Raw genomic sequence first — 219,596 nt, 5'->3', positions numbered from 1 at the left:
CCTTGGCGCATTCGCCGGAACCTGTGAGCACTTTTTCCAGCACGCCCCACAAACCGCCGTTGCCGGCACGTGTTTCGAGCAGATAACCCAGAGGCGCGCCGCAACTGGGTATTTGGTCCGCAGGCAGAGACTGGATCCACAAATGCCTGCCGGCGATCGCCATGCCGACGGCCGCGATCAACAACAGCAATACGGAATAAATCCAGCGCCCTTTATTGCCTTGTGGCGAATGCAATCCGCCAATGAGAAACACCACTCCGAGCGCGATGAACACGACGCGTTGCAGGATGCAGAGCGGACACGGGTCCATCATCAAAACGTACTGCGCATACAAGGCGAAGCCAAGCAGGGCTGCACAGATCAGAAAGCCCGCGAAGAAACGGGTGCGGTACGACCACTGGAAAGGATTCATGGCACATTGCTGCGTTGCGGAAGGGTGACATTACCCGTTCGTCGATGCGCTGTCAGCAGCAACCTGCGCATACCGCTTTCAGCTTGCGGGATAATTACTGCAGAAAGCAAAAACCCGGCTCGATTCCGGCCGGGTTTTGCTTTGGACGTCTAAACGTCTTGATGTCCGTACAACCGAATTACTCGGCGTCGACAGCCTCGACCTGCGGGCGACCGACCAGCTCGACATACGCCATCGGCGCGTTGTCACCGGGACGGAAGCCGCACTTGAGGATGCGCAGGTAACCGCCTGGACGTTCGCGGTAACGCGGGCCGAGTTCGACGAACAGCTTGCCTACCGCTTCCTTGTCCCGCATGCGCGAAAAGGCGAGACGGCGATTGGCGACGCCATCGACCTTGGCCAGGGTGATCAGCGGCTCGGCAACGCGGCGGAGTTCCTTCGCTTTCGGTAGCGTGGTGCGGATCAGCTCATGCTTGATCAGCGACGACGCCATGTTGCGGAACATCGCTTCACGGTGCGAACTGGTGCGGTTGAGTTTGCGTCCGGATTTTTGGTGGCGCATGACTGAATTCTCTGTGTCTGTTGTTATGAAAAACCGGCAATTAAATCCGGGTTTCCGCGGAATTCCGCTTATGAAGCCCTGTAATAACGGGCTCTTATTAGAGTGCGGTTGTAGATGGCCGCTTTCGGCACTCAGCCGGGCGCAATGCACCCGGCTGATGTTTGCTGCGTGGCGACCAAGACGATCGCCAAATAAATCAACCCAGCTGCATGCCGTGCGACAAGCCCGGCGGCGGCCAGTTCTCAAGCTTCATGCCCAGCGCCAGACCACGTCCGCCCAGCACGTCCTTGATCTCGGTCAGCGACTTCTTGCCGAGGTTCGGCGTCTTCAGCAACTCGACTTCGGTCTTCTGCACCAAGTCGCCGATGTAATAGATGCTCTCAGCCTTCAGGCAATTAGCCGAACGCACAGTGAGCTCCAGATCGTCGATCGGACGCAACAGCAACGGATCGAAACCACTCTTCTCCGCCTTGTCGGTAGCGCTCTCGCGCCGCGAGAAGTCACCGAACACGGACAGCTGGTCGTTGATGATCTCGGCGGCCTTGCGAACCGCGTCTTCCGCACCGATGGTGCCATTCGTCTCGATATCGAGAACCAACTTGTCGAGATTCGTGCGCTGCTCGACACGAGCCGCGTCCACTTCGTAAGCCACGCGCAGCACCGGCGCGAACGACGCATCCAACTGCAAACGACCGATCGGACGCGCCTCGTCATCCGGATGTTGGCGCGTGCTGGCCGGCTGATAGCCGACACCGCGACGAACCTTCAAACGCATATTGAGTGCGATGTCCTTGGTGAGGTGGCAGATCACGTGCTCGGGGTTGATGATTTCCACCGAGTGATCGACGACGATGTCGCCGGCCGTAACCACGCCCTTGCCTTTCTTCGACAGCGTGAGGGTGACTTCATCACCCGTGTGCTGACGAATCGCCACGTCCTTCAGGTTGAGCAGGACTTCAATCACGTCCTCCTGCAAACCTTCCAGCGTGGTGTATTCATGCAATACGCCGTCGATTTCAACCTCGACAATGGCACTGCCAGGAATCGAGGAGAGCAGTACGCGGCGCAGCGCGTTGCCCAGGGTGTGACCGAAGCCACGCTCGAGCGGCTCGACTACCACCTTGGCGCGGTTGGCTCCGAGCTGTTCGACGCTGAGGCCCCGAGGCCGCAGCACACTAGTTGACGAAACTGCCATGCAGAGCTCCGGTAAAATTACTTCGAGTAAAGCTCGACGATCAGGGCTTCATTGATATCGGACGGCAGATCACCGCGGTCCGGCACCGACTTGAACGTACCTTCAAATTTCTTGGCATCGACTTCGACCCAGATCGGACGCAAGTCCATGGTGTCGAACACGGTTGCCGCTTCCTGCACGCGCAGCTGAGTGCGCGCACGCTCGGTCAACGCAATCGCGTCGCCGGGGCGGACCTGGTAGGAAGGAATGTTCACCTTCTTGCCATTCACCAGGATGGCCTTGTGGGCCACCAGCTGACGTGCCTGGGCGCGAGTTACCGCGAAACCCATGCGATAGACCACGTTGTCCAGACGGCTCTCGAGCAGGCGCAGCAGGTTTTCACCCGTGTTGCCCTTCGAGGATGCAGCCTTGGTGTAGTAGTTGCTGAACTGGCGCTCGAGCACACCGTAGATGCGCTTGACCTTCTGCTTTTCACGCAGCTGCACGGCGTAATCGGACATGCGCATGCGCTTGTTCGCACCATGCTGGCCGGGCTTGTTTTCCAACTTGCACTTGGAATCCAGCGCGCGCGCCGGGCTCTTCAGGCTGAGATCTGCACCCTCACGACGGGCGAGTTTGCAGGTAGCTCCACGATAACGGGCCATGGGTATGCTCCTTAGACTCGACGCTTCTTGGGGGGACGGCAGCCGTTATGCGGAATCGGCGTGACATCGATGATGTTGAGCACTTTGTAGCCCAACGCGTTCAACGAACGCACGGCCGACTCGCGGCCCGGGCCTGGACCCTTGATGCGTACTTCCACCGTCTTCACACCGTAATCGCCTGCAGCGCGACCAGCCTTTTCGGCGGCGACCTGTGCAGCGAACGGGGTCGACTTGCGCGAGCCACGAAAACCGGCGCCGCCGGCAGTCGCCCACGACAAGGCATTACCCTGACGATCGGTGATGGTGACAATGGTGTTGTTGAAGGAGGCCTGCACGTGCGCCACGGCATCCGTGACAACACGCTTGATCTTCTTCTTGGTCTTGACCGGCTTAGCCATATTTGAAATCCAAAATCTTCTAGTGAGTGATCACTGCGGAGCGATCACTTCTTGATCGCGCGACGCGGACCCTTGCGGGTACGTGCGTTGGTACGTGTGCGCTGACCGCGCACCGGCAGACCGCGACGATGACGCAGACCGCGGTAGCAGCCCAGGTCCATCAGACGCTTGATGGCAATACCCACTTCACGGCGCAAATCGCCTTCAACGGTGTACTTGCCGATTTCGTGGCGGATCTTCTCCACCTCACCCTCGCTGAGGGACTTGATCTGGGTGGTCGGAACCACGCCAGCATCTGCGCAGACCTTTCTGGCCCGGCTGCGGCCGATACCGAAAATACTCTGCAGACCAACCCAGACGTGTTTCTGAACTGGCAAATTGACACCCGCGATGCGCGCCATGATGTACTTTCTCCGATGCTTTCGTGCGCGGTAAACGCGCAATTCTAACCTGAATTACCCGAACTGGAAAGCCCTGCGGCACCGTGGCGCCGACGCTTTCCGACTAGTGGCTACCCTCTTCCGCAAATCAACTGCGACGGAGATTGGCCTTCTTGAGCAGACTCTCGTATTGATGACTGACCAGATGCGCCTGTACCTGCGCCGTAAAGTCCATCACCACGACCACCACGATCAGCAGCGACGTGCCGCCGAAGTAGAACGGTACGTGCCAAGCCTGTTGCATGAACGATGGCACCAGACACACCAGCACCAGATACAGCGCGCCAACACCGGTAAGCCGGGTCATCACCGCATCCACGTAACTGGCCGTAGCCCGGCCCGGACGAATGCCTGGGATCAGCGCACCCGACCGCTTGAGATTGTCGGCGGTCTCGTCGGCGTTGAAGACGATCGCCGTGTAGAAGAACGCGAAGCCGATGACCAGTACCGCAAAAATAATGTCGTACAACGGATTGCCAGGGCTCAACGACTGCGTCAGATCCTGCAGCCAGCGAGACGGGTGACCCGTGCCGAACCATGAAACCGCCGTTGCCGGAAACATCAGCAGGCTTGAAGCGAAGATCGGCGGAATCACACCCGCCATGTTGATCTTCAGCGGCAAGCTGGAACTCTGGTTCATGTACGCCTTCTGCCCGCCGGAGCGTCGCGCGTAGTTCACGGTGATGCGCCGCTGGGCGCGCTCCATGAACACCACGAACGCTGTCACGGCCAGCACCAGACCGAACACCATCAACAGCCTGAGCAGCGACAATTCGCCGTTGCTTGCCATGCCCAGAGTGTGAACCACAGCCGCCGGCAACCCGGCGACGATACCGGCAAAGATCAACAGCGAAATGCCGTTGCCGATGCCACGTTCCGTCATCTGCTCACCCAGCCACATCAGGAACATCGTGCCTGCGGTCAAACCAACCACCGACGACATGATGAAACCGAAACCTGGCGTGTACACCACTGGCGCGCCACCCGCTGCAACCTGATTCTGCAGCGCCACCGCGATACCGAACGACTGGAATGCCGCCAGTCCGACGGTCGCGAAGCGCGTGTACATCGTCAACTTGCGCTTGCCGGCTTCGCCTTCCTTGCGCAGCCCCTGCAGACCCGGAAGCACCGAGCCCATCATCTGGAACACGATCGACGCCGAAATGTAGGGAACCACGCCTAGCGCAAACACCGAAAAGCGTGCCAGCGCACCACCGGAGAACATGTTGAACATGTCCATCAGGCCGTTGCCGCTGATCAGGCTGCTCATCGCTTCCGGATTGACACCCGGAACCGGAATGAACGAACCCAGACGAAACACCATCAACGCACAGATCACGAAAACGATACGTTGGCGAAGCTCCGTCAGCTTGCCGCGCTTGCCGAGCTCAGTGCCCTTGGCTGCAGCCACTGTCGATTACTCCACGCTGCCGCCGGCTGCCTCGATGGCTGCCTTGGCGCCGGCGGTAGCCAGCAGACCAGACAACTTCACCGCGCGGCCGATTTCACCTTTGAGAACCACCTTGACCTTCTTCGCGCGGCTGCTGATCAAGCCAGCCTTGTGCAGCGCGACGACGTCGATCACGTCAAGCTTGAGGTTGGCCAGCTGATACAGGAAAACTTCCTGGCTCTCGGCTTTCTTCAGCGATCGGAAACCAACCTTCGGCAAGCGGCGCTGCAGCGGCATCTGGCCGCCCTCGAAACCGTACTTGTGCGTGCCGCCGGCGCGAGCGTGCTGGCCCTTGTGTCCGCGGCCTGCGGTCTTGCCCATACCCGAACCGATACCGCGACCAACGCGCAGACGCGTCTTGTGCGAGCCATCGTTCGGCTTAAGTGTATTCAAACGCATGATACTTACTCCTCAACCCGGACCAGGTAATAGACCGTGTTGATCAGACCGCGAACCTGCGGACTGTCCTTCAGGTCGCGGACGTCATTGATCTTGCCGAGGCCCAGCGCCTTGACGCTGAGGCGATGACGAGCCTGCACGCCGCGAAGCCCCTTGACCAGGCGCACGCGTACGGTCTTGTCGGCAGTTTTTGAAGACTTAGCCATTGCCGAGCACCTCATCCAGAGTCTTGCCACGCTTGGCGGCGATCTTCTTGGGCGAGGCAACAGCCTGCAGACCCTTGATGGTCGCGCGCACCAGGTTGATCGGGTTGCGCGAACCGACGGCCTTGGCTAGCACGTTCTTGACGCCGACCACCTCCAGCACCGCACGCATGGCGCCGCCGGCGATCACGCCAGTACCTTCCGAAGCGGGCTGCATGTAGACGCGAGCCGCACCATGGTTGGCCTTGATGGCGTACCACAAGGTGCCGTTGTTCAGTTCGATGTTCACCATCTGGCGGCGCGCACGCTCCATCGCCTTGGAGATGGCCACCGGCACTTCACGCGCCTTGCCATAACCGAAGCCGACCTTGCCCTCACCATCGCCGACCACGGTCAGCGCTGTGAAACTCATCTGGCGGCCACCCTTGACGGTCTTGGCCACGCGGTTGACGGCAATCAGCTTTTCAAGCAAGCCGTCCGAATTTTCGCGATCGTTAGAAGACATGTTCTATTCCATGTGCCCGGCAATCCGGGACTTTGCTTGCGGCTGAGCCGCTTGGAGTTGTAGGTAGCGCAACGAGAACACAAGGTTCCCAAATCAAATGTTCTTAGAACTTGAGGCCCGCTTCGCGCGCCGCATCGGCCAGAGCCTTGATGCGACCGTGATAACGGAAGCCGGAGCGATCGAAAGCCACGGACTCGATGCCCGCCGCCACTGCGCGCTCAGCGACAGCCTTGCCGACAGCCGCGGCGGCTTCGAGATTCTTCGTACCCTTCAAACCTTCAGCTACCGACTTCTGCACCGTCGAGGCCGAGGCCACCACGTTCAAGCCGGAGGCGTCGAACACCTGCGCGTAGATGTGCTGCCCGGTGCGATGCACCGACAAACGCGCCACGGCAAGCTTGCGGATGTGCGAACGCGTGGACTTGGCGCGGCGCAGGCGATTTTCGTTCTTGTTCATCGTGATATCTCCAGAAAGCGGATTGGCTTTTTTTAAGGACTCGGCAAATGACCGATTCCCCGCGGACGAATCCGCATCAAGCCTTCTTGGCTTCCTTCAGCGTGATCTTCTCTCCGGCGTAACGCACACCTTTGCCCTTGTAAGGCTCTGGCGGACGAAAGCCGCGAATCTTTGCAGCCACCTGGCCTACGACCTGCTTGTCCGTACCCTTGATCAGGATCTCGGTCTGCGTCGGCGTCTCGATGCTGATGCCTTCCGGCGCATCGAACACAACCGGGTGCGAAAAGCCCAGGCTCAGGTTCAGCGCCTTGCCGGCCATCGAAGCGCGATAACCCACGCCGACCAGCTCAAGCTTGCGCTCGTAACCCGCAGAAACGCCCTGCACCATGTTTGCCAGCAGTGCGCGCGCCGTACCGCCGAACTTGTCGTCGGTGCCTTCATCGAGACCGATTGTCGCCACGCCGTTATCCACGGTTACCGTAACACCGGGCAAATGGTGCACAGAAAGCGTGCCTTTCGGACCCTTGACGGAAATGGCGTCGGCAGCGACGGTCAGCTCCACGCCTTTCGGCAGGGAAATTGGTTGTTTGGCTACTCGTGACATCGAAGGACTCCTTACGCCACTTGGCCGATGACTTCGCCGCCCAGACCCTTGGCACGGGCCTGCGCATCGGTCAGCAGACCGGCAGAAGTCGAAATGATCGAGATACCCAGACCACCGAGGACCTTCGGCAACTCGTCCTTGCCGCGATACACACGCAGGCCGGAGCGACTTACACGAGAAATGGTCTCAATGGCCGGCTGGCCTTCGAAATACTTAAGCTTGATCTCGAGCACCGGCTTGCCTTCCTCGGCGGAAGTCTTGGCGTCGAGAATGTAGCCCTCGTTCTTGAGGAGGTCGGCGATAGCCAACTTCAATTTCGACGACGGCATACGGACGGTCGGCTTGCCCATGGATTGGGCGTTGCGGACGCGCGTAAACAGATCGGCGATGGGATCAGTCATGCTCATGAAATAGTCCTTCAGAGTGCACCGATATCCGATAAAACCGGAAATCAATCAGATTGTGAGCCGACCATGAGTCGGCCTGCTTCACGCAGACCGCCGACTATATCAGCTTTACCAGGTTTTAGCGAACATCGATGCGGTAGTCGCATCATCGGCGGCGAGTCATCGCAGCCAGCGATCCATGGCGAAATCAATTCGCCAGTGAATCGTTACGTGGGGAATTACCAGCTGGCTTTGCGCAGGCCCGGCACATCGCCGCGCATGGTCGCTTCACGCAGCTTGTTGCGGCCCAGGCCAAACTTCGCATACACGGCGCGCGGACGACCCGTCAGTGCGCAGCGCGTACGCTGGCGAACCGGGCTCGCATCACGCGGCAGTTTCTGAAGCTTGGACTGCGCTTCCATTTTCTCGTCGTAGGAAGCGGTCGCGCTCAGCACGATCGCTTTCAGTCCCGCACGCTTGGAGGCGAACTTCTGGACGAGCTTGGTCCGCTTGATATCGCGGTTCACCATTGATGTCTTGGCCATGGGTATCGCGCCTATCAGTTACGGAACGGGAAGCTGAAAGCTGCGAGCAAGGCTTTCGCCTCCTCGTCGGTCTTGGCGGTCGTGGTGATGGAGATATCCATACCGCGCAGTGCGTCGACCTGATCGAAATCGATCTCAGGAAAGATGATCTGTTCCTTGATGCCGAAGTTGTAATTGCCGCGACCATCGAACGCGCGAGCCGAAACGCCGCGGAAATCACGAACGCGCGGCAGCGAGATGTTGATCAGGCGATCCATAAACTCCCACATCTGCGCGCGGCGCAAGGTGACCTTGCAGCCGATGGGCCAGCCATCGCGAATCTTGAACGAGGCGACCGAAACGCGCGCCTTCGTCGTGATCGGCTTCTGCCCGGCGATCTTCGCCATGTCGGCCACGGCGTTCTCGAGCACTTTCTTGTTGCCCGCCGCTTCGCCCACGCCCATGTTCAGCGTGATCTTGGTGATGCGGGGAACCTGCATCACGTTCTCGTAGCCGAACTGCTCGGTGAGCTTGGCGACTACCTGGTCTTTATAAAAATTTTCAAGGCGCGTCATGATCGTGTTCCTTACGCGTCCACGACCTCGCCACTCGAACGGAACACGCGGACCTTGCGCCCATCATCGAGCGTTTTGGTGCCGACGCGTTCACCCTTGTTCGTGGCGGGGTTGAACAGCTGCACATTGGAGAGATGGATCGAAGCCTCACGCTCGACGATGCCGCCGGCCTGATTGGCCTGCGGATTCGGCTTGGTGTGACGCTTGACCAGATTCACGTTGGAGACGAACACGCGATCGTCTGCAACACGCAGCACATCGCCGCGCTGACCCTTGTTTTTACCGGTGATCACGAGGACCTGATCACCCTTGCGGATACGGTTCATTTCTTGACTCCGCTCAGAGCACTTCGGGAGCAAGCGAGACGATCTTCATGAACTTCTCGCTGCGCAGCTCGCGGGTGACCGGTCCGAAAATACGGGTGCCGATCGGCTCGAGCTTGTTGTTGAGGAGGACCGCTGCGTTACCGTCGAAACGGATCAGCGAACCATCGGGACGGCGCACGCCCTTGGCGGTACGAACCACCACGGCGTTGTAAACCTCGCCCTTCTTGACCTTGCCGCGGGGAATCGCATCCTTCACGGTGACCTTGATGACGTCACCGATCGCGGCGTAACGGCGCTTGGAGCCACCGAGCACCTTGATGCACATCAGTTCTTTCGCGCCGCTGTTGTCCGCTGCGGAAAGCGTGCTCTGCATCTGGATCATGGCTGCACCCTCCCTTAGACGTTGGCGCGCGTGATGATTTCAACCACGCGGTGATGTTTGGTCTTGGACAATGGACGGCATTCCGCGATGCGAACCAGATCGCCCTCATTGGCACCGAGGTCGTCCTGCGCATGCAGCTTGGTCGAACGGCGAATGATCTTGCCGAGCAGCCAATGCTGTACCTGACGCTCCACCAATACGGTGACCGTCTTGTCCATCTTGTTGCTGGTGACGCGACCCTGAAGGGTACGCGCCTGCTTTTTGTCCACTTGGATTTCTTGATTCTTGGTAGCGCTCATGTCGGCCGTCCTTACTTCTTGCTGCCGAGCACGAACTTCGTGCGGGCGATGTCACGCCGAACGCGGCGCAGCTGGTGCGGCTGGGTGAGCTGGCCGGAACCTTTCTGCATGCGCAGGTTGAACTGCTCCTTGCGAAGGTCCAGCAGATGCTGCTTCAACTCGTCGGCCGACTGGTTGTTGATTTCTTTGGTGGCCATCACATCACCGCCCGGGTTACAAACTGGGTCTGCACGGACAACTTCGCTGCCGCCAGACGGAATGCCTCACGCGCCGTCAATTCGTCGACGCCCTCGATTTCATAAAGCATGCGGCCAGGCTGGATCGGTGCGACCCAGAACTCGACGCTGCCCTTGCCTGCGCCCATGCGGACTTCGATCGGCTTCTTGGTGATCGGCTTGTCAGGGAACACGCGGATCCAGAGCTTGCCGCCACGCTTGACGAAACGGGTGATGCAACGACGTGCGGCTTCGATCTGGCGCGCGGTAAGCGCACCGTGGGTCGTCGCCTTCAGGCCATACTCGCCAAAGCTGACGAGATTGGAACATTGAGCCAGACCGTCGTTACGGCCCTTGAACTGTTTACGGAATTTGGTTCGCTTGGGTTGCAACATGGCAACTCTCCTTACTTCGCAGTCCGCTCGCGGCGGCCGTCACCGGCCTCGCGACGCGAATCATTACGACGACCTTCGCCACCTTCGCGACGCGGCTGCGACGACGACGGCTCATCCTTCGTTTCCTGGCTGGCAACAGCAAGGTCGAAGATCTCGCCCTTGTAGACCCACACCTTGATGCCGATGATGCCGTAGGTGGTTTTCGCCTCGGCGGTGCCGTAGTCGATGTCCGCACGCAGGGTATGCAGCGGCACGCGGCCTTCGCGGCTCCACTCGGAACGAGCGATCTCGGCACCGTTCAAACGACCGGAGACGTTGATCTTGATGCCCAGCGCACCGAGGCGCATCGCGTTGCCGACCGAACGCTTCATGGCGCGGCGGAACATGATGCGACGCTCGAGCTGCTGCGCGATCGACTCGGCCACCAGCTGTGCGTCGAGCTCGGGCTTGCGCACTTCATTGACGTTGATGTGCGTCGGAACGCCCATCATATCGCTGACTTCCTTGCGCAGCTTCTCGATATCCTCACCCTTCTTGCCGATCACCACGCCCGGACGGGCGGTGTGGATCGTCACGCGTGCGGTCTTGGCCGGACGCTCGATCTGGATCTTCGAGATGCCGGCGGCGGCCAGCTTCTTCTTGAGCATGTCGCGGACCTTGATATCGGCCACGAGATACTTAGCGTAATCGCTCTTGTTGGCGAACCACTTCGAGTTCCAGTCCTTGGCAATGCCGAGGCGGATACCGGTGGGATGAACTTTATGACCCATCGTCTCTATCCTCGCTCAGTTACCAACAACCACAGTGATGTGGCTGGTGCGCTTCAGGATGCGCGAACCGCGGCCTTTGGCGCGGGCATGCATGCGTTTCATCGCCGGACCTTCATCAACGAAGATGCTGGCCACTTTCAGCTCGTCGACGTCCGCGCCAAGATTGTTCTCGGCGTTGGCGACGGCAGAAAGCAGGACCTTGCGGACAAGGACGGCAGCTTTCTTGTTGGTGTAGGTGAGCACGTCGCTGGCCCGGCCGACGGGGAGCCCGCGGACGAGATCAGCCACCAGGCGTGCCTTTTGCGCCGAGATGCGGGCGCCACGCAGGATCGCTTTGGCTTCAGTGCTCATCACTTGCCCTTCTTGTCGCCGACATGGCCCTTGAACGTACGGGTCACCGCGAACTCGCCGAGCTTGTGCCCGACCATGTTCTCGTTGATCAGTACGGGTACGTGCTGACGGCCGTTGTGTATGGCGATGGTCAAGCCGACCATTTCCGGCAGGATCATCGAGCGACGCGACCAGGTTTTGATCGGGCGCTTGTTATTGGCGGAAACCGCAGCTTCCACCTTCTTGACGAGGTGAAGGTCGACAAACGGACCTTTCTTCAGAGAGCGTGGCATGTCGGTTTCCTGTTACTTGCGACGACGCACGATGAACTGCTGCGTGCGCTTGTTGTTACGGGTCTTGTAGCCCTTGGCCGGCGTGCCCCAGGGGCTGACCGGATGACGACCACCAGAAGTCTTGCCTTCACCACCACCGTGCGGATGGTCGACCGGGTTCATCACCACACCGCGAACGGTCGGACGAATACCCAGCCAGCGCTTGGCGCCGGCCTTGCCGAGCTTCTTCAGGCTGTGCTCGCCGTTGCCGACTTCACCGATGGTGGCGCGGCACTCGACCGGCACCCGGCGCATTTCGCCCGAGCGAAGACGCAGCGTGGCATAGCCCGATTCGCGAGCGACCAACTGCACCGAGGCGCCGGCGCTGCGGGCGATCTGCGCACCCTTGCCCGGGCGCAGTTCGATGCAATGAATCGTGCTGCCCATTGGGATGCTACGCAACTGCAGGCAATTGCCAGCCTTGATCGGCGCATCGTGACCGGAGACCAGACGATCACCGACCGCCACGCCCTTCGGCGCGATGATGTAGCGACGCTCGCCGTCTGCATAGCAAAGCAAGGCGATGTGCGCGGTGCGATTCGGGTCGTATTCGATCCGTTCGACCTTGGCTGCGATGCCTTCTTTGTCACGCTTGAAATCGATGATGCGGTATTGCTGCTTGTGACCGCCACCACGATGACGCACGGTGATGCGGCCATGATGGTTGCGACCACCGGTACGGGACTGCGACTCGGTCAACGCCGCGTACGGCGCGCCCTTGTGCAGGCCTTCCGTACGAACGCTGACTGCGTCACGACGGCCCGGCGAAGTCGGCTTGTGGGTAATTAATGTCATCTCAGAGAACTCCTGGCTCAGGCCTTGGCGGACACGTCGATGGTCTGACCATCGGCGAGACGCACGTAGGCCTTGCGCTTGCCTTGACGGCTGCCGGCACGTTGGCGGAAGGCTTTGACCTTGCCCTTGGTGTTGACGAGGTTCACCTGCTCGACCTTCACGTCGAACAACTTCTCCACGGCAGCACGGACATCAGCCTTGGTTGCTGCGGGAGCAACCACGAATACATATTGGTTGTGCTCGGCCAGACGCGCCGATTTCTCGGAAATGTGCGGCGCGCGCAACGTATCGAGAATGCGTTCGTTGTTCATGCCAGCCACTCCTCGATCTTCTTCACGGCTTCAACCGTGACCACCACATGGTCGGAACCGACCAGGCTGACCGGGTTGAGCGCCATCACATCCAGCACATGAATGTACGGAATATTTCGCGCACCCAGAAACACGTTCTCGGATGCATCTTCCGACACCAGCAGCACGCGACCGCTTACTTCCAGCTCGGCCAGCTTGGCCACCATCGTGGAGGTCTTGGGATTGTCGATGCCGAAGCTCTCGATAACCTTCAGACGATCCTGACGAATCAGCTCGGAAAAGATCGAGCGAATCGCGACGCGGTAGGCCTTGCGGTTGACCTTCTGCTCGTAGCTGCGCGGCTTGGCTGCAAAGGTGCGACCACCACCGACGAAAATCGGTGCGCGATAGTCACCGTGGCGAGCGCCACCGCCCTTCTGTTTCTTGAATTTCTTGGTGGTACCGGACATCTCGCCGCGCGAAAGCTGCGACTGGGTGCCTGCACGACCTGCCGCCTGATAGGCGACCACGACCTGGTGAACCAGGGCCTTCTTGTACTCACCGCCGAACACGTCGTCCGACACGCTGAGCGGCTTGGCGCCAATGACATTGAGTTCCATGTCGTCTCTCCTCAGCTCTTCGTCGTCGGGCGGATGATGACGTCGCCACCGGTGGCACCCGGCACCGCACCCTTCACCGCGATCAGATGACGCTCGGCGTCGACCTTGACCACTTCAAGGCCTTGCTGCGTGCGATTGACCGCACCCATGTGGCCGGACATTTTCTTGCCTGGGAACACGCGGCCCGGCGTCTGGCGCTGACCGATGGAGCCCGGTGCGCGGTGCGACAGCGAGTTGCCGTGGGTGGCATCACCCATCTTAAAGTTCCAGCGCTTGATCGTGCCCTGGAAACCCTTGCCTTTCGATACGCCAGCCACGTCGACGATCTGTCCGACGGTAAAAATGTCGTCCGCCTTGATCTCGGCGCCGACGGCGTATTTGCCGAGGTCATCGGAAGACACGCGGAATTCCCACAAACCACGACCCGGCTCCACCTTAGCCTTGGCGTAGTGCCCCTTAAGCGGCTGCGTCAGCAAGTTCGCGCGCTTGATACCCGTCGAAACCTGGACGGCGCTGTAGCCATCGTTATCGTCCGTCTTCAGCTGTGTCACCCGGTTCGGCGTCGCTTCAATCAGCGTCACCGGAATCGAGCGGCCATCTTCAGTGAAGATTCGGCTCATGCCGCATTTGCGGCCAACCAATCCGATACTCATCTTCGTATCCTGTCTGTCGCTCAACCGAGCTTGATCTGAACATCGACGCCAGCGGCGAGATCAAGCTTCATGAGCGCGTCCACGGTTTTGTCGTTGGGGTCGACGATGTCGAGCACACGCTTGTGCGTACGGGTCTCGTACTGATCGCGTGCATCCTTGTCGACGTGCGGCGACGTCAGAATGGTGTAACGCTCGATTTTGGTCGGAAGCGGGATGGGGCCAAGTACCGTGGCACCCGTGCGCTTTGCCGTCTCAACAATCTCGCTGGCCGAGCGGTCGATCAGACGATGATCGTACGCTTTCAGCCGAATCCGAATCTTCTGGTTCGCCATAAACCGTGTCCTGTTGTCGAAAGAACGTCATGTGAAACGAAGTGGCTTCTCACCACCTCGCACAACCCTTTACCACTACATTGGAAACCGTCATCGAAGACGAGCCTCCAGATCCGAAAAAGCTAGGCGAGCACATTGAAGGCTCGCCTAGACTTTGAATTGCGGTTCACGCATACGTTGAAATGACGGAAAACCCCGTGATTACAGCGATTGCGAGGGCCATCCCGGCCGGCGAACTCGAAGTGCTTCCTGCACCTCATTTCGCGGTAAATCGACCCAAATCTTCTTTCGGTCGACAAGCAAGCTGCGAAGTATAACTGCAAATCTTTGCTTAGTGAAGAGGTCCGACGATAAATTCAGCGGATTCTGCACGCTGTCTTCAAGTATCCCGCATGACCACAAACAGCCATGCGGGATAAAGACTTACTTGAGGACCTTGGCCACGACGCCGGCGCCGACGGTGCGGCCGCCTTCGCGAATGGCGAAACGCAGGCCTTCGTCCATCGCGATCGGGTGAATCAGGCTCACCACCATCTTCACGTTGTCACCCGGCATCACCATCTCCACGCCCTCCGGCAGCTCGCAAGCGCCGGTCACGTCGGTGGTGCGGAAGTAGAACTGCGGACGGTAGCCCTTGAAGAACGGCGTATGACGACCACCCTCGTCCTTGGACAACACATAGACCTCCGCCTCGAAGTCGGTGTGCGGGGTGATCGTGCCCGGCTTGGCCAGCACCTGACCACGCTCCACGTCGTCACGCTTCAGGCCGCGCAGCAGCAGACCGGCGTTGTCGCCTGCCTGACCCTGATCCAGCAGCTTGCGGAACATTTCCACACCGGTCACGGTGGTCTTCTGCGTCGCACGGATGCCGACCACTTCGATTTCGTCGCCGACCTTGATGATGCCGCGCTCGATACGACCGGTCACCACGGTGCCGCGACCGGAGATGGAGAACACGTCTTCCACCGGCATCAGGAACGGACGGTCGATCACGCGCACCGGCTCGGGGATGTAGCTGTCCAGCGCATCGACCAGCTTGATGATCGACGGCACGCCGATCTCGCTCTGGTCGCCTTCCAGCGCCAGCTTGGCCGAACCGTGAATCATCGGGGTGTCATCGCCCGGGAACTCGTACTTGGTCAGCAACTCGCGCACTTCCATCTCGACCAGCTCCAGGAGCTCCGCGTCGTCCACCATGTCCGCCTTGTTCAGGTAGACCACGATGTACGGCACGCCCACCTGGCGGCTCAGCAGGATGTGCTCGCGCGTCTGCGGCATCGGGCCATCGGCCGCGCTGCACACCAGGATCGCGCCGTCCATCTGCGCTGCGCCGGTGATCATGTTCTTCACATAATCGGCGTGTCCCGGGCAATCCACGTGCGCGTAGTGACGGTTCGGCGACTCGTATTCCACGTGTGCCGTCGAGATCGTGATGCCGCGCGCCTTCTCTTCCGGCGCCGCATCGATCGCGTCGTATGCCTTGAACTCGCCACCAAAACGTTCCGCACCGACTTTCGTCAGCGCTGCCGTCAGCGTCGTCTTGCCGTGATCCACGTGACCAATCGTGCCGACGTTGACGTGCGGCTTGGTGCGTTCGAATTTACCCTTTGCCATGCGCGCTAAACCCCGATGGAGTCGATGAATTGAGAGAACTTAACCCTTGCGGGACGATAACCTTGACGGTCGAAAAGATGGTGCTCATAACAGGAATCGAACCTGTGACCTCTTCCTTACCAAGGAAGTGCTCTACCGACTGAGCTACATGAGCGAAAACTTCAGCCGTCTTCCATGACGGTAACGAAAACACCAGCCTCCATGCTGGACGATTCAAAAAGCATCGACCTGCGCATTACATGCACCGGTCGAGTTGTGTTTGGCAGATGCAGCGCAATGGAGCGGAAGGCGGGAATCGAACCCGCGTAATCAGTTTGGAAAACTGATGTTCTACCATTGAACTACTCCCGCCCTGCGCGGACACTCTGCTGGTGGAGGGAGGTGGATTCGAACCACCGAAGGCGTAAGCCAGCAGATTTACAGTCTGCCCCCGTTGGCCGCTTGGGTATCCCTCCAACAAAGAACGCGTATTGTGTGGATCGAGGCCAGGACTGTCAACACCTCGCGGCTCCGAATTGCCTTGCGGAAGTGATTTCAAACACTCCGGCGAACACGCTTTTCAACCCAATTCGGCGCCGCGCGTGTCCACCAGATGCTCCATGCCCTTGGACATTTCCAGCAACCGCTTCGCCTGTTCCTGTACCCGCCGTTCGTTGTCATCGCGCGGCTCCCAGTGCGGCACCGGTGTGGGCTTCCCGTCCGGGCTGTCGAGCGCGACGAAAACCATCACGCAGCTGGTAGCCAACCGTTGCTCACCCTTGCGCAGGTCGCGAGCCAGCACATCGACGGCCATGTGCATGCTGCTGGTGCCGGTATGGATCAGCCGCGCTCGCACGGTGACCAGATCGCCGATCAGGATGGGCGCCACGAACTGGATGCCGCTGACCGACGCGGTCACGCAATACGCGCCGCTCCAGGCAACTGCGCAGGCATAACCGGTCTGATCGATCCATTTCATCGCCATGCCGCCATGCACCTTGCCACCGAAGTTCACATCGGTGGGTTGGGCGAGAAAACGGAAAGTGACTTCGCTCTGCTGGCCTGACATCGTGACTCCAACGGGAATGCAGCCCGCGGATTATGGCAGCTGCAACTCGTCCGTCGCTCAGTGCATCGGCTGCGGCAAATCCAGCACATCGCTGGAGTAGATCGCCACGTGCGGCACGCCGTCGGCGCCGATCCAGCCGCGATACATGCCTTCGGTGTTGAATGGCATCGAGATGCTGCCATCGGCGCCAAGAACGATCGCTCCGCCATCGCCGCCCATCTGCGGAATCTCGTCGTTGATCACCGCCTTGCCGGCTTGTTCGGCGGACTCGTTCAATTCGGTCATGCGCATGCATATTTCGCGCGCTGCCGACACGCGGATGTAGAACTCGCCCCAGCCCGTGCCGGAAACCGCGCATGCCGCATCCGCATAAGTGCCGGCACCGATGATCGGCGAATCGCCCACGCGGCCGTATCGCTTGTCGGTCATGCCGCCCGTCGAGGTGCCGGCAGCAAGCCGGCCTTCGCTGTCGCGCGCGAGCGCACCGACCGTGCCGAAATGCTTGAGCGCCATCAAACGCTCGGTCAGCGGCACGCCGGCCGCATCGTCTTTCAACGCCTTCTGCAGTTCCTGCCACCGACGATCGGTACGGAAGTACGACGGATCAACCAGTTTGAAGCCCTGCTCCGTGGCGAAGGTTTCCGCGCCATCGCCCACCATCATGACGTGCGGCGAATGCTCCATCACCGCGCGCGCCAGCAGGATCGGGTTTCTCACGCGATGGACGCCCGCGACCGCACCGGCGGCCAGCGTCGAGCCATCCATGATCGATGCATCCAGTTCGTTCTTGCCATCGTGGGTGAACACGGCGCCCTTGCCGGCGTTGAATAGCGGATCGTCTTCCAGCACGGTGATCGCGCTCGCCACCGCATCCGTCGCGGTTTTTCCGGCTTCGAGTTCCGCATAGCCTTTTCGCAGCGACAGCTCGAGTGCCGCGCGCGCGCCTGCTTCCATCTGCGGCGTCATGCTCGCGCGCTCCACACCCGCGCCGCCGTGGATCAGCAGCAGCGGCGCATGTTCGCCGCGCAATGCGAGTTCGCCGTCTTGGACATCGGCAACTGCATCGAACACCGGCCGGCTGACCTTGAAATCATGCAGATCGATGCGACTTTGCGTGCCGACGCCCGTGACATGCACGTTCCGATAGTCGAGTGGCTTGCCGCGTTCGATCCGGTCCGGCTCGGCTTTCGGCTGCACCAGCCATGCAAAACCATTGTCGATGGTGAACAGTCGCCCCGTGCCGTTGCCATCGACGCACAGCGCAGCATCCTGGTCCACGCCCAGGCCGACGACATCTGCGTGCCCTGCATGACGCACGTTGGCAACGAATGCGATCAGCCGACCGAGGCGATCGCGTTTGTGGAAATGCGTATCGGTGATGACGTGCTGCATGTTCGGCAGATGCATGAAATCGCCGAGCAACGTCACGCCTTTGCCGAGCGGGTCGTGCAGCGCTTCTTTTGATGTGATGCTGCCGCCGTCCATCGCGCCGTACGCGTACGCGCCGAGGATGGCGAGCCCGGCACTGGTGCCACCGATCGGCTTGCCGTGCTGCACGTGCTGGTTAAGCAGATCGTTGAGCGGTGTGCCTTTCCAGAAATGCACGTAGTTGGACTGATCGCCACCAGCGATGAAGATGCCATCAGCATGGCGCACGATATCCAGCACCTTCGGATCGCTGGCCGCCTCGCGGCTGTGAAACACCAGCGTCTGCACCGACGTGACGCCACCGACATCGGTGAAGAGTTCCTTCTGCATGTCGTCTTCGCCGGACGCGCGCAATATCACGAAGTGCCCGTGACCGCCCTTGGCCGCGAACCATGCAAACGCCTTGTGCGGCCACTGTCCACCGCCCATCAGCATCAAAGCCGCTTCGGTGTTGCCCAGTCGCGGCGCGTGCACGTTGCCGATTTCGTAGTACTCGTAACCGTTGCGTGCCGCGGTGGCATTTGGCGATTTTGCGCTGACAACAACGCTTGCGAGCGCCATGCATGACGAAAACAGCAAGGAAAAAAACACGCGTGCGTTGCGGTGCGAACGAGTGGACGACATCATCGATCAATCTTCCGTCAGGGAGTAAACAGGCAGGAATGCACGGCAGAAACACGCCAGACATCCATGCCCGTGACGAACAGGAACCAACGATCCCCCACGCGCTGTTTCGTGTTTGAAAAAATTCGCTTCCAACGCGTCGTGGCGCTGTCGTTGTTCGTTGCATTGGGTTTATTGTCAGTGCCGTGGACGACTCGCTCGACAACTGGTTCATTCGCGAAATCCTCGCGCACGAGAGTGCGCTCACGCGTTATCTCTCGCGTACGTGGTATCGCCGCGACGAAATCCACGACCTGCGCCAGGACATCTACGTACGCGTTTACGAGGCCGCCGCGAAGGCGCGTCCCTTGATGCCGAAATCCTTCATGTTCACTATCGCGCGTCACCTGATGACCGACCGCCTGCGCCGCGCGCGCGTTGTTTCGATCGATGCCGTGGGTGATATGGACGCGCTGAACGTCTTGGTAGACGAGGTTTCACCGGAGCGCCGATTGAGCGCGCGGCAGGAACTGAAACACCTGACGGATGCATTCGACCGCCTGCCCGACCGTTGCCGGGAAGTGCTGTGGTTGCGTCGCGTGGAGGAATTGCCGCAAAAGGAAGTCGCATTGCGCATGGGTATCGGCGAGAAGACCGTGGAAAAACAGGTAGCCAAGGGCATGCGTCTGATCGCGGATTATTTCTACGGCCCGGGCCGTGTGCATCACGCGCATCGCCGTAGCGAAGCCGGCCATGGAAGCGAGGATGGTCATGACCAGCAGCAGGCAGATTGAACGACTCGCCTCCGCGTGGCTGGCCAGGCGGGATGCGGAATCATGGTCCGCACATGATCAATCATCACTCGACGCATGGCTGGATGAATCCATCGCCCATCGCGTGGCGTACCTGCGCCTGGATGCAGCGTGGCGTCAAAGTGGACGGCTGAAAGCGCTCGGCGCTGGCTTGCCCACCGGCACGGTTCCACCGCGCGGCGCGTGGGGTTTGCAGGGCACGCTCGATCCTCGTGATCTCGCTAGCGATGTTTCAGATGCCACGCTCGATCGTTTGCGTCCCGCTTTGTCGCATCGACATGCGCATCCCGCACACTCGGAAAGAAAGCCAATCCAAAGAAATAGTCGTCGCGTGTTCCATTACGCCAGCGGCGCGTGCCTTATCGCATTAGCGGGCTTGCTGGCTTTCGGCTGGCATCGATACAGTGCCGTGGAGCAGGCTTCGTATCGCACGGCGATCGGCGGACTGCAGGATGTCGCGCTGGCCGATGGTTCGGTGATCACCCTGAGTAGCGACAGCCGAGTGGCAGTCACCTTGTCGCGCAACGAACGCCATATCGATCTCCAGCAAGGCGAAGCTTTCTTCAAGGTCGCGAAAGATCCGCACAGACCTTTCGTGGTCAGTGCCGGCGATCGACGTGCCATCGCCGTCGGCACGCGCTACGACGTGCGTCGCGATGCGGACGACCTGCGCGTCATCGTGACCCAGGGCATCGTGCGGCTGGAATCGGACAACGGTCCCACCGGACGCAACCAGCCCACTACCCTGCTCCCGGCCGGCAGTGTTGCATTGGCGACCGACGCCGGCGTGGTGGTGAACTCGGGTTCCGTGCAGCAGGCGGAAGAGTTTCTCGACTGGCGCAGTGGCTTCATCTCGTTCCACGGCACGCCGCTCGCATCCGCCGTGGCGGAGTTCAACCGATACAACGCACGCAAGATCATCATCGGCGATGCATCGATCGGCGCCATGCGCGTGGGCGGCAATTTCCGCTGGTCGAACGCCGACTCGTTCGTGCGATTGCTCGAGCTCGGCTTTCCGATTCGTGCCGTGCGCGGCAACGATGCCATCGTGTTGAAGAGCCGCTAGACAATCGCTCGCTTCGGTCACCGCGCGGGTGCGATTTCCTCGATGCGTAACGGCATCGTCATGGATGGGGGATTCGCGACACACGTTCGTCACGCTAGTCAACGGCGCCATTGCGCGCGCCACCCTGGGGAGAGGGTGATCATGATCCGTTCGCTTCGCACTACGCTGCTCGCATTGGCCTGCTCGGCATCCTTCGCGGCTTACGCACAAACCAGCACCGTTCGTTCGCTGCAGATTCCCGCCGGCGACCTGGTTACCGCGCTCGACAGTCTGGCGCGGCAATCCGGCGCGCAATTCATCTATCAGGCGGACCAGCTCCGCGGACTGCGAACGCGGGGCGTCAGCGGCAACTTGTCCACCGACGATGCGCTGCAACGCTTGCTGGCAGGCAGCGGCTTTACCGTGCATCACGATGCATCCGGCGCCATGGTGATCGTGAAAGGCACTGGACCGCGCACGCCGACTGGCGCATCGCGCCCGAAACGCGCAACAACCCACGCGACCGCCGAAGCGAAACCTCAATCGGTAACCAAGCTTGAACCCGTCATCGTCACGGGTTCGCGCATTCCGCGATCGCAAGTGGAAGGGCCCGCGCCCGTCATCACGATCACTGCGCAGGACATCGCGCGGAACGGTTTCGCGACGGTGTCGGACGTGATGACGTCGCTGACGCAGAATCTCGGCGCGCTCGACAACAACCAGACCACCGACGGTTTCTCGCCGGGTGCGCAAGCGGTCGACCTGCGCGGCCTCGGCCCCAACCACACGTTGGTGCTGGTGAACGGGCGACGCATTGCCGATTATCCGCAGGCCTACGGCGGCAACAGCAACTTCACCGATATCTCCAATCTGCCGACGTCGCTGATCGACCGCGTGGAAATTCTCAGTGGCAGCGCCTCGGCGATCTACGGCTCCGACGCGATGTCGGGCGTGATCAACTTCATCCTGAAAAAGAAAGCCGACGGCACCACCTTTGACTATCGCGCGGGCGATACCCAGCACGGCGGCGGAAGTTCGCAGCGACTTCAGATAAGCAGCGGTTATTCGAACGACAAGTTCGACTCGGTGTTCGCGCTGGAACTCTACGAAGCCAAACCGATCTGGGACTTCCAGCGCAACTTCACCGACTCGCGCCTGGACAGTCCGGCTGATCCTTCCGATGTCGTGGCGGGCCAGACGTTCGTTCGCCAGGACGTCAACGGCAATTATCTCGATCCGGGCAAGGCGACCTGTGATGGTCTTTCACACCTGGATCAGGGTTCGGTTTTCTATGCTTCGCGCCCCGGCTATGCGCCAGACAACAATGGCGGCCCCGGCTATTACTGCGGAAGCTACAAGGACGTCGGTTACGGCACGCTGGAGAACGGACGCAAGTCGGCCAACTTCTTCGGATCGGGCACGTACCACATCACCGATCACATGGATCTTTTCCTCGACGTGCTGGCCAGCACGTCCCACCAGGACAGCTACAACACGCCGTTGAAATGGGAGAACTGCGAACCGTTGAATGGCGATTGCACGCCGACGCCGTTCTACAACCAGGCCACCGGCCAGGTTGAACAATGGGAACGCAATTATTTCACCGTTGAAGAAAACGGCGGCCTGGGCCCGGGTGAAATTCGCAACATCAACAACACGCTTTCGTTGACCACCGGAATCAAAGGCAGCTTCGGCAGCGACGACCAGTGGGACTACGAAGGCTCGTTCGGTCATTCGCAAAACGAACTCAAGAGCAAAGAGCCGGCGCTCGTAGCGTCCAAGGCGCAGGCTCTTTATCTTGGTCCATCGCTGGGTATCGATCCGGATAGCGGATACCAGATCTACAACGCGCCGCCGGGCCGTCTGTACGCACCGCTGACGGTGCAACAGTTTCGATCCATCACCCAGGACTCGATCGACAACGACAAGAGCCGCGCCGAGAACTGGTCTCTCACGGTCAGCAACACCGAACTTTTTCATCTGCCGGCTGGCCCGGTCGGTTTCGCCGGTGTGGCCGAATATGGCAACCAGTACTTCGGCCTGAAAGCTGATCCGCTATCGCTGGACGGCTCGTATTACGGATTGCACAACACCACGGCGGTCGGTTCTCGCAGTCACTCCGGTGCCGGCGTCGAATTCAGCGTGCCGATCTTTTCGCAGCTGCTGGTCACCGCCGCCGGCCGTTACGACAAGTACGACTACAGCGACAACTCGTCGGGCAAAGGTACGTATGCCGTGGGATTTGAATATCGACCGTTCAAGACGTTGTTGTTGCGCGGCTCGCTGGGCACGGGTTTTCGCGCGCCCGATCTTGCCTATCTGTATGCCGGCGACAGCGGTTCCAGTTCCAGTGGCACCGACTATTACCAGTGTCGCCGCGACGAGCCGGAGAGCGGCCCGGATTACGAAGACAATTGCACCAACGGTGATGTCGACTACAACGGCCGCAGCCACGGCAGCACCGCTCTGAAGGACGAAACCAGCAAGTCGCTGACTTACGGTTTCGTGTACTCCCCTACGCCAGACCTCGACTTCACCACCGACTACTACAACATCAAGGTGAACAACGAAGTCGAATACCAGAGCAGCGACGAAATTCTGCGCGAGGAAGCCGATTGCCGACTGGGCGTCGATGTCAACGGCAACCCGGTCGATGGCAATTCGTCGTTCTGCCAGCAGATCGAAAGCCAGGTCGTGCGCAATTCGCCCAGTGCGCCCTCGAACCCGAACGGCATCACCTCGGTGCTGGTGCTTCCGATCAATGCCGCGGTGGACCAGACATCCGGTGTCGATTTCGATACGCACTATCACCTTGCCACGGACTCGTTCGGCAAGTTCGATTTCCACGTGGGTGCCACCTACGTGATCATGCACAAGACGAGGCTTTCGCCCGACGTGCCGGTCGACAATGAAATGACCGACATTTACTACTACCTGATCCCGCGTACCAAGGCCAACGCCTCGGTGACATGGACCTTCCACGATTTCACCACCACGCTGTACGGCTCGCGCCTGAGCGGCATACCGAACTACGACGGAACCATGCGCCTTGCGCCGACGTTCGATTACAACGCGACAATCGGATACCACATCGCACCGAACATCGATCTATCGCTGGTCGTCGACAACCTGTTCGACAGCAAGCCGAGGCATGACTCCACCTGGACCAGTTACCCGTACTACTACATCCCCTGGAACAATCCGACCGGCCGCTCCTTTTTCCTAGAAGCGAGCATCAAGCTCGGCGGCAGCCATCCATGATCGAACCGGAGCTTTCACGAGATGCCTCGCACGGCATCTCGTCGGGAAAACATGCATGAAGTTCGTGCGTCGCGCCATCTGCTGCACGATCTTCTTTTTGACGTGCCTTGACGTTCGAGCAGCCGCGCCCGTATTCCAGTTGACCGACCTGCAGCGCATCGTGGCTCTCGCCGATCCGCAGATATCGCCGGACGGCAAAAAAATCGCCGTAATCGTTTCCACGCCAGACTGGAAGGCAGACAAGGCCAGGAAGGAAATCGATCTGGTCGATGTGGTCAGTGGCGCACGCCGTGCATTGATTGCGAATCGCGAAAATCTTTCCTCGCCGCGATGGTCTGTCGATGGCGCACGGCTGGCGTTCCTCGCGAAAGATCCGGCGACGAAACAGACGCAGGTCTTCGTGATGCCCGTCACCAGCGACAACACTTTGCGTGTGACCGACAACGAGCGAGGCGTGGACGACTACGCCTGGAGCCCGGACGGAGCAAGCATTGCGTTCGTCGCGCAGGACCCGCCGCCGCATGCGGAAGCGATCAAGGCGAACGACAAGTCATTCCATGTCACTAACGGCCACTACCTGCTGACCAGGGAAGTGGCGTCATGGCAATTGTGGGTCGCGCCCGCGTCAGGTGGAAAAGCGAGGCAACTGACTGACGGTGACTTCAGTCTTGGCACCGAGCCCGGCGGCACGACCACGCCCGCGTGGAGCCACGACGGCAAGCGCATCGCATTCACGAAATTTCCGGGTGTGTACTGGGCTTCGTCGTTCCATTCCGTCATCGCGGAAGTGGATGTCGCCAGCGGTGGCATGCGAACGCTGGTATCCGACGAAACGTCCGGCCATTTCCAATTTGCGCCACTGGGCGACGCCACTGCGTATTCCCGCCCACGCGATGGCGACCGGAACAACGGCGACGCTATTTATGTGAGCACCCGTGGGAAAACGTTCGATGCCACTGCGACGCTGGCGCGACATTTCAGCACCTACGCCTGGATGCGCGACGGCCAGACGCTGATCACTGCCGGAGCACTGGGTACGCACACGGCGTTGTGGAAGCAACCGCTTTCAGGAAAAGCGACGCTGCTCGATCTTGGCGATGTGGAAGCCAATGATGGTCTCGGCACCACGACCAGCAACGACACCACCAGCATGAGCGTTTCCAGCACCGGCGCGATCGCCTTCATCGGCACGACCGCCAATCATCCCGGCGAGTTGTACGTTCTCGATTCCATCGACGCCAAGCCGCGGCGGCTCACCGACGTGAATGCCTTCATCGATTCGATCCAGCTGGGACGCACTGCGTCGATCGAATGGAAGGGCCCGAACGGCTTTCGCGAGGACGGCGTGCTGGTTTATCCGGCTGGATACGAAGCAGACCGAAAATATCCGCTGGTGCTGGTGATTCACGGCGGCCCCACCATGTCCTCCAACGCAGGGTTTCAGCGCCTGGCGCAGTTGCTGGCAGCCGCCGGCTTCGTGGTGTTTCAGCCGAACTACCGCGGCAGCCCGAATCTGGGCGACGCCTACCAGCACGCGATCTATCGCAACACCGGCGATGGCCCGGGCCAGGACGTAATGGCCGGGCTCGCCGCGGTCGAAAAGCTGGGCATCGTGGATGAGCGCCGCATCGGCGTGACGGGTTGGTCCTATGGCGGCTATCTCACTGCGTGGCTCACCAGTCATTACGACGTCTGGAAAGCGGCGGTCGCCGGCGCGCCGGTCACTGACTGGTTGATGGACTACAGCATTTCCTATTACCAGGAAGGCGACGCCTATCTGTTGGGATCATCGCCCTGGACGAATGCCGGGTGGGACATCTGGCGCGCGCAATCACCGATCACCTATGTGCGCAACGTCAAGGCTCCCACGCTGATTCTTGCCGACGTGATGGACTCGAACGTGCCGATGGTCAACGCCGAGGAGTGGTACCACGGGCTGCGCGATAACGGTGTGCCGGTCGAGTTCTACGCCTATCCCGAAACGTCGCACTTGCCGCACGACATCGTGCAGGTCAGCGACATCTACCGCCGATGGATCGGGTGGATGGAGAAATATCTCAAGTGATCGGTTGGCCGGCGTGACAACGTTCGGCGCGCGTGCTCAGACGTTGAAACGGAAGTGCAGCACGTCGCCTTCCTTGACCAGATAGTCCTTTCCTTCCAGTCGCAAACGGCCCGCTTCCTTGGCGCCGCCCTCGCCCTTGTACTTGATGAAGTCGTCGAACGCGACGGTCTCGGCGCGGATGAAGCCGCGTTCGAAATCGGTGTGGATCACGCCCGCCGCCTGCGGCGCGGTGGAGCCGGCCTTGACCTGCCACGCGCGGACTTCTTTTTCACCCGCGGTGAAATACGTTTGCAGGCCGAGCAGCTTGTAGCCTGCGCGGATCACGCGATTCAGGCCCGGCTCGTCCAATCCCATGTCCTTCAGGAATTCGTCGCGGTCGGCGTCTTCGAGCTGCGCCATTTCCTCTTCGATGGCCGCGCACACCGGCACCACTTCCGCACCTTCGACGACGGCACGGGCGCGCACTGCGTCGAGCAATGGATTGTTCTCGAAACCGTCGTCGCTGACGTTGGCGATGTACATCAGCGGCTTCAGCGTGAGCAGGAACATGTCGCGCACCAGCGCCTTCTCTTCGGCATCGAGGCCGATCGAGCGCGCGGAGCGTCCGTCGTTGAGCGCGATCGACAATTTCTGCAGCACGGGTTTCTTTGCCAGCGCTTCCTTGTCGTTCGCCTTGGCGGCGCGCTCGGCTTTGTTCAACGCCTTTTCCACCGATTCGAGATCGGCCAGCGCCAGTTCGGTGTCGATGGTCTCGATATCCGAGATGGGATCGACCTTGCCGGCGACGTGGATCACATCACCCTCGAAGCACCGCACCACGTGGGCGATCGCATCGACCTCGCGGATGTGTGCAAGAAACTTGTTGCCGAGGCCCTCACCCTTCGATGCGCCGGCAACGAGACCGGCGATATCGACGAATTCCATCGTGGTCGGGATGATTTTTTGCGGCTTCACGATCGCGGACAACTGATTCAGACGCGGATCGGGCACCAGCACGATGCCGACGTTCGGTTCGATCGTGCAGAACGGAAAATTCGCCGCCGGGATGCCGGCTTTCGTCAGCGCGTTGAACAAGGTGGACTTGCCGACGTTAGGCAGGCCGACGATGCCGCATTTGATGCCCATGGTGTGTATCCAGTAATGAATATCGTGGAGTGAAGTGGCGACGGATCAACTCCGCTCAGCCGTTTTCCACCGTGTGCAGGCGGAGCATTGCTTTCTCGAATTGGCCTTCCACCGCCAACGGCAGCACGTCCAGCGCACGGCCTATACCGTCGAGGATCGCGTCCTCGTCTTTCGCCGAAGGCCGGCCCAGCACCCACGGCGTGACCTGATCGCGATGGCCGGGATGACCGATGCCCACGCGCAGGCGATGAAACCTGCCGTGGCCGAGATGTTCCATGGTGTCGCGCAAACCGTTCTGGCCGCCGTGTCCGCCGTCGAACTTCAGGCGCACGGTGCCAGGCGGCAGATCCAGATCGTCATGCGCGATCAGGCACTGCTCCGGCTCGATCTTGTAGTAGCGCAGCGCCGAGACAATGGCGATGCCACTTTTATTCATGAAGGTTGACGGCTTGAGCAGCCACACCGGCTCGCCGCCGATGCGCACCCTGCAGGTTTCGCCATGCAGCTTGCCGTCGAAAGCGAATCGCTCGCCGTGACCGCTGGCGAGGGCGTCCACAAACCAGAACCCGGCGTTGTGCCGGGTTCTGAGATATTCGGCGCCGGGATTACCTAGCCCGACAATGAGTCGCAAACCAGCCATGCGGGCAGACATGCGAAACCCCGCGCACCAAGGCGCGGGGTTTCGATGGCTTACTTCTTGTCGGCTGCCGGCTTGGCAGCCGGTTTGCCGCCGGACTTGGCAGCAGCAGCCTTCGCGGCTTCGGCTTCGGCTTCGGCAGCGGCGTCTTCCGCGACGTCCGCAGCGCTTTCCTTGACCACGGTTGCCGTGACCACGGCGATATCGTGAGCCTCGCCAAGCTGCAACGCGGGAATCTCGACGTTCGCCGGCAGGGTCAGCTGCGACAGATGGATGATGTCGCCTTCCTTCAGTTCAGCCAGGTCGAGTTCGATGAACTCCGGCAGGTGCTTGGGCAGGCAGATCACTTCGACTTCGGTGAGGTTGTGCGAAACGACCACGCCGGAAGTCTTCGCAGCCGGCGACTTCTCCTGGTTGAGGAAGTGCAGCGGCACGTTGATGCGCACGGCCTGGTTTTCGTCGACGCGCAGGAAATCCATGTGCATCATCAGCTGCTTGAACGGATGCTTCTGCCAGTCGCGCACCAGCACTTTCTGCACCTTGCCGTCCACGTTCAGATCGAGGATGGACGAGAAGAACCACTCGTGCTTGGCGGCGAGCAGGATGGTGTTGTGCACGATCTGGATGTTTTCCGGATCCTGACCGGCGCCGTAAACGACGGCAGGCACAAAGTTCGCGTGACGCAGGCGGCGGCTCGCACCTTTCCCCCCGTCCTTGCGGCTTTGCGCCTTGATTTCATGAGTCTTGGCCATTTCAGTAACTACCTTGGTGTGATGAACTGCCTCGCGGCAGCTTGTGTGGTTCCCCCGCGACCAGAGGAACCGGGTTTGAAATCAATCCACGTACAACGAGCTCACCGACTCGCCAAAGGCGATACGGCGAATGGTTTCCGCCAGCAGCTCGGCGACCGAAAGCTGGCGAATCTTGGCGCAGGCCTGGACTTCGGCACTCAGCGGCAAGGTGTTGGTGACTACCAGCTGGTCGAGCTGGGAGTTTTCGATATTGCTGACTGCCGCTCCCGACAGCACCGGATGCACGCAGTACGCCACGACCTTGCGCGCGCCGCGCTCCTTCAGAGCTGCAGCCGCCGCGCACAACGTGCCGGCGGTGTCGACAATGTCGTCCACCAACACGCAGACCTTGCCACTGACGTCGCCGATGATGTTCATCACCGTGGCCACGTTGGCTTTCGGCCGGCGTTTGTCGATGATCGCTAGGTCCGCGTCGTCCAGTCGCTTGGCAAGTGCGCGAGCACGCACCACGCCGCCGACGTCCGGGCTGACCACGATCAGGTCGTCCATGCTGTGGTTGCGCCAGATGTCGGCCAGCAGCACCGGTGAAGCGTAGACGTTGTCGACAGGAATATCGAAAAAGCCCTGGATCTGGTCGGCATGCAGGTCGACTGTCAGCACGCGATCGACACCTGCGGCGCCAATCATCCTGGCGGCCAGCTTGGCGGTAATCGGCACGCGCGCCGAGCGCGGGCGGCGATCCTGCCGTGCGTAACCGAAGTAAGGGATCACCGCGGTGACGCTCGCCGCGGACGCCCGCTTCAGTGCGTCGGCCAGCGCCAGCAATTCGAACAGGTTCACTGCACTCGGCGCGCCGGTGGGCTGCAGCACGAACACTTCCTGTCGGCGAACGTTTTCCTCGATCTCGATCTGCACCTCGCCATCGCTGAACGTGCCGACCAGCGCTTTGCCGAGTGGCACGCCGAGGCGATGGGCAACATCCTCCGCCAAGGCATGGTGCGCATTACCGGTAAAAAGCATCATCGGGGTGGACGTATCCACGATAGAGAACCTCGGTACGAAAGCCATCATGGATGGCTGGGGCGGCAGGATTCGAACCTGCGTATGCGGGAATCAAAATCCCGTGCCTTAACCAGCTTGGCGACGCCCCAGTATTTGTTGTGTTCGCTGATACTTTTGTTCGTACTCGCTGAAACTGTCGTGCCGCCGCAATCAATGACTGTCGCGGTGCCGCGCCAGCGCAATCTGCAAAGGTGAAACATCGACTCCCGCGGCAACCCGCGCCGTGAACGTCGCCGGACATTGCCTGGCAATCGCCATGGCCCGATCAAACGATTTCGCTTCCAGAAACACGCAGCCACCGCTGCCGGAAAGCCGCGCCTGACCGAAACCATCCAGCCAGTCCAGCGCTGCGGAAACCCGCGGATGCCGCGCACGCACCACCGGCGCGAAGGCGTTTTCCGTTGTTTCACCGGAAGCAAAGGATGAAATTGTCGCCCGGGGGGCATTTCGTGTCAATTCAGACGCTTGAAAAAGCGCGGCTGTCGGCACGCTTTCGTGGGGATCGACGACCACGTAATGGCGCCTGGGCATCGGCAATGCGGTCAGTTGTTCACCGATGCCCTCGGCCCACGCCGAACGCCCGCGCACGAACACCGGCACATCCGCGCCAAGTTCGCGGCCCAGACTGGCCAACTCGTCCTCGGACAATCCCAGCTTCCACAAACGATTGAGCGCCACCAGCACGGTGGCTGCATCCGAGCTGCCGCCGCCAAGCCCACCGCCCATCGGGATGCGCTTTTCCACTGCGATGTCGGCACCCATCGAACTCGCCGAATGGCGTTGCAAGAGCCGCGCCGCGCGAACCACCAGATCAGTGTCGGCGTCCACGCCAGGCAACTGCGAAACACGCGCGATAACGCCATCGACACGGAGCCGCAGGCGGATCTCGTCGCCCCAGTCAAGCAGGCGGAACACCGTCTGCAACTCGTGATAGCCGTCGTCGCGACGACCGACGATGCGCAGGAACAGGTTGAGCTTGGCCGGCGCCGGCCACACCGTCCATTCGCCATGCGACGGCGCCGGCAGCGGCCGACTCATGAAAACGCGCAGATGATCGGGGAAACCATTCTCCCGGTCACGGCGCAGGGCAAGTTTGAAATCAGCGTGGCTCTTGTCCACTTCCGTGAAGCCATGCTTGGCGTAGAACGGCGCGTTCCACGGCACATCGGCCAGCGTTCCCAGATCCATCCGCCGATAACCGGCTGCACTCGCCCACTCACAGACGTGTTCGAGCAATGCCGCGCCAATGCCTTGTTTGCCGTGTGCGGGCAACACATCGAATTCGGCGATGCCCACGCCATCGCCATGGCCACAATCGTCCAGCCAGATGAAGCCGACCGGCTCGCCACGCGCATTCGATGCAGTCCAGACCCGTCCACGCTCGATCGCCTGCAACAGCAACTCCGACGGAATCGGCATCGATGCGTACGACGACCACGCCGCATGTCCACGAAACAGCTGCACCGCGCCGCGTTCGATCACGCACAGCGCATCGACCTGGCTCGCATCGGCTCGTTCTATCGAAAACGACATCGTGATTCCGTGCGTGCTGCGAAGCTGCGCATCAAGACAATCTCAGAAGGCCGCAAAGCCTAACGCAAGCCGAAAGCTGGCGGCGCTACCTGAAGCTCCAGGACTCGATCGAGAGGCGAACCTTGTAAGGCGGATTCGTCGCGAAAACCTTCTTCGGCAACGGCGGCTGATGTGCCGCATCCCATTCGCGATAGTCCACCACCCAACCGTCCTGCTGCAGCAGCGACGGCAGTCGATCCGTGCCGAAGTTCAGTTCCGCCGGGCCGCTGTCCGCACGCAAACCCATCACCCACGCGCGCAGATCGCGCAGCGGAACCGCCCAGCCGACCGCCTTGCGCATCAATGCCTCGGCGTCCGGACCACGCAGCGGACCTTCGGCCAAGCCTTCGAGCAACGCGCCGTCCGGGCCGCCGCTGAGCCTGAAATTCGCGCCGCTGATCGCCGGGCCGCGCATCTCGAAGGTGTAGTACTCGCCATCCTGCGTCCACACGAGACTGCCGGTGCCGCCGTGGCCCTTGTCATCGGAGATCGACAACCGACCCTGCAACGTCCAGTGCTCCGCAGACGCGAGTTGCTGTTCGCGCGTGCGTTGCGCGTCGAGCAGGCCCGCATCGCCTTTCATGCGCACGGCAGGCGCGCAGGCGGCGAGCAGCAGCGGCAAGGCGGCGGCAAGGAATCGGAGGTTTCGCTTCATGGATTCACGCGCATCAAAGGTGAAGCCGCTTCAGGGTGTTCTGCAATGCAGTGTTGTGCGGATCGAGCTTGCGCACTTCCTCGAACACACGCTGCGCATCCTGCTTGCGACCCTGCTTCCATAACACCTCGCCCAAATGCACGCCGACATCCGCGTCCTTGCGCGCGAGCCATGAACTCTGCAGCGTCTGGACGGCTTGGTCGAGATGGCCGAGGCGATATTGCAGCCAGCCCCAGGAATCCGCGATCGCCGGGTCGTCGGGTTTGGCGGACCGCGCGCTGTTGATCAGACGCTCGGCCTCGGGAAGGTCGCGATTGGCGTCGGCGAGCGTGAAACCGAGTGCGTTGCTCGCATCGATATCGCCGGGCTTGATCTTCAGAAGCTGCTGGAAATCCTGCACCGCCTGATCGATCTGGTCGGCTTCCGCATAGGCCAGCCCGCGTCCGTACAGCAGGCCCGGATCGTTCGGCACCACCTGCAACGCATGGCTGAAAGCATCCTCGGCTTTCGCGTAATTCAAATCGCGCATGTAGAGCTCGGCATCGACCTCATAGGCCTGACGCAGTTGCGCAGGCTGTTCGAGATAGTCCGTCTGCATCTGTTCGAGCAGCTGATGCGCGTCGTCAGTCTTGCCCTGCGATTGCAGGATGATCGCGCTGTGCAGGTCGGCATCGAACGCATGGGCGTCGTCATCGCCCACCTGTCCGTACCAGGCCAGCGCTTCATCGTCGCGATGCTGCATTTCGGCGAGTTGCCCGAGCAGGTAAGCGCTGCGTTCGCGCACATCGGGCGCGGCCTGTTGCATTTGCTGGTAAATCGAAGCGAGTGCCGTGGCGTCCTTGTTGCGCGCGGCGAGTGCGGCGCGCATGGCGAAAGTGTCGGCATTCTGTGGGCCGTGATCGAGCAGGCGTGATGCCTCTGCGTACTCGCCCGCGTCGGTAAGTACGCCGGCGTAGGTCAGACGCAGCTGGATGTTCTGCGGCGCCTTCGCGATGGCTTTCTGCAACAACGCGCGCGCACCGGCGTGATCACCGTCCTTGAATTTCACCTGCGCGGCCCACGCATACGTTTCGGCCGTTCCGAACTTCTGCATGGCCGCGTCGGCGATACCGACGGCATACGCGTGCTGATTGAATTTGTCGCCAAGCTCGCTCATCGCGAGCCACGCCTGCGGATCCGCCGGCAGGCGTTTCGGTGTCGCCAGCGATTGAAGAAGTTGCGCAGCCTGCGCCTGATCGGAATCGCCCAGCAGCACGCGCCCGAAAGTCCGCCATGCATCCTTGGCGCCGCTGCTGGTGAGCAGTTCGAGCTGGCGCTTCGCTTCGGCAGAATCGCCTTGTGCTATCGCCAACCCGGCGCGCGCTTCCGCCATGGCGACCGGTTGCGCGCCCAGTAGTTGCCAGCGATCCAGCGCGCGACGGGCGGCGACATTGTCATGGACGGCAAGCGCCAGCGAGGTAGCGCGTTCGGCCACGCGTGGATCGTTGCTGGAAAGCATGGCCTTGCCATAGGCGTCCGATGCGGTCTTCAAATCGGTATGGCCCAGCGCCAGCTCGCCGGTGAGCAACTGGGCCAGCACATCGTGATCGGTGTCAGGCGTGGCGATCACCAACCGCGCCAACGGTTGCGGACTCGCGTTGACCTTCGGCGCCGGTCGCGACGGAGCCACTGCGCAGCCGCCCAGCACGACCAGCACGACTGCCGTAAAATGCCGCAGTTGCTTGAACTTGAACGCCCTGCTCCGCACACTACTCTCCGTACCGTCCACCAATGCAGCCGTGCGCGTCATCGCTCACGACAGACCCGTCAAGCTTAGCCCACGTCGCCGACCACCGCCCTTCGGGAAGCTTCACCCAAGATATGCCGCTGATCGCCCTCGGGCTCAATCACCTCACCGCGCCTGTTGCCCTGCGCGAGCAGGTGGCGTTCGATCCGGACGCCGCCGGCAGCGCTTTGCTTGAGCTGACGCGCGAGCCGGGCGTGGAAGAAGCGATGATCCTGTCCACCTGCAACCGAACCGAGTTGTACGTCGGCGTGGCGAGTGGCGCGGAGAACATTCCGCTGGCATGGTTGAGCCGTCACCACCGTCTGACTCCCGGCAAGCTGGACGAGTTCCTGTACAGGCACGATGAAAGCGACGCCGTGCGTCACATGTTTCGCGTCGCCACCGGGTTGGACTCGATGGTGCTGGGCGAACCGCAGATCCTCGGCCAGGTGAAGGACGCCTATCAGCAGGCACGCGATGCGCAGGTATTGAAGGCACCGCTCGACCGCCTGCTTCAGCACACCTTCGCCGTCGCCAAGCGCGTGCGCACGGATACGCGCATCGGTGCGTACACCGTGTCTGTCGCGTTTACCGCGGTACGACTCGCCGAGCAGGTATTCACCGACCTGCGGCAGGCCTGCGTGCTGCTGATCGGCGCGGGCGACACCATCGAACTGGCCGCGCGCCACCTCGCCGACAAGCATGCGCGGCGCATCATCGTCGCCAACCGCACGCTCGAAAGCGCGCAGGAACTCGCTGGCCGCTACGGGGGCTATGCGATCGCGCTGGCCGATCTCCCGCAACACCTGGCCGAAGCTGACATCGTGATTTCGTCCACCGCTGCGCGACTGCCGGTGCTGACGCGCGAGATGGTCGAAAAGGCGATGACAGCACGTCGTCGCAAGCCGATGTTCATGGTCGACATTGCCGTGCCGCGAGACATCGAAGCCAGCGTCGGCGACCTGCCCGACGTATATCTCTACGGCATCGATGACCTGCGCCAGGTCATCGACGACAACCGCCGCTCACGCGAGGCCGCCGCGCGCGAGGCCGGCGCGATCATCGACCTGCAGGTTGATCGGTACATGGCATGGCGCCGCGCGCTCACGCTGCGCAATCCGGCGCTGGACATGCGCCAGAACGCCGAACTCCATCGCGATGAAGTGCTCGACAAGGCACGCGCCATGCTCGCGCGCGGCAAGTCGCCGGACGAGGCCCTGGCGTTCCTCGCCAACACGCTCACCAACAAGTTGCTGCATCACCCCAGTGCGCGATTGCGCGAAGCGACACTGAGCGGCGATCTCGATCTACTGCACGCAGCCGGACGTCTATACGGCCTGGATGAAGACTCCGAAGCACCGTAGCAGCGCATCCTGCACGCGAATCACGCAGCGACAATCCGACCAGCGATCGCGCACAGGGTGCGCTCCTACACAGAAGCCACGCATTCACGCATGACCCCATCGATCCGCTGCAAGCTCGAAGCACTCGCCGAGCGTCACGAAGAAATCGGCCTGCTGCTGTCGCAACCCGACGTGCTTGCCGACAACGCGCGTTTTCGCGAGCTCTCGCAGGAATACGCGCAGCTCGAACCCGTGACGAAGTCGTTGCACGAACATCGCGAAGCCGAAAATGAGCTGGCTGACACCCGCGCCATGCTCGACGATCCCGAGATGCGCGAGATGGCGGCCGACGACATCGCGCGGCTCGAAAAGCAGCTCCTCGACCTCGACAACGAACTGCAACTGCTGTTGTTGCCGAACGATCCGCGCGACGAAGCGAATCTCTATCTTGAAGTGCGCGCGGGAACCGGCGGCGATGAAGCGGCGATTTTCGCCGGCGATCTTTTTCGCATGTATGTGCGTTACGCCGAGAGCCGCCGCTGGCATGTCGAAGTGTTGAGCGAACATGCCGGCGAACATGGCGGCTACAAGGAAGTGGTAGCGCGCATCGAAGGCAAGGGAGCGTATTCGCAACTGAAGTTCGAATCCGGCGCGCACTGCGTGAAACGTGTGCCGGCCACCGAGTCGCAAGGCCGCATACACACCTCGACCGCGACCGTGGCGATCATGCCCGAGCTCGACGAGATCGAAGCAATCGACATCAATCCCGCCGACCTGAAAGTCGATACGTTTCGCGCGTCCGGTGCAGGTGGCCAGCACGTCAACAAAACCGATTCGGCCATCCGCATCACGCACCTGCCGACCGGCACCGTGGTGGAATGTCAGGAAGAACGCAGCCAGCACAAGAATCGTGCGCGCGCGATGAGCTTGCTCAAGGCGCGCCTGCTCGATGCCGAACGCAGCAAGCAAAACGCATCGCAAGCGGAATCACGACGCCTGCAGGTCGGCACCGGCGACCGCAGCCAGCGCATCCGCACCTATCGTTACAAGGACAATCTGGTGACCGATCACCGCATCGGCCTCAACCTCTATCATCTGACCGACATCATGCAGGGTGACCTGCGCGAATTGATCGAAACGTTGACCCGCGAAAACCAGGCCGACCAGTTGCAGGCACTCGGCAACGTCTGAACCGGTTCGTCACGCACGACACGATCAGATATCACGATGTAACCATCAGCGAGGCGAGCATGGGCAAGCATTACCGCAAGGCCATGAAGGAATTGCAGATCGAACTGGTACGCATGCAATACGCATTGCGCAGCAGCGGCAAACGTCTGGTGGTGATTTTTGAAGGACGTGACGCCGCCGGCAAAGGCGGTGTGATCAAGCGCCTCACCGAGAGCCTGGACACGCGCGACTACAGCATCGCCGCACTCGGCAAGCCGACCGAAGAGGAATCCACGCAGTGGTATTTCCAGCGCTATGTCGCGCATCTTCCCGGCGCCGGCGAACTCGTACTGTTCGATCGCAGCTGGTACAACCGCGCGGTGGTCGAACCGGCAATGGGGTTCTGCAACAAGGAACAGTACGAGGCTTTCCTCGACGCCGCGCCGGCGTTCGAGAAACTGCTGACCGACGACGGCATCATTCTGCTCAAGTACTGGCTGGCGGTGGATCAGTCCGAACAGGAAACGCGATTCGCCGAACGCGCTGACGATCCGCTGAAACGCTGGAAGCTTTCGCCCGTCGATCTCGCCGCGCGACAGAAATATGCCCAGATGGGTGAACTGCGCGACACGATGATCGAGCGCACGCACAGCGCGCACGCGCCGTGGTTCGTGGTCGACTTCAACGATCAGAAAAAGGGACGCGTCAACCTGATCCGGCACCTTCTGCAGCAGATTCCGTTGAGCGACAAACCGATCCCCGAAGTGAAACTGCCCAAGCTCAAGGGCAAGCCGAAAAGCGAACACGTCACCGACAAGGCGCTTTGGGTTCCCGACACTTTTTGATTTTCAGCGAGTGTGAAATCCGTGCAATTCCTGCTCGGCGACATCATCGCGTTGCACCGCGTCGACCTTTGCAGTGGGCGGACCTTGCCGCATCCAGCATTCGAGTGCGTCGAGCGCGTCGGCGGTGCCGGTAGCCAACACTTCGACGCGGCCATCGGGCAGATTTTTCGCGTAACCGGCAAGGCCAAGCGCCAGCGCCTGATCACGAGTGCTGGCGCGATAGAACACGCCCTGCACTCTTCCATTGGCGATGAACTTCGCCGTCGGCATTACCTGCCGATCACCGCGCTCAACAATGCCGCCGTGACCGGACCGATAAACAGCTTGGCAACCTTGCCATCCGGCGCGATGACGTAAGTCGTCGGCAAGCCCTTGGGCTCGTCGAAATCCTTCAGCGGCTTGTCCAGCACGACCTGCGCGATCGGATATGCCACCGGATGCTTGGCGACGAACGCCTTGATGTCTGCCGGATCACTGTCGTCGTAAGCGAGCCCGATCGCGGCCACGTTCCTGTGTGCGGCGACGAAGCGAGAGATGTCCGGCATTTCCTTGATGCACGGCACGCACCAGGTTGCCCAATAGTTGACGATCACCCACTTGCCACGCTGCGCGGCGAGGTCGAACGTCTTTCCGTCCAGCGTCGCAACATGCAGCGTCGGCGTAGTTGGCATCGCCGCGTGCGATGGCGCGGACATCACGAGCATCAATGACAACGCAGTGGATCGAAGCAGCAAAGATGAAAAAGTCATGCGTGAATTTCCTCGGTGTCGGACGCGTCGTTCGCGTCCTGGGGATAGACCTGGTCGAGCCGGCAACGCAGCTGCATTTCGAGCGCATCGGCCGCTTCGGTGAGCAACGCCAGCAGCGGCGCCGGCAGTTCGATATCCATCGCCGCCGCCTCTTCCGCCGGGCGCAGCAGCAATCGAAAACGCGTGTTGCGATACACGCGCAGCAAGTCGGTGCTGTCAAGGCTGCGGCTCAACAGCCAGCCTCCGTTTTCCGCGCGCTGGATCAATTCGGCCTGACTCAGATCGTCGAAGTAATCGGCGATCAGATGGCTGTGCAGGTATGGCTCGCGCATGCGCACATCGGCGTGATCGAGACTCTCGCCGCCGCGCTGCGCATCGATGAAATGTTTCAGCACCACCAGCAGACCGAGAAACTCGGCGCCTTCGGGCAGCATCTTTTTTGGCGCGTGGTAATCGAATGCCGATGCCGACGCGGCGATCGACGCGGAAAAAATCACGATCACCCACGACAGATAGATCCACAAAAGCAGAATCGGAATCGCCGCGAGTGCGCCGTAAATCTGCTGGTACGTCTGCGCCCGATGCACGAACAACGTGAAGCCCCAGCGCACGATTTCGAAAAGTATCGCGCCCAGCAGCGCACCGATCGCCGCGTCACGGCGCAACACCTTGCAGTTGGGAATGGTCGAGTACATCAGCCAAAGCGTGAGAAACGTGACCACGAACGGCAGCACGCTGAGCAAGCGATGGCCGATGCTGGTGATCTGTCCCGCCGCGCCCTGCAGCAACGGCATCGCCGTCACATACGAAGTCACCGCGATACCACCGACCACCAGGATCGGACCCAGCGACAGCGCCGCCCAATACAGCAGCAGGCGCGAACCCCAACCGCGCGCCTGTTTCACGCGCCAGATGCGATTGAGTCGATCCTCGATGCTCACCATCATCGACAACGCGCTGAACAGCATCACAAGGATGCTGATGCCGGTGAGGCGCTTGGCGTTGTCCGCGAACGTGGTCAGCGTTTCCTGCACTTTCTCGCCAGCGGCCGGCACGAAGTTGTCGAACACGAAACCGATCAGCGTATTGCGCGCATCGGCAAACACCGGGAACGCGGAGAACATCGCGAACACCGCGACCGTCAGAGGCACCAGCGACACCAGCGTGGTGTACGACAGCGCGCCGGCGGTTTCGAAACACTTGTCGTCGACAAAACGACGCCAAAGGAAATACCCGAAGCTCTTCGTGCGATCGCGGTCGAATCGTCGGGCCATCGGTTCCTCGGGTTCGCCGGCGCAGCGCGGCGCCAACATCGTGGTTATCGGTCGGTACACTAGCGCATTGCCACTGAACGCCTCAAACGCATGAGCGACATCGCATGAGTCACGACATCCTGGTTCTCTATTACAGCCGCAGTGGCCACACTGCGCAGCTCGCGCGGCTGATCGCCCGCGGCATCGAAGAAGTGTCGGGCATGCGCGCGCGACTGCGCCAGGTACCGCCAGTGGCGGCGGTGACCGAGATCGCGCAACCGCCCGAGCCGGAGGACGGCGCGCCCTACGCGACCAAACAGGATCTGCTCGATTGCATTGGCTTGGCGATGGGCAGCCCGACGCGTTTCGGCAACATGGCTGCGCCGCTCAAGTTCTTTATTGATTCGACCGGCGCCGAATGGGCCAGCGGCGCACTGGTCGGCAAACCTGCGGTGCTTTTCACCTCGACCAGCACGATGCACGGGGGCCAGGAAAGCACGCTGTTGTCGATGGCGCTGCCGCTGCTCCATCACGGCATGCTGCTGCTCGGCCTGCCTTACACCGAGGCTGCGCTTACTGCGACGCAAAGTGGCGGCACGCCATACGGCGTCAGTCACGTTGCCGGCGCCAAGGGCGACAACGCGATCAGCGAACACGAACGCGAACTTGCGCGTGCACTCGGTCGTCGTCTCGCCGACACCGCGCGCCGACTGGCGCTGAATTCGTGAGGCGAACGCTGCCAAAAGAACAACGCGCAGGATTGTTCGCGTGGGCCGCGCTCACGGCGCTGCAGCTCGCGTGGTATGCATGGTTATTTCCGCCCCAGCAAATGCCGCTGTGGCTGGTGCTCGTCATCACCGTCGTACCCTTGTTGCTTCCATTGCTGGCGATCCGCGATGCGCGTCGCGCGCTGCTGTGGGTCGGCATCCTCAGCCTGTTCTATTTCTGCCACGGCATCGCCGAAGCATGGAGCTCGCCGACCGAACGCTGGCTGGCGCTGATCGAGGTCGCGCTCACGTTGCTGCTGATCGGTACATTGGGCGCAGGCGTCAGACGCAAATCACGCAGCTGATCAACTGCGCTGCAATCGGCACAAGCGCAGGTTCGATGAGACGTCAACATTGCTCTGGTCGTGTTCCAGATTGCTGCGAATGGTGCTGCAATCCGTGAGCTTCGCACCGGGCAGCCACTGCTTCAACATCGCAAGATATTCGCCGGCATCGTCGCGCAGCAGTGCATACGTCGGACCGCGATAAGCGAGAAGACGCTCGCGCGTTGCCTGTGTGATCCCATGATTCTGCGAGCGCTTGGTGAGGTTGGTCAGCCCGAGATATTGGCTGGCCTGCGCCCGGTCGATGAAGGGAATCACATATGCCTGCGGTGCACCGACAAGCACCACCATGCTGCCCGGCTCGACGGCCGGTGCATGCACGTCGAAGGCGACATCGGCATAAGGTGCGTGACCCCAATCCGGATGGGTACTGGAGCCCGCCAGAAGCAGAAAAAGGCACAACATTGTCCATGCCGGCCAGCGCCGGGCCGAGCCATCCGCCCGTTGACTGCCAGGTAGCTCTTGTACCGCCAGCAGCATGATCAATCCGGACAACACCTCGATTGACACGGTGTAACGAAGTATCGAAAACATGCCAAGCCACAGCACATAGCCAGCCGTAACGAATATCGTGAGCAATCGTACGGCGCGTCGCTCTGTTGATGGCCTGGCACGCCTGAGCCAGGCCATCGCTGCCAATCCCACGATCGCCAGCAGCGTCAATGCGATGCGTGCATCGGCGACAGGGGACTCCGTCACGAGGCCGCTGCTCGGTCGTATCCAGTAGAACGGATAGAACAACCACTGCGCCGTACTGCGCGGAAGAAACCGGACATCCGTTCCGCTGTTGGCTGGCATCAGCGGCGAATGGAACCACTGGTTGAACATCGGGAATGTCGGATTGCCCGTGAGTTCGAACAAGGTCCAGCCCCACCAGCCGTACGTCAGCAGAAAGCCCGCGCAGGTCCCGAGTGCGAACAACGCGCTCAGTCGCCATGCCGTTGCGCGCGCTCCCAGCGCAAACAATAGAGCCAACCCGAGCGCGGGTGGATAGATCATTGCCGTGGGCTTCAACCCGACCGCCATCCCGCATAGACAGCCAGCGATCACCGCGTGTCGCCATGCTCTCGATGGAAGCTCGGCAGCACATAGCGGAAGCAGTTGATGGATGCCGGCAAGCATCAACAACGCAAGCGGCATCTCGTTTGAACTCAGGCCTGCCTGCGACATGGCCATGGTGCCGGTCGCGCCGATCAACACCGCCAGCAGATCGATCACGCCGAACGAACGGCCATGCAAACCCGAAAGACGAACGGCGATTTGCAGCAGGAAAAAAATCAGGCCGCCGTACCAGAGTCCTTGCAACGCGGCGAGCACGCGCGGCAAATGCTTCAGCACACCGGTGCCTAGCAAGTAGTACGGAAGATCCAGCAGCGGATTGAAATAAGCCTGGATGCCGGCCGCGCCGAGATCGATGTTCAGTCGATCATGCAGCAACGCCCAGCAATTGTAGAGATGATAGTTTTTCAGATCCCAGTCGGCGTCCTGGCCTTTGTATAACGAGTACAGCGCGCCGATCAGCAGGCAAACCAAGAGGATCCGGAATGTGCCGAACTTTGTTGCAGCACGCTTGCGCATCACGTGTAATCAACTGACGTGTCGGGATACGAACAACTCAGATACGCCAGGTATTTCAACTCGCGCCGTCCGAGTGTCACTGTATCCAGTACGAGTCCGCAAACGAGAAACACGCCGCCGAGCAAACCCAACGCGGCGCTGAGTATGGCGGTGGGGAAGCGCGGCACGAGTCCGGTTTCCAGATAGGTTTTCAGCAACGGTATGGATAGTCCGATCGCCAGCGCCACGCAGATCGCGCAGGCAACGGAGAAAAACGCGAATGGACGTCCATTCTTCGCCAGACGCACGATGGTCATCAGAATGCGCCAGCCATCGCGCCAGGTATGGAGCTTGCTGTGCGAGCCTTCAGGACGTGCGATGTAGCGGCTGGGCATTTCCGCCACCGGCATGTGAAGTTCCAGCGCATGCACGGCCAGTTCCGTTTCGATATCGAATCCCTGCGAGTGCGCGGGAAATGATTTGACGTAACGACGCGACATCACCCGATAGCCGGACAGCATGTCGGTAAAGCTGCGCCCGAAAATCCATCCCGTGAGTGCCGTCAGCGCGCGGTTGCCGAACTGATGTCCGCGCCGATAGGTGACTTTTTCTTCGGTGACACGACTGCCGACCACAAGGTCGAGATGTTCGTCGAGCATGTGCCTGATCAGCGCCGGCGCATCAGCCGCATCGTAGGTGGCATCGCCGTCCACCATCACATAGATATCCGCGTCGATATCGGCAAACATCCGGCGCACCACATTGCCCTTTCCGCGCAGCCGTTCGGTGCGCACTTCGGCACCGGCCTTGCGAGCTTCGGCAACGGTGTCGTCGGTGGAATGGTTGTCGAAGACAATGACCCGCGCTTGCGGAAGCTGCGCCGCGAAATCGCGCACCACGGTGCCGATCGCAACGGCTTCGTTGAAACACGGAATCAGTACTGCAACGCGTGGCGTCCAGGTCATGTCTTTTTCCCTAAGTTGACGCGACAGAATCGGCAGATTCTAGCCTTGATCGACACCGACAACGATTTGATCGACGACGCGCTTCTATACTCCGGCCACCGCACTGAGGGCCCCACCATGGCTTTCCTGCAAGACGCTCCACAACTCGCGCACCCATGGCATGCCGATCGATTGCTGCGCTCATTGATCGAGCGCGCGCTGCCAACACAACGACATGAAGCGTTGATCGCCGACCTTGCAGGGCTCGGCGACTACGCGCAGATGGCCTGGCAGCGCGCGTCCCAAAGCACACGGCGCAAACCGGTATTGACGCAGTGGGATGCGTGGGGAAAACGGGTCGACCGCATCGAGTTGACCACGGCGTGGCAGGAAGGTCCGCACATCGCCACGCAATATGCGGTGCTTGCTTCGGGACATGCCGACGGCGAATTCGCGCGGCTGGAAGAATTTGCGCGCGTGTATCTGTATCACGTCGCCAGCGAGTTCTATACCTGCCCGCTGGCGATGACCGACGGCGCTGCCACCGCGCTGAAATCCTCCGGCAACCAGGCGTTGATCGATCGCGCGCTGCCGCATTTTCTCAGTCGCGACGCATCCGGTTTCTGGCTTAGCGGCCAATGGATGACGGAGAACGCCGGCGGCTCCGACGTCGGCAACAGCGAGACCATCGCCAGGCAGGACAGCAATGGGCAATGGCGGCTGCACGGACGCAAATGGTTCAGCTCCGCCGTAGTCGGTGAGGCTGCGCTCGCTCTCGCGCGCCCTGAGGGCATGGGCGATGGCACCGCGGCGCTGGCGCTTTTCTACGTCGAGACGATGGACGGCGAGCACCGCAAACCCGGGCTGATCATCGATCGGCTGAAGGACAAACTCGGCACGCATGAACTCCCAACCGCTGAAATCCATCTCGATGGCCTGCCCGCATGGCCGTTGGGTGAATTGAGTCATGGCGTGCGGCAGGTCGCGCCGATGCTCAACGTCACGCGTACGTGGAATGCGGTTTGCGCGGTGGCCAGCATGGCGCGTGCGATCAGTTTGGCGCGCGACTACGCAAATCGTCGCCACGCATTTGGACGTCCATTGATCGAACAGCCGCTGCACGCGCAGACGCTCGCGGACATGCAGGCGGAGTTCCAAGCTGCATTCGCATTGACCTTTGAAGTTGCACATCTTCTCGGCCGCGTCGAACACGGCGCGGCGGCACCACATGAAGTCGTCCTGCTGCGCCTGCTCACGCCGCTGGCAAAACTCTGGACCGGCAAGCTTGCGATCAGGATTTGCTCCGAGGCGCTGGAGTGCTTCGGCGGCGCTGGCTACATCGAGGACACCGGCCTGCCGCAACTGCTGCGCGATGCACAGGTCTACGCGATCTGGGAAGGCACCACGAATGTGTTGTCGCTGGACAGCCTGCGCGCACTGGCCGGCGACAGCTTCGGCGCATTGCGCCGATCCATCGTGCATTGGCTGAATGACGACCGTCACACGCACGCAGCCTGCACGATCACGCAAACGATCGACGCTGCCGCGCACTGGCTCGATCAGCATGCGGCCTCACGCGACAGGCTCGAAGCAGGATCCCGTGGACTAGCCTTCACGCTGGCACGTTGCGCCGCCGCGGCGTTGCTGGCGCGCCAGGGAGCATGGTCAAGCCATCAAGGCGATCCACGCCCAGCGGCAGCGTTGCGCCGTTTCATCAGCCACGGCCTTGACCGGTTGGTCACACCCGATGCCGACAGCACTGCGTTGCTGCTGGACTGACCTTGCAGGATCGCACCCTGTGCGCGATGTTTTTCGCCATGTAACGGAAGATCATCGCGCACAGGATTCTCCTACGGAACATCACACGGGCAGCCGTTGGGGTGTCGACACACGCTAAAATGCCACGACTCCCTCTCCGGCTATCGACCATGCAGCATCTGACCATCGTCACTACCGGCGGCACGATCGACAAGATCTACTTCGACGACAAGTCGGATTACAAGATCGGCGCGCCGCAGATCGGTGAGATTCTCGGCCAGCTCGGCGTGGCGTTCGCGTTCGATGTGATTCCGATCCTGCGCAAGGACAGCCTGCACATGGGCGCGGAGGATCGCACGCTGGTGCGCTCGGCCATCGAAGCACAACCGCATCGCCATGTCCTGGTGACGCATGGCACCGACACGATGGTCGAAACCGCACGCGAGCTGGCGCACATCGAAGGCAAGGTGATCGTGCTCACAGGCGCGTTGAACCCGGCGCGTTTCCAGGGCTCGGATGCGGTGTTCAACATCGGTTGCGCCGTGGCCGCGGTGCAGACGCTGCCCGACGGCGTTTACATCACCATGAACGGTCGCGTGTGGGATCCCGCCAAGGTCCGCAAGAACCGCGACGCGAATCGATTCGAAGAAGCGAACTGATTCGATTCATGCGCGTTCTCGTCATTCGCGTTCTGGCTCACTAGCTCAGACGTCTTACCGTCATTCCGGCGCAGGCCGGAATGACGAGAGGAAAACATCGGCGACTTCGGGTTACGCCGAAAAGTTTCAAAGCATTCCTGTTTCGAGTTTCGCGGCATCCGACATCATCGAGTGGCTCCACGGCGGATCGAACACCAGATCCACGTCTGCCTCGCTGATCGTGGGGATCATCTCCAGCTTGGTGCGCGCGTCATCGACGAGAATGTCGCCCATGCCGCAACCCGGCGCCGTAAGCGTGAGCTTGACGTAGACCTTGCGATTGCCGGATTCGGTGGGCTCCAGCGTCAGGTCGTAGACGAGGCCGAGCTCCACCACGTTGACCGGGATCTCCGGATCGAACACGGTGCGCAACTGATCCCACGCGAGCTTTTCAACATCGGCATCGGTGGCGTTGGCGGGAATCTCGATCGGCGGCGGTGGCTCCTTGCCCAGCGCGTCGGCGTCGATGCCGGCAATGCGGAACAGGTTGCCTTCCACGTAGACCGTGAAGCTGCCACCCAATGCCTGCGTGATATAGCCGATCTGCCCGGCCGGCAGGTTTACCACATCGCCTTGCGGCACCATCACCGCGTTGCAGTCACGCGACAGGGTGAAAGGTTCGCTGCTCAGACTGAAACCACTCATTCCAACGCCAATCCTGTTCTTGCGGGTCGCCGAACGCCGAACCCGGGTCTTGCATTATGACGCCCGCGGATGGCGAACACCCGCTTCGTAGCTCACTTCCAGATCGGGACGCGCGGAGAAATCTCAAGATGCGGCGCACTGCGACGGGGATGGCGTCGATCGGGCTCACGCTATGATGCGCGCTTTGCCCGATGGACCCGCGCATGCACTTACCCGTTTTGCGATGCCTCTTCCGATGACTCTGCGTCGCGTGTGGACGCTGGTGTTTTCGCTGTTCAGCGCGGCCATGCTCGGGCTGGCGGCTGGCGCGGTCTGGATGGTGGCAACGCTCTATCTGCGCCATCCTCTGCCGTGGCTGGTGCTGCCGATCGGCGCACTGCTGGCCTGGACCATCCGCGCCGGGGTGCTCGCACCGGGACGCGCTGCGGCGCTGCTCTCGGCGTTCGCCGCGGCGCTGGCTTCGATCTACGTCAACGTGCTGATCGCCAGCGTGGAGATCGCCGGAAGCATGAGCATGGGTCTGGTCGATGCGATACGCATCGCGGGCATCGGCATGCTGTGGCAACTGGCGCGAGTCGCGATGCGGCCGGCGGATATCGCATGGACAGTTGCGGGCATGTTGCTCGCGGCGTGGCTCGCGCAGCGTTCGCCGCGCAAGCTCCCAGTACAACGTTGACCCGGGCGAACGACGCTCAGCTGTCGAGCGTCTTCAACTCCGATACCAGTTGCCCGGCCGCTGCCTGGCCATCGCCATAGAGCATGCGTGCGTTGTCGGCATAGAACAGCGCGTTCTCGATGCCGGCGAAACCGGTGCCCTTGCCGCGCTTGACCACGATGACGTGCTTCGCATTCGACACATCCAGGATCGGCATGCCGTAGATCGGTGAAGCCGGATCGGTTTTCGCCAGCGGATTGACCACGTCGTTCGCGCCGATCACCAGCGCCACATCGACGTTGGGAAATTCGGGATTGATATCGTCCATGTCGGCGATCAAATCGTACGGCACGCCGGCCTCGGCGAGCAGCACGTTCATGTGGCCAGGCATGCGACCGGCGACCGGGTGGATCGCGAACTTCACTTTCACGCCGCGCTCGATCAGCAGCTTGGCGAATTCCCACACCTTGTGTTGCGCCTGCGCCACGGCCATGCCGTAACCCGGCACGATCACCACGCGTTCGGCGTAAGCCATCATCACCGCTGCGTCGTTGGCGTCGATCGGTTTTTGCGCGCCGTCGATCGCCTGTGCCTCGCCACCGCTCGCGCCGAAACTTCCGAACAGCACATTGCCGATCGAACGATTCATCGCCTTGGCCATCAACTGGGTCAGCAACGTGCCGGCCGCGCCGACCACCATGCCGGCGATGATCATCGCCTCGTTGCCGAGCACGAAACCTTCGAACGCCACGGCGAGGCCGGTGAATGCGTTGTACAAGGAGATGACTACCGGCATGTCGGCGCCGCCGATCGGCAGCGTCATCATCAATCCGAACAGCAGTGCCAGCGCGAAGAACAACACGATCAGCAGCAGGCTGGCGTGCCCGCTGATCAACACGATGCCGATCACCACAGCCGCCGCCAGCAGCACTAAATTGATCACGCGCTGTCCGGCGAAAACGAAACGTTTGTCGAGCCAGCCCTGCAACTTCGCGAACGCGATCAGCGAGCCGGAAAAACTCACTGCGCCGATCAGCGCGCCGAGCACGCCAAGCGCGAGTTCGACCGGCGACAACAGCGAGATGATCGGCAGCGACGACACCGCGTTGATCGCCCAGCTTTCCGGTCGCAGTGGCGAGGTATCGGGAACGCCCGCCGGATGCAGCAGCGCGAAACTGCGCACGTAACCGATCAGCTCCACCGCGCCGATGGCCGCGGCCGCTCCGCCGCCCATGCCGTTGTAGAGCGCGACCATCTGCGGCATGTCGGTCATCGCCACGCGCTTGCCGCTCCACCACGCGGCACCGACGCCGATAACCACGGCGGCAATAATCAATTCCAGATGATGCATGTCCGGCAGGAAAAAAGTCGCCAGTACCGCCAGCAACATGCCGTAGCCGGCCCAGACGATGCCGCCGCGTGCGGTGCGCGGCGAACTCATGCGTTTCAGGCCCAGAATGAACAACAGTGCGGCGACGAAATAGCAGGCCTTGATCAGCACTGGCAACCAGCTCATCACTTGCTCTCCGCGCTGGCGCCGGCCTTGCGGGCATCGGGCTTGCTGGACTTGAACATCTCCAGCATCCGCTCGGTCACCACATAGCCGCCGGCCGCGTTGCCCGCGCCGAGCAGCACGCCGATGAAGCCCACGCTGATCTCGAACGGCGTCTGTGCGTGACCTAGCGCGATCATCGCCCCAACCAGCACAATGCCATGCACGAAGTTGGATCCCGACATCAGCGGCGTATGCAGGATCACCGGTACCCGCGCGATGATTTCATATCCGGTAAACGCCGCCAGCATGAAGATATACAGCGCCAGGAAACCGTCGATCATGAGCCCACACCCTATGAGAACCGCCCGCCAGGACGTTGTCTTGCCATCATACGGGCGACAGTCAACCCGCGCGAGCCTGCTGCGTTGATCAACGGAGTCGAACCGCTGGAGCCCGAGGATGCGCCACAGCACGAGCATGCACACTCCGAGGATGCGGAGGCTGCCGACATGAGCAGCGTGGCCGGCGCGCTCGACGCGGAATTGCTGGACGTACGCGAAACGCCCGCCACGCTCGATGCGTTTCTGGCGCAGGTGGAGCGTCGCGCATTCCGCATGGCCGAGATGCAATTGCGCCAGCGAGAAGATGCAATGGACGCCGTGCAGGACGCGATGCTGCGATTGGTAAAGCACTATCGCGACAAACCCGCGGCCGAGTGGCCGCCTTTGTTCTGGGGAATCCTGCGTCGGCGCATCGTGGACCTTCAGCGCCGTCGCAAGGTGCGTTCGATCGTAGTGGGCTGGCTTGGCGGCGGGCGCGACGACGACGGCGACGAAATGCCGGCGTGGGAGCCGCCCGATCACGGCCCCGGTCCGCTCGATCGGCTGCACGACGTGCAATCGTATGCGGATATGGCCGCAGCGGTCCGTCAGTTACCGCAGCGCCAGCGCGAAGCTTTCATGTTGCGCATGCTGGAAGGGCTCGACGTGGCGGAAACCGCGCAAGCCATGGGCTGCTCCGAAGGCAGCGTGAAAACACACCTGTCGCGCGCGATGCATCACCTGCGCGATCTACTGGAGGACTGGCGATGACGTCGCCTGAAACAAACATCGCAAGGCGCGCCCGCAAGCTCTATCGCGAGGCGAGCCAGCACGTCGATCCGGTGACCGCCGGACGGCTGCGCACAGCACGCCGCGAAGCACTTGCCTCTGCGGCACCGAAGCACAGCGCACGACGCTGGCTGATCCCCACCGGCGCGTTCGCGATGCTTGCGTTTGCCGCGCTGATGGTGTGGCAGCCGATGCCGCATCAACATCACCCTGCCGCACCGTCGGCGCAGACGGCCATCGCCATCCAGGCCAGCGCGGACACCGACAACGACCTGCCGCCGGACGCCGACAAGACCGATCCGAATCTTTATCAGGATCTCGATTTCTACGGCTGGCTCGCAGCCAACGACAGCCAGCCCACCCATCGTTGAGTCCATGACCTTCCATCGCCTTGTCCTGTCACTGATTTGCGCCACCCTGCTCGGCGGCGTCATTGCCGTGCCGCTGCATGCCCAGGATGTTTCCGGTGATCCGGTCGATCTCGGTCCGCTGCCGCAACCGCACTCTTGGCGCCAACTCACGCCGCAACAGCGTGAAGTGTTGATGCCGCTACGCGGAAAATGGGACAGCCTGCCGCCGCGCAGGCAGGCACGCATGATGAAGCGCGCCGAAGGCTGGGTGGGCCTGCCGCCGCCGGAACGCGACGAAATTCGCGAGCGCATCGCGCGCTGGCAAACCATGACGCCGGCCGAACGCCAGCAGACACGCGCGAACCAGGCCGAATTCCAGCGGCTGCCGCCCGGCGAGCGCCAGCGCCTGCACGCCGCGTTCGAGCGTTTCCGGCAGATGCCGCCGGGACAGCGTGATGAACTGATGCGTCAATGGCGCGCCATACCACCGGGACAACGCATGCGCTGGCTCAGGCAGTCCGGTCGCGCGACGCCGCCCCTCAAACCCTGACCGCACCCGGTTTAAACCCGACGGCATCAACCTTTGAAATGAACCTCGCCTGCGTGGCTCACGCAGCTTTTCGCGATCAGTTCGTCATTGAAATCCGGCTGCAACGCCGCGTCATGGACCAGAAGCTCGCAGAAGTTGTACACGTTGCGTGCGTACATTTCCGATGCATGTAGTGGCGCACCAGCCGGCAGGTTGAGCGGACCGAGGATCACCACACCTGCATGCTCCACGCGCTCGCCGGGCCGGGTCAGTTCGCAGTTGCCGCCGCCTTCGGCTGCGAGATCCACGATCAACGCACCGGGCTTCATCCCCTCGACCATGGCGCGGGTGAGAATCTTCGGAGCCGGCCTGCCCGGAACAGCTGCCGTGGTGACGATCACATCAACTGATTTCAGATGTTCGGCCAGCGCCTGCTGCTGCGACGCGCGCTCTTCTGCGGAAAGCTCGCGCGCGTAGCCGCCGCTGCCTGCCGCTGACACGCCAAGCTCGAGGAATTTCGCGCCCAGCGATTCGACCTGCTCGCGTGTTTCCGGCCGCACGTCGTAGCCCTCGGTCTGCGCGCCGAGGCGTCGCGCGGTGGCGATCGCCTGCAAGCCTGCAACACCTGCGCCGATCACCAGCACCCTGGACGGACGAATCGTGCCGGCAGCCGTCGTCAGCATCGGAAAGAATTTCGGCGATGCTTCCGCCGCAATCAGCATGGCGCGATAACCCGCCACCGCAGCCTGCGAACTCAGCACGTCCATCGCCTGCGCGCGCGTGGTTCGCGGCAGCAATTCCAGCGAGAACGCAGTGAGCTTTCGTAATGCCAGCGCAGCGACGCGAGCCGGCGCGCCATAGGGACGCAACTGCCCGACCACGATGCTGCCTTCGCGCAAACCCGCGAACACCGCGTCATCCGGCGGAAGCACGCAGGCCAGCACATCCGCCTGTGCCAGCACGCCAGCGAGATCGACAAATTCGACATCGGCATAGGCCGCGTCCGGAAAACCTGCGGCGCGTCCCGCATCGTGTTCGATCAGCACGCGCAGTCCCTTGCCACGGAATTTTTTCGCCATTTCCGGCGTGATCGCTACGCGGCGTTCACCGGCGGCGGTTTCGCGCAAGGCGGCTATGGTGATCGGCATGCTGCAACCCCCTCGAATGGTCCGGACATCTTAGCGGGAGTCGCGCCCCCGGGCTTTGATCCCGGCGACGACGGAAGAGTAAGCTGGCCCGCCGCCAGACGCGGCTCGCGTCGAATGGGGCTCTCGCCGGAGATCCCGATGCCTGTATCTGCCACCGCGTTCGACGAAATGATCCAGCTCGCACATGAAGCGCGCAACCGCGCTTACGCACCCTATTCTCACTTCTTCGTCGGCGCCGCATTGCTGACGCATGACGGTCGCCGGTTCACCGGCTGCAACGTGGAAAACGCCTCGTACGGCCTGTGCAATTGCGCCGAGCGCACCACGTTGTTCAGTGCGATCGCCGCCGGTTGCCAGCCCGGTGATTTCGCGGCCATGGCGGTTATCGGCGATTGCCCCGCACCGATCACGCCGTGCGGCGCATGTCGCCAGGTGATGGCCGAACTTTGTGATGCGGACATGCCGGTATTGCTCGCCAACCTGCGCGGAGAAATGCAACGGACCAGCGTGTCGGAATTACTGCCCGGTTCGTTCCGTTTGCCGGCGCGCGCATGACGATTCGCGCAATGTCGATTCGCGGGCTAGCATGGAAAGTCCGATCTACCGAGTCTGTCCATGTCTGACGCCTTGTCCTTGTTGCAGCAACGCCATTCCGTACCATCGCGGCAACTCGGCGAACCGGTGCCGGACGAATCCACTTTGCGCGCCCTGCTTGAAGCGGCGATCCGTGTGCCCGACCACGGCAAGCTGGTGCCGTTCCGACTGATTCAAATGCAAGGCGAGGCAAAGTTGCGCTTCGGCGAGCGCATGACCGCGCTGGTGATTCGCAACAAGCCGGAGCTGTCTGACTCCAAGCGCGAGAAGGAACGCCTGCGCTACACCTTCGCGCCACTGGTGCTGGTCATCGTGGCCTGCATCGACGAAGAAAGCAGCGTGCCACCGATCGAGCAAACGCTGACTGCCGGCTGCGTCGCGCAGAATCTTTTGATTGGCGCATACGCCTTGGGCTTCGGCGCGCAATGGCTTACCGGCTGGGCAGCCTACGATCGCGAGGCAGCGGCCGTGCTTGGGCTCGCCAGCAATGAACACGTGGTCGGCTTCATGCATCTGGGCACACCGCAGATCGATGTGCCCGATCGTGATCGCCCGGCGCTTGATGACCTTCTCAGCACATGGACGCCATGACGGCATCTTCAGATGGACGTCCAGCCGTCCATCTGATCGACGGAAGCCTGTACGTCTTTCGCGCCTGGCATTCGATGCCGGACGAGTTCTTCGATGCGGACGATCACCCGATCAACGCCGTTCACGGCTTCACGCGATTTTTGTGCGAATTGCTCGAACGCGTGCAACCCGAACATGTGGCGGTGGCTTTCGACGCCTCGCTGACCAGCTCGTTCCGCAATGCGATTTATCCCGCGTATAAAGCCAATCGCGAGTTGCCGCCGCCGGCGCTCGAGCGGCAATTCGTGATGTGTCGTGCCATCACCGAAGCGCTCGGCATCCACGTGATGATCGACCACGCGTTCGAGGCCGATGACCTGATCGGCACTACGGTGTGGGGCCTGCGTGCGATGGGTTGGCGTAGCGTAATCGTGTCGGCGGACAAGGATTTCGGTCAGTTGCTGGGCGAGCACGACGAGCAGTGGGATTACGCGCGCAACACGCGTTGGGGCCCGCTCGGCGTGCACGAACGGCTTGGCGTGCATCCGCATCAGGTGGCCGACTACCTCGCACTCTGCGGCGATGCGGTGGACAACATTCCCGGCGTGCCCGGCATCGGCGCCAAGACCGCCGCCGCACTGCTTACTCATTTCGGGAGCCTTGATGCGCTGCTCGAACGCGTCGACGAAGTGACATTCCTGCGTCTGCGCGGTGCCGCGGCCTGCGCCGTCAAATTGCGCGAGCACGGCGAGATGGCGCGCATGTATCGCCGCCTCACGCGTATCGCGCTGGACGCGCCATCCGCCATCACACCCGATCTGTTGGTGCGCCAATCTCGCGACTCTGCGCAGCTCGATGCCATTTGCGAGCAGCTGCGCTTCGGCGCCTTCACACGCAGCCGCCTGCGCGCGCAGTTGCGCTGACGACATCGTCGAAGAAATCTCGCCGGCCGGTTGTCGCTGCCGTCGGGACAGTTCACCATGTCCGCTGAACTTTCCAACCGTGATCGCCGATGAACGATTCCAACCCGCGCATTCCCGCCGACGCCAACGCACCGGTCGAAACTCTCCACGAAGGCAAATGGTTGAGCCTGCGCAAGCGTGGACGCTGGGAATATGCAGAGCGCAACAATCCCGGTGGCGCGGTGATCATCCTGGCGGTGACGCCGCAGGACACGGTGTTGTTCGTCGAGCAATACCGCGTTTCGATCCTGCAGAACACCATCGAGATGCCTGCCGGACTCGTCGGCGATGTGCTTGAACAGGCCGACGAAGGCGCGTTGCTTGCGGCACAGCGCGAGCTCGAAGAGGAAACCGGCTACCGCTGCCAGCACGTGGAATTCGTGCATTGCGGCCCGTCTTCCTCGGGCATGAGTACCGAGATGATCACTTTCGTGCGCGCGTGGGATCTGGAAAAAGTCGGCCCAGGCGGCGGCGACGAAACCGAGAACATCGTCGTGCATGAAGTGCCACGCAGTGAAGCCGGTGGCTGGCTGTTCGCACGCGCAGCCGAAGGTTATTCGATCGACCCGAAACTGTTTGCCGGCCTGTGGTTCATCGAACACACCAACGAGCGAATCGCCACGCCGCCGTCGGCGACGAGATAAAAATCAGAGTGGGTGCGGAGTCGACGGATGTCGCCGAAGCCGCCAGATCGCCACACCGATACCGAGCAACGCGATCAGCAACCAGATGCCTGCCATGTGGCCATCGCTGCCGAGATACATCACGCTGGTGACAGCACCGACGGCCATCGAACCGATTGCGAGCGCGAGCAGTGCATCCCGTCGAGAACTGTTCAACCTGATCAGCAGGAATGCGCCAGCCGCCGCGAGCAGCACGGAAATAATTTCGCGAATCAGCACCGATTCCGGCGGTATCGGCAGATCGGGGAATTCATCGAGCAGCGATACGTCGCCGACTTCGACGTCGTAGCCTTTGCCATCGGCGGCGTCGATCGCTGGCACCAGCCGGTCGCCGTCGATGCGAGCCACCACAGTGACCGGTTGCAGCGGCACTCCGTCCCAGCTCACTCGCAAATCACCCAGACGCGGATCCTGCGGATGCGCGCTGGTCACCAGATAACCGTCGTATTCGCTGAAACTCGCGGCGAGATTCGCCGGCAGCGATTTGGGATCCGGCGCGATGCGCTCCGAGCCGGGCAGCGCGTGCAGCAGATTGCTGGATAACTTGAACCCGCCGATCTGCACCAGACCTGCTTCGAACTGCTTGCCGGCGATCGGGAAACTGCCGGGATTGGCGTGGCCGCCCGGCTGCCTGAATCGACTGGTATCGATCGGATGATCTTCCCAGTCCAGTTCGTAATGCACGTCGTCGCCAATGCGAATCTCGCGCCACTGGAACATCTCGACGTGGCGGGTGAGCAGCGGCGTGTCGGCGTGCTGGCTGAACTCCTGATCGTGCGGTGTTTCTACCACCGACGGCGTGCCAACGATTCGCGCCATGTAACCATGCTGGCCCGGTTGCGGCGACGCGTCGGCACCCAGCTCGATCAAGTCGCCGCCATGCCGGCCAACAGCTGCGTGATAATTGGACAGACCGCGCGCCGTCATGGCCGCGAGGCCGACGCCAGCGAGCACAAGCAAGGCGCCCGCGATCTGGCCGATCACGCCCGGCATCGATGTCGCTTTCGCGGTCATCATCCCGCTGCTCCGACCGACGCTGGAACGATGTCGCCGCGCAGTTCGCGTTGCTCGTCGGCCGTGCCGAAGCGGCCGTGTTCATCGCGCGTCACCCGCGCGAGTGCGCAGTCGTGGTCATGCGTGAAAAACAGGCGCACGTCACGCGATAACTTGTCTTGGAGGAAAGCGCGCTTCTCGTCGATCAATATTTCCGGAGAACGGTCGTAGCCCATCGTGATCGGCAGATGCACCCAGAAACGCCCCGGAATCAGATCGGCGCAAAACGCCACGCCACCGACTTCGGCGAGCATGAGGCCCGGCGTATGGCCGTCCGAAAAACTGAAACGAACCGACGATCCCAATGCCTGCGAATACTCGCCTTCGACGAGTTCCAGCCGTCCGCATGCTTCGAGCAGCAACTGCAATTCGTGAACGAACGAGGCACGATCACGCGGATGTGGCGCAAGCGCACGACGCCAGTGATCTGCACCGACCACGAACCGCGCATTCGGAAACAACAGCTTCGGCACCTGCCCTTCTTCCCACGCAGCAAGCAAACCACCGGCATGATCGAAATGCAGATGCGATAACACCACGACATCGATGTCCACATGCGAAAGCCCGACTTCGGCGAGCGAGTCGAGCAGTACATGCCGCTGTTCAACCACGCCATAGCGCTCGCGCATCGACGGCTCGAAGAAAGCACCGATGCCGGTTTCGAACAGCACGTTACGGCCGTCCAGATTCTTAACCAGCAAGCAACGGCACGCGAGCGGAATGCGGTTCTCGTCATCAGGCTTGATCCAGCGGGACCACAACGCTCTCGGAGCATTGCCAAACATGGCTCCGCCATCGAGCTGCTGTGAGTTACCCAGGATCGAGAACAATTCCATCGCTATGTCACTGCACCTTGCCCAGACCCGACGGACGGCGCGGATCGCTGGCGGCATCGAGTTTGTTGGTCTTGCGATTCCAGGTCACCACGTTCATGAAACCCCACGATTCGCGCGGTTTCAGGTTGTAACCCATCTTCGTCAACGCGTCACTGGTGGCCGGATCGAAGGTGCCCTCCTCGACATCCACCTCATCGGGCATGTACTGATGATGGAAGCGTTTGTGCGCGGCGATCTGCTGCGCGCTTTCGCCATCGACGAAAGCGAGAATGCCTTCGAGCACCTGCGTGATGATGGTCGAGCCGCCGGGCGAGCCGATCACCGCGGTGCGATCCGCGCCGATCACGATGCTCGGCGACATCGACGACAACATGCGCTTGCCGCCTTTCGGTGCGTTGGCAACGCTGCCAAGCAGGCCGTAGACGTTGGGCTCATTCGGCACCAACGCGAAGTCGTCCATCTCGTCGTTCAGCAGCACGCCAGTGCCCGACGCCACGAAGGTGGAGCCCAGCACGTAATTGACCGTCGACGTGATGGCGACCATGTTGCCGTCCGCATCGATGATCGAGAAATGCGTGGTGTGCATGCCCGGCTCCGCAGCTTCGGCCGCGGGCAGCATCGACGACGGCGTGGCCTTGTCCGGCAGGATGCTCTGGCGAAGGCCATCGGCGTAGAACGGCGAAAGCAGCATGTCCAGCGGCATCTTCACGAAATCCGGATCGCCCAGATAGTCGTTGTGATCGCGGAACGCGCGGCGCATCGCTTCGATGATGAAGTGCACGCGATGCGGCTCGTCGAGCTTGGTCAGATCGAAGCCGGACAGGATGTTGAGAATTTCTGCGATGGCCACGCCGCCCGACGACGGCGGCGGCGCGGTGATGATGCGGAACCCGTGATAGTTCACGATGATCGGCGTGCGCTCCTTGGCCTTGTACGCGGCAAGATCGGCCAGCGTCCAGCGGCCACCCGCGGCATGCACCGCGGCAATCAGCTTGTCCGCGGTTTCGCCACGATAAAACCCATCGTCGCCATGCGTGGCGATCAATTCCCACGTATGCGCCTGATCGGGATCGCGCCACGTCGCGCCATCGGCCGGCGGCTTGCCATCGGTTAGATACTTGGCGGCGGAAGCCGGCCAGCGTTGAAGGTTTTTCCGTTCATCGGCGATCGCTTCGCGCAGGCGCGCGTCCGGCTGGAAACCGTCGCGCGCGATGCGGATGGCCGGCGCTAGCGATGCGCTCAACGGCAGACGGCCGTAGCGTTTGGACAGCAGCACGAGGCCGGCCGGTTCACCGGGAATGCCGGACGACAGCGGGCCTTTCAGCGACGCGTCACGGTTCGGCGTGCCATCCGCGTTGAGGTAATCCTTGCTGTCCACCGCGGCTGGCGCAGCTTCGCGCGCGTCGATGAAAAAGTCGTGGCCATCTTTCGCACGATGCAGCACAGCCATGAATCCACCGCCCATGCCCGAACTCTCCGGCTCCACCACCGACAGCGTGGAAGCCACGGCGATGGCCGCGTCGAACGCGTTGCCGCCCTTGGCCAGCACTTCCAGCCCGGCGTTGGTCGCGTGGAAATTTGCGCTGGCGATGGCCGCGTGACCGGGGCGCAGCTGTATCTGTCCGTGCGCGGCAGATGCGGGGACGTTCTTTGTCGATCCATCGGCGGCGAATGCCGCTCCACCGACCAGCAGCAGGCTTAGCGAAAGTGCTGGCCAATGCGGGGAAAACTTCATGCGGCAGGCTCCTTGAACATCAAGTGTCGATATTTGAGATCGAGTTGCTCATGCGACTCGATGTGTTGTGGATCAGTAATGATGCATTCGACCGGACACACCACCACGCACTGCGGTTCGTCATGGTGACCGACACATTCAGTGCACAGATCCGGATCGATGACGTAGAACTCCTCGCCCAGCGAAATGGCCTTATTCGGGCATGCCGGCTCACAGACGTCGCAGTTGACGCAGGTGTCGAGGATCTTCAAAGACATGATTTCGATACTATATGCTGGGGTGTGACGCCCGGGGAGAGCGCATCGGCGATCGGTCGCCGGCCCCGCGAAAACGGCCCTTCGCATTTTGCGAAGGGCCGTTGGCAATCCGCGCCGGCGTGGCCGGTGCGGCGATCGCTATTACATTGCAACGAAACGGATGGTGGCGCCGGTCGGCGTCAGCGCATCGGTAATGCGCTGCTTGTCGGCCTGGTCGCCGATGAACAACACGATCACGTCCTTGAACGAACCGGGCTTGGCGTCCTTGAACGCGGCCAGCAGCAGGTCGGCCGTCTTCGCCGAATCCGGGCCGCCGAACACCAGCATGTTGCCCGGCAGGACGCCGCGCGCAACGGTGTCCTGCACTGACTGCAACTGGCGATCGTTCTGCGCCTTGGCATCGTCGGTGGCGCCCGCGGTCACCATGTAGGCATACGGCTGGCTGGCCTTCATGCCCTGCATGTTTTTCTGCACGATCTGGCCGAGATAGTTGTTCCAGCCCTTGTTGTCGTTCGGATCGGTCGGCTTGGTCACCGCCTGCGCCGCCTGCGGGGCATCGGCATCCTGCTGACCGTTGTCGTGCTTGCCGCAGCCGCTCAGGGCCAGGCCGGACGTCAGCGCGATAGCAGCAATGAGAGCGAACTTACGCATAGTGATCACCTTCTGTTTCGGGTTGCTTGTTGGAGCCGATCCGGCTCTTTTGCCAGCGCTGCCGCATGGCCTGTTGAACCGCAGGATGCACGAAACCGGAAATGTCCCCGCCGAGGCGGCCGATCTCGCGCACCAGCGACGAGGAAATGAAACTGTATTGCTCCGCCGGCGTCAGGAACAGCGTTTCCGCCTGCGGGATCAGATGGCGATTCATGCTGGCCAGCTGGAACTCGTATTCGAAATCGGACACCGCACGCAGTCCGCGGATGATCACGCCGGCACCGACCTCACTGATGAACGTCGCCAGCAGGCTATCGAACCCGCGCACCTCCACGTTCGGCAAATCGGCCAGCGCCATGCGCGCCAGCGAGATTCGTTCGTCGATATTGAAGGCCGGGCCTTTGCTGGAACTGTCCGCCACCGCCACGATCACCCGGTCGAACAACGGCGCAGCACGCGCCACGAGGTCGGAATGACCGTTGGTGATCGGATCGAATGTGCCCGGATAGATGGCGAGACGAGGGTTGCCCAAGGGTTTGCTCACGGGGACAAGGGTGGCAGTCAAAGTTGGCCTAGCTTAACGGAAGCGCGCGCCGATAGAGCGCAAAACGCACCTCGCCGGCCTGCCCTTCGCGATGCACGTTCCAGCCCGACGGCAACGTCGGCACCACGCCACGCGGCGACTCCACGTAGATCCACGCGCGCGCGGACAGCCAGCCGCCGGATTCGAGTCGTTCGGCGAGCGCCGACCACAGATCCAGCGCGAACGGTGGATCGAGAAACACCACATCGCACGGGTCCGCAGATTGCGCGAGGAACACCAGCGCGTCGGCCGCAGTGACCTGCCCGGCGCCGGCTTTCAAGCGCTCGAGATTCGCGCGCAACGCCTGCGCGACCTTCGTATCGCGCTCGACGAATCGCACGCTCGCCGCCCCACGCGACAACGCCTCGATGCCCAGAGCACCCGTGCCCGCACAAAGATCGATGCAGCGTGCGCCGTCGATCACCGGGGCCAGCCAGTTGAACAAGGTTTCCCGCACGCGCTCGGCGGTGGGCCGCAAGCCGGGCAGATCGGGCACGTCGATCCGCGAATTGCGCAGGCTGCCGCCGATGACGCGGATGCGTCCAGGCGCGCCGTGGCGCTTGGCGCTCATGGCGTCGCGCCCTCAGCGGGCAGTACAGGTCGGGGTGTTAGCATGCCGCCCATTGTCTTTGAATCATTGCCGCAATGCTCAAGTTCTGGAAGAAGAAACCCGCCGAGACGGAAGCGGAAATACCGATCGTTCCGCCCGCCGATCCAGCGACATTGGACGGCGCGGCACCGGTGATCCAGGAAACGCTGGCCGAAGTCCCCTCGCCTGCCGAAGGGCGCACCGACAACGAACGTTTCGTTGCACCAATTATTGATCCGACGCCCGCTTCCGAAACCGAAGCCGAAGCCGCACCCGCCAAGCGCAGCTGGCGCGAACGGCTTTCCGGCAACTCATTCGCGCGCGGCCTGAGTTCGCTGTTCGTGCGTCATCCGAAACTCGACGACGATCTCCTCGACGAACTGGAAACCACGCTGATCACTGCCGACGTCGGCGTCGCAGCCAGCAGCGAACTGGTCGAAAACCTGCGCAAGCGCATGCACAAACGCGAGTTCGCCGATTCACCGGCTTTGCTGGCAGCGTTGCGTGCCGAACTTGTCGCGCTGCTCAAGCCGGTCGAGAAGCCGCTCGACATCCGCGGCCGCCATCCTTTCGTCACGCTTGTCGTCGGCATCAATGGCGCCGGCAAGACCACCACCATCGGCAAGCTAGCGCGCCGCTGGCGCGATGAGCGCCACGCCGTGATGCTCGCCGCCGGCGACACGTTCCGTGCGGCTGCGGTGGAACAACTGAAAACCTGGGGCACGCGCAACGACGTGCCGGTGATCTCGCAAGGCCAGGATGCCGACGCCGCCAGCGTAATCTTCGATGCGTTGCAGGCCGCACGATCGCGCGACATCGACGTGCTCATCGCCGACACCGCCGGCCGCCTGCACACGCAGGGCGGCTTGATGGACGAACTCGGCAAGATCGCCCGCGTATTGAAAAAGATCGACGTCGACGCGCCGCACGAAGTGCTGATGGTGATCGACGGCACCACCGGACAGAACGCGGTGAACCAGGTTCGCCAGTTTCTGCAGATCGTCGGCGTCACCGGACTCGTGGTCACCAAGCTCGATGGCACGGCCAAGGGCGGCGTGGTGTTCGCGCTCGCGCGGGAATTCGGCCTGCCGATCCGTTTTGTCGGGCTGGGCGAAACGGCGACCGATCTCCGCGTGTTCGAGGCTGAAGCATTCGTCGATGGCCTGCTTCCCGCAAGCCTCGGCGTCGAAGGCCAGGGTCATGACTGAGGCGCGGAGCTGAGCGTGTCCCGCCGACTCCGACTCGCGCTCTACGTCGTTGGCGGCCTCGCGCTGACCATCGTGCTGGCAGCAGTGATAGCCGTATATATCCTGCTGCAGCCGGAGCGCTTCACCGCAACGCTGCAGCAGCAGGCGCGCAACGCCGGACTCGAACTCAACCTCGCCAGCCCTGCGAGCCCGACCTTGTTTCCGCGGCCCGCACTCGACCTGCGCGGCATCACGCTCAACGCGCAAGGTGCGAACGCGCCGATCCTTGTCGCGGCACGCGGCAGCCTCGTGCTGCCGTGGCAAACCGTGTTCGGCGGCCCAACGGTCATCACCAAACTCGAAATCGAATCGCCGCGCGTCGACCTCGACGCGTTGCAGGCGTGGGTCGCCGCATTGCCTGCGCAACCCGCCGGCGCGCCGCCGAATATTCCACGCATCGATGCGGGCGTCAGCATCCGTCGCGGCAGCCTGGTGCGTGGCGACGAATTGCTACTCGGCGACGTGCGGCTCGAAGCGGGCTGCCTTCTTTCCGGCCAGCCGTTTCCGCTCAGCATGACCGCCAACACCGAATCCGGAACCCCGCTGCAACTACAGCTGTCCGCCACGCCACGCATCAACGGCAACACGCTGGAACTCGACAACGTCGCGTTGCATCTCGCGCAAGGCACGGATTCGACGCTTGCACTCAACGGCAACGCGCACTGGCATGGCAGCGCCGATGCTGCCGCAATACTCGCCGGTACCTTCGAGCACGCCGGCGCCGCGCGTTACGACATCGCGCTCACCCTCACGCCCGCCGCACAGAACACACCACTCATGCTCGAGCTGAAACTCGACGGACCCGACAACCATGCCGACCTTCGCCTACCGCCGCTTGCGCTTGCGCATTGGTGGAGTGCGTTGAGCGATGAGCATGGTCCTCACCTGAGCATGCCGCCCGCGGATGGACATCTTGAAATCGCGAACTACGAAGCCAGCGGCGTAAAAATCGAAGGTTTCAGCATGAAGACCGGCGACGCTGTCCCTGCCGCCGCGAGCACGGTCGCGCCGAAGCCGGCCGCCAGCAAAGCGCCCACACACTGACGTGCCGCCGCGTCGCACCGAAGCTGCATTATCCGGACGCACGTCCAGCAAATCCTCGTCGAAGCATTCCGACAGTTTCGCCACACGCCTTCTTTGCTGGTTCGATCAGTACGGCCGCAAGGATCTTCCGTGGCAACACCCGCGCGACGCGTATCGCGTGTGGCTGTCGGAGGTCATGCTGCAACAGACACAAGTCGCCACGGTCGTTGGTTATTTCGATCGCTTCATTCGCGCGTTGCCGACGCTTACCGATCTTGCCGCGGCCGACGAAGACAATGTCTTCGCCCTGTGGTCCGGCCTCGGCTACTACCGGCGCGCGCGTTTTCTGCACCGTGCCGCGCAGTTGTGCGTGGAACATCACGGCGGCGAACTGCCGCGCGATTTCGACGCGCTCAAGGCATTGCCCGGCATAGGGCGTTCCACCGCCGCGGCGATCCTTGCGCAGGCACATGGCCTGCGTTTTGCGATCCTTGATGGCAACGTCAAGCGCGTACTCGCGCGCTACCACGGCATCCACGGATACACCGGCCAGAGCGCGGTCGAAAAGCAGCTCTGGCAGCACGCCGAAGAACACACGCCTATCCAACGCGTGGCTGACTACACACAGGCGATCATGGATCTGGGCGCCACCGTGTGCATCCATCCGCGACCGCGCTGCAGCGAATGCCCGCTGTCCACCGACTGCATCGCCTATCGCGACGGCCTCACCGCGCAGTTGCCAAGCCGCAAGCCGACTCGCAGCATTCCCACACGCGCCACCGTGATGCTGGTACTGCGCGATGCCGATGGTCGCGTGCTGCTCGAACGACGCGGCCCGCAAGGCGTCTGGTCCGGACTATGGAGCCTGCCCGAAGCAATCGATCCACAAGACGGCTGGCGCATCGCGCAACAGCACGCGCGCATCGACGACGTGACAGCGCTCGCCCCGTTTACCCACGTCTTCACCCACTACCGCCTCGATATCGAGCCGCTGCTGTTCGACGGCGCGGCGCCACGCAAAGCCGACGCCGATGAAACCGGCGCACGCTGGTGCAGCGCCAGCGAGATCGGCACACTCGGCCTCCCCGCACCGGTGCGAGCACTCTTGCTCCGCATCGACACCGACCAGGAAAACCCATGAGTCGCACCATCCATTGCAGCAAGCTCGGCATCGACGCCGAAGGCCTCGACTTCGCACCGTGGCCCGGCCCGCTCGGCCAGCGCATCTACGCGGAGATTTCCAAGCCCGCGTGGCAGCAATGGCTCGCGCACCAGACCACGCTCATCAACGAATACCGGCTCAATCCGCTCGAACCGAAATCGCGTGCGTTCCTCTCCGAGGAAATGGAAAAATTCCTGTTCGGCGGCGACTTCGCCAAGGCCTCCGGCTTCACCGCACCCGACGCCGAGCCTTGACGAAAACCCGCGCATTCGGTCTAATGCGCGGCTCCACAAGGCACCCGCAACCATCGCGGCTGTCGTGATTCGCAAGATTTGGCCGGGTAGCTCAGTTGGTAGAGCAGGGGATTGAAAATCCCCGTGTCGGCGGTTCGATTCCGTCCCCGGCCACCATGAATAGCAACGTTTGAGGCCACTCTCACCGGGTGGCCTTTTTCGTTGTGTCAGTCATATGTAAGGCTGGTCGACGAGCGTTCTGTTATCTGCTTGCTTTTTGCTCGGCCGCCAAGAACGCATCGATTGCTGCTTCAGCACGGACGAGCACTTCGACACCGTAGTGCTTACGTCAGCACGCCTCGTGGGAGATCGATCGGACATCAGCGGTATTCGCTGCCGTGTGGGTAATAACCTACCGCGGTGGCCCGCACACACCGTCCGCTGGCTCCGGTGGTACTTCGTGATACGTCGGCGCCGACTCCCAGCCCGCCCCCAGCTTGAATGTACCCATTTCAGAATTGTCAATATCCACCTCGCTGAGCCTTGCTTCAGAATGCCCCAAGCTACTAATCGAAGCCCCCAAAGCCACCTGAACATTTGCTGCTCTGACCGTACTCGTACGACACGCCCAACTTGCTGGCATCCGCGTCAGCCGTGCGAGCTTTGCCGAATGCATCGTCGACATCCCGATCACGATCCGCTAGCACGTTCACAGGCGTGCAACTCAGGGTGATTCTCCGCGGCGGTCTTCGTTGAACCCGTCGCTCGGTGTCTTTAATGGCAGTTTTAAGAAACCTGCCGATTCTCTGGTCCTGAAACAGCAACCCGCTCCAGATAATGCGCAAGCACGCTGTCGACACCCGCAGGCGAAAACGCGGCGTTCAAGCCCGCTGCCGCACCTTCTGCAGCGGGTGCGGAACGCTCGACCATGATCGCTTCATAACGCTCGATCGCGGGCCATCCTTCGCCTGAGCTCAGCGCTTCGGCAAGATCGACGGCATCGGCAAGTGCCAGGTTCACGCCCTCCCCGCTGAATGGCGACATCAGGTGTGCCGCATCGCCCAGCAGCGTGAGGCGGGGCTGGTTTGGCCAGTGGTGGCCGATCGGGAGCGCGTACATCGGGCGAATGCCGATCACGTCGCCGACCTCGATCAGATGAGTCAGCTCAGGCGACCACGCCGCGAACGCTTCCAGCATGATCGCGCGCACATCCTCAACGGAACTCTGCGCCAAATATCGCGACGCGTCCTCAGGCATGCGCACTCCCGCGTAGCCGCGGATGTGACCAAGGCCGTTGCGCTGTGCGATTAGCGCGCGGTTATCGCCGACGGCAAACATCTTGCCGCTGCCGGTCAGCGCATCAACTGCGGGGTGGCGCTGCGTGTCGAAGCCGAGTTCAACCAGTGTGACGCCGCCGTAGCTGGGCGCAGCGTCAGAGACCAGCGGTCGAACATTCGACCATGCGCCATCAGCGCCGACGACGATGTCGAACTGCTCGACAAATCCGCGACCGGCTACTTCATGGCCGCCGCTCGCCAGAGGTTTGATGCTCTCGATCCGACTGTCCCATCGCACAAGGTCCGGTGGAAGCGAATCGAGAAGAATGCGGCGCAGCGCAGTGCGGTCGATCTCGGGACGATCATCGCCCTCGCCGTCACGGTCGAACAACAGCGTGCCGTGCTGATCGTAAAGTCGATCGCCTTGATGTTCCGGTCGCGCTTCCGCGCTGAACTGTGTTTCCAGCTCGGCCACGCGCATCGCACGTTGTCCGGTATCGGCGTGAAGATCGAGCGAGCCGCCCTGAGGGCGTTCGTCGGCATGCGTATCGCGCTCGAACACAGCTGCATTCATGCCGCGCATTAACAGCAAGCGGGCAAGCATCAGGCCGCCGGGACCGCCGCCGACAATTGCGATTCGCGAAAAAGATGCCATGGCCGCTATCACCGATTTACATAGGAACCTATACTATACACATGAATTCATAGGATGCTATGCAATGACCGCAAATGATTGGCAGCCGATGATCACGCCTGGTCACTATTTCAGTCGAATCGCACGCGGCCTCGCGCGGGTGGGCGATGCGCGATTGCGTCCGTTGGGTTTCGCAACGGCGCAACTGCCCGTACTCAGCGCACTCGCGGATGGCAAACAAATGTCGCAGGCAGACTTGGCACGCTGGGCGAAAGTCGAGCAGCCCAGCATGGCCCAGTTGCTCGCACGGCTTGAGCGCGACGGACTCGTGCGCCGCGAAACTCATCCGGATGATCGCCGCAGCAGCCTGATCTCTCTGACGGATGCCGCGCGAAAAAAACTTCCCGCGGGACGCGAGGTGCTGCGACAAGGAAACAAGGAGGCGACGCGCGGACTGTCCGCCGCCGAAGTCAAGACACTGCTCGCGCTGCTTCAACGCGTCTCGGCGAACGTTGACGCGATGGAATGACGCTTCAGACGCACACGCTTGCCGATCGCCATCCGCCCGTTCGCGAAATGCTCTGCCATTCCACACCTGCATTCATTTCATTGTCGCGCCAGCCAAGCAGCGGCCTGCAGGTTTCCAACCGGTAACGCGCGTGGTGGCAGGCAAAGACGCATCGTGAAGCACAAGAGCAAAAGCGCGTCGCGTCGTGTTGCCGATAGCCATCAGCAACATCGGCTCGCCGCCCGGCATCACCAGGATGTTGCCGGGTCCTCTGTGACATGAGCACCGTCGGGCATCTCAATGCAGGTATCGCCTTCGAGGGCGTAGAACGCCTCCGGTCCGGAGTGCTTGTGCACGGGTGCCGTGGTTCCGGGTGCGAACAGCGAGTGCACATACTCGGCGTCGAATGCCGCGGCTGACGTTACGGAAAGCGGACCGATTCGTGCCACGTGGGTTGTGCCCTTCGCTCGCCGCCCTTTACCCGCGATGGTAAACAACCAGACCTTGCCGTAGTCCTCCACGACGACACTGCGGGCGTCCTTCGCAGCGTTGGCCGCGGCGGGATCCGCAAAGGTGTCCAGATGCCAGTACATGGGTTCGAGAGGCAATGCGCCGGCATGGACTTGGGCCAGCAAACAGGCAGGCCCAACGGTGGAGACGGCATGCGCGGCGAAATGACACGGGCGGGAGGTGACGACCTGGCTTTGTGCCCTGCTCTATCCCGGCATCAAGATCAGGATGACCACAGTGATCCATGCGCATCGATGGATCACACCTTTCCAGGCACGTGCGTGCATTCGCTACCCCTGACGAAATCCATGTTGAGGCCACAGTAGACAACGTTCCTGGCGCCGTTGACAGCGCGCGGGGGCAACAATCGAGTTAGCCGTCTAATTGAATACGCTGCCTTGGTCGGCGCGAATACGTTCCACCAGTCACGCCTGACTCGACTCTGCGAGGAGGTTGCCACGACATTTGATGCGGGGGCACATTGGGGGCACCATCGGCAAATCAAAACTGCCCCCACGGACGACCCATGCCACTTTCGGACAAAGCGATTCTCAAGGCGAAGCCGGAGAGCAAGGCGCGAAAACTTTTCGACGGCGGTGGCTTGTATGTCGAAGTCACGCCGAGCGGCGGCAAGCTGTGGCGGCTGAAGTATCGCTTCGGCGGAAGGGAGAAGCGGCTGGCTTTCGGCGCGTATCCGGATATCGGTTTGAAGCTTGCTCGCGAGAAGCGTGACGCGGCTCGCACGATGCTGGCCTCGGGCGTCGATCCTGGCGAGCATCGAAAGGCGGAGAAAGCTGCCGATCAGGATCGCCTGCGAAAAAAGCAACCTCTCATCGCACGCAAACCGCGCTCGTCCGGAAAGCTGCGCCTCGCATCGGTGAGCCAGCGTCCGCTGGAACCGCTCGGCATTGGCGAACTGGAAGAGCGCACGTATCGCACGCTGCTCGTGCAAGGCATGGTGACGGCGAAGGAGATTGCCGATGCGCTCACGCTGTCACTGCGAAAAGCGCAGCAACTGCTCGACGATATCGAATCCAAAGGCCTCGCATCGCACTCTCCCGAACGTCCGCGACGTTACATTGCGGTGCCCCCGGAACTCGCGATCGAAGCACTCGTGGGCCAGCGACAGGTCGTGCTCGAACTCGCGCGGTCGACCATCCCCGAACTGAAGAAGCAGGCCGCGAAGTCGGCCAGCGCCAGAATGCCGGAACAACCCGTGGAAGTGATCACGAACCACGCGGCGCTTGGACAGATTCTGGGTCAGTTGCGGCAGACGGTGCAGGAGGAAATCTTCGGCTTTCAGCGCCCGCCATGGTTGTACCGCAAGGACGTCAATCGGCCGGAAATGCGCCGTGGCGTGCGCATCAGAAGTATTTCCGATGCCGGCTACATCGCGTTACCGGGCGCATTGACGTTGCTGCGATCCGAAGTGGAGAAAGGCGAACAGGCAAGAATTTTCCCGACCTTGCCCATCAAGATGCTGGTAGTGGACCGGCGTGTCGCCCTCATTCCGCTGAACGTCGAGGACCAGGGAGGCCCCACCTTGCTGGTGCGGGCACCTGCCCTGCTCGATGCGCTTTACGAGCTCTTCGAAATGACCTGGGCGCGTGCCACGCCCATCGCATTCAGTCGAACCGGCGCCATGGAAACCGGCAAGCCGGATACGCAGGTTTCGGAAACAGCCGCCCAAATGATTCCGCTGCTGGCGGCCGGCTTGAACGACAAGGCGATCGTGTACGAGGCCGGCATCTCGATCGCCACGCTCAATCGGCGTATCGCCGAACTCATGGGCCGCTTCGGCACCCGCACGCGCTTTCAGTTGGGTTGGCGTGCGGCTCTGGACGCATTTCCGGAACGATTGGCTGCACCTGCGCAGACGATCGCGCTGCCGCCGTTGAAGGCACCGCCGCGCCGTCGTTGATGCGTCCATGGCGCGCGCTGGGCCCGACGCGTGATGTACTTCCATCATAGAAGCAGATGCATCACCTTTTTCTATTGATGAGCCGTTGCGTCAGGCAGACACTCGACCCATGCCTCGAAAAAGCAGCGACCTGATCGCAACGGCTTCCTCGAATGCATCGGTCTTCATCGTTATCTGACGAGGACCCGCAAGCAGAAACAAGTCTGCAGGCGTCATAGGGATGGCGGGTGACCGGAACGGAATCCGGCACGCGTCAGCGATACCTGGGGGCAACTTGATTGCGTGTGCCATGCGGGCAGACACCGCGGACGCTGTGTGTCCGGAACAAATGGTTCGCGCAGGTGAAACAAGGGTTATCACTTTTCCACTTCGATGGGGTTTCATCATGAAGCAACACTCTTTCATTCTCGGCGCGGCCATTGCCGCAGCGCTGAGCGGCGCACCCGGCCTGCTCCAGGCGCAGGCGACGGCTTCTGTTTCCGCAAGCCTCGGCATCAAGGAAGCACCGCGTGTCACGCAAACGGTCAGCAACAGCCAGCTGGCGACGATTGCGCAAACGCGTTCGCGCGTCGTTGGTCAGGCCCTCTCCAGCACATCGCTGTCGGGATCGGCCGCGATGAAACACCTCCAACTGGTTCTGAAACGCAGCCCGCTGCGCACGGCAGAACTGGAAGCGCATATCGCCGCTCAGCACAATCCCCAATCGAATCAGTTTCACCAGTGGCTGACGCCGCAGCAGTTCGGTGATTCATACGGCGTCGTTGATGGCGATGTCGCGGCGATAACCTCGTGGCTCACCGCGCAGGGTTTCACCGTCAGCGGCGTCTACCCGAACAAGATGCAGATCGATTTCAGCGGCAGCGTAGCGCAGGTCAATCAGGCATTCCACACGCAGGAAACCGTCTACAAACTCAAGGACGGCACACGCTATCTAGGCAATGACGGCGACATCAGCGTGCCTGTCGCTCTGCACGACGTGATCGCCGGCGTGGTCGGGCTGAGCGAGGCGCCTGCGATTAAAGCCGCCGCGCCCAGCGCCGGAAAGTGGAATGCTGCCACGCACCGGTTCGACCTGACCGGCGCTGCGGCATCACAAGCGCATGCAATGACGATTGGTAGCGGCGGACTGCGTGGAACCCGAGGCCTGGTGCCCGACGATCTCGCCAACATGTACGGCATTTCGCGCATTCGCCAGAACGGCGTGAGCGGCACCGGCATCACCATCGCAGTGGTTGAGATCACACCCGCTTTGCCCGACGACTGGAGCAACTATGTCACCCAGTTCAACCTTGGCTCTTATGGCGGCAGCTTCAGCCAGATCACGCCGCAGATCGGCACGCTGAACAATTGTTACGCCGGCCAGGAGTCGGACCCGCCGAACGAATCGTTCTCCGCGGCGGAAGATCTGGAAGCGGCCACGGCGATCGCACCCGGCGCGCATATCGAAGTCGCTTATTGCTCGAACTACACCAGCACGTTCGATCCGGCGAGCCCCAATACCTACGGCGGGACCTTCATCGCGCTGACCAATCTGGTGAACGCAGATGAGCGGCCGAACGTCGTGAGCGTTACGTATCCGGGCTATTACCACGGCGAAGACAAGACCGACACCGCCAGCAAGACCGCGCTCGATGTGGTGACCGCACAGGCCGATGCCGAGGGCATATCGGTATTTACGGACACGGGTGGTTCGGGCAGCAATTCGGATTTCACCGGCGGCCAGATCAACGCTGCAGGCCAGACCGTCGCCGCGCTCGCAAGCTCACCTTATGTCACGGCGGTGGGTGGAACCGATCTTGCGGATGAACTGGATGGCACCACCAGCCAGTACTTCAGCAGTACGCCGAATGCCAACTACGGAACCGCGCTGGGCTACGTGCCGGAGATTCCGTGGAACGCTTCGTGCGGTAACGGCGTCGTCGCCAAGGCCGACGGGTTTTCCAGCGCGGTGGGCTTCTGCCAGTTCCTGATGGGGCGCGATCCCAACGCCTCCTACACCACGTCGATCGCAAGCGGCAGCGGCTCGTCCGTGGTGGACAGCAAACCGACGTGGCAGCGTCTCGTCTACAACGCACCGAAAGACCAGTCGCGCGATGTGCCGGACGTTTCGCTGTTCGGCGGCTCCTATGCCAACAACACCGCCATGGTCATCTGCCTGGGCGGATACGAGTGCACGCCGAACTTCACGACGCCGGCGTTCCTGGTTACCAACTCATCGCTCGCCTCGCCGATGTTCGCGGGTATCCAGGCATTGATCGACCAGGGCATCGCCATGCGCGGTTTGCCGGCGAACCAGGGCAATGCAGCGCCGACGCTGTACGCGCTGGCCCAGCAGGAATATGGCGGCGCCAGCGGCGCCGTGCCAGCGAGCCTTGCGGCGTGCAGTGCCGACAACGGCAACAACGGCACATCGAGTTGCGTCTTCCACAACATCACGCGCGGCTCGACCTCCACGCAGTGCGTGAGTTTCGATGGCGGAGCAGACACGCCCAACTGCTATTTCTATGGCGCGGTGAATCCCTACGGATATGGCGTCGAGACCGAAGGGTTGACCACCACCGATGCGGCGCCCACCGCATACGGCGTCAACAACAAGGCCTATGGAGCAGGTCCCGGCTGGAATTTCGCCAGCGGCCTGGGCTCGGTGAACGTCACCAATCTGCTGATCGCCTGGCGCGCCTTCGTGCACGCGCCAGCCGCGGCGCCTCAGTGAAGGCTCTGACGTTTAGCCATCCATCTTCGATCGACTCATTTCAAGAGGCTTCATCATGAAACATCGGTATTTCATATTGAGCGCGTCCATTGCCGCAGCGCTGGCCGGCACGCCCGCGCTGTCGATGGCATCTGCTGGCAACACGTTTGCGGGCATCAACATGTCGGAGGCACCGCGCGTCACGCAGGCCGTGGTCAACAGCGACCTTGCGCCCCTTGCCAAAACGCACCTGGCCATCGTTGACAAGGTGAAGAACGGCGCGCCGCTCGCCGGTTCGACCGCCATGAATCACATGCAGCTCGTGCTCAAGCCCAGCGCCGTGCGCCAGGCCGCGATGGAGCAGCTGATCGCCAACCAGCACAACCCGAAATCCGCCCAGTTCCAGAAGTGGCTGACGCCGGAACAGTTTGGCGCCGCGTTCGGCGTGGTCGACAGCGATGTTGCGGCTGTCACTTCGTGGCTGACGTCGCAGGGCTTCAAGGTCAACAACGTTTACCCGAACAAGACACAGATCGATTTCAGCGGCACGGCTGCGCAGATCAACCAGGCTTTCCATACGCAGGAAACGATCTACACCATCGATGGCGCGAAGCATCTGGCCAATGCCAGTGATGTCAGCGTTCCTTCCGCGCTGCAACCCGTCGTCGCGGGCGTGATGGGCTTGTCGGATTTCCACCCGGTGTCGCTTCGCAAGAAGTCCAGCATTGCGCAGTGGGATGCGACGAAGAAAAAGTTTTTCTCCACAGGCAAGAACGCGACAACCGCCGCCAGACCCACCAGCCAGGCGGTGAACTTCACCAACGGCGCGCGCGGGCTGGTGCCGAACGACCTTGCCACGATGTACGGCATCCAGAGAATCCGTGCCAACGGCATCACCGGGAAAGGCATCACCATCGCGGTCGTGGAAGACAACGACATGGTGCCGGACGACTGGCACAACTTCGTGGGCGTGTTCAAGCTCGGCCAGTACGGCGGCACTTTTGCGCAGATCAACCCGGCGCCGGCAAGCGGCCCCACCAATTGCTTCGACCAGGACGCCCTGTTCAATTACCAGGGCGATGACGGCGAAACTCTGCTCGATGCGGAATGGGCCACCGCCATGGCACCAGGCGCGCACCTCGTGGTGGCTACGTGCTCGCAATACAACGGCGACCTGTCGGGCAACTCGACCGACAATTTCTTCGGCGGTGTGTATCTGGCGGCAGACAACCTGATCAACGGCGGCACGCGACCGGACATCATCAGCGCCAGCTATGGTTTCGGCGAGTTCTTCACCGACGCAGCCAGCAAGACCGCCATCGACCTCATGTGGGCGCAGGCAGATGCGGAAGGCATCTCGGTGTTCGTGGCCACCGGCGACAGCGGGTCCAATGCAAGCTACAACCATCTGGTCATCAGCGGCAGCCAGGGCGATTCCGCAGTCGACGCCAGTTCGTTCGCCACGTCGCCGCATGTCACCGGCGTCGGCGGCACCGACCTCGCCGACATTCTCGACGGCACCACCAGCAAGTATTTTTCCTCCGACGCCAATTTCACCGACGGCTCGGCCCTGTCGTATGTACCGGAGATTCCATGGAACGACTCCTGCGGCAACGGAGTCGCCGCGAAAGCTGCCGGCTTCAGCAGCGCGGTTGCATTCTGCACGTACGACCTGAAGTGGGATCCAGCCGGTTATTACATGACCTCGGAATCCGGCAGCGGCGGCCCTTCGTCGATCAACGCCAAGCCGACCTGGCAGCGGCAGATCTACAACGCGGCCAAGGATCAGTCGCGAGATCTCCCTGATGTCTCGCTGTTCGCCGGCGCCTATGGCGATTACACGTGGGTCATCACGTGCACGGCCTACTACCCCTGCACGCCGGACTTCAGCACCCCGACCGCGTTAAGTGGCGGCACGTCGTTGTCCACGCCGATGTTCGCGGGCATCCAGGCGCTTATGGACCAAGGGCTGGCCGCGCGCGGATTGAACCCGGATCAGGGCAATGCAGCGCCGACGCTCTATGCACTGGCCGCACAGGAGTACGGCAATGCGTCCGGCCCGATACCCGCTAGCCTCGCTGCGTGCAATGCCGACAACGGCGCCAATGGAACCAGTAGTTGCGTGTTCCATAACGTCACGCGTGGATCGAACTCCAGCGAGTGCATCGAGCAGCAGGGATCTTTCACGACCAGCAACTGCTATTTCTTCGACACGATCGCGCCGTTCGGACCGGGTATCCAGCAACAAGTCGGACTGACCACGACGGATGCATCCCCAACCGGTTATTCAAATGCCAACAAAGCCTTCGGTGCGCAACCGGGCTGGAGCTTTGCGACCGGCCTGGGTTCGGTGAATGCGACCAACCTGCTGATCGCCTGGCGTGCCTTCGTCAACGCGCCGACTGCATCGCCGTAAGAAAATTCCGAGCCAAAAGGCAAAACCATCTGGCGGCGCAATGCCGCCAGATTTTTTTGTGCGTGGTGGCACGAAGCTTCGTCGATCCCGCGTTCATCCGCTTGCTGTGCAGGCATGGCGTCGGTCTGGTCGTTGCACACGCAGCGACGCGCACAAGGTCATCGAACGATTGGGCGGCGAATGGGGTTGTCCCGTTGCGAAGTTGGCGATCTAGCACGTGCATGAAACACCTTCACGTCGGATCGGCACGCCACTGCTCAAACTGGCGGCAACGTTCCCAGCCGGAAACCATTCCATGTCGATCAACTTGCCGCTCGAAGGACTTCGATCCGTTGCCGCCTCGGAGATTCCGCCCGGTACTTTTTTCTGCACGTTCGAATCCCCGACAGGAAAGCGAAACTTCTTTCTCAGGGTTGAACTGCCGGAGGGACAAGCGGACGGCATGGGCGTGATCAGGCTCAACGACGAGGTGCCCTACTCGTTCGAACTCTGGAACGCCGACGCCGCACAGCGTCGCTCGCTCGCGCTGCCGTCGCGCAACCTGCAACTGCAACTCGAGATGGATCAGGCACCCGCTGATGGCGACATGGGCAAACCGGGAAGCCTCATGCTCACGGCACAGCGACCACTGATGATCGTCGATGCGCGAAAGGCGGGACGCGGCAAGCTCGGCTACGTGAGCATCGCGGACGGCAAGCTGATGCTTGACCCGATCGAACCGTGCGCGTGCTTCTCCACATGGAAACTTCTTTCGCGTGGCGACAACGGCGCAGACACGCTGCTCATGCACGTCGGCGGCGAGTCATGAGTTCGCATTGAATGGATTCGATCTCGCACGTTGAAGACGCCACCGAACTCAGGGCGGCATGCCGTCCAGCTCCGCGGCCGCCACTGCCAACCCCGACACCACGCCCAACGATGGATCGCCTTTCACAAGATCGATCTTCGGAAAACTTTCGCGTACCGCAGCTTGCACGGCCAGTGAGCGAGACGTGCCGCCCGTGAGGAAAACGCTGGCCGGAATCTCCAGTTCCACAAGATCGTCGTTGACGTCACCGAGCGCGCGCTTCAATCGATGGATGAAGGGTGAGATCGCCTCGCTGAGGTCCGACTGCGTGGTATCCACGCCCACGCCGTCTTCAAGAAAGCCCAGATCCGAGCGATGCGCCGGCTCGGTCGAGAGTACGATCTTCGTGTGCTCCGCTTCCTGATTGAGACGGGTGGTTGCGCCGGGTATATGCAGATTGCACAGCCGCGACTGCCACGGCTCGTCGACGAATCGAAAGTCCTGCCTTCGAAATTCGCGCTGTTTGGGCAGGTTGTGCACGCTCGCCGCCTCCACGAAGTAGTGCACCGGCACGTTGGCGATGTTGTTGCCCAGCAGCGGCATGAACGCGTGGACGCTGAGGTTTACATCCAAGTCGGTGCCGCCCTTCGCCAGGCCCCAACTGCGGGTGATCTGCGGATGCTCGCCGCCGCCAAGCTCTGCGTAGGCCACGTCGGTGGTGCCGCCGCCGATGTCCACGATCAGTGCGCGCTGACGATGCTCCAGACTCTTGTGATAGTGCATCGCCGCTGCGGCGGGTTCTTCCATGAAGGAGATCTCATCGAAACCAGCGACCGCCGCCGCTTCGCGAATCAGCTCGATGGCCTGCTCGGAACCGCGCTCGCCCATCGACGAACGAAACTGCACCGGCCGGCCGATGACGGCACTGCGCACAGGCTCGTCCAGCTGACGGCTGGCGGTCAGGCGAATGTGTTCGAGGATGTGCGTGGTGATGTGCACGATCACCTTGCGCACGTCCGCGTCCATGCGAAAGCCCAGCATCGACTTCGGCGATTCGATCAGGTTGCCGTCGCCGTATTCCATGTACGCGTCCACGGCATCGTCGCCGAACAACGCGTGCTGAAAACTTTCCAGCGTGGCGGCAGGCGAAGTCCGCGCACGCTCTTCCAGCCACTGGCGGCGTACCACGCGAATGGCATCGCGGCGCAAGACATCGTCCGCGCGCTCGGGCGTGCCGAACTGCCGTTGCTGGATGCGCAGATCGCGCACGTGCGTTTCCACTTCCGATTCGAGCGCCGGCGTCAGCACGAAATCGCTTGGGTCAGGCACGACCTCGGGAAAAAAAACCGCCGTGCGGAATTGCGCCGCGTCGCCGAAACGGATGATTTCCAGCATCCCGTTGCGATAGGTTGCGGCGGCGGAATAGCTGGTACCGAAATCGATGCCGATGTGCATAGGGACGTGCCGGGGTGGAATAGGAGACGATGCGACGACGAAGGCGTCAAGGCGCGATGGCCGGCCGGCAGTTTGAATGCTCATGCGCCGTCAGTCGATAGCGCCGTGACGTTTGCGTTCGCTTCTCAGCGGCTTCGAAGCGCCAAGGGAAAATCTCAACAAAAAAAGCGGTCGCGCATCAGCATCGATGCGCGACCGCTTCGTATCAACAGATCAAGCGTTGGCGATCAACGCATGCCACCGCCGGCAAGCAACTGTTCACCGGTGAGCCACGCGGAATCATCGGAGGCCAGGAACACCGCGATCGAGGCGATATCTTCCGGCTGACCGACGCGTCCCAGCGGCGACTGAGTCACGACGTGGGTCTCGAAGTCCGAACCGATGAAGCCGGCGGTGTGGGTGCCTTCCGTTTCGATCATGCCCGGGTTCAACGAATTGACGCGGATCTTGCGTGCTCCCAATTCGCGCGAAAGCACGCCGGTGATCGCATCGACTGCACCCTTGGTGCCGGTGTAGACGGCGCTGCCGGGCGGCGTAGTACGCGCGACCACCGAACCGATGTTGATGATGCTGCCGCCTTCACCGAGGTGCTTGCTGGCGGCCTGCGTGGTCAGCAACAGACCCAGCACGTTGACGCCAAACTGGCGATGGAAATCCTCTTCGGTGATGTCTTCCAGCGCACCGAAGTTGTACACGCCGGAGTTGTTGACCAGCACATCCAGCTTACTGAACTGCTCGATCGCAGCGGCAACGATGCCCTCGGCATCGGCTTTCTTGGATACGTCGCCCTTGACCGCAAAGGCCTTGCCGCCCGCGGCAGTGATGGTCGAAACGACCTTGTCCGCGCCTTCCTTGCTGGATGCGTAGTTGACCACCACCGACGCGCCAGCCGCGGCCAGTGCCTTGGCGATGGCGGCGCCGATACCCTTGGATGCGCCGGTGACGATGGCGACTTTACCTGTGAGCTTGCTCATGACGTTTTCCTGTGGATGCCCGCTAAGGCGGAGTGAAGTTCAATAATTCGATAGTTCGTAACTTATGAACTATGGAACTAGAAGTCAAGGCCTGCTAGGATGAAACCATGCGACCCCTGCTCCACCCCGCGATCGAAGACATCACCGTAGAGAGCATCCTGCATGCGCTCTCCGATCCCGTGCGCGTGGCGATCTACGCGCAGCTGGCCGGCTCGAGCTGCACCAGCACCTGTTCCAACTTCCTGCAGATCAGCGACCGCGACATTCCGAAGTCCACGTTGTCGCAGCACTTCCGTGTATTGCGCGAAGCAGGCCTGGTACGCAGCGAACGCCACGGCGTCGAGATGCACACCGTCTCGCGCTGCGTCGAAGTCGACCAGCGGTTTCCCGGGTTGCTGAAAGCCATCCTGGCCGCACATCGCGTGCAGTCGGCCGATGAGGCACGCGCCACGCGACGCAAGACGGCGGCGAAGAAAAAGGCCGGCTGAAGCCGGCTTTTACTGCGACTTCGGCGCGAGCCGTATGGCCGTCTAGACTTCCAGCCGATCGTCCGGCCGCGCAACCAGCGCATACAGCGCCGGCATCAGGAAGATGCTGATCAGCAGGCGCGTGAACAAGCCGCTGACGATGACCAATGCAAACGGACGCTGCGTGTCCGTGCCGACGCCGGTGGCGAGCGCGGCAGGCAGCAAACCCAGTGCAGCGACCAGCGCGGTCATCATGATCGGACGCAAACGCAGGATCGCGCCTTCGCGGATCGCCTCGGCGAGATTGGTGCCGCCACGACGCAATTCGTTGACGTAGGAGATGTAGACCACGGCCGTCTGCACCGAAACACCGAACAGCGCGAGGAAGCCGATGCCCGACGATACCGAGAACGGCGTGCCAGTAAGCCACAGCGCCACGATGCCGCCGACCGGCGCGGAGAGCAGCACGCCGAGCACGGTGATCAGCGGAAACTTGAAGTTGCTGTACAGCGTGAACAACAGCAGGAAAATCAACGCCAGCGTCAGCGGCAAAATCACGTTGAGCTGCGCGCGCGATGCCGTGTATTCGGTGTACTCGCCGCCCCAGTCGAGTCGATAGGCCTGCGGCAATTTCACTTTCGAATGCACCTGCTGGATCGCGTCTTCTACCGCGCCAGCGAGATCGCGCCCTTCGACCGAGAACTGCACGCCGATGTAGCGCGAGTTGTCTTCGCGATAGATGAAGGAGGCGCCGTTGGTCACGCTGATGTCCGCGAACTGCTTGAGCGGAATTTGTTGGCCGGCCGGCGTGGCCACAAGGATGTTGCCGATCTCGTCCGGGTTGTCGCGATATTTCTGCTCAAGCCGCACGACCAGGTCGAACTGCTTTTCGCCCTGCTCCACCTGCGTCGCCACGTCGCCGCCGATGGCGGTGGTGATGAGTCCGTTGATGTCGGAAACGTTGAGGCCGTAGCGCGCGATCTGGTCGCGCTTGATGTGGATGGCGAGGCTCGGCTGGCCGAGCTCCTGCACCAGCGTCACGTCGCGGATGCCGCGCACGTGTTCAAGCACCTGCTTGATCGACTTGCCCTTCTGCTGCAGCGTGTCCAGGTCCGGCCCGAACACCTTCACCGCGAGCGCGCTTTTCAGGCCGGTTTCCGCCTCGTCCACTGCGTCTTCCGCTGGCTGCGTGTAGTTGAAGATGACGCCGGGAAACGCCTGCAGCTTTTTGTTGATCGCCTCGGTCAGCGCGGCTTTCGTGCGGTACGAACCGGCCCACTGCGAGTACGGCTTGAGGCCAACATAGAACTCGACGTTGAAGAAGCCGGTCGAATCGGTGCCGTCATCCGGACGTCCCAGTTCGGAAGCGACCTTGGTGACTTCGGGGAACGAGCGCAGGATGTCGCGAATCTTCGGCGTGACTTTGGCCGATTCGTCGAATGAAATCGTGTACGGCATCGTCGCGCGCACCCACAGCGCGCCCTCGTCCAGTTGCGGCATGAACTCCGCGCCGATGCGCGGGATCAGCAGCAGCGACAGCGCGAGCAGCACCGCCGATGCGATCGTCACGGCCTTGGCGTGTTCGAGCGAGAAATCCAGACCCTTCGCATAAACCGTTTTCAGCTTCTCGAAAATCGTGTTGTGCTTTTCGCGCACGCCCTTGCGCATGAACCACGCGCACAGCACCGGCAGCAACGTCAGCGTGACGATGAGCGAGCCGATCAGCGCGAAGATCATCGTGTCGGCCATCGGCTTGAACAGCGTGCCCGACGGCCCGGCCAGCACGTAGATCGGCAGGAAACTCACCACGATCACCGCGACTGCGTAGAACAGCGGGCGATCCACTTCGGCAGCGGCGTCGCGGATGATCTGGCGGATGTCGAGTGGCGCGCCTTCGCGCTGGGCGACCTGGCGGAAGATGTTCTCCACCATCACCACCGCGGCATCGACCAGGATGCCGAAATCGATCGCGCCGATGGACAGCAGGTTCGCCGATGCGCCTTGCAGATCGAGGCAGATGAAAGCGAACAGCAGCGCCAGCGGAATCGTGGTGGCCACGATCAGGCCGGCGCGGAAATCGTAGAGAAAGAAAATCAGCACCACGACGACCAGCAGCATGCCGCGCAGCAGGTTGTCCTGCACGATGCGCGTGGTCTGTGCGACGAGATCGGTGCGGTCGTAGAACGGCACAACCTTCACGTCCTTCGGCAAAATCTGCGTGTTGAGTTCCTGCGTTTTCGCCTCGACGCGCTTCAGCACGTCCTGGGTTTTCTCGCCCGTGCGCAACAGGATCACGCCTTCGACCGCATCGTCCTGTTTCTCGAAACCGAATTCGCCCAGCCGCGGCGCGATGCCGATGACCACGCGACCGACGTCCTTCACGAGCACCGGCGTGCCGTCGTGCACCGCCAGCACCACGTTGCCGATATCGTCGGTAGTGCCCATGCGGCCTTCGCCGCGCACGTAATAAAACTGCCCGCCCTGCGAGTAAAAACCACCACCGGCGTTGCCATTGTTGGCGGCCAGCGCGGTTTCCACTTGCTGCGCGGACAAGCCGACCGCAGCGAGTTTCGCCTGATCGAGCAGCACCTGGTATTGCATCGTGCCGCCGCCGAAACCGGAGTCGTCGGCGACGCCGGGCACTGCGCGATACTTCGGCTCGACCGTCCATTCCTCCAGCGTCTTCAGCTCCATCGGCGTTCGATCGGAACTCTGCAGCACATAGCGATAGATCAACCCCGATGGCGACGACAGCGGCGACACCGACGGCGTCACGCCATCGGGCAGGTCGAGATCGCTCATGCGGTTGAACACTTCCTGCCGCGCGAAATTGTTGTCGGTGCCGTCCTTGAACGTGAGCACGACATCGGACAGGCCATACAGCGAAATGGATCGCGTGTTGGCCGTCTTCGGCACGCCATTCATGCCGAGCTCGACCGGCACGGTGATCAGCCGCTCCACTTCCTCGGCGGCGTGGCCGGGCCACTGCGTCACGATCTCGACGATCGGCGGCGAGAGATCGGGATACGCATCCACCGGCAGCCGTTGCAGCGAACGCGCACCCGCACCGGTGAGCAGCAACGTCAGCAGCAACACGACCAGCGGCTGCGCCAGCGACGAACCCACGATCCGATTCATCATCGAGGTCGTGCGCGGTTCGTACCCGTTCGGAGGCAGTGACTCGCTCATTGGTTTTGCATGAACTGGACGAAGATGCCGCCATCGGTGACGACCTGATCACCGGCACGCAAACCATCGGCGATGTCGTAGCGATCGTCGGCGCGATAACCCAGCGTCACGCTGCGTCGTGCAAAGCTACCGTCAGCTTGCGCGACGTAGACGAAGGGCAGGTTTTCGTCATCGCGCAGCACGGCAGCGACTGGAACCAGCAGACCGTTGTGCTGCTGCCGCGAGTGGATGCGCACGTTGACGTACATCTGTTTTTTCAGCAGCACGCCAGGGTTCGCCACTTCCACGCGCGCAGCCACGAGGCGCGTGTCGGGGCTCACCAGCGAAGCGATATTGGTGACGCTGCCGGCAATTGTTTTTCCATCGACGCCGGTTTCCACATCCGCCGGATCGCCCACGCTCACCGATGCTATGTCCGAGACGGAAACCTGCGCCATCACCCACACGCGCGACAAGTCGGCGATGGTGAAACATGCCGTGGTGCCGGCCTGCAACAGCTGGCCGGGCGTGATCAGTTTTTCCACCACGGTGCCGCCGATCGGCGCGCGGATCACGCTCTGCACTTTCGAAACCGAACGACCTTGGCGAATATCCGCGATGGTCTTCGCATCGACATTCAACGCGAGCAAACCCTGCAACGCCGCTTCGGCATCCGCATCGGCGTTGGCCGCATCGGTCTGCGCCTGATCCTCTTCGCGCTGCGCGACACCGCGATGCTGCACCAGATCCTTTTCCAGATCGGCCAGCCGTCGATCGGTATTCGCCGTGGCGAGCGCCTTGCGATACGTGCTGATCGCGGTGGCGAAGTCGGCCGAATCCACGATCGCCAGCGCGTCGCCCTTCTTCACCTTGTCGCCGGGATTCACCAGCAAGCGCAACACCGGGCCGGAGAACGCGGCGAGTACGCTGGTCGCCTGGTCGTTGTCGAAATCGACCGCGCCGCTGGCTTCGATCGTGCGATGGAACGGCGACGACGTGACTGTGTAGAGATGGATGTTCTGCCGTTGCGCCGAAGTCAGCGTGACGTTGCTCGGCGTTGTCGATGCCGCCTGAGAATCGTTGTCGGTCTTCGAGGAACACGCCGTCATCGAAACGAAGGCAACGGCCAGCATGAGCGTGGCGAGCGGACGCGCGCATCGTCGACGCAGCGCGCGCGTCGTCGTGCGAAAGAATTTATTTTCCATCGGTATCCCGGGATGAATCCGTACGATTCCACCAGCCACCGCCGAGTGCCTGGAACAATGCCGCGGTGTCGGCGAGGCGGCTGGCCTGCGCCTGTATCAGCGCGATGCGCGCCTGTTGCCAGGCCTGTTGCGCGGTCAGCACGGACAAGTAATTTCCGTAGCCGACCTGCGACTGGCGCTGCGAAAGATCCAGCGTCACCTTCGCCGCATCGGCCGCATCGGCCGCTGATTTCACGCCATCGCCGTCCTGCTGCAAGGCCACCAGCGAATCGGCGACATTCTGAAAAGCGCCGAGCACGGTGCTGCGATATTGCTCGGCGGCCTGCACGTAATTGGCTTTTGCCGCGCGCTCTTCATGCAGCAGCGTGCCGCCCTGAAAAATGGGCGCGGTGATGCCGGCGCCGATGTTCCAGAAACCGGTGCCCGACTTGAATACCTGGCTGATCGCCAGCGCCGTGCTGCCGGCGTTGGCGGTCAGCGAAATATTCGGCAGACGATTGGCGACGGCGACGCCGATCTGCGCGCTGGCCGCATGCATGTTTTCTTCCGCCTGCCGCACATCAGGACGTTGCGCGACCAGCGTCGAAGGCAGGCTCACCGGCAACTCTCGCGGCAGCGCGATGTTCGACAATTCGAACGATTGATCCGGCGCATCGCCAGGGAAACGTCCAGCGAGCACCGCGATGAGATCGTTCTGCTGCGCCAGCTGCTTGAGCAGCGGCGGCAGCGTGGCCTGCGCTTGCGCGAGCTGCGATTCCTGCGCGGACACATCGAGCTGGCCGACATAGCCTTTCGCCAACTGATAGCGAAGAATCCTGACCATGTTGGTGTTGATGTCGACGAGCTCGCGCGTGGCGTCGATCTGCGCCTTCAACGATGCCTGCTGTACCGCCGCCGCGACCACGTTGGCGCTCAGCGTGATGCGTGCCGCGATCATCTGGAAACGCGTGGATGCTTCCTGTGCCTTCAGCGATTCGACCGTGCGGCGATTCAAGCCGAACACGTCGGGCGCATACGAAATGCTGAGCTGCGGCGTGTACAGGTTGTAGAGAAATGCGTTGTTGCTCGGCACCGGCGCGAGCGAACCGGGCGGATCCTGTTCGCGACTTGCTGCGATGCCTGCACTCACATTCGGGAAATACGAACCACGCTGCGCGAGCATGTTTTCGTGCGCGGCCGTGAGCGCGGCCTGCGCGGCTTTCAGGTCGGGGCTATTCGCCAGCGCACGCTCGACCAGATCGTTGAGCGGCTTCGAATGAAACAGCGTCCACCAATCGGCGGGAATGTCGCGACCATCGATGAAATGCTGCGTCTCGCCGGCATCGACGTTCGCCCCGGTGATCGTGGTCGGCAACGGATGCGCGGTGTAACCGGTGACATTCGGCGCAGCGGGCTTGTGGAAATCCGGGCCTACGGTGCAACCGGCAAGCAACAGCATGGACATCGCGAAGAAACCACGCGCGCATCGAAGCGCTGCGCCAGCCGAAAGGTCGGCGCCCTCTTCATCGATGGAGGCGGCATCGGCCTGTTTCATGCGAGCGCGTCTTGAGGAGTCGTTCGGACGCAACAGTATAATGTAACAGTGCTGTAAAAACCGTCGGGATGCACGCCTCAATATCTTGCGATCCGTCTCTGGGCGAGTGCGTTCAACTGCGCGCGGACATGCCGTCCAGTGTGTCCAGGCATTCGCCGAATATCCGCATCGCATCATGCAAATCGGCGGGCGGCAGGCTGCAATAACCAAGCAGCAGGCCGGGCGTGGCCGGCGGGGTTTCGTAATACGGCGCAATCGAATAAATGCCCAGCTCGCGCGTGCGAGCGAGGGCGATCAAGGCATCGACCTGCGCGTGGGTGTAATCGCGCATCCAGATCACCAAGTGCATGCCGGCGCAGGAATCGGCGATCTGCACACGTGCGCCCGCGTACTGGCGCAAGCCCTTGATCAACTCCTCGCGACGCGTCTTGAGCGTCTTCACCGCACGCACCAGATGTCGCGAAAATCCACCCGATTCCATGAAATGCGCCAGCGCGGCTTGTTCGATCGCCGAGGTGCTGTAGTCGCACAGGTATTTCGCGTCGACGAAATGTTTCACCAACGCCGCGGGCAACACCAGGTAGCCCAGGCGAAGGGATGAAAACAGCACTTTCGAAAACGTGCCGCCGTAGATCACGCGATCGGCGTGATCGAGCGAACGCAACGATGCCAGCGGTTTCGAGTCGTAGCGAAAATCGCCGTCGTAATCGTCTTCGAGAATCCACGCCTGATTCGCTTCGGCGTAACGCAGCAGCTCGCGCCGACGCGCGAGAGACAACACCGCGCCGGTGGGATATTGATGCGATGGCGTCACGTAGATGAGCCGCGGCGCGCGCGCCGGGAGCTCTGCGGTGATCAGTCCATGGTTGTCAGTGGGCACGAGGTGGATTTGCGCGCCGTGGGCCTGCAGTGATTGACGTGCGAGAAAATAATGCGGATCTTCCAGCACCACCGTTTCGCCTTCGTTGACCAGCACGCGCCCAGCCAGCGTCACCGCCTGCTGGAAACCGCTGACGATGAGTACGCGCTCCGGTGGCACATGAATGCCACGGCTGTGCTTGAGATAACGACACACCTGCTCGCGCAGATACGGCAAGCCCTGTTCGGGCGCAGCCTGCGGCGGTGTGTACGTTGCAGCATGCGCCAGCTCGCGACCCCAGATCGTGCTGAGCGACGCGTTGGTCATCGGGTTTCCGCATTGCAGATCGTAGCGCCCATCGAAGCGCATCCGCGCGACCGCATCGCGACGCACCTGTGTGGCGCGCTCCGCATATTGCGATGGCGGCGCGAGCATGGGCGCCGTCACGACAGGCAGCGCGGGCTGCGCCTGCAGCGCACTGACATAGCTGCCGGAACCCACCAGGCAATCGATGCAGCCTTCGGCTTCCAGTTGCTCGTACGCCGTAGTCACCGTGGTGCGCGAAAGGCCGAGCTCCTGCGCCAGCGCGCGGCTCGGCGGCAAGCGCTGTCCCGGCGTGAATGATCCTTCGGCAATGGCCGTTTTAATGGCCCGCGCCAGCTGCGCGTAGCTCGGGCCGCATCCGTCGAGTTCGAGGTACACGTCATCCTCTTGCGCTGAAAACATTGAAACGTTCAGTTCGACATGACGATAGCGATCACCGGTGAATCGCACTATCAAATCCCTGCTGAGCGATGCACGCATTCAACGATCGCCGACAGCATGCGTGCGGGCGATCGCATGCAACCGATCAGCCTTTTTCGACGTCGCCGTGCTGTGAGTAGATCGCGTGCCATTGACCTTCGGCATAGACGAAAATGTCGGACGAACTCACGCCTTTCTGCGCACCGCGCGCGGGGTTGTAGAACGAAAGAATCGCCATGTCGCCCTGAAGCACCACGGAGGTGCCATACGGATGGACCTTGCGATATTCGGCAAGCTTGGCCTTGGCCGTTGCCACTGGCGTGCCGCTACGCTTTGCGGCGCCAGCGACAATGCGGTCTTTCGAGTACGCCATGCCGTCGGCATCGACTGACCGGTAGTCGGGCATCAGCATCCGCTGCAGATACGCGGTGTCGCCGGTCATTTCGGCCACGCTCCAGTGCTCGTCGGTGGCGATCACACCGGACTGGGTCTTCTGGTTTTCGGCGGCGCTGCTCGACATCGAATCCTGCGCGTGCGTCGGCAGCACGAAAAGACACGACGCCATGGAACCCACCAGCAGTGCGGCGCCGATGACGTGACTCAGCTGAGAGTGTCGAATGCGAAAGGCCATTGCAGGATTCCGAAAGCCGCGGGCGAATCGCCGCCATCGCAGCGTGGGAGACGTGTCCTTCACGCGCATCCACTTTGTGATGAAAAAGCCGTTGCTGTGACGAGCGGTCGCCATGCCGTGACGAGCGGCGGTTCGATTTTTTCCGCATCGTCTGAAGCGCTTTCGCCTGCTGCGATGGCCTTCCAAATCGACGGAACAGTGCGCACACTTCGGTCTTGCGCGACACGCCATCGCCACGAGAAAACGAAACCATGAGTGCGGCATCCACCACGCATCGCTTCAGAAACTGGAGTCTCGTTTTCGGGATCTGGACGCTGCTCGTGTTGTCGTATTCGGCCAGCTCGGTGATCAGCTCGATCAACGAAGGCTATCCGGCCTCATGGTCGCGCGCGTTTGCCTGGAATTTTCTGGACTTCTATCTGTGGATGTTGCTGACGCCGCTGGTGAGCTGGCTCGGCCGTCGCGGCGCGCACGACTGGCCGCGATTCTGGGTTGTGCACATTCCTGCCGGCATCGTCATTGCCGGCGTGCAATCCGCCGTGATGCTGACCCTGTATTGGCAGATCACCGGACCGAGCCCGATCGGCAAGGTACATACGTTCGACGATTTTCTGCACCAGGAATCGGTCTACAAATTCCATTTTGCACTGCTGATCTACTGGCTGCTGCTGGTTGTATTGCGCGGCCTCGCGTCACAGCGTTCGCTGAAGGACGAACGACTGCGCAGCTCGCAACTCGAAGGACAACTCGCGCAGTCACAGCTGCAGGCATTGCGCATGCAACTGCAGCCGCACTTCCTGTTCAATACGCTCAACGCGATCTCCGCGCTGGCGCTCGCCGACCCGCCGCAGGCACGCCTGATGATTTCGCGGCTTAGCGATTTCCTGCGCCTCACGCTGGAAGAACGCAACGCGCAACAGGTTTCCCTGTCGCGCGAAATGCAGTTTCTCGATTGCTACCTCGGCATCCAGCAGGTGCGTTTCCAGGATCGCCTGACCACGCACCTCGACATCGCCGCGGACACGCTCGACGCCGCCGTGCCGAACCTGATCCTGCAACCGCTGGTGGAGAACGCGCTTCGGCATGGGCTGCTGGCGAAGAGCGAGCGCGGCAACCTGCGCATATCCGCGCACCGCGCCGGCGATCTGCTGCGTCTGCGCGTGGAAGACGATGGGCTCGGGCTGCCGCCGGCCGGACATCACGAAGGCATTGGCCTGAGCAACACTCGCGAGCGGCTGCAGGCGTTGTTCGGCACCTCGGCACGCCTGCAGCTGTCGCGCATCGACGGCGGCGGCACGCGGGTGGATCTGCGCTTCCCGTTCGTGGCATGCAACGGATGAACGCGCCGCGCATCCGCACCTTGCTGGTCGATGACGAGGTCCTCGCGCGGCTGGCCATTCGGCAGGCGCTGGCATCCCACGCCGACATCGAGATCGTCGGCGAGTGCGGCAACGCCAGCGAAGCGTTGCAGGCTGTGGCGGCGCTGGAGCCGGACCTGATGTTTCTCGACATCCAGATGCCCGGCAAGGATGGTTTCGGTCTGCTGCACAGCCTGCCGAAAGCACCCTTGCCGCTGCTGGTGTTCGCCACTGCCTTTGCCGAACATGCGCTGGCGGCGTTCGACGCCAATGCGATCGACTACGTGTTGAAACCGATCGACCAGCAGCGCTTCGATCAGGCCATGGGCCGGGTGAAAAAACACTGGTACGGCATGAACGTCTCGACGCATGCCGCAGCGAACGACGTGGCCGGCAACTATCTGCGCCGTATCAGCGTCAACACCGGCGAGCACAGCCGCGTGATTCCGGTCAGCGATATCGACTGGGTGCGTGCCGACGGCAACTACGTGCGCATCCATGTGGGCGGCAAATGCTTCCTGCATCGGGAAACGCTGCGGCATCTGCTGGAATCGCTGGATCCGAATGATTTCCTGCGCATCCATCGCAGCATCGTGGTCAACGTGGATCGCATCCGCGAAGTGCACACATTGTTCCAGGGTCACGCCGAAGTGGTGCTGCGCGACGGTACGCGGCTGGATCTCAGCCGCCGCTTCCGCGCCGGGGCGCGCGCGGCGCTCGGCCTGCGCTGACCGCTGATCCCCGCCAACCGACCTTTCGTCACCCAGCTCGAGTCGGTCGACACAAAAAGTGTGCGCGGCCACCCGCACTGCCCCAGCATTCCCGCTGCTATCGGTGCCGCGACGGCATCGTCATCAGGGAAACGACATGCCCGGTCGGACACTTTTCGCGCTGCTCGGCGTCTGCCTGCTCGGCATCGGTTGCAATGCGCGCACCAGCGATACGTCGGCCAGGGTGTCCCCTACCGTCTTCGCGCCGGACGTGATCTCCGCGCCCGGCGGCGTGGATTGCCTGACTTTCACGCCCGACGGCAACACTGTGTACTTCGATCAAGAGACGAAGGCCGGCGTGACGATCATGGTTTCCCATCGCGTGGCGGGCACATGGTTGACGCCACAAGTCGCGACTTTTTCGGGAATCTGGATGGACCACGATCCGGTGGTGTCACCGGAGGGGTCGTTCATCGTGTTCACCTCCAACCGGCCCGACAGCGATGGCGGCCAGCCGCTGCACGGGGGACACCTGTGGCGCGTCGATCGCCAAGGTGACGGCTGGGCCAAGCCCACCCGTTTTCCCGATACGGTGAACGCAACCACGCGCACCTTTGCGCCGACGATCGCCGCGAACGGCGACGTGTATTTCCAGCAGGCCGATCCACCCGGGCACGACTTCCGTTTGTATCGAACGGCCTATCGCAACGGCAGCTACCTCCCGCCGACCCTCGTCGAACTCGGCGACGCGAACGCGCACAAGCTCGATCCGGCGATTGCACCGGACGGTTCGTTCATCGTGTTCGACGCCAACTACGCCGGCAAGGGCAAGCCCGACCGCCTCTACATCGCCTTTCGCAAGGGCGGGCGATGGAGCGCGCCCGTCGACATGGGCGATGCGCTGAACCCGTACCAGCCATGGGGCTCGCACCTCAGCCCCGATCACCGCACGCTGTATTTCACCAGCGACCATGCATTGCCCGGCGCCGCGATCGCCACGGCAGCGAACCGGGGCAGCAACCATATCTGGAGCGTCCCGCTGGCACCCTGGCTGAGAGCGCGACCGTGATCGCGGTCGACCACGTGGATCACAGCGTGAGGCTGAAACGCGAGGGCGAGGGCGACGGTGCGTATGTCGACGGAGTAATGCAGACGCGTCTCCAGCGCGCGGGCAAGACGTACGACGTGGCGATCGAGCCGGGTCGCTCGCACTGGTACGGCTACACGATGTTCCGCCGCGGCATCGTGACCAGCGACGAGTTGATGGTCGAGCGCCCGGTGGTACTGGTATCTGCCAACAGCAGCGTCCCGCGCTAGCCGTCGTTCACGGCTTGTTGGCGTGCGCGGGCGAAGACTCGGCGCTCCTTAAACGCAGCGAGGAACCGAGCATGAAAAACAGGATCGCGACGTTGTCCCTTGCGCTCGCCCTGGGCGTGTCGAGCGCGGTGATGGCGCAGCAGCAGGCCATGACAGAACCGCAGGTGCAGACCCGCCTGACCGAGCAGGGTTATACCCACGTCAATGACCTCAAGTTCAAGGACGGCATGTGGCAGGCCGATGCGAAGAGTGCCAACGGCAAGAGTGTGAAGCTGCGCGTCGATGCGAAAACCGGTCAGGTTTATCCCGACAAGCAGGTCTCGAAACTGAGCAAACACGACATCAATGCCGCGCTCACCACGCAAGGCTATACCGATGTGCACGATGTGAAATTCGACGATGGCATATGGAAGGCCAAAGCAAAAAATCCATCTGGCAAACACGTCAAGGTCAAGGTGGATGCAGACAGCGGCAAGGTGATCGGCGCCGAGTGAATGATTGCCACGAAGGGCTGTCCGGATGCGGGCAGCCTTCTCTTGGCTGGACCGTCGCAAGCGTGCTCACTAGTATCGCGTGGTTCCCTCCGACAGGTGCTGCCCGTGAAACGCATGATGTTTTCCGCCCTCGCCCTTGCCGTTTCTTCGGCGTCGCCAGCAGCCACTTCCAACGCACCGACGATCGACCCGCACCACTTGTCGGAAGAGGTGAAGACGCTTTCTTCCGATGCGTTCGAAGGACGCGGGCCGGCGACGCCGGCGGAAGCGAAAGTCATCGATTACGTCACGTCACAGTGGAAAGCCGTCGGCCTGCAACCCGGTGGCGATGTTGTGAACGGCAAGCGCGCATGGACGCAGAATGTGCCCTTGCTGCGCAGCAACATCATCGGCACGCCCTCGCTTTCGCTGGATATGGGTGGCAAGCGCATGGCCTTGAAACAGGGCGAACAGATCGCGATGCGCGCGCCGATGGACGGCACGACCACCGTCGCGGTTGCGCACGCGCCACTGGTGTTTGTCGGCTACGGCGTCAAGGCGCCCGAGCGACATTGGGATGATTTCAAGGGCGCGAACCTGCGCGGCAAGATCGCGGTGGTGCTGGTGAACGATCCCGATTTCGAAACGGGCAAGGGTGACTTCGGCGGCAAGGCCATGACCTACTACGGCCGCTGGACGTACAAGTACGAAGAAGCCGCGCGGCAGGGCGCGCTCGGCATGCTGGTCATCCACGAAACCGCGCCGGCATCGTACGGTTGGGCAACGGTGAAGAATTCCAACACCAACACGATGTTCGACATCGTGCGCGATCATCCATCGTCCGTGCATCCACAGATCGAAGGCTGGATCCAGCGCGATCTCGCCGTGGCGATGTTCAGGAACGCCGGGCTGGATTTCGACACGTTGAAAAAGCAGGCGCAGACGCGCGCGTTCACGCCCGTTGTGCTGCAAGGCGAAACCCTTTCAGCGAATTTCAAGGTCGACTCGAAAGTCATCACCACGCACAACATTGTCGGCCGCATCGAGGGCAGCAAACGCCCGGACGAAACGGTGATCTACAGCGCGCACTGGGATCATCTCGGCGTGGGCCAGCCCGACGCGAAAGGCGATCGCATCTACAACGGCGCCGTCGACAACGCGACGGGCACGGCAGCGCTGATCGAACTGGCACGCGCGTTTTCGCATGCGCCGAAACCGCAGCGTTCGATCGTGTTCCTCAATGTCACCGCCGAGGAAAAGGGCCTGCTCGGCTCGGAGTACTACGCCTCGAAGCCGTTATATCCGCTCGCCACCACCGCCGGCGTGATCAACATGGACGCGCTCGATCCGCACGGGCCATCGCGCGACTTCACCATCGCCGGCAGCGCAAAGCTCGGCCTGCTGGACAACCTGATCGCCGATGCGAAAACCCACGGCATGACGTACTCCGCCGATCCCAAACCCGAGGCCGGCGGTTTCTTTCGCTCCGATCATTTTTCGTTCGCCAAGCGCGGCGTGCCGGCGATTTCATTCGGTTCCGGCAACGACTGGATCGATGGCGGCGTCGCAGCCGGCAAAGCGGCGGATGACGACTACACGGCCAATCGCTATCACCAGCCTGCGGACGAATGGCAGGCCAGCTGGCCGTTCACCGGCATGGCGCGAGACCTGCAATTGCTCTACACGCTCGGCGGCAACCTGGCGAATTCCGGTGAGTGGCCGGACTGGAGCAAGGACTCGGAATTCCGCGCCATTCGCGATGCAACAAGCAGCCAGCGGAAATAGTTTCCGCTCAGCCGACCTGTGCAAACCATGCGCCATAGGCGGGCAACACGAGTTGATCGCCATCGCGCTGGCCCTGCGCAAGGCCATGGCCTTCGAGAATCTGCAGCGAACCCGTCGGCAGTGGCAGCAGGATCGCAACCGAATCGCTCGACAGGTTGAAAATTACCAACACCGTTTGGCCGTCCAGACTGCGAGTGAATGCAAGCACAGGTTCGGCGGTGTCGACAAAACGAATATCGCCCCAGCGCAGCGCCGGTTGCGCCTTGCGCCAGTGCATGAAAGTGCGAAAGCCGTTCAATACCGACGTCGGTTGTGCTTCCTGCTCGTTGACCGCCAGTGCGCGATGTTCCTCCGGCACCGGCAACCACGGCCTGCCGTTGCTGAAACCTGCGTGGTCACCATCGGTCCACGGCATCGGCGTGCGGCAACCGTCGCGACCTTTGAACTGCGGCCAGAACGCGATGCCGTACGGATCCTGCAATGCTTCGTAAGGCACGTCAGCTTCGGTGAGCCCGAGCTCTTCGCCCTGGTAGACGCACACCGATCCGCGCAGCGAACAGACCATCGCGGTAAGCAAGTTCGCCAGTTGTGCCGACGATTTTCCCCTGCCCCAGCGCGTGAGAACGCGTTCGACGTCGTGGTTGGAGATCGCCCAGCACGGCCAGCCCTGGGTCATCTTCGACTCCAGCATCTGCACCGTGTCGCGGATATGCGCGGCGCTGAAATCGTCGGTGAGCAATTCGAAGCTGTAGCCCATGTGCAGGCGATGGTCGCTGGTGTATTCGGCCATCGTGGCGAGTGAATCTTCCGAGGATATTTCGCCCAGCGCGGCGACATCCGTATAGCCGTCCATCAGCGCGCGCAGCTCGGCGAGAAACGCGAGGTTCTCCGGCTGCGTGTTGTTGTAGTAGTGGTACTGGAACGCGTACGGATTGTCGGGACTGAAGCCACGACCGGTGCGTTTTTCCTTCGGCTTGGGCGGGTTGTCACGCAGCTGCTGATCGTGGAAACAGAAGTTGATCGCGTCCAGTCGTGTGCCGTCCACGCCGCGATCGAGCCAGAAACGCACGTTGTCGAGCGCCGCTGCCTGCACCTGCGGATTGTGAAAATTGAGGTCGGGTTGCGCGGCGAGAAAGTTGTGCAGGTAATACTGGCCGCGACGTGGTTCCCATTGCCAGGCCGAACCACCGAACAGCGACAGCCAGTTGTTCGGCGCGCTGCCGTCCTCGCGTGCGTCAGCCCACACATACCAGTCGGACTTGGAATTATCGCGGCTGGCGCGGCTCTGCCGAAACCACTCGTGTTCCATCGAGGTATGGCTCAGCACCTGGTCGATCATCACTTTCAGGCCGAGACGATGCGCTTTCGCCAGCAGGTGATCGAAATCTTCCAGCGTCCCGAACAACGGATCGACATCGCGATAGTCGGCAATGTCGTAACCGAAATCCGCCATCGGCGATTTGAAGAACGGCGCGATCCAGATCGCGTCGACGCCGAGGCTCGCCACATAGTCCAGCCGATCGATGATGCCCGGAAGATCACCTACGCCGTCACCGTCGGTATCCAGGAAGCTGCGCGGATAAATCTGATAGGTGACGGCTCCACGCCACCAGGGGATGTCGATCATTTGCTGCTCTGGACGCTGCTCGGATGAGCGCGGTTCTGTTGGATGTTCGACCCGCATGTCGGCGACGCTCATCAGCGGGTCCTCGTGGCTAGCGGGCAGCTTAATGGCAGCATGTCGATGCCATGGCGAGAGTGCATACGTATTCATGGACGTGCTTCATCGCGGCGCAACATGGCGCGTTCGCATCGACCATGTGTGCTCGCTGGCGGTCGATGCATCGATGTTCGTTCGTTGCGGTTGCTGCAGTCATCGCGATTTCACTCCATTCGTACGAGCGTCCGCCCGATCCAGTGGATGAGATGCACGTCGAGGCATTTGCGATGCATAGCAGCACAATGAATACGTATGCATGAAACGCATCACTGCTGGAGCGCGGCCCTACCATGGCCGCCACGCAGATGGACCGCGTCACGACGTGATGCGTCATCGACGAATCGATACAACGGCAGCGGCTAAGACCATGCCGAACGACAACAAGCAATGCGCAACCCTGGGAGGGGATCACGGTGATACTCAAACGTAATGTGCTGGCCATGGCGCTGGCGTCGATCTGCTTCAGCTCGACCTTTGCCGCATACGCCGCAACGACACCGAAGGCGGACGATGCGGGCAGCAAGGCATGGGCGACACAGGACACCACCGCTCCCGCCGACGACACGACGGCTGCACAGGCGCGTGCCAACGCGAAGTCGAAAGACGCGCCGAAGGTGAAAAAGCTTGAAGCCGTGCAGGTCAGCGGCTTCGTCAGCAGCATCGAGAATTCCACCGCGATCAAGAAGAACGCCGACACCATCGTCGAAGCGGTGTCGTCCGAGCAGATCGGCAAACTGCCCGGCACCAGCATTGCCGACTCGCTCGGCCGCCTGCCCGGTTTGGCCGTCCAGACGGTGAGCGGACGCCCACAGGTACTGAGCATCCATGGCCTGGGTCCGGACTTCAGCACCGCGCTGGTCAACGGCGGCCAGCAGGTTTCCACGTCGAACAATCGTGACGTGCAGTTCGATCAGTATCCGGCGAGCTGGTTCGACAACGTGATCGTGCACCTGACACCGTCGGCCAACATGATCGGCCAGGGCCTCGCCGGCACGGTCGACATGCAGACCATCCGACCGCTGGACAAGGACAAGGCGGAAGGCGCGGTCAATGCGCGTTACGTGTGGGACGGCAAGAGCCAGTTGTCGCCGGGTCCCGGCGTGAGCGACAAGGGCTACAACGTCAATGGCATTTGGGTCGATCAGTTCGCCGATCACACGTTCGGCGTCACGCTGGGCGTCGATCTGGAATCGAACCCGTCGCAGATCGAGCATCAGGCACCGTGGGGCTACGCCAATGCGAGCGATGGTTCGCTGCTGGTCGGCGGTTCCAAAAACTACGGCATCTCCGATACGTTCAAGCGCCAGGGCCTGCTGACCTCGTTCCAGTGGAAGCCGAACGAATTCATCAACAGCACGCTGGACCTGACCTACGACAACTTCAAGGAAACCCAGCAAGCCAAGGGCATCGAGTTTCCGCTCGCCTATGGCTCGGGCGTTTCGCTTGAGCCGGGCTACAACTCGCAGAACGGTTTCGTGCAGAGCGGCACCTACGACAACGTCAAGGGCGTGATCCGCAACGACTACAACCAGACCAAGGCGAAGGTGTGGAATATCGGCTGGCGCAACGAGTTCAAGTTCAGCGACAACTGGTCCGGCGAACTCGATGCCAATTACTCGCGCGCCGATCGTCGCGACTTCCAGCTCGAGAGCTATTCGGGCACCGGCTACAACGTCGGCTCGGGCGCTACCGATACGCTCGGTTTCAGCGAACTTCCCAACGGAAAGCTTTTCCTGGACCCGATGCTCGATTACGGCTCGAACCAGATCGTGCTCACCGACCCGCAGGGCTGGGGCGCAGGCGGTAGCCCGGGCGTGGTGCAGGCTGGTTTCATCAACCAGCCAAGCACCAACGACTATCTCGCCAACCTGCGCGCGAGCGTCAAGCGTGACTTCGTGTCCGGCCCATTCTCCAGCGTCGAAGCCGGCGTGGTACGCGGTACGCGGCAGAAAAACTACACCATTGGCCAGACCTTTCTTACCTTGGGCGGCGGCGTGTTCAGCCCGACCAATACGCCGGTTGAAACCGCGCCGTACACCGGCGGCACCTGCGATCCGCTCGGCTGGATGGGCATCGGTCAGCAGGCCTGCTACAACCCGCTCGAAATGATTTCCAACGGTACGTACACGGAACTGCCGACCTCGCTGTCGTCGATCGCAGTACCGCCGAACTGGAAGGTCAACGAGCGCGATCTCACCTCGTATCTGCAGTTCAACCTCGACACCACCGTCGGCAGCGTCGGCCTGCGTGGCAACGTCGGTATCCAGGTGGCGCACACGGATCAGACCTCGGACGGCCAGCGTGTGACGGCGACCACTGCCAATGCCGCGGGCCAATCCAATGCGATCCTGGTGCCGGTGAGTGGCGGAACCAATTACACCCGCTACCTGCCGAGCGCCAACCTGATTTTCAGCTTCAACGAAAACAACGATCTGCGCGTCAGTGCGGCACGCGTGATGGCGCAGCCGCGCATGGATCAGATGAGCGCGAGCCTTGGCGTTACCGGCAACATCACGCACCTGACCGAAACCGATCCGAACCAGTCGTACTTCAGCGCCACCGGCGGCAACGCCGAACTGAAGCCGACCATGGCCGACAACTACAACATCAGCTACGAGCACTATCTGTCCGGCGACACGTCCGGTTATCAGTGCAACGCCAGCGATGCGAAGCAGTCGGACCTGTGCCGCAGCGCCGGTGGTGGCGGCTACATTTCGGTGTCGGGTTACTACCTGAAGCTGAAGGATTACATCAATCCGACCGCGGCTTATCTGTATGACTTCGCCGCGCTGGTTCCGTCGTACCTGACGCCCGCACAACAGGCGCAGCTGGGCACCACCGAAGGCATCGTGTCCGGGCCAACCAACGACGGCCGCGGTTACGTGAAAGGTCTGCAGACCACCTTCAACCTGCCGTTCGGCAACTTCGCACCGGCGCTTGGCGGCTTCGGCACCATTCTCAGCGGCAGCTACACCAAGAGCGCGCTGGTGTATGCCGGCAACACGAATCCGATCACCGTGCCGGGCCTTTCCAAATGGGTCGCCAACGGCACGCTCTACTACCAGCACGACGGTTTCGAAGCGCGCATCGGCGACGATTTCCGTTCGAGTTTCCTGGGCGAAGTGTCAGGCATCAGCGCCACGCGCATCGAGCAGACCATCAAGGGCGGAAGCAGCTACGACGCCCAGGTCAGCTACTCGTTCGATCATGGCCCGCTGAATGGCCTCACCTTGATCGCGCAGGGTTCCAACCTGTCGAACAAGGCCTTCGTTACCTACCAGAACAACGACCCGCGCCAGGTGCTGACCTGGGAGGAATACGGTCGTCGTTACGAAGTGGGCGTCTCCTACAAGTTCCAGTAATCCTTCTTTCATTGCCTCCCCCGCAAAGCCCCGTCGCGCACGTCGACGGGGCTCTTTTTTTGACGACTCGGCGTGAGTCGGCTATTGAGAAAGCGCCACACGGAACCCCGGTACCCGCATGAACGATTCATCCATTCGAAATGTCGTCATCGTCGGCGGCGGCACCGCGGGATGGATGACCGCCGCGCTGCTCGGCAAGGCGCTCGGTCCGCAATTGCAGATCACGCTGATCGAGTCGGACGAGATCGGCATCGTCGGCGTGGGCGAGGCGACGATTCCGCAGATCCGTCACGTCAACGAGTTCCTCGGCATCGAGGAAGACGAGATGCTGCGTGCCACGCAAGGCACGATCAAGCTCGGCATCGAATTCAACGACTGGCAGCGCATCGGCCACAGCTACATGCACGCATTCGGTGACATTGGATTGCCGATCGGGTTGCTCTCATTCCAGCACTACTGGCTGCGCAGCCGGCAACAAGGCGACATCCACGACCTGTGGTCGTATTCGCTCAGCGCGCAAGCATGCAAGGCGCGTCGTTTCGATCGCATGGAACGTGTCGGCAGCAGTCCGCTGACCGGCCTGCGTTACGCGTATCACATCGATGCCGGACTCTACGGACAGTTCCTGCGCAGCCATTGCGACCCGCAAACGGTGCGGCGCGTGGAAGGCAAGGTGGTCGATGTTTCGTTGCGCGCCGAAGACGGCTTCATCGAATCGGTGCGTTTGCAAAACGGCGACACCATCGCCGGCGAACTGTTCATCGACTGCTCGGGTTTCCGTGGCCTGCTGATCGAAGGCGCGCTGAAGACCGGCTACGAAAACTGGCAGCACTGGCTACCTTGCGACCGCGCACTCGCGGTGCCCAGTGCACGTATCGAGCCGATGCGTCCGTTCACTCAGGCCAGTGCGCGACCGGCGGGTTGGCAATGGCGCATTCCGTTGCAACATCGCAGCGGCAACGGCCATGTCTACTGCAGTCAATTCATGGGCGACGACGAAGCCGCGTCGATATTGATGGCAAATCTCGAAGGCGAAGCGCTGGGCGAACCCCGCCCGCTGCGCTTCACCACCGGCATGCGTCGGCAATTCTGGAACCGTAACTGCGTGGCGCTCGGGCTGGCCAGCGGTTTCATGGAACCGCTGGAATCGACCAGCATCCATCTGGTGCAATCCGGTATCAGCCGCCTGCTCGCGCTGTTTCCCGATCGTCATGTCGATGCGGCGTTGCGTGACGAATACAACCGCGCGACACGTTTCGAATACGAGCGCATCCGCGACTTCCTGCTACTGCACTATCGCGCCACCGAACGCAACGACACACCGTTCTGGCGTCACTGCAGGCAGATCGAGATGCCCGAAAGCCTGGCGCGCAAGATTGACCTGTTCCGCAGCAGCGGGCAGATTTTCCGCGAGGGCGAAGAACTGTTCACGGAAGTCGGCTGGATGCAGGTGCTGCTCGGCCAGGGCATCGAGCCGACGCGTCATCATCCGCTGGCCGATGCCATGCCCGCCGCCGAACTCGACGAATTCCTGTCGCATATCCGCACCTTGATCGATCGCGCGGTGACAACCATGCCCGGGCATTCGCAATTCATCGCCAGCCACTGCGCAGCGGCCGGTTGATCGGCCTTCCGACTCGGAGACATCCATGCGTTTTCGCCTTGTCATGTCATTGCTGTTTCTTCCACTGGCGATGGGGCTGCTGGCAACGACATCCGTCGCCAGCGCGCCCACGAAAACACGGCACGCGCACGCCGCACGCAGCACATCGCCATCAAACGTGTGGTACGAAATCTTCGTGCGCAGCTGGTACGACACCAACGGTGACGGCATCGGCGATATCAACGGCGTCACCGCGAAGCTCGACTATCTGCAATCGCTCGGTATCAGCGGCATCTGGCTGATGCCGATCAACCCGTCGCCGAGTTATCACGGCTACGACGTCACCGATTACGATGGCATCAACCCGCAGTACGGCAGCATGGCGGATTTCGAGCGCCTGCTGGCCGAGGCGCACAAACGCGGCATCAAGGTGATCATGGATCTGGTGATCAATCACACCAGCGATCGACATCCTTGGTTCCTTGCCGCGCAGCGTCCCGACGATCTGCATCACCACTGGTACACCTGGGCAACGCCGGGCACGAATCTCGCTGCCATGGGCGCCACCGATTCACGCGCGTGGCACGCGACGCCGGATGGCCGGCACTATCTGGGCATCTTCGCCGGCAGCATGCCGGATCTCGATTACGACGAGCCCGAAGTGCGCCAGGCGATGATCGATGTCGGGCGGCTCTGGCTGTCCAAAGGTGTCGATGGTTTTCGACTCGATGCTGCCCAGCACATCTACGACGACTTCGAATCGCAGAAAAATGATCGGCGAATTCTCGACAAGAATCTCGCGTGGTGGTCCGCGTTTCGTCGCGGTATCGACACGGTGAATCCGCACGCGTATCTCGTCGGCGAAGTCGCGCGCGAGTCGCCCGAGGAAATCGCCGGCTACTTTCATCCGTTCGATGCCGCGTTCGATTTTCCGCTCGCGCAACGATTGATCGATAGCGCAAGAACCGAACGCAACGACGGACTCGACGATCTGCTGGAACGCAGCGACGCGCTGTATCGCAAAGCCAGCAGACGCGATGGCGTCGACGCACCGTTCCTGTCCAATCACGATCAGGACCGCGTGATGAGCCAGCTCGGCGGCAACGCATCGCACATGCGCATGGCCGCGGCGATGCTGCTCACCCTGCCCGGCCAGCCGTTCGTCTATTACGGCGAGGAACTCGGCACGCTCGGCCGCAAACCCGATCCGGACCTGCGCGAACCGATGCGCTGGTATCGCGATCCGCACGGCAGCGGCGAGACTTCCTGGAAGACGTTGAACACCGCTGACGGTCCCAATATTTCGGTGCAGGCCGAGCAGCGCGATCACCATTCGTTGCTGCACTTCTATCGCACGCTGATCGACTGGCGTCGGCAGGTTTCCGCATTGCGCGATGGCAGCGTGCGCGCATTTCGCACCGGCCATCGGCAGGTGGTTGGCTGGGCATTGACCGACGCGCACGAACACGTGTTGGTGCTGCACAATCTTTCCGCGCAGACCCAAAGCATCGAACTGCACGGGTGGTCGTTTACTGCGATGCAACTGCACACCGACGCGGGCACGGCCATCGCAAATGGACGGCTAATCATGCCGCCCTACAGCAGCGCCGTGCTGCGCTGATTCGCGCACGCATCGCGCGAACTACGAATACGGTGGCGGCCGTTTTGCCCAGGTCAGCTTCGGTCCGACGACGGGCACGGTCAGCATCGTGCTCGCCACCGCCATCAGCAGCAATGCGGTGAACGTGGCGCTGGTGATCAGGTTACGGTCAAGCAGGATGTTGACGAAGATGATCATGATCAGCGCCTTCGTCTGCAGCAGCCAGCCGATCGTCCACGCGTCGCCCTTGTCCCATTTGAGCATGCGTCCGGCGAGCTGCAGGCCGGCGAGCTTGCCGCCTACGGATGCCACCAGCAGCATGAATGCGGCAATGAACACCGACAGGCCGCCGACACTCCAGTTGGTGCGCAACCCGGTCGAAAGAAAGAACACCGGCATCATCACCAGCAGCACATGGCGTCGCAGCAGATCCATGTGGTCCTGATCGAACCATTCGCGATCGATCACCGCGCCAGCGAGGAATGCGCCGACCATGAAGTGCAGGCCCGAGCGATCGGCCACGTAGCCGCAGGCGGCAAGCCAGATCAATCCGACGTACCACCGATCGGACGCAGGCAGCCAGCGCATCAGCCGACGAAAGCCCCACGCCACCGGCGCGAACAACAACAGGAATGCAGCCTGCGTACCGACCCGTTCCCAGTCCAGCAGGATCAGCGCGAGCACGGCCCAGATCGCGAGATCGTCAAGACTCGCATAACGCAACACGCGCTGGCCCAGAGGCTCACGCAGGATGCCCAGTTTCTCCATCAGCAGAATCAGGATCGGCAACGCCGTCACCGCGCACGACATGCCCACGCCGAGAACGAATTGCCAACGCGTCGCGGCCGGCCCCATCCAGCCATCGCGCCAGGCGAGCATGCCGATCGCCGCCGCACAACCGAACGCCAACGGCACGCCAAGCGCGAGCCCTGCCGTGATGCCCGATTCGCGCCGCTGCAGCCACACCTGCTTGATGTCCAGCTCGATGCCCGCAATCCACACGAACACCATCACCGCCCACCACGCCAGGCCGTTGAGCGCCTGGATCACGGGCGGATTGAACACGCTGGCGTAGTAGTGCGGAAAGATCGCACCGAGGATGCCCGGGCCGAGCAGGATGCCGGTGATGATCTGCACGACCACCAGCGGCGCGTAATAGTCGGTGCGCGCGAGCCGCCAGATCAGGTACGGCACGCTGAAAATGATCGTCATCGCGATCAGGAATGCCTCGGCCGTCATGTGCTCCCCTTGCTGCAGATACCTGCGCCAGCATCGCAGATACGCCGCGCGCGTGCCACGCTGTTCCGCGTTGTGCAGTGCGTCGTCGATCGGTCGATGAATACGTTTGCAAAACACGCATGCCTGCGCGGGCGCGGCCTACTATGGACCCTCTTTCAAGTCCGTCGGCGCTACATGCATGATCGACGACGCGTCACGCGAACGAACGTCGCATGCGCGACCTTTCCCGTACTTTCTGGAGCTTCCGGTGAATCGATCCGCTCAGCGTCTTCCACTCGCTCTCTCCATCGCCATGGCGCTTTCCGGCGCGCTGCTGCTTTCCGCATCGTGCATCGCTGCGGTGCCTTCCGCGAGTAAGGCAAAACATGTGGCAGATGGCGGCTTCGACATCAAGCTGGGCCGTGACGTGGTGCATGTCGGCATGACCACAGCACGCGCGCTGCACGTGGAATTTCGCGCGGACGGCAAGCCGGCGACGCCATCGTTCATGGTCGATCCGACGCTGCATCCCGAATCGACGGACAGCACCGTGCATGAAGACGCCTCCACCATCCATCTGGATTCGCCGCAACTTCACGCCACCTGGAACAAGCACAAGCACGAGCTCAGCGTGGAAGACGCCGCGCACCATGTGCTGCTGCGTGAAACCAACCTTGCAGAACTCGGCCAGGGCCATATGAGTCTTGGCCATGCGGCCGACCAGCCGATGTACGGCATCGGCGGCTACAACGCGACGGAAGATGCCTCCGCCGGGTTGCTGCGCGACGGACACCAGAAAGCCACCGCAGGCGAACAGGGCCACGCGGGCTCCCCGTTCGTCTGGACCACGGCCGGTTACGGCGTGCTGGTCGACAGCGTCGGCGCCGACTTCGAACTCGGTGCATCGAGCATCGATGCGCACGTGCCGAAGGGCGCGCTCGGTTACTACGTGGTCGTCGGCAAACCGTCCGAATTGTTCGGCGCCGTCGCCACCATCTCCGGCCCGTCTCAACTGTTTCCGAAGTGGGCCATGGGTTTCACCAACAGCCAGTGGGGCATCGACGAGAAAGAGTTGATCGACATCGTCATGACCTACCGCAAGAAACACATCCCGATCGACAACTTCACCCTCGACTTCGACTGGAAAGCGTGGGGCCAGGATCACTACGGCGAATTCCGCTGGAACCAGGAGAAGTTTCCGCAAGGTCCGACCGGCCGTCTGAAGCAGTTGCTGCAGCAACTCGACATGCAGCTCACCGGCATCATGAAACCGCGCATCCACGTCGATACCGAGCAGGGACGCTACGCAACCGCGCACGGTTTCTGGTCGCCCGCCAGCAAGGCTGCGCCGGATTATTTTTCCACGAAGCCCGTGCGCGAGCTGGACTTCGACCAGCCGGCGGTGCGCGCGTGGTTCTACAACGACAAGCTCAAGCGCTCATTCGCCACCGGCATGCACGGCTGGTGGAATGACGAGGCCGACGACGTCGGCAGCGACACGCAGTTCACCAATATGCAGCGCGCGCTCTACGACGGGCAGCGCGCGTCGTCGCCGTTGCGCGTGTGGTCGATCAACCGCAATTTCTATCTCGGCGCGCAACGCTACGCGTACGCGATGTGGTCGGGCGATATCGCCACCGGCTTCGACAGCATGGCCGGCCAGCGTGCACGCATGCTCAGCGCGATCGACGTGGGCGCGATGCAATGGGGCATGGATGGCGGTGGTTTCAACCATGGCACGCCGACGCCGGAAAACTACGCGCGCTGGATCGAGTTCGGCGCGTTCACGCCGATCTTCCGCGTGCATGGTGAGCTCGGTCAAAAACGTCAGCCATGGGTTTACGGGCCGATCGCCGAGAAAGCGGCGACCGACGCGATGCGCTTGCGCTACTCGTTCATTCCGTACATCTACAGCTACGAGCAGACACGACACACCACGGGCGTCGGCCTCGTGCGCCCGTTGATGTTCGACTGGCCGAACGATGCCAGCGTGCGCAACGACGTCGATGCGTGGATGTTTGGCGACAGCCTGCTGGTATCGCCCGTCGTGGCGCAGGGGCAAACCTCGAAGGACATCTACCTGCCCGCCGGCCGCTGGATTGACTGGTTCAGCGGCAAGGTCCATTCGGGCGAACAGACGATTCACTACGGCGTCGACAGCAAGAGCTGGGGCGACATTCCGCTGTTCGTGCGCGATGGCGCGATCATCCCGATGCAGCCACCGATGGATTACGTCGGCCAGCATCCGTTGGTCGAAATGCCGGTCGAGATTTTTCCTTCCGCGGCGCGCACAAGCTTCGACTACTACGACGACAACGGCAGCGACTACAGCTACGAGCACGGCAACTACTTCAGCCAGACGCTCGCGGCGCAACGCAGCGGCGACAGCGTGACGGTGGAAACCGGCGACGTGCGCGGCAGCTTCGCGCCAGCGCTGAAGTTCTACCTGCTGAAAATCCACGGCGGCGCCGCATCGAAAATCATCGATGGCGGCACGCTCACCTCCTTCACCAGTCTCGACGCGCTGCAGAAAGGCAATAGCGAAGGCTGGGCCAGCGGCAAGGATCGTTTCGGTGCGGTGACCTGGGTTCGGGTCGCCGCGGCAAAGGCGCAGCATCTCGCGCTCACATTCGGGCACTGACGCCGCAACGCGTCAACTGCCCTTTCGGGAAACACCGATCGTGTCGTTCCACCGGTCACGCCGGCTCCAGCGATGGCATCGCATGTTTCCGATGCATCCACGCATCGCGTGGATCAATCAACGGAGGAAGGATCGATGACCGATCGGATGTTCAACCAACGCAAGACGACGCGCACCGCACTCTGGTTCGCGCTCGGCGTCACGCTTTTCGCTGGCGCGTTGCCGGGCCAGGCGACGGCGGCCGGCAACGACAACAACGTGGAATGGAACGGGCTGTTCCATGATCAGGGGCCGCTGTTCGACAACCATGTGGAGCCCACCGCAAGCCAGGCGGTGACACTCACGCTGCGCACGTTCAAGAGCGACATCACCAGCGCCAGCATCAAGTACTACGACAATGCCGACGGCGCATTCCATGTCGTGCCGATGAGCTGGTCGTCCAACGATCCTACCGGCACGTTCGATTACTGGAAAGGCACGATACCGGCGAGCAGCTCGGAGAAGTATTACCGCTTCCAGATCAACGACGGCAGCGCGACCGCATGGCTCAATGCGGCGGGCACCACGTCGACCGAACCATCGGCTGGCGATTTCTACATCATCCCCGGCTTCACCACGCCGGCATGGATGAAGAACGGCGTGATGTACCAGGTTTTCCCCGATCGTTTCTACAACGGCAGCACCGCCAACGACGTCACCAACGGTCAGTACACCTACGCCGGTTGCGCGACGGAAAAACATGCGTGGGGCACCAGCGTCGTATCGAACGTGAGCGGCTGCAACAGCGCGGTGTTCTTCGGCGGTGATCTCGCCGGCGTGGATCAGAAACTCGGATACATCAAGGGCACGGTCGGCGCGGACATCGTGTATCTCAACCCGATCTTCCATTCGCCGACCAACCACAAATACGACACCGAGGATTACACCACCGTCGACCCCGCGTTCGGCAGCAACGCGACGTTGCAGACGTTGAGCGCGGATATCCACGCCACCAGCAACGGGCCGAAGGGTTACCTGATTCTCGATGGCGTGTTCAACCACACCGGCGACACGCACGCGTGGTTCGATCGCTATCACTACTGGTCGACCAATGGCGCGTACGAATCGCAGTCGAGCACGTGGTACGGCTACTACGATTTCCAGAGCTGGCCCAACACCTATTCCACTTTCTTCGGCGTACCCAGCATGCCGAAACTGGATTACGGCGCCAGCGGCTCGGCCGTGCGCAATGCGATCTACGCTGGCAGCACGTCGGTAGTGAAAACATGGCTGAAGGCGCCGTACGCCATCGACGGCTGGCGACTCGATGCAGCGCAATACCTCGACGCCGGCGGCAACGACGGCAGCGACGCCACCAATCACCAGCTGATGGCCGAACTGCGCAGCGCGGTGAAATCGGTCAACGCCAATGCGGACATTCTCGGCGAGTTCTGGGGCAACGCCGGGCCATGGACTGACAGCGGCGATCAGTGGGATGGCGCGATGAACTACGACGGTTTCACCCAGCCGGTGTCGGAATGGATCACCGGCCAGGATTACAGTGGCAACGCTGCGTCGATTCCCGCGTCGCAATTCGACAGCTGGCTGCACGGCACCCGGTCGAACTATCCCACCGACGTGCAGCAGGCGATGTCGAATTTTCTGAGCAGCCACGACATCACACGGTTCGGCAATCGCGCCGGCGGCGACATTTGGAAAACCTATCTCGCGCTGTTTTTCCAGATGACCTACGTCGGCACGCCGACGATCTACTACGGCGACGAATACGGCATGCAGGGCGGCGCTGATCCGGACAACCGCCGAACGTTCGACTGGACTGTCGGCACCGCCACCAACAGCGCGGTCGCACTCACCGGAAAACTCACCGCGATCCGCAACGCGTATCCCGCCCTGCGCACCGGCTCGTTCATCACGCTGCAGACCGACGACACCAACAAGATCTACGCTTACGGTCGCTTCGACGCGACCAACCGGATTGCGGTGGCGCTCAACAACGATTCGGTGGCGCACACGATCACGCTGCCGGTGTGGCAGCTCAGTGTCACCAACGGCAGCACATTGACCGAGTTGATTTCAGGCACGCATTACACGGTGGCGAACGGACAGGTCAGCGTGACGGTAAACGGTCACTACGGCGCGATTCTCGCGCAGTAGCAAACGCCTGCGATGCGGCACGGCGAACGCCGTGCCGCATCGCGTTCAACGCACGTGCCGACGGCAGGTGAAGAAGCCGTTGAGCGTGAGTCGGCCGCGGCGCGGATCGGCGCTGAGCTTTTCCGGCGACACGATGTCGCCGGAATGCAACATGGCACCGTTGTAGAAAATCATCCGGTTCCAGCGTGCCGGCACGCTGCCGATCTGTTTGAAGTGATCGTTCGACGAATGGATGTAGCCCGGCTCGATGCCGTACTTCGCGCTGAACGCCTCGTTGGAAAGCACGATGGAATCGTCGTACAGCAACCGTGCCTGCGATGGATCGCGCGGCACGTAGAAGCTGGTACCGCCGAGGCTTTCGTCCTTGAACAGATACAGCACCGACGCCTGGATGCTGTGCGAGCGATCGATCGCCGGGTTGTCGTTGTGGCACACCCACTGGTATGGCCGCAGTTCGTGCGGCTGCAGCGTCACCATCGCCAGGCGGCTGTGCAGTTCCATCAAGCGGCGCGCATCGAACAGGCCGCGAATGTGCGCGTTGAAGAAATCACGCAAACCTTCCTGCACCTGGATCGGCAGCGACAGATAATTGCCCGGGTACGCATTGAAATCGACGCGGCGAAACGCATCGCTCTGCATGGCAGCCGCATCGACGAAACGCTCGGGTTCCAACAGCGCGTCGTCGACCACGGCGCAGAAGTCGCCGTTCTCCAGCGGCACGCGCTCGATCGTCGGATTCGGATTGAACATGCTCGCCTTCGATGCCGCATCCCGATGCGGCCTTGACCACACGTTAGAGAAAGCGGCGCGCAGACTCAACCGCGCCTGTGCGCATGCCGCCGGCGATGGCATGATGCGAAGCCGGCATGAATACGTATGCATGGGCTGGTTGCTGCAGTGCGACGCTGTCTACCATGCCCAAGGTCCTGCGCCTGACGCCGCGAGCTGCCCTGACGACACTGCCTCCGAGGACTGCGCCGATGAACCACTTCACTCTTTCCGCCACTCGCCCTTCCTGCGCGCGCGAGGTGTCGTCATGCTGAGTCTTGTACTGGCGGCGGCGCTGGCTGCCAACACGACCGCGACAACATGGCAGAACGGCCTGGATTGGCACGGCGCGCACGTCAACATGACCGCTGATGCGAACAAGGGTTACACGCTGGCGTGGGCGTACGGCCAGCGCGTGATTCCCGCGCCACCGATGCGCGCCGATACCGCCAGCCCGTTATTCGACGGACTGTTCGCGATGGCGCAGGACGACCTCACGCAGGACTCGGTCACCGCGATCCGCGATGGCGCGTTCGATCACGGCCAGCCGATTCCCTGCCTGTGTTTCGAGACGGGACTCAAGTGGCCTTACGTGTGGACGCGCGATTTGTCGTATTCGATCGACCTGGGCTTGTGGCGTTTCGATCCGGAACGTTCGCGCAACGGACTCGCTTTCAAACTTTCCGAAGTACGCGACCCGAGTGCGCCGCAGGGTTTGCTGGTGATGCAGGACACCGGCTCCGGCGGCAGCTGGCCGATCAGCACCGATCGCGTGGTGTGGTTTCTCGGCGCGCAGCATCTGCTCGGCGACAAGGCTTTCGCGGACAACACGTATCGCGCGATCGGCAACACGCTGGCGCAGGATCGGCTGTATGCATTCGACGACGCGCTGGGTCTTTATCGCGGCGAGACGTCGTTCCTCGACTGGCGCGAGCAGACGTATCCGGCGTGGACGGCCGACAACGTCGTTGCCATCGCCCAGTCGTTTGCCCTGTCCACCAATGTGCTGCATTACCAAGCGTTGCAGCTGGCCGCCACGATGGCGAAGGCGCGACACGACGGCAAGATGGCCGACGGTTTCCGCAAGCAGGCGGCGTCATTGAAAACGGCGATCAACGCGCATTTCTGGCGCGCCGATCGCGGCATGTACATGAGCTACATCGGTGGCGACGGCGCGCCGAACGACACCTACGATCTGCTCGGCATCGCGCTGGCGGTGACCAGCGGCGTGGCCGATGGCGAGCGCGCGAAGCAGACACTGGCGAACTATCCGACCTGGCCCGCCGGCAGCCCGGTGATCTGGCCCGAGCGCGCCGACCAGCCGATCTATCACAACCGCGCGATCTGGCCGTTCGTGAGCGCATATGCTTTGCGCGCCGCGCGCACTGTCAACGATCCCGCGCGCATCGCGCACGAAATCCAGTCGGTGATGCGCGGCGCCGCGTTGTACGGCTCGAACATGGAGAACTACGAACTGCTGACCCAGGGCCAGCACGTGGACGACGGCGCACTCAGCGGGCCGGTGGTGAATTCGCCGCGCCAGCTCTGGTCGGTGGCCGCGTACTTCGCAGTGGTGACCGAAGGCGTGTTCGGCCTGGACGAAGACGGGCGCGTGCAGCCGAAATTGCCAACCTCGCTGGTGCCGATGCTGTTCGGCACGCGTCAGTCGATCACACTGACCCTGCGCGATCGCAGCATCACGTTGCAGTTGCCAAAAACATCCAGCGGCAACCTGCTTATTGCCGGGCGCAGCAACACCACGGGCAAGGACACCGTGGTGCAACTTAAGTCGGTGCATGTGAACGACTCGCCGCTGCGCATGGATGCCTCGCTCAACGCGCCGATCGCGCCGGCCGCGCCGGAACTGCAACCCGATGGCGACGGCTGGCGCGTGCAGGTCGATGGCAAGGCGCAGCTTTACGTCAACGGTCGTGCGCAATCCGCCGTGGTCGACACCACGCATCTCGCGCATCGCGCCGGTCTCACCTGCGTCAGTGCCACGCGCGCGGACCCGCATGGACTCGAATCGCTGCACAGTCCCGAGACTTGCGTGGGCGACACCGCGACTGTCGGTGGTGATTGGCCGCGCGCATGGACAGCGCCGACCACCGGCAGCTATCGCGTGAGTTTCGATTACGCCAACGACCACGGTCCGATTACCACCGGCGTCACCGCCGGCGTGAAGATGCTGGTGGTGCAATGCGCCGGCAGCGACGATCAACGCCTGCCGATCGTGTTGCCGCACAGCGTCGGCATGCAGCGTTCGACCTGGGCCACGTTCAACGCCAAGGCGAATGCCGCGTGCCATTTCAACGTCGAAGACGGTTTCAACATGAGCTATCTGGCCCACTTCGCCCACTTCACCGGCGGCGCCGGTGGCAGCGATGGCCCGCTGAACAAGGCTGACGTGCACGACATGCTGATCAGCCCGCTCGAAGCAGAACACGGCAGCCGATGAGAGATCGTCGCGCATGACGAACAAACCCGCGCTGTCGTTCTGGCAGATCTGGAACATGTGTTTCGGATTTCTCGGCATCCAGTTCGGGTTCGCGTTGCAGAACGCCAACGTCAGCCGGATTTTCCAGACGCTTGGCGCGGACGTGAAAGACATCCCGGCGCTGTGGATCGCCGCGCCGCTGACCGGGCTGATCGTGCAGCCGATCATCGGCTATTACTCCGACCGCACCTGGAATCGTTTCGGACGTCGCCGGCCGTATTTTTTCGCCGGCGCAGTGCTCGCGACCATCGCGTTGCTGGCGATGCCGAACTCGCCATCGCTGTGGATCGCGGCGGGGCTGCTGTGGATCATGGATGCGTCGTTCAACGTGTCGATGGAACCGTTCCGCGCTTTCGTCGGCGACCAGTTGCCGCCGTCGCAGCGTCCGCTGGGTTACGCGATGCAAAGTGTGTTCATCGGTGTGGGCGCGGTGATCGCATCGTTCCTGCCCGCCGTGCTCACGCACTACGGCGTGACCAACACGGCGCCGGCCGGCTTAGTGCCGCACTCGGTGAAGTACGCGTTCTACTTCGGCGCCTTCGTGCTGCTGGCGGCGATGCTGTGGACCATTTTCAGCACGCGCGAATATCCACCCGAACAGCTCCAAGCATTTGTCGAGCAGCATGCGACCGAGGCGCCGCGCGACGTGACCGGCGCGTGGAAAATCGGCGCGCTTTTTCTCCTCTCCGGCCTGATCCTGCTGGCTCTCATCAGCCGCTTTGCGCTGGAAAAAGAGCTTTACCTGCTGGCCGGCGGCCTGACTGTTTTCGGGATGCTGTTCGTGTGGCTCGGTTCCACCCGCAGCGAGGGCGTGCTGCGCCAGATCATGGGCGACCTGCATGGCATGCCCAAGCCGATGCGGCGGCTCAACTGGGTGCAGTTTTTTTCGTGGTTCGCGATGTTCGCCATGTGGATCAACACCACCTCCGCCGTATCGCAGAGTTTCTATGGCAGCAGCGACACGACATCTGCCGCGTACAACGAAGGGGCGAACTGGGCTGGCGTGTTGATGGGCACGTATAACGGCGTGGGCGTGCTGGCGGCCATTGTCATTCCGCTGCTGGTGCGCGCGTTCGGCCTGCGCATGAGCCACCTGATCAATCTGTGGCTAGGCGGCATCGGCTTGCTTTCATTCTTGCTGATCCGCGATCCCCTCTGGCTGCTCGCGCCGATGATCGGCGTCGGCTTTGCGTGGGCATCGATACTCTCGTTGCCGTATGCACTGCTTTCGGACAATTTGCCCGCCGCGAAAATGGGCATCTATATGGGCATCTTCAATTTCTTCATCGTGATCCCGCAGTTGCTCGCCGCCAGCGTGCTCGGGCTGTTGCTGAAACTGTTCTTCCACGGCCAGCCGATCTATGCGCTGGCCCTGGGTGGCGCGAGCCTGATCGTGGCGGGGCTGTGCACGTTGCGCGTGCAGAAGCCAGTCGCTGCCGTGGCGTCATCCGCTCACTTGTAGCGACACGAATGTTCGCGATTCACACCGACAACGGCGCATCGACGATGCGTGTGATTATGCTTGGGTGTCTTTCACAAACATCGGACAACATTGCCGGAATGGCTTCTGAAGTGTCACACCGGCTACTGGCACTTTTTTACCGAGGCAAGAAGGTTGCCGCCACCGAACCCGTTGCCGGCATAAGATTTTGAAATGGACCCAGCGCCGGCGTCGCTGACTTCAACAAGCAAGTTGACGTTGCCGAATCGCACAAGCTGAATTGAGTAGCCGTTCGCGATTGGACGCATCAAGGTCTCGCCAGCGTGTCCCATGTCCTCCCATGTAGAGGCGATGCAATCACCGACAATGCGAGCCGGCCTTTTACTTGAGTAGACGGCAAGAGCGCCTTTTTCTCTGGCGTCTTGGGGAGTCGCGCACCCGCTTATAGCCAGACAAAGAAAAGCCATGATTGCGCCATAACGGCATAGACCCGACATGAAGCTCCTCGCAATTTGAATAGATACGACTCTCACTCTCGAGCAAGAATTTCATGATGTGGATTTGTGAAACCACGTTGCATCGGATCATGAAAGCAAACAAACCACTTTTGCCCTCAACGCAAGCTCGACCTGCGCACCATCAGCTTCACCGGCAGCACTTCGCTTTCCACCGGCTCGCCGCGCACCAGCCCGAGCAGGCTGTCGACGAGAACGGCGCCAGCCTGGCGCGTGTCCTGCAGCACAGTGGTGAGTGGTGGATTGACGAAACTGGCCATGGCGATGTCGTCGAAGCCGGCGACAGCAACGTCCTGTGGCACGCGCAAGCCATGGTCGCTGAGCGCGCGCATCGCACCGATGGCAATGAGATCACTCGCTGCGAATACTGCATCGAAACCGATGTCGCGCATGATCAGTGTGCGCATCGCTTCATAGCCGGAGCTCTCGGTGCTCTCGGCGTTTTCCTGCAATGCGGTGTCGATCTCCACGCCGGCTTTTTCCAGTGCCGCCGAGTAACCGCGATAACGCTCGAAGAATTCCGGATAGTGGCTGGAAGCATCGCCGAGAAACGCGATGCGGCGGCAGCCGCGATCGAGCAGGTGCCCGGCGACGGTATGGCCGCCACAAAAATTGTCGCAGCCGATCGAGACGCCGGGCTGGTCCGGCAGCACCGCGCCCCAGCGCACGAAGCGCGTGCCCTGATCGACGAGTTTGTCGAGTTTGCCGCGGTACGCGAGGTAATCGCCGTAGCCGAGCAGGATGATGCCGTCGGCTTTCTTGCTGTCGGCGAAATCGGCGTGCCAGTCGCGCGAGAACTGTTGGAACGAAATCAGCAGGTCGTAACCTTGCTGCGCGCAGGCGCGCGTAATCGAGCCAAGCATCGACAGGAAAAACGGGTTGATATGCGATTCGTCGGCGGTTGGATCTTCGAACAGCAGCAACGCCAGCGTGCCGGTGTGCATCTTGCGCAGGTTGGACGCGTTCTTGTCGACCTTGTAACCAAGCTGCTCGACCGCCGCCTCGATGCGCCGGCGGGTTTCCTCGTTCACCAGCGGGCTGCCGCGCAACGCGCGCGACACCGTGGCCTGGGATACACCGGCCAGATGGGCGATATCGATGGATGTCGCTTTGCCCTTCATCCGCAGTCCGATCCGCAACGTCGATACGGGCGGCGCATCGCCGACCCTGCCGAATCCTAACCGCTTTGCCCGGCACTGTCGCCGCTGGCCGGCGCGCGTGCGCAACCACGTTGCGAAGCGCCTCTTGCGGGGCTTCGGCGACATCCGATGGCGCTAGGGTTGCGCGTCCACTGTCACGTCGTTGACGCTCTCGCTCCGCTGTCGCGCTTCGCGCGCGTCCAGCCACGGACCTGCGCGGCCGAGCAGCTTGAACAGCAGTGGGTTCAGCAGGATCGAAAGGATCGCGGCGGCGAGCACGATGTCCTGCGTGTTCTTGCTGACGAGGTTCTGCGCGACGCCAAGCCCGATCAGGATGAAGCTGAACTCGCCGATTTGCGCGAGGCTGGTGGCGATGGTCAGCGCGGTACGCAACGAACGCCCGGAGATCAGAACGATGCCAAGTGCGGCAAGCGATTTACCAAGTACCACAATGGCCAGCGCCACCATGATCACCAGCGGCTGATCCAGCAGCACGTGGTAGTTGAACAGCATGCCGATCGAGACGAAAAACAACACGGCGAACGCGTCGCGCAACGGCAGCGTTTCCTCGGCGGCGCGCTGGGCGAGTTTCGATTCGCCCATCATCATGCCGGCGAAGAACGCACCGAGTTCGAACGACACGCCGAACAATTCCGCCGCGCCGAACGCGACACCCAACGCGATCGCCAGTACGGCCAGTCGGAACAGTTCGCTGGAGCCGGTGCGCTCGACCGACTTGAGCATCCATGGAATCGCGCGTTTGCCGACCACCAGCATCAACGCGACGAACAACACCACCTTGCCGATGGTGATCGCGAGCATGATCGTCAGTGCGCCGAACGACAGCGCGGCGCCGCCGTCGTCACTGTTCAATGCGTTGCCGATAGCCGGCAGCAAGACCAGCGCGAGCACCATCGCCAGATCCTCGACGATCAGCCAACCGATGGCGATGCGCCCGCGCTCGGTTTCCATCAGGCGATGTTCTTCCATCGCGCGCAACAGCACGACCGTGCTGGCCACCGACAACGCGAGCCCGAACACGATGCCCTGCCCGATCGGCCAGCCCAATCCCCAACCCATCAGCACGCCAAGCAAGGTCGCCACCGCCATCTGGCCGAGCGCGCCGGGAATCGCGATGTTCTTGACCGACAGGAGATCCTTCAGCGAAAAGTGCAAGCCGACGCCGAACATCAGCAACACCACGCCGACTTCTGCCAGCTGATGTGCGAGATGTCCGTCGGCGACGTAGCCCGGCGTGAACGGACCGACCACCACGCCGGCCATCAGATAACCCGCCAATGGCGGAAGACTCAACCGATGCGCGAGCGCGGCGAAGACAAAGGCCAGCACGATGCCGCTGACGAGCGTGGCGATGAGTGGGGCGTCGTGCATGCGCAATCCTCTCGGCGATGAATGTGCGGCATGGTGGCAGTGCGAAACGCTCGCGCTGCAAAAGTGGATGGGAGTATCGATGGCGATCGATCGGCAGCACAAGCACAGGCGACGCGCCTGCCTGAAAAGCGCGATCAATTCTGCGCGTTGATCACCGCGAGAAAATCGCTGCCGTAGCGCTTGAGCTTGGCATCGCCGACGCCGCTGACGCGGCCCATTTCGCCCTCGTTCGCGGGCAAGGCGCGCAACATCGCAAGCAAGGTCGCATCGTGAAACACCACGTACGGTGGCACGCCGTGCTGCTTTGCCAGTCGCGTGCGCAACGCACGAAGCTCGTCCCACAACGGCTGCTCGTAGGCTTCGATGCCGAGGCTTCCACCCACTGCAATCTTGTTCTCGCGACGACGGCGACTGCCGCGTTCGGGTCGCGCATCCTCGCGCAGTCGAACTGGTTGTCCACCTTTCAAAACCTCGCGACTGGCAGCAGTCAGTCGCAGCGTGCCGTAGCCTTCGGCGTCCGCTTCGAGCAGGCCGGCGGCAAGCAACTGACGAAACACCGAGCGCCACTGTTTCTCGTCCATGTCGGCGCCGATGCCAAACGTGGTGAGTCGATGATGATCGAGGCTGAGCACGCGCTCGGTTTCTTCGCCACGCAGAATGTCGATGACGTGACCCGAGCCGAATCGCTGCCCGCTTCGATACACCGCCGACAATGCTTTTTGCGCAGGCACGGTCGCGTCCCATGTCTTCGGCGGCTCGATGCAGTTGTCGCAATGCCCGCACGGGCCGGGATACGTTTCGCCGAAGGCGCCGAGCAACAACTGGCGACGACACGCGGTGGCTTCGGCATACGCCAGCAACGATTCCAGCTTCTGTCGTTCGACCCGCTTGCGGTCGTCCGCGGATTCGGACTGCGCGATCATCTGGCTCATCGTCACGACATCCGACAAGCCGTAGATCATCCACGCTTCCGCAGGCAGGCCATCGCGTCCGCCGCGACCGGTTTCCTGGTAATAACCCTCGATGCTGCGCGGGAGGTCAAGATGCGCGACGAAGCGCACATCGGGTTTGTCGATGCCCATGCCGAACGCAACCGTGGCCACCATCACCACGCAATCCTCGCGCAGAAATCGTTTCTGATTCTTCGCGCGCGTGGTCGCTTCGAGGCCGGCGTGATACGGCAACGCCTCGATGCCCATCTCCGCCAGCCATGCGGCGGTGTCGTCCACTTTCTTGCGGCTCAGGCAATACACGATGCCCGATTCGCCCTGATGGCCTTCGAGGAATTCGGTGAGCTGGCGTTTCGCGTTGTGACGAAGCGCGACGCGATAACCGATGTTCGGCCGATCGAAACTGGAAACGAACTGCCGCGCCTGCTGCAACGACAGCCGCTCGACGATCTCGTCGCGCGTGCGCGGATCGGCAGTCGCGGTAAGCGCGATGCGCGGCACCTGCGGGAAGCGTTGATGCAGGATTGCGAGCTCGCGATATTCGGGACGGAAATCATGTCCCCACTGCGACACGCAATGCGCCTCGTCGATCGCGAACAACGCGACTTCGGTGCGCTCGAGCAGGCCGAGGAATCGTCCGGTCAAAAGTCGTTCCGGCGCGACGTAAAGCAGGTTCAACTCACCCGCGAGTAGTTGCCTTTCGACCTCGCGCTGATCGTCTACATTCAGGCTCGAATTGAGAAAGGCAGCGTTGACGCCCGCTTCGCGCAACGCATCGACCTGATCCTGCATCAGCGCAATCAACGGCGACACCACGATGCCCGTGCCCTGCCGCAGCAACGCGGGAATCTGATAACACAACGACTTGCCACCGCCCGTCGGCATCAACACCAGCGCATCGCCGCCCTCACCGACATGCTCGACGACCGCCTGCTGCTGGCCGCGAAAACTGGAGTAACCAAAAACACTTTGAAGAAGATCGAGGGCGGTGCTGGGCATCCGGACATGCTAACAAATGGGAGAGGGAGCCGGGATGGTTGAAGCATCGGAATGTGGCGCGATGTTTCGCTTTGCGTCCGCGATAGTGGCTTCGAAAAAACAACGCACGGGCCGACCCTGCGCTTTCTCGTCATTCACGGCTTCGCGCGAAGGAGTCGAAAAGCCGGTGTCATAGAAAAAACGGAGCCGGAGAAACATGCGTGCCGAAAAAGCTCAGAGAGAAAGAGCACGGCAAACCTACGGCATGCCCCACAACGCATGATCCAGATCCCCGTCCAACCCGAATCGCGACAGCGCCACGCGCCCTTTCTTCACCTCGATACCTTCGGCCTTCAGCAATCGGGTTTGTTCGCGAAATCCGCGGCTGCCGGGCATAAAGGCGATTTGTCCGCTCGAACGCAGTACGCGATACCAGGGCAACACCATGCCGTCGGGCACTTCGCCGAGCAGTTTGCCGACGAGACGCGCGCGTCCCGGCAAACCCGCACGCGCGGCAATGGCGCCATAGCTGGCGACACGGCCGCGCGGGATCGCGGCAATGGCTGCGAAGATGCGATCGTGTCCGTCGTTCATCAATACGAGCCGAATGGGAAGTCGCGCGGAACCATACGTCATCGGCAATGCGCGCCGCCAGCGCGACGTGGCGATGCAGACGTGGCAAAGTGATTGCCCCGAAAGCGAAGGAAGCCGCACCATGCGCCACTTCGAAGCCGTGCGATCCCACCTCGGCAGCCAGTACGAACTGCGTCACAACGATCCGTACCTGATCAGTTTCGACCTGCATGTCGCGCAAGGTCGGCACCAGGGCATTTACCTGGCCGAACTGGAGGACGAATCCGGTCATCGTTACCTGCGTGTTTCCACGCCGATCGGCCCGCTCTCCGGCACCGATCCGAACCGATGCCTGCGTTTCAACTGGCAGCAGCGCACGGGCTTCCTGGCGGTGGCGGATCTCGATGGCGCGCCATATCTGCACCTCTGCGAAAATCGTCCGTACGAGATTCTCGACGACGCGGAGCTGCAGCGCCTGGTCGGCGAGCTCGGTGCACTGGGCGATCAGCTTGAGCAGGTGATCGCCAGCGACGGCGACGCGCTCTGAGCAACTTTTTCGCGGACGTTACGGCGAAACGAGCTGGGCGCCGCGAACGAATGCGTACGCCAGCAGCGCGGTAATCGGCAGGGTCAGAATCCACGCCCACACCATGCGCTCCACCACCGACCAGCGAATCGAATTGAAGCGTTTCGCCGCGCCCACGCCCATGATCGATGCCGACACGTTGTGCGTAGTCGATACTGGAATACCGAACACTGATGCGGTGAGGATCACCGCGGCCGAACTGGTCTCCGCAGCGAAGCCGTTGATCGGATGCAGCTTGACCATCTTGTGGCCGAGCGTCTTGATGATGCGCCAGCCGCCGCCAGCGGTACCCGCGGCCATGGTCAGCGCGGAAACCACTTTCACCCATACCGGAATTGCAAAGCCGCCGGCCGGGTTTCCTGCGACACGCAAAAAACCGAGCCACGCCGGCAGGTGATCGAAATGATGCGCGGTCGTCGCGCCGGCCAATGCCAGCGCGATGATGCCCATGCTCTTTTGCGCGTCGTTCATGCCGTGCGCCACGCCCATCGCGGTCGCGGAAACAATCTGCGCCTTGCCGAAAAACGAATTGACGAAGGGCGTGCGGCCGAAGCGACGCATCCAGCCGTGGCGATCAGCGAACCACGCAAGCAACGCGTACAACGCACCCATCAACGCAAAGCTGATGATGAAACCGGCCAATGGCGACAGCACCATCGGAATGATCACTTTCGGAATCACGCCGTGGCCCTTGAGCCAATCGCCCTGCAGCCAGATCACCGATGCGAAGTTGTTGCCCGATGCGGCCACCGCGGCGCCGACCAGCGAACCCACCAGCGCATGGCTCGAGCTGGACGGCAGGCCGAGCCACCAGGTAATCAGGTTCCACACGATCGCCGCGAGCAGCGCGCAGATCAGCAGTTGCGAGCCCACTTCGATCACGCCGGCATCGATCAATCCCGAGGCAATGGTTGCCGCCACCGCAGTGCCGAGCAGCGCGCCGAAAAGGTTGGTGACCGCTGCCAGCAACACGGCCTGCCCCGGGCTCAACACCTTGGTCGCGACCACGGTGGCGATCGAGTTGGCAGTGTCATGGAAACCGTTGATGTACGTGAAGATCAGCGCAATTAGCACGACGGTGATGACGAGGCTCATGTGTGTGCTCCGAGGCTAATCGGGCGAGCGCGGCCGGTCGGCGCCACGGCGTGCGGGCAGTACGGGATGCGCAGGCTCACGAGGCGGCCTCAGGAATTCTTCAGCACGATCGAATAGACGATGTTGCCGACATCGCGGCACTTGTCGATGGCTTTCTCGATCAACTCGAACAGGTCTTTCGCCAGCACCGCGCGCATGACATCGCCGCCTTCGACATACAGCGTGCGATAAGCGGCGAGCAGCATGCGATCACCTTCCGATTCCAGCGCCTGCAGGCGATCCTGCAACTTCTTCACCGGGTCGATGCGCAAACCGCGACGCAACTCGCCGATCATCTCCGCGACCACTTCGCTGGAACGCTCAAGCACCAGCGCGCGCTGCGCGAAATCCACACCGTCCAGCCGCGCAGCGACGATCTCGTAGCGCTCGGCAAACTTCTCGATGGTCTTGGGAATCTTGTACAGCGCGGAATTCAGTGCCTCGATATCTTCGCGATCCAGCGCGGTGACAAAGGTATTCACCAAGCCTTCGCTGATCTGCGCCGCCAGGTTTTTTTCGCGCGTGCGCGTGGCGGTAAAGGCGGCCATCACCGAGCCATGGTTCTGCTTGGAAAGCATTTCGTGCAGGGCTTTGGCGCTTTCGCAGACGGTGGCGGCGCTCTGTTCAAGTAACCCGTAGAACTTGTCGCCTTTGCCGAAAATTGTCTGCAGTGAAAACATGCGGGCATGCCTAGGAAGCGAGATGACGGGCATGTTACAGGCTGCAGTGCTGCCTCGCACCACTGCGCGCGTGCTGCGAAAGGCGCGCCTGCCTTACACTGCAACCCATGGCCCACCTATCATTGACGCGATGCTGACCGAAATCGCGCTCGTTTTCGTACTGGCTCTCTGCAACGGCTTGTTTGCGCTGTCGGAGATGGCGCTGGTCGCTTCACGCAAGAGCCGGCTCAGGCAGATGGCGAAAACCAGCCGTCGCGCGGCGCTGGCGTTGCGCCACGCCGAATTGCCGGAGCACTTCCTTTCCACGATACAGGTCGGCATCACGCTGGTGATGCTGAGCACCGGTGCCATCGCCGGTGATGCATTAGCCGGCCACATTGCCGATGCCTTGCGAGACGAACATCTTGCCTGGCTGATGCCGTATGCACGGAGCATCGGGGTCGTGCTTGGCCTCGTGGTCATCTCTTACATCCAGATTGTATTCGGCGAACTGGTGCCCAAGCGGTTGGCGCTATCCGCTCCGGAAAAGTTCTCGACCTACGCGGCGATCCCCATGCTGGTGCTGTCGCGAATCACCGCGCCGTTCGTGTGGTTGGTCAACATGTCGAGCAACATGATTCTGCGCCTGCTCCGAGTCAAGCAACTCAACAGCGGCGTGGTGACGGAAGAAGAGATTCGCCTGCTGGTCGCCGAGAGCGCCGAACAGGGCGTGCTCGATCCGGACGAACACAACATGGTAAATCGCGTGCTGCGACTGGGCGACCGCACCGTGGACAGCGTGATGACACCGCGCATGCGCATCGCCTGGCTCGACATGGCAGCGACGCGCGAGGAAAACATCGATGTACTGCGCGAGACGCCGTACTCGCGCTATCCGGTATATCGCGGCGACGAGAGTGACGTGGTCGGCGTGGTCGAAGTCAAGCGCATGCTGCACGGTTTTACCGAAGGCCGGCCCGAATTGTTCGATCACCTGTCCAAACCGCTGTTCGTTCCGGCCACCGCGCGCGCGCTCGATCTGCTGGAAGAATTCCGCGATGCCGAGACGCCACTCGCCTTGGTCGTCGACGAATACGGCGACATCGAGGGTGTGGTTACCGTCAACGATCTGCTGGCTGCGGTGGTCGGCGCGAGTCAGATCGCGCATGGCGGCAGCGAGGAGAATGCACCCATCGTTCAACGCGCCGACGGCAGCTGGCTGATCGACGGCAGTCTGCCGACGGACGATCTGCGCGAACTGCTGCAACTCGGTGAATTGCCCGGCGAAGACGAACACGATTTCCGCACCGTTGCCGGCATGGTGATGACCGCACTCGGCCACATTCCGCAGGCTGGCGAAGTATTCGCGTGGCGCGGCATCCGTTTCGAAGTCGTCGACCTGGACGGCGCGCGCATCGACAAACTGCTGGTGACACCGGCACCCTCGGTGGAGTCACCCGACGACGAACAGTAGGAGCGTACCCTGTGCGCGAATGCTCTTCGTCTGCATGACGAAAGCATTCGCGCACAGGGTGCGCTTCTACAGGTCTTTCTGGTGTGCCAGTCCGGCCATGCGTTGCGCGTCCGCGAGAATGCCGTGCAGCACGCGCAGTTCACGTTCGTCCGGTTGCGCGCGCTGGAACAATTTGCGCAGGCGCAACATGATCGTGGTGGGCGCTCGGCCTTTGTGGAATTCGATGTCGTCGAGCGTCATCGCGAGATGCTCGTAGAACTTCTCCATCTGCGCAGCATCGGCCGGTGGTTCGTCATTCGTTGGCAACGGCACGGCCGGTGTTTCACCGAGCATGGCGACGCGCAGTTCGTACGCCATCACCTGCACGGCCTGCGAAAGATTGAGCGAGCTGAAATCGTCCACGCTGGGAATGCGCACCATCGCGTGGCATCGCGCCAGTTCCTCGTTCGCCAGCCCATTGCGTTCATTGCCGAACAATAGCGACACCTGCTCGCCGCGTGCGGCAGCAGCGAGTGCCTGCATAGCCGCTTCGCGTGGGGAAAGCTCGGACAATGTCACACCGCGACGACGCGCCGACAAACCCAGTGCGAAGCTGCTGCCTGCAAGGGCGTTCGCCAGTTCGTCATGCACGCCGGCGCCATCCAGCACATCGTCAGCACCCGCCGCCAGGGCATTCGCTTCACGATCAGGGAACTGCGCCGGCGTCACCAGCTCCATGCGCGTGAACCCCATGGTGCGAATCGCCCGCGCCGCGCTGCCGATGTTGCCCGGATGCGAGGTGCGCACGAGCACGAAACGGAAACGATCGACGAGGTCGGTGGCAGCAGTCATGCGCAGTAGGTGGTCGATGGGTGGTTGCCAAGGATAGTGGATGTGCCGCGTCGCGCAGCCCACCGCAAAGCCTGCGGCGCCCTGCTCTGCTAGAATCGCCGGCCGCAACCCCGCTCTTTTGCAAAGTCGAAACCCCATGCCCAGACCCCACGTGACGATCGCGGCGCGCGCCGCGCGCTCTGCAGGCAACGTGATCCTGCGCTACATGAACCGCATCGATGGCCTCAATGTCGTCGAGAAGCAGCAGATGGATTTTGTGTCCGAGGTCGACAAGCTGGCCGAAGCGGAAATCATCAAGGAACTGCGCCGCGCGTATCCCGATCACGCGATCCTCGCCGAGGAAAGCGGCGCGACCGGCAAGGGCCCGTTGACCTGGGTGATCGATCCGCTCGACGGCACGCACAACTACCTGCGCGGCATCCCGCACTTCAGCGTGTCCATCGCGCTGCTCGAGAAAGGCGTGCCGATTCACGCGGTGGTGTTCGATCCGCTGCGCGACGAGTTGTATACCGCCAGCAAGGGTGACGGCGCGTACATCAACGACCGCCGCATGCGCGTGACCAAACGCGAAAATCTCGGCGGCGCGATGATCGCCACCGGCTTTCCGTTCCGCCAGCGCGAGCATCTCGGCGCGCAGCTCGACATGACCCGCGCGATCCTGGGCCAGGCCGAGGACATCCGTCGCTCAGGCTCCGCCGCGCTCGACCTCGCCTATGTCGCCGCCGGTCGCTACGACGGATACTTCGAGATTGGCCTGAAGCCGTGGGACATGGCCGCAGGCGTCCTGCTCGTGCACGAAGCCGGCGGTCGCTACTGCGACTTCGCCGGCCGCGACGGCATCCCCGCCAGTGGCAACGTCATCGCCGGCAATCTCAATGTGGCGAAGGCACTGGTCGATGCCATCGGGCAACAGGCGACGCCGGCACTGCTCAAGGCTTGAATACGTTGTCCATCGCGTCCGCATCGATGTCCAGGTGTGGACAACGTGCCGGATCAGCATCGCCAATGCGACGCACCTCGATCGCATCCTGCCGTGGCGGCTGAGACTTACTCATCAAAGCGAAATCGCCCCAGAACATGCCCGTTCCATTCGAGCTGAATGGGGTCAGTCGCAACTTGACTTGGTAGCCGGCATCGACATCGTGGTCGAGATCAAAGCTTATCGAATGGTCTTCTACGGCCGACCAGACAATAAAGCGCCTCGGCTTCTCCTCTTGAGAAAAAACCCATGCGCTGGGAGGGCCGTGCAACGGATCGAGTGCAAGGCAGCCGTTGATGAGCCCCTGCTCAAGCCATTTGCTGCGGGTGTGGCCATGCTCATCGAGAAGCGGCCGGTCGAACAGCACCAGCGTGCCGTTGCGATAGGTCGCTGACCCGCAAGACCCTTGGCAAAAGAGAACCGCATAAGTGCCGGCATAAGCTGGCGGCGGCGTGGACACGTTGTTTCCTGCCGCCATGGCTTGGAACGTCCAGAAGCAGAAGATAAGCAGCAGCCACTTCAGCATGATCGAGCCTCTTGATCGAATGACGTTAGCGGTCGCATACGTCTCGCAGGAAGCCGCTGAAGAACTTCATGCTCAATGCCCGCGATACGGACCCCAGGATGGTTCGCGCACGTCGCCGGCGGACAAAGCCAGCCGCTGACGAACCTTGCCATCGGCGGAGACTGAATACAGAACACCACGCGTACCTTCCGTAGCGGCATAAAGCAGCATGTCGGCGTTCGGCGCAAAACTCGGGGATTCGTCATAAGGGCCTGGCGACACGTCGTGCACCTGGCCGCCGAGGCCCTGATCGGCGATGACAATCTTGTAGACGTTACCGTTGCCCTGAACCATCGCGAGCTGCTTGCCGTCGTAACCGACGGACGCGCTCTGATTGTTCTGGCCCTGAAAACTGATGCGAGCGGCAGTACCGCCGCTGGCAGGCACTTGGTAGATTTGCGTCTTGCCCGAGCGGTCCGACGTGAAGTAGACGCTCTGGCCATCCGGCGCCCACACAGGCTGCGTGTTGATGGAAAAATTGTCCTTGGTCAACCGTGTTTCCTGGCGGCTCGCCATGTCCAGCACGTAGATGTTCAAGTTGCCTGAAAATGAAAGCGCCACCGCCAGCTTTCGTCCATCGGGCGACCATGCTGGCGCGCCGTTGATGCCCTTGCGATGCGACTCCACCAACTGGCGCGAATGCGTCGCGAGGTCCTGCACGTAGATGTTCGAGTTGCCGCTTTCGAACGACACGTAGGCAATCTTTTTGCCGTCTGGCGACCACGCTGGCGAAAGCAGCGCCTGCTTTGCATGGCTGACGACGGCTTGCGGATTGAAGCCATCCGAATCGGCGACCACCAACGAATATGTCATGTCGTTGCCGAGGCCAACGGCAGTGATATAAGCGATCCGTGTCCAGAAAGCACCACGAACACCGGTGATCTTCTGATAGATGACGTCGGCAATTTGATGGGCGACATTGCGCAGGTTCGCGGCGGGCACCGGCGGCATGGCCTGCGACAACAAGCTTTGCTGCTTGTTCACGTCCCACAACTCGTACTCGATCTGCAGCATGCCGTTGCCACCATCCTTGATGCGGCCGACGACGATGAAGTCCTGCTTCAGCAATCGCCACGTGACAAATTTTATGTCGGCGCCCTGCGATGGCGACTCCACGATGCTGCCCTTGTCGAGCGCAAGAAATTTTCCGGAGCGATTGAAATCGTTGTGGATGACATCGGCAATGTCAGTCGGCAATGGCGAGCTGCCCGAAACGGCAAAGGGCACGACCACGATCGGCGTGGCGGTTCTTACGCCACCGACGATGTCGACTTTCAGTGACTGCTGAGCGTTGATTGCGGATGCGAAGAACGCCGCAAAGGTCAACAGAACGATGAGGAAACGTGAGGTGAGCTTGTTCATGGCATTGCGTCCTGCAAATAAGTGATATTTCGCCGGAAGAAAACTCAGAAGCTTGCGTAGTGAAGCCGACAACGGGACCGCGATTTAACCGAGTTCGCTCAGGAATTCTCGCAGAAACGGAATCGTGATCCGACGCTGCGCAGCCAGCGATGCAACATCGAGTTTGTCGAGCAGATCGAGCAGTGCGCCGAGATCGCGAGCGTAACGTGCGAACAGCCAGTCGAGCACGTTGTCGTCCAGTTCGATGCCGCGTGCGTGCGCTTGTGCCTTGAGCACGGCGCGTCGTTCGTCGTCATCGAGTGGCTTGAGTGCGAACTGGGTGCACGCGCCGAGGCGCGAGCGCAGGTCGGGTAGCTTGATGCCGAGTTCGGCGGGCGTGGCATCAGCGGCGAACAGCATCGCGCTGCCTTCGGCACGGGCACGGTTGTAGAGATCGAACAGCGCGTGCTCCGCGTCGTTGTGGCCGGCGATGGCGACGAGGTCGTCGAGCGCGAGCAATTCACTGCCGGCCACGCCGCGCAACACGCTGGCGGCATCGTTCAAACTGGCCAGCGGCAAGTACTGCACGCGACGGCCTGCAGCGCTGGCCGCCTGGCACGCGGCGATCAGAAGATGACTGCGACCGCTGCCGTTCGAACCGTGCAGATAGACCCATGGCGCGCCTGCATCTGTCGCAAGCATCTCGACTGCGGCAACGGCAGCCGCGTTGGCGCCGGCATGGAAATGTTCAAAGCGTTGCCGGCGTGGCCAGCGCAGAGCGAGCGGAAGCTGCGGAATCATGGTGCGGCCGGATCGACCTTCGGTTCGGCGACCCGGGTTTCGGTTTCGACATGGCCGTCGGCATGCACGGTGACATCCACTTCGGCGATGACCGGATCGTCTTCACCTTCCTCGGTGTAGAGGTCGCTCAGTCGATAGCGTTCCACCAGGTAACGCAGCAGCACCATGATCACCGACGCCGCCGGCAACGCGAGCAGCACGCCGAGAAAACCGAACAACGAGCCGCCGGCGAGCACGGCGAAAATCACTGCCACAGGATGCAGGCCGATCTTGTCGCCGACCAGCTTGGGCACGAGTACGTAGCCTTCCAGCAACTGGCCCACGACGAACACGCCGCACACGATCAGCAAGTGCGTCCAGTCGCCGTACTGCACCAGCACCGCGATGACCGCGGCGCCAAAGCCGATGATGAAACCGAGGTACGGCACAAAGCTCAGCACTCCGGCGACGATGCCGATCAACAAGCCGACCGACAGCCCGACCAGCGAAAGCCCGGCGCCGTAGAAAATGCCGAGCGCCAGCATCACCAGCAACTGCCCGCGCACGAATGCGCCAAGAACCAGATCGGATTCGCGCGCGAGATGCGCGATGGTCGGCTGGATTGAACGTGGCAGCATGCTGTCGATCTTTGCCACCAGCCGGTCCCAGTCGCGCAGCAGATAAAACGCCACCACCGGAATCAGCACGAGGTTGGTCATCCACAAAACGATGCCGAGCCCGGAACGCGAGACCTTGCCGATCACTACGGTCGCGACGCCGCCGATGGACGCGATGTGCGCCTTGATCGCCGCCAGCAGCGCAGCGCTGTCGAACATGCGCGGATCCAGATGCAGCTTCGCCTGCAGCCATGGCCACGCCGTGTCGCGTGCCCAGTCGCCGTAACTGGGCAGATTGTCGATCAGGTTTTCCACCTGTCGCGCGATTAATGGCACCAGCAGAAGCAACACGCCGACGAAAGCCAACAGCAGCACGACAAACACCAGCGTGGCTGCCCAGTTGCGGCTCATGCCAAAGCGTTCGAGTCGATCGGCGAGTGGATCGCCGAGATAGGCGAGCGTCGCTGCCACCGCGAACGGCATCAGCACCGGCGCCAGTAACCAGATCAGAAAAATGATGACGCCGGTGATGGCCAGCATTTGCCAGCGGCGTGAACTGTCGTGATTCATGGCGTCACTCCACAAGCAGGCAACGCCTCCATGACACGGCAGCGCGTTGCGAAATTTTCCATGTGCGCGCCGCAGGCATCCATTCGATGCATGACATGCCGCACTCGCGCCATCAATGCAGCCAGCGCAGGCTGGCGTCGGCACCTTCGTGCGCTTCGCCCTGCAGCAGAAGACGTCCGCCGGCAGCGAGATTCGCGGCCAATCCGTTCATCGGCAGCGTAGCTTTCACGTCCAACAGCACACTGTCGTTCTGCGCGCCGATCGTGGTCACCAGCTGCACGGAGGAATCCCCCCGCAGCGTCGTCAGCAGCGCGGCGTAATCCATCGCGGATTCAAGCCCACTCACCCACAACTTGCCTTCGGTGGCGCCGGCGCCGATCACGTTGAGCTGTTTGCCGAGGCGATCGACCAGGCCGTTGCCGGCATCGGTCAGCAACGCATCATCGGTGGCGCCTTGGTTGGTCCAGTGCTGCTGCTGTCCGCCTGAAATCAGCGTCCAGTCGGCGCTACCTTCGTGCACCTTGCCTACCAGTATGAGGCCGGTGTGATAGTCCTGATTGATCGCCGCCAACGTGGCCGGATCAGCCGCGGCGACCTTGACCGGATCGGGCGCATTCGATGGATCGGGGAACACCACGTTGCTGCCGCGCGCGGCCGCGGCGGACATCAGGCTGGTCAGCGCGGGCTGATGGAATAATTTTCCGTCGTCGTGCTGCACGATTAGCAGCACCGGCGGTTTGATGCCCGCACTGGCGACGCCAAGTTTCGAAACCAGACGGCGCACCGAGCCCGGCTCGAAATCCACCGCCAGCGTCATGCCGGTGGCGGCGCGCTGATACTGGTATTTCTGCACGATGGAACCGGCGTTCTTGAGCGCATCGCCATAGCCGCCGTTGCTCCGCAGGTCCTGCCCACCGGCAACGCGCGCAAGCACTTGGCCTAGCGCAGTGGTGAACGCCTGATCACGCTGGGCATCGCTGATGTCGGCGACCGGCACGATCACCGAATACGGCGAACCCTGCGTCTGCGCGTACGCCCTTGGCAACGCCGCAAAACCCAGCAACAGGAAAACGATCAGCAGGCGAGGCAGGCGCATGGGGAGCACATCGTTGGGGAAGCTGCGGGAAGTCTGCCCAATCGCGTCCCCAGCGTCCATCGAAGCGTGGCGCGACGAGCGTGGCGCCATTCGCGGCGGCGGTGGCCGATCGACATGCTGCTAAACTTGCGCGTTCGCCATCCCCCCGATCCCGACCACGGTCTTCGCCATGTCTGACGCCCTCACCTACCGCGCCGCCGGCGTGGATATCGATGCCGGCAATGCCGTGGTCGAACGCATCAAGCCGCTGGTCAAGCGCACGTTCCGGCCGGAAGTGATGGGCGGACTCGGCGGTTTCGGCGGCCTGTTCGATCTCAGCGGGCGCTACAAGGAGCCGGTGCTGGTATCCGGCACCGATGGCGTGGGCACCAAATTGAAACTGGCGCAGATTCTCGGCCGCCACGACACCATCGGCATCGACCTGGTCGGCATGTGCGTCAACGACGTGCTGGTGCAGGGCGCCGAGCCGCTGTTCTTCCTCGACTATTTCGCCACCGGCAAGCTCGACGTGGACACCACGGTCGCCGTGGTCGGCGGCATCGCGAAGGGTTGCGAGTTGGCTGGCTGTGCGCTGATCGGCGGCGAAACCGCGGAGATGCCCGACATGTATCCGCCGGGCGAATACGACCTGGCCGGCTTCACCGTGGGCGCGGTGGAGAAATCGCAGATGCTCACCGGCGAGGCGATCGTCGCGGGCGACGTCATCCTCGGTGTGGCCTCGTCAGGCCCCCATTCAAACGGCTATTCGCTGGTTCGGCGCATTCTCGAACGCGCCGGTTGCACGGCCGAAAACGGCGGGCTCGATCTCGATCTCGGCGGCGTGAAACTGGCTGACGCGCTAATGGCGCCGACCACCATCTACGTCAAGGCGATGCTGGATCTGCTCAAGGGCGCGACCGTGCATGGCATGGCGCACATCACCGGCGGCGGCCTGAAGGAAAACATCATCCGCGTCGTGCCGGAAGGCCTGGGCATCGCGCTGGATGCGTCGGCGATCGTGCTGCCGCCGGTGTTCGACTGGCTGATGCGCGAAGGCAACGTGGCGCGCGAGGAAATGTGGCGCACGTTCAACTGCGGCGTCGGCTTCACGGTGATCCTGCCGCGCGCGGCGGTGAGTGCTGCCACCGCGCTGTTGGCGATACACGGGCTGTCCAGTTCGGTGATCGGAGAAATCGTGCCCGCGCAGGGCGACGAACGCGTGGCGATTGGCTAATCGCGGCCGATCCGGCGAAGCGCTTCAAGTGACGACCTCCTTGCCACGCGTGGCCGTGCTCGCCTCCGGCCGCGGCAGCAATCTTGCCGCGTTGTTGGCCGCGCGGGAACACGGCGATCTGCCGGTCGAGTTCGCGTTGGTCGGAAGCGACAAGGCATCGGCAGGCGCGTTGCGACTGGCGGAAGCGGCTGGCATTCCCACGTTGGCGCTCGATCCACGCAGCTATCCCGATCGCCGATCATTCGATGCCGATCTGTTCGATCGCATTGCTGCCAGCGGCGCGGACGTTCTGGTGCTCGCCGGTTTCATGCGCATCATCGACGGCGACGTGCTCGCGCCGTGGGCCGGTCGCATGATCAACATCCATCCCTCGCTGTTGCCCAAATATCGCGGGCTGCACACGCACCGCCGCGCGCTGGAAGCCGGCGACCGCGAACACGGTGCCAGCGTGCATTTCGTCACCGCCGAACTGGATGGCGGGCCTGTGATCGCGCAGGCGCGCATCGCGGTTGAACCGGATGACGACGAGTCGCAACTCGCGCAACGTCTTCTCCCACTGGAACACCAGCTCTTGCCCGCCGTGCTGACGCTGCTGGCGCAACGAAGGCTTCAATGGAGCGATCGAGGAATATTGTTCGACGGCGAACCCCTGCACGCGCCGCTGACAATAATCGCCGGTCAGCTGCAAGCCGTGGAGTGATGCACGGTTCAGCCCATCGGCGGCAAACTCTTCGAATGACTATCCGACCCCTGCTCGCTTCCACCATTGGCTTGCTGCTGCTCACCCAAGCCGTTTCCGCCGCCACGCCGCCGGCTTTCACCGCCACGTACAACGTGCTGCAGGGTGATCAGCCGATGGGTCAGGCGACTGTCACGCTTCGCGCTGCCGAGAACGGCGAATGGATCTACAGCAAGGACGTGAAAGGCACCGGCGGCCTGGCTGCGCTGATGGGCGCCAGCGCCAAGGAAACCTCGCGCTTCCGCTGGAAGGGTGACGTGCCGGAGGCGATCAGCTACGACTACCAGATGATCGCGATGGGCAAGAACAAACAGCGTCATCTCAGCGCCGACTGGAAGACCAATCAGGTCACCGTGGATGACAACAAGGGTTCGCGCACCTATGCCGCAATACCCGGCATGGTGGAACGCAACACCGCAGCACTCGCACTCGGCATCGCCTTGCGCGATGGCAAGCAGCAGATCGTGCTGCCGATGGGCGTGAAGCAGGGCATCGAGACGCAGCAGTTCAAGGTGACCGGCAAGGAAATCGTCAAGGTGGCGGCCGGCACTTTCAATGCCGAACGCATCGATCGCACCGACAAGGCGCAGGATTTCAGCGCGTGGTACGCGCCGACGCGTTATCCGGTTCCCGTAAAACTGTCGCAGCACGAAGGTGGCGATCTGACGATGGAGCTGGTGAGTTTCCAGTCCAACTGATCCGATGCCACTAATCGAATGCTTCAGATAAAAAAAGCCCGGCAATGCCGGGCTTTTTATTGATGACTCTGGGGGATCAGTTCGGCAAGCGGCGAATCTTCGCTCCCAGCACGCCGAGCTTTTCCTCAATGTTCTCGTAGCCGCGATCGATGTGATAAACGCGATCGACGATGGTGTCGCCCGTCGCCACCAGACCTGCCAGCACCAGGCACGCCGATGCGCGTAAGTCGGTCGCCATGATCGGCGCGCCGCTCATCTGCTTCACGCCCTGCACCACGGCGGTATTGCCTTCAAGGCGGATATCCGCGCCCAGTCGCTGCAGTTCGTGCGCGTGCATAAAGCGATTCTCAAACACCGTTTCTGTGATGATGCCGGTGCCTTCGGCCATGCAGTTGAGCGCGGTGAACTGCGCCTGCATGTCGGTCGGAAACGCCGGATACGGCGCGGTGCTGATGTTGACGGCTTTCGGGCGGCGGCCCTGCATGTCCAGCTCGATCCAGTCGTCGCCGGTGGAGATGTGTGCGCCAGCTTCCTCGAGCTTGGCCAATACCGCATCCAGCGTGTCGGCACGGGCATGGCGCGCGCGCACCTTGCCGCCGGTCATCGCCGCACCGACCAGGAAGGTGCCGGTTTCGATACGGTCGGGAAGCACGTCGTATTCCGCGCCGTGCAGGCGCTCGACGCCGTGAATAATCATGGTCGACGTGCCGGCTCCTTCGATCTGTGCGCCCATCGCCATCAGGCAATACGCAAGGTCGACGACCTCGGGTTCCTGCGCGGCGTTTTCGATCACCGTGGTGCCCTGCGCCAGCGCGGCGGCCATCATGATGTTCTCGGTGCCGGTGACGGTGACCATGTCCATCACGATCTTCGCACCCTTGAGCCGGCTGGCCTTGGCCTTGATGTAGCCGTTCTCGACGGTGATCTCCGCACCCAGTGCCTGCAAACCGCGGATGTGCTGGTCGACCGGACGCGAACCGATCGCGCAACCGCCTGGCAGTGAGACCTCGGCCTGGCCAAAACGCGCCACCAGCGGGCCCAATACGAGGATCGACGCGCGCATCGTGCGCACCAGATCGTACGGCGCCACACAGGTATTAGTGGTTCGTGGATCGATGTGCATCTTCATGCGATCGTCCAGCACCAGTTGCACGCCCATTTGGCCGAGCAATTCGATGAACGTGGTGACGTCGTGCAGATGCGGCACGTTGCCGATGCTGACCGGTTCGTCGGCGAGCAGACAGGCGGCGAGAATCGGCAGCACGGCGTTTTTGGCGCCGGAAATACCTACTTCGCCTTGAAGCGGCACACCGCCGCTGATCAGGATCTTGGCCATCGTTGTCCTTGAATGAATGCGGGATTGTCGGCTGCGGCCATTACCGGCGCGCCGCTTCCTCGGGGGTCAAAGTTTTCAGTGCCAGGGCGTGGATCGCGCCGCCCATCAGGTCGCCCAGCGTGGCGTACACGAGCCGATGACGCGCCAGCGGCAGCTTGCCGGCAAACTGGTTGGCAACCACGGTGGCCTCGAAATGCACGCCATCGGCGCCACTGACCTCCGCCTGCGCTCCGGGCATGCCGTCTTCGATCAATGCCTGGATGCGGGCTGGATCCATCGGAGTAAGTCCATTGGGCTTGAGTCGGCGGAGAAGGTGGCTCGCAGGCTTGCGAGTCCACGCGCGGACTTATGACGTTAAAATACGAATGTGCCATGGTAATGGAAATCCGCTGACGCAGAAACGACAACGACACGGTCGACATCGCCATGACCGCCATCGCGACACGCTTCCAACCTCTCTTCGAGCCTCCATGAACGTACTCGTCGCCCCGCATTCCCCGATCGAGTTGAACCCGGACGCCATCGTGAGCAGCGCCCGCACAGCCATCGCCACCGAGGCGGATGCGGTTCGCGCGGTGGGTCCACGAATCGGCGCGGATTTCATCGAAGCCTGCCGGCTGATCCTCGACTGCAAGGGCCGAGTCGTCGTGAGCGGCATGGGCAAGTCCGGGCACGTGGCGCGCAAGATCGCAGCCACCCTCGCGTCCACCGGCACGCCGGCGTTTTTCGTGCACCCGGGCGAAGCCAGCCATGGCGACCTGGGCATGATCCTGCCGCAGGACATCTTGCTTGCACTGTCGTATTCGGGCGAGACCGACGAGCTGCTGTTCATCCTGCCGATGATCAAGCGCCAAGGCATTCCGCTGATCGCGATCACCGGCAAGCCGGGATCCTCGCTGGCGAGCCAGGCCGACGTGCATCTGGATGGCAGCATCACCAATGAAGCCTGTCCGCTGGGGCTGGCGCCGACCACCAGCACCACGGTGGCGCTCGTGCTTGGCGACGCGCTGGCGATCGCCTTGCTCGAAGCGCGCGGCTTCACCTCAGACGATTTTGCGCGCTCGCATCCGGCCGGCAGCCTTGGCCGGCGGCTGCTCCTGCGTATCAGCGACGTCATGCACACCGGTGACGACGTGCCGCGGGTCGCGCCGAACGCCAACGTCACCGCCGCGCTGGTGGAGATGACCCGCAAGCACCTGGGCATGACCGCCGTGGTCGATGCGAACCAGCAATTGATCGGCGTGTTCACCGATGGCGATCTGCGTCGCGCGCTCGACGACGATGGCGTGGATCTGCGCACCGCCACCGTCGAGGCCCTGATGACCCGCGGTCCGAAAACCATCAGCGCCGACAAGCTGGCCGCCGAAGCAGCGCAGCTGATGGAGAAACATGAGATTCACGCGTTGCTGGTGGTCGACGACGACCAGCGCGTGGTCGGAGCCCTCAACATTCATGATCTGCTCCGTGCCCGCGTGGTGTGATGCTTCGTCCGCAAGCGCCCACACTCGCCTCTCCAACCCGAGTTCACGATAACGACATGTATCTGGCCGACCTTCCCGCCGACATCCTCGCCCGCGCCGCTCGCATCAAGGTGGCCGTGTTCGACGTGGACGGCACACTGACCGATGGCCGCCTGTGGTTTGGCGAGGACGGGCACGAAACCAAGGTGTTTCATGTGCACGACGGGCTGGGCCTCAAGCAGTTGCAGGCCAATGGCGTGCAGGTGGCGATCATCTCCGCGCGCATCAGCCATCCGGTCGCCGTGCGCGCCGAGGAACTCGACATCGCTCATGTCTACCAGGGTCAAAGTGACAAACGCGCGTGTCTGGTTGAACTGCTCGATGCGCTGCAACTTGCGCCTGACCAGGCCGCATTCGTCGGAGACGACCTGCCCGACCTGCCGCCCATGAATATCGCCGGCCTCGCAGTGGCGGTTGCCAACGCGCATCCCTGGGTTGCGGAAAAAGCGCACTGGCAGACATCACGCAGCGGCGGTATGGGTGCCGCGCGCGAAGTGTGCGACCTGATCCTATTCGCCCAAGGCAAGAGCGACGCCGAGCGGGAGCGCTGGCAGTGAGCTTGCGCACCTGGCTGCGAGACCGGCGTCTGCCGGCCACGATCGTCGTGCTGGCGCTGTTGGCCGGCGGCGCGCAGTTGCTGCTTTGGTGGATCGAGCCACAGGTAAAGACCACCGACTTTGTCGGACCGCCACGGTCGGGCTACACGTTGTCGAACGCCCGCGTCACCGAGTTCAATGTCGAAGGCGTCCCGAGCTTCCACGTGCAGTCGCCCCATGTCGAACGGCGCGAAGGCGACGAATCGTTGTACTTCAATTCGCCGACGTTCCAGATACCCGCCAAGAAACCCGGCATTCCGGACTGGGACGGCAACTCGCTTTACGGCTGGACCGACCGTGCCGGCATGCTTCTCAAGCTGCAGGGTCCGGTGCACATGCATCGGCCGCCCTACGCCGATCAGGACGCGGTGGACATGCAGACCTCGGATGTCACCGCATGGCCGAAGGAAAACCGCATGGAAACCGCGGCGCCAGCGCGGATCGTGCAAGGCCCACGTACAATGAGCGGGGTCGGCATGCGTGCCAACCTCACTGACAACCATATGGAGTTGCTCGATGAAAGCCAAGGCACGTTCCCGCCGCGCAAGCGCAAGTCGTAAAGCTGTCGGCGCGGCGGTTCTGTCGGCGCTGCTGACGCTGTCGGCCTCGGCTATTGCGAAGAAATCCGATCGCGAACAGCCCATGAACTACACGGCGAAATCGACCGAGGCGTTCAACGCGCCCAACACGATCAGCACACTGACCGGCAGTGTGCGCATCACCCAAGGCACGCTGCTGATCACCGGCAACGTGGCGAAGATTCACGTGGATGCCGACACGCAGATCGCACGTGTGGTGGTCACCGGCAACCCGGCGCACATCCAGCAGCTGGACGAAAACAACAACCTGATGACCGGTGACGCGTTGACGCTCGACTACGACAACATCAACGGCATCGCGATACTGACCACCAATGCGGTGGTCCATCAAAAAGGCCGCGGCGAGTTCCACGGCGACAAACTCACCTACAACACCGACACCAGCCTGATCACCGGCGAATCCGCCGGCAACGGCATGGTGAGCGGCATGTTCCTGCCCAAGGTCAAACCCGGCGCCGCTGCCAAACCTGCCACGCCGCCGGCAACCGCTCCGGCTCCCGCGCACAGCAGTTCCGCTCCCGCGCAGGACAACCACTAATCCATGCTTTCCGCCGAAGGTCTGCAGAAGAGTTTCAAGGCGCGCAAAGTCGTGCGCGATTTCGCGTTCTCCATCCGCGAAGGCGAAGTCGTCGGCCTGCTCGGCCCCAACGGCGCGGGCAAGACCACCTGCTTCTACATGGTGGTCGGCCTGATCGAGGCCGACGCCGGCACCATCAAGCTGGACAAGCGCGACATCACCGGTCTGCCGATGCATGCCCGCGCCAAGCTGGGCATCGGCTACTTGCCGCAGGAAGCCTCGGTGTTCCGGCGCCTGAGCGTGTCGGACAACATCATGGCGGTGCTGGAATTGCGCGCAGGCCTCAGCGAACAACAGCGCAACAGCGAGCTCGAAAGCCTGCTCGACGAATTGAAGATCGCCCATATCGCCGGGCAAAAAGGCATCAGCCTCTCCGGCGGCGAACGTCGTCGTGTCGAGATCGCGCGCGCACTCGCTGCGCAGCCGCGTTACATGCTGCTGGACGAACCGTTCGCCGGCGTCGATCCCATTTCGGTTGGTGAAATCCAGCGCATCGTGCGGCATCTGAAGGAACGTGGCATCGGCGTGCTGATCACCGACCACAACGTGCGCGAAACACTTGGCATTTGCGACCGCGCATACATCCTCAGCGACGGCGAAGTGCTTTCGCGCGGCACACCTGCGCACATCCTTGCCGACGAGAAAGTCCGCGAGGTTTATCTCGGTCGCGAGTTCCGTCTCTGAGATTTCGTCGCATCGACCCAGGACGACTCTTCCTTCACGCCTATGGCTGCGCCCGCGGGCACGCGCTAGGATGGCCGCGAGTTCCTTCGACCCGGCTGGCATGAAACCCGCACTGCAGTTTCGCCTCCATCAGCAGCTGACCCTGACGCCTCAACTACAGCAGGCGATTCGTCTGTTGCAGTTGTCGCAACTGGAGTTGGAAGCGGAGCTGCGCCAGATTGCCGAGAGCAACCCGCTGCTCGAATTCGCAGAAGAGAGCGAAGACGACATCGCAGAAAGCGAGGAAGCCGATAGCGATTACCCGATTCCCGCCAGCAGCAGTTCATCGAGCAGTACCGAAAGCGACGGCGGTAGCGACGATCCCGCCGAGTGGGCGGACAACGGTGGCGTGGCCGAATCGCCTATCGATTTCTCCAGCAGCAGCCTTGGGGGCAACACCGCATCGGGTTCGCGTGGCGACGAGGATTTCGAACCACAGAACGCAGCCCCCGAAACCTTGCAGCAACACTTGCTGTGGCAACTCAACCTGGCGTCGTTCAACTCGCGCCAGCATCTGATCGCCACGGTGCTGATCGATGCGTTGAATTCGGACGGCTATCTGATCGAAGGCATGGACGCCGTGCTGGCCGTCCTGCCCGCCAACCTCAAGGCCACCATCGACGAGATCGACGCGGTGCGCCGAAAACTGCAAGGGTTCGATCCGGCCGGCGTGGGCAGCCTCGACCTGCGTGACTGCCTGCGCGTGCAGCTTGAGCAATTTGCACCGGGCACGCCGCAACGCGAACTGGCCATCCGTTTGGTCGACACCGAACTGGAATTGCTTGCGCGCAACGATGTCGCACGTCTTGCCCGCCGCCTGCATGCCAGCGAAGAGGATGTGACAGCCGCGGCGCTGCTGATCCGCAGCCTCGATCCACGCCCCGGCGCAGCGCTCGACGCCACGCCGGTGGAATACGTCGCGCCCGATGTATACGCCATGCGCGAAGGAAATCGCTGGCGCGTCAGTCTCAACGCCGATGCCCAGCCGCGGCTGGGTTTGAACCAGCACTACTGCGGCCTGATCGCGCGCGCTCACGGCGAAGACGCCAGTTGGATGCGCGGCCAGTTGCAGGAAGCGCGATGGTTGATCAAGAGCCTTGAATCTCGCGCGGAAACCTTGCTCAAGGTGGCCGAAGCGATCGTGCGCCGACAAAGCGCCTTCCTCGACTACGGCCCCGAAGCGATGCATCCACTGGTGCTGCGCGAAGTCGCCGAGGAAGTCGGCATGCACGAGTCGACCATTTCACGTGTCACCACGCGCAAGTATCTGCACACGCCTCGTGGTACGTTCGAACTGAAATATTTCTTTTCCAGTGGCGTCTCGACTGAAGATGGCGGCAGTGCTTCCGCCACGGCGATCCAGGCGATGCTGCGAAAACTCATCGACGCGGAGGATTCGCGCAAACCGCTTTCCGACCAATCGATCGCCGAAGAACTGCAGCGCAAGGGCATTCAGGTCGCGCGCCGCACTGTCGCAAAATATCGTGAAGGATTACGCATTCCCAGTTCCAGCGAACGCCAGCGCGCCAGCTGATTCGTTGCAAAAAAATGCGGCGGAACTTGGCTTGGCCAAAAGCGTCCACATACCTGTAAGAGGATGATTGACGATGCATCGTCGCCTTCACGACGATGATGCAGCGACCCCGCCGCCGAAAAGGCGGCACTGCACCACCAGAGGAGGCGCCATATGCAATTCCAACTCAGCGGCCAGCAGATTGAAGTGACACATGCCTTGCGCGATCACGCCACGGCCAAGCTCGACCGCCTCACCCGCCTCGATGACCGATTGGTCAATCTTTCCGTCGTGCTCACCGTCGACAAGCTCCAGCAGTGCGCCGAAGGCACGTTGAGCGTCAGCGGCGCCCTGCTGCATGCCGAAGCCGCCAGCTCCGACATGTACACGTCGATCGACGTCGTGTTCGACAAGCTCGTGATCCAGCTGCGCAAGCACCGCGAGAAAGTCTGCGACAAGCATCAGCAGGAAGCGCGCGAAGCGCGACAGTCCGCCTGATTTTTCCTCCCTGCGGTCCGCCCGACTGCGGCGGGCCGCTGATTTCCGAAGGCGAACCCCCGTCCAAGCTGGCACAATGGTCGTGTCGTCGCAGAGGCTCATCGGCCTTTCATGCGACACAAAGGACCTGGCTTGGACCGTATCAGCGCGCGACAACTTTACGACGGCGTTCACGAACGCATGGCACTGCGCTGGATTTCCGGCATGCGCGGAGAAGCGCGCGCGCTTGAGCCCGGTGCGGCGCAGGCGCGTCGTCCGTCGCTGATCGGCTATCTCAACGTCATCTATCCGAACAAGATCCAGATCATCGGATCGGAAGAACTCAACTTCCTCGACGGGCTCGACTCCCGCCAGCGCTGGGAAGTGATGCACAAGATCGCCGCGTACCAGCCGGTCGCGCTGATCGTCACAAAGGATCAGGCGATTCCCTCCGACCTTCGCGAAGTCGCCGAGGAAACCAACACGCCGCTGTGGATCAGTCCCAAGCGCGGGCACGAGTTGCTCACGTACATGCAATATCACCTCGCGCGCCAACTCGCGGCAAAGACCACGTTGCACGGCGTGTTTCTCGAAGTGTTTTCGATCGGCGTGCTGATCACCGGTGAATCAGGTTCCGGCAAGAGCGAACTCGCGCTGGAACTGATCAGCCGCGGCCACCGCCTGGTGGCCGACGACGCGACCGAGTTCACGCTCATCGCGCCGGACGTCATCGATGGCACATGCCCTGAGCTACTGCAGGATTTGCTCGAAGTGCGCGGCCTGGGTGTGCTCAACGTGCGCGAGATGTTCGGCCACATGTCGGTCAAGCCGTCGAAATATCTGCGTCTGGTGATCCACCTCAAACCGATGCGCGACGGCGATGACACCGATGCGTTGACGCGGCTCACCGGCGATATCGGCCATCGCGAGATTTTCGATGTGGCGGTACCGATGATCACCATTCCGGTGGCGCCTGGTCGCAACCTCGCGGTGCTCGTCGAAGCGGCCGTGCGCAGCCACGCACTGAAGAGCAAGGGCATCGACCCCGCGCAGACTTTCATCGACCGCCAGGCGCATCAGCTACAGCGGCTTCCTCCGTGGTGATGCCATGACCGATCGCGATCCCCTTCTCATCAATCCGCTGGTCGACCCGAGCGAGATTCATCTCATCGTGCTCACCGGCATGTCCGGCGGCGGCAAGACCGTCGCATTGCGTGCGCTGGAAGATCTCGAGTTCTACTGCGTCGACAACCTGCCCTCCGCGCTGTTGCCCGAGCTGGTCAATGCGGTGATCGAGGGCACCAGCAAGCATCGACGCATCGCGGTCGGCGTCGATGTGCGCAACCGCGGCGCGGATTTCGCCAACATGCCGATCGTGCTGTCCGGTTTGGCAGCGGCGGGTGTGCAGGTTCACCTGATCTTTCTGGATTGCCGCGACGAAGTGCTGATCAAGCGCTATTCGGAAACGCGCCGTCGCCATCCACTCGCTGCGCGCGGACTGTCGCTGGCCGACGCCATCGCGGAGGAACGAAAGCTGCTGCGTCCGTTGATGGCCATCGCGGAAAAAGTAATCGACTCGAGCGAACTCAACGTGCATCAGTTGCGTCGCTTGGTTGCCACAGGTTACGCGCAGGCCACCGAAGGGCTCACGCTGATGTTCGAGTCGTTCGCATTTCGCCGCGGGTTACCGCTGGATGCGGATTTCGTCTTCGACGCACGCTGCCTACCCAATCCGCACTGGCATCCGCACTTGCGGCCGCTGTCGGGCAAGGATGCGCCGGTGCGCGAATTCCTCGACGCCGAACCGCTGGTCGGCGAGTACTTCAGCGACACCGCGCGCTGGCTGGACACTTGGCTTCCGCGTTTCGAACAGGACGATCGAAGCTACGTCACCATCTCGGTTGGCTGCACCGGCGGTCGTCACCGCTCGGTCTATCTGGTCGAGAAACTCGCCGCCCACTATCGCGATCGCCGCGACGGCGTGCTCACCTTCCATCGCGAACTCGAATGACCAACAATATGCATGCAATCACCGCGGGTATCCGTTCATGAGCGTCGGTGTTTTGTTGATGACGCACGAGGCGGTCGGCCATGCGTTGATTTCCGCCGCGCATCACGTGATGCCGAAGCTGCCGCTGGCCATCGATGCGGTCGAAATTCCGCCGCAATCCGATCCCGATGTGATGCGCACGCTCACCGCGCATCACGCGCGTGAACTCGACCAGGGTGATGGTGTCCTCATCCTTGCCGATCTCTATGGCGCCACGCCTTGCAACATCGGCCTGTCGCTCGGCGCGCTTGGCGTGCATCTTCGTTGCGTGTCGGGATTGAACCTGCCGATGCTGCTGCGTGTCCTCAACTATGCGGAAAAACCGCTGGACGAACTGGCCGAAATTGCTGCCAGTGGCGGCCGCGGAGGAATCTTCATCGACCATGCTTGAACAGGACATCATCATCTCGAACCGCCTCGGCCTGCACGCGCGCGCCTCGGCCAAACTCGTGCAGCTCGTGCAGGGTTTCAAATCCACCGTGTGGCTGGTGAGTCGTGGCCGCGAGGTCAACGCCCAAAGCATCATGGGTGTGATGATGCTCGCCGCCGGCATCGGCACGCCGCTGACGATCCGTGCCGACGGCCCCGACGAACAAGCCGCAGTGCTGGCCGTGGCTGAGCTGTTCGATCGCAAGTTCGACGAGGGAGCGTGAAATGAGAGCGGGCAACAGGGAACAGGGAACGGGTAACGCTGGGCTATGCGCGAGCATGCCGAACGCTGCTCGCTGCTGCCTCGTTTCGCCAGCATCTGACGGCATTTGCATCTTCCGTTTCCCGCTCCCCGTTCCCCGCTCCGCGAGGAGTCGCGCATGAGACACGTCCTTCCCGGCACGGTCGCCGCGCATGGCATGGCGCTCGGGCGGGCACGACTGGTGCAGCCGAGCCGTTACACCGTCGACACGCGTCCACTGGCCGAGGAAGAGATCGAAAGCGAGCTGCAGAAACTGCATGTCGCGCTCGATACCGCGCGACAGGAACTGCGCGAACTGCGCGGCAAGCTGCATGGCGCGCTGGCTCGCGAGGTCAACGAATTCATCGACGCGCACAGCCTGTTGCTGGACGACGGCGAACTGCTGCGCGGGCTGGACGATCTGGTTCGCATCGGCCACTACCGCCCGGGCGCCGCACTGAAGAAACAACGTGATCGTCTCTCCGCCGTGTTCGAGGCGATGGACGATCCCTACCTGCGCAGTCGCAAGGAAGACGTCGAGCAGGTCATCAACCGCGTGATCTCCGCGCTGCAACGACAGACCAGCCCGGAAGAACGCAAGCTCGCTGCACGCGTCGGCGAAATCCTGATCGCCGACAGCATCGCGCCTGCCGACATGGCGCAGCTCGCCGGTAACGGTTTGCTCGGTGTGGTCGGCAGTTCGGGCAGCGCGTATTCGCACAGCGCAATCCTCGCGCGCAGCCTCGGCTTGCCGATGCTGGTCGGTACGCGCGATGCCCTTTCGAATATCCACGACGACGACCTGATCCTGCTCGACGCCGAGCGCGGCGAAGCGATCGTGCATCCGACCGCACAGGATCTTTCCCGCTATCGCGCATGGCAACGCGAAGCCGCCGCCGAAGGCCGGCGTCTGGCCAAGCTGGCGAACGCACCCACACGTACCCGCGACGGCATCGACATCTCGCTGCTGGCCAATGCGGAAACTTCCACCGACGTGGCGAACGCGCGAACGCGCGGCGCCGACGGCGTCGGGTTGTATCGCACCGAATTCCTGTTCCTCAAGCACAAGGCGCTGCCGTCGGAAGACGAACAGTTCATCGCGTATCGCGATCTCGTGATGGGCATGGGCGGCCTGCCGGTGACCATCCGCACGCTCGACCTCGGTGCGGATAAAGCCGACGCGGCCGGTCTCACGATGCAAGGCGAAGACAACCCCGCGCTCGGCGTGCGCGGCGTGCGCCTGTCGCTACGATATCCCGCCGTGTTCACCACGCAGATTCGTGCCATCCTGCGCGCCGCCTGCTACGGCCCGGTGCGCGTGCTGGTGCCGATGGTGACGCAGCCGGATGAACTCATCGCAGTGCGCGCGCTGTTCCGGCTTGCTCGACAAGACCTCAAACGCGACAACATCGACCTGCCGGAAAAATTGCCGCTGGGCGCGATGATCGAAGTGCCGGCCGCGGCGATCAATGTTCGCGCCCTGCTCGAACACGCCGACTTCCTCGCCATCGGCACCAACGATCTTGCACAGTACGTGCTGGCCGCCGATCGCGGCAACGATGCGCTGGAAAATATCTACAACCCGCTACAACCCGCCTTGCTGCGATTGCTGTCGCACGTCATCAGCGCCGGCCGTCGCGCTAAAAAGCCGGTGAGCCTGTGCGGCGAAATCGCCGGCGACGTGAACTTCACCGCGCTGCTCCTCATGCTCGGCCTGTGCGAATTCAGCATGCATCCAAGCCAGATCCTGCAGGTCCGCGATCGCCTCGCCACACTCGACCACGCCCATCTGCGTCGCCACGCCTCACGCATCCTGCGCGCGCACACTCACGAACAGGCCGAAGCCGTGCTCAACGGCATCGTGAATACGCAAACGGCATGCGCGAGCTGATCGTCGTCTGACATCCTTACTCGCGACAGTTTCATCGCGACAAATCAGTGAGCGCAGGCCTCGTCGAGATACGCGCGGCGTTTCTGATACGCCGCTTCCGTCGCCGGGTTGTACAAGCCGATCGGCGCAAGATATTTTCGCGCGATTTCATTGCCGAGACTTTCGTTCTGACCGCGCGACCAGCGCTCCGAGAAGCGCGTGCCATGACATGGCAGCTGCTGAAAGTGACGCATGTCCGCGGCGTCGGCATCGCGAAGCTTCATCGCAACGTTTGCCATACGGATCGAACCATCGGGATTGAACAGCGACAATGACGAAGCAACGGATGTCTGTGTCGATTGTGTCGTCTGCACAGCAAGGCACGCGCGTGGTGCAACATGAGAAACCGCTGGATGAGTCGCGTCACGATTTCGCGCAATCGCAACCGCTGGCTTATTCAATACCTGTCGTTGATGCGCGGGCAGATGCAGCAAAAAGAACCTCAGCCGCAATCGATGCGAAGCATCGCTGGTTCGATTCGGCGCCAGCTGCGCGTCGAAAACGGCCGGTCGCAACAGCCACATCACGAACCCCAGATGCAGCAACAGCGTCATCACGATCGCGGCCACGACTCGCGGCCTCACGCACGACGCGCGCCCTCCATGGCTGAGCATCTTTCTTCCTGATCATCCGTGTCATTCACAGACATCGACGATCGTGGAAAATTGGATCGTCGATCACGACGATCAGATTTTGAATTTCGGATCTTCAAGAAAAACTTCGAGCAATGCGCCGCGATATTTCTCTCGATGCAGCAGCAAGGACAGCTTGCGACGCAGGTCGAGGAACGGCGTTTTCAGCGCTTTCAATTTCCCCGCCGCCATCGCATCGGTCACGGCCACCACGGGCAAACACGCGATGCCAAGACCAGCAATTACCGCCTGCTTGATCGCTTCGATCTGATCCAGTTCCATCACGGTTTCGCCGGGCGGCAGTTGCGAGAGAACGCGCTCGCTGGTTGCGCGAGTGGCCGAACCCGGTTCGCGCAACACCCAGCGCGCGCCGGCGAAATCGGCGGCCTTCAATCCGCGTCGCCGCGCCAGCGGATGATCCGGCGGCGCGCACACCACGAGCAGGTCATCGCGCCATGGGCGTACTTCGAGCAACGGATGCGCTACGGGCCCTTCCACGCAGCCAACGTCGAGACTGTGATCGAGCATGCCGGCAGCGATCGTTTCGGTGTTCGCCACGCGCAAGCGGATCGCCACCTGCGGATGCGCACGCACGAAAGCGCCGAGCAGATCGCCCACGCGATAGTTGCCAACCGTGTTGCTCGCGCCAATGCGCAGTTCGCCTGCGAGTGTGGCCATCCCTTCGCTGCCACGTTGTCCGAATTCCGCATGGCGTTCGAGCAGTTCTTGCGCCAGTGGCAGCAACTCGCGGCCGCGCGCGTTCAGTCGAAGGCGCCCTCGCTCGCGCGCGAACACCGGCGCATCGAGCTGACGTTCCATCTCCGCCAACGCCATGCTGGCCGCGGGTTGAGTCAGGTGAAGATGGCCGGCGGCGACGCGCACGCTGCCGTGCAAGGCGACCTGCACGAACACCTGAAGCTGGCGTGGACTGATATTGATCATCAATCCATTTTATATACCGAATCACAAATTTAAAGTTATATTGATCAATATGTGCGCGGACAATGACGGCCTCACCGGAGCCCGCATGAACACGCCCGCCACTCAAGTTGCCACTCCCACGCTCCTGCAATGCCTGCCGGGCCTGTTGCTGGCGCTCGGCATCGGTGGCGTGGCGTTACTACTTGGGCATCTCGCGCCGTTGATCGGTGGGCCGGTCATCGGGATCGTTCTGGGCATCCTAGTCGGCAACCTGCTCTCGCCTGGCGAACGTTTCGCGCCAGGCGTTGCGTTTGCCGGCAAAAAGATTCTGCAATGGTCGATCATCGCGCTGGGTTTCGGGCTCAGCCTCGGCCAGGTGGCACGGACGGGGCTGGAGTCGTTGTCAGTGACGTTGGTGACGATGACCGTGGCTTTCCTCGCGGCGTGGTTGCTCGGGCGCTGGCTGGGCGTGCACGACAAATTGAAAATCCTGATTGGCGTCGGCACGGCCATCTGCGGCGGCTCAGCCATCGCCGCGATCACGCCGATCATCCAGCCTGACGATCACGACACCGCATTCGCGATTTCCACGATCTTCCTGTTCAACCTTGTCGCGGTGTTGCTGTTTCCGCTGCTCGGTCACCTGATGCACATGAGCGACATGGGTTTCGGCCTTTGGGCCGGCACGGCAATCAACGACACCTCGTCGGTGGTGGCCGCCGGTTATAGCTACAGCCACGCCGCCGGCGATTACGCCACCATCGTGAAGCTGACGCGCGCCACGCTGATCATTCCGATCTGCCTCGCGCTGGCGTTCGTCGTTGCCGCCCGTGCGAAGCGCAAGCTCAAGTCGGAAGGCGGCGAAAACAACTTCAGTCTGGCCAGCATCTTCCCGTGGTTCATCCTGTGGTTTTTGGTCGCTTCCGCGCTGCGCACCGCGGGCGTCGTACCGGCCGCGATCTTGCCAGCGCTGCATGCGCTGGCGGAATTCCTGATCATCGTTGCGCTCACTGCGATCGGTCTGTCGGCCAACCTTCGCAAGATGGCGGCCAGCGGCGCGCGGCCGATTCTGCTTGGCCTTGGCGTGTGGATGGCGGTATCGGTCAGCAGCCTGCTGGTGCAGTTGGCGATCGGGCAACTCTGACGCGTGGACGCTGGCGTCAGGCTTCTTTCGGCTTTCTCTTGCGCACCGGCTTGGCTTCGCGCGCGGCAATGAGCTCCTGCAGATACGTGATGCCTTCCTCTTCGGGAAAGAACGCCACCACATCGGCCACCTTCAGGCCGTAGCGCCTCTTCAGCGCCAGGAAATCCGCCTTGGCGAGATCCATGCGCTTGTTGCCGGTCGGCGCTTCTTTGGGCAAATGTTCCTTGCGATCGATCGCGGCAAGCTCTTCCTGGAAGCGCCGGAATGCGTCTTGGGTGACTGTCATGACTGCGTCGTCTGGCCTTGATCCGGTTGCGATTGTCGCACGCGTTGTCGCGTTGATTGCTGTGCCGCAGGTCATCGTTCGGCACAGTTGCTTCGCTGCCAATGCGCGACAGCTCCGCGGAGACGAAAAATCACCCGGAGCCGATGAAAGATCAGTCAACGCGGGAAAGGAATCATGCGGCATCGATCCACGATGTTTCGATGAGGATGAAAAAAGACTCGATACGGACAAGCAAACATCTGGCGCCGATGAAAAACGCGTTGCCGTCGATGGACGAACCATCGACGGCGATGTGATTTACAGCACGATCACCCATCTGCCGCTTCAGGCCTTGCCCTGCTCCACCAGCGTCAGCGCGACCTTGTCGCGCAGATAGACCGGCAACGCCAGCTCCGCCGCCTGCGCGCGACCAGCACGGAATTCGCGCATCGCCAGTTCAGCGACGTGCGCTGCCTGCGGATAACGCATGCCATCGGCCGAGCGCAACGTACCAGTCAGGCGCTGGCTCAGCACGGTGCCGTAAGTCGCCCAGCCGCTGCCAACCACCTGCCAGGCATCGGTATCCGGCAATACCAGTGTTTCGGCAGTACAAATTCGTTCTTCGTCCAGTGCAACCAGGCCGCCGTTGTCATCGCGGCGGTAGCAGGCCACGTATATTTCGCCCATGCGCGCATCGATCACCGCGAGGATGGCCGAGTCGTCTTCTTCCGGTGCTTCGAGCGCCAACGCTGCCAGCGAGGAGATGGTGATGACTGGCACATTCAGCGCCAAGGCCATGCCCTGCGCCAGCGACACGCCAAGCCGCACACCAGTGAACGCGCCAGGGCCTCGACCCACAGCGATCGCATCGAGCGCATGGCGTCCTATGCCCGCCTCGGCCAGCAACATGTCGGCCATGGGCAACACGAGTTCAGTGTGACGACGAGGCGCAATTTCACTGCGCGCGATCAGTTCGTCGCCGTGGATCAACGCGACGGAACAAGCTTCGGTGGCAGTTTCTATGGCGAGCAGATTCATGACCCGGCCATCATAACGGCAGAGGGGAAAGGCAGACATCGCCATTCCCCTCTGCCATCGCATCGATCGATCAAACCTGAAACGTTCTAGATGTCAGATCGTGCAGTTGCTATTGACCAGAAAATCCAGCACGCCCTTCGCGCTGCTCTTGAGCGTGCCGCCCGGGGTCACGCGGATCGTGCACGAACTGCCGGCGGATGTGGTCACCGTGTATCCGGTGTTGGCGGGCAATTCGGTGACGATGTTGCGTGCCGCCACCAGCGAAACGCTGTAGCCGAAGCTGCCACTGATGGTGGTGTTGGCGGCACCGGCGTTGTTGATCACCATTGTGTTGCCGTCGCTGGCAAGGAGCTGCACGCCGTTGATGTTGCCAAGAGTGACTGTGACGGGCTGGACTGTCGCCACCTGCGCGGCGGCCGGCGACAGATCGAATACCGCAAGCCATTGCTGGCCCACAGCCGTATTGTTCGGCCGCACTTGGGTTTCCCAGAATTTCGACGGTTTGAGGTCGGGATACAGCGTCGTGGTGGAAACCTTGGCGGCTGCTGGCAGCACGGTCGTCATCGCGCCCGCGTACTGGTTGTTGTAGGTGACGTCGAGCCGGTTGTAACCGGCAGCCGTGGTGGACGATACGGGGCTGGCGGGGAAGTGCCAGGCCATGTACTGGTCGTAGGAAGCATTGCCGATGGTGGTGCGGTCGTAGACCACGAATCGGTTCGGGCGTAGATACACGATGTTCCGCGCCCAGCCGCTTACCGCCGGCCCGCCAGAGAAACGTCGATACATGTCGTTGAGAAAGCGCCCCTGAACGAACACGTGGTCCGAACCGTCTTCATAGGCCGTCACGGTAGTTCTTGCCCCATCGTCCTCGCTGGTATTGGCAGCCTGTCCATAGCTTTCGGCGAGATTTGCTCCGTTCATGTGGCGAACGAAGAAAATGTTGTATGGGCGACGATTTCCCGATGCATCATTGCCGCTGCTGAAGCTACCGTAGTTGTCGGTATAGACGTCGTTCTCGCCCGTGTTGCCCGACGGGTTATGCACGGCCCAACCCGTCGCGTTGACCAGCAGCGGCGTGGCGCCACGAACCAATGCCAGGCTGCCTTCATCAAAATCCTGCTCACCCTGACCGGGATTGTTCGTGTAAGGCCCGGATCGGAATGACATCCACGTCGCGCTCGTGGTCCAGTTCGATCGCGCGGCCACGGCACCCATGCCGGTCGCCAGATAAGAAAGCGGTAGCGTACTGATCGGCGCGACGACTGCACCCGGAGATACTTCGAGGAAACCGATCCATTGATCAGCCTGGCCATACTGGCCGGTTGCGCTACTTACCGAGAGCCGGTACTGGTTGAAGACGGCGGAAAGTGGCGACCCCCAGTAATACAACTCACCCAGTACCTGCTGATACAGCGACAGGTTAGGCGTCCCTGGTGGCTGGGTCGTCGAATTGGAGCGATTGGTATCGCGATCGTCGAAATAGTTGAGCGACGGCCAGCCGAAGTGCATGGCGTAATTGGCCATGTCCAGCGGGTAGCTGTATGGCGCGGCGCCGTGCACGAGATCCTGGCCGGTGGCCGTTTTCACCTCACGCACGGGCAAGCTCATGTTGAGCACGCCCAGTGGCGCGTAGTTGGCGAAGCCTTCGGGCCAGCCACCGCCGGTCAGATGCTTTGCGTAATAGGGTTGCACACGCCTTTCGAACTGGTTGGTCAGCCAGTCGTTCCACACACCAGGGGCACTCGAATTTTCCTCGTAAGTCGCCAGCGCGATGACAACCTGTGCGTGAAAGAAACCCGCGTAGTAGTTGCCTTGCGGATGTTCGTACGCGAAGGCAGAGCATCCATTGACGGCCTGCCACTTGCCGATCCACTGGTTGGCCGTGTTGTAGACCTGGGCCCGCTGCGTGGAAGTCAGCAAGTCGTAAACCCAGTCATAGCCCAGGCCGAAGCCCACGCCGAAGAAACGCATGACGTAACCGTCGTCGGTACAGGGGTCTTCACCCTTGTTGCCGCTGCCCGTGGTGAATGGCGTGGACATCTTCATGAGGATATCCACGGCCTTGGCGCCATAGGTTGCCGCCGCAGTCGGGTTGCTCGTCTTGAGCACCTGGTAACACATGCCCTCGGCCAGCAACGCAGGAAGATACGACTCGCCCTCATAACCCTGACCGAGGTTGGGCAAGTCCGGATACGTGGCGTCGGTGGGGTAACCCACCGTGCCGCCGATATATGAATCACATTGTTTTTTGAGTGCGACCCATTGCGCGCCATTGGCAGCAGCCCGGAGCCTCAGGGTGGCCAGCGTCGTCGGGTCGAGGATCAGGCGCGGATGCGCAGCGAGTGTCGGCGCAGCTGCGCTGGCCGCACCGGAAAGGCAGGCGACGACCAGCGAGAAGATCGCAGGTAGCACGAAGCGGCCGTTCGAAAACAGGGCACTCGAATTCATGACTTTGTTTCCCCCTTGGACGTGACTCGGGACGTGCATCGTGGGATCGGCTGCATGACAGAGGCAAGCGCGATTCGGAAGTCTGGATGAGACCGCCGTCAAGATTCCTACACGTTGTCTGAACGAGAGGTTTAATAGGCGACGGCGCAATCTGCGCATTGGCGCAATTTGTGAAGGCACCATCGATCCGAACGATCGTTTGGATCATCAACAGTGGCGACGCGCCAGCTGACGGACGTATGGACGTCCATATTATTTTGAAGATTGGGTCAAAAGCGCACTGACTTGCGAACGAAATCGGCTCTGGACGTGTGTCTTCGGGCAACGATTTCCAGCAGTTCGCTCGCTCAGCCGTTCGAAATCATCACGTGCCATGACGAACATTGGCGGAGATAATCGGCCCCGGAATTGCTCAGCCCGGCGGTTGCCACAGCTCGACCCGCATGCCTTCGGGGTCGGTGATCCAGCCGAAATTCCCCAGTTCGCTTTTCTCCACGCGCTCGTCCACGGTGACGCCGTCGGCACGCAATTGCGCCAGCAAGACATCCAGGTCATCCACGCGGAAATTCAGCATGTACGGTTGCGTGCCGGGCCCGAAATAGTGGGTGTCATCACCGAAGGGCGCCCATAACGTGAAACCCGGACGCGACGCGTCCTCATTGAACTGCACGCCGCCCCAGTCCTGCGGTTGCAGGCCCAGGTGTTTCGCATACCAGGCGCTCAATGTCGCGGGATCGCGCGACTTGAAGAACACACCACCGAAACCGATTGCCTTCGCCATGTTGTTTTTCTTCAGCCGGTTGCCATCGCCGGGATCGACGAATCGTCGAAGAATACGCGCACATCGTCCAGCGCGCGCGTGCGGGGCATCGGCGGAATACTCGAAAGAAACAGACGTCCATATCCCTTCGTCGTCAGTCGCGGATCGCACAATACGAGCACGCCGCGGTCGTGCACATCGCGGATCAGCCGTCCCGCGCCCTGTTTCAGCGCAATCACGGCGGTGGGCACCTGCCAGCCCATGAAGGGATTGATGCCGGATTGTTCGAGCGCGTCCAGCCGCGCCATCAGCACCGGATCGTCGGGCGCGGCGAACGGCAGCTTGTCGATCACCACCACGCTGAGTGCTTCGCCGACCACGTCGACGCCTTCCCAGAAACTGGCTGCGCCAAGCAACACGCCATGCCCGCTGGCGCGAAATTCCTCAAGCAGTCGCGGACGTGGCGCGGTGCCCTGCACGAACAGCGGCCACGGCACCTTGTCCTGCAGCAGTTCGGCGGCGCGGCGCAACGCACGATGCGACGTGAAAAGCAGAAACGCGCGACCACGCGATGCATGCAGCACCGGCAGCACCGCTTCGATCACCTGCTCGGTGTAATCGCGAGCGGACGGATCGGGCAAACCCTGCGGCAGATAGCACAGTGCCTGCTTCGCATAGTCGAACGGGCTGCCCAGGCTCAGCGTGCGCGGATCGTCCAGTCCGAGCTGGCGCGCGAAGTGTCCGAAATCACCGGCCACCGACAACGTGGCCGAGGTATGGATCCACGCCGCCTGCGTGCGCTCGCGCAATCCGCGCATCGGCACGGCGAGATCCAGCGGCGTGGCGTACAGCGCGAATCCACGCGGAAAATGTTCGTACCAGCGCACGTCACGTTCGCCGCGCTCGTCGACAATGCGATCGAGTCGCTGCGTGAATGTTCCGGCGCGTTCGTGCAGGTTGGCGAAACCGCGCGAGCGTTCCGCCTGCGACGCCAGCAGCTCGTGCAAGGTCGCCAGCAATTCGCGCAGATCGTGCAACGCCTCGCCAATGGCGGCGTGTCCGTCCAGATGCTGGAATGCGCCGCGTTGCGGCAGCACATCCATCGCCAGCCGCAGGCGACGCAACGCATCCTGCAGCGCTTCCACCGGCTCCAGCAACAGGCCGATCGCGCCGGTGACGCCCGCGCATTCGGCCAGTGCATCCTGCGCAAGCTCACTGAGTTGCCGCGCGCTGACACTCTGCGAAAAAAACTGGCCTGCGAGTTCGGGGATCTGGTGCGCCTCGTCGAGAATAAAGGCAGCAGCGCCAGGAAGAATTTCGCCGAAACCTTCCTGCTTCAGTGCGAGATCGGCGAACAGCAGGTGGTGATTCACCACGACAACATCGGCTTCCTGCGCTTCGCGCCGCGCCTTCACCACGTGACAATCGTCGAAGAACGCGCACTCCACGCCAAGGCAGTTCTCCGGCGTGGAAGTGACGCGCGGCCACAGTGGCGACTCCTCGGGCACTTCGGCCAGTTCCATGCGATCGCCGCGTCGCGTGCGCGCCGACCATGCGCGGATCGTCGCCAGCTGCGAAGCTTGCGTGCGATCGAATGTCGCACCTTCGCGCACGGTCTGGTCGAGTCGATAGAGGCACAGGTAATTCGCGCGCCCCTTCAACAAGGCCGTTTTCAGTCGCGCACCCAGCACCGAGCGAACGCGCGGCAGATCGCGAAAAAACAGTTGGTCTTGCAGCGCCTTGGTGCCGGTGGAAATGATCACCCGTTCGCCCGACAGCAACGCCGGCACGAGGTAGGCGAACGTCTTGCCGGTACCCGTGCCCGCTTCGGCGATCAACGTGTCGCGTGAAGAAATGGCCTGTTGCACCGCGCGCGCCATGACCTGCTGCGCGATGCGCGGCGCAAAGTTCGGCAACTCGCGCGCGAACGGTCCGTCGGCGCCAAGTAGTTCGCCTATGTCGTCGGACGCGTTGGAATCAAAGTCGGTCATCCTGCAAGTATGGCCGAGCGCACCGGCATGGCAAATCCGATGCGCTGGCAGGTTCATCGACAAAGAGTCACCATGCCGACACCACCACGGGGAGAAACATCATGACCATCGAACTGACCCTGCTTTGCTGGAGCGTCGTACTGGGACTGCTGCAGATCGCGATCGCAGCGACAGGCGCCACCGTGCAACGCGGCACCGCCTGGGCCGCGGGCGCGCGCGACAACTCGCCGCCGCTGACCGGTGTCGTGGCGCGGCTGGATCGCGCCAGCTCGAATTTCCTGGAAACTTTTCCGTTCTTTCTTGCCGTCGTACTCGGAGCACATCTGCTGGGGCGCCACAGCCAGGCGACGGTGCTGGGCGCCGAACTCTATTTCTGGGCGCGCGTGGTGTACGTGCCGGTTTATGCGTCTGGCGTTCACTATGTGCGCACGCTGATCTGGACGGTGAGCATCGTCGGCATCGTGATGGTGCTGTCCGCATTGTTCTGAATCCGACGGTCACATCGTCGGATCGCATTGGCGCGACTCCGACGATCCGCTAGGCTTCGCGACTCCACTCACTCCAGGAAGGAACTCCATGAGCTTGTTCGGCACCATTCTCTCCAAGTTGGGCTTCGGTCATCCGGCCGCCGATGCCGCACCGCCCCCGCCACCTGTCGACACCGCTGCACCCGCCGCCATCGTGCCCCAAACGCCTGTCGCACCGGTCGCCATGTCATCGGTCGATGTCGTCACCAAACTCGATGCACTGGCCGCTGCCGATTCGCAGAAGTTGAACTGGAAGGTATCCATCGTCGACCTGCTCAAACTGCTCGGACTGGACAGCAGCCTCGATACGCGCAAGCAGCTTGCCACCGAGCTGGGTTGCCCCGCCGATGCGATGGGTGACTCCGCGCACATGAACATGTGGCTGCACAAGACGGTGCTGCAGAAGCTTGCCGAGAACGGCGGCAACGTCCCGAAAGAACTGTATGCCTGATTAGCGGTATCGAATCGTGCCGTCTCGCCCATGCGGAACGAGCGACCGGTTACCCGGGCGAGTCCGACCATCTTTGTCGGCTCGCCTTTTTCGTGTCAGGCGCCGTGAAACTCAGTAGCGAGGAATGCCGGCCTTGTGGCATTGCTGCACCCACTTGCGCGCGGAATCGGCGCCGGGTTGATCGCGCGCCAGCAGGCGAACCTCCACCACGGTCTGCCAGTTGCGTGCACACAGCGGCCCCAGTTTCGGCCCGAGCGACCACGACTCGTGCGCGAGTCTTTCGGCCGTCGGGTAATCTTTCAAACGGACGGCTATTTCCGCGCGATCCTGCAGCAGGTCGGGCGACTTCGGGCTGAGTTTCAATGCCTGATCGAGCTTGCCTGCGGCGTCGGTGTAACGCCCTGCCCGATCGTCCTGCTGCGCGGCGTCCTGCAGCGAAGTGATGCCGGGATCGCGCAAGGCATTCACGCTGATGACCGAGGATTCGCGATCACCCGCAGCACGAATCGCCGCAACACGATCGTAGGTTGGCAGCGGCGCTTGTGGCGGCGGTGGCGGCGGCTTGGGCGCAAAAAGATTGCACGCGGAAAGCCAACTGGCGACAAGCAGAAGCGGCAGAACGCGAAGACGTTTGATGCGATGAAACATGGTCAATTCCGGATCGTCGTGGCGGGTGTAGCCGTGGGGATGGTGGAGCTGGCGGAGGCCGGGTGATCGCCGCCGAACAGGCTCTGCAATCCCTGCATCACGCATCCTTCGGTGTCGCTTGAGAGCGTACCGACAATCACCGCTGCTTGTCGCGCGCCCTGGCATTGCGGTTCCGTGCGCCGACCATTGGCCGGGTTGATCCACGCCAGTTCAAGGCCATCACCGGGCGCAGCCGACAAGGGCTGCGTGGGCAACTTGTTGAACAGCTCGCGCCATGCGCGCAACGATCCGGTCGCACCAAATAAACTGGTCGGCTTGTTGTCGTCCCGGCCCATCCAGAACACGGCTAGATGCTCGCCGGTGAATCCTGCGAACCAGCCATCACGAAGATCGTTGCTGGTGCCGGTCTTGCCCGCGGCGTGCAACCACGCGAGGCTGGAATTGCCGATCGCACTGGCCGTTCCATACAGCGCGACCTGCTGCATCGCCCAAGTGGTCAGGCGCACGGCCGGCTGATATTCGCCATTCCCGCCCTGCACCTGATAGCGCTTGATGGTGCGGCCGCTGCCGTCGAGCACGCCGCGCACTGCGACGAGCGGCAGCGCATGTCCATCGGCGGCAATGTATTGATACAGCTGCGCGACCTGGATCGGTGCGAGATCGATCGCGCCGATCAGCATCGATGGGCTGGGGTTGATGTCGGTCAGCCCGAACGATTCAAGAAACGCCTTGACTCGCGGCAGGCCGACCGCGAGACCCAGGTGGATCGTTGCGAGATTCCACGACTTGGCCAGCGCATCGACCATTGGTACCTGGCCATGGCTGAGGTTGTCGTCGTTGTGCGGCGTCCACATGCTGCCATCGGGTTGACGCATGCTCACCGGGCTGTCGTCGAGCAGGCTCAGCAGGTTCCATCGATCCGGCTGGGTCAGCGCCACGAGATAGACGAACGGCTTGATGGTCGAACCGATCGGCCGGCGCGCATCGAGCGCGCGGTTGAAACCCTGATCGCCCGCCGTCCGGCTGCCGACCACCGCGAGCACGCTGCCGGTCTGCGCATTCGTCACCACGGCAGCGGCCTGTATCGCGCTGGCGCGCTTGCCGAGATCCTTGATCGCCGTGGCGATGGCCTGTTCGGTATAAAGCTGCGCGGCCGGATCGAGTGTGGTGAAAATCGACAGATTGCCGTCGCGCAATGCCTGCTCGTCGAAATCCGCGGTGATCTGGTTGCGCACCAGTTCCATGAAGGCCGGGAAACGATTGTGCGGCAATTGGCCGTCCGCGATCACATCCAGTGGCGCCGCCTGTGCGGCGTTTGTTTGCGCGGCGGTGAGCAGGCCGGTGGTGGCGAATTCCTGCAGCACGAGATTGCGGCGAGTCAACGCGCGATCCGGCGAACGGCGCGGATCGTAGTAGCTCGGGCCCTTCACCATGCCGACCAGCAAGGCGACTTCCTGCGGACGCAGGTCTTCCAGGCGACGACCGAAATAAAATTCCGATGCGGCCGCAAAACCATGCACGGCCTGATCGCCCTGCTGACCGAGGAAGACGTCGTTGACGTACGCCTCCAGGATCCGGCCCTTGTCGTAGTGCGCTTCCAGCAGCATCGACATCAATGCTTCGTTGATTTTGCGCGCAAAATTCTGGTCGCGACTCAGGAACAGATTGCGCACCAGTTGCTGGGTCAGCGTGGAGCCGCCCTGCACGGTGTGTCCTGCGCGCACATTGGCGAAAGCCGCGCGCAGGATCGCGCTGAAATCGATGCCGATGTGATGTTTGAAATCGCGATCCTCCACCGCCTGCAAACCACTGAGCAGCAGCGGCGGCACATCGGCGAGACGCACGATGCGGCGCTCTTCCTGGTTGGCGCCATACAGCGTGGCGATGCGCGCGGGATCAAGATGGGTCAGCGCGATGCTCTTGTCGGTCGCGTCATCCTGCACGCGCTGCACGATGCCGTTGCCCAGCGAAACACGAATGCGCTTGGGCAACTCGCCGCCATCGGGGCCGGCGTAACCACGTGAGGCGATCGTGTAATGCAGCCCGTCCTTCATCCAGCTGCCGGCCACTTCGCCCTTGCCGTCGGGACTGTAGCCGGCGAAGGTGAGTTCCAGTTCGAGCGCCGCCGACGTCATCGGCGTACCGGGCGACAGCGGCAGCGGTCGCGCGTAGACGCGCGTGGGCACGGCGAACACCAGATCGTTGAAGCGATCCTGCACGCGCTTGTTCAACACCAGCGTGTAGGGCAGCACGAAGCCGAACAACAGGCCCAGGCAGATCCAGAAGGGAATGCGCAGCCACGGCCAGGCGAAGCTTGCGATCGAACGGGTACGAGTCAGGAAGGACAACGGCAGACAATCCGGCAATCGGGTCTTTCGATCATAGGGCCTGCCACCCGGCGCGCATATGAACGCGGGAGGCCGATTCAGGGCAAAGCACGGGCAATCGCTTCACCCGCGACACGCGTCTCAGGCTGACGCCATCCACGTCGACGCCTCAGGCTGAAACGGCCGCGGACGAACACCGAGCAGGCGCTGCAATTCGTCGTTGTCGGCGATCAGGTCGTCATCGAGACGATCAAGCGCGCCTCGCCATTTCGGCAGCGCATGCCGACCCAGTTGCAGCAGCCACGCCGGTAACGGCACCGGCAATGTGCTCTTGGGCAGGCTGCGACGCACGCGCGCAAACATGTCGCGCGCACTCAACCGTTCGCCGCCGCCGATCGAAAAAATTCGTCCACTCGCCGCGGGACATTCCAGTGCAGCGAGCACGGCCTGCGCGATGTCGTCGGCGTGAACCGGCTGCCGCAAACCGCTGCCTGCCGGCAACGGAAACACGCGCATTCGCAGCGCCCGGCGGGCGATCGGCGTGAGGCTCTTGTCCAGTCCGGCGCCATAGATGAGCGTCGGACGCAGCACCGTCCAGTTGCAGCCGTGCCGTGCACATGCCGAAGCAAGTGCGTCCTCGCCCGCGCGCAACTGACGCGAGAGATCGCGCTCGTACGGCACACTGGAATCGCGCTTGCTTTCCGCACTCATCGAACTGATCGCGATCACGCGCGGCCCGTCGTTCAATGACGCCTGCGCCAGCCATTCGGCCAGATGCATCAGCGGGCCGAAGCTGATGATTGCCGACACCGCCGGCAAAGCCGGCACAGCGTCGGGCAATCGCCCATGCAGCCAGCTCACATCCGCCGGCTGGTGCTGCTCGTAACGGCTGACGGCCACGATGGATTCGCCACTGGCAAGCAGCCGCGGCAAAAGGAACCGGCCGACTTGGCTGCTGCCGCCGAATACCAGCACGGTCATGCGTGAATCACCGGGCGCCTTGCAGGCGTGCGGACAGATCCTGCACGCGCGGATTGGCCGGTGCGAGCTTGCGTGCACGATCAAGCGAATGCATGGCGCCGAAGCGATCATTGTCGGTCAGCTGTTTCTCGGCCTGATCGAGCCACGCCGATGCCAGCCGGTTTGAAAGCGTCGCCTGATTGGCATCGCCGGGCGACAGTTCGGAAAGATTCTCGAGCATGTCGTCGGCCTGGATCAGGTTGCCCCCACCGATCGACTCGTTGAATTTCTGCATGACCATGGCCGGCAGTGCATGCAGACCTTGCAACGCCGCCTCATTGTTGCTGTCGATCGCCAGCACGCTGCGGTAGAGATCGTACGCGCTGTCGCCAGGCGGCAACATGATCGCGCCGTGTGATGCAGCGATCTGCGCGCGCTTCACCATCTGCGCCAACGCCGCACTTTGCTGCGGCGAAAGCACCGCGGGTGCCGCTGTCGGTGCGCTGTCGTCGGGCTGATTTTCTGCAGGCGCACTGGCCTGGGAAGCAGGTTGTTTCGCAACGCCCGAAAGGCGCGCACGCGCCGCGGCAATTTCCGCCGATTTCGGTGCAAGCAAGGCCGCCTGATCGAGCAAGCCGGACGCCTGCCCTGCATCGCCCGCATCGATCGCCGCGTCAGCCTGCACAGTCAGCGCCTGCGCCACCATGCCCAACCCGTCGCGCGCCCGCGCGTTGTCCGGATCGATCGCCAGCGCCGCCTTGAAATGCGTCAACGCGGTGTCGCTGCCGTCGCCGGCGACGTGCCCTGCACGCAACGCATCCATGCCTTGCTTGAGCGCATCGTCGAGCGCACCGCTCTGTTGCTTGTGATGTTCCGCTTGCGTCGCGCGAAGCCCCGGCAGCGCGCCGTTGTTCGGTTGCAAGGCGGCGAGTTGATCGATATCCGCGTCAGCGCCTGCGTTGTCGTTCGCATCCAGCGCCTTGCGTGCCTGCGCGGCGAGCGCATCGCCCACCTGATCGACGCCATGCGCTGCCACCGCGTTGCCGGAATCGGCCTGCAGCACGCGCCTGTACAGTGCGCCCGCGCCTTGCGGGCCATCCAGCTTGCCTGCAGCGAGCGCCTGTTGCGCCTGATCGACAAGGTCGGTGGTCTGCACCTGCGCCGCGCGCGTGGTGGCGATCTGCTGATCGAGCCGATCGACATCGCTGCCGCCGCCAAGCAGTTCGCGCGCAACGCCCGCCTGCTGCGCGGCCTGGTCGTAACGTCCCGCCTGCAACGCCGCGTCGGCTTGCGCAAGCTCCGCCTGGCCAACCTGACGCAGCCCGTTGCGTGCGCGATCGTTGTCCGGTTCCTGCGCGATGGCGGACTGATAGAGCTCGCGCGCGCTGGTTCCGTCCTGGCCGTCCAGATGGCCGGATTGCAAGGCCTGCTGCGCGCGTCCGAGCAGGTCGTTGAAATCGGTTTGCGGCACCATGTTGCGCAAGTTGTCACGCTTGAGCCACAACGTGGCGCCTATGCCGATGACCAGCAGCAACAGCAACGGCACAAGCCAGCCGCGCCGACTTTCGTGGACCGTGGGCGGCGTTGTTGCGTGATGTCGCCGCGGCTCGACCGATACCTGCGGCAGCCCATCGCTGGCAGGTGCGCGCGGTGCATCCAGATGGTCGATGTCACCCAGCGTGGGTTCGGTTCGACCGCGGGAATCCGCGTCATGTTTGTCCCTGCGTCCGCTCATGATTCGTGGCTGTGAAGGAAACTGATGCAGCTTAGCATCGGGTCGCGCGGGCTCCGCGCATGGCAAGACCCGGCGTTCAGCTTGCAGCGACCGGCACGATGTCGATCAACTCACGCCGACGCGGCGCACCTCGACCACGTTCGGCAAGGCCGCAAGTTTTCCGAGCAGGGTGGATAGTTGTTCGAAATCGCGCACGCGCAAGGTGAAGCGCATTTCCACTTCGCCGGTTTGCGCGAACATGCGACTCGACGACGCGATGATGTGCACGCTCGCATTGCTGATGACGCCGGTCACATCTTTCTGCAAGCCCTTGCGATCGTAGCCGCGCAGTTCGACTTCGACCTGATACGCCTGCGTGGCGGCGCGACCCCAGGTCACCTCGATCACCCGATCCGGGTCGCGCCGTTCCAGCCGCGCGAGGCTGGCGCAATCCGCGCGATGCACCGACACGCCACGACCGCGCGTGACGAATCCGCGCACCGCGTCGCCCGGCAGCGGCTGGCAACAACGTGCAAGCGTGGTGAGCAGATTGCCGATGCCTTCGATGCTGAGCGCACTCTGATCAAGCGCACGGGGACGTGCGGCGACAATCGCCGGCAAGGTCGATACGGGCTGTGGCGGTTGCGCCGCTTCGAGCAACACGCGACTCACCTGGCCGGGCGTGATTTCGCCAAGTGCGAGCGCCACCAGCAATTCGTCGTGCGACTTCAGATGAAAGTGCGCGGGCAATTTCGTCGTGTCGGCACTCATCAGCGCAAAGCGCTTCAACTCGCGCTCGAACATGGCGCGGCCCACCGCAACATTCGCGTCGTGGGCGATGCGCTGGAACCATGCGCGCACCTTGTCCTTGGCGCGCGAGGTATTGAGGTAGCCATGATGCGGCGACAGCCAGTCGCGGCTGGGATCGGGCAATTTCGCCGTGAGTATTTCCACGCGATCGCCGCTCTGCGGCTGGAACGTGAGCGGCACGATGCGGCCGTTGACCTTGGCGCCGCGGCAGCGATGGCCGACCTCGGTGTGGATCAGGTAAGCGAAATCCAGCACCGTGGCGCCGCGCGCCATGTCGAACACTTCGCCCTTGGGCGTGAGCAGATAAACGCGATCTTCCAGCAGCTCGGTTTGCAGTTCCGCTGCCAACGCGCTGTCGTTGCTGCGTGGTTCCAGCAGCTTGCGCATCCAGGCGATCTTCGCCTCGAACTCCGTATCGCTGCTGCCGCCTTCCTTGTAGCGCCAGTGCGCAGCGACACCGAGTTCGTTGTCGCGATGCATCTGGTGCGTGCGAATCTGCACTTCCAGCGTCTTGCCGGATGGCCCAAGCACGGCAGTGTGCAGCGACTGGTAACCGTTGGCCTTGGGTCGGGCGATGTAATCGTCGAACTCCTCCGACAGATGCGGCCAGCGTCCGTGAACCACGCCGAGCGCGGCGTAGCAATCGGTGATGTTGTCGACCAGGATGCGCACTGCGCGAATGTCGTAGAGGTCGGAAAAATCCAGCGCCTTGCGCTGCATCTTTTTCCAGATCGAATAGATGTGCTTCGGCCGACCGGCGAGATCGGCGTGGATGCCGGCGGCTTCCAGCGCATGCTGTAGTTCGCTCAGCGAATCGCGGATGAAACCTTCGCGGTCGGTGCGCCGTTCGTCGAGCAACCGGGCGATGCGCTGATAGACGTCCGGTTGCAGGAAACGGAACGCCAGGTCTTCCAACTCCCATTTCAGTTGCCAGATGCCGAGCCGGTTGGCCAGTGGCGAGTGGATGTCTCGGGTCTGTCGCGCGAGTGTCGCGCGCTGATCCTCCGGCAACGCGGCCGCGCCACGCATCCGCGCGAGTTGCCGCGCCAGCAGCACGAACACCACGCGCAGATCGCGCACGATCGCCAACAGCAAACGGCGCAGACCTTCCGTGCCGCCGCCTGATGAACGTTGTGCATGTAGCGTCCAGACTTGTTCCGCCGCCTGCTGCCCGGCGACCAGCCGCTGCAGTTCAGGCGGCAACTTGCGGGCTTCGGTTTGCCACAAGTGCGGATCGGCGCGCGCCAGTTCGAACCACAACGCCGCTGCCTGCGTTTGAGCGTCGCAGCCGAGCATGTGCAGCAGGTCCAGCACATCGCAGCACTCGGCTTGCGGCACCGGACGCGTGCAGCAAACCTGCAGCGCATCGGCCAGTACCGGCGCCAGCGTGCCGGCACGATCGTGCCATTGCTGCAGGCTGGAAACTTTCACGGCGTGGGTCATGGCAGAGGCATTCGGCGCAGGCCTTCATAGTAGCCGTTGCGTCGGGTCAATCGTCCGTGGATTCAGTCCAGCGCGGCCTGAGCCTTCGCCAGCCGCTTGGCCGACACAGGCTCGGCCGTCTTGAGTTCCTGCGCGAACAGCGACACGCGCCACTCCTCGATCAGCCAGCGAAGTTCATCGAGGCCCTCTGCGTCCGCGCCTGCAGCGCGATGTTGAAGATAGCCGCGCCAGTACGGCATCACCTGCAGCATGCGCTGCTGATCCTTGCTCGGATCCTGTCGCAGTCGTTCGGCGCGCAGGCGCATGGCTTTCAGATAGCGCGGAAAGTGCGCGAGTCGCGCCGCGGGCAGATCACGCAGGAAACCTGGCATCAGCAGCGCGTCGAGTTGTTCGCGCAGGTCGTCGTAACTCGCTCGTGCAAAACCGATCAGCGGCGGTTGCAGCCAGGATTTCAGATCGGCCTGCGCCTCGATGATCGGCTCGGCCAGCTTGAGTCGTTCGACGCCAGCTCCAAACAGCTCGCGCGAAAACTGCGTGCGCAGGGTCTCGTATGCGCCGGCCGTACGGACGTCCAGATCATGTTGTCCGAGCAGATCATTGAATCCGCCTTCGAGCAGATCTTCGCGCAGGCCGTCGACGCCGCCGAGCGGCGCGTATTTCAAGGACAGCGCATTGCCGACAGGCAAACGGCGGCGCGCCTGCTTCGCATCGCTCGCCAGTGCATTGCGCAACAACCGCACGACGCCTTGCCGATGCGCATCACGTGCCTCTTCGGCGCGCTCGAACACGCGCAGCGCCACCGTTTCTCCCAGATCCACCAGCGCGGGGAACGCGCTCAGGCCGCCTTCGGATCGCACCTGCGCGGGAATCTCCTCGAAGTCCCACGTCGCGACATCCTCGCGCGTCAGTTCGATATCCGTCTTGCGCGAAAACGCTTCGCGCGCGCGGCTTTCCCATTGCGCGCGCAGCGCCGCGAGATCGCGACCGCTGGCGAGTTCGTTACCCGGCCTGGACGATGTGTCGCCATCATGCAGTCGATAGCGCATCAGGAAATGCGCTGGCAGTTCGATGCCGACGAATTCCGCGGCACTGATTTCCACGCCCGTCGCGCGCTTGAGAAAGGCCGCCAGTACTTTCGCAAGCGGCTCGTCGCGCGGCGATTCCGCCTCGACGAACGCACGCGCGAAATCCGGCGCCGGCACGAAGTTGCGGCGCAATGCCTTCGGCAAACCGCGGATCAGCTCCGCCACTTTCTCGCCAAGCAGTCCGGGCACGAGCCACTCACCGCGCTCGGCAGGAATCGCATTCAACATCGCCAGCGGCAGATGCAACGTCACGCCATCGGCTTCGTCGCCGGGCACAAAACGATATTCGAGGCGATAGCGCTGCGACCCGATTTCCATCGCGGCGGGAAACGCTTTCGCATCCAGTCCCGCGCCGCCCACCATCACATCGTCCAGCGACCAGCGAAGTCGGGCTTGTTCGGCCGGCCGGGCTTGGCGATACCACGCATCGAGTGCGCGACTGCTGGCAATGTCCTCGGGCAGCTTGCCTTTGAAAAACCGGACGAGATCGTCCTCGTGGCGGATCAAACCTTCGCGGCGCTGCTTCGCTTCGATGCCTCGCGCCTCTTCCAGCACGCGCTGGTTGGAGCGCACGAATTCGGCTCGACTGTCGATGTCGCCGCGCACCAGTGCATCTCGCAGGAAGATCACATGCGCCAGCGAGGGATCCTGCAGCTGGAACGTGACCGGCCGCTTCTCCACGAGCACCAGCCCGAACAGACTGACCTGCTCGTACGCCACCACGCAGCCACGCTTCTTCGACCAGTGCGCATCGCGGCAGGCCATGCGCAAAAGATGCGCGGCCTGTTGCTCGATCCACAACGGCTCGACACGCGCATTGGCCATGCCCCATACGCGCCCGCTCACGTCGAGAATCTGTGCGGAGAAAATCCAGTTCGGCGGTGACTTCGATAGTGCGGAACCGGGGAACACGTGGAACTTGCGCTCGCGCGTGCTCTGGTAAATGCCCTTCTCGTCCTTGCGACCCACCTGCGTCGGGAGGCCCGCGAGAAGGCTGCGATGCACGGACTCGTACAGGCGCGAGGCAGCATCTTCCGTCGGGCTCGCAGCCGCGGTTTCAGGAGAAAGTTGTGACCTGGCGTCACCACGTGGGGGTATAGTTTGCTTTCGACTTGATGCATCTGAGCGATGCGGTTCACCTCCCCTCTGCCCGCTTCCTCGGACAGAAGGTGTGGAAGAAGCAGCAGCTCGTGCAAGCTGACGCGATGGCGGCCTGCCCTCTCCCTTGCTCTTGGAAGTGGGCTGCGTTGAGGTGCTCTTCGCTTGTTCTTTCGTCGACGAAGATTCCGACCCATCCAGCTTCCACCCCAGTTCCTGCACCACCAGCAGCAACTGCCGATGCAGCTCGCGCCATTCGCGCATGCGCATGAAGCTGAGGAAATGCCGCGAGCACCAGTCGCGCAATTTCGATTGCGTCAGATCCTCGTGCGCTGCGTGGTAGTCGCGCCACAAATTCAGCACACCGACGAAATCGGATGTCGGATCGGCAAACGCGGCATGCGCGGCGTCGGCCTGCTGACGCGCGTCGGCGGGACGCTCGCGCGGATCCTGGATACTGAGAAAGCTCACGATGGTCAGCACTTCGCGCAGGCTGTGCAGCTTTTCGCTTTCCACCAGCATGCGCGCGAGCTGCACGTCGATCGGCAGTCGCGCGACGACGCGACCGATCGCGGTGAGCTTGCGCTGCTCGTCGATCGCGGAAATTTCCCCGAGCCGGCGATAGCCGTCCGCCACCACGCGCGGATCGGGTGCTTCGAGGAAGGGGAAATCCTCCACGTCACCGATTTGCAGCGCAAGCATGCGCAGGATCACGTTGGCCAGCGACGAGCGCAGCAGTTCCGGATCGGTATACGCCGCGCGACTGGCAAAGTCGGCCTCGTCGTACAGGCGGTAGCAGATGCCCGGGCCGACGCGTCCGCAACGACCCTTGCGCTGGTCGGCCGCCGCTTGCGACACCGGCTCCACGTGCAACCGTTCGAGCTGGCTGCGCTGGCTGTAGCGCTTCACGCGCGCGGTGCCCGTGTCGATCACGTAGCGGATGCGCGGCACGGTGAGCGACGTTTCCGCGACGTTGGTGGCCAGCACCACGCGACGTTTCGTGCCGGGCTTGAACACGCGATCCTGATCGCCGCCGGAAAGTCGCGCGTACAACGGCATGATTTCGGTTTCGCGATATTGCCGACGCGAGAGCACCAGATGCGCATCGCGGATCTCGCGCTCGCCGGGAAGAAAAACCAGCACGTCGCCGCGCGGATCGTCGTGGGAAATTTCGTCGAGCGTTGCGGCGATGTGCTCGGCGCCGCCCTGCTGCATGTCCTTCGACTTGCCGTGACGCGCGATGGTTTCGTCCAGCGAACGCCAGCGCACCTCGACCGGATACGCACGCCCTTCCACCTCGACCACCGGCGCACCGCCGAAGTGTTCGGAGAAACGCGCGGTATCGATCGTCGCCGAGGTCACGATGATCTTCAGCTCCGGTCTCTTCAGCGCAAGTCGCTTCAGATAGCCGAGCAGGAAATCGATGTTGAGGCTGCGCTCGTGCGCTTCGTCGATGATCAGGGTGTCGTACGCACTCAGCCACGGATCGCCCTGCGTTTCAGCAAGCAGGATGCCGTCGGTCATGAACTTGATCAGGCTGCGCTCGGACACCTGATCGTTGAAGCGCACCTGAAAACCGACGAGTTCGCCAAGCGGCGTGTCCAGCTCTTCGGCCACGCGACGCGCCACCGAACGTGCCGCCAACCGGCGTGGTTGCGTGCAGCCGATCATGCCCTCTTCGCCACGGCCCGCGGCGAGGCAGAGCTTCGGCAGTTGCGTGGTCTTGCCCGAACCGGTTTCGCCGGCGATCACCACCACCTGGTTCTCGCGGATCAGCTTGACGATGTCGTCGGCGCGTGCGGTGATCGGCAGCGACTCGTCCAGGCGGATCGCCGGTTTGGTCGCGACGCGCGCGCGGCGACGTGCGGCCGAACGTTCGATATCCGCCAGCAGTGCCGCGATCTTTTTTTCATCCGGCCGTCGCGACAGCGTGCGCCAACGGCCCAGCAGGCGACCGAAGTCACGACTGGACACGGCATCGAGTTGCCGACGCAGCGCGCGCAGCCCCGGATCGGCGGAGGGATCGACGTGATGTGGGGAGGGGTCGTTCATCGGATCGCGAATGATAACCGCTGGCAGCAGGGCAGCCCGATAGTCAACGGCTATCGCCGGCATCGGCAGGATTCATTTCCACGCCGAATGCCGAAAGGCTACTGTGCGGTTCCGCACGATCCATCTCTCCAAGGAACAACCCGTGGCCATCTCGATCGGCATTGCCAAGAAAGACCGCGAAGCAGTTGCCAGGCATCTTTCCAAACTGCTGGCGGATACGTATTCGCTCTACCTGAAAACGCACAGCTTCCACTGGAACATCACCGGCCCGCAGTTCAACAGCCTGCACGCGATGTTCGAGACCCAGTACAACGAACTGTGGCTCGCCGCCGATGAAGTGGCCGAGCGCATCCGTACGCTCGACGTGTTCGCGCCGGGCTCCTACAGCCAGTTCGGCAAACTCACCTCGATCAAGGAAGAGGTCGGCGTGCCGGAATGGAAAGAGATGGTGAACCAGCTGGTCGAAGGCCATGAATTGGCTGCGCACACCGCGCGCGGCACCATCAAGGCCGCCGCCGATGCGGGCGACGAAGGGACAGCCGATATCATCACCGGCCGTCTGCAGGCGCACGAGAAAACTGCCTGGATGCTGCGCTCGCTGTTGCGCTGACCTCGAATTCCGCGAGCCGCATGCGATGGGGTTCGCGGTCGCGTTGAAACTGGCCCAGCAATTGTTCTTCAGCCGGCCTTGCCCGTTCTAGGGCGATGCCGTCATCCCCGCGGGCTTCGCGGCAACAGCATCCTGAGCCGCCGGCAACACATAGCGCTGATTGAAGTACGCCCAGCTCGGCCACAGCGCGTGTGCCAGCGCGACACGATGCAACATCGGGTCCGTCGTCACCGGCGTGAACTTCTCGCCCGCCACTTCGTAGTGGAACTGCTTCGCCGGTTGTCCGGGCTGCAGCACCAGCAGCTGGTCGCCCTTGAGGTAACCGTAGTCGTCGCCGTACTGCATGATCGCGCGATCCGGATCACGCACGGTCAAGTCCGCGCCGAGCATCGGATGCGTGCTGCTGATGCCGATCAGCGACAGCAACGTCGGTGCAAGATCGAGCTGACTGACGATGTGTTCGTCACGCCGCACCGGCACGCCGGCCCCGAGAATCAACGCGGGGATATGGAAGTGCGTCACCGGCACGAGGCTGGCGCCGAATACACGTGCATCGTGATCAGCCACGATCAGAAAGACCGTGTGATCCCAGTATGGCGATTTCTTTGCGCGCGCAAAGAACTGGCCGATCGACCAGTCCGCGTAACGCACTGTGTTCTGCACGCTGGCCGCGGGTGCACTGGCCTGGATGCGACCCGCCGGATATTCCCACGGCGTGTGGTTGGACACGCTGAAGGCCAGCGTGAAGTTCGGTTTGTCGCCGTCCTGCATCAGCCGCTGATGCAGTTCATTGAACATGTCTTCGTCCGAGGCGCCCCACGATCCGACGAAAGTGGGTTTTACCTCGAACTTCGGCTGGTCGATCACCTCGTCAAAACCATTGCCGAGGAAGAACGAGCGCATGTTGTCGAAGTGCGCCTCGCCGCCGTAGATGAAGCGCGAGTGGTAGCCGAACTGCCCGAGCAGGCCCGCAATGGTGAAGAAACCGTGCTGGCTGCGCGGCAACTTCAGCACCGCCTCGGCCGGCGTCGGCAGGAACCCGGTATTGACCGCTTCCAGCCCGCGCACCGAGCGCGTGCCGGTCGCGTAAGTGCGTGCCAGCAGCCAGCCCTGTGCGGCCAGCGTATCGAACTGCGGCGAGAGTTTGTCGCCGCCGAGCGTACCGATGAACTGCGCGCCCAGGCTCTCCTCCATGATGATGACGAGGTTCAGCGGTTTGGCTGTCCGCGCCGATGCCTGCTGGTGATGCATGCTCGGAGACTTCGGATCGAGCATTGGCCCTTCCAGGCCGGCGGCGTCGCGCACGATGCGCTGCATGTCCGGTTCCGGCATCGAGCCATATACGGCAGCGGCTGATCGTTCGCTGCTCATGCCACGGATTGCATTGGCCACGCTGTAGAGCGAGTTGAGCGGCAGCGTGTTGACCATGCTGTCGTCGCTGAAAGCCACCACCGAGGCATTGAGTGGACGGTGATCCAGCGTGCCGCGCGCCGCAAGAAACAACACAATCGCGCTGACGATGGTTGCCAACGGCCGCCAGGTCAGCTTCATGGGTGCGTCGACCATGCGCGTGCGCAACAAGCGAAACCCGATCCAGCCCAGCAGCGCCAGACCGATCACGCCGACCAGCAGCACGCCCTTGTAGCCGTGCCAGAGCATCGCGGAAACTTCGTGCGGGCTGTTGAGGTATTCGACATAAAGGCGATTCGGTCGCGTGTCGTATTCGGTGATGAACTGCGGCGTGGACACTTCCAGCAACACGAACAGCAGCCACCAGACGCGGTACCACCACGCAGTCAGACAAGTCGGCCAGCGTCGATGCCCCAGCCATGGCGACAGCAAGGCAGGCACCGCGCAGATCAACGCCAGCAAGCTGAGGTCGATGCGCCAACCGCCGAACAGGATCGGCCAAAGCCCACCCGCGGACTGCACGCGTGACCACAGCCACAACGACAGCGCCAGACGACTCACGGTCAGCAGCGCGAGGACGGCGGCGGCGAAACGCCAGCTGAGACGACGCATGAGAATTCTCCCGGATGAAGTTGCGGCCGACAGTCATCATCAGCGTCAGCCCGATCCCGCAGTCTATCGTCACCGAACTTCACGGCCCTTTCGTCGACCCGGACGGTATGGCTCACGTATGCCGCCGCTGCGGCGAACGTGAGGCCGATGGCGCCTTGCTTTCCGGCCCCGCTGGCCAATGTTTGTTGAGCCCACGGCCTTGCATTGGTTAAGCTGCCCAGTCTTCCGCGCCTGTCGCACAGGCATCCCAGGAATTTTTTTGAGTACCACCGCAGCAAGCCACAACAGCCGTTTTCCGCTGCTCAGCGCCCTGGTGATTGCGCTGCTCGTGGCCGCGTTGAATGTCGCTCTGTGGTGGTACGGCAACTTGCCGCGCGGTCCGAACGACTGGCATGGCGAGATCAGCGGATTCTCGTTGTCGGTGTTCCAGCGCTACCAGAGCCCGTTCAAGCAGGATTATCCGAACGACAGCCAGATCGCCGCCGACCTGAAGCTGCTGCACAAGTACACCGGCAAGGTGCGCACGTACACGATGCAGCAGAACCCGCAGATCTATCGACTCGCGCGCAACGAAGGGCTGAAGGTGACTGCGGGCGCCGAGATCGACAAGCGGCTGGAGAACAACGAACGCGAGATCGAAGCGCTGATCGCCAAGGCGCGCGAGTATCCGGACACGATCACGCGGGTGATCGTCGGCAACGAAGTGCTTTTCCGGAACGATCTGCCGCCCGAACAGATGATGGCGTACCTCGACCGCGTGCGCGCTGCGGTGCGCCAGCCGGTGTCGATCGCCGAACCGGATTACATCTGGCTGAAGTACCCCGAGCTGGCCGAGCATGTCGACTTCATCACCATCCATCTGTTCCCCTTCTGGAACGGTATTCCTGTCGTCGCGAATGTCCTGGACCCGCGACAACGCCCCGCCGCACTGAACGCTGCACTTGGTTCGTATGACCACGTGCAGCAACTTTTTCCCACCAAGCACATTGTGGTTGGCGAGATCGGCTGGCCATCCAATGGCGATCGCCACATACGCGCCGATCCGTCGATTTCGAACCAGGCCATCTTCATCCGCGAATGGCTGCTCGCGGCGCAGCAGCGAAATATCGATTACTTCCTGCTCGAAGCCTTCGACCAGCCATGGAAGGAAGGCTTGGGCGAAGGCCGCACCGGCGCGTACTGGGGCATGTTCAACGCCGATCGCCAGTTGAAATATCCGCTCACCGGCCCGGTCACCGAAGACACTGGCTGGCCGTGGAAGGCGCTGGCCGCGAGCCTGCTTGCGCTGATCCCGATGATCCTGTTCGCGCGCAGATTCAGTCGCTTCAAATTGATGGGACGGCTGTTTTTCTGTGCGCTGATCCAGCTTGCCTGCGGGCTGATCGTGTGGTCGGCGACGCTGCCATTCAATTTCTATCTGAGCTGGGTCGACTGGACCATGCTCACGTTGCTGTTCCCCGCACAGCTGGCGATTCTGGCGATTCTGCTGATCAACGGCTTCGAGTTCACCGAAGTGCTGTGGCGCCGCAACTGGATGCGTCACGGCAGCATGCTCACGCCCGATCCGCCGGAAAAGCAGCCGTTCGTGTCGATCCATCTGGCCTGCTACAACGAGCCGCCGGAGATGGTGATCGTCACACTTGATTCGCTGGCTGCGCTCGACTACCAGAACTACGAAGTGCTGGTGATCGACAACAACACCAAGAATCCGGACGTGTGGAAACCGGTGCAGGATTACTGCGAGAAGCTCGGCAAGCGCTTCCGCTTTTTCCATCTGGAACCATGGCCGGGCTTCAAGGCCGGCGCGCTGAATTTCGGCCTGAAGGAAACCGATCCGCAAGCCGACGTGGTCGCGGTGATCGACGCCGACTACGAAGTGCGCGCGGACTGGCTGGCCACGCTCACCGGCCATTTCCACGATCCGAAAGTCGCCGTGGTGCAGTGTCCGCAGGCGCATCGCGAGTTCGAGCACAACACGTTCCGCCGCATGACCGCGTGGGAATACGACGGCTTCTTCCGCATCGGCATGCACCATCGCAACGAGCGCAACGCGATCATCCAGCACGGCACCATGACAATGGTCCGGCGGACCGCGCTGGAAGGCACCGGCGGCTGGTCCGAGTGGACCATCTGCGAGGACGCCGAGCTCGGCCTGCGCCTGATGCACGCCGGTTACGACCTCGTCTATGTCGATGAACTGATGGGCAAGGGCCTCACGCCCGCCGATTTCAAGGCATACAAGAGCCAGCGTTATCGCTGGGCGTTCGGCGCCATGCAGATCCTCAAGGGTCGCTGGCGATGGATGGTGAAGAAGGGTCCGCTGTCCAGCGGCCAGCGCTTTCACTTCCTCACCGGCTGGTTCAGCTGGTTTGCCGACGCATTGCATCTGATCTTCACGCTGATGGCGCTGTTCTGGACCGCGGGCATGATCGCCTACCCGCAATATTTCAGCCTGCCGATGCAGTTGTTCCTGATCCCGGTCATCGGTTTCTTCTTCGCCAAGGCGATCTTCGGCATCGTGCTTTATCGCGCGCGCGTTCCGTGCAGCTGGTACGACACGCTGATGGCATCACTTGCCAGCATGAGCCTGAGCCACGCGATCGCGCGCGGCATTTTGCACGGCCTTACGCGCGAGAAAACCTCGTTCGTGGTCACTGCCAAGAGCCGGCGACTGGGCGAATCTGGCTTTGCCGCGTTCGCACCGGTACGCGAGGAAATGCTGATGGCGCTCGCGCTAACCGGCTGCGTGATCGGCATGGCGTTGAACTACGGTACGCACTACATCGAAGGCACGTTGTGGATGTTCATCCTCGGCGCGCAATCGATCCCGTATTTCTCCGCCGTGATCGGCGCATGGATCGCGCACAAGGCTGGTGACAAGGCCGGCTAGCAGCACCCTTGGCGCCGCGGCTGCGTCAAAGCACAATCAGCAACTCACGGAATACACGGGGACACGGACATGCTGAATTTTCCAACCGCCAAGCTGGTGCGGTACGCGATCGGGCTGGCTGTCGCCATCATCGTGTTGATCATGGTCTGGCCGTTCTACACGGTTCCCACTGGTTATCGCGGCGTGGTCACTTCGTTCGGGAGGATCAGCCATGTGGAAAACGAAGGACTCGTCATTCTGCCGCCGTGGCAGAAGCTCAGCGTGTTCAGTATCCGCGCCGAACAGGCGGATATCGAGGATGCGGAAGGCAGCACCTCCGACACGCAGCCGGTGAAGGTAAGCCTCACCGTGCGCTACTCGATCGCCACCGATCGCGTCGCCGAGGTCTACGAAAAATATTCGCACGACGGCGACCTGTCGTCGTACGTGCAGACGGCGACGCAGGAAATCTTCAAGGCGGTCACCGCGAAATACAGCGCGCCCGACCTGATCGCCGAACGCGCCAAAGTCTCCAGCGATATCAACATGGCACTACGCACGAAGCTCTCGCTGTATGGCGCCTCCGTCATCAACATCGACATGCGCACCTTCGCCTTCTCGCCTTCGTACATGAGCGCCATCAACGAAAAGGTTACCCAGGAGCAGCTGCGCCTCGGTGCAGAGAACAAGCTCAAGACGGTCGAGGCGGAACAGAAGCAGAAAGTGGCGATTGCCGAGGCCGAAGCCAACGCGTTGCGTGCGCAGGCGGACGGCGAAGCCTATGCCACGCTGAAGGCCGCCACGGCCCAGGCCGAGGCTTTGACAGTGCAGAACGCGGCGCTTGCGCAGAACAAGGAAGTGCTCGAATTGCGTCGCATCGAAGTGGAGCAGACCAAGGCCAACAAGTGGAATGGTGCGCTGCCAACCGCCATCTATGCAGGTGCGCCGATTCCGTTCTTGAACGTGGGCAAGGAATGATCGGTGCCTGATCGAAACTCATCGAACCAGTGAACGTCAGGCACCGCTCCGTTCACGTCCATTCGCACCAGGCTCTGATACCTTTTTTGCGTAGTCATCCCACCTGAGCTCGGCGATCCGCAGATCAATCGCCGATCCTGCACAGGAGAATCAGCGCAAGCGCATGGAAGCATGCAATGGGTAGTGGATGGCGTGAACGGTCCTCTGAAAGGCGCGGTGATTTTCGGCGGAGCCGTCGCAATACGCCACCCAACTGCCCGATCGGGAAATGACTGATGGCGCACATCCAGTGGTTCGAAAAACGCGCGCCATTCATCGCTGCGGTCACTGCGCTGCAGGGCGCCATGGCCGAGCGCGATGCAGCCATCGCGCGATCAACCTCGGTGCCAGGCCATTGCCCGGCGTGCGATCGGCCCACCGTTTTCCAGGTGTCGACCAGCGCCACATTCGCCGACCGGCCCAACCTGCGTGAAGGCCTGCGTTGCGAACACTGCCGCCTCACCGCACGACAACGCCTCGTCGCGCTCGCGATGCGTGAGGAAATTCCCCGGATGCCATCGAAGCCGGCGGGATTGCTGCTCGAGAAAACTACCCTGCTGTATCGGTTCGCGCGCGCGAAATGGCACTGGCTCATCGGTTCCGAATTCCTGGGGCCGCAGCGAATCAGCGGCCGACATTACTGGTGGTCGACGCACTGGTGGCGCTGGCGCCGCACGCGGCACGAATCGATCACCGCGTTCTCCCTTGCCAATCAGTCGGTCGACCTCATCGCGCACAGCGATGTGCTGGAGCACGTCCACGACACCGCGCTTGCGGCGCTTGAATGCGTGCGCGTGCTGCGTCCCGGCGGCGTCATGCTGTTCACCATTCCGTTCTTCATCGACCGCGATCATTCGCTCCTGCGGGGTCGCCCGCTCGCCGATGGTTCGATCGAGCACCTCGAAACGCCTGAATATCACGGCGATGGCATGTCGCGCCGTGGCATCTACACTTTTCATCATTTCGGATGGGACTTCATGGACACGTTGCGCGCGGCGGGTTTCAGCCAGGTCGAGATCGGTTTGTGCCACGCTCCGGACGAAGGCCTGACCTCGGCTGATCCGATGGGCGACTCGACGTGGAACATCCCGCCGATCCTGTTTCGCGCGGTGAGGTGATCGCATCGTTCACGACATCACGCGCGGGCGACGCCACTTCGTCGACCTTGAGCCTGCGACACTCACGCCACGGAGGGGCCGTCACGATTTGAAGCAGACGAGAATGGATCACCATCGCATGCGCCGCGTTCATCGACGCCTGAATCTCGCCCGGATGGGAATGGCCTTGCCGTTGCTGCTGCTTTGCGCACGGGCGCATGCCGGCGTGCAATTGGTGGTGGATGGCGTCAACGACACGCTGAAAGGCGCGGTGATTTCGGGTGTCGAGCTCTCGCAATACGCCACGCGTGGCGTGAGCGACGCGCAGGTCCGCCGGCTCTACGAGCACGCGCCGGGCCAGGTCAAGTCCTCGCTTGAGCCCTACGGCTATTACGACGCCACCGTCACCGGCGATATCCAGCAAACCGGCAAGGACTGGAAAGTGACCTTGCACGTGACACCGGGCGAACCGGTAAAAGTCACCGGCGTCGACGTGCAATTGGACAAGGTCGCCTCCGACATCCAACCGATCGGCCGTGCCAAACGCGCGATCGAGCGGATGAAGGACAAGCCGCTCAACCACGGCGCCTACGACACCGCGCGCGACAACCTGAGCGAACAATTGACCGCGAACGGTTTTCTCGATGCGCAGCTGGTCACGCATCGCGTCGAGGTGAATCGCGGCAACCGCAGCGCAACGATCAAGCTGGCGTGGAAAGCAGGCCCGCGCTTTCGCTACGGCGCGGTGCATTTCGAAGGCTCGCAATTCAACGACGGTTTCCTCGATCGCTACGTGCCGTTCAAGACCGGCGATTATTTTTCGCAGGATCAGATGCTCGAACTGCAGCAGGCCTTGAACGGCGCGGATTATTTCGCGGTGGTCAACGTGCTGCCGGATGTCGATGCGGCGAAGGACGGCGTCGTCGATGTCACCGTGCAGCTCGCGCCGGCCAAACGCACGATCTATACCGGCGGTCCGTTCATCGGCACCGACACCGGCTTCGGCCTGCGCGGCGGCATCGAGAAGCGCTGGGTGAATCGGCACGGACACAAGTGGAAAAACGAACTGGTGCTGGCGCAGCGGCTGAAGACGCTGTCCACGCTGTATTCCATTCCGATGCCCAGCCCCAACCAGCGCAGTTTCAATTTTGGCGCGAACTACCGCGACGCGAACACCACTACGTCACAGTCGCGCACGCTGGAACTGGTCGCCAACGAAACCCGCCTGTGGCACGGCTGGACGCGCACACTCGGCTTGCATGCACTGGACGGCACGTTCACCGTCGGCAAGCGCGGCGACGAACCGGACGACACGCCGGGCATCGAACACGGCCGCAGCACCGAAGTGTTCGCAGAGGCATCGCTGTCGCGCAAACAGGGCGACAACCCGACCTTCGTCACGCGCGGCTGGTCGATCAACCTGGCCGCGCGCAGCACCGCGGGCACACTGCTTTCCGATGCGCGCTTCACACAGTTCACCGCCGACGTGAAATGGATTCGCGCGTTCGGCGCGAAGAATCGCAATCGATTGATCCTTCGCGGCAGCGCGGGCTACACATCGACCAATGATTTCACCGCGCTGCCGCCGCAGCTGCGCTTCTTCGCCGGCGGCGATCGCTCGGTGCGCGGCTACAGCTTCCAGCAGATTGGTCCGCTCAACGACGCCGGGCGCGTGATCGGCGGCCCCAACCTGCTGGTCGGCAGCACCGAAGTGGAGCACTACTTCACACGCAACTGGGGCATGGCGGCATTCGTCGATGCCGGCAACGCGTTCTCCGGCACCGACTACCAGCCGAAGATCGGCGCAGGCCTGGGCGTGCGCTGGCTGTCGCCGGTGGGCATGATCCGCGTCGACTTTGGCACACCGATACACAACTCGCAGGCACATGGCATCGAGTTGCACCTGGTCATCGGGCCGGACTTGTAGACGATGAACACGACCAACGTATCCGCACCCGTGAATCCACCGCGTCGCCGTCGCTGGCTGCGCTGGCTGGCCGGCAGCGTCCTGCTGATCATCGTGCTGCTGATCGCCCTGCTCGGCTGGCTGCTCGGCACGGCTTCCGGCTTGCGCTTCGCGCTGGCGCGCGCGCAATCCATCACGCATGGCGCGCTGCAAGTGAAGCAGGCAAATGGACGTCTGATCGGGCCGCTCGATCTGTCCGGCGTGCGCTACGACGATGGCAAGGGCATGGTGGCGAACGTCGCGACGCTGCATCTGGATCTGCGCGCCGCGTCGCTACTGCGCAAGCACCTGCACGTGCTTGCGCTCGATGTCGATGGCGTTGATGTCGCGCTGCCGAAGCCGTCGCCAGATGACACATCGAGCTCCGGTGGTTTCTCGCTGAAACCGCCGATCGCGTTGCTGCTCGATCGTGTGCACGTGGGCAGCGTCAAGGTGACGCAGGCAGGTCAGCTATTGTTTGCCTCCAACCGTCTGGACCTGGCCGGAAGCTGGACCGACAACGGCATCGAACTGAAACAGCTCGCACTGCAGGCGCCGGATGGCCACGCCGAGCTCGTCGGCAGTATGGCCGTCGGCAAGAGCTATCAGGGCAATGGCAGCGCAAGCTTCGCGTGGAAAGTCGGCGCCACCGACTACGCCGGCGATCTTGTCGCGCGCAGCGACGGCAAGCTTGCGCACTTGGACCTGCGTCTCAAGACGCCGATGATCGCGCGCCTGCAACTGGACCTTGCACAGAGCGGCGACGATCCATGGAATGCCACACTGGACGCGCCGCGATTCGATCCAAAGCCGCTGATCGGCGATAGCTCGCTGAAGTCGCTGGCGGCGAATTTGCGCAGTCACGGCGATCGCTACAGCGGCATGATCGATGGCCGGCTCGACCTCAACGATTACCAGTTGCTGCTGCAGCCTTTACAGGTATCCATCAGCCACGACTTCAACACGTTGACGCTGCAGCAACTCGGCCTCGGTTCGCCGCAGATCAGGGGCAGCGTCTTGGCCGATGGCGTGGTGCATCTCGATGCCAAACCGCTGAGCGCCGCGTTGAACATCCGCTGGAACGATGTGCAGGTTCCCGCAGACGTGGCCGGCCAGCTGTTGGTCAGTCATGGCGAATTGAAAGCCAACGGCAGCGCAGAGAAATATCACGCCGAAGGTGACGTCACGATCGGCCCACCCGGCAGGCTCGCTGCCCTGTCGTTGAATATCGACGGCACGCCGAAACAGATGGCGCTGCACACACTGACGCTGAAGCAGCCGCAGGGTGACATGCAGGCGAAGGGCACGTTGATCCTGCAACCAGACCTCGCATGGCAGATCGACGCTACCGCCAGCCGGCTCGACCCCGGACAGCTGTTCGCCGGCTGGAACGGCTCGCTCGATTTCGATATCGCCAGCAACGGCACGCTGCCCAAAGCAGGCCCCGACGCCACGCTGGAAATTCGCAAGCTCGCCGGCAAGCTGCGCGGTCGCGTGGTGAGTGGCGACGGCAGACTGCATCTTTCGCCGAATCAGGTGGTCGATGGAAAACTAAGGGTGGCGTCCGGTGGCAGCACCGTGGCGGTCGATGCAAAACCCGGCACCAGCAACGACGCCGAACTCAACTTGGCCATCGCATCGCTCGGCGACTGGCTGCCGAATGCCGGTGGCCAAATGGACGGCCATTTCAATATTCGCGGCAAGCAACCCAAGCTCAGCGTCAACGGCCAGTTGCAGGGCCGAACCTTGACGTACCAGCAGAACAAGGCAGACACGCTGCACCTGATCGTCGGCGTGCCGGACATCACGCACCCGGCCGGCAAGCTGGATCTGCAGACGGCCGGCGTGAATCTGCAAGGGCTCGCTTTCCAGCACATCAACGTTCTCGCCGAAGGCAGCCAGGACGATCATCGCCTGAGCGTCGATGCGCGCGGCACGCAGCTTTCGGGCGAACTCGCGTTGCGCGGTGCGCTCAAGGGCAAGGTGTGGAACGGCACGCTTTCCACGCTCAACCTCGACCCGCAGGGCCTGCCGCGCTGGCGGCTGCTGCGACCGACGCAACTCGCGTACAACGACGGTGCCATCAATGCCTCGGAGTTGTGCCTCACAGCCGGCGATCCGCAACTCTGCGTGGCGGCGAAGCAGGACAAACCCGGCAACCTCGACGCCAGCTATCGGTTGCAAGCCTTGCCTCTCGCACTGCTGCTCGATGCCAGCGGCAATGCCGATCTGCCGATGCGCGCCGACGGCACGCTGGAAGGCAGCGGCAAGATTCATCGCACGGCGGCCGGCGCGCTCAGCGGCAACGCGTCGATTACCTCCGCGCGAGGCTCCGTCACCTACACCGATCACGCGGATCGCCCGCTGCTTGGCTGGCGCGATCTTGCCGTCACGGCCAATCTCGATCCGGCGCACCAGACGGCCAACGTGCGCGCCAGCCTTGACGATGGTGGACGGCTGGACGGCCAAATCAGTATCACCGGTGCGCAGCAGACATTGGCCGGACAACTCACATTGCATCTCCAGAGCCTTGCACCGGTCGAGTTGTTCACTGCGGAACTCGCCGACGTGAAAGGCAACCTCGACGGCAATTTCCGCTTCGCCGGTACGCTGAAGCAACCGGCGATCACCGGCCAGGCGCTGGTCGCCGGCTTCGCTGCGGAGGTACCGTCTGCCGGACTCAAGCTGAGTGATGGCCGCATCGCGGTGAGCACGACGGACGCGAAACAGTTCCGCATCGATGGCAGCATGAAGTCCGGCGCCGGCACCTTGCTGATCGCCGGCGATGCAGGCATGGGCGCAACCGCGCAGACATCCTTGACGATCAAAGGCAGCCGGTTCACCGCGGCCGACATTCCTGCTGCGAAAGTGGTGGTGTCACCCGACCTCACCGTGAAGCAAAGCGCCAAGGGCATCGACATCGGCGGATCGGTCGCACTCGACAGCGCTGACGTGAACGTCGAGAAGCTGCCCGGCGCCGGCGCGACCAAGGCGTCGCCGGATGTCGTGATCGTCGACGAGAAACAGCAGGAGCAAGCCGCGAGCCAGTTGCCGATCACCGCTTCGATCCGTGTCGATCTCGGGGGCAAGACGCATTTGGTCGGCATGGGCCTGGACGGCAAGCTCAGCGGCTCGCTCACCGTCAACGAACGCCCCGGCCGCGCCACCACCGGCCAGGGCCAGGTCGGCGTGGACGGCACGTACAAAGCCTACGGACAGAACCTGCAGATCGAGCGCGGCCAGCTGCTTTTCGCCAGCACGCCGATCGACAACCCCGGCCTCAACATCCGCGCCGGGCGCAAACTCAATCCGAACGCCACCATCGACGAAGGCCAGGAAGTCGGCCTGCTGGTGAACGGCACGGCGCAGCGGCCGATCCTCACCGTGTTCTCCAACCCGGTGATGGAACAATCCGACGCGCTGTCGTACCTGATCACCGGCAAACCGCTGTCCGAAGTAAAAGGTGGCGAAGGCAGCATGGTCAGCGCCGCCGCGCAGGCGCTGGGTTCGGCCGGCGGCGACCTGCTCGCCAAGCGCATCGGCTCGAAGCTGGGCGTCGACGAGATCGGCGTGTCCAGCAACGAAGCCCTTGGCGGCAACTCCGCGTTCACCGTGGGCAAGTACCTGTCGCCGCGGCTGTACCTCAGCTACGGCGTCGGTCTGTTCGAACCCGGCCAGGTGATCACGCTGCGCTACCGGCTCAGTCACCGCTGGAATTTCGAAGCGCAGAACGCGACCGATTTCAATCGCGCCAGCCTCAACTATCGCTTCGAGAAATAATCGCTGTCGGTCAGCCGAGATAGATCGGCGGTGTCGCGGTCAGGCCTGCCTTCACGTGCCTGGCCGTGCCATCGGCGAGCACTTCCGAATCGCCGGCTTCGATGCCGTCGATTACGGCCTTGGCGACGTCTTCCGGACTCGTTTTCGGGCCGTCGACGTGCTTCACCATGTCGGTGTCGATGTAGCCGGCATGCACGCCGACTACCAGCGTGCCCTGTTCGCGCAGTTCGTTGCGCAAGCTGTTGGTCAACGCCCATGCCGCGGCTTTCGTCACCGAATACGCCGACGTCGTCGGCATGCTGAGCCAGCTCAACGCCGACAGCATGTTGATCAGCGCGCCGCCACCGTTGGCGCGCAACACGGGCGCAAATGCGCGGCTCATCGCGAGCACGCCGTGCAGATTGGTATCAAGCAGCTTGCCCAGGTTCTGCGCGCCGTTGTCGCCGAGCAGCGGTTCGTTGCCGGTGATGCCGGCGTTGTTGATCAGCACGTTGACGTCGGTACATTGCGCGGCGGCAGCAGCGATATCGTCGGCGCTAGTGACATCGAGCCGCACCGGCACGAGACCTTCGAGCGCGGGCACGGTGGAAGGATCACGTGCGCCGGCGTAGACCTTCTTCGCGCCAGCGGCGAGCAACGCCTTGGCGTAAGCCAGCCCGAGTCCGCGATTGGCGCCGGTGACAAAGGCGACACTGTTCTTGATGATCATGATCGATGCCTCGATGAGTGGAAGATGGATCGTGCAGACGGATGCCACGGTGGGCTATCCGGTTCTTGCGAAAGATGGGTGACTCAGCGCGCGGCCTGCGCCGTGGGCGATGCGTTCAATTGCACGGTGACCGTGCTGGAAAGGCCAGGGCGCAGCCGCGCCAGCGATGTGGGGTCGGCATCGAAACGGATGCGCACCGGCACGCGCTGCACGATCTTGGTGAAGTTGCCGGTGCCCGGCTCGAACGGCAGCAACGAGAACTGCGAACCTGAACCCGGCGCGAAACTTTCCACGTGGCCTTTCAATGCGTGGCCCGGGAGCGCATCAACGTCGATGCTCGCCGATTGGCCGACGATCATCCGCGCAGTCTGGGTTTCCTTGAAGTTGGCGATGACGTAGAGCGCGTCCATCGGCACGACCGTGAGCAGACGCGTACCGGGTTGCACGTAGTCGCCCGGTTCCACCTGCCGATCGCCGACCACGCCATCGATCGGCGCACGTATCAGGGTGTTGGTCTGATCCTGCCGCGCGAGATCGAGCGCGGCTTTTGCGCCTGAAACAGCCGCCTGCGCCTGCGCGAGGTTGGCCTGCAATGTGAGTCGGCTCGCATGCGTCACGGCGGCCTGATCGCGACTCACCGCAAACTCGGCGCGGCTGTGCGCGGCATTCGCTTGCGCGGTGACTGCCGCCGTGCGGAATTGTTCTGCCGCACGACGTGCCACCGCGCCGCTGATGATCAATGCGTCATAGCGCTTCTGGTCGGCCTCGGCCTGACGTTGTTCGGCATCTGACGAACGAATGGACGTCTGTGCCGCGCGCACGTTGGATGCGGCGAGATGTTCCTGCGCATCCAGCGCGATCAGTGCCGCCTGCGCCGCTGCGACACTCGACTGCGCGTTCTGCAGTTCGGCGCCGGCCGATGCGACGCGCGCATCGAATTCTTCGGCATCGATTCGAATGAGCGGATCGCCGCGGCGCACGTGCTGATCGTGCTGTACGAGTACAGCGGCGATCAGGCCGCGCACTTTCGGCGCGACGATGGAATTGTCGGCTTGCAAGTAGGCGTTGTCGGTGGAGACACTGCGCGCCGGCGCCGCGATCCAGAGCACGCCGGCGATGGCGATCGCCAACGCGACGCCCGCAACCAGCCAGGGGCGGCGCGACCAGGACGAGCGCGGCGATGCGGAAGTCGTATCGGCGCTCATCGTTCCATCACCAGCAAGGTCGACGTGGCCGACGCGTAGAGCCGGCCGCCGGCATCGAGCAACTTCGCTTCGGCGAAGGCCACGCGACGGCCGATCGTCAACACGCTGCCCTCTGCGCGCACGCGCCCCGTATCGGCGGTCAGCGCTTTATGAAAGGCAATCTTCAACTCCAGCGTGGTGTACGCCTGCTGCGCGGTGAGTTTCGAATGCACCGCACAGCCGCAAGCGGAATCGAGCAGGCTGGCGAAATAGCCACCGTGCACGATGCCCATCGGGTTATAGGCATGCGGGCCGGGAACGCCGGCGAATACCGCGCGACCTTCGTCGACCTCGACCAGATCGAAATCGAGCGCGACGGCAATGCCCGGTCGCTGGCCCGACGCGATGAAGGCGCGCAACTGCGCCAACCCGTCGAGTCCGGCGCCGATGTCGCTGACCATGCTCATGCGCGTACCTCAAGATGGAAGCGTTGTTTCAATTGATGACGCGACGCAGAGAGAATCGCATCGGAACGTTTTGCATCGGTTTCCACGCGCGACAGCGACAGCGCACCCACGAGCTCTGCAACCATCGATCGCGCTGCGGCCTCGGCATCAACGTGATCCAGCGCCGCGAGTTTTTCGCCCAGCGTCACTGTGAGCCGCCGTGCACCCGCGGCGAACTGCTCGCGCGACGACTCGGATAGCCGCGGCAGATCCGACGACAACGCGGCCATCGGACAGCCTGCCCCACGCGCATCACGATGCTTTTTCGAGAGATAGAAATCGATATACGCGATGAGACCTTCGACCGGGCCGCGCCCTTCGGTTTCATGCACGACGCGGGCGCGCGATTGCTCGAACATGTGCTCGATCGCGGCGCTGACCAGTTCGTCCTTCGAGGCGAAATGCGCGTAAAAACCGCCATGCGTGAGTCCGGCTTCGGCCATCACCGCGGCCACGCCGATACGCTCCGGTCCATCGATGCGAATCGCGCGCGCAGCGGCATGCACCACCTTCTCGCGGGTCTTCTGTTTGTGTTCGGTGTCGTAGCGCATGGACCTTTCGCTCCGTTTGTATGATGATCATCATATTATAAATCCCGGAACTTGCAAGCCACCGTGAACATCCACTCGTCAGATGCACCCTTCTCGCCCGCCGACCTGCCGCTGGCGCGCAAATATTTCATCTTCGGCATCCTGGCGTTCGGCCAGTTCATGGCGCTGATCGACATCCAGATCGTCGCCGCGTCGCTCAACGAAATTCAGGCTGGGCTGTCCGCCGGGCCGGACGAAATCAGCTGGGTGCAGACCGGATACCTGATGGCCGAACTGGTGATGATTCCGTTCGCCGCGTTTCTCGCGCAGGCGCTGTCCACGCGCTGGCTGTTTGCGATGTCGGCGGGATTGTTCACGCTGTCCAGCGCGTTGTGCGGCATGGCATGGGACATCCAGTCGATGACCGTGTTCCGCGTGATCCAGGGTTTCGTCGGCGGCGCGATGGTGCCGACGGTGTTCGCCACCGGCTTCGCCATGTTCACCGGCAAGCAGCGCGCGATGATCCCGGCGATTCTCGGCATGGTGTCCGTGCTCGCGCCGACACTCGGGCCGACCGTCGGCGGCTGGCTCACCGATGCGCTGGGCTGGCGCTCTATCTTCTACGTCAATATCGTGCCGGGTATCGCGGTGACGGTGATGTCGGTGCTGTTCGTGAAGGTGGATCGCGCCGACCCGGCGATGCTCAAACGCATCGACTACGTGCATCTCGTGGCGATGGCGGTGTTTCTCGGCGGGCTCGAATACGTGCTGGAGGAAGGCCCGCGGCACGAATGGCTGGGCGATCCGACGATCGCCACCGCGGCGTGGCTGTCACTTGTCGGATTCGTGCTGTTCCTTGAGCGTTCGTTCCGTTCGGCGATGCCGGTGGTGAAGCTCTCGCCGTTTCGACATCCCACGTTCGCAATCGCCTGCGTGTTCAGTCTGGTGATCGGCTTCGGGCTTTATTCGGCGACGTATCTGGTGCCGGTGTTTCTCGGCCGCATCCGCGACTACGACAGCCTGCAGATCGGCACGACCGTGGTAGTGACCGGGCTGGCACAGATATTCAGCACGCTGGTCGCGGCGAAACTCTCGCAGCGGATTGACATGCGCTGGATGATCAGCGCCGGGCTGCTGCTGTTCGCCGCGAGCCTGTGGATGTTTTCGGCGATGACACCGGAGTGGGGATTCGCTGCACTGTTCTGGCCGCAGGCACTGCGCGGTTTCGCGATCATGTTGTGCATCGTGCCCAGCGTCACCATGGCGCTGTCGGGATTCGCGATGGCCGAACTTCGCTACGCGTCCGGGCTGTTCAACCTGATGCGCAACCTCGGTGGCGCGATCGGCATCGCAGTGGTCAACACCTGGCTGCAGGACCAGAGCCGCATCCACGCCGAGCGCATCGGCGAAACGCTGGGCGAATCCGGACGACACGCGCCGGATGTCGTGGCGCAACTCACTCAACTGATCGGCCACAGCACCACCGACGCGGTGCATGCGCTGCTGATGGCGCAGGGTGAACTGGCACGCGTGGTCGCGCGCGAAGCGACCACGCTGGCCTTCAACGATGTGTTCCGGTTGATGGCGTGGATGTTCGTGGCCGCGATGGTGATGGTGCCGTTCTGCCGCACCGCGCCGGGTCCAAATGCGCCACCTGTCGATGCGCATTGACCGCGTGTCGACGATGGCGCGGCGCACCTAGCCCATTGGTCATGCACCGCAATGCCGGCGCGCGCACTAAGGTGGGCGGACCAGACCACAGAGGCGACAAGATCATGCAGAAGATGAAATGGATTCTGACGGCTGCCGCCTTGTGCAGCCCGATGGCCTGGGCCGCGACGCCTGCCGCGCATCCGGCCGGCGTGGATCTGGCCGGCATCGATCACAGCGTGAAGCCGGGCGATGATTTCGATGGCTACGCCAATGGCGTGTGGCGCAAGACGGCGGTGATTCCCGCCGATCGCGCCAGCACCGGCATTTTTCTTCAGGTGTTCAACAAGGCCGAGCAGCGCAACGCCGCGCTGATCAAGGCAGCGGCCGCGAGCCACGCGCCGGCCGGTTCCAACGAACGCAAGATCGCCGATTACTACGCCGCCTTCATGGACGAGGCCGGCATCGCGAAACAGGGCATCACGCCACTGAAACCCGAACTCGCAAGGATCGATGCCATTGCTTCGCGCAGTGATCTTTCGCGCGTGCTCGGCAGCCAGTTGCGCGCTGACGTGGACCCGATCAACAACACCAACTTCAGCACCGAGCATTTGTTTGGTCTGTTCGTGACGCAGGGCCTGGAAGACCCGTCGCACGATGTCGCGTACCTGCTGCAAGGCGGCCTCGGTATGCCCAACCGCGACTACTACCTCGAAACCGACAAGGACATGGTCGGCTTCCGCAGCAAATATCAGGCATATATCGCCGCGCAATTGAGGAACGCCGGCGTCGCCGATGCAGACGCGAAAGCGAAGGCCGTATTCGATCTGGAAACAAAAATTGCCAAGGCGCAGGAGAGCCTCGTCGACAGCCAGGACGTGCACAAGGCGAACAACCCGTGGAGCACGGCCGAATTCGCCAGCAAGGCGCCAGGCATCGACTGGGCCGCGTACTTCAAGGCGGCAAATCTGGACGGCCAAAAGCAGATCGTCGCCTGGCAGCCCGGCGCCACCAGCAGCATTGCGGCACTGGTCGCAAGCGAACCGCTGGAAACATGGAAGTCGTATCTCGCGTTCCACACCATCAACCACAGCGCTGGCTTGTTGCCGGCAAATTTCGCCGACGCCAGTTTCGAATTTTACGGCCACACGCTGCAGGGCACGCCGAAACAGCGTGATCGCTGGAAGCGTGCGATCGGCGCGGTCAACAACGATCTGGGCGATGCCGTCGGCCAGATCTACGTGAAGAAATATTTCCCCGCGTCGTCCAAGGCGCAGGTGAAGCAGATGGTCGACAACATCCTTGCCGCGTTCACGGACCGCGTCGGCCAGCTCGACTGGATGACGCCGGCGACCAAGCAAAAAGCCAAGGCCAAGATCGCCACCGTGCGCGTCGGCGTGGGCTATCCGGAAACCTGGCGCGACTATTCCAGCCTGCAGATCCGTCGCGACGATGCGGCCGGCAATCGCCTGCGCGCGGAGCAGCACGAATATCAGCACCAGCTCGCCAAGCTCAACCAGCCGGTCGACAAGGGCGAATGGTGGATGACGCCGCAGACGGTGAACGCGGTGAACCTGCCGTTGCAGAACGCGCTGAATTTTCCCGCGGCGATTCTCGAAGCGCCGTTCTTCGATCCGAAGGCCGATGCGGCATCCAACTATGGTTCGATCGGCGCGGTGATCGGTCACGAGATCAGCCACAGTTTCGACAACAGTGGCGCCGAGTTCGACGCCCAGGGACGCATGGCCAACTGGTGGACACCCGAAGACCAGGCGCATTTCAAGGCCGCCGGCCAGAAGCTGATCGAACAGTACAACGCGTACGAAGCGCTGCCCGGCCTGCACATCAACGGTGCGCAGACGCTGGGCGAAAACATCGCCGACGTTTCGGGCCTGACCATCTCGTGGATCGCGTATCACAAGTCGCTCGGCGGCAAGCCCGCGCCGGTCATCAACGGCCTGACCGGCGATCAGCGATTCTTCCTCGCGTTCGCGCAGTCATGGCGCGAGAAGACACGGGACGCGGCAACGCGCGCCCAAGTGATTTCGGACGGTCATTCGCCGGGGAATTTCCGTGCGCAGACAGTGCGCAACCTCGACGCGTGGTACGACGCATTCTCGCCCAAGCCCGGCGAGAAGTTGTACCTCGCGCCGCAGGATCGCGTGAAGATCTGGTAGGTCAATCCGGCCCCGGAGGGTTTGGACAGCGTGAATGCCGGGGCCTGCGGTGCCTGGCCGGGTGATGCACACGCGCGAAGAGAGCGTGATACCTTCCGCTTCACGGCGGGAGGAACCCGTCATATATGGAGATTGAAATGCGTGGAAAATTCCTGACGTCTGCCCTGCTTCTCGCCCTCGCTTCCACCGCTTTTGCCCAGACGGCTGCGCCCGCAAAGCTCACTGCGGAGCAGCAAGCGGCACAGACGCAGATGAACCAGAAGCTCGCCAATGCGGGACTGCAGGTGGCACAGCTCATCGACGCCGGCAAGGCGGGTGAAGTCTGGGATGGTGCATCCCCGATCGCGAAACAGGCGAGCACGCGCGCTGCGTTCATCAAGCAGACCAACGCCGATCGCAAGACCGTCGGGCCGCTGACTTCGCGCGCGGTGCAGGGCGTGAACTACCAGTCGTCCGATGGCAAGAAACTGCCGGCCGGCATCTACGCCAGCGTGGCGTTCGCCAGTAAGTTCGCCAGCACCAAGGCGCCTGTGCGCGAGTTGATATCGTTCCATCTCGAAAGCAACAAGACCTGGCTCGTCACCGGCTACACCTTGCGTTGATTGCGTGATCGATTCCAAAGATGCCGGCCCACGTGCCGGCATCTTCGTTTTCGGGCCGGCCCAATCGCGTCGCTAGCTGATGCCGAGCCCATCGATGCCGGTGATCGATGCACCATCGAAACCGCCCAGCTCGGCGAATCGCCGGCCACGCTCGGCGTAATCCCTGAACTGATCGAAGCTGGGTGCGCCGGGTGACAACAGGATCACGCCATCTGCGGGCGTTTGTATTTTCGCGGTCGCGACGGCCGCACCCAGATCGTCGACACGCGTGACCGGACAACGCACTTGCGCCGCGCGCAACGCTGATTCGATGCGTGCGCCGTTGCTGCCCATGCAGACGATCGCGTGCGGCGGCGTGACGCTCATCGCATCGACGAACGGCGACCAGTCCAGACCGCGATCGTGTCCGCCGACCAGCACGGTGACGGCGCGACCGTGCAGACTTTCCAGCGCAGCCAGAGTCGCCAGCGGCGTGGTGCTGATCGAATCATTGACCCAGTCCCAGCCATCGCGATCGCCCAGCGGTTGCAGGCGATGCGGCAGCGGAAGAAAAGTGGCGAGCGAATGGGCCGCGCCGAGTGCATCCAACCCGATGGCTTCCAGTGCCGCCAGTGCTGCACACGCATTGAGTGCGTTGTGCGCGCCGGGCGCTGCAAGTCTTTCAATCTGAAAGATCGCGCGTGTGCCGCGGTGAATCCATCCGTCGGCCACATGCCAGCCGTCAACCTGGCCAAACAGCAAACGTTGCGAGTGGCCCGCCGTGCGCTCGACCAATGCAGACTGCAACGCATTGACCAGCAGCGCGCGCGACACATCGGCCAGTCGCAGCTTGTCCGTCACGTAGCGCTCGCGCGAGCCATGCCAGTCGAGGTGTTCTTCGTAAAGGCTGGTGATCACGCCGAGTGCCAGTGACCCGGCTTCACCGGTCTGGAAGCTCGACAGTTCGATCACCCACAGCTCCGCTTGCTGATCGAGCAGTTCGAGCATCGGCATGCCGATGTTGCCGGCGAGCGCGGTGCGAACGCCGAGTGCACGCGCGAGATGTGCGATCAGCGCGCTGGTGGTGCTCTTGCCCTTGGTGCCGGTAACGGCGACGACGCGTTCGTCCGGCTTTTCGCCGAACCACAGCGCCGTGCCCGAAGTGATCTTTACGCCGTGAGACTGTGCTTCGAGCAACGCCGGCTTGTAGGCGGAAATGCCCGGCGACTTCACCACAATGTCGAAACGACGCAGTGCGTTCGCATCGGGTTCTGCACCAACAATTTCCAGGGCCGCCTCGAAACTCTTCGCCGCTTCGATTTCGGAATCGCTGCAATACAACGTCAGCGGCAATGACGGCAGCTGCTTTCGCAACGCGGCGATGGCTGCGCGTCCTTCGCGACCGAAGCCCCAGACCGCGACGCGACGACCGTGCAGATCGGCGATGCGCATCAGCCGATCGTTGCCAGCGCAGATTGCAGGCGAGTCGGCACGCGGTGCTCGCCATCGGGCGTAAGCCAAGGCTCCAGCGCCAATTGCGCCGGGTCGAGTTGCGGCAGGATATCGCTGCGGAAACGCGCCACCAGCGCGTCTTCCTGCCATTCCGGTCGCTGGCTCAAAGCGAGCATCGCGGCGCGCGCTTCGGCGCCCTCGCCCACGCACTCGAACGGCTTGTGATCCTGATACTCAAGCAACGCATCAAACCCCGCTGCCTGTGTTTCATCATCCAGCAAATTACGGCCAAAGATCGACAATAACCGCGGCTTGGGCAGAAACGGCGCCAGCGCCAGAAACACGAAATGGCATTTCGGGCATTGCCCGCACCAGCGGTCGGCGGGCTTGGGGCCGAGAAGTTTGAAATTGCGATTGCAACTGGAAAACACATCGAAGTACGGCGTGAGCTTCGCGAACGCACGCGTGATCGCCAGCTCGGAATATGGCCGCAGCAGCGAGAAATAATCCAGATCGCTTGCCACATGCGTGTGCAGCCAGTCGCCCAGCAACTGCTCGAACGCGTAACCCTTGCTCCATTGATGATTCACCTGCTGGCCGTCGTATTCCAGCGTGGCCGCCGACGCGGAACGCTCGTTGGCGAACGCGATGGAATCGTAGCCATACAGCACCGCCGCGACTGCAAGAATCGCCGAGTTCACCGCCGTCACCGGAATGTGTCCGTTCCACGCGCCAAGCCGATTAAGCTCGAACAGGCCCGGTGCGAGTTCGCGCTGGATGTTCAACATCGGCAAACCGGTGCGCTCGGCGCACGCGGCGATCAACGCCGAGTTACCCACCCACACCGCTGTCGCTTCGCCACCGATCGATTTGATCGCCTCCACCGCGACCAGCGAATCCTTGCCACCGCCGATCGGCACCAAGGTGCGTTGCGGCAGACCAAGCGATGATGCCTTCGCAGTAGCGGTGCTCGCGGTGGAGTTCTCCCTAGACATGCGTGGAAAGGCGATGCGACCACGCAAGTCCAGGCCATTGCGATAGGCAAACTCGGCCAGGCCGTGCAGATACAAAGCGTCGAGCAAATCGGCAGTGGCGTCATCAAGCTCGTGACCGGCCACTTCGATTTTCGGCGGCACACCGGCCTTGTAGTAGCTGACGCCCGCGATCAGATGCAGCATCGACGATGCAGCATCGAACGCCGCCCGACGATCCGCACTCACCGGCGGCGCATCCGGAAAACGAATCCGCTCGATCAGCTCGTCACCATCGTCGAACGCATAAACCAGCTCCGCCACGCCATCGGCATAGCCACAGCGCACGAATCGAAATACTTGGGTCAAACGCGGTTGAATCACCTTGCTCACCAAAATTTTCTCCAGCGCCAGGCGCTATTCGATCACGATCTCGTCTGCTTCGTCGCGCAGGTTGTAATGGGATGACATCACCTTGCCGTAAGCGCCGGTCTGCGCGATCAGCATGACGTCGCCTTCGTCGGCTTCGGGCAGGCGACGATCGGTGCCAAGCACGTCGCCACTTTCGCAAATCGGGCCGACCACCTGGTATAGCGCGGTGGCCGATTCATCGAGCCGCGTGAGGTTCACGATCTCGTGCCAGGCATCGTAAAGCGCGGGTCGGATCAGGCTGTTCATGCCGGTGTCGATACCAAGGTATCGATACGCGCCCTTGCCCTTCTGCTGCGTGACGCGCGCAAGCAAAACGCCGGCGTCGGCGACCAGATAACGGCCCGGTTCCATCCATAGCTGATACTGCGGATAGGCCGCCTTGACCTCACGCAGCACACGATCGAGTTCGGCCATGTCCAGCGATGCTTCGCCCGGATGCGATGGCACGCCGAGGCCACCGCCGATATTGAGGAACACCACGCTGTCGATGCGCTCGGCGAGGCTCGCCAGCTGCACGTACACCTCACCCCAATGTGCCGCATCGAGGACGCCCGAACCCAGATGCGCGTGCAGGCCACGCACGGTCACGCCATGGGTCTGGGCAAGCTGCAGAAACTGGGTGAGTTGATCCAGTGGCACGCCGAACTTGCTGCCGCTGCCGCCGGTGCGAACCTTTTCGTGATGACCGAGGCCTCGACCGAGATCGATGCGCAACACGACCTCGCGACCATGGAACAATTCGCCCCAGTGTTCCAGCGGATGCAGCGCATCGAGCGTGACGGTGGCACGCGTATCGAGCGCAAGCGCGTAATCATCACGCGGCGCGAAGTTCGGCGTGAACAACAGCGGCGTCGACGCCGGCACGATCGCGCTCACGGCCTGCAATTCGCCAGGCGACACGCATTCGAATGCGAAGCCCTCCGCGGCGAGCGCGCGCAGGATCGCCGGATGCGTGTTGGCCTTCACCGCGTAGTGCAGTCGATCGACCGCGCCGAGCGATTTCAGCGCGCCGGCCTGACGACGCACGGTCGGCAGGTGATAGACGTAGCGCGGCGTTTTCTCCGCGGCCAGTTCGAGCAACGCCTCGCGTTGCGCATCGCGCCACCATGCGGTGGTTGCCGCAACGGATTCGCCGTTGCCATACAACGCCTGCCAGCTCGGACCGAACAGTGCGCTGTCGTCGGTACGCAGCGCGCCTGCGGAAATCAGCAGGTCGTGCAGATGCGGCAACAACGTATCGACAACCTCCTCGTCCACCACGAAGGTGAGGTTGAGGTTGTTGGACGACTGCGAAATCAGATGCACGCGCAGCTGGCCGAATTCCGCCAGCACGCCGGAGAGCGTATGCAGCAGCGAACGCATGCCGCGGCCCACCAGGGTGATCGCCGCGCATGGTGCGATCACTTTCACGCGGCAGACCTTCGCCAGGTCGGTGGCGAGCGCCGCGATGGCATCCGAGTCGAGCAGGTTTTCGGTGGGATCAAGCGACACGGTGACGTTGGTTTCGGCCGAACCGATCAGGTCCACCGACAAGCCATGGTGCTTGAACTGCGCGAACACGTCTGCAAGAAAACCGACCTGCTGCCACATGCCGACCGATTCCATCGACACCAGCGTGATGCCCTTGCGCGCGCTGATCGCCTTGACGCTCGGCGCATGCGCGCGCACTTCCGGGCCGATCACCGTGCCGTCAAGCTCGGGACGATTGGTGTCCTTGATCAGCAGCGGCACACGCGATTCGCGCAGCGGCGACAAACAGCGCGGATGCAGCACCTTGGCGCCGGTGGACGCGATCTCCTGCGCCTCTTCGTAGTCGAGCCGCTGCAGCAGGCGTGCACCCGGCACCTGACGCGGATTGGCAGTAAACATGCCGGCGACATCGGTCCAGATTTCCACGCGCTGCGCCTTGAGCAAGGCGCCGAAATACGAGGCCGATGTATCCGAGCCGCCGCGCCCCAGCAGCACCGTGCGGCCCTGCGATTCGCGCGCGATGAAGCCCTGCGTGATGAACACATCGCCCTGTGCGGCGAGTCGTGCCGCCAGCGCCGGATCGGGGCGCGAATCGACCATCGATGAAAGCAGGCGCGTGCGTTCGTTCTGGTTGGGCAACGCCACCGCCGACAGACAATCGCGCGCATCCAGCCAGTGCGTGGGAAGGCCGCTGTGACTGAGAAATGCTGCGCCCAGCGCGCTGGACATCAGCTCGCCGTGCGCCTGCACCTGCGCCTGCCATGCGAGTTCGCCCAGCGTCGCCGCGCCTTCATTGGCCAGTCGCGCCAGATCTTCCAGTCGCTCGCCGAGAGTGGCAGGCATGCTCAGCTGCATGTGGTCGAGCAGATCGTAATGACGCTGCGCAATGGCGCGCGCCGCCTCGCTGCGATTGATCGCCTTGCTTTCGCTGCACAGTTGCTTCAATGCATCGGTGACGCCGGTGAGCGCCGAGACCACGATCAGCACGCGCGCGCCTTCGGCCTGGCGACTGGCCACCAGTTCGCCGATGTTCTGCCAGCGCGGCAGCGTGGCGACACTGGTGCCGCCGAACTTCATCACGATCCATGGGGCGTCGGTGGCAGGCAAGGCAGTTTCGGTCGAATTCACGGGCGTGGACTTTGAAGGATGGCGGGACGGGTATCACGCCAGTGTTGCGCTGCGGCAAGTCAATTGCAATGGTAGCGGCGCATTTTGATTTGGACGTTTAGACTTCCAATTGTGTAGCAGCCGAAACGGAAGCCGCGTTCAACACCCTCTCCCCAGCGGAGAGAGGGCTGGGGTGAGGGGCTGGTCTTGCGCCGCGCTTCATGCGAAGCAAAGCTTTCCTCGACCTCTCCAGGCACCCTGCCTTCACCTTGCTCATCTCCTCAAGAAGAGAGTAGAAAAGGCGGTTTACTGCACAACCACCGGAATGCGCCCGATCTTCGCCTGCCATTCCTTCGGCCCGGTTTGGTGCACCGAAGTGCCGGCCGAATCGACAGCGACGGTGACGGGCATGTCCTCGACGGTGAATTCGTAGATCGCCTCCATGCCCAGATCGGCAAAGCCGACCACGCGCGAGGCCTTGATCGCCTTGGATACCAGATAGGCCGCGCCGCCGACCGCCATCAGGTACACCGAGCGATGCTTCTTGATCGCTTCGATCGCCGCCGGCCCGCGCTCGGCCTTGCCGACCATGCCGAGCAGACCGGTCTGTGCCAGCACCTGTTCGGTGAATTTGTCCATGCGCGTGGCTGTGGTCGGGCCGGCCGGGCCGACCACTTCGTCGCGCACTGCGTCGACCGGACCGACGTAGTAGATGAAACGCCCGGCAAAATCGACCGGCAGCGGCTCGCCCTTGTTCAACATGTCGACCATGCGCTTGTGCGCGGCGTCGCGACCGGTGAGCAGCTTGCCGTTGAGCAGCAGCACTTCACCGGGTTTCCAGCTCGCGACGTCGTCGCGCGTCACTGTATCGAGATTCACCCGGCGGCCTTTCGAGCTGTCGTAGGTGAGCTTCGGCCAGTCGGCCAGCGAGGGCGGATCGAGCATCACCGGGCCGGAACCGTCCAGCGTGAAATGCGCGTGGCGCGTGGCGGCGCAGTTCGGGATCATCGCCACCGGCAGATTGGCAGCGTGGGTCGGATAGTCCCTGATCTTGATGTCGAGCACGGTGGTCAGCCCGCCCAGGCCCTGCGCTCCGATGCCGAGCGCGTTGACCTTGTCGTACAGTTCGATGCGCAGTTCTTCCGCGCGATTCGAAGGCCCGCGCGCGATCAGCTCCTGAATGTCGATGGGGTCCATCAACGATTCTTTCGCCATCAGCATTGCCTTTTCGGCGGTACCGCCGATGCCGATGCCGAGCATGCCCGGCGGACACCAGCCGGCGCCCATCGTAGGCACGGTCTTCAGCACCCAGTCGACGATCGAGTCGGACGGATTGAGCATCGCGAATTTCGATTTCGCTTCGGAGCCGCCGCCTTTCGCCGCCACGATCACGTCGAGCGTGTCGCCCGCCACGATCGACACGTTGATCACTGCCGGCGTGTTGTCCTTGGTGTTGATGCGCTTGCCGGCCGGGTCGGACAGGATGCTGGCGCGCAGTTTGTTGTCCGGGTCGTTGTACGCGCGGCGCACGCCTTCATTGACCATGTCGTCCAGCGACATTGTCGCGTCCCACTGCACGTTCATGCCGACCTTGAGGAAGACCGTGACGATGCCGGTGTCCTGGCACAGCGGACGGTGGCCCTCGGCAGCCATGCGCGAGTTGATCAGGATCTGCGCCATCGCGTCCTTCGCCGCGGCGCTTTCCTCGCGCTCGTACGCGGCCGCCAGTCCCTTGATGTAATCGACCGGGTGGTAGTAACTGATGTACTGCAGCGCGTCGGCCACGGACTGGATCAGGTCGTCTTGCTTGATGAGGGTCATGGGAAACTTTGATGGGGGAACGAACGGCGCGCGACGAAAATCGCAGCGCGCAACCTGCATATTGTGCCGCAAGCGCGATGCCGCGACCTGACCGCGATCTCGCAAAGCCATGTCCAGGCCATGATGCCGGGCCGTGACTTGCCGGGCCATGTCGCTGCCGCCATGCTGTCGCGTCGCCAAAACGGATCGAAATCATGAGCGAACCCGCGCCATCCGGCACGTATCTGCGCAGCCTGCGTCCGCGGGATGCCGCGCTCATCGTGGTCGGCGGCATCATCGGCGGCGGCATCTTTCTCAATCCCGGCATCGCCGCACAGCGCACTGATTCCGGCCTGACGTTGCTGTTGATGTGGATTGGCGGTGGTGTGCTCACGCTGATCGGCGCGCTTTGCTACGCCGAACTCGGCGCACGCCGGCCGCACGCCGGCGGCATTTACGTCTACATGCGCGAGGCGTTCGGCCCGCTGGCGGGTTTTCTTTTCGGCTGGGCCATGTTGCTGGTGATCTATTCCGGATCGAGTGCGGCGGTGGCGACGATTTTCGCAAGCTATGCCGGCGCGGTGTTCGATCTCGGACCGACATGGAATACGCCGCTGACCGTGGGCGCGCTGGTTTTCGTCGCGGGCATCAACCTCTTCGGCTTGCGCCTCGGCGCGCAGGTGCAGAATCTTTTCGCATTGCTCAAATTGCTGGCGGTCGCGGTGCTGGTCGTTTGCGGATTGTTTCTCGCCGGTGCCGGCGGGCACGGCGTGCTGGTTGCCGACCCTGCCGCCGCAGGGCATGGCTTTATCGGCGCGGCGTTGCCGGTGTTGTTCGCGTATTCCGGCTTCACCTATCTCAACAATTTGGCCGGTGAAGTCCGCGATCCGCAACGCACGCTGCCGCGTGCGCTGGGCATCGGCATGCTCGTGGTGATCGTCGCCTATGTGTTGGTCAACGTGGCGTACCTGGCGGTGCTCGGACATGCCGGGCTCGCCGCGAGCCACGCGCCGGCGGCGGACGTGATGAACCGCGTGTTCGGCCCGATCGGCAGCAAATTGATCGCGTTGGGCATTGCGATTTCCACGCTCGGTTTCTGCAACATCACGCTGGTGGCAGGCGCGCGCGTGCTGCAGGTGATGGGCGAAGACGGGCTGTTTTTCCGCGTGGTCGCGCGGCTGCATCCGCGCCATCGCACACCGAACGTGGCGCTGCTTTTGTTGACGGCCTGGTCGATCGTGCTGGCATTGCCGGGCAACTACGGCCAGCTGCTCGACTACGCCACCTTCGGCGACTGGCTGGCCTGCGCCGTGGGCGTGTCCACGCTGTTCTGGTATCGCTGGCGGCGCAACGACGAGGCGTCGTATCGCGTGCCGGGCTATCCGGTGCTGCCGCTGATTTTCATCGGCGTGGTCACATGGATCGTGGTGGCCACGTTCCTCGACAAGCCGTGGAGCGCCACCACCGACATCCTGATCATCGCTGCGGGCGTGCCCGTGTATATCGTGTGGCGACGGTTGTTCAGCCGCCTTCGCCCCTAGTTCGCGGTCGCGATGCGACAATATGTGGATACGTTTCGAGGAGATCGTGAATGGTGCTCTTGCAAGCCCGGACCGTGCCGGCCCCACCGGACAACGCCATCGTTCCCGAGAAAGCGCGCGAAGGCATCGATCTGGACATCAACGGCGAGCGCTTCACGCATACCGGCGATCCGCAGATGCCGCTGCTGTGGTACCTGCGTGACGTGCTGCAACTCACCGGCACCAAGTACAGCGGCGAGCACGGTGAAGCCGGCGCGGATCTCGTGCTGCTGGATGGCAAGGCCGCTTCCGCGATCAACACCCCGGTCGAGAAAATCAACGGCCGCGCGATCACCACGGTCGAAGGTCTGGCCGCCGACGACGGCACGCTGCACCCGGTACAACAGGCTTTCATCGACGAGGACGCGATCGGTTGCGGCTACTGCACGCCGGGCTGGCTGATGGCGTCGATCGACCTGCTTCGTCGCAAGAAAAATCCCACCGATGACGACATCGATACGCTGCCCAATCTCTGCCGTTGCGGTTGCCAGACGCGCGTGCGCCGCGCGATCAAGCGCGTGGCCGCCGGCAAGGCGGGTCAGCCATGAGCGACATTCCAAACGACACGATCCGGCTTTCGCGTCGCCGATTCCTGCAAGTGCTGGCCGGCGGTGCCGGTGCGTTGATGGTAGGCATGCGCGTGGCGCGAGCCGGCGATGCGCCGATGCCTGCCGGCCTGCTCGGCAACAATTTCTACGACCTCGGCGCGTACGTGCGCATCGATCCCGATGGAACCGTGCTGATCGGTGCGCGCGATCCCGACACCGGCACCGGCGTCGCCACATCGTTGCCGCGCATCATCGCCGACGAGCTCGATGCAGATTGGTCGCGCGTGCGCGTGGTGCCACTGGGTTTGGGCGTCACCGACGACAACGGTCAGCCGAACTGGACCTATGGTCGCCAACTCGGCGGCATGGGTGGTTCCATTCCCGCCGCATGGAATGATTTGCGCCCCGTCGGCGCACTCGCGCGATGGCTGCTGGTGCAGGCGGCCACGCGTCGCCTCGGTGTCTCCGCCGAACAACTGCGTTGCGAGGATGGCGTGGTGATTGCGCAGGACGGACGCCGCGCGAGCTACGCCAGCCTCGCCGAAGATGCCAGCAAAATCGCCTTGCCGAGTCGCGCGCCTGCCGTGAAAACTGCCGACCGCTACAAATTCATCGGCCATCCCGTCGGCGACGTCGATGCACGCGGCATCGTCACCGGCCTCACGCGTTTTGCGATCGACGAGGCCGATGGCAACGCGCTGATCGCCGTGCTCGCGCACTGTCCATGGCCGGACGGCACGATCGATCACATCGACTACACCGATGCGCTCGCCGTGAAAGGCGTGATCAAAGTGCTGGAACTTGCTCCGGATTCGCACCAGCCCGTCGGCAGCACGCCGATCGCGCCATCCGTCGCCGTGTTGGCCGAAAACACCTGGGCCGCATTGCAGGGGCGACAAAAACTCAAGCTCGAATGGAAGGCCGGCCCGAGCAGCGGCGAGAGCAGCGCGACTTTCGAGCAGGACGCCACGACGCTCGTCGGCGGCAAAGGCGACCCCACCAGCCGTGTGCGCGACGATGGCGATGTCGACGACGCCAGCAAGAAAGCCGCGCGTCGCGTACAGGCCACGTACGTGCAGCCGTGGCTGGCGCACATCACCAGCGAACCGATGAATTGCCTGGCGCACATCGAGAAGGATCACGCCACCGTGGTCGTGCCGACGCAGGCACCACAAAAAGCTTATGCCGTGGTGCAAAGGCTCACCGGCCTTTCTCCGTCGCAGATCGACATCCGCGTGCCGCGCGTCGGCGGCGGTTACGGTCGCCGCCTCGATCACGATTATGTCGCCGAAGCCGTCATGCTGGCCAAGGCCGTCGATCGTCCGGTGCGCCTGATCTGGACGCGCGAACAGGACATCGCGCACGACTACTACCGCTCCGGCAGCGTGCACCAGCTCAATGCCGTGATGGATCGCAAGCGACAGATCACCGGCTGGAACCAGCGCATGGCGAGCGCGTCCGCGCTGGTCCATCGCGGCGTGCCGGACAATCGCTTTTGGACGTCCGAAATACACGTCGACCAGTTGCCCGCCACGCTGGTGCCGAACCTGCGCAGTGACTGGTTCGCGATGAACTCGTCGATACCGCGCGGCACGATGCGCGGCATGCCACACCTCAGCAATGCGTTCGCGGTGGAAAGTTTCATCGACGAAATCGCGCACAGCATGAAAGAGGATCCGCTCGACACGCAGCTGCGCCTGATCGGTGAAGCACGGCAGTTGCCGCTCAGCGCCGGCGGATCGCTCGACACCGGCCGGCTTGCCAACGTGCTCAAGCTGGTCGCCGATCGCATCAACTGGAACAACTGGCTGCACAGCGTGAACGGCCTCGGCATCGCGTGCTGGCACGTCAATGGTGCGTATGTTGCGCACGCGATCGAAGTGGCGATGCAGGGGAAAAAACTGCTCATCCAGCGCGTGGTCTGCGCTGTCGATGTCGGCCGCGTGATCAATCCGCAAGGCCTGCAGAACCAGATCGAAGGCGCGACGCTCGACGCGTTGTCCACCGCGCTCAACCTGGCGATCACGTTCAAGGATGGCCAGATCCAGCAACACGGCTACAAGGATTACCCGCTCGCCAGCATGGCGCAGCTGCCCGATGCCATCGAAGTCATCGCCGTCCCAAGCGACAGCGCACCGGCCGGCGCCAGCTTCCTCGCCATGCCCACCGCCGCACCCGCGCTCGCCAACGCCGTGTTCCGTGCCACGGCGGTGCGCGTCCGCCGGCTGCCGCTGATGAAAGAACTGATGCGGCTGATGTGATGCACACGGCGAAGAAATTGCGATACTCGGCCCGACGCACACGCTGAAAAAACGCAGCGCCCAACACGTCGAACATCACATCTCGCAAGAGGCCGTCTCCTCCCGTGCTCGGAAGAGGTTAGGGAGGGACGCTCTTCTGGCTTTCATTTCAGCCATCCATCCCCTCAGCGACACGGTCAACCCTGCTCGTGCTTCTTCAACAGCGACCTCGGCGCCACCAGCGACCAGGCGTTCGCAAGCGCGTGCTCCACGACCTCGTGCGTGGCAACCGCAAGCCGCAACAGCACCCACGGATGATTTCGGTAATGCTCGGTGATGAAGAACATCTCCGGATGCACCACCATCAACCGCTCGCGCTCCTCCCATGTCGTGCGCAACACCACCGTTTCGCCATCCTCCTTCAGCCGCACCATCAGCTTGCCCCGAACCTTGAGGGCCGGCGTGCCGTACGACGTGGATGTCTCTACTTCCGGAAGTTCCAGCGCCTGCTGTTTCAACAGCTCATAAGTGACGTTCGATTTGCGCTTATGCGTCATGGTAATTCCCGAGGCGTCGCGAATGCTGCGCCACTCAATGCAAGGTCAATGCGAAGGCAGATGACGCGACACGCGCGCCTCCAGCAGCACGACAAGCCGCGGCTCCATGAATGCATAATCATCAGGAATATCCAGACACACCACGCGCTTGTCGCCCAGCCATTTTCCGAACACTGCGGACAGTTTCGTCCGATGCGCGCGCTCCATCACGAACACGATATCGGCCCATGCCAGCAGCTCCGGCGTCAGCGGATTCTCCGCATCCGGGCTCAATCCGGCCGATGCCGTTTCAACGCCACCGCGATCGGCGAATACCTGCTCCGCCGTCGGACTTCGAAGCCGGTTGCGGCTGCAGATGAAAAGAAGTTTGCGGGTCATGCGCTCGTGCCTTGTTTGCAGTGAATGTCGCACGCCAGAAAAAGCTACTGCACGATCGTGACCTTGTCCCCCACCTGCACGTGCTCGAACAGAAACGTCATGTCGCGATCGTCCAGCGCAACGCAGCCCCAGGTCCAGTCCGAACTCGAACCACGACCGTGAATGAAGATGTCGCCGCCGAGCGCCGTGTTCTGCGGTGGAAGCACATGTCGGCGAATCGCCGTGTCGATCGCGTCGTATTCCTTTTTCGATAATCGATGCGCCTGCTGCGCGGCCAGCACATCGGGACGATCGGGATAGCTGATCGCGAGCGACAGATAGAACTGGCTGTGCGGATTCTTGTGCGCGATGAAGTAAACGCCTTCGGGCGTCTTGCGATCACCTTGCACGCGCTTCGGCCCGACCGGCGACGAGCCTAGCCCGATACGAAAACTGCGCGACACACCATCGCCCTGATAAACCAGCATGCGCTTCGCCTTGTACACCGTGATTTCGCCAGCGTGTGCATTGGCGATCGTCAGACACGCCAGCCCAAAGATCATGGTGCCGACAAACAACCGACGAAACGCTCGTATCGCATGAAAATCACCAGCCATTATGTCGTCGCCTCCCCGATGTCTTGTCCGATGCGCCAAAGCACGCCCGTTGGATCGCAGATGACAAAGTCACGCATGCCCCACGGACGATCCTCCGGCGGCTCGGTACGCACGCCATAGCGCGTGGCCAGTTGGTGATCCACGACATGCCTCCACCATTGCTCCACATCCGGCACCAGCATGTGCATCATGAAATTCTCCGCATGGTCCTTCACATGGAATCCTGCAACAGGAAACTCGACTTGCCCGCATGCAGACACGCCAGACCATCCGCCGACCATGCCAGCGCGAATCCAAGATCGATGTAGAACCTTTTCGACCGTTCGAAATCCCTGGCCGGCACGAACGCCTTGATCTCGACGGATTCCATGATGCGACTCCCTTGCGCAACGGACGGTTGTCGGATGTTCCGTCCTGCCCCCAAGCCGCTCCACCCGATCGCCATGAGCATAGTTCAATATTGCTGCCGCATCGGACGTTGATTTCGCCGATTCCCGGCGCCAGATCATCGCGACCAATGAGAGCATCGCAGGCGTTGGCCATGGGCAACATCATCATTCGACGCGCGACGTTTCCGCGCGATCTGCATCTCGTGAAAACGCTGTTCCGCGAATACGCCGATAGTCTCGGCATCGATCTGGAGTTCCAGGAATTCAGCAAGGAACTGGATGTGCTGCCCGGCAAATACGCCATGCCGCAGGGTCGGCTGTTGCTGGCGTGGCGCGGCGAAGATGCCGCGGGATGCGTGGCCCTGCGTCCGCTCGATCACGGCGACTGCGAAATGAAACGGCTTTATGTTCGCCCGACATCGCGCGGCGAACAGCTTGGCCGACGCCTGGCGGAACAGGTTTGCCGCGAAGCACGCGACGCTGGATACCAGCGCATCTGCCTGGACACGCTGGCGACCATGCAATCGGCGCAGGCGCTCTACGAATCGCTCGGTTTCGAAGATATCGACCCTTATGTGTTCAATCCCATCCCCGGCACACGTTATCTCGCGCTGACCCTGTGATATCGCAGTGGCATCCACGCGGCTGGTCCGGTAATCAGCTTCCGTCGGAGCGATTCGTCACGGCTTCGTCCCACGCGCGAAGAATGCGCCGCGCGATCCACAGGTTCTTTGCCGGCAGTACCAGACTCGACTCGTACGGCGTCAGCAAAACAGTGAAAAGAATCACCGGCAGCAAGCCGACGCTGCGCGCCCGGGGTTCGACGGCGCGGCAGGACCAATGCACGAGCACTGTGTAAACCAACACCGGCGGTATCGTGACCAGCGCCAGCAAGAGTGCTGTCGTTATCGAAGCCTTGTTGCCGCCCGTTGCAGCAAATGCGCATGAGGAAGCAAACAAACCCACGTGCAGCACATACGCCTGCAGCAAACGGGAGCGCCTTCTTCGCAGACGTTCGATGAGTTGTGCTTTTTTCATGGTCTCGGGGTCAATCATTCGCAGGTGACGCTCGTGTCCGCATTGCGCTTCCGCGCAATCCTCGCACCAACCGATCGCCGAAAAAACAGTTCGCGAAACTGGCATCGCTTCACTGATCCGAAGAACCTTCACCGATCTGCTGACTGATCCACCACGTCGTACCACCGGCATCGCGGACTCCGCCGCGCTTGTCCGGATCACCCTTCCTGATCGGTTCCTGCACCGATGTCGCGCCGACTTCCAGCGCACTCCTGTACGTCGCATCCACATCGGCAACATAGATGTGCACATGCGCCGGCACCGCCGGCCAGCCTTCCATCGCATCGGCCAGCATCAGCACCGTGTCATCAATGCGGACCTCGCCGTGCTGAAGCGTGCCGTCGTCGCGAAAAAACATCCGGCACCGTTCCGCAGCGAACACCGACTCCAGGAATTCGATCGTCGCCACTGCGCCGTTGACCAGCAGGTATGGCGAAACGGCATTGTAATTTTCCGGCCTGAAAGTCATGACTGGTACCTCATGGAAGTCAACACGGGAATCAGCGAACGGTACACCTGTCGGCAGCGATGACGTCCCTGACCGAGGGCAATGACAATCGTTGCCCCAGCGCGTGATATGCCGATGCCGGCATTGGTCCCATGAGCTGGTCCTGCGGATTGATTGCATCGAAGCCCGCCCTGGTCACAACGTAAAAGTCGACGATGGACGGATGAGAAGCCGGTCTTGCTTGACGACCACAAATTGGTCATTGGCACCCGCGGCGAAAACGCATGGTCCGACAATGCTGATTGAGCCGCCGGAATCATCCTGGTACGTAAGCTGGCTGCTTTCAACGACATCTATCCAGCCGATTTCGAACCGACCGGAATGCCAGCTGCAATCAGAATCAAAGAGGCACGAACACAGCATCGCGGCAACCGTCACAAGGATGACGAGCCGCATGACATGGCTCATCGACAAGCTACCGTTCGGCATCAGATGAATCGTTTTCGCGTTCCCTATCGACCCACTGCGCCCGCCACGCCGGAGCATCGAAAGCATCGGCGAAATACTGCGTCTCGTGCGCCACTTTTTCGCCCATGAATTCCATGATGCTCACCGTGTGGACGCGTTTGCCTTCGTAGCTGATCACATACTCGGTAACCCACAGATTGCCGCTACCCGCGATACGCCGAATGTCGAATCCCGACGGCTTGCCAGGATGATGACTGCGCAACGCCTGCAAATTATGCCGACCACGGATCACCTCACCCGACTGCGGATATTCGCAAACCGCATCGTCGTGATAGATCGCATGCTCCGCGTCCTGATCACCCGACGCGGATGCAGCCCAGTGCCGATCGATGGCGTTCCGAATGTGTTGCTCGTCCACCGTCCTCTCCCTTCGAATAGCGCGCCGCGCTGATTCCGATACTGCATTGCCATGTGATGCTTCTGAAGTGAGCCCGTGCGGATTTGACGCTTGAATGAAGCGGGAAAAACGGCTCGCCTTGTACAATTGTCAGGCGCCAGCGTAGCCGAAGGCTCGAAGCCCCAAACGACAACCGAAATGATGTTTCGCGAATACGGAAGTATCGACGCAATGCCAGTCGTTGACCTTGCCGATGTCCTCCAAGCACTGGTTGGCGACACGCGGCGTCGGGCCCAGCCAGCCGATCGTTGACGAGTGAACTGGATAGGCGACGCAAGTCCAATTACGGCGCTACCAGAACTTCCACCACGAACGCTCGGGCGTAGAAGGCTTCGCTATCTGGTTACCCGCCGGCTTTCGCCTTGACTCAAGCTCGGCGAGCTCCAGCGCGATGGCCGCTTGCAACTCCGCTGATTCTTGATACTCAGGGGAGTTCGCTGCGGCGGCGAGGCCTCTTATCGCGAGTTCGAGGTCTTGGTCGAAGGTGTCAATCGGCCAGACGTAGACCCTGCCTAGCATTAGAAAGATGGCGGCGGCCGCGCGAACTGTGCCGGCAGATTCTGCCGGGTCAGCCTTCATGCCCTTTAGCCATTCGCGGTGGAAGTGCGTTGCTTCCATGAATTCGCCGTACCAATCCGCGGCTTCGTCGTTGTCCCACGGCGCAAACGCCCACATTCCCATCTTGTGACTCCCAAGATTCGCTCGTATTGCCTAACGCTCGAGTTGAGCGGCGGCGTAGCCTTCCACCTCGAACGAGTGGTTAGACCGCATTAGCGCATGACTCCCCATGACTCACACACACCGCCGAAAAGCTGCATTGCTGAGCTTGCGCGGCGCTGAACTGATGTGACGCCCTCGTACGTGACTGGGCCAACAATTTGAAACTGTACGTAGCCGATGTCGCTCTGGTCTGGCGGAAACACGGCAAGCTCACCGTACATGAATCGTAGTAACTCCAATGCAGGACCGGACGGCGGCCAACTCTCGAAGTCAACGTTGTAGTCAACCGACCAAGTCTTGGCGAACTCGAATTCGATGGCAGCAAGTCGGCGAAAGACATCACCGTCTGCATCGTCAGGCCAATTTGCGTCGAATTCTGTCATGCAGTCCAACGCTAGAGTTAAGCGGCGCCGGAGACGTCCGCCTTGAACGAGTGGTTAGATGCTGCCTCTGTCGCTACAGAAACCACCATACAAACCAGCGAATGAAGAGGCCGCTCCACCATGCACCGCAAGCAAGGATTGCTGCCAAAAAATACCACAGCGGCGCGGGACCACCTTTGTAACTGGGTGCCGCAGCATGAAAGAGCCAAGCATAAGAGACTACGAGCAAGATCACGAGCGCAGCGCCGACTAGCCATTGCCAACGCTTGACGACGAAAGGGGGCTTACTTTGGAGCGGCGCGCCGAACCGCATCCGGCGTGTGATCCGAGCCAGGGCGAGGCCTGCAAATATCGCGAAGATGCCAGCGCTCCTGATAACGAAATTGTCCTGACCGTAAAACATGCAGAAGGCCGCAAAAACCAGCAATAACGCCTGAAGCACGAATAACACTGCGACCTTGAGCTTTTTGGATGCGCCCATAATGACCGATGCTCCGTGCAGCAAAACGTCTAACGCTTGAATTAAGCGGCGGCGGGGCCGTCCGCTTGAATGACTTGTTAAGTATCACTTAGCTGAGTGCGCCACCGTTTAAGAAAATAGTAGAAGCTGAAGCCGATGAAAACTAGTAGCGATATTAGGAACAAATGGTCTTGCACAACTACCTTTGGAGGCTCGGAATTTACCTGCGTAACTTGCACGATCTCTGGTGCTTGAAGCGCAGACGGGACAAGTAAATAGGATCGCCGCGCATACGTTGTGTTGCCGCTGAATGAATCCTTGCCACCCATGACTAACGAAATTTGATGAGGATACTTACTCTGCAACGCTGCGTTGAAGTCGGGCTTTGGAAAGAACGAATAAATGATTGATGGAACTGACAACAAGAACGCCCAGATCACCAAATGGACCAGCACATCTTTCCACGGAGTCATAGGAGGAATCTGAAACTTCATGTGAGGCCTAACGCTGGAGTTAATCGGCGGCGAAGCCGTCCGCCTTGAACGAGTAATTAGGTTCTACAGCTTGCTAACAGCGACGACCTGTTGAATGGCAAGCAAGCTGAAGAACCCCATGTGTCCGTAGCCTACCCAATAGGTGCCGCCGGGATATGTACGTTTCTTGCCTGAGAAAAACCTGCCAATCAGTGTTGCGCGCGCGTGACTGTAGCCAGTTTTGACGAGAGTTTGCTTTTGGAACTCCTGAAACTTTGCGTCTTGCACCAGAGTTGTAACGATATCGTCAACTGTGAGGGCCTCCTTTCGCGCGAGATCAACCGGAGCACCACAACAATATATGACCTGAGAACCAGTCTTACCACCTAATTCGAGCCAAACATGTGCACTTTTTATATTGCATCCGTTCGAAAGCGTGAAACTTTCGAAGCCGCGCGTTACGTTGCCGGACACTTCAATAAGCCTATCGTCGTACGCGCCAGGATTTTGCAAGATATCGCAGAGCGATACTTTTAGAGGCACGCTAAACTCAACTGGGTGGGTGCACCCTGAGATGAGTGCAAAGTGCCAGAGTAGAAGCGCGAAAAGCAAACTTTTAATTTTCCAATTCATGCAAAGCCTCAATGCAGGCCTAACGCTGGAGCTAAGCGGCGGCACAGCCATCCGCGTTGAACGACTGGTTAGGCGCGTGCCGATAGCCAAGTGCCGGCGACATAGCCCACCCCGACAAGGAGACCTACCAGAGCAGCGCCAACGCCGCGAGACAACTGCCACTGAGTTTTGGCGCCTACGCCCAAGGCTGTGCCAACTGCGGTACCGACACCGAGCCATAGTTGAAACCGCGCTAGTCCGAGCCAGTACGAGATAAGCATGGCTACAAGAACGCCGATGAGGGCACTGGCGAATGCCGCGCCAGAGGAAACTAGAAACCGCATGATGACCTCCCTGCGCCTAACGCTGGAGTTAAGCGGCGGCGTAGCCGTTCGCTTTGAACGACTGGTTAGGTGCCCAACGCGGAACGCTTACGGCGCAGAACCAGCACAACACGTGCGAGCAACATTACAGCAAATGCGATAGCAGCCACTTGGACAATCGCTGGATGACCGGTCGGCGAGTTGGGCTGGAATGCGAGCCAAAGCATGCCGAACGCAAGAACGAACGTGGCAAGAACAAGCAAGGACTTGGCGACGCGAGTAGAAAAGGGAAATGCCAGCAGTGGCGCTGCTGCCAGTAAGAACCCAACACCAGCAATATAGCCTGCGACTGGATCGGTTTTGACCGCGCCTGATGCCGCCATGAGGAGCCAAACCACTCCGAGCAAGGCGATGCACGTGCCTACAAGGAAGGTGACGACCTTTGTCAAAGTGCGGAGTTTCACCTTGGGCACCTAACGCTGGAGTTAAGCGGCGGCGAAGCCGTCCGCCTTGAACGAGATGTTAGATGCCAGCCGATTCACTTTGGATGCATCTCAATGCCGACAGCGTCATAGCGTGCATACGCATTCAAGCCATCCCAGTCCTTTGGCATGGTAGAGCGGACGCCGCTAGCGTTGAGCAGGTCATGCTCGGCCTTTGTTACCAAAGCTACAACAAAGTACTTTCTGAGTAGATCGTCTATCGCATGCTCTGTTAGAGGATGTAGCGCCATTAGTCGGTTAACGATCTCCATTTGAGGAACTACATGCTCTACAACGCAGTCCGCAAGTGCAAGGCCTGTTGCGGCTGCCGAGCGGGGTATGCGTTTCTTCTGCGATTGACCGTGAAGCCCCAAAGTCTTGTTTTGCCAATACTGGTGCAAGGCAGTCTTGAGGTTGCGACAACATTCGTTCCTGGTAAAACCGAACTCTTCAGCTGCGCGCTGCTGCTCGACTGCGAAGGCTATGAATGACGCTGGTGATTTCACCTATGCCCCCATGGCATCTAACGCTGGAGTTAAGCGGCGGCGAAGCCGTCCGCCTTGAACGAAATGTTAGGTGCCACTACGAGCTGCCGGTATTTGAAAGAATGGCTGGACGCGGTTGACCCAAGTTTGGATTTGCGACATTTCACTTTGCGAAAGCGCACCCTCTTTGTATGAGATTGCTATCTGGCCGTTGTGCAACTCTAACCACAGCGTTGTCCCGCTGGAATCCCTTAATGCGAAGGGTAGCCCTGCTTTTAGAACCTTGTAGTCGTTCTCGGCGGGTAAAAGGCTCGCCCGCATACAGACCACCGCACCAACATTGGCCGGCAGCCCAACAGGCAGAGAAAACGCATCAGTGCTAGTGAGGCTTAGCACATGAAGCGTAGGAACCTCGATCATCTTTGGCGGTGAGCCCGCAACTACGCTGCAAATCTCAGTGGGCGGTGTGCCCGACGCAGCGAACGCCGAGAGCGAAAGGCTCGCTGTGAGTATGGCCGCAATTAAGCGCACGAAATTTCCCCTGACACCTAACGCTGGAGTTGAGCGGCGGCGTAGCCGTCCGCCTCGAACGAGTGGTTAGGCATGAGCCTCAGTCCTTCAGCCCGCCTAGCTTTTTTGAGACTACATATACCTCGACACCGCCCATTGAACACTCCTGATGAGAAGCATCATTGACTGTGATGACTTCGATGACGTTGCCTGACTTTTGAGTGAAGGTAACATCATGCACTTGCCGATAGAGGTCTTTGCCGATCTTTTCGGATGCGATACGGACCGTTTTGGTTTTTGAAAAATCAGTGGTGTCGTTGTGAATTAGTCCCGCATTTTTCAGATGCACGAAAGCCATGCTCGTGGCCCAGTTGCCCGTGCCGTCGCACTGAGGGTTGCCGGCAATGGCCCCAAATGGCAGCGCAACCAATAGCATGAAGCCAGCAATGGATTTCATGACACTTCCCTATGATGCCTAACGCTGGAGTTAAGCGGCGCCGGAGGCGTCCGCCTTGAACGAGTTGTTAGGCACTACACCACACTCCAGTCGAAGGAACTACGAAAATCCTGAAAGCAGCCATTGCAGACCCAGTGGCTCCCGTCGATCGTTGTGTAGCCCTCCTGGATTGCGCCAGGAATATCCGAGCTAGCAAACTTTGCCCAACAGAACGCACAGTGATCATGGTCCGATCCCGATGCTGGCTGAGACCAAGGTTGGCGCACGAGTGACACGCCGCTTAAGTACGAGTGCTGGTTTGTAATGCGCGAATCCATGCTTGCTGCCTAACGCTTGAATTAAGCGGCACCGAAGGTGTCCGCTTGGATGAGTGGTTAGGGCTCACCCCGCAGCCCTGAGCCGATGAATGCATTACGAAGATTGCTGTCCGGAACGAAAAAATAGAATACGGCCAATTGCGCCAAGGACAAGAACCACCCCGACTATGACCATGCTGACAAGTACTGCAAGGTAGGGCCACCAAGGTGCATCAGAACTGTGTCCAGTTGTGGCCCAGAAGTAAACGCAAGTTACGACGGCAGCGACAGCGGAAATGCACCAGACAGTGCAGTTGAAACTGGAAAGCCCAGCGAGATTAGATGTACGAGGTCGCAACTTGGTGAAAAGCAACAACGCGAGAAGAAGAAAGGGCAACACCAGAGCAAGTGCGATGATCATGCGATGTGAGACCTAACGCTGGAGTTAAGCCGCGCCGCGAAGCGGCGTCGGCTTGGACGAATTGTTAGGCCTCACCTTTGCACATGTAGTCGCAGCTGCGCTAGTACGCCGGGATCGACCGAGCCGAACGCGGCGAGCTGCTGGGCAGTGAGTGTGTAATTGCCTGCGGGCAGCTGCTTATAAAGCGGTTCGTCTGCGCTGGGGTTAAGAAGAACCCAGATATTTCCTCGCACGTTTGACTGTGGAATGCCTGCAACACGATAGTCCCCGACCTGAAGCACAACTGGCGCGCCAAGAACTTGCGCTCGTTGCTCGTACTCCACGCCCTGAAGCGCAGCCCAGTCGGATTTATTGCCCAGCGACTCTGGGCCGTAGCAGCCGGACATCGCGAGCACGGTGATGTAAGACAGCAAAACCCAATGACGCTTCATGTGAGGTCTAACGCTGGAGTTAAGCGGCGGCGAAGCCGTCCGCCTTGAACGATTAGTTAGGTGGCTGCCACATACGTACAACAAAGCCTGCCAAAGTTACGATGAGCAGCGGAAGCATCAACCAGTGAAGCTGAAGATTTTGAAATGGCGTTATGAAAACAACTGTTCCGTGGCAGTTGTAGTCGACGGTATTTTTGGTTGCCTCGTTTATCGTGCGAGGCGAGTAGCAAAGGGTGCTGAGCAAGTAACACCATGCCGCGACAATGCCGACACCCATAACATTGATGATTGCAAGCAAAGCGACACGTACTTTTTTCATGGTGCGTCTCGAAACCTAACGCTAAGTAGACCCCGTACACGGGGTGTTGCGCGGCATCGTGCGGTACTCCCGACATGGCGTCAACCGACATTCCTACGGGCAATCAACGGCTTCTCCGGTTTTGCGTGAAGTGTGTTCGCGGCACAGTTCGCTGCATATGGACGAATGAGTGGGTGTAATGAATTACAGGGACGGAAACGGGGGTGTAACGGACGCCGGTCAGGAGCAGCGACCGCGGCTGCTTGATGAGGTGCGGCGCCGCCTGCGGTTGAAACATTACAGCTTGCGCACGGAACAGGCCTACGTTGGCTGGATCCGAAGGTTCATTCTGCACAACGACAAACGTCACCCGCGGGACATGGGTGCGGTTGAGGTGGAACGTTTTCTGTCCGACCTGGCGGTGCGTGGCCGGGTGGCGGCAGGAACACAGAACCAGGCACTGTCGTCGCTTTTGTTTCTGTACCGCGAAGTGCTGGCGATCGATCTGCCATGGATGGAGAAGATGGTGCGGGCCAAGCGGCCGCAACGGTTGCCGTCGGTGCTGTCGCAGACAGAGGTCCAGCGTCTGCTGGCAGCAATGGATGGTCGACCATGGCTGATCGCCAGCCTGCTTTATGGCACCGGCATGCGCTTGATGGAATGCCTGCGCTTGCGGATCAAGGACATCGACTTTTCGCATCACGAGATTTGCGTGCGTGATGGCAAGGGCGGCAAGGATCGGCGCACCATGCTGCCGCGATCGCTGACCGATGCACTGCAACGGGAAATAGAGCGAGCTCGCACGATGCACGCGTCCGAGCTGGCGGCCGGCTTCGGCGCCACGCGATTGCCCGGCGCACTGGCACGCAAGTATCCGCGGGCCGCGCAGGAGTTCGCGTGGCAATTCGTGTTTCCATCCGTGCAGCGCGCCATCGATCCGCTCGACGGAGCGACCCGCCGCCATCATTTCGACGACGCAATTCTCGCCCGTGCCATGAAATCGGCACGCCAGCGCGCGAATATCGACAAACCACTGAGTGCCCACACGCTGCGACATTCATTCGCCACGCATTTGATCGAAGCGGGCTACGACATCCGTACCGTGCAGGAACTGCTTGGCCACAAGAACGTGGCCACCACCCAGATCTATACCCACGTTCTCAACCGCGGCGGCCATGGTGTTCTCAGTCCGTTGGATCGCGTCTAGACGTCCATTCCATTTTCAGTGGAACCATCAGTGGAACTGGTCGCTGGCTGGCACCCATGAGGTCGACGAGGACGATGCCGGTCGGGTCGAACGGATGGTAGGCACAGTGCTGCCTTCGCATCCGGGCGGCAGTGGCCCGCCGGTGATGCGGGCGGCGGCGCACTCAGGACCGTTGTCGAACTTGACCATTGGTGTGGGCGGCAGCGCGGTGCTTGTTGCCGGTGCGGGTGGCGCCAGCGGTTTGGCTGGGGCGAGGCGCATGCGCTCGTAGACTTTGGCGGCGACGGGCGCGGGTGGCGGGTCGGGGTTGTGGCAGCCGAACAGAGCCATCGGCATCAGCGGTGTGATCGCACATTCGACGCGCAAGCCGCGTGGCAGATGGATGGTGTGCTTGACGGTGGTTTTTTCCACGGCGTGTCGCATCGCGGTGTCAATGGAACTCTCGCCTTCGGGCGTCCAGTCGCGATCAAAGCGCGTCGCCTTGTAGCCGATGTTGGGCGTGCCGTGCGCCATGATGTTGGTGTCGCCGGTGGGTTTGAGTTGCACGTAGTCGCCGACCGCGCCCTTCTTTTCGCCCTCGTCCGCGCCGGTCTGGTTGCCGCCGGTTTGTCCGACGCCGTGGCCTTTCTCGTTGGCGTCTTTATTGACGCCCTTGCCCTGGCTGGATGGCGGGCCCTGCGCGTGCTTGCCTGGGCTTTCGGTGTCTGCCACCACGCCGTTGAGTTCGCCAGGCGTGGCGGTGTCGCTGCCGAATGGAATGGCGTTGGGCGCGGTGCTGACATCGTGGCCGCTGTCGGCATCGGCGGGCTGGCTTGCATTCTTGTTTTCGGCGGCCTTCTTTTCGGCAGACGTCGCCGCCGTCTGCGCCGATGGCGATGCGTTCGGCTGCATCGCCGGCGAGGGCTGCGCGCTCGCCGTGGTCTCGGCGGGTGTGCTGAGTTGCGGTCGCGCGATGGACGGCTGGACGGCCGGCGTCGGTGACTTGTCGACCACATCGATCTTCACCGATGGCGCGTGGGTTTCGATCTGCGGCTTGCTGTTCGGCGCCAGCGGAATCGCTTCGAGTTGTGCTTCCTGCACGTCGACTGCGGGCGCTTCAACCTGCGTGGAGACGCGCGGCACGGTCGGCGCAGGTGGAGTCAGCTGCGCTTGCAGGTTGATGGTCGGCGCTGCCTGCGCAGGCAGCGGCACGGCTTCCATGTCGGGCACCGGTGGCGCGGCAGACACCTGCGGACGGGCGAGCGCGATGCTTGCTGGCGCGGGGGTCTTTGGCACTTCAGCGTTCAACGCGATGCTCGGCGCAGCGATCGGCGGTGGCGATTGCGGCGGCACATCCGGCATGGCCAACGATGCAGGCGGCGGCATCGGCTGATTGCCTTCGAGTTGCGGGCGACGCACCGATTCAGGCTGGAATTTCGGCGGCACCGGCGCCTGCACGGTCGGTGTCGGCAAGGTCACCATGGGCGGTTCGCCGGCCAGCGGTATCGGTTGCAACTGCGGCACGGGTGCGGGATGCGGAATGCTCACTGGCGGCTTCGGCGCGGCGGGTCGTTTCGATGATGGCGCTTTCGGCTTTGCCACTTGGGCCACCAGTGGCTGCGCCGAAGCGACCGACGGTTGCGCGGCTTCGGGCGACTCGACGTTTGCCGAATGCTCGGCGGTCGCCACTGCACGTGCGGCGTGCCCGCGATGACGCGGACCGATCTGCTTCGGCGGCGTGCCGCGCACCGGCGGTGGTGGCGGCGGCTCGGGCGTTTCGATCAGGCGTACCTGCACGGGTTCCAGTTTGGAATCGGGCGGCGGCGTGAGGTCGTACGCGGGGCCGAACACGAAGATGATCAGGAACGCCACATGCAGCAAAAACGCGCCAACCATCGCGAAAATACGCAGTGCACGATCGCGCGGTCGTTGACGCGTGCGGTGATACACCCGCGCACGTGTCGCCGCGGCCAGCGGCGAATCCAGCAACACCCGCGCAGGGTTCCTGGCGGTTCGCTCGGTCTCAGGTCGATCCGTGGGCGGCAAAGGCATGCGAAGAAGTGTAACGGGCGCCACCGGCGTTCCGCATGAAGCTGCGCACAGCGCGGAGCGCGTGCATGGCGCGCGTCAGACGATGGCGCGCGTAACGCCAGAAAGTTTCAGCGATGGCCCTGCACATCCGGGGCACGTTCGCGTGCTTCTTCGTCGATCGCACGGTTCGGCGTGTCGACCGGGCAACCCCAGGCAAGCGGTTGACCGTCGCGATACAGGCCGATGCATGTCTCGATGTCCGGTGGCGTGGGTGGATGCGGCGGCGGCGCCAGCGACTTGGCCGGCGCCATGCTGAGGCGTTCGTCGCCGTCTTTCGCCGAAGGTGGCGATGGCGCTTCACCGCCGCATCCGCCGAACAGCAGAAACACCGCGCAATGCACACGCACGCCGCCGGGCAGACGCACGGTTTTTTTCACCGTGGCTTTGTCGACCACTTTCTGCAGCGCCTGATCAACCGCATTGCCCCTGACCCAACTTCCATCGAAACGCGTCTCCTGATACTTGATCGGGTTGTCGTGATTCATCACCGCGGTGTCGCCTTGCGGCATGCGCTGCACGTAACCCGGCGTCGGCGCGTCCGGTTGTTCGGTGGTGGCGGATGGCAGCAGCGGTTGACCGTTCCTGTCGAACAGCACCGCCGTGGGTGCGGGTTTCGGTGTCGGCGACTGTATGACCATCGCATCTTTCGCAGGCGTCTCGACCTTTCGCGGCGGCGGTGGAACACGCGCGACAACGACATGCTTCGGTGGCAACGAAGGCGACGGCGGTTGCGGCGGCGTCTGCGGTATCGGTGCGGAAGGTGTCGGCGTGAACGAGATGAAGCGAACCTGCAGCGCTTCTTCCACCGGTGCATGTGATGTGCCGGCGATCAGCGGTGGACGCATCTCGCGCCAGATCACCACGATGAACACCGCGTGCAGCAGCACGGCCACGATCAAACCCAGCCACACCTGTCGACGATCGCGCGGCGACTTGCGCCAGTGCATCTGTCGCAGCAACGCGCGCGTCGACGCGTCGAGCGGCGTCAGCCCGTGTTCCTTCGGCGCGAGGTCCGACGGTGTCCAGCGATGATGTTCGACCTGCGGCGGCTGAACGATGACGAGGCCTCTTGTGTAGATGGGGGAATCGGGGAACGGCGGGTTGTCGCTGGGGAGTTGGTTGCGGCTCTCGTATCGTTTGCTGTGAAAGATCTGCAGGATGCCGCATCGTGCTTGAATCCTGTGCGACTGCAAATCACGTTGTGTCGGCGCTCCCAGCAGACCGCTGCGGCACGGTCGCGGTTCCCCGCAGTGCAGCTTGACCATGTCGGTGGTTGGCTCAAGGCTAGGCGGGCGGCATCTCGCCGCTTCCGCCATGACCGCCCTCCCCTCGCATGCGAAGGACGACCATGACGGCCCGCCATCGTCAGCCGTCAACGCGCGGCCTCCTGCGGCACACGCTTTCATACGCCGCTCATGCCACGAGGCCGTGCTCCCAGAGGGAGGGTCGCATCGTGTCGCATTCCATGGAATCCATCCGCAACATCGCTTTCACCGGTCACGCCGGCGTCGGTAAAACCACCTTGTTCGAAGCACTGCTGGTTGCCGGCGGCGCGATCCAGACGGCCGGCACGGTCGAGCGCGGCAACACCGTGTCCGATACCGACGGCCAGGAGAAATCGCGCTCGCATTCCATCGACAGCTGCGTGGCGCACATCGATCGCGACGGCTGCCACGTCAATCTCATCGACACTGCAGGCTATGCGGATTTCCGCGGGCCGACATTGTCCGCGCTCGCGGCGGTCGAAACCGTCGCGGCGGTGGTCAACGCGATCAACGGCATCGAGCACGGCACGCGACGCATGATGATGCACGCGAAGCAGCGCGGTCTCGCACGCGTGCTGGTGATCAACAAGATCGATTTCGATGGCGCGAATCTCGCAGCACTGGTCGACTCATTGCGCGAGGAATTCGGCAGCGAATGCCTGCCGGTGAATTTGCCGAGTGGTCGCGGCAGGCGCGTGCTGGATTGCTTCTTCCACAGCGAAGGCGCGACTGATTTCTCCTCGCTCGCCGAAGCGCACCAGCGTATCCTCGATCAAGTCGTCGAGATCAACGAGACGACAATGGGCGCGTATCTCGACGCCGGCGAAAGCGCGCTGACGCCACAGCAATTGCACGACGCGTTCGAGCAATGCCTGCGCGAAGGTCACCTCGTCCCCATCTGTTTCGTCAGCGCGCGCACCGGCGCAGGCGTGCAGGAACTGCTTGATGTGGTGTCGCGGTTGCTGCCGAATCCGGCCGAAGGCAATCCACCGCCGTTCGTACGCAGCGACGGCACGACGCTGTTGATCAATGCCGATCCGGACAGCCACGTGATCGCCGATGTGTTCAAGATCGTCAACGATCCGTTCGTCGGCAAACTGGCGGTGTTCCGCATCTGGCAGGGCACCATCCGCCGCGACAGCCAGCTACTGATCGACGATGGCCGCAAGCCGTTCAAGGTAGGCCATCTGTTTCGTCTGCAGGGCAAGACGCATCGGGAGATCGAATCGGCGGTGGCCGGCGACATTGTCGCGGTGGCGAAGGTGGAAGACATCCATTTCGATGCGGTGCTGCACGACTCGCACGACGAAGACCGCATCACGCTCGCGCCGCTTTCGTATCCCTCGCCGATGTACGGACTCGCGCTGGAATCCGCGCACCGCGGCAATGAGCAGAAACTTTCCAACGCGCTGACGCGGCTCGCCGAAGAGGATCCGTGCTTTCGCGTCGAGCATCACAAGGAGCTCAACGAAACAGTGGCGCGTGGCCTGTCCGATCTGCATCTGAAGATCATGCTGGAGCGCATGCGCGACCGTTACGGCGTGGACGTGACCACGCACCCGCCGCGCATCGCCTATCGCGAAACCATCGGCGCACCAGCCGAAGGTCATCACCGGCACAAGAAGCAGAGCGGCGGCGCCGGCCAGTTCGGCGAAGTATTCCTGCGCGTGGAACCGCTCGATCGCGGCGCGGGTTTCGAGTTCGTCGATGCGGTGAAAGGCGGCGTCATTCCCGGCCAGTTCCTGCCAGCGATCGAGAAAGGCGTGCGCCAGGCGATGGAGCACGGCGCGATTGCCGGGTTTCCGCTGCAGGATCTGCGCGTGACTGTTTACGACGGCAAGCATCACGCCGTGGATTCGAAAGAGGTCGCCTTCGTCAGTGCCGGCAGGAAAGCATTTCTCGATGCGGTCGCCAAGGCGAAGCCACTCGTGCTCGAGCCGATCGTCAATATGGAAGTGGCGATCCCCGAGCACAACGTCGGCGACGTCACCGGCGGACTTGCCGGCAAGCGCGCGCGCATTCTCGGCACCGACGCGCAACGCGGCGGCGAGCTGGTGATCAAGGCGCAGGCGCCGCTCGCCGAACTCATCGACTACCCCACCGAGCTCAAATCGATGACCGGCGGCCGCGGCCGCTACAGCCTCGACCTCAGTCACTACGAACCAGTGCCGCCGGGCGTGCAGAAGCAATTGAGCGAAGCGTGGAAGCCGCACGCGGAAGAAGATTGAAACGTCGCGCACGCTACCATCGGCGAAAACGCACGCTCGGGAACGGTGATGACGGAAAGCTTCGATGTGCTGGTGGTTGGCGGCGGCATCAACGGCGCGGGCATCGCGCGCGATGCGGTGGGGCGAGGATTGTCGGTCTGTCTGTGCGAACGCGACGACCTCGCTGCGCATACGTCGAGTGCGAGTACCAAGCTGATCCATGGTGGGTTGCGTTACCTGGAGCAGTTCGAGTTCGCGCTGGTTGGCAAGGCGCTGGCCGAACGCGAGGTGCTACTGAAGGCCGCGCCGCACATCATCTGGCCGCTGCGCTTCGTGTTGCCGCATCAATCGTATCTGCGCCCTGCATGGATGATCCGCATCGGTCTTTTCCTCTACGACCATCTCGGTCGCGGCCATCGCAGCCTGCCCGGCTCGCGCCGCGTGTCGTTGCGCAAGCATGTCGCCGGCCCGCCTTTGCGCGACGAATTCCACACCGGCTTCGTGTATTCCGATGCGTGGGTGCAGGATGCGAGGCTGGTTGTGTTGAACGCGATGGATGCTGCGCATCGGGGTGCCAAAATCCTCGTCCATACGACCTGCGTGAGCGCCGTGCGTGGCGCCGACGGCTGGACGGCGCAACTCATTTCCGACGATGGCGTTTCTCGCACGATCCGCGCGAAAGCGCTGGTGAATGCGACGGGCCCATGGGCAGTGCCGTTTCTCGATGACGTCGCCAAGGTAGGCCACGACCACGCGCTGCGTCTCATCAAGGGCAGCCACATCGTGGTGCCGAAATTGTTCGAGCATCACTACGCTTACATTTTCCAGGAACCGGATCGGCGCATCGTGTTCGCCATTCCGTACGAACGCGATTTCACCTTGATCGGCACCACCGACGGCGAGTACAGCGGCGACCCCTCGGCACCGCATATCGACGATGCGGAAACGCGTTACCTGTGCGATGCGGTGAACCGGTATTTCAAGCGATCCGTCACGCCAGCCGATGTGATCTGGAATTACAGCGGCGTGCGTCCGCTGGTCGACGATCATGAAGGCAACGCATCGGAAGTGACGCGCGACTATCTGCTGGAGCTGGACACCCACGGCGCGCCGCTGCTCAACGTGTTCGGCGGCAAGCTCACCACGTTCCGCATCCTTGCCGAGGAAGCCGTGGATCGACTCGCCACGCAACTACCCACACATGGCAAAGCGTGGACCGCCAACGGTCATCCATTGCCTGGCGGCGAGCGCGCGGATATCGAAGACATGCAGCGCGAATTCCAGAATGAATTCCCCTGGCTGCCGCCGATGCTTGCCTGGCGACTCGTGCATGCCTACGGCACGCGCGGCCGTGCGGTGCTTGGCGATGCGACATCGATGCCGGAGCTCGGCATGCACTTCGGCGCTGATCTCTATGCAGTGGAAGTGGACTATCTGCGCGCGCACGAATGGGCGCGCGATGTCGAGGACATTCTCTGGCGGCGCAGCAAGCTCGGTCTGCATGTCGGTGACGACGATGTCGCACGGCTGAAAAATTACCTCGCAGAATCGCGACTGGATCGCGATGCTGCGACGCAGGTGCCGGCGTGAACGGCAAGCAATACATCCTCGCCATCGATCAGGGCACGACCAGTTCGCGCGCAATGTTGTTCGATCATGAGGGCCGCGTCGCCGGCATGGCGCAACGCGAGTTCGCGCAGATTTTTCCGCAACCGGGATGGGTGGAACACAACCCGCGCGAGATCATGACCAGCGTTCTCACCACGATCACCGAGGCGATGCACAACGCGCAGATTGACGCCTCCGCGATCGCCGGCATCGGCATCACCAACCAGCGCGAAACCACCGTGGTGTGGGACAGGGTCACAGGCCAGCCGATCCACGACGCCATCGTGTGGCAGTCACGACAGACGCGCGACATCTGCGATCAACTGCAAGCCGCCGGACACGAGCCGATGGTGCGCGCGAAAACCGGCTTGCTGATCGATGCCTATTTTTCAGGCACCAAGGTGAAGTGGATACTCGACCACGTCGAGGGCGCGCGCGAACATGCGCGCAACGGCGGGCTGTTGTTCGGCACCATCGACAGCTGGCTGATCTGGAATCTCACCGGTGGCAAAGTGCACGTCACCGATGTCACCAATGCCTCGCGCACGCTGATGTACGACATCCACGCGCAATGCTGGGACGATGAACTGCTCGCCATGCTCGATGTGCCCAAGGCGATGCTGCCGCTAGTGAAGTCGTGCAGCGAAATCTACGGCCACACCGCGCCGCAGTTTTTCTTCGGCCGCGAGGTGCCGATCGCCGGCGTCGCTGGAGATCAACAAGCCGCATTGTTCGGCCAGGCCTGCTTCGAGCCCGGCATGGTGAAGAACACCTACGGCACCGGCTGTTTCATGCTGATGAACACCGGCGCGAAGGCTGTCGCATCGAACAACGGCCTGCTTACCACCATCGCGTGGAGCATCGGCGGCAAGGTCGAGTATGCGCTGGAAGGTTCCATCTTTGTCGCGGGTTCCGTCGTGCAGTGGTTGCGCGACGGACTGCACATGCTCGATCAGGCGAGCGACTCGCAAGCCAGCGCATTACGCGTCGAAGAAAGCGGCGGCGTGTACATCGTGCCGGCCTTCGTCGGCCTCGGTGCGCCGTACTGGCGCAGCGACGTGCGCGGCGCGATGTTCGGGCTCAGTCGCGGAACGACCCGCGAGCACCTCGTTCGCGCCGCGCTCGAATCCATCGCCTACCAGACGCGCGACGTGCTTGAAGCGATGCAGTCCGACGCCGGTATCGAACTGAAGGAATTGCGCGCGGATGGCGGCGCGATTGCCAACGATTTTCTGGCGCAGTTCCAGAGCGATCTGCTCGGCGTTCCGTTGTTGCGTCCGCGCGTGGCGGAAACCACGGCGCTCGGCGCGGCGTTTCTTGCGGGACTCGCTGTCGGGTTCTGGTCCAGCCGCGAGGAGATCGCCGCGCAATGGGCACTCGATCGACGCTTCGAACCATCGATGCCGCGCCATCGCAGCGAAGCGCTTTACGACGGATGGAAGCGCGCGGTGCAGGCAACGATGGGATTCAAGGCGTGAGCCGATAGTCCATCGCCGCGCCGATCGCCTGCTTCACGCCGCGCGCTTGTTCAGGGCTTGGGTTGCAGCAACGTACCGGTGCACTTGGGCGAACCGCACAGGCACTTCCACAGTTTCTTGAGCCGCGCGGTGTGTGCGACTTCGAGCACGATGCCGTAGTTGTAGGTGAGTTCCTCACCGGCCTTGATGCTGCGGATCGACTCGATCTTGACCTTGTCGCGACGTGGATTGCCGTTGGCACTTTCCTCGATCACCGCGCGACAATTCGGCGCGCAACTGTGATTGATCCAGCGCGCGCTGTTGCCTTTGACGTTGGCGTCGACGATGTAGTCGTCGTTGAGCGTGAACAAAAACGTGTGGCCGGTTTCGCCGCCATCTCCGTAGAGCTCGTCGGTCTCGTCATGGGTACGCAACGTGCCCTTGTACTCGATGATTTCCTCACCCTTGGCGATCGGTGCGGTGGCGAATACGCCGTTGCCGTGAATCGGCGAGCGGCGGGCAACAAAACGTCGAGACATGCGGCAAATCCTGATGGGTGAACGGAGATGATGCCTGTTTGTGGATGACCGCGAAACCTTGCCGTGCCACGCACAATGATGATCACGGCATGCGGGATCACATACAACGTCGCAGAATGGTCCGTGCGGGGTCGCGCAATGATCGTGAATTTCCGGTCGCTTCTATTCGGGTTTCGATACCACGCGATGTCATCGAGATGAGAGCAAGAGTCGCCGAACTCCTCGCGCAACAGCGGCACTACCAACCCTTGTCCCAAACGCGGTTAGAATCGGCGTTCAAACGATCGTTTGGAGAGCCGACATGCGTCTGTTGCGCTGGATTCCCGCCGCCCTGCTGGCCCTAGGCCTGATTGCTTGCGGACCACCGAAGAAAAGCGTGTTTCCGCCCACCGTGAGCATTCAGCAGTTGAAGGTGCTGCCCGGCGGCCAGTGGCGGCTGACGTTGCGCATCCAGAACAACAGCTACGGCGAGATGGACTTCCGTTCGCTCGACGGCCAGTTGCAGGTCGAGTCGCTGTTGCCGGTGCGGTTGCACGCGAATTTCGTGCGCGACATTCCCACGCTCGCCGGCGACGTGCTCGACGTCGATGTGCTGCCGACCCGTGACATGACGCAGGCGCTCAAGTCGATCGCCGGCAAAGGCAGCGCCGGCTCCGTCGGTTATCACGTGGCCGGCAGCACCAGCGCCAAGCCCGAGCAGGAAAAAGCCCGGCGCGATTTCGATTTCAGCGGCGACGACCGGCTCTCGCCAGTGCCTGGCATTCCCGACACCTATCGCTGACGCATCTTTCATCCAAGGAACAGACATGACCGCATACAAGGCTCCGCTCGACGATCTGCGCTTCGCCCTGTTTGATGTGCTGGGCGCCGAGAAAACACTGATGTCGTTGCAAGGTGGCGACGCGCATTCGCGCGACCTGCTCGATGCGGTGCTCGAGGAAGCGGGCCGTCTCAGCGAACAGTTGCTCGCGCCGACCAACGGCCCTGCGGACGAGGAAGGTTGCCACTACGACAAGGCTACCCAGACGGTGACCACGCCGAAAGGTTTCAAGCAGGCGTTCAAGCAATTCGCCGAAGGTGGCTGGACCGGCCTGACCAATCCCGAAAAATACGGCGGACAGGCGCTGCCCGGCGTACTCGGCACCGCGACCACCGAAATTTTCCAGTCGGGCAATCTTGCCTGGAGCCTCTACCCGCTGCTGTCCGAAGGCGCCACGCACGCGATGGAAATGCACGGCGAGGAATGGCAGCGCGAGCGCTACATGAAGCCGATCATCGAAGGCCGCTGGACCGGCACCATGTGCCTCACCGAACCGCAGGCCGGCTCCGATCTCGGCCTGTTGAAAACGCGCGCCGAACCATCGGGCGACGAGGCGTACAAAATCAGCGGCACCAAGATTTTCATCAGCGCGGGCGAGCACGACCTCACCGAAAACATCGTGCACCTGGTGCTGGCGCGTTTGCCGGATGCACCTGCGGGCAGTCGCGGCATCTCGATGTTCATCGTGCCGAAATTCAAGGTCAACGAAGACGGTTCGCTCGGCGAACGCAACACCGTCACCGCCGGCGCGATCGAACACAAGATGGGCATCCACGCGTGCTCCACCTGCGTGATCAACCTCGATGGCGCCGAGGGTTATCTGATCGGCCAGCCGAACAAAGGCCTGATGGCAATGTTCACCATGATGAATGCCGCGCGGCTTTCCGTTGGCGTACAAGGGCTGGCGCTGGCCGAACGCGCGCTGCAGAACAGCCTCAACTACGCACGCGAGCGTCTGCAGTCGCGCTCTTTGTCCGGCGCGAAATTCCCGGACAAGCCCGCCGACAACCTGCTCGTACAACCGGACGTGCGGCGCATGCTGCTGACCCAGCGCGCTTTCGTCGAAGGTTCGCGCGCGCTGGTTCTCTACACGGCGTTGCAGACGGACATCGAATCGCGCGCCAGCGATGAAGCCACGCGCAAGAAAGCCGGCGAGCTGGTCGCGTTCCTCATTCCGATCGCCAAAGGCGTCGTCACCGAGCTGGCGCAGGAATGCACCAAGGAAGCGCTGCAGATTTACGGCGGTCATGGCTACATCGCCGAGAACGGCATGGAACAGTTCGTACGCGATGCCCGCATCATCACGCTGTACGAAGGCACCACCGGCATCCAGGCCGCCGACTTGCTGGGTCGCAAGATTCTGCAGTTGCAAGGTGTTGGCCTGAAGCATTTCCTCGAGGAGATCAGCGCGTTCTGCCAGCAGCATGTGCATGACGAATCGCTGCGCGCATTCGTTGGTCCGCTCGCCGTCTACACCAAAGCATGGGGCGACACGACGATGGCGCTTGCGCAACGCGCACAGGCAAACCCGGAAGAACTCGGCGCGGCCGCGGTGGATTACCTTTACTACTCCGGCTACGTCGCACTTGCGTATCTATGGGCGCGCAGTGTCGTTGCCGCCGAGGCCGGCATGCAGTCCACTGCGTTCAAGCAGGCGAAGCGCGACACCGCCACGTTCTACTTCGCGCGCATCCTGCCGCGTTGCCTCACACATCAGGCGGCGATCGAAGCGGGCATCGACACGCTGCCGATGATCGTCTGACGACGTTCGATCTTCACGCAATAAAAAGCCCGGGCAAACCCGGGCTTTTCTTTTTGATTCGTTACATGGCTCAGTGAATGCCGGCGTCCTGATCCGATGGCGCGACGCTCAGGTACTGGCGGATCAGCGCTTCGTGGATGACCGCGGCGCCCATCAGTTCGCGCGCGAGTGCATCCTGCGCTTCGGCAACGCTGCTCTTGTTCGATTTCATGACGGGTGCCTGCTGTGAGGGTGGTGGTGTACGCACGATGCGCAATTCATTGAGCTCGCCCTTGATCGTGTCGAGGTCGAGGAGATGACTGATGTCGTAGGCGTGGTCGCTCATGCTTAGGTCAATGCAATTGCCTTGCCAACGATGCACTCGCAGCGATGCGTCCCCGGCCATTCGCGGCGCGAACCGCGACGTGATGCGGTTTGTGCGAACGGCCGCCCAGCGACCTTCACACGGGCGGCGCGACTCAGCGAGCGTCGGCCGGACCTTTCGCGTCATCGATTGACGCGGAAGCGGCAGGTTTCTCGACCACCGTGGCGCGGATTTCCACCGCGTGTGCATTCGGCCGGATCGGCTTGCCGCGCGCGTCCGCCAGACCGCGCGTGAGCTCGGCGCCCATCAGCACGATGATCGA

General features: G+C 62.2%; 205 protein-coding genes, 5 tRNA genes and 2 pseudogenes. 83 read left to right on the top strand and 129 right to left on the bottom strand.

Annotation, left to right across the window (positions count from 1 at the left end; translation table 11 throughout):
• The 35 genes and pseudogenes from GSQ73_RS06335 to GSQ73_RS18140 all read right to left on the bottom strand — a co-directional run.
• A partial coding sequence (locus GSQ73_RS06335) for a disulfide bond formation protein B (RefSeq protein WP_158882160.1) occupies nucleotides 1-412 on the bottom strand: 412 nt, incomplete at its 3' end.
• A 178-nt stretch (nucleotides 413-590) separates the two neighbouring features.
• Nucleotides 591-974 (bottom strand): 50S ribosomal protein L17, encoded by a 384-nt coding sequence (gene rplQ, locus GSQ73_RS06330; protein WP_158882158.1) that lies wholly within the window; start codon nucleotides 972-974, stop codon nucleotides 591-593.
• 196 nt (nucleotides 975-1,170) lie between these two features.
• Entirely contained in the window at nucleotides 1,171-2,169 is a 999-nt protein-coding gene (gene rpoA, locus GSQ73_RS06325) for a DNA-directed RNA polymerase subunit alpha (RefSeq protein WP_056714883.1), read from the bottom strand.
• Between the two features lie 17 nt (nucleotides 2,170-2,186).
• Complete coding sequence (gene rpsD / locus GSQ73_RS06320; RefSeq protein ID WP_158882156.1) at nucleotides 2,187-2,813, bottom strand: 30S ribosomal protein S4; 627 nt, start codon at nucleotides 2,811-2,813, stop codon at nucleotides 2,187-2,189.
• Between the two features lie 11 nt (nucleotides 2,814-2,824).
• Nucleotides 2,825-3,211: a 30S ribosomal protein S11 gene (gene rpsK / locus GSQ73_RS06315; RefSeq protein WP_007513384.1), complete on the bottom strand. Its 387-nt coding sequence runs from the start codon at nucleotides 3,209-3,211 to the stop codon at nucleotides 2,825-2,827.
• A 44-nt stretch (nucleotides 3,212-3,255) separates the two neighbouring features.
• The gene (gene rpsM, locus GSQ73_RS06310) at nucleotides 3,256-3,612 is read right to left on the bottom strand and encodes a 30S ribosomal protein S13 (RefSeq protein WP_158882154.1); all 357 of its coding nucleotides are present in this window, start codon (nucleotides 3,610-3,612) and stop codon (nucleotides 3,256-3,258) included.
• 127 nt (nucleotides 3,613-3,739) lie between these two features.
• Nucleotides 3,740-5,062, bottom strand: a complete 1,323-nt coding sequence (secY, locus tag GSQ73_RS06305) for a preprotein translocase subunit SecY (protein WP_158882152.1) — start codon at nucleotides 5,060-5,062, stop codon at nucleotides 3,740-3,742.
• Between the two features lie 6 nt (nucleotides 5,063-5,068).
• The gene (rplO, locus tag GSQ73_RS06300) at nucleotides 5,069-5,500 is read right to left on the bottom strand and encodes a 50S ribosomal protein L15 (protein ID WP_158882150.1); all 432 of its coding nucleotides are present in this window, start codon (nucleotides 5,498-5,500) and stop codon (nucleotides 5,069-5,071) included.
• A 5-nt stretch (nucleotides 5,501-5,505) separates the two neighbouring features.
• Nucleotides 5,506-5,706, bottom strand: coding sequence for a 50S ribosomal protein L30 (gene rpmD / locus GSQ73_RS06295; RefSeq protein WP_158882148.1), 201 nt, complete (start codon nucleotides 5,704-5,706; stop codon nucleotides 5,506-5,508).
• Entirely contained in the window at nucleotides 5,699-6,208 is a 510-nt protein-coding gene (gene rpsE, locus GSQ73_RS06290; protein ID WP_077442651.1) for a 30S ribosomal protein S5, read from the bottom strand. Before rpsE ends, rpmD begins: the two co-directional genes overlap by 8 nt.
• A 103-nt stretch (nucleotides 6,209-6,311) precedes the next feature.
• The gene (gene rplR / locus GSQ73_RS06285) at nucleotides 6,312-6,671 is read right to left on the bottom strand and encodes a 50S ribosomal protein L18 (protein WP_174236068.1); all 360 of its coding nucleotides are present in this window, start codon (nucleotides 6,669-6,671) and stop codon (nucleotides 6,312-6,314) included.
• A gap of 70 nt (nucleotides 6,672-6,741) precedes the next feature.
• Nucleotides 6,742-7,269 (bottom strand): 50S ribosomal protein L6, encoded by a 528-nt coding sequence (rplF, locus tag GSQ73_RS06280; RefSeq protein WP_158882144.1) that lies wholly within the window; start codon nucleotides 7,267-7,269, stop codon nucleotides 6,742-6,744.
• Between the two features lie 11 nt (nucleotides 7,270-7,280).
• Nucleotides 7,281-7,676: a 30S ribosomal protein S8 gene (gene rpsH / locus GSQ73_RS06275; protein ID WP_158882142.1), complete on the bottom strand. Its 396-nt coding sequence runs from the start codon at nucleotides 7,674-7,676 to the stop codon at nucleotides 7,281-7,283.
• A gap of 218 nt (nucleotides 7,677-7,894) precedes the next feature.
• Complete coding sequence (gene rpsN / locus GSQ73_RS06270) at nucleotides 7,895-8,200, bottom strand: 30S ribosomal protein S14 (protein WP_158882140.1); 306 nt, start codon at nucleotides 8,198-8,200, stop codon at nucleotides 7,895-7,897.
• 14 nt (nucleotides 8,201-8,214) lie between these two features.
• Nucleotides 8,215-8,757 carry a 50S ribosomal protein L5 gene (rplE, locus tag GSQ73_RS06265; RefSeq protein WP_174236067.1) on the bottom strand — a complete coding sequence of 181 codons (543 nt, stop codon included), beginning with the start codon at nucleotides 8,755-8,757 and terminating at the stop codon, nucleotides 8,215-8,217.
• An 8-nt stretch (nucleotides 8,758-8,765) separates the two neighbouring features.
• Nucleotides 8,766-9,080: a 50S ribosomal protein L24 gene (rplX, locus tag GSQ73_RS06260; protein WP_158882136.1), complete on the bottom strand. Its 315-nt coding sequence runs from the start codon at nucleotides 9,078-9,080 to the stop codon at nucleotides 8,766-8,768.
• A gap of 13 nt (nucleotides 9,081-9,093) precedes the next feature.
• Complete coding sequence (gene rplN / locus GSQ73_RS06255) at nucleotides 9,094-9,462, bottom strand: 50S ribosomal protein L14 (RefSeq protein WP_007513359.1); 369 nt, start codon at nucleotides 9,460-9,462, stop codon at nucleotides 9,094-9,096.
• Between the two features lie 14 nt (nucleotides 9,463-9,476).
• The gene (rpsQ, locus tag GSQ73_RS06250; RefSeq protein WP_174236064.1) at nucleotides 9,477-9,761 is read right to left on the bottom strand and encodes a 30S ribosomal protein S17; all 285 of its coding nucleotides are present in this window, start codon (nucleotides 9,759-9,761) and stop codon (nucleotides 9,477-9,479) included.
• 11 nt (nucleotides 9,762-9,772) lie between these two features.
• Nucleotides 9,773-9,958, bottom strand: a complete 186-nt coding sequence (gene rpmC / locus GSQ73_RS06245) for a 50S ribosomal protein L29 (RefSeq protein ID WP_158882134.1) — start codon at nucleotides 9,956-9,958, stop codon at nucleotides 9,773-9,775.
• Entirely contained in the window at nucleotides 9,958-10,371 is a 414-nt protein-coding gene (rplP, locus tag GSQ73_RS06240; protein WP_158882132.1) for a 50S ribosomal protein L16, read from the bottom strand. The genes rpmC and rplP overlap by 1 nt, the downstream gene beginning before the upstream one ends.
• 11 nt (nucleotides 10,372-10,382) lie before the next feature.
• Nucleotides 10,383-11,141, bottom strand: a complete 759-nt coding sequence (gene rpsC / locus GSQ73_RS06235) for a 30S ribosomal protein S3 (RefSeq protein WP_158882130.1) — start codon at nucleotides 11,139-11,141, stop codon at nucleotides 10,383-10,385.
• Between the two features lie 15 nt (nucleotides 11,142-11,156).
• Complete coding sequence (gene rplV / locus GSQ73_RS06230) at nucleotides 11,157-11,492, bottom strand: 50S ribosomal protein L22 (RefSeq protein ID WP_077445201.1); 336 nt, start codon at nucleotides 11,490-11,492, stop codon at nucleotides 11,157-11,159.
• A complete protein-coding gene (rpsS, locus tag GSQ73_RS06225; protein ID WP_007082178.1) occupies nucleotides 11,492-11,764 on the bottom strand; it encodes a 30S ribosomal protein S19 in 273 nt (90 codons plus the stop codon). Before rpsS ends, rplV begins: the two co-directional genes overlap by 1 nt.
• A 12-nt stretch (nucleotides 11,765-11,776) precedes the next feature.
• Nucleotides 11,777-12,598, bottom strand: a complete 822-nt coding sequence (rplB, locus tag GSQ73_RS06220; RefSeq protein WP_158882128.1) for a 50S ribosomal protein L2 — start codon at nucleotides 12,596-12,598, stop codon at nucleotides 11,777-11,779.
• Nucleotides 12,599-12,615: 17 nt separating this feature from the next.
• Nucleotides 12,616-12,909 carry a 50S ribosomal protein L23 gene (rplW, locus tag GSQ73_RS06215; RefSeq protein WP_056386840.1) on the bottom strand — a complete coding sequence of 98 codons (294 nt, stop codon included), beginning with the start codon at nucleotides 12,907-12,909 and terminating at the stop codon, nucleotides 12,616-12,618.
• Nucleotides 12,906-13,508, bottom strand: a complete 603-nt coding sequence (gene rplD, locus GSQ73_RS06210) for a 50S ribosomal protein L4 (protein WP_158882126.1) — start codon at nucleotides 13,506-13,508, stop codon at nucleotides 12,906-12,908. The genes rplW and rplD overlap by 4 nt, the downstream gene beginning before the upstream one ends.
• 11 nt (nucleotides 13,509-13,519) lie before the next feature.
• Nucleotides 13,520-14,161, bottom strand: coding sequence for a 50S ribosomal protein L3 (gene rplC / locus GSQ73_RS06205; RefSeq protein ID WP_158882124.1), 642 nt, complete (start codon nucleotides 14,159-14,161; stop codon nucleotides 13,520-13,522).
• 20 nt (nucleotides 14,162-14,181) lie between these two features.
• Nucleotides 14,182-14,493 (bottom strand): 30S ribosomal protein S10, encoded by a 312-nt coding sequence (rpsJ, locus tag GSQ73_RS06200; RefSeq protein ID WP_007082173.1) that lies wholly within the window; start codon nucleotides 14,491-14,493, stop codon nucleotides 14,182-14,184.
• 423 nt (nucleotides 14,494-14,916) lie between these two features.
• Nucleotides 14,917-16,107 carry an elongation factor Tu gene (gene tuf / locus GSQ73_RS06195; protein ID WP_158882122.1) on the bottom strand — a complete coding sequence of 397 codons (1,191 nt, stop codon included), beginning with the start codon at nucleotides 16,105-16,107 and terminating at the stop codon, nucleotides 14,917-14,919.
• A 78-nt stretch (nucleotides 16,108-16,185) separates the two neighbouring features.
• A tRNA-Thr gene (locus GSQ73_RS06190) sits at nucleotides 16,186-16,261 on the bottom strand.
• A 123-nt stretch (nucleotides 16,262-16,384) separates the two neighbouring features.
• Nucleotides 16,385-16,458 (bottom strand) — tRNA-Gly (locus GSQ73_RS06185).
• 18 nt (nucleotides 16,459-16,476) lie between these two features.
• Nucleotides 16,477-16,562 (bottom strand) — tRNA-Tyr (locus GSQ73_RS06180).
• Nucleotides 16,563-16,666: 104 nt separating this feature from the next.
• Nucleotides 16,667-17,155 (bottom strand): acyl-CoA thioesterase, encoded by a 489-nt coding sequence (locus GSQ73_RS06175; RefSeq protein ID WP_158882120.1) that lies wholly within the window; start codon nucleotides 17,153-17,155, stop codon nucleotides 16,667-16,669.
• Between the two features lie 57 nt (nucleotides 17,156-17,212).
• Nucleotides 17,213-18,226 (bottom strand): isoaspartyl peptidase/L-asparaginase, encoded by a 1,014-nt coding sequence (locus tag GSQ73_RS18005; RefSeq protein ID WP_254063316.1) that lies wholly within the window; start codon nucleotides 18,224-18,226, stop codon nucleotides 17,213-17,215.
• A 423-nt stretch (nucleotides 18,227-18,649) separates the two neighbouring features.
• Nucleotides 18,650-18,913 (bottom strand): annotated as a pseudogene (locus GSQ73_RS18140) (Type 1 glutamine amidotransferase-like domain-containing protein); the annotation flags it as partial.
• Nucleotides 18,914-19,392: 479 nt separating this feature from the next.
• Here GSQ73_RS18140 and GSQ73_RS06165 point away from each other — a divergent pair.
• The 4 genes from GSQ73_RS06165 (at nucleotide 19,393) to GSQ73_RS06150 (ending at nucleotide 26,369) form a co-directional block, all read left to right on the top strand.
• Nucleotides 19,393-19,980, top strand: coding sequence for a sigma-70 family RNA polymerase sigma factor (locus GSQ73_RS06165; RefSeq protein ID WP_158882118.1), 588 nt, complete (start codon nucleotides 19,393-19,395; stop codon nucleotides 19,978-19,980).
• Nucleotides 19,958-21,064 carry a FecR domain-containing protein gene (locus tag GSQ73_RS06160; protein WP_158882116.1) on the top strand — a complete coding sequence of 369 codons (1,107 nt, stop codon included), beginning with the start codon at nucleotides 19,958-19,960 and terminating at the stop codon, nucleotides 21,062-21,064. The genes GSQ73_RS06165 and GSQ73_RS06160 overlap by 23 nt, the downstream gene beginning before the upstream one ends.
• A 141-nt stretch (nucleotides 21,065-21,205) precedes the next feature.
• Nucleotides 21,206-24,304 carry a TonB-dependent receptor gene (locus tag GSQ73_RS06155; RefSeq protein ID WP_158882114.1) on the top strand — a complete coding sequence of 1,033 codons (3,099 nt, stop codon included), beginning with the start codon at nucleotides 21,206-21,208 and terminating at the stop codon, nucleotides 24,302-24,304.
• Nucleotides 24,305-24,359: 55 nt separating this feature from the next.
• Nucleotides 24,360-26,369, top strand: coding sequence for a S9 family peptidase (locus GSQ73_RS06150; RefSeq protein ID WP_158882112.1), 2,010 nt, complete (start codon nucleotides 24,360-24,362; stop codon nucleotides 26,367-26,369).
• 36 nt (nucleotides 26,370-26,405) lie between these two features.
• Here the strand turns inward: GSQ73_RS06150 and ychF are convergent, their stop codons facing one another.
• The 8 genes from ychF to GSQ73_RS06110 form a co-directional block, all read right to left on the bottom strand.
• A complete protein-coding gene (ychF, locus tag GSQ73_RS06145; RefSeq protein ID WP_158882110.1) occupies nucleotides 26,406-27,494 on the bottom strand; it encodes a redox-regulated ATPase YchF in 1,089 nt (362 codons plus the stop codon).
• 55 nt (nucleotides 27,495-27,549) lie between these two features.
• Complete coding sequence (gene pth / locus GSQ73_RS06140) at nucleotides 27,550-28,134, bottom strand: aminoacyl-tRNA hydrolase (RefSeq protein WP_158882486.1); 585 nt, start codon at nucleotides 28,132-28,134, stop codon at nucleotides 27,550-27,552.
• Between the two features lie 50 nt (nucleotides 28,135-28,184).
• Nucleotides 28,185-28,883: a 50S ribosomal protein L25/general stress protein Ctc gene (locus tag GSQ73_RS06135; RefSeq protein WP_158882108.1), complete on the bottom strand. Its 699-nt coding sequence runs from the start codon at nucleotides 28,881-28,883 to the stop codon at nucleotides 28,185-28,187.
• 81 nt (nucleotides 28,884-28,964) lie between these two features.
• On the bottom strand, nucleotides 28,965-29,906 hold the full coding sequence (locus GSQ73_RS06130; protein WP_174236066.1) for a ribose-phosphate diphosphokinase: 942 nt from the start codon (nucleotides 29,904-29,906) through the stop codon (nucleotides 28,965-28,967).
• Nucleotides 29,907-29,957: 51 nt separating this feature from the next.
• A tRNA-Gln gene (locus tag GSQ73_RS06125) sits at nucleotides 29,958-30,034 on the bottom strand.
• A gap of 61 nt (nucleotides 30,035-30,095) precedes the next feature.
• The gene (gene ispE / locus GSQ73_RS06120) at nucleotides 30,096-31,478 is read right to left on the bottom strand and encodes a 4-(cytidine 5'-diphospho)-2-C-methyl-D-erythritol kinase (protein WP_158882106.1); all 1,383 of its coding nucleotides are present in this window, start codon (nucleotides 31,476-31,478) and stop codon (nucleotides 30,096-30,098) included.
• A gap of 85 nt (nucleotides 31,479-31,563) precedes the next feature.
• Nucleotides 31,564-32,172: a lipoprotein insertase outer membrane protein LolB gene (lolB, locus tag GSQ73_RS06115; RefSeq protein WP_158882104.1), complete on the bottom strand. Its 609-nt coding sequence runs from the start codon at nucleotides 32,170-32,172 to the stop codon at nucleotides 31,564-31,566.
• Between the two features lie 13 nt (nucleotides 32,173-32,185).
• Nucleotides 32,186-33,919 (bottom strand): tetratricopeptide repeat protein, encoded by a 1,734-nt coding sequence (locus GSQ73_RS06110; RefSeq protein WP_254063301.1) that lies wholly within the window; start codon nucleotides 33,917-33,919, stop codon nucleotides 32,186-32,188.
• Nucleotides 33,920-34,032: 113 nt separating this feature from the next.
• Between GSQ73_RS06110 and hemA the strand changes: the two genes are divergently transcribed.
• The 3 genes from hemA to ppk2 all read left to right on the top strand — a co-directional run bounded on the left by hemA (nucleotide 34,033) and on the right by ppk2 (nucleotide 37,295).
• On the top strand, nucleotides 34,033-35,301 hold the full coding sequence (gene hemA, locus GSQ73_RS06105; RefSeq protein WP_158882100.1) for a glutamyl-tRNA reductase: 1,269 nt from the start codon (nucleotides 34,033-34,035) through the stop codon (nucleotides 35,299-35,301).
• 90 nt (nucleotides 35,302-35,391) lie between these two features.
• Nucleotides 35,392-36,471: a peptide chain release factor 1 gene (gene prfA, locus GSQ73_RS06100; RefSeq protein WP_158882098.1), complete on the top strand. Its 1,080-nt coding sequence runs from the start codon at nucleotides 35,392-35,394 to the stop codon at nucleotides 36,469-36,471.
• Between the two features lie 59 nt (nucleotides 36,472-36,530).
• A complete protein-coding gene (gene ppk2 / locus GSQ73_RS06095) occupies nucleotides 36,531-37,295 on the top strand; it encodes a polyphosphate kinase 2 (protein WP_158882096.1) in 765 nt (254 codons plus the stop codon).
• Nucleotides 37,296-37,298: 3 nt separating this feature from the next.
• Here ppk2 and GSQ73_RS06090 read toward each other — a convergent pair whose 3' ends face one another.
• Genes GSQ73_RS06090 through GSQ73_RS06080 form a run of 3 tightly spaced genes read right to left on the bottom strand, consistent with a single transcriptional unit; the run spans nucleotide 37,299 to nucleotide 39,318 of the window.
• Nucleotides 37,299-37,565 carry an acylphosphatase gene (locus tag GSQ73_RS06090; protein WP_158882094.1) on the bottom strand — a complete coding sequence of 89 codons (267 nt, stop codon included), beginning with the start codon at nucleotides 37,563-37,565 and terminating at the stop codon, nucleotides 37,299-37,301.
• Entirely contained in the window at nucleotides 37,565-37,999 is a 435-nt protein-coding gene (locus GSQ73_RS06085; RefSeq protein WP_254063315.1) for a TlpA disulfide reductase family protein, read from the bottom strand. Before GSQ73_RS06085 ends, GSQ73_RS06090 begins: the two co-directional genes overlap by 1 nt.
• Before the next feature lie 41 nt (nucleotides 38,000-38,040).
• Nucleotides 38,041-39,318, bottom strand: coding sequence for a YihY family inner membrane protein (locus GSQ73_RS06080; protein ID WP_158882090.1), 1,278 nt, complete (start codon nucleotides 39,316-39,318; stop codon nucleotides 38,041-38,043).
• Between the two features lie 104 nt (nucleotides 39,319-39,422).
• Here GSQ73_RS06080 and wrbA point away from each other — a divergent pair, with 104 nt between their 5' ends.
• Both wrbA and GSQ73_RS06070 read left to right on the top strand, forming a co-directional pair.
• The gene (gene wrbA, locus GSQ73_RS06075) at nucleotides 39,423-40,025 is read left to right on the top strand and encodes an NAD(P)H:quinone oxidoreductase (protein WP_158882087.1); all 603 of its coding nucleotides are present in this window, start codon (nucleotides 39,423-39,425) and stop codon (nucleotides 40,023-40,025) included.
• Complete coding sequence (locus GSQ73_RS06070) at nucleotides 40,022-40,369, top strand: DUF2069 domain-containing protein (protein ID WP_158882085.1); 348 nt, start codon at nucleotides 40,022-40,024, stop codon at nucleotides 40,367-40,369. Before wrbA ends, GSQ73_RS06070 begins: the two co-directional genes overlap by 4 nt.
• Here GSQ73_RS06070 and GSQ73_RS06065 read toward each other — a convergent pair whose 3' ends face one another.
• Both GSQ73_RS06065 and GSQ73_RS06060 read right to left on the bottom strand, forming a co-directional pair.
• Nucleotides 40,370-41,941: a hypothetical protein gene (locus tag GSQ73_RS06065; protein ID WP_158882083.1), complete on the bottom strand. Its 1,572-nt coding sequence runs from the start codon at nucleotides 41,939-41,941 to the stop codon at nucleotides 40,370-40,372. It lies immediately after the preceding gene.
• A 44-nt stretch (nucleotides 41,942-41,985) separates the two neighbouring features.
• Entirely contained in the window at nucleotides 41,986-42,930 is a 945-nt protein-coding gene (locus GSQ73_RS06060) for a glycosyltransferase family 2 protein (RefSeq protein ID WP_158882081.1), read from the bottom strand.
• Between the two features lie 117 nt (nucleotides 42,931-43,047).
• Between GSQ73_RS06060 and GSQ73_RS06055 the strand changes: the two genes are divergently transcribed.
• Both GSQ73_RS06055 and GSQ73_RS06050 read left to right on the top strand, forming a co-directional pair.
• The gene (locus tag GSQ73_RS06055; RefSeq protein WP_158882079.1) at nucleotides 43,048-44,688 is read left to right on the top strand and encodes an acyl-CoA dehydrogenase family protein; all 1,641 of its coding nucleotides are present in this window, start codon (nucleotides 43,048-43,050) and stop codon (nucleotides 44,686-44,688) included.
• 149 nt (nucleotides 44,689-44,837) lie between these two features.
• The gene (locus GSQ73_RS06050) at nucleotides 44,838-45,326 is read left to right on the top strand and encodes an asparaginase domain-containing protein (RefSeq protein ID WP_158882077.1); all 489 of its coding nucleotides are present in this window, start codon (nucleotides 44,838-44,840) and stop codon (nucleotides 45,324-45,326) included.
• 126 nt (nucleotides 45,327-45,452) lie between these two features.
• On the opposite strand, the gene sufT is transcribed toward GSQ73_RS06050, so the two are convergent.
• Nucleotides 45,453-46,010 (bottom strand): putative Fe-S cluster assembly protein SufT, encoded by a 558-nt coding sequence (sufT, locus tag GSQ73_RS06045; RefSeq protein ID WP_158882075.1) that lies wholly within the window; start codon nucleotides 46,008-46,010, stop codon nucleotides 45,453-45,455.
• A gap of 235 nt (nucleotides 46,011-46,245) precedes the next feature.
• Between sufT and GSQ73_RS06040 the strand changes: the two genes are divergently transcribed.
• Nucleotides 46,246-46,686 (top strand): hypothetical protein, encoded by a 441-nt coding sequence (locus tag GSQ73_RS06040; RefSeq protein WP_158882073.1) that lies wholly within the window; start codon nucleotides 46,246-46,248, stop codon nucleotides 46,684-46,686.
• A gap of 16 nt (nucleotides 46,687-46,702) precedes the next feature.
• Here the strand turns inward: GSQ73_RS06040 and GSQ73_RS06035 are convergent, their stop codons facing one another.
• Nucleotides 46,703-48,181: an NAD(P)(+) transhydrogenase (Re/Si-specific) subunit beta gene (locus GSQ73_RS06035; RefSeq protein WP_158882071.1), complete on the bottom strand. Its 1,479-nt coding sequence runs from the start codon at nucleotides 48,179-48,181 to the stop codon at nucleotides 46,703-46,705.
• Nucleotides 48,181-48,501: an NAD(P) transhydrogenase subunit alpha gene (locus GSQ73_RS06030; RefSeq protein WP_158882482.1), complete on the bottom strand. Its 321-nt coding sequence runs from the start codon at nucleotides 48,499-48,501 to the stop codon at nucleotides 48,181-48,183. Before GSQ73_RS06030 ends, GSQ73_RS06035 begins: the two co-directional genes overlap by 1 nt.
• Nucleotides 48,502-48,669: 168 nt before the next feature.
• Between GSQ73_RS06030 and GSQ73_RS06025 the strand changes: the two genes are divergently transcribed.
• From GSQ73_RS06025 to GSQ73_RS06015, 3 genes are read left to right on the top strand one after another with little or no spacing between them, the layout of a single operon-like run.
• On the top strand, nucleotides 48,670-49,251 hold the full coding sequence (locus GSQ73_RS06025) for an RNA polymerase sigma factor (protein WP_158882069.1): 582 nt from the start codon (nucleotides 48,670-48,672) through the stop codon (nucleotides 49,249-49,251).
• Complete coding sequence (locus GSQ73_RS06020) at nucleotides 49,248-49,640, top strand: hypothetical protein (RefSeq protein WP_158882067.1); 393 nt, start codon at nucleotides 49,248-49,250, stop codon at nucleotides 49,638-49,640. Before GSQ73_RS06025 ends, GSQ73_RS06020 begins: the two co-directional genes overlap by 4 nt.
• Nucleotides 49,641-49,644: 4 nt before the next feature.
• On the top strand, nucleotides 49,645-50,169 hold the full coding sequence (locus GSQ73_RS06015) for a DUF3106 domain-containing protein (RefSeq protein ID WP_158882065.1): 525 nt from the start codon (nucleotides 49,645-49,647) through the stop codon (nucleotides 50,167-50,169).
• Nucleotides 50,170-50,195: 26 nt separating this feature from the next.
• On the opposite strand, the gene GSQ73_RS06010 is transcribed toward GSQ73_RS06015, so the two are convergent.
• Nucleotides 50,196-51,296 carry an NAD(P) transhydrogenase subunit alpha gene (locus GSQ73_RS06010; protein WP_158882063.1) on the bottom strand — a complete coding sequence of 367 codons (1,101 nt, stop codon included), beginning with the start codon at nucleotides 51,294-51,296 and terminating at the stop codon, nucleotides 50,196-50,198.
• A gap of 138 nt (nucleotides 51,297-51,434) precedes the next feature.
• On the opposite strand from GSQ73_RS06010, the gene cdd reads away from it, so the two are divergent.
• The 4 genes from cdd to GSQ73_RS05990 all read left to right on the top strand — a co-directional run bounded on the left by cdd (nucleotide 51,435) and on the right by GSQ73_RS05990 (nucleotide 54,066).
• Nucleotides 51,435-51,851 carry a cytidine deaminase gene (gene cdd, locus GSQ73_RS06005; RefSeq protein ID WP_158882061.1) on the top strand — a complete coding sequence of 139 codons (417 nt, stop codon included), beginning with the start codon at nucleotides 51,435-51,437 and terminating at the stop codon, nucleotides 51,849-51,851.
• 60 nt (nucleotides 51,852-51,911) lie between these two features.
• A complete protein-coding gene (locus GSQ73_RS06000; RefSeq protein ID WP_158882059.1) occupies nucleotides 51,912-52,481 on the top strand; it encodes a nitroreductase in 570 nt (189 codons plus the stop codon).
• Nucleotides 52,469-53,383 (top strand): 5'-3' exonuclease H3TH domain-containing protein, encoded by a 915-nt coding sequence (locus GSQ73_RS05995; RefSeq protein WP_174236063.1) that lies wholly within the window; start codon nucleotides 52,469-52,471, stop codon nucleotides 53,381-53,383. The genes GSQ73_RS06000 and GSQ73_RS05995 overlap by 13 nt, the downstream gene beginning before the upstream one ends.
• An 89-nt stretch (nucleotides 53,384-53,472) precedes the next feature.
• Nucleotides 53,473-54,066, top strand: coding sequence for an NUDIX hydrolase (locus GSQ73_RS05990; protein WP_158882055.1), 594 nt, complete (start codon nucleotides 53,473-53,475; stop codon nucleotides 54,064-54,066).
• 3 nt (nucleotides 54,067-54,069) lie between these two features.
• On the opposite strand, the gene GSQ73_RS05985 is transcribed toward GSQ73_RS05990, so the two are convergent.
• The 7 genes from GSQ73_RS05985 to rsmD form a co-directional block, all read right to left on the bottom strand.
• A complete protein-coding gene (locus GSQ73_RS05985) occupies nucleotides 54,070-55,122 on the bottom strand; it encodes a TMEM43 family protein (RefSeq protein WP_158882053.1) in 1,053 nt (350 codons plus the stop codon).
• Nucleotides 55,119-55,994, bottom strand: coding sequence for an MBL fold metallo-hydrolase (locus GSQ73_RS05980; protein ID WP_158882051.1), 876 nt, complete (start codon nucleotides 55,992-55,994; stop codon nucleotides 55,119-55,121). The genes GSQ73_RS05985 and GSQ73_RS05980 overlap by 4 nt, the downstream gene beginning before the upstream one ends.
• 7 nt (nucleotides 55,995-56,001) lie before the next feature.
• Nucleotides 56,002-57,729, bottom strand: coding sequence for a gamma-glutamyltransferase (gene ggt, locus GSQ73_RS05975; protein WP_158882049.1), 1,728 nt, complete (start codon nucleotides 57,727-57,729; stop codon nucleotides 56,002-56,004).
• Nucleotides 57,726-57,986 (bottom strand): YfhL family 4Fe-4S dicluster ferredoxin, encoded by a 261-nt coding sequence (locus tag GSQ73_RS05970; protein ID WP_158882048.1) that lies wholly within the window; start codon nucleotides 57,984-57,986, stop codon nucleotides 57,726-57,728. The genes ggt and GSQ73_RS05970 overlap by 4 nt, the downstream gene beginning before the upstream one ends.
• A 141-nt stretch (nucleotides 57,987-58,127) precedes the next feature.
• Entirely contained in the window at nucleotides 58,128-58,637 is a 510-nt protein-coding gene (locus GSQ73_RS05965) for a hypothetical protein (RefSeq protein ID WP_158882046.1), read from the bottom strand.
• Nucleotides 58,630-59,169: a pantetheine-phosphate adenylyltransferase gene (coaD, locus tag GSQ73_RS05960; RefSeq protein ID WP_158882044.1), complete on the bottom strand. Its 540-nt coding sequence runs from the start codon at nucleotides 59,167-59,169 to the stop codon at nucleotides 58,630-58,632. Before coaD ends, GSQ73_RS05965 begins: the two co-directional genes overlap by 8 nt.
• Before the next feature lie 40 nt (nucleotides 59,170-59,209).
• Entirely contained in the window at nucleotides 59,210-59,791 is a 582-nt protein-coding gene (rsmD, locus tag GSQ73_RS05955; protein ID WP_158882042.1) for a 16S rRNA (guanine(966)-N(2))-methyltransferase RsmD, read from the bottom strand.
• A 74-nt stretch (nucleotides 59,792-59,865) separates the two neighbouring features.
• On the opposite strand from rsmD, the gene ftsY reads away from it, so the two are divergent.
• The 5 genes from ftsY (at nucleotide 59,866) to GSQ73_RS05930 (ending at nucleotide 63,651) form a co-directional block, all read left to right on the top strand.
• Complete coding sequence (gene ftsY, locus GSQ73_RS05950) at nucleotides 59,866-61,017, top strand: signal recognition particle-docking protein FtsY (RefSeq protein WP_158882040.1); 1,152 nt, start codon at nucleotides 59,866-59,868, stop codon at nucleotides 61,015-61,017.
• A gap of 15 nt (nucleotides 61,018-61,032) precedes the next feature.
• Nucleotides 61,033-62,100, top strand: a complete 1,068-nt coding sequence (locus GSQ73_RS05945) for an AsmA family protein (protein ID WP_158882038.1) — start codon at nucleotides 61,033-61,035, stop codon at nucleotides 62,098-62,100.
• Between the two features lies 1 nt (nucleotide 62,101).
• Nucleotides 62,102-63,220 (top strand): A/G-specific adenine glycosylase, encoded by a 1,119-nt coding sequence (gene mutY / locus GSQ73_RS05940; RefSeq protein ID WP_158882036.1) that lies wholly within the window; start codon nucleotides 62,102-62,104, stop codon nucleotides 63,218-63,220.
• Nucleotides 63,217-63,495: an oxidative damage protection protein gene (locus GSQ73_RS05935; protein WP_158882034.1), complete on the top strand. Its 279-nt coding sequence runs from the start codon at nucleotides 63,217-63,219 to the stop codon at nucleotides 63,493-63,495. The genes mutY and GSQ73_RS05935 overlap by 4 nt, the downstream gene beginning before the upstream one ends.
• 80 nt (nucleotides 63,496-63,575) lie before the next feature.
• Nucleotides 63,576-63,651: transfer RNA gene (locus tag GSQ73_RS05930), tRNA-Phe, on the top strand.
• A gap of 609 nt (nucleotides 63,652-64,260) precedes the next feature.
• Here the strand turns inward: GSQ73_RS05930 and GSQ73_RS05925 are convergent.
• The gene (locus GSQ73_RS05925) at nucleotides 64,261-65,406 is read right to left on the bottom strand and encodes an NAD(P)/FAD-dependent oxidoreductase (protein ID WP_158882032.1); all 1,146 of its coding nucleotides are present in this window, start codon (nucleotides 65,404-65,406) and stop codon (nucleotides 64,261-64,263) included.
• Here GSQ73_RS05925 and GSQ73_RS05920 point away from each other — a divergent pair.
• Nucleotides 65,405-65,914 (top strand): MarR family transcriptional regulator, encoded by a 510-nt coding sequence (locus GSQ73_RS05920; protein ID WP_216844732.1) that lies wholly within the window; start codon nucleotides 65,405-65,407, stop codon nucleotides 65,912-65,914. The two genes, GSQ73_RS05925 and GSQ73_RS05920, sit on opposite strands and share 2 nt — an antisense overlap.
• Before the next feature lie 227 nt (nucleotides 65,915-66,141).
• Here GSQ73_RS05920 and GSQ73_RS05915 read toward each other — a convergent pair whose 3' ends face one another.
• Nucleotides 66,142-66,486: a hypothetical protein gene (locus GSQ73_RS05915; protein ID WP_158882030.1), complete on the bottom strand. Its 345-nt coding sequence runs from the start codon at nucleotides 66,484-66,486 to the stop codon at nucleotides 66,142-66,144.
• 443 nt (nucleotides 66,487-66,929) lie between these two features.
• On the opposite strand from GSQ73_RS05915, the gene GSQ73_RS05910 reads away from it, so the two are divergent.
• From GSQ73_RS05910 to GSQ73_RS05895, 4 genes are all read left to right on the top strand, one after another.
• Nucleotides 66,930-68,324 (top strand): integrase arm-type DNA-binding domain-containing protein, encoded by a 1,395-nt coding sequence (locus GSQ73_RS05910; protein ID WP_158882028.1) that lies wholly within the window; start codon nucleotides 66,930-66,932, stop codon nucleotides 68,322-68,324.
• Between the two features lie 385 nt (nucleotides 68,325-68,709).
• Nucleotides 68,710-71,037, top strand: coding sequence for a protease pro-enzyme activation domain-containing protein (locus tag GSQ73_RS05905; RefSeq protein WP_158882026.1), 2,328 nt, complete (start codon nucleotides 68,710-68,712; stop codon nucleotides 71,035-71,037).
• Between the two features lie 55 nt (nucleotides 71,038-71,092).
• Nucleotides 71,093-73,432 (top strand): protease pro-enzyme activation domain-containing protein, encoded by a 2,340-nt coding sequence (locus GSQ73_RS05900; protein ID WP_158882024.1) that lies wholly within the window; start codon nucleotides 71,093-71,095, stop codon nucleotides 73,430-73,432.
• 295 nt (nucleotides 73,433-73,727) lie between these two features.
• The gene (locus tag GSQ73_RS05895) at nucleotides 73,728-74,240 is read left to right on the top strand and encodes a hypothetical protein (protein ID WP_158882022.1); all 513 of its coding nucleotides are present in this window, start codon (nucleotides 73,728-73,730) and stop codon (nucleotides 74,238-74,240) included.
• Nucleotides 74,241-74,288: 48 nt separating this feature from the next.
• On the opposite strand, the gene GSQ73_RS05890 is transcribed toward GSQ73_RS05895, so the two are convergent.
• Both GSQ73_RS05890 and GSQ73_RS05885 read right to left on the bottom strand, forming a co-directional pair.
• Nucleotides 74,289-75,674 carry an Hsp70 family protein gene (locus GSQ73_RS05890; protein ID WP_158882020.1) on the bottom strand — a complete coding sequence of 462 codons (1,386 nt, stop codon included), beginning with the start codon at nucleotides 75,672-75,674 and terminating at the stop codon, nucleotides 74,289-74,291.
• Between the two features lie 227 nt (nucleotides 75,675-75,901).
• Nucleotides 75,902-76,648: a glucose 1-dehydrogenase gene (locus GSQ73_RS05885; protein WP_158882019.1), complete on the bottom strand. Its 747-nt coding sequence runs from the start codon at nucleotides 76,646-76,648 to the stop codon at nucleotides 75,902-75,904.
• 107 nt (nucleotides 76,649-76,755) lie between these two features.
• Between GSQ73_RS05885 and GSQ73_RS05880 the strand changes: the two genes are divergently transcribed.
• On the top strand, nucleotides 76,756-77,136 hold the full coding sequence (locus GSQ73_RS05880) for a helix-turn-helix domain-containing protein (protein ID WP_158882017.1): 381 nt from the start codon (nucleotides 76,756-76,758) through the stop codon (nucleotides 77,134-77,136).
• A gap of 42 nt (nucleotides 77,137-77,178) precedes the next feature.
• Here GSQ73_RS05880 and GSQ73_RS05875 read toward each other — a convergent pair whose 3' ends face one another.
• The 5 genes from GSQ73_RS05875 to GSQ73_RS05855 form a co-directional block, all read right to left on the bottom strand.
• Nucleotides 77,179-80,253, bottom strand: coding sequence for a CusA/CzcA family heavy metal efflux RND transporter (locus tag GSQ73_RS05875; protein ID WP_158882015.1), 3,075 nt, complete (start codon nucleotides 80,251-80,253; stop codon nucleotides 77,179-77,181).
• Between the two features lie 47 nt (nucleotides 80,254-80,300).
• A complete protein-coding gene (locus GSQ73_RS05870; protein ID WP_254063300.1) occupies nucleotides 80,301-81,488 on the bottom strand; it encodes an efflux RND transporter periplasmic adaptor subunit in 1,188 nt (395 codons plus the stop codon).
• Nucleotides 81,478-83,022, bottom strand: coding sequence for an efflux transporter outer membrane subunit (locus GSQ73_RS05865; protein ID WP_216844731.1), 1,545 nt, complete (start codon nucleotides 83,020-83,022; stop codon nucleotides 81,478-81,480). The genes GSQ73_RS05870 and GSQ73_RS05865 overlap by 11 nt, the downstream gene beginning before the upstream one ends.
• 112 nt (nucleotides 83,023-83,134) lie before the next feature.
• The gene (locus GSQ73_RS05860; protein WP_158882013.1) at nucleotides 83,135-84,607 is read right to left on the bottom strand and encodes a PLP-dependent aminotransferase family protein; all 1,473 of its coding nucleotides are present in this window, start codon (nucleotides 84,605-84,607) and stop codon (nucleotides 83,135-83,137) included.
• A 124-nt stretch (nucleotides 84,608-84,731) separates the two neighbouring features.
• The gene (locus GSQ73_RS05855) at nucleotides 84,732-85,256 is read right to left on the bottom strand and encodes a nuclear transport factor 2 family protein (protein ID WP_158882011.1); all 525 of its coding nucleotides are present in this window, start codon (nucleotides 85,254-85,256) and stop codon (nucleotides 84,732-84,734) included.
• A 251-nt stretch (nucleotides 85,257-85,507) separates the two neighbouring features.
• Between GSQ73_RS05855 and GSQ73_RS05850 the strand changes: the two genes are divergently transcribed.
• The 6 genes from GSQ73_RS05850 (at nucleotide 85,508) to GSQ73_RS05825 (ending at nucleotide 90,899) form a co-directional block, all read left to right on the top strand.
• Nucleotides 85,508-86,596, top strand: a complete 1,089-nt coding sequence (locus GSQ73_RS05850; RefSeq protein WP_158882009.1) for a histidine kinase — start codon at nucleotides 85,508-85,510, stop codon at nucleotides 86,594-86,596.
• The gene (locus tag GSQ73_RS05845) at nucleotides 86,584-87,345 is read left to right on the top strand and encodes a LytTR family transcriptional regulator DNA-binding domain-containing protein (protein WP_254063299.1); all 762 of its coding nucleotides are present in this window, start codon (nucleotides 86,584-86,586) and stop codon (nucleotides 87,343-87,345) included. The genes GSQ73_RS05850 and GSQ73_RS05845 overlap by 13 nt, the downstream gene beginning before the upstream one ends.
• Before the next feature lie 136 nt (nucleotides 87,346-87,481).
• On the top strand, nucleotides 87,482-88,393 hold the full coding sequence (locus GSQ73_RS05840) for a PD40 domain-containing protein (protein WP_158882005.1): 912 nt from the start codon (nucleotides 87,482-87,484) through the stop codon (nucleotides 88,391-88,393).
• A gap of 26 nt (nucleotides 88,394-88,419) precedes the next feature.
• Complete coding sequence (locus tag GSQ73_RS05835) at nucleotides 88,420-88,641, top strand: hypothetical protein (protein ID WP_158882003.1); 222 nt, start codon at nucleotides 88,420-88,422, stop codon at nucleotides 88,639-88,641.
• 71 nt (nucleotides 88,642-88,712) lie between these two features.
• On the top strand, nucleotides 88,713-89,135 hold the full coding sequence (locus GSQ73_RS05830) for a PepSY domain-containing protein (RefSeq protein WP_158882001.1): 423 nt from the start codon (nucleotides 88,713-88,715) through the stop codon (nucleotides 89,133-89,135).
• A gap of 105 nt (nucleotides 89,136-89,240) precedes the next feature.
• Nucleotides 89,241-90,899 (top strand): M28 family metallopeptidase, encoded by a 1,659-nt coding sequence (locus GSQ73_RS05825; RefSeq protein ID WP_158881999.1) that lies wholly within the window; start codon nucleotides 89,241-89,243, stop codon nucleotides 90,897-90,899.
• A gap of 7 nt (nucleotides 90,900-90,906) precedes the next feature.
• Here the strand turns inward: GSQ73_RS05825 and GSQ73_RS05820 are convergent, their stop codons facing one another.
• Complete coding sequence (locus GSQ73_RS05820) at nucleotides 90,907-92,526, bottom strand: alpha-glucosidase family protein (RefSeq protein WP_158882474.1); 1,620 nt, start codon at nucleotides 92,524-92,526, stop codon at nucleotides 90,907-90,909.
• Nucleotides 92,527-93,032: 506 nt separating this feature from the next.
• Here GSQ73_RS05820 and GSQ73_RS05815 point away from each other — a divergent pair.
• The 3 genes from GSQ73_RS05815 to GSQ73_RS05805 all read left to right on the top strand — a co-directional run bounded on the left by GSQ73_RS05815 (nucleotide 93,033) and on the right by GSQ73_RS05805 (nucleotide 99,205).
• Nucleotides 93,033-95,981, top strand: a complete 2,949-nt coding sequence (locus tag GSQ73_RS05815) for a TonB-dependent receptor (protein WP_158881997.1) — start codon at nucleotides 93,033-93,035, stop codon at nucleotides 95,979-95,981.
• Nucleotides 95,982-96,099: 118 nt separating this feature from the next.
• Nucleotides 96,100-97,605 carry a tryptophan halogenase family protein gene (locus GSQ73_RS05810; RefSeq protein ID WP_158881995.1) on the top strand — a complete coding sequence of 502 codons (1,506 nt, stop codon included), beginning with the start codon at nucleotides 96,100-96,102 and terminating at the stop codon, nucleotides 97,603-97,605.
• A gap of 25 nt (nucleotides 97,606-97,630) precedes the next feature.
• Entirely contained in the window at nucleotides 97,631-99,205 is a 1,575-nt protein-coding gene (locus tag GSQ73_RS05805) for an alpha-amylase family glycosyl hydrolase (RefSeq protein ID WP_158881993.1), read from the top strand.
• A 21-nt stretch (nucleotides 99,206-99,226) separates the two neighbouring features.
• Here GSQ73_RS05805 and GSQ73_RS05800 read toward each other — a convergent pair whose 3' ends face one another.
• Nucleotides 99,227-100,540 (bottom strand): cation:proton antiporter, encoded by a 1,314-nt coding sequence (locus GSQ73_RS05800; protein WP_254063298.1) that lies wholly within the window; start codon nucleotides 100,538-100,540, stop codon nucleotides 99,227-99,229.
• A 130-nt stretch (nucleotides 100,541-100,670) separates the two neighbouring features.
• On the opposite strand from GSQ73_RS05800, the gene GSQ73_RS05795 reads away from it, so the two are divergent.
• Together GSQ73_RS05795 and GSQ73_RS05790 are read left to right on the top strand one after the other, a co-directional pair.
• A complete protein-coding gene (locus GSQ73_RS05795; protein WP_343160829.1) occupies nucleotides 100,671-103,043 on the top strand; it encodes a TIM-barrel domain-containing protein in 2,373 nt (790 codons plus the stop codon).
• A 135-nt stretch (nucleotides 103,044-103,178) separates the two neighbouring features.
• The gene (locus GSQ73_RS05790) at nucleotides 103,179-105,197 is read left to right on the top strand and encodes a glycoside hydrolase family 13 protein (RefSeq protein ID WP_158881991.1); all 2,019 of its coding nucleotides are present in this window, start codon (nucleotides 103,179-103,181) and stop codon (nucleotides 105,195-105,197) included.
• A 45-nt stretch (nucleotides 105,198-105,242) separates the two neighbouring features.
• Here the strand turns inward: GSQ73_RS05790 and GSQ73_RS05785 are convergent, their stop codons facing one another.
• Nucleotides 105,243-105,947, bottom strand: coding sequence for a DUF6445 family protein (locus GSQ73_RS05785; protein ID WP_158881989.1), 705 nt, complete (start codon nucleotides 105,945-105,947; stop codon nucleotides 105,243-105,245).
• Nucleotides 105,948-106,233: 286 nt separating this feature from the next.
• Between GSQ73_RS05785 and GSQ73_RS05780 the strand changes: the two genes are divergently transcribed.
• Together GSQ73_RS05780 and GSQ73_RS05775 are read left to right on the top strand one after the other, a co-directional pair.
• On the top strand, nucleotides 106,234-108,423 hold the full coding sequence (locus GSQ73_RS05780; protein ID WP_158881987.1) for a Six-hairpin glycosidase-like protein: 2,190 nt from the start codon (nucleotides 106,234-106,236) through the stop codon (nucleotides 108,421-108,423).
• Nucleotides 108,424-108,436: 13 nt separating this feature from the next.
• On the top strand, nucleotides 108,437-109,924 hold the full coding sequence (locus tag GSQ73_RS05775) for an MFS transporter (RefSeq protein WP_158881985.1): 1,488 nt from the start codon (nucleotides 108,437-108,439) through the stop codon (nucleotides 109,922-109,924).
• Nucleotides 109,925-110,516: 592 nt separating this feature from the next.
• Here GSQ73_RS05775 and GSQ73_RS05770 read toward each other — a convergent pair.
• From GSQ73_RS05770 to GSQ73_RS05755, 4 genes and pseudogenes are all read right to left on the bottom strand, one after another.
• Nucleotides 110,517-111,539, bottom strand: a complete 1,023-nt coding sequence (locus GSQ73_RS05770; protein WP_158881983.1) for a LacI family DNA-binding transcriptional regulator — start codon at nucleotides 111,537-111,539, stop codon at nucleotides 110,517-110,519.
• A 249-nt stretch (nucleotides 111,540-111,788) separates the two neighbouring features.
• Nucleotides 111,789-112,949, bottom strand: a pseudogene (locus tag GSQ73_RS05765) (cation:proton antiporter); the annotation flags it as partial.
• A 134-nt stretch (nucleotides 112,950-113,083) separates the two neighbouring features.
• The gene (gene recQ / locus GSQ73_RS05760) at nucleotides 113,084-114,898 is read right to left on the bottom strand and encodes a DNA helicase RecQ (RefSeq protein ID WP_158881979.1); all 1,815 of its coding nucleotides are present in this window, start codon (nucleotides 114,896-114,898) and stop codon (nucleotides 113,084-113,086) included.
• A 237-nt stretch (nucleotides 114,899-115,135) separates the two neighbouring features.
• Nucleotides 115,136-115,471, bottom strand: coding sequence for an MGMT family protein (locus GSQ73_RS05755; RefSeq protein ID WP_158881977.1), 336 nt, complete (start codon nucleotides 115,469-115,471; stop codon nucleotides 115,136-115,138).
• 121 nt (nucleotides 115,472-115,592) lie between these two features.
• Between GSQ73_RS05755 and GSQ73_RS05750 the strand changes: the two genes are divergently transcribed.
• Nucleotides 115,593-115,997, top strand: a complete 405-nt coding sequence (locus GSQ73_RS05750) for a hypothetical protein (RefSeq protein WP_158881975.1) — start codon at nucleotides 115,593-115,595, stop codon at nucleotides 115,995-115,997.
• Between the two features lie 18 nt (nucleotides 115,998-116,015).
• Here the strand turns inward: GSQ73_RS05750 and GSQ73_RS05745 are convergent, their stop codons facing one another.
• On the bottom strand, nucleotides 116,016-117,131 hold the full coding sequence (locus GSQ73_RS05745) for an inorganic phosphate transporter (protein WP_158881973.1): 1,116 nt from the start codon (nucleotides 117,129-117,131) through the stop codon (nucleotides 116,016-116,018).
• Between the two features lie 89 nt (nucleotides 117,132-117,220).
• Complete coding sequence (locus GSQ73_RS05740; protein WP_158881971.1) at nucleotides 117,221-117,850, bottom strand: pit accessory protein; 630 nt, start codon at nucleotides 117,848-117,850, stop codon at nucleotides 117,221-117,223.
• 130 nt (nucleotides 117,851-117,980) lie between these two features.
• On the opposite strand from GSQ73_RS05740, the gene GSQ73_RS05735 reads away from it, so the two are divergent.
• Complete coding sequence (locus GSQ73_RS05735) at nucleotides 117,981-119,303, top strand: hemolysin family protein (protein WP_158882468.1); 1,323 nt, start codon at nucleotides 117,981-117,983, stop codon at nucleotides 119,301-119,303.
• 66 nt (nucleotides 119,304-119,369) lie between these two features.
• Here GSQ73_RS05735 and GSQ73_RS05730 read toward each other — a convergent pair whose 3' ends face one another.
• On the bottom strand, nucleotides 119,370-120,134 hold the full coding sequence (locus tag GSQ73_RS05730) for an RNA methyltransferase (RefSeq protein WP_158881969.1): 765 nt from the start codon (nucleotides 120,132-120,134) through the stop codon (nucleotides 119,370-119,372).
• A 136-nt stretch (nucleotides 120,135-120,270) separates the two neighbouring features.
• Here GSQ73_RS05730 and GSQ73_RS05725 point away from each other — a divergent pair, with 136 nt between their 5' ends.
• Complete coding sequence (locus GSQ73_RS05725; protein WP_158881967.1) at nucleotides 120,271-121,074, top strand: inositol monophosphatase family protein; 804 nt, start codon at nucleotides 120,271-120,273, stop codon at nucleotides 121,072-121,074.
• Here the strand turns inward: GSQ73_RS05725 and GSQ73_RS05720 are convergent.
• The 5 genes from GSQ73_RS05720 to GSQ73_RS05700 all read right to left on the bottom strand — a co-directional run bounded on the left by GSQ73_RS05720 (nucleotide 121,064) and on the right by GSQ73_RS05700 (nucleotide 126,082).
• The gene (locus GSQ73_RS05720) at nucleotides 121,064-121,639 is read right to left on the bottom strand and encodes a hypothetical protein (RefSeq protein WP_158881965.1); all 576 of its coding nucleotides are present in this window, start codon (nucleotides 121,637-121,639) and stop codon (nucleotides 121,064-121,066) included. The two genes, GSQ73_RS05725 and GSQ73_RS05720, sit on opposite strands and share 11 nt — an antisense overlap.
• A 72-nt stretch (nucleotides 121,640-121,711) precedes the next feature.
• Nucleotides 121,712-123,040: a Tol-Pal system beta propeller repeat protein TolB gene (gene tolB, locus GSQ73_RS05715; protein WP_158881963.1), complete on the bottom strand. Its 1,329-nt coding sequence runs from the start codon at nucleotides 123,038-123,040 to the stop codon at nucleotides 121,712-121,714.
• A gap of 84 nt (nucleotides 123,041-123,124) precedes the next feature.
• Entirely contained in the window at nucleotides 123,125-123,820 is a 696-nt protein-coding gene (gene hda / locus GSQ73_RS05710) for a DnaA regulatory inactivator Hda (RefSeq protein ID WP_158881961.1), read from the bottom strand.
• Complete coding sequence (locus tag GSQ73_RS05705; protein WP_158881960.1) at nucleotides 123,817-124,986, bottom strand: AI-2E family transporter; 1,170 nt, start codon at nucleotides 124,984-124,986, stop codon at nucleotides 123,817-123,819. The genes hda and GSQ73_RS05705 overlap by 4 nt, the downstream gene beginning before the upstream one ends.
• A gap of 112 nt (nucleotides 124,987-125,098) precedes the next feature.
• Nucleotides 125,099-126,082, bottom strand: a complete 984-nt coding sequence (locus GSQ73_RS05700; RefSeq protein WP_158881958.1) for a DUF2066 domain-containing protein — start codon at nucleotides 126,080-126,082, stop codon at nucleotides 125,099-125,101.
• A 169-nt stretch (nucleotides 126,083-126,251) separates the two neighbouring features.
• Between GSQ73_RS05700 and purM the strand changes: the two genes are divergently transcribed.
• The 3 genes from purM to GSQ73_RS05685 are packed head-to-tail and all read left to right on the top strand — an operon-like array spanning nucleotide 126,252 to nucleotide 128,732.
• The gene (gene purM, locus GSQ73_RS05695) at nucleotides 126,252-127,295 is read left to right on the top strand and encodes a phosphoribosylformylglycinamidine cyclo-ligase (protein WP_158881956.1); all 1,044 of its coding nucleotides are present in this window, start codon (nucleotides 126,252-126,254) and stop codon (nucleotides 127,293-127,295) included.
• A 28-nt stretch (nucleotides 127,296-127,323) separates the two neighbouring features.
• On the top strand, nucleotides 127,324-127,995 hold the full coding sequence (gene purN, locus GSQ73_RS05690) for a phosphoribosylglycinamide formyltransferase (protein WP_158881954.1): 672 nt from the start codon (nucleotides 127,324-127,326) through the stop codon (nucleotides 127,993-127,995).
• 35 nt (nucleotides 127,996-128,030) lie between these two features.
• Nucleotides 128,031-128,732: a DUF3108 domain-containing protein gene (locus GSQ73_RS05685; RefSeq protein WP_158881952.1), complete on the top strand. Its 702-nt coding sequence runs from the start codon at nucleotides 128,031-128,033 to the stop codon at nucleotides 128,730-128,732.
• Nucleotides 128,733-128,808: 76 nt separating this feature from the next.
• On the opposite strand, the gene murA is transcribed toward GSQ73_RS05685, so the two are convergent.
• Nucleotides 128,809-130,068, bottom strand: coding sequence for a UDP-N-acetylglucosamine 1-carboxyvinyltransferase (gene murA / locus GSQ73_RS05680; protein WP_158881950.1), 1,260 nt, complete (start codon nucleotides 130,066-130,068; stop codon nucleotides 128,809-128,811).
• A gap of 40 nt (nucleotides 130,069-130,108) precedes the next feature.
• A complete protein-coding gene (locus GSQ73_RS05675; RefSeq protein ID WP_158881948.1) occupies nucleotides 130,109-130,345 on the bottom strand; it encodes a BolA/IbaG family iron-sulfur metabolism protein in 237 nt (78 codons plus the stop codon).
• 193 nt (nucleotides 130,346-130,538) lie between these two features.
• On the opposite strand from GSQ73_RS05675, the gene GSQ73_RS05670 reads away from it, so the two are divergent.
• From GSQ73_RS05670 to ptsP, 12 genes are all read left to right on the top strand, one after another.
• A complete protein-coding gene (locus GSQ73_RS05670; RefSeq protein WP_158881946.1) occupies nucleotides 130,539-131,549 on the top strand; it encodes a KpsF/GutQ family sugar-phosphate isomerase in 1,011 nt (336 codons plus the stop codon).
• A gap of 56 nt (nucleotides 131,550-131,605) precedes the next feature.
• Nucleotides 131,606-132,145 (top strand): HAD-IIIA family hydrolase, encoded by a 540-nt coding sequence (locus GSQ73_RS05665; RefSeq protein ID WP_158881944.1) that lies wholly within the window; start codon nucleotides 131,606-131,608, stop codon nucleotides 132,143-132,145.
• Nucleotides 132,142-132,744, top strand: a complete 603-nt coding sequence (lptC, locus tag GSQ73_RS05660; RefSeq protein ID WP_158881942.1) for an LPS export ABC transporter periplasmic protein LptC — start codon at nucleotides 132,142-132,144, stop codon at nucleotides 132,742-132,744. The genes GSQ73_RS05665 and lptC overlap by 4 nt, the downstream gene beginning before the upstream one ends.
• On the top strand, nucleotides 132,701-133,321 hold the full coding sequence (gene lptA, locus GSQ73_RS05655; RefSeq protein ID WP_158881940.1) for a lipopolysaccharide transport periplasmic protein LptA: 621 nt from the start codon (nucleotides 132,701-132,703) through the stop codon (nucleotides 133,319-133,321). The genes lptC and lptA overlap by 44 nt, the downstream gene beginning before the upstream one ends.
• Before the next feature lie 3 nt (nucleotides 133,322-133,324).
• Nucleotides 133,325-134,044, top strand: a complete 720-nt coding sequence (gene lptB, locus GSQ73_RS05650) for an LPS export ABC transporter ATP-binding protein (RefSeq protein ID WP_158881938.1) — start codon at nucleotides 133,325-133,327, stop codon at nucleotides 134,042-134,044.
• Nucleotides 134,045-134,144: 100 nt separating this feature from the next.
• Entirely contained in the window at nucleotides 134,145-135,617 is a 1,473-nt protein-coding gene (locus GSQ73_RS05645; protein ID WP_158881936.1) for an RNA polymerase factor sigma-54, read from the top strand.
• Between the two features lie 153 nt (nucleotides 135,618-135,770).
• Nucleotides 135,771-136,094 (top strand): ribosome-associated translation inhibitor RaiA, encoded by a 324-nt coding sequence (gene raiA, locus GSQ73_RS05640; RefSeq protein ID WP_158881934.1) that lies wholly within the window; start codon nucleotides 135,771-135,773, stop codon nucleotides 136,092-136,094.
• 132 nt (nucleotides 136,095-136,226) lie between these two features.
• The gene (hprK, locus tag GSQ73_RS05635) at nucleotides 136,227-137,177 is read left to right on the top strand and encodes an HPr(Ser) kinase/phosphatase (protein ID WP_158881932.1); all 951 of its coding nucleotides are present in this window, start codon (nucleotides 136,227-136,229) and stop codon (nucleotides 137,175-137,177) included.
• Nucleotides 137,178-137,181: 4 nt separating this feature from the next.
• Nucleotides 137,182-138,084 carry an RNase adapter RapZ gene (gene rapZ / locus GSQ73_RS05630; protein WP_158881930.1) on the top strand — a complete coding sequence of 301 codons (903 nt, stop codon included), beginning with the start codon at nucleotides 137,182-137,184 and terminating at the stop codon, nucleotides 138,082-138,084.
• Between the two features lie 37 nt (nucleotides 138,085-138,121).
• Entirely contained in the window at nucleotides 138,122-138,514 is a 393-nt protein-coding gene (locus GSQ73_RS05625) for a PTS fructose IIA subunit family protein (RefSeq protein ID WP_158881928.1), read from the top strand.
• Nucleotides 138,507-138,776: an HPr family phosphocarrier protein gene (locus tag GSQ73_RS05620; protein ID WP_158881926.1), complete on the top strand. Its 270-nt coding sequence runs from the start codon at nucleotides 138,507-138,509 to the stop codon at nucleotides 138,774-138,776. Before GSQ73_RS05625 ends, GSQ73_RS05620 begins: the two co-directional genes overlap by 8 nt.
• Before the next feature lie 156 nt (nucleotides 138,777-138,932).
• Entirely contained in the window at nucleotides 138,933-140,684 is a 1,752-nt protein-coding gene (gene ptsP / locus GSQ73_RS05615) for a phosphoenolpyruvate--protein phosphotransferase (RefSeq protein WP_158881924.1), read from the top strand.
• A gap of 44 nt (nucleotides 140,685-140,728) precedes the next feature.
• Here ptsP and GSQ73_RS05610 read toward each other — a convergent pair whose 3' ends face one another.
• Nucleotides 140,729-141,337 carry a hypothetical protein gene (locus GSQ73_RS05610; protein WP_158881922.1) on the bottom strand — a complete coding sequence of 203 codons (609 nt, stop codon included), beginning with the start codon at nucleotides 141,335-141,337 and terminating at the stop codon, nucleotides 140,729-140,731.
• A 72-nt stretch (nucleotides 141,338-141,409) separates the two neighbouring features.
• On the bottom strand, nucleotides 141,410-142,297 hold the full coding sequence (locus GSQ73_RS05605; RefSeq protein ID WP_158881920.1) for a LysR family transcriptional regulator: 888 nt from the start codon (nucleotides 142,295-142,297) through the stop codon (nucleotides 141,410-141,412).
• 85 nt (nucleotides 142,298-142,382) lie between these two features.
• On the opposite strand from GSQ73_RS05605, the gene GSQ73_RS05600 reads away from it, so the two are divergent.
• A complete protein-coding gene (locus tag GSQ73_RS05600) occupies nucleotides 142,383-143,420 on the top strand; it encodes a putative sulfate exporter family transporter (RefSeq protein ID WP_158881918.1) in 1,038 nt (345 codons plus the stop codon).
• Nucleotides 143,421-143,436: 16 nt separating this feature from the next.
• Here GSQ73_RS05600 and GSQ73_RS05595 read toward each other — a convergent pair whose 3' ends face one another.
• The 5 genes from GSQ73_RS05595 to GSQ73_RS05575 form a co-directional block, all read right to left on the bottom strand.
• Complete coding sequence (locus GSQ73_RS05595) at nucleotides 143,437-143,706, bottom strand: 2-hydroxyacyl-CoA dehydratase (RefSeq protein ID WP_158881916.1); 270 nt, start codon at nucleotides 143,704-143,706, stop codon at nucleotides 143,437-143,439.
• A 324-nt stretch (nucleotides 143,707-144,030) separates the two neighbouring features.
• Nucleotides 144,031-144,723 carry a tRNA (adenosine(37)-N6)-threonylcarbamoyltransferase complex dimerization subunit type 1 TsaB gene (gene tsaB / locus GSQ73_RS05590; RefSeq protein WP_158881914.1) on the bottom strand — a complete coding sequence of 231 codons (693 nt, stop codon included), beginning with the start codon at nucleotides 144,721-144,723 and terminating at the stop codon, nucleotides 144,031-144,033.
• Between the two features lie 93 nt (nucleotides 144,724-144,816).
• Complete coding sequence (locus GSQ73_RS05585; protein WP_158881912.1) at nucleotides 144,817-147,171, bottom strand: hypothetical protein; 2,355 nt, start codon at nucleotides 147,169-147,171, stop codon at nucleotides 144,817-144,819.
• Between the two features lie 412 nt (nucleotides 147,172-147,583).
• On the bottom strand, nucleotides 147,584-147,952 hold the full coding sequence (locus tag GSQ73_RS05580) for a VOC family protein (RefSeq protein ID WP_158881910.1): 369 nt from the start codon (nucleotides 147,950-147,952) through the stop codon (nucleotides 147,584-147,586).
• 11 nt (nucleotides 147,953-147,963) lie between these two features.
• Nucleotides 147,964-149,922 (bottom strand): ATP-dependent DNA helicase, encoded by a 1,959-nt coding sequence (locus GSQ73_RS05575; protein WP_158881908.1) that lies wholly within the window; start codon nucleotides 149,920-149,922, stop codon nucleotides 147,964-147,966.
• Nucleotides 149,923-150,023: 101 nt separating this feature from the next.
• On the opposite strand from GSQ73_RS05575, the gene GSQ73_RS05570 reads away from it, so the two are divergent.
• Both GSQ73_RS05570 and GSQ73_RS05565 read left to right on the top strand, forming a co-directional pair.
• Nucleotides 150,024-150,410 (top strand): MAPEG family protein, encoded by a 387-nt coding sequence (locus tag GSQ73_RS05570; RefSeq protein ID WP_158881906.1) that lies wholly within the window; start codon nucleotides 150,024-150,026, stop codon nucleotides 150,408-150,410.
• Nucleotides 150,411-150,498: 88 nt separating this feature from the next.
• The gene (locus GSQ73_RS05565; protein ID WP_158881904.1) at nucleotides 150,499-150,900 is read left to right on the top strand and encodes a DUF3597 domain-containing protein; all 402 of its coding nucleotides are present in this window, start codon (nucleotides 150,499-150,501) and stop codon (nucleotides 150,898-150,900) included.
• Nucleotides 150,901-151,011: 111 nt separating this feature from the next.
• On the opposite strand, the gene GSQ73_RS05560 is transcribed toward GSQ73_RS05565, so the two are convergent.
• From GSQ73_RS05560 to hrpA, 6 genes are all read right to left on the bottom strand, one after another.
• Nucleotides 151,012-151,548 carry a tetratricopeptide repeat protein gene (locus GSQ73_RS05560; protein WP_158881902.1) on the bottom strand — a complete coding sequence of 179 codons (537 nt, stop codon included), beginning with the start codon at nucleotides 151,546-151,548 and terminating at the stop codon, nucleotides 151,012-151,014.
• A gap of 2 nt (nucleotides 151,549-151,550) precedes the next feature.
• Nucleotides 151,551-153,896, bottom strand: a complete 2,346-nt coding sequence (gene mrcB / locus GSQ73_RS05555; protein ID WP_158881900.1) for a penicillin-binding protein 1B — start codon at nucleotides 153,894-153,896, stop codon at nucleotides 151,551-151,553.
• A 120-nt stretch (nucleotides 153,897-154,016) separates the two neighbouring features.
• On the bottom strand, nucleotides 154,017-154,856 hold the full coding sequence (locus tag GSQ73_RS05550; RefSeq protein ID WP_158881898.1) for an NAD-dependent epimerase/dehydratase family protein: 840 nt from the start codon (nucleotides 154,854-154,856) through the stop codon (nucleotides 154,017-154,019).
• A gap of 7 nt (nucleotides 154,857-154,863) precedes the next feature.
• On the bottom strand, nucleotides 154,864-156,570 hold the full coding sequence (locus tag GSQ73_RS05545; protein ID WP_158881896.1) for a hypothetical protein: 1,707 nt from the start codon (nucleotides 156,568-156,570) through the stop codon (nucleotides 154,864-154,866).
• A gap of 105 nt (nucleotides 156,571-156,675) precedes the next feature.
• Entirely contained in the window at nucleotides 156,676-158,802 is a 2,127-nt protein-coding gene (locus tag GSQ73_RS05540; RefSeq protein ID WP_158881894.1) for a bifunctional (p)ppGpp synthetase/guanosine-3',5'-bis(diphosphate) 3'-pyrophosphohydrolase, read from the bottom strand.
• 62 nt (nucleotides 158,803-158,864) lie between these two features.
• Nucleotides 158,865-163,037: an ATP-dependent RNA helicase HrpA gene (hrpA, locus tag GSQ73_RS05535; protein ID WP_158881892.1), complete on the bottom strand. Its 4,173-nt coding sequence runs from the start codon at nucleotides 163,035-163,037 to the stop codon at nucleotides 158,865-158,867.
• A 142-nt stretch (nucleotides 163,038-163,179) separates the two neighbouring features.
• Here hrpA and GSQ73_RS05530 point away from each other — a divergent pair, with 142 nt between their 5' ends.
• Complete coding sequence (locus tag GSQ73_RS05530; protein WP_158881890.1) at nucleotides 163,180-163,647, top strand: Dps family protein; 468 nt, start codon at nucleotides 163,180-163,182, stop codon at nucleotides 163,645-163,647.
• A gap of 87 nt (nucleotides 163,648-163,734) precedes the next feature.
• Here the strand turns inward: GSQ73_RS05530 and GSQ73_RS05525 are convergent, their stop codons facing one another.
• Nucleotides 163,735-165,669: an LTA synthase family protein gene (locus GSQ73_RS05525; protein WP_158881888.1), complete on the bottom strand. Its 1,935-nt coding sequence runs from the start codon at nucleotides 165,667-165,669 to the stop codon at nucleotides 163,735-163,737.
• A gap of 259 nt (nucleotides 165,670-165,928) precedes the next feature.
• Here GSQ73_RS05525 and GSQ73_RS05520 point away from each other — a divergent pair, with 259 nt between their 5' ends.
• The 5 genes from GSQ73_RS05520 to GSQ73_RS05500 all read left to right on the top strand — a co-directional run bounded on the left by GSQ73_RS05520 (nucleotide 165,929) and on the right by GSQ73_RS05500 (nucleotide 176,377).
• Complete coding sequence (locus GSQ73_RS05520) at nucleotides 165,929-168,559, top strand: glycosyltransferase family 2 protein (RefSeq protein ID WP_158881886.1); 2,631 nt, start codon at nucleotides 165,929-165,931, stop codon at nucleotides 168,557-168,559.
• A gap of 69 nt (nucleotides 168,560-168,628) precedes the next feature.
• Nucleotides 168,629-169,516, top strand: coding sequence for a prohibitin family protein (locus tag GSQ73_RS05515; RefSeq protein ID WP_158881884.1), 888 nt, complete (start codon nucleotides 168,629-168,631; stop codon nucleotides 169,514-169,516).
• A 275-nt stretch (nucleotides 169,517-169,791) separates the two neighbouring features.
• Nucleotides 169,792-170,673, top strand: coding sequence for a methyltransferase domain-containing protein (locus tag GSQ73_RS05510; RefSeq protein WP_158881882.1), 882 nt, complete (start codon nucleotides 169,792-169,794; stop codon nucleotides 170,671-170,673).
• A gap of 118 nt (nucleotides 170,674-170,791) precedes the next feature.
• Nucleotides 170,792-172,579, top strand: a complete 1,788-nt coding sequence (locus GSQ73_RS05505; protein WP_158881880.1) for an outer membrane protein assembly factor — start codon at nucleotides 170,792-170,794, stop codon at nucleotides 172,577-172,579.
• Between the two features lie 3 nt (nucleotides 172,580-172,582).
• Entirely contained in the window at nucleotides 172,583-176,377 is a 3,795-nt protein-coding gene (locus GSQ73_RS05500) for a translocation/assembly module TamB domain-containing protein (RefSeq protein ID WP_158881878.1), read from the top strand.
• Nucleotides 176,378-176,387: 10 nt separating this feature from the next.
• Here GSQ73_RS05500 and GSQ73_RS05495 read toward each other — a convergent pair whose 3' ends face one another.
• Genes GSQ73_RS05495 through GSQ73_RS05480 form a run of 4 tightly spaced genes read right to left on the bottom strand, consistent with a single transcriptional unit; the run spans nucleotide 176,388 to nucleotide 179,327 of the window.
• On the bottom strand, nucleotides 176,388-177,134 hold the full coding sequence (locus GSQ73_RS05495; RefSeq protein WP_254063297.1) for an SDR family oxidoreductase: 747 nt from the start codon (nucleotides 177,132-177,134) through the stop codon (nucleotides 176,388-176,390).
• A 35-nt stretch (nucleotides 177,135-177,169) separates the two neighbouring features.
• Nucleotides 177,170-178,291 (bottom strand): HlyD family secretion protein, encoded by a 1,122-nt coding sequence (locus GSQ73_RS05490; RefSeq protein ID WP_158881876.1) that lies wholly within the window; start codon nucleotides 178,289-178,291, stop codon nucleotides 177,170-177,172.
• Nucleotides 178,288-178,737, bottom strand: a complete 450-nt coding sequence (locus GSQ73_RS05485) for a PaaI family thioesterase (RefSeq protein WP_158881874.1) — start codon at nucleotides 178,735-178,737, stop codon at nucleotides 178,288-178,290. The genes GSQ73_RS05490 and GSQ73_RS05485 overlap by 4 nt, the downstream gene beginning before the upstream one ends.
• Entirely contained in the window at nucleotides 178,734-179,327 is a 594-nt protein-coding gene (locus GSQ73_RS05480; protein ID WP_158881872.1) for a TetR/AcrR family transcriptional regulator, read from the bottom strand. The genes GSQ73_RS05485 and GSQ73_RS05480 overlap by 4 nt, the downstream gene beginning before the upstream one ends.
• A gap of 63 nt (nucleotides 179,328-179,390) precedes the next feature.
• Here GSQ73_RS05480 and GSQ73_RS05475 point away from each other — a divergent pair, with 63 nt between their 5' ends.
• The 3 genes from GSQ73_RS05475 to GSQ73_RS05465 all read left to right on the top strand — a co-directional run bounded on the left by GSQ73_RS05475 (nucleotide 179,391) and on the right by GSQ73_RS05465 (nucleotide 183,735).
• Nucleotides 179,391-180,977 carry a DHA2 family efflux MFS transporter permease subunit gene (locus GSQ73_RS05475; RefSeq protein WP_254063296.1) on the top strand — a complete coding sequence of 529 codons (1,587 nt, stop codon included), beginning with the start codon at nucleotides 179,391-179,393 and terminating at the stop codon, nucleotides 180,975-180,977.
• Nucleotides 180,978-181,081: 104 nt separating this feature from the next.
• Nucleotides 181,082-183,133 (top strand): M13 family metallopeptidase, encoded by a 2,052-nt coding sequence (locus tag GSQ73_RS05470; RefSeq protein WP_158881870.1) that lies wholly within the window; start codon nucleotides 181,082-181,084, stop codon nucleotides 183,131-183,133.
• Nucleotides 183,134-183,270: 137 nt separating this feature from the next.
• Entirely contained in the window at nucleotides 183,271-183,735 is a 465-nt protein-coding gene (locus tag GSQ73_RS05465; RefSeq protein WP_158881869.1) for a DUF4019 domain-containing protein, read from the top strand.
• Nucleotides 183,736-183,807: 72 nt separating this feature from the next.
• Here the strand turns inward: GSQ73_RS05465 and murD are convergent, their stop codons facing one another.
• From murD to GSQ73_RS05445, 4 genes are all read right to left on the bottom strand, one after another.
• Entirely contained in the window at nucleotides 183,808-185,166 is a 1,359-nt protein-coding gene (murD, locus tag GSQ73_RS05460) for a UDP-N-acetylmuramoyl-L-alanine--D-glutamate ligase (protein ID WP_158881867.1), read from the bottom strand.
• The gene (gene murL, locus GSQ73_RS05455) at nucleotides 185,166-186,530 is read right to left on the bottom strand and encodes a UDP-N-acetyl-alpha-D-muramoyl-L-alanyl-L-glutamate epimerase (RefSeq protein ID WP_158881865.1); all 1,365 of its coding nucleotides are present in this window, start codon (nucleotides 186,528-186,530) and stop codon (nucleotides 185,166-185,168) included. The genes murD and murL overlap by 1 nt, the downstream gene beginning before the upstream one ends.
• Nucleotides 186,531-186,554: 24 nt before the next feature.
• Nucleotides 186,555-189,167 (bottom strand): bifunctional aspartate kinase/diaminopimelate decarboxylase, encoded by a 2,613-nt coding sequence (locus GSQ73_RS05450; RefSeq protein WP_256371882.1) that lies wholly within the window; start codon nucleotides 189,165-189,167, stop codon nucleotides 186,555-186,557.
• 285 nt (nucleotides 189,168-189,452) lie between these two features.
• Entirely contained in the window at nucleotides 189,453-190,967 is a 1,515-nt protein-coding gene (locus GSQ73_RS05445; protein ID WP_158881863.1) for a fumarate hydratase, read from the bottom strand.
• Between the two features lie 194 nt (nucleotides 190,968-191,161).
• On the opposite strand from GSQ73_RS05445, the gene GSQ73_RS05440 reads away from it, so the two are divergent.
• The 3 genes from GSQ73_RS05440 to GSQ73_RS05430 are packed head-to-tail and all read left to right on the top strand — an operon-like array spanning nucleotide 191,162 to nucleotide 195,335.
• Nucleotides 191,162-192,487: an amino acid permease gene (locus GSQ73_RS05440; protein ID WP_158881861.1), complete on the top strand. Its 1,326-nt coding sequence runs from the start codon at nucleotides 191,162-191,164 to the stop codon at nucleotides 192,485-192,487.
• A gap of 50 nt (nucleotides 192,488-192,537) precedes the next feature.
• A complete protein-coding gene (locus GSQ73_RS05435) occupies nucleotides 192,538-193,074 on the top strand; it encodes a (2Fe-2S)-binding protein (protein ID WP_158881859.1) in 537 nt (178 codons plus the stop codon).
• Nucleotides 193,071-195,335: a molybdopterin cofactor-binding domain-containing protein gene (locus tag GSQ73_RS05430; protein ID WP_158881857.1), complete on the top strand. Its 2,265-nt coding sequence runs from the start codon at nucleotides 193,071-193,073 to the stop codon at nucleotides 195,333-195,335. Before GSQ73_RS05435 ends, GSQ73_RS05430 begins: the two co-directional genes overlap by 4 nt.
• Nucleotides 195,336-195,511: 176 nt before the next feature.
• Here the strand turns inward: GSQ73_RS05430 and GSQ73_RS05425 are convergent, their stop codons facing one another.
• The 5 genes from GSQ73_RS05425 to GSQ73_RS17990 are packed head-to-tail and all read right to left on the bottom strand — an operon-like array spanning nucleotide 195,512 to nucleotide 197,215.
• The gene (locus tag GSQ73_RS05425; RefSeq protein WP_158881855.1) at nucleotides 195,512-195,871 is read right to left on the bottom strand and encodes an MmcQ/YjbR family DNA-binding protein; all 360 of its coding nucleotides are present in this window, start codon (nucleotides 195,869-195,871) and stop codon (nucleotides 195,512-195,514) included.
• Between the two features lie 45 nt (nucleotides 195,872-195,916).
• On the bottom strand, nucleotides 195,917-196,249 hold the full coding sequence (locus GSQ73_RS05420; RefSeq protein WP_158881853.1) for a low molecular weight protein tyrosine phosphatase family protein: 333 nt from the start codon (nucleotides 196,247-196,249) through the stop codon (nucleotides 195,917-195,919).
• A gap of 44 nt (nucleotides 196,250-196,293) precedes the next feature.
• A complete protein-coding gene (locus tag GSQ73_RS05415; RefSeq protein WP_216844729.1) occupies nucleotides 196,294-196,845 on the bottom strand; it encodes a L,D-transpeptidase family protein in 552 nt (183 codons plus the stop codon).
• Entirely contained in the window at nucleotides 196,845-197,036 is a 192-nt protein-coding gene (locus GSQ73_RS17995) for a hypothetical protein (protein ID WP_254063295.1), read from the bottom strand. Before GSQ73_RS17995 ends, GSQ73_RS05415 begins: the two co-directional genes overlap by 1 nt.
• Before the next feature lie 20 nt (nucleotides 197,037-197,056).
• Nucleotides 197,057-197,215, bottom strand: a complete 159-nt coding sequence (locus GSQ73_RS17990) for a hypothetical protein (protein WP_254063294.1) — start codon at nucleotides 197,213-197,215, stop codon at nucleotides 197,057-197,059.
• A 171-nt stretch (nucleotides 197,216-197,386) separates the two neighbouring features.
• Here GSQ73_RS17990 and GSQ73_RS05405 point away from each other — a divergent pair, with 171 nt between their 5' ends.
• Nucleotides 197,387-197,857 carry a GNAT family N-acetyltransferase gene (locus GSQ73_RS05405; protein WP_158881849.1) on the top strand — a complete coding sequence of 157 codons (471 nt, stop codon included), beginning with the start codon at nucleotides 197,387-197,389 and terminating at the stop codon, nucleotides 197,855-197,857.
• Nucleotides 197,858-197,891: 34 nt separating this feature from the next.
• On the opposite strand, the gene GSQ73_RS05400 is transcribed toward GSQ73_RS05405, so the two are convergent.
• The 13 genes from GSQ73_RS05400 to GSQ73_RS05340 all read right to left on the bottom strand — a co-directional run bounded on the left by GSQ73_RS05400 (nucleotide 197,892) and on the right by GSQ73_RS05340 (nucleotide 206,056).
• Nucleotides 197,892-198,272, bottom strand: a complete 381-nt coding sequence (locus tag GSQ73_RS05400) for a hypothetical protein (RefSeq protein ID WP_158881847.1) — start codon at nucleotides 198,270-198,272, stop codon at nucleotides 197,892-197,894.
• A gap of 109 nt (nucleotides 198,273-198,381) precedes the next feature.
• A complete protein-coding gene (locus tag GSQ73_RS05395; RefSeq protein ID WP_158881845.1) occupies nucleotides 198,382-198,780 on the bottom strand; it encodes a VOC family protein in 399 nt (132 codons plus the stop codon).
• Between the two features lie 174 nt (nucleotides 198,781-198,954).
• A complete protein-coding gene (locus tag GSQ73_RS05390; RefSeq protein WP_158881843.1) occupies nucleotides 198,955-199,248 on the bottom strand; it encodes a hypothetical protein in 294 nt (97 codons plus the stop codon).
• Nucleotides 199,235-199,645, bottom strand: a complete 411-nt coding sequence (locus GSQ73_RS05385) for a nuclear transport factor 2 family protein (protein ID WP_158881841.1) — start codon at nucleotides 199,643-199,645, stop codon at nucleotides 199,235-199,237. The genes GSQ73_RS05390 and GSQ73_RS05385 overlap by 14 nt, the downstream gene beginning before the upstream one ends.
• 330 nt (nucleotides 199,646-199,975) lie before the next feature.
• Nucleotides 199,976-200,365 carry a hypothetical protein gene (locus tag GSQ73_RS05380; RefSeq protein ID WP_158881839.1) on the bottom strand — a complete coding sequence of 130 codons (390 nt, stop codon included), beginning with the start codon at nucleotides 200,363-200,365 and terminating at the stop codon, nucleotides 199,976-199,978.
• Between the two features lie 89 nt (nucleotides 200,366-200,454).
• Entirely contained in the window at nucleotides 200,455-200,787 is a 333-nt protein-coding gene (locus tag GSQ73_RS05375) for a ribonuclease E inhibitor RraB (protein ID WP_158881837.1), read from the bottom strand.
• A 73-nt stretch (nucleotides 200,788-200,860) separates the two neighbouring features.
• Entirely contained in the window at nucleotides 200,861-201,268 is a 408-nt protein-coding gene (locus tag GSQ73_RS05370) for a hypothetical protein (protein WP_158881835.1), read from the bottom strand.
• A 536-nt stretch (nucleotides 201,269-201,804) separates the two neighbouring features.
• The gene (locus tag GSQ73_RS05365; protein WP_158881833.1) at nucleotides 201,805-202,353 is read right to left on the bottom strand and encodes a hypothetical protein; all 549 of its coding nucleotides are present in this window, start codon (nucleotides 202,351-202,353) and stop codon (nucleotides 201,805-201,807) included.
• A 388-nt stretch (nucleotides 202,354-202,741) separates the two neighbouring features.
• Complete coding sequence (locus GSQ73_RS05360; protein ID WP_158881831.1) at nucleotides 202,742-203,119, bottom strand: hypothetical protein; 378 nt, start codon at nucleotides 203,117-203,119, stop codon at nucleotides 202,742-202,744.
• Between the two features lie 74 nt (nucleotides 203,120-203,193).
• Nucleotides 203,194-203,643 (bottom strand): hypothetical protein, encoded by a 450-nt coding sequence (locus GSQ73_RS05355; protein WP_158881829.1) that lies wholly within the window; start codon nucleotides 203,641-203,643, stop codon nucleotides 203,194-203,196.
• A gap of 589 nt (nucleotides 203,644-204,232) precedes the next feature.
• Nucleotides 204,233-204,589, bottom strand: coding sequence for a hypothetical protein (locus GSQ73_RS05350; protein WP_158881827.1), 357 nt, complete (start codon nucleotides 204,587-204,589; stop codon nucleotides 204,233-204,235).
• Nucleotides 204,590-205,377: 788 nt separating this feature from the next.
• Entirely contained in the window at nucleotides 205,378-205,737 is a 360-nt protein-coding gene (locus GSQ73_RS05345; protein ID WP_158881825.1) for a hypothetical protein, read from the bottom strand.
• 52 nt (nucleotides 205,738-205,789) lie between these two features.
• A complete protein-coding gene (locus tag GSQ73_RS05340; protein WP_158881823.1) occupies nucleotides 205,790-206,056 on the bottom strand; it encodes a hypothetical protein in 267 nt (88 codons plus the stop codon).
• Nucleotides 206,057-206,234: 178 nt separating this feature from the next.
• Between GSQ73_RS05340 and GSQ73_RS05335 the strand changes: the two genes are divergently transcribed.
• A complete protein-coding gene (locus GSQ73_RS05335; protein WP_158881821.1) occupies nucleotides 206,235-207,242 on the top strand; it encodes an integron integrase in 1,008 nt (335 codons plus the stop codon).
• Between the two features lie 27 nt (nucleotides 207,243-207,269).
• Here GSQ73_RS05335 and GSQ73_RS05330 read toward each other — a convergent pair whose 3' ends face one another.
• Both GSQ73_RS05330 and GSQ73_RS05325 read right to left on the bottom strand, forming a co-directional pair.
• Nucleotides 207,270-209,213, bottom strand: coding sequence for a hypothetical protein (locus GSQ73_RS05330; protein WP_254063293.1), 1,944 nt, complete (start codon nucleotides 209,211-209,213; stop codon nucleotides 207,270-207,272).
• 167 nt (nucleotides 209,214-209,380) lie between these two features.
• Nucleotides 209,381-210,577, bottom strand: a complete 1,197-nt coding sequence (locus GSQ73_RS05325; RefSeq protein ID WP_254063292.1) for a hypothetical protein — start codon at nucleotides 210,575-210,577, stop codon at nucleotides 209,381-209,383.
• A 188-nt stretch (nucleotides 210,578-210,765) separates the two neighbouring features.
• On the opposite strand from GSQ73_RS05325, the gene fusA reads away from it, so the two are divergent.
• The 3 genes from fusA to glpK are packed head-to-tail and all read left to right on the top strand — an operon-like array spanning nucleotide 210,766 to nucleotide 215,870.
• Entirely contained in the window at nucleotides 210,766-212,805 is a 2,040-nt protein-coding gene (gene fusA / locus GSQ73_RS05320) for an elongation factor G (RefSeq protein WP_158881819.1), read from the top strand.
• A 48-nt stretch (nucleotides 212,806-212,853) separates the two neighbouring features.
• Nucleotides 212,854-214,374 (top strand): glycerol-3-phosphate dehydrogenase, encoded by a 1,521-nt coding sequence (glpD, locus tag GSQ73_RS05315; protein ID WP_158881817.1) that lies wholly within the window; start codon nucleotides 212,854-212,856, stop codon nucleotides 214,372-214,374.
• Complete coding sequence (gene glpK / locus GSQ73_RS05310) at nucleotides 214,371-215,870, top strand: glycerol kinase GlpK (protein ID WP_158881815.1); 1,500 nt, start codon at nucleotides 214,371-214,373, stop codon at nucleotides 215,868-215,870. The genes glpD and glpK overlap by 4 nt, the downstream gene beginning before the upstream one ends.
• Nucleotides 215,871-215,920: 50 nt before the next feature.
• Here glpK and GSQ73_RS05305 read toward each other — a convergent pair whose 3' ends face one another.
• Nucleotides 215,921-216,388 (bottom strand): SET domain-containing protein-lysine N-methyltransferase, encoded by a 468-nt coding sequence (locus GSQ73_RS05305; protein WP_158881813.1) that lies wholly within the window; start codon nucleotides 216,386-216,388, stop codon nucleotides 215,921-215,923.
• Between the two features lie 301 nt (nucleotides 216,389-216,689).
• On the opposite strand from GSQ73_RS05305, the gene GSQ73_RS05300 reads away from it, so the two are divergent.
• Together GSQ73_RS05300 and GSQ73_RS05295 are read left to right on the top strand one after the other, a co-directional pair.
• Nucleotides 216,690-217,169, top strand: a complete 480-nt coding sequence (locus tag GSQ73_RS05300) for a hypothetical protein (RefSeq protein ID WP_158881811.1) — start codon at nucleotides 216,690-216,692, stop codon at nucleotides 217,167-217,169.
• A 25-nt stretch (nucleotides 217,170-217,194) separates the two neighbouring features.
• Nucleotides 217,195-218,970, top strand: a complete 1,776-nt coding sequence (locus GSQ73_RS05295) for an acyl-CoA dehydrogenase C-terminal domain-containing protein (RefSeq protein WP_158881809.1) — start codon at nucleotides 217,195-217,197, stop codon at nucleotides 218,968-218,970.
• A gap of 70 nt (nucleotides 218,971-219,040) precedes the next feature.
• Here the strand turns inward: GSQ73_RS05295 and GSQ73_RS05290 are convergent, their stop codons facing one another.
• Complete coding sequence (locus GSQ73_RS05290) at nucleotides 219,041-219,295, bottom strand: hypothetical protein (protein WP_158881807.1); 255 nt, start codon at nucleotides 219,293-219,295, stop codon at nucleotides 219,041-219,043.
• Between the last annotated feature and the right edge of the window lie 301 nt (nucleotides 219,296-219,596).

The sequence above is a fragment of the Rhodanobacter sp. L36 genome, from assembly GCF_009765755.1.
In the GTDB taxonomy this organism is placed as follows: domain Bacteria; phylum Pseudomonadota; class Gammaproteobacteria; order Xanthomonadales; family Rhodanobacteraceae; genus Rhodanobacter.
Note: the sequence above shows the minus strand (reverse complement) of the source record. Positions and strands in the feature narration are given on the sequence as shown.

What these genes read in the sequence shown, in the direction of transcription:
- rplQ (WP_158882158.1), bottom strand. Translation starts at nt 974, where the DNA reads ATGCGCCACCAAAAATCCGGACGCAAACTCAACCGCACCAGTTCGCAC.
- rpoA (WP_056714883.1), bottom strand. Translation starts at nt 2,169, where the DNA reads ATGGCAGTTTCGTCAACTAGTGTGCTGCGGCCTCGGGGCCTCAGCGTC.
- rpsD (WP_158882156.1), bottom strand. Translation starts at nt 2,813, where the DNA reads ATGGCCCGTTATCGTGGAGCTACCTGCAAACTCGCCCGTCGTGAGGGT.
- rpsK (WP_007513384.1), bottom strand. Translation starts at nt 3,211, where the DNA reads ATGGCTAAGCCGGTCAAGACCAAGAAGAAGATCAAGCGTGTTGTCACG.
- rpsM (WP_158882154.1), bottom strand. Translation starts at nt 3,612, where the DNA reads ATGGCGCGCATCGCGGGTGTCAATTTGCCAGTTCAGAAACACGTCTGG.
- rplO (WP_158882150.1), bottom strand. Translation starts at nt 5,500, where the DNA reads ATGCGTTTGAATACACTTAAGCCGAACGATGGCTCGCACAAGACGCGT.
- rpmD (WP_158882148.1), bottom strand. Translation starts at nt 5,706, where the DNA reads ATGGCTAAGTCTTCAAAAACTGCCGACAAGACCGTACGCGTGCGCCTG.
- rpsE (WP_077442651.1), bottom strand. Translation starts at nt 6,208, where the DNA reads ATGTCTTCTAACGATCGCGAAAATTCGGACGGCTTGCTTGAAAAGCTG.
- rplF (WP_158882144.1), bottom strand. Translation starts at nt 7,269, where the DNA reads ATGTCACGAGTAGCCAAACAACCAATTTCCCTGCCGAAAGGCGTGGAG.
- rpsH (WP_158882142.1), bottom strand. Translation starts at nt 7,676, where the DNA reads ATGAGCATGACTGATCCCATCGCCGATCTGTTTACGCGCGTCCGCAAC.
- rpsN (WP_158882140.1), bottom strand. Translation starts at nt 8,200, where the DNA reads ATGGCCAAGACATCAATGGTGAACCGCGATATCAAGCGGACCAAGCTC.
- rplX (WP_158882136.1), bottom strand. Translation starts at nt 9,080, where the DNA reads ATGAACCGTATCCGCAAGGGTGATCAGGTCCTCGTGATCACCGGTAAA.
- rplN (WP_007513359.1), bottom strand. Translation starts at nt 9,462, where the DNA reads ATGATCCAGATGCAGAGCACGCTTTCCGCAGCGGACAACAGCGGCGCG.
- rpsQ (WP_174236064.1), bottom strand. Translation starts at nt 9,761, where the DNA reads ATGAGCGCTACCAAGAATCAAGAAATCCAAGTGGACAAAAAGCAGGCG.
- rpmC (WP_158882134.1), bottom strand. Translation starts at nt 9,958, where the DNA reads ATGGCCACCAAAGAAATCAACAACCAGTCGGCCGACGAGTTGAAGCAG.
- rplP (WP_158882132.1), bottom strand. Translation starts at nt 10,371, where the DNA reads ATGTTGCAACCCAAGCGAACCAAATTCCGTAAACAGTTCAAGGGCCGT.
- rpsC (WP_158882130.1), bottom strand. Translation starts at nt 11,141, where the DNA reads ATGGGTCATAAAGTTCATCCCACCGGTATCCGCCTCGGCATTGCCAAG.
- rplV (WP_077445201.1), bottom strand. Translation starts at nt 11,492, where the DNA reads ATGAGCACTGAAGCCAAAGCGATCCTGCGTGGCGCCCGCATCTCGGCG.
- rpsS (WP_007082178.1), bottom strand. Translation starts at nt 11,764, where the DNA reads ATGCCACGCTCTCTGAAGAAAGGTCCGTTTGTCGACCTTCACCTCGTC.
- rplB (WP_158882128.1), bottom strand. Translation starts at nt 12,598, where the DNA reads ATGACATTAATTACCCACAAGCCGACTTCGCCGGGCCGTCGTGACGCA.
- rplW (WP_056386840.1), bottom strand. Translation starts at nt 12,909, where the DNA reads ATGAACAACGAACGCATTCTCGATACGTTGCGCGCGCCGCACATTTCC.
- rplD (WP_158882126.1), bottom strand. Translation starts at nt 13,508, where the DNA reads ATGGAACTCAATGTCATTGGCGCCAAGCCGCTCAGCGTGTCGGACGAC.
- rplC (WP_158882124.1), bottom strand. Translation starts at nt 14,161, where the DNA reads ATGAGTATCGGATTGGTTGGCCGCAAATGCGGCATGAGCCGAATCTTC.
- rpsJ (WP_007082173.1), bottom strand. Translation starts at nt 14,493, where the DNA reads ATGGCGAACCAGAAGATTCGGATTCGGCTGAAAGCGTACGATCATCGT.
- tuf (WP_158882122.1), bottom strand. Translation starts at nt 16,107, where the DNA reads ATGGCAAAGGGTAAATTCGAACGCACCAAGCCGCACGTCAACGTCGGC.
- GSQ73_RS06175 (WP_158882120.1), bottom strand. Translation starts at nt 17,155, where the DNA reads ATGTCAGGCCAGCAGAGCGAAGTCACTTTCCGTTTTCTCGCCCAACCC.
- GSQ73_RS06160 (WP_158882116.1), top strand. Translation starts at nt 19,958, where the DNA reads ATGACCAGCAGCAGGCAGATTGAACGACTCGCCTCCGCGTGGCTGGCC.
- GSQ73_RS06155 (WP_158882114.1), top strand. Translation starts at nt 21,206, where the DNA reads ATGATCCGTTCGCTTCGCACTACGCTGCTCGCATTGGCCTGCTCGGCA.
- GSQ73_RS06150 (WP_158882112.1), top strand. Translation starts at nt 24,360, where the DNA reads ATGAAGTTCGTGCGTCGCGCCATCTGCTGCACGATCTTCTTTTTGACG.
- ychF (WP_158882110.1), bottom strand. Translation starts at nt 27,494, where the DNA reads ATGGGCATCAAATGCGGCATCGTCGGCCTGCCTAACGTCGGCAAGTCC.
- pth (WP_158882486.1), bottom strand. Translation starts at nt 28,134, where the DNA reads ATGGCTGGTTTGCGACTCATTGTCGGGCTAGGTAATCCCGGCGCCGAA.
- GSQ73_RS06135 (WP_158882108.1), bottom strand. Translation starts at nt 28,883, where the DNA reads ATGGCCAAGACTCATGAAATCAAGGCGCAAAGCCGCAAGGACGGGGGG.
- GSQ73_RS06130 (WP_174236066.1), bottom strand. Translation starts at nt 29,906, where the DNA reads ATGATGCTTTTTACCGGTAATGCGCACCATGCCTTGGCGGAGGATGTT.
- ispE (WP_158882106.1), bottom strand. Translation starts at nt 31,478, where the DNA reads ATGTCGTTTTCGATAGAACGAGCCGATGCGAGCCAGGTCGATGCGCTG.
- lolB (WP_158882104.1), bottom strand. Translation starts at nt 32,172, where the DNA reads ATGAAGCGAAACCTCCGATTCCTTGCCGCCGCCTTGCCGCTGCTGCTC.
- hemA (WP_158882100.1), top strand. Translation starts at nt 34,033, where the DNA reads ATGCCGCTGATCGCCCTCGGGCTCAATCACCTCACCGCGCCTGTTGCC.
- prfA (WP_158882098.1), top strand. Translation starts at nt 35,392, where the DNA reads ATGACCCCATCGATCCGCTGCAAGCTCGAAGCACTCGCCGAGCGTCAC.
- ppk2 (WP_158882096.1), top strand. Translation starts at nt 36,531, where the DNA reads ATGGGCAAGCATTACCGCAAGGCCATGAAGGAATTGCAGATCGAACTG.
- GSQ73_RS06090 (WP_158882094.1), bottom strand. Translation starts at nt 37,565, where the DNA reads ATGCCGACGGCGAAGTTCATCGCCAATGGAAGAGTGCAGGGCGTGTTC.
- GSQ73_RS06085 (WP_254063315.1), bottom strand. Translation starts at nt 37,999, where the DNA reads ATGCTCGTGATGTCCGCGCCATCGCACGCGGCGATGCCAACTACGCCG.
- GSQ73_RS06080 (WP_158882090.1), bottom strand. Translation starts at nt 39,318, where the DNA reads ATGGCCCGACGATTCGACCGCGATCGCACGAAGAGCTTCGGGTATTTC.
- wrbA (WP_158882087.1), top strand. Translation starts at nt 39,423, where the DNA reads ATGAGTCACGACATCCTGGTTCTCTATTACAGCCGCAGTGGCCACACT.
- GSQ73_RS06060 (WP_158882081.1), bottom strand. Translation starts at nt 42,930, where the DNA reads ATGACCTGGACGCCACGCGTTGCAGTACTGATTCCGTGTTTCAACGAA.
- GSQ73_RS06055 (WP_158882079.1), top strand. Translation starts at nt 43,048, where the DNA reads ATGGCTTTCCTGCAAGACGCTCCACAACTCGCGCACCCATGGCATGCC.
- GSQ73_RS06050 (WP_158882077.1), top strand. Translation starts at nt 44,838, where the DNA reads ATGCAGCATCTGACCATCGTCACTACCGGCGGCACGATCGACAAGATC.
- sufT (WP_158882075.1), bottom strand. Translation starts at nt 46,010, where the DNA reads ATGAGTGGTTTCAGTCTGAGCAGCGAACCTTTCACCCTGTCGCGTGAC.
- GSQ73_RS06040 (WP_158882073.1), top strand. Translation starts at nt 46,246, where the DNA reads ATGACTCTGCGTCGCGTGTGGACGCTGGTGTTTTCGCTGTTCAGCGCG.
- GSQ73_RS06035 (WP_158882071.1), bottom strand. Translation starts at nt 48,181, where the DNA reads ATGAGCTGGTTGCCAGTGCTGATCAAGGCCTGCTATTTCGTCGCCGCA.
- GSQ73_RS06030 (WP_158882482.1), bottom strand. Translation starts at nt 48,501, where the DNA reads ATGATCGACGGTTTCCTGGCGCTGTATATCTTCATGCTGGCGGCGTTT.
- GSQ73_RS06025 (WP_158882069.1), top strand. Translation starts at nt 48,670, where the DNA reads ATGAGCAGCGTGGCCGGCGCGCTCGACGCGGAATTGCTGGACGTACGC.
- GSQ73_RS06020 (WP_158882067.1), top strand. Translation starts at nt 49,248, where the DNA reads ATGACGTCGCCTGAAACAAACATCGCAAGGCGCGCCCGCAAGCTCTAT.
- GSQ73_RS06015 (WP_158882065.1), top strand. Translation starts at nt 49,645, where the DNA reads ATGACCTTCCATCGCCTTGTCCTGTCACTGATTTGCGCCACCCTGCTC.
- GSQ73_RS06010 (WP_158882063.1), bottom strand. Translation starts at nt 51,296, where the DNA reads ATGCCGATCACCATAGCCGCCTTGCGCGAAACCGCCGCCGGTGAACGC.
- cdd (WP_158882061.1), top strand. Translation starts at nt 51,435, where the DNA reads ATGCCTGTATCTGCCACCGCGTTCGACGAAATGATCCAGCTCGCACAT.
- GSQ73_RS06000 (WP_158882059.1), top strand. Translation starts at nt 51,912, where the DNA reads ATGTCTGACGCCTTGTCCTTGTTGCAGCAACGCCATTCCGTACCATCG.
- GSQ73_RS05995 (WP_174236063.1), top strand. Translation starts at nt 52,469, where the DNA reads ATGGACGCCATGACGGCATCTTCAGATGGACGTCCAGCCGTCCATCTG.
- GSQ73_RS05990 (WP_158882055.1), top strand. Translation starts at nt 53,473, where the DNA reads ATGAACGATTCCAACCCGCGCATTCCCGCCGACGCCAACGCACCGGTC.
- GSQ73_RS05985 (WP_158882053.1), bottom strand. Translation starts at nt 55,122, where the DNA reads ATGATGACCGCGAAAGCGACATCGATGCCGGGCGTGATCGGCCAGATC.
- GSQ73_RS05980 (WP_158882051.1), bottom strand. Translation starts at nt 55,994, where the DNA reads ATGGAATTGTTCTCGATCCTGGGTAACTCACAGCAGCTCGATGGCGGA.
- ggt (WP_158882049.1), bottom strand. Translation starts at nt 57,729, where the DNA reads ATGAAGTTTTCCCCGCATTGGCCAGCACTTTCGCTAAGCCTGCTGCTG.
- GSQ73_RS05970 (WP_158882048.1), bottom strand. Translation starts at nt 57,986, where the DNA reads ATGTCTTTGAAGATCCTCGACACCTGCGTCAACTGCGACGTCTGTGAG.
- GSQ73_RS05965 (WP_158882046.1), bottom strand. Translation starts at nt 58,637, where the DNA reads ATGCGTAAGTTCGCTCTCATTGCTGCTATCGCGCTGACGTCCGGCCTG.
- rsmD (WP_158882042.1), bottom strand. Translation starts at nt 59,791, where the DNA reads ATGAGCGCCAAGCGCCACGGCGCGCCTGGACGCATCCGCGTCATCGGC.
- ftsY (WP_158882040.1), top strand. Translation starts at nt 59,866, where the DNA reads ATGCTCAAGTTCTGGAAGAAGAAACCCGCCGAGACGGAAGCGGAAATA.
- GSQ73_RS05935 (WP_158882034.1), top strand. Translation starts at nt 63,217, where the DNA reads ATGAGTCGCACCATCCATTGCAGCAAGCTCGGCATCGACGCCGAAGGC.
- GSQ73_RS05920 (WP_216844732.1), top strand. Translation starts at nt 65,405, where the DNA reads ATGGCCGCTATCACCGATTTACATAGGAACCTATACTATACACATGAA.
- GSQ73_RS05925 (WP_158882032.1), bottom strand. Translation starts at nt 65,406, where the DNA reads ATGGCATCTTTTTCGCGAATCGCAATTGTCGGCGGCGGTCCCGGCGGC.
- GSQ73_RS05915 (WP_158882030.1), bottom strand. Translation starts at nt 66,486, where the DNA reads ATGTACTGGCATCTGGACACCTTTGCGGATCCCGCCGCGGCCAACGCT.
- GSQ73_RS05910 (WP_158882028.1), top strand. Translation starts at nt 66,930, where the DNA reads ATGCCACTTTCGGACAAAGCGATTCTCAAGGCGAAGCCGGAGAGCAAG.
- GSQ73_RS05905 (WP_158882026.1), top strand. Translation starts at nt 68,710, where the DNA reads ATGAAGCAACACTCTTTCATTCTCGGCGCGGCCATTGCCGCAGCGCTG.
- GSQ73_RS05900 (WP_158882024.1), top strand. Translation starts at nt 71,093, where the DNA reads ATGAAACATCGGTATTTCATATTGAGCGCGTCCATTGCCGCAGCGCTG.
- GSQ73_RS05895 (WP_158882022.1), top strand. Translation starts at nt 73,728, where the DNA reads ATGTCGATCAACTTGCCGCTCGAAGGACTTCGATCCGTTGCCGCCTCG.
- GSQ73_RS05890 (WP_158882020.1), bottom strand. Translation starts at nt 75,674, where the DNA reads ATGCACATCGGCATCGATTTCGGTACCAGCTATTCCGCCGCCGCAACC.
- GSQ73_RS05885 (WP_158882019.1), bottom strand. Translation starts at nt 76,648, where the DNA reads ATGAGCAAGCTCACAGGTAAAGTCGCCATCGTCACCGGCGCATCCAAG.
- GSQ73_RS05880 (WP_158882017.1), top strand. Translation starts at nt 76,756, where the DNA reads ATGCGACCCCTGCTCCACCCCGCGATCGAAGACATCACCGTAGAGAGC.
- GSQ73_RS05875 (WP_158882015.1), bottom strand. Translation starts at nt 80,253, where the DNA reads ATGAATCGGATCGTGGGTTCGTCGCTGGCGCAGCCGCTGGTCGTGTTG.
- GSQ73_RS05870 (WP_254063300.1), bottom strand. Translation starts at nt 81,488, where the DNA reads ATGGAAAATAAATTCTTTCGCACGACGACGCGCGCGCTGCGTCGACGA.
- GSQ73_RS05865 (WP_216844731.1), bottom strand. Translation starts at nt 83,022, where the DNA reads ATGAAACAGGCCGATGCCGCCTCCATCGATGAAGAGGGCGCCGACCTT.
- GSQ73_RS05860 (WP_158882013.1), bottom strand. Translation starts at nt 84,607, where the DNA reads ATGTTTTCAGCGCAAGAGGATGACGTGTACCTCGAACTCGACGGATGC.
- GSQ73_RS05855 (WP_158882011.1), bottom strand. Translation starts at nt 85,256, where the DNA reads ATGGCCTTTCGCATTCGACACTCTCAGCTGAGTCACGTCATCGGCGCC.
- GSQ73_RS05850 (WP_158882009.1), top strand. Translation starts at nt 85,508, where the DNA reads ATGAGTGCGGCATCCACCACGCATCGCTTCAGAAACTGGAGTCTCGTT.
- GSQ73_RS05845 (WP_254063299.1), top strand. Translation starts at nt 86,584, where the DNA reads ATGCAACGGATGAACGCGCCGCGCATCCGCACCTTGCTGGTCGATGAC.
- GSQ73_RS05840 (WP_158882005.1), top strand. Translation starts at nt 87,482, where the DNA reads ATGCCCGGTCGGACACTTTTCGCGCTGCTCGGCGTCTGCCTGCTCGGC.
- GSQ73_RS05830 (WP_158882001.1), top strand. Translation starts at nt 88,713, where the DNA reads ATGAAAAACAGGATCGCGACGTTGTCCCTTGCGCTCGCCCTGGGCGTG.
- GSQ73_RS05820 (WP_158882474.1), bottom strand. Translation starts at nt 92,526, where the DNA reads ATGATCGACATCCCCTGGTGGCGTGGAGCCGTCACCTATCAGATTTAT.
- GSQ73_RS05810 (WP_158881995.1), top strand. Translation starts at nt 96,100, where the DNA reads ATGAACGATTCATCCATTCGAAATGTCGTCATCGTCGGCGGCGGCACC.
- GSQ73_RS05805 (WP_158881993.1), top strand. Translation starts at nt 97,631, where the DNA reads ATGCGTTTTCGCCTTGTCATGTCATTGCTGTTTCTTCCACTGGCGATG.
- GSQ73_RS05790 (WP_158881991.1), top strand. Translation starts at nt 103,179, where the DNA reads ATGACCGATCGGATGTTCAACCAACGCAAGACGACGCGCACCGCACTC.
- GSQ73_RS05785 (WP_158881989.1), bottom strand. Translation starts at nt 105,947, where the DNA reads ATGTTCAATCCGAATCCGACGATCGAGCGCGTGCCGCTGGAGAACGGC.
- GSQ73_RS05780 (WP_158881987.1), top strand. Translation starts at nt 106,234, where the DNA reads ATGCTGAGTCTTGTACTGGCGGCGGCGCTGGCTGCCAACACGACCGCG.
- GSQ73_RS05775 (WP_158881985.1), top strand. Translation starts at nt 108,437, where the DNA reads ATGACGAACAAACCCGCGCTGTCGTTCTGGCAGATCTGGAACATGTGT.
- GSQ73_RS05770 (WP_158881983.1), bottom strand. Translation starts at nt 111,539, where the DNA reads ATGAAGGGCAAAGCGACATCCATCGATATCGCCCATCTGGCCGGTGTA.
- recQ (WP_158881979.1), bottom strand. Translation starts at nt 114,898, where the DNA reads ATGCCCAGCACCGCCCTCGATCTTCTTCAAAGTGTTTTTGGTTACTCC.
- GSQ73_RS05755 (WP_158881977.1), bottom strand. Translation starts at nt 115,471, where the DNA reads ATGAACGACGGACACGATCGCATCTTCGCAGCCATTGCCGCGATCCCG.
- GSQ73_RS05750 (WP_158881975.1), top strand. Translation starts at nt 115,593, where the DNA reads ATGCGCCACTTCGAAGCCGTGCGATCCCACCTCGGCAGCCAGTACGAA.
- GSQ73_RS05745 (WP_158881973.1), bottom strand. Translation starts at nt 117,131, where the DNA reads ATGAGCCTCGTCATCACCGTCGTGCTAATTGCGCTGATCTTCACGTAC.
- GSQ73_RS05740 (WP_158881971.1), bottom strand. Translation starts at nt 117,850, where the DNA reads ATGTTTTCACTGCAGACAATTTTCGGCAAAGGCGACAAGTTCTACGGG.
- GSQ73_RS05735 (WP_158882468.1), top strand. Translation starts at nt 117,981, where the DNA reads ATGCTGACCGAAATCGCGCTCGTTTTCGTACTGGCTCTCTGCAACGGC.
- GSQ73_RS05730 (WP_158881969.1), bottom strand. Translation starts at nt 120,134, where the DNA reads ATGACTGCTGCCACCGACCTCGTCGATCGTTTCCGTTTCGTGCTCGTG.
- GSQ73_RS05725 (WP_158881967.1), top strand. Translation starts at nt 120,271, where the DNA reads ATGCCCAGACCCCACGTGACGATCGCGGCGCGCGCCGCGCGCTCTGCA.
- GSQ73_RS05720 (WP_158881965.1), bottom strand. Translation starts at nt 121,639, where the DNA reads ATGCTGAAGTGGCTGCTGCTTATCTTCTGCTTCTGGACGTTCCAAGCC.
- tolB (WP_158881963.1), bottom strand. Translation starts at nt 123,040, where the DNA reads ATGAACAAGCTCACCTCACGTTTCCTCATCGTTCTGTTGACCTTTGCG.
- hda (WP_158881961.1), bottom strand. Translation starts at nt 123,820, where the DNA reads ATGATTCCGCAGCTTCCGCTCGCTCTGCGCTGGCCACGCCGGCAACGC.
- GSQ73_RS05705 (WP_158881960.1), bottom strand. Translation starts at nt 124,986, where the DNA reads ATGAATCACGACAGTTCACGCCGCTGGCAAATGCTGGCCATCACCGGC.
- GSQ73_RS05700 (WP_158881958.1), bottom strand. Translation starts at nt 126,082, where the DNA reads ATGCGCCTGCCTCGCCTGCTGATCGTTTTCCTGTTGCTGGGTTTTGCG.
- purM (WP_158881956.1), top strand. Translation starts at nt 126,252, where the DNA reads ATGTCTGACGCCCTCACCTACCGCGCCGCCGGCGTGGATATCGATGCC.
- GSQ73_RS05685 (WP_158881952.1), top strand. Translation starts at nt 128,031, where the DNA reads ATGACTATCCGACCCCTGCTCGCTTCCACCATTGGCTTGCTGCTGCTC.
- murA (WP_158881950.1), bottom strand. Translation starts at nt 130,068, where the DNA reads ATGGCCAAGATCCTGATCAGCGGCGGTGTGCCGCTTCAAGGCGAAGTA.
- GSQ73_RS05675 (WP_158881948.1), bottom strand. Translation starts at nt 130,345, where the DNA reads ATGGATCCAGCCCGCATCCAGGCATTGATCGAAGACGGCATGCCCGGA.
- GSQ73_RS05670 (WP_158881946.1), top strand. Translation starts at nt 130,539, where the DNA reads ATGAACGTACTCGTCGCCCCGCATTCCCCGATCGAGTTGAACCCGGAC.
- GSQ73_RS05665 (WP_158881944.1), top strand. Translation starts at nt 131,606, where the DNA reads ATGTATCTGGCCGACCTTCCCGCCGACATCCTCGCCCGCGCCGCTCGC.
- lptA (WP_158881940.1), top strand. Translation starts at nt 132,701, where the DNA reads ATGAAAGCCAAGGCACGTTCCCGCCGCGCAAGCGCAAGTCGTAAAGCT.
- lptB (WP_158881938.1), top strand. Translation starts at nt 133,325, where the DNA reads ATGCTTTCCGCCGAAGGTCTGCAGAAGAGTTTCAAGGCGCGCAAAGTC.
- GSQ73_RS05645 (WP_158881936.1), top strand. Translation starts at nt 134,145, where the DNA reads ATGAAACCCGCACTGCAGTTTCGCCTCCATCAGCAGCTGACCCTGACG.
- raiA (WP_158881934.1), top strand. Translation starts at nt 135,771, where the DNA reads ATGCAATTCCAACTCAGCGGCCAGCAGATTGAAGTGACACATGCCTTG.
- rapZ (WP_158881930.1), top strand. Translation starts at nt 137,182, where the DNA reads ATGACCGATCGCGATCCCCTTCTCATCAATCCGCTGGTCGACCCGAGC.
- GSQ73_RS05625 (WP_158881928.1), top strand. Translation starts at nt 138,122, where the DNA reads ATGAGCGTCGGTGTTTTGTTGATGACGCACGAGGCGGTCGGCCATGCG.
- GSQ73_RS05620 (WP_158881926.1), top strand. Translation starts at nt 138,507, where the DNA reads ATGCTTGAACAGGACATCATCATCTCGAACCGCCTCGGCCTGCACGCG.
- ptsP (WP_158881924.1), top strand. Translation starts at nt 138,933, where the DNA reads ATGAGACACGTCCTTCCCGGCACGGTCGCCGCGCATGGCATGGCGCTC.
- GSQ73_RS05610 (WP_158881922.1), bottom strand. Translation starts at nt 141,337, where the DNA reads ATGCTCAGCCATGGAGGGCGCGCGTCGTGCGTGAGGCCGCGAGTCGTG.
- GSQ73_RS05605 (WP_158881920.1), bottom strand. Translation starts at nt 142,297, where the DNA reads ATGATCAATATCAGTCCACGCCAGCTTCAGGTGTTCGTGCAGGTCGCC.
- GSQ73_RS05600 (WP_158881918.1), top strand. Translation starts at nt 142,383, where the DNA reads ATGAACACGCCCGCCACTCAAGTTGCCACTCCCACGCTCCTGCAATGC.
- GSQ73_RS05595 (WP_158881916.1), bottom strand. Translation starts at nt 143,706, where the DNA reads ATGACAGTCACCCAAGACGCATTCCGGCGCTTCCAGGAAGAGCTTGCC.
- tsaB (WP_158881914.1), bottom strand. Translation starts at nt 144,723, where the DNA reads ATGAATCTGCTCGCCATAGAAACTGCCACCGAAGCTTGTTCCGTCGCG.
- GSQ73_RS05585 (WP_158881912.1), bottom strand. Translation starts at nt 147,171, where the DNA reads ATGAATTCGAGTGCCCTGTTTTCGAACGGCCGCTTCGTGCTACCTGCG.
- GSQ73_RS05580 (WP_158881910.1), bottom strand. Translation starts at nt 147,952, where the DNA reads ATGGCGAAGGCAATCGGTTTCGGTGGTGTGTTCTTCAAGTCGCGCGAT.
- GSQ73_RS05575 (WP_158881908.1), bottom strand. Translation starts at nt 149,922, where the DNA reads ATGACCGACTTTGATTCCAACGCGTCCGACGACATAGGCGAACTACTT.
- GSQ73_RS05570 (WP_158881906.1), top strand. Translation starts at nt 150,024, where the DNA reads ATGACCATCGAACTGACCCTGCTTTGCTGGAGCGTCGTACTGGGACTG.
- GSQ73_RS05565 (WP_158881904.1), top strand. Translation starts at nt 150,499, where the DNA reads ATGAGCTTGTTCGGCACCATTCTCTCCAAGTTGGGCTTCGGTCATCCG.
- GSQ73_RS05560 (WP_158881902.1), bottom strand. Translation starts at nt 151,548, where the DNA reads ATGTTTCATCGCATCAAACGTCTTCGCGTTCTGCCGCTTCTGCTTGTC.
- GSQ73_RS05550 (WP_158881898.1), bottom strand. Translation starts at nt 154,856, where the DNA reads ATGACCGTGCTGGTATTCGGCGGCAGCAGCCAAGTCGGCCGGTTCCTT.
- GSQ73_RS05545 (WP_158881896.1), bottom strand. Translation starts at nt 156,570, where the DNA reads ATGAGCGGACGCAGGGACAAACATGACGCGGATTCCCGCGGTCGAACC.
- GSQ73_RS05540 (WP_158881894.1), bottom strand. Translation starts at nt 158,802, where the DNA reads ATGACCCACGCCGTGAAAGTTTCCAGCCTGCAGCAATGGCACGATCGT.
- hrpA (WP_158881892.1), bottom strand. Translation starts at nt 163,037, where the DNA reads ATGAACGACCCCTCCCCACATCACGTCGATCCCTCCGCCGATCCGGGG.
- GSQ73_RS05525 (WP_158881888.1), bottom strand. Translation starts at nt 165,669, where the DNA reads ATGCGTCGTCTCAGCTGGCGTTTCGCCGCCGCCGTCCTCGCGCTGCTG.
- GSQ73_RS05515 (WP_158881884.1), top strand. Translation starts at nt 168,629, where the DNA reads ATGCTGAATTTTCCAACCGCCAAGCTGGTGCGGTACGCGATCGGGCTG.
- GSQ73_RS05510 (WP_158881882.1), top strand. Translation starts at nt 169,792, where the DNA reads ATGGCGCACATCCAGTGGTTCGAAAAACGCGCGCCATTCATCGCTGCG.
- GSQ73_RS05505 (WP_158881880.1), top strand. Translation starts at nt 170,792, where the DNA reads ATGCGCCGCGTTCATCGACGCCTGAATCTCGCCCGGATGGGAATGGCC.
- GSQ73_RS05500 (WP_158881878.1), top strand. Translation starts at nt 172,583, where the DNA reads ATGAACACGACCAACGTATCCGCACCCGTGAATCCACCGCGTCGCCGT.
- GSQ73_RS05490 (WP_158881876.1), bottom strand. Translation starts at nt 178,291, where the DNA reads ATGAGCGCCGATACGACTTCCGCATCGCCGCGCTCGTCCTGGTCGCGC.
- GSQ73_RS05485 (WP_158881874.1), bottom strand. Translation starts at nt 178,737, where the DNA reads ATGAGCATGGTCAGCGACATCGGCGCCGGACTCGACGGGTTGGCGCAG.
- GSQ73_RS05480 (WP_158881872.1), bottom strand. Translation starts at nt 179,327, where the DNA reads ATGCGCTACGACACCGAACACAAACAGAAGACCCGCGAGAAGGTGGTG.
- GSQ73_RS05470 (WP_158881870.1), top strand. Translation starts at nt 181,082, where the DNA reads ATGCAGAAGATGAAATGGATTCTGACGGCTGCCGCCTTGTGCAGCCCG.
- GSQ73_RS05465 (WP_158881869.1), top strand. Translation starts at nt 183,271, where the DNA reads ATGCGTGGAAAATTCCTGACGTCTGCCCTGCTTCTCGCCCTCGCTTCC.
- murD (WP_158881867.1), bottom strand. Translation starts at nt 185,166, where the DNA reads ATGCGCATCGCCGATCTGCACGGTCGTCGCGTCGCGGTCTGGGGCTTC.
- GSQ73_RS05445 (WP_158881863.1), bottom strand. Translation starts at nt 190,967, where the DNA reads ATGACCCTCATCAAGCAAGACGACCTGATCCAGTCCGTGGCCGACGCG.
- GSQ73_RS05440 (WP_158881861.1), top strand. Translation starts at nt 191,162, where the DNA reads ATGAGCGAACCCGCGCCATCCGGCACGTATCTGCGCAGCCTGCGTCCG.
- GSQ73_RS05435 (WP_158881859.1), top strand. Translation starts at nt 192,538, where the DNA reads ATGGTGCTCTTGCAAGCCCGGACCGTGCCGGCCCCACCGGACAACGCC.
- GSQ73_RS05430 (WP_158881857.1), top strand. Translation starts at nt 193,071, where the DNA reads ATGAGCGACATTCCAAACGACACGATCCGGCTTTCGCGTCGCCGATTC.
- GSQ73_RS05425 (WP_158881855.1), bottom strand. Translation starts at nt 195,871, where the DNA reads ATGACGCATAAGCGCAAATCGAACGTCACTTATGAGCTGTTGAAACAG.
- GSQ73_RS05420 (WP_158881853.1), bottom strand. Translation starts at nt 196,249, where the DNA reads ATGACCCGCAAACTTCTTTTCATCTGCAGCCGCAACCGGCTTCGAAGT.
- GSQ73_RS05415 (WP_216844729.1), bottom strand. Translation starts at nt 196,845, where the DNA reads ATGGCTGGTGATTTTCATGCGATACGAGCGTTTCGTCGGTTGTTTGTC.
- GSQ73_RS17995 (WP_254063295.1), bottom strand. Translation starts at nt 197,036, where the DNA reads ATGATGCACATGCTGGTGCCGGATGTGGAGCAATGGTGGAGGCATGTC.
- GSQ73_RS17990 (WP_254063294.1), bottom strand. Translation starts at nt 197,215, where the DNA reads ATGGAATCCGTCGAGATCAAGGCGTTCGTGCCGGCCAGGGATTTCGAA.
- GSQ73_RS05405 (WP_158881849.1), top strand. Translation starts at nt 197,387, where the DNA reads ATGGGCAACATCATCATTCGACGCGCGACGTTTCCGCGCGATCTGCAT.
- GSQ73_RS05400 (WP_158881847.1), bottom strand. Translation starts at nt 198,272, where the DNA reads ATGAAAAAAGCACAACTCATCGAACGTCTGCGAAGAAGGCGCTCCCGT.
- GSQ73_RS05395 (WP_158881845.1), bottom strand. Translation starts at nt 198,780, where the DNA reads ATGACTTTCAGGCCGGAAAATTACAATGCCGTTTCGCCATACCTGCTG.
- GSQ73_RS05390 (WP_158881843.1), bottom strand. Translation starts at nt 199,248, where the DNA reads ATGCCGAACGGTAGCTTGTCGATGAGCCATGTCATGCGGCTCGTCATC.
- GSQ73_RS05380 (WP_158881839.1), bottom strand. Translation starts at nt 200,365, where the DNA reads ATGGGAATGTGGGCGTTTGCGCCGTGGGACAACGACGAAGCCGCGGAT.
- GSQ73_RS05375 (WP_158881837.1), bottom strand. Translation starts at nt 200,787, where the DNA reads ATGACAGAATTCGACGCAAATTGGCCTGACGATGCAGACGGTGATGTC.
- GSQ73_RS05370 (WP_158881835.1), bottom strand. Translation starts at nt 201,268, where the DNA reads ATGGGCGCATCCAAAAAGCTCAAGGTCGCAGTGTTATTCGTGCTTCAG.
- GSQ73_RS05365 (WP_158881833.1), bottom strand. Translation starts at nt 202,353, where the DNA reads ATGAATTGGAAAATTAAAAGTTTGCTTTTCGCGCTTCTACTCTGGCAC.
- GSQ73_RS05350 (WP_158881827.1), bottom strand. Translation starts at nt 204,589, where the DNA reads ATGAAATCCATTGCTGGCTTCATGCTATTGGTTGCGCTGCCATTTGGG.
- GSQ73_RS05345 (WP_158881825.1), bottom strand. Translation starts at nt 205,737, where the DNA reads ATGAAGCGTCATTGGGTTTTGCTGTCTTACATCACCGTGCTCGCGATG.
- GSQ73_RS05340 (WP_158881823.1), bottom strand. Translation starts at nt 206,056, where the DNA reads ATGAAAAAAGTACGTGTCGCTTTGCTTGCAATCATCAATGTTATGGGT.
- GSQ73_RS05335 (WP_158881821.1), top strand. Translation starts at nt 206,235, where the DNA reads ATGAATTACAGGGACGGAAACGGGGGTGTAACGGACGCCGGTCAGGAG.
- GSQ73_RS05325 (WP_254063292.1), bottom strand. Translation starts at nt 210,577, where the DNA reads ATGGTCAAGCTGCACTGCGGGGAACCGCGACCGTGCCGCAGCGGTCTG.
- glpD (WP_158881817.1), top strand. Translation starts at nt 212,854, where the DNA reads ATGACGGAAAGCTTCGATGTGCTGGTGGTTGGCGGCGGCATCAACGGC.
- GSQ73_RS05305 (WP_158881813.1), bottom strand. Translation starts at nt 216,388, where the DNA reads ATGTCTCGACGTTTTGTTGCCCGCCGCTCGCCGATTCACGGCAACGGC.
- GSQ73_RS05300 (WP_158881811.1), top strand. Translation starts at nt 216,690, where the DNA reads ATGCGTCTGTTGCGCTGGATTCCCGCCGCCCTGCTGGCCCTAGGCCTG.
- GSQ73_RS05295 (WP_158881809.1), top strand. Translation starts at nt 217,195, where the DNA reads ATGACCGCATACAAGGCTCCGCTCGACGATCTGCGCTTCGCCCTGTTT.
- GSQ73_RS05290 (WP_158881807.1), bottom strand. Translation starts at nt 219,295, where the DNA reads ATGAGCGACCACGCCTACGACATCAGTCATCTCCTCGACCTCGACACG.